Origin of the sequence: Erysipelatoclostridium sp. DFI.2.3 (assembly GCF_019132535.1) — a bacterium.
GTDB lineage: Bacteria > Bacillota_I > Bacilli_A > Erysipelotrichales > Erysipelotrichaceae > Clostridium_AQ > Clostridium_AQ innocuum.
The window spans coordinates 53847-284532 of sequence record NZ_JAHOOJ010000003.1 but is presented as its reverse complement, the minus strand read 5'-3'; the positions used below and the strand labels follow the sequence as shown (position 1 = coordinate 284532).

Genomic DNA, 230686 nt, shown 5'->3' with positions numbered 1-230686 from the left:
GAAAGGCTCCGTGACAGGCGGCGATATAACCCTTATACGTATTCATCTGCAGTTTTTCTGCGATCTTTTTCAGATTTTGCGGAGAACGGCGTGAGATCAGAGCCAGACGTGCACCGGCCTGCTGGGCCTGCAGCAGTGCTTCCTTTGTATCCTCGCTCAGTGTGTGATTGTTGGTTAGCAGTGTATCATCGACACTGCAGACGATCAGTTTATACATAAGATTGTCCTCCTTTTGACATATGCAGTGTAACGCAGAAGCTCCTATCCTGTAAACAGACAGGGGAACGGTTGAAAAAAAGGTTGACACGGATTTGCTGTGGAAAACGGAAAATATGAAAAAAAATTGTCAAAGCACGAAAGAGGAAAGGACGGATGTGTATGCATATACGGGAAACCTTACAGAATACCCGCAGCTGGAGTGTGAACGAGCAGGCCCTGTGTGATTATATTCTAAAAAACAGCATAGAGGTCATACATATGAACGGCACACAGCTGGCACAGGCAGCTGCAGTCAGTACCTCCTGTGTCTATCGCTTCTGCCATAAGCTCGGCTTTGAGGGCTTTTCCGCCTTTCGCATTCAGCTGGCAAGTGAGCTGAACGAGAAGCTGAGCAGTCCCAGTGAGGTGAATTACGATTACCCCTTTACGGAAAAGGAATCCACCGCACAGCTGATTCAGACACTGGGCAGTCTGTATAAAACCTCGATTGATGAAACCATACGGCTGCTTGATATCACACAGCTGGAAACGTTCGCAGAGCATATTTATCAGGCACGCTTCACCTATATTCTTACGACGAATACCAATCTGCAGGCAGCGGAGAATTTTGCACGCAAGATGGAGGAAATCGGCATGCATATCCATGTCGCGGGGGAATTGCTGCAGCAGCGTCTGTACTGTGCCTCCGCCAAGCAGGGAGATGTGGCAATCATACTTTCCTACGCGGGAATCTCCGATCATGTGCAGGAATGTGCAAAGCAGCTGTATGAGAATAAGGTAACCGTCCTGCTGTTATCCAGCAGACACGATAAGACACTGCATTATTTTGCCACCTGCCGTCTGTATCTTTGCGGCTTTGAATCCTCCTATCAGAAAATAACAACCTTTTCCTCTCATGTATCTGCACAATATCTGCTTGATCTTGTTTATTCCGTTATCTACCAGAAGAATTATGAGAAAAATATCGAGCATAGAGACCGTGCCTATCATGTATGCCGGCTGAAGGCGAAGGAGGAATCTGGGATGAAGCGTATGGAAACGAATAAAGGAGAGGAAACATGATATTTGAAACAATGAATGATGCATCCTATAGGCAGGAGGATGGAGCGGTTATCCTGCATGCCAGCGCGAAAAGCGACTTTGTAGTGAGTCCGATTACTGGAAAGGCTCATGCCAGTGCAGCCTTTCTGTATCAGCGGGTGAAAGGGGATTTCGTCCTGCAGGCAAAGGTGTCCCAGCGCTTTCTTTCCACCTATGATGCACCGGCTCTTATGGCAATGGAGTCTGAAACACGCTGGGTGAAGGCCTGCTTTGAGTATACCGATCTGCATACCAGAGCTGTTGTATCTGTTATAACGGATACAACCTCAGATGACTGCAATGGAGTGGAAACAGACAGCGATTCCATATGGCTGCAGCTATGCCGCAAAGATCATATATTTGCGATTCATTATTCTCTGGATGGGGTGCACTGGAGGATGCATCGCATATTACGTATGGAAATGGAAGAAGAATTAAAGGTCGGTCTGGTGGCGCAGAGCCCGCTGGGAGACGGCGGAGATTTTATCTTTGAAAAGGTATCACTGAAGCCGGAGCGAAAAGCGGATATACGAGGTGGAAACTGATTCCATACAGAACGGCTGAATACTGCAGGGAAAACGTGAGGTCAATAGGGCTGCACGTTTTTCTTTTCTTGGCGCAAGCAGTGAAACATGTGCACATTCCACGGCTATGTGTGATATTTGTAGCCGGTATTCTCCCCTTCGGACAGGAAAAAGACTTCCCCAGGATACGTTCCCGCAAAAGTCTATCGCTATCGTATTCTATTGTGCACTGAATGCCAGCTCATCATCGAGAGCATCCAGCATATTCAGGGAATTAAACTTCTCAATCAGCTTTTCCACTGTCAGCTGTTTCTTTTCCTCTTTTGGTATGTCCATAATGATTTCCCCCTTGTGAAACATCAGCAGACGATCCCCGTAGGTGATGGCATGCTTCAGGTTGTGGGTGATCATGATGGTAGTCATTTTCTTTTCTTCCACAATTTTCTTGGTCAGCTGGATAATCAGATCGCTTGTTTTCGGATCAAGGGCAGCCGTATGCTCATCCAGCAGCAGAAGCTGCGGTGTAATCAGGGTTGCCATCAATAACGATAATGCCTGCCTTTGTCCGCCGGACAGGGAACCGACACTGACATGCAGCTTGCTTTCCAGCCCCAGCTGCATATCTGCAAGCTCTCTTTCAAACAGTGGAATCAAAGCCTTATCCACTCCCTTTGTAAGACCAAAGCTTTTTCCCTTATGATAGGCCATTGCCATATTCTGCAATATTGTCAGAGAAGGGGAGGTTCCCTTCTGCGGGTCCTGAAATACACGTCCGATAAACTGGGAGCGTTTATGCTCAGGAAGACGGGAAACATCCTTTCCGTTAAAGGAGACACTTCCTGCATCCTGTCGGATATTCCCGCTGATAACATTGAAAAACGTTGATTTTCCACTGCCGTTGGAACCGATAATCGTGACAAATTCACCGTCGTGGATTTCCACATTCAAATCCCTGTACAGGATGACCTCATTGGCACTGCCCTTGTTGAAGGTCTTTTTTACATGTTCTAGTTTCAGCATATTCTCACCTCACGATTCCTGAACCTTGCGATGGAAGAATTTCCCCATCACACCATTGCCGAGAACAAGCACCGCGATAAAGATGACAGCCATGATCAGCTTCAGATAGCTTGGCGGCAGACCCACCTTTAAGGCAGCCGCAATCGTCAGCCGATAGGTGATGGCACCGAGAATTACACTTGTTGTGAAGCCGATGAATGTAAAGCGTTTGAACAGCGTCAGCCCCATGATGACAGAAGCCAGTCCCATAACGATCATTCCGGTACCCAGCGTGATATCAAAATATTTCAGAAACTGAGAAACCACTGCACCGGACACGGCGGCATAGCCGTTGGAGATGGCAAGACCGTTCATTTTGATATGTCCGATATCCTTTCCCAGTGTCGCAATCAACTGCGGATTGTCTCCTGCAATACGCATAAGAAAGCCGTATTTCGTATCCAGAAACCAGTCCATCAGCAGCTTCAGGAATAAAACGAGAACCAGCAGGATGAAAATCGGCCACAGCTTCACGATCCAGGTGCCCAGTGCTCCTCCTGCGGAATTGCCAAGCAGCGCCCCGTAGGAGAAAATCGTGTCATAGGTAAACAATGGAATGTTGCTCATATCTCCGGCTACAATCAGATTGATTGAATACAGCCCCGTCATGACGAGAATACCGCTTAAAAGGCTGGAGATACCGAATTTAACATGCAGGAAGCCGGTCGCATAACCGGCCGCAAGTCCTGCAATAAATGCCACAATCAGGGAAAGAAACGGATTGATGCCATGCATTACACACATGGCACCCGCAGCAGCACCGAGAGGAAAGCTGCCCTCAACGGTCAGATCTGCATAGTCCAGAACCTGATAGGTCAGCAGGACTCCGATGGCGAGGATACTGTAAGCCAGACCCTGCGCCGTAACATCTAATATAAAATCCATACGTATTCACACCTTACTTTATTCTTCTACAAACGTTGCACGTTCTGCCAGTGAATCCGGGATTTTAATACCCAGCTGCTCTGCGACCTTTTTGTTGATATACAGAGTGGTATCCTTTGCGGTTTCCACAGGGATATTGCCTGCTTTTTTACCATTGACAAGAATATCGTAGGCAACACTGCCTGCCTGCTCTCCAAGCTTTTCATAGCTGATGGAATCACTTGCCAGCAGCCCGGCCTTCATCTGCCCGTCCTCAGCCGCAAATACCGGAATATTCTTTGCATTTGCCTTATCTGTAATGGAGGCAGTAGCGGAAACGACCATATTGTCGGTAATATTATAAATACAATCAACATCGCCTGCCAGCTGTTCTGCAGCGGTTGCGATTTCTGTAGTAGCACTGACGCCTTTCTTGACGATTTTAAAGTTATATTTTGAAGCCAGCTTTTCCACCTGTTGCACCTGAAGCTTACCGTTTACTTCTCCGATATTGTAGATCATACCGATCTTCTTTGCTTCGGGCAGGAATTCACGAATCATCTCCAGCTGCTTTTCCAGCGGTGCGGCATCGCTGACGCCGGTAACATTGCCGCCCGGCTTCTCATTGCTGGTGACCAGCTTTGCTTCCACACCATCCGTTACTGCATTGAATACAACCGGAATATCTGTTCCACCGGTCGCATTTACGGCAGCCTGTGATGCGTTGGTCGCAATGGAATAAATCAGATCCACATCATCGGAAACAAACTGCTTGGCAATCGTATCTGCCGTTCCGTTGTCCCCCTGTGCATTTTTTACCGTAATCTCAAACTTCGCATCACTCTTACCCTTCAGATATTTCTCCAGTCCCTCTCTGGCACTGTCGAGCGCAGGATGCTCCATCTGCTGGATGATGCCGATTTTATATGTCTTCTTTCCATCATCCGTTTTTTCTTTGTCGCTGTCGCCACTGTTTCCACATCCTGCAAGAAGCAGTGCCAGTGCAAGTCCTCCCAATAATTTTTTCTTCATAAGACTAACCTCTCTTTTCTATATGATATTATGATGATACCTTGTTTTGTACATAAAATCAATATTTTCATGAAAAACTTTCACATTTTTACCACGAAGTTTCACAAATTTGCATTTATAGCTGAAACCGTTACACAATATGCACAGCTATGGTATAATAGCGGATGAGATGGCATAAGGAGGATGTACGGTATGCTGCATATATACAGTGGAAACGGAAAGGGAAAGACGACTGCCGGCTTCGGCCTGGTTCTGCGTCAGGCGGGATATGAAAGGCGTGTTGCGGTAGCGCAGTTTTTAAAGGATGGCACAAGCGGGGAGCTGCGTGCTTTGCAGTCTTTATCCTGTGTAAAGGTGCGTGCGACACAAATGCCGCAGGGGTTTTATTTTCAAATGCAGGAGCAGGAGCAGCTGGCAACCAGACAGGGCATACAGGAACTGTTCGCATGGGTAAAGGACAGGGCAAAGGAATGCACATGCATCTTTCTGGATGAGGTTCTGGATGCTGTACAGCTGGGACTGCTGAAGGAGGAAGAACTCCTGCATTTTTTACAGGAGCACCGGGATTTGGAAATCATCCTCACCGGCCGCAATCCCTCGCAGGAGCTGCTGGATATATGTGACTATCATACGGAGATGGTGGAACACAGGCATCCTTATCAAAAAGGCATAGCTGCACGCAAGGGCGTGGAGTATTAGAAAATCAGGAGGATAAGAAAATGGCAATGGAACAGTCAAGAGCATACCTGAAGCAGTATCATAAGGAACAGGACATACTGGTGCTGGACGCATCCAGTGCGACCGTGGAACAGGCGGCACAGGCCCTTGGAACACAGCCGGAGCGCATCGCAAAATCGCTTTCCTTTATGGTGAGGGAGCATGCTGTTATCGTGGTATCTGCCGGTGATTGCAGGGTGGACAATCATGCATATAAGGAAACCTTCGGCTGTAAGGCGAAAATGCTGAAGGGGGATGAGGTGGAAGCCTATACGAATCATGCCATCGGCGGTGTATGCCCGTTTGGTGTACCTGCGGATACCCGCATATATCTGGATGTTTCGTTAAAGCGGTTTGATTTTGTATATCCTGCCTGCGGTACACCGAATTCCGCAATCAGGCTGACCATTGCGGAGCTGGAGACACTGCTTCCGCAGGCCTCATGGGTGGATGTGTGCAGGATAGCTTAGGATGAAGGCAGATCGTCTGTACGGGATAACCCTGTATCTCTTGAATCACAAACGGGCAAGCGGACGCTGTCTTGCGGATACCTTTGAGGTGTCTCTGCGCTGTATTCAGCGGGATATGGATACCCTGTCCATGGCAGGTGTCCCCATCATTGCGTATAGCGGCGTGAATGGAGGCTATGAGCTGCAGGAGGGATACAAGCTGCCTGCGGCTCTGGTAAAGGAAGAGGATCACGCGATCATTGCGGCATCTCTGGACAGTATGGAGAGTGCCGGTCTGCATAAGGAGGTACAAACCGCGAAGCTGCTTTTTCCAAAGCATGAGGAAGACACCTTGGGGGTGCAGCTTGATTTTTCCGTTGCGAATGAAACGGCTATCGAACAGCGCAGGCTATTACAGTCTGTGATTGCCGCAAGGCACAGCGTTACTTTTCAATATACGGACGCTCAGGGGAAGCAGACAAAACGCTTCTGCGAGGCGGTGGCACTGATTTTTCGCTGGTATGCCTGGTATCTGGTCGGCTGGGATGTGGATAAGCAGGCCTATCGGATGTATAAGCTGGTACGGATGGAACAGCTACAGGAAGCTGAACATACAAATCGTAAGCATCCCTGTCTGCGTGAAATTCTGAAGCAGCTGGATGAGACGGATACGCAGGTTATCTGGACGATCAAGCTGCACTGTCAACCGGAGGCCAGAGGCAGAGTGCTGGAATATTTTCAGGGAACCATCATGGAGGTATATGCGGACACATCCTTTCTGTATTGCATGCAGGTACCAAAGCAGGAGCATTTCTGGTATGCAAGCTTACTCGGCATGGGAAATACTGTACGGGTGCTGGAGCCGGAGGAGCTGGTGGAACGCATAAAAGCAGACTGCAGGGCAATGCTGAAGCAGTATGAGAAATAAACAGGAAACTATGACATAGTGCTGTCGTAGTTTTTTTGGTATGATAAAGCAGGAAATGAGGTGCTTTATGAGAGAGGATAGAGGAATGGCATACTGCGGTCTTGCCTGCTGTGTGTGCTCGGAATCAGATTGTCCAGGCTGTCATGCGAGGGGCTGTGAGCATAAGGATATGTGCGGTATTTTGGCCTGCTGCCTGAGAAAAGGAATGGACGGCTGTTATGTGTGTGACGAGTTTCCCTGCGATGAGGATATGCTGAAGAAAAGAAGAGTGCGTGTTTTTAATCAATGCCTGCAAAAAAGCGGACCGGCAGAAATCATGCGTTGTTTAAAACGCAATGAGGAGGCGAGGATACGGTATCATCATACAGGGCAATTGATCGGCGACTATGATCTGGAAAGTGATCGTGACATTGAGGAGCTGTTGATGAAAGGCGGTGTGCATAGCAGAGGGTGATGGAACCAAAGGAAACACCTCGCGACTAAGCCACGAGGTGTTCCATAGGAATTCACATGTATTTCTACAGGAGCGTACGTTAGATACAATGAAGCTTTTCATCATGATTCTCTTGGATGCAGCTGAATACGCAATAAGGAAGCAGATATAAAGTATCATTATGCAGGACGAGAAGAATGAATCACTGCGAGATGGAATATGACACATTCGTCAAAAATTTGGAAGATGTTATGATACATCAGAAACCACAGAAGAGCATTGCCGTTTGGATTATCCAGGTCTGTCGGGAAAGAGGAAAGGCGAATGCAGTAGGAGCGAGGGTTTCCCCTTGAGTGGTTTCCTGTACAAAGTAATTTATATACCCCTATCAACAATAATGGCAAGGAATTCTATAGACCGTTGACAGCGGGCCTTGGCGCAGAATTAGCATTTCACTAAGTGAATAATTAAGAGTAATCCGGGACATTGTAACACGATATGCATTGGAAAAAGATTACGCCTGTGATTATACCGGATGAAGCGAACTGGGCGATTGCGTAAATGATTTGAATATCCGTGTGTTTGAACTAGAATCAAGGATATTCAGAGTTCAGATAGATTATAAAAACGGGTATGAAAATGAGGAAGATGATGAGCTGTCGCATATGTCAGTACAGCTGCCGGTTTATGCATATACAGATAATGAGTTACCCTTTTCGTAGGAAATTATCCCTGCTTTTTTTCAAACAATTTGACGCCAAAGAGGTGAATGGTTAGACTTTTAAATAAGCACCATTTTAGCCTTATATAATTAGAAGGGGTTCTGTTAGATGCTGTGTCTACTAAAAATAGGATACCATAAAAATTTGAATAACATCATTCTATATTTTAAAAATTATTTTGATATGATGTAGGTGATAGAAGAACTATTTGAAGGAGGCGAATCATATGAAAAAAATAGCAGCTATCATTGTATCATTATGTCTTTGTGCTGGAGTGTTAGGTGATGTAAAGTACACTGTAAGTTCCAAAGAAATACCGGAAAATCACATTGAAGAAACAGATTCATACAGCCAAAGTCAAAAAGAACAGCTTAAAAACACAAATTATGTATTTTCGGAGAAGGATCTGAAGGACACTCCTTTTGAGGGCCAAAAAGTTGAGGTAATCGAAGGTGAATTATATGTAAACGGAAGAATCATTTGGACCATTAAAATCTGGATTTTATCGAAAGGTATTCCAATTTTAATAGGATGGATGGCTGCAGGCGGTGTAGTAAAACAGGCTACAAACAAAATAATAAAAGCAGAGTTAATAAATAAAGTTAAGTTTGCATGGAACAAATACAGCAACATGACTGATGCTTATGCAGATGAACAGCAGAATTTACAGTCTGTAAAACTTTCTAATGGCAACCAATGTGTTTTAGCCCCAAGTGGTAATTATAAGTGAGAAATAAAATCAAAAAACAAACACCTGAAAAAAATACGCCGTTCGTTGAGAAAGAAGAGCTGGAGAATCTTATTAAAGAAATGATGACTGATAAAGAGGTAGAAGATCTGCTGAAGGAAGGCTTTACCCGAGAACAAATTGCATATGTGGCCAATGAAAAGAAGAAATGTGATGAGCAAGGTAGGTTTATAGGTAAAATCATAGATATCCTAACATGGATATTTCCGGATTTTAAATAACCTCAATTAAGCCGAGTTTGGTAAGAAAAATAAGAAAAGAGAATGAAATCCTACGCGTTATTCGTAGTTTAAATTCTCTTTTTTGCTTATATTATACCAGGAGGTCTCTTTTATACACTGGAGCTTTGAACGTAACGCCTTATACATGTAAAAACGGACGATATTTTAAGCTCAGCTGCTCGTATTGAACGAATGCTTCCGGATATTCACCTATCACAGATTTTCACCATTTGAATCAATCACACTTCGATACCAGTCGTAGCTGTCTTTTTTTAGCCGACGCTTTGTCCCGTTTCCATAATCATCCTGATCGAAGTAGATGAATCCGTAACGCTTACTCATCTCGGAGGAGGAACAGCTGATAATATCTATGGGACCCCATGGATAATAGCCGATGAACTCTACTCCATCCATGATCGCTTCCTTCATGTTTCGGATATGTTCCCGAAGGTAAGCAATTCTGCGCTCATCATGAATGCATCCGTCCGAACTGATTTCATCAAAGGTCCCAAATCCATTTTCTGCAATGATAATCGGCTTTTGATAACGATCATAATAATAATTCAACACCGTTCGCAGACCAAGCGGATCGATTCCCCAGCCCCATTCACTAGCCTCTATATAAGGATTGGATACCGCCCCATCATCATTTACATCAGCACAGGAATTGCTTTCGCTGGAAGATGCACACGTGTAATAATAGGAAATCGCCAGAAAATCTGCAGGGTTTTCCTTTAACATGCGCTCATCCTCCTCCCGGATATCCAGCCGTATATCGTGCTCCTGAAAATAGCGAAGCATATATCCCGGATACTCTCCGCGCAGCAGAAGATCAGAGAAGAAATATTCACGCTGATTACGCTGCATATTCGCAAATACATCCTCCGGTTTACATGTCAGCGGTTCGCTTAGACCATCGTATACCATCATCCCAATCTGAAAATCCGGATTTATTTCATGTCCTATTTTTGTTACGATAGCACTTGCTGTGCATTCATTGTGTATTCCCTGATATTTCGCTTCCATAAGGTTAGAAACGCGATCACTGGGGATTCCCAGATGATTGAAGGATTCGTGATGAATCAGGTTGATCTGATTGACAACAATCCAGTACTTTACCTTATCTTTATATCTTCGCATAACCGTATCAGCATATTTTACAAAGAAATCGATGGTTTTGCGATGATTCCATCCATTATAAGCAGTTGCCAGATGCAGCGGCATTTCATAATGTGATAAGGTAATCAATGGCTCCATGCCGTTTTTAATAATTTCATCGATCAGATTATCATAAAAGCGTAGACCTTCTTCGTTTGGAGTAGTCTCATCTCCGTTGGGAAAGATTCTTGACCAGCTGATCGAGGTGCGGAAGGAGTTCATTCCGGTGCCTGCCAGCAGCTTTAGATCTTCCTTGTAGGTGTGATAAAAATCAATTCCATAGCGCTTAGGATAATACCCTTTTGTATCCTGCAGAGCAGCTTCGATATCCTTCATGGATGTCTCCTTGTTTGATTTCTTTTTAAGATCACCCTTATCCTGCACCTTGAGAATATCCGCAACACTCCATCCTCTCCCGCCTTCCAGAAAAGCACCCTCTGCCTGATTCGCTGCAATGGCACCTCCCCATAAAAAATCTGCTGGAAATCCTTTTTTTAATTGCTTCATATATCTGTCTGATTCTGCGTTTCTTGCAGAATTTCTCCTTTCCATTTATGATAAAGGGATGCATACGGCATCCCTTTTTGCTTTACAGTTCTTCACCGTTTGTTTGAATTACATGCTGATACCAGGTAAAGGAATCCTTTCGAATTCGTGCATTGCTGCCGTTACCGCGATCATCACGATCCACGTAAATATAGCCATAGCGCTTGCTCATTTCTCCCTGTGAGCAGCTGACGATATCGATTGGTCCCCAGGATGCATACCCAAATACCTGAACCCCGTCGAGGATGGCTTCCCTCATGGCCTTGATATGCTCACGCAGATAAGCAATACGGTACTCATCATGAATGTGTCCGTCAATGACCGTATCAATCGCACCAAGTCCGTTCTCCGCAATGAAGATAGGAACATGATAACGGTCCCAGTACTGATTCAAAGAGTTTCGGAATCCGAGAGGATCGGTAGCCCAGCCCCAGATAGAGGTTTCCAAATACGGATTTTCTTTAGGCTGAGGCTGCGACGCATCTACGATTCGGGTGAAGTAATAAGAGAAGGAGAGAAAATCTGCAGGGTGTTCCTTTAACAGCTTCAGTTCTTCCTCCTTTGCATGGATCTGTATCTGATGATCCTTGAAATAACGAAGAGCATAACCGGGATATTCCCCGCGCAGTAAAACATCACTGTAGAAATAGATGCTCATCTGCATCCGCTGCGTATTAGCAAAAACATCCTCCGGGCGACAGGTGGCAGGATATAATGCATCATCTCCCAGCATCATACCAATCTGCATTCCCGCATCGATTTCATGCGCCAGCTTTGTGGCTTTTGCACATGCGACAAACTGATGATGCGTAGCCTGATATTTTGTGCTCTCCCAATTCTCATATCCGTCTTCCACCATACCCAGACTGGCGAATTCTCCCCAGCCGCCAAGGGAATTGATCTGATTCAATAGTATCCAGTATTTTACTTTTTTATGATACCGTTTAAACAGTACCTCACAGAAGCGGACAAAGAAATCAATCATTTCAGGCGCATACCAGCCCTTGTATTTTGTAATAAGATGAACCGGCATTTCATAATGAGAAACGGTCATGACAGGCTCAATCCCGTTTTTCAACATTTCATCAAGGAGTGCATCGTAATATTTCAGTCCTTCTTCATTCGGCAGATCCTCATCCCCGTTTGGGAAAATGCGGGTCCAGTTGAAGGATGTACGAAAGCAGCTGAATCCCATTTCCTTCATCAGTGCAAGATCTTCCTTATAGGTATGATAGAAATCAATGCCGTGCCTTCTTGGATAATAGCCATCCTTATCCTGCAGTGCTTCTTTGATTTGCTGAGCGGTATGTGTAAATCCAACGACATGCTTGCGGTCATAGTGTTCCGGAAGAATTTCGATATCAGCCATGGACGGCCCTTTTCCATCGATATTCCATGCGCCCTCCGCCTGATTTGCGGCAATAGCACCACCCCATAAAAAGCCCTTCGGAAATCCGGTTGCTGTTTTCCACATATTATTTCTCCAGCTTTCTATACAGACGTATCATATTCTGTGTTAAGTTGACCTCGCTGTTGATGGTCATCAGTGTATCCTGTGCATGTGTGAAAAGCAATGTTGTTTGCAGTTCATCCTCATTGATGGAGCTTTGTATCATTTCGGTCTGAATCACATGAGCCTTCGTTATTTCTTTTTTTGCAGCGGTTATTTTAGCCTTTATATCCTCCTCACTTTTATCTTCCAGGAGGGCATTGACTGCCTCATTCAACAGATTGCGACAATCACCTGCATGTAAGATGATTTGCATAGCGGCACTGTTAAGCTGTTCGATCGTAGTTTTTTTCATAACACCCTTCCTTTCTATGCTTCTTCTGTACGCTCACGCATTGCTTTGCGCTTTGCCAGCTGATCCTTTTTCATTTCATCCTCTTCTTCCTTTTGCATACACTGTCTGTCATATACCTTGAAGAACGGATAATAAATAATCCAGGATAAGACGAATATGAAGAAGGTAAACAACAGACCGATCATGCCGCCAACTGCATAGGAGCAGATTGGTCCAGGCAGATACCAGAAGGAGAATAAGGTCGTTATTTTCGGCAGGATATCAAAGTATAAGGCAAGCCAGGTCAATGCAGGGGCAAGCAATCCGACTATCCACATAGGAACCATTAGAATCGGATTAAATGCGATTGGTGCACCAAATACAAGGGGTTCATTGATATTGCATAAATTCGGTACCAGGGAAGCCTTGCCAATGACCTTGCATTTCTTTGATTTTGCCATAAACAGCATCATGAGTCCAAGCGCCAAGGTACAGCCGCCTCCGCCGAGGGTGAAATAATAGGAAACTCCGTCTGCATTTATGACAGATGCTGCGTTTCCGGCAGCGACAGCCGCCTGATTTGCGGCATTCCCTGTAAAATCAAAGCTGATTCAATTGGATAGATGACCCATGTGGAAATACCGAAGGTGTACAAAAAGGTATAGCCGAAGAAATACAGTACCACAAAGCCGAGAAAGCTGTCACCCGCACTCAAGATCGGAGAGAATAAGGTATAGATACAGTCAAAGATATTGATGTGCAGCTGGAAGATAAACAGCCATCCGACGAACAGGATAATGAGAATCGGAATCAGTGTATCAAACCAGACTGTGATGAAATCCGGAATAGCGCTGTCTTCTTTAAAGAAGGAATGTGTAGAGAATGCGTTCATCACAAAGCCTACAAACAAGCCTGCCATTAAGGCCGCAATCATACCGCCGTTACCAAGCGTGGAGCTTTGAAACAGAATGTTACCCGCTTCATCAAAGGTGGGACCTACCAGCATCAGGAAAAAACCGATACCTGCCAGACCTGCTTCCTTCTTTGTCTTATTGTGCCGTTTCTTTTCCATAAGCAGGTAAGGCACCAGATAGGCAAGGTACAGGGACAGCAGACCCAAAGAGAAGGTTGACAATGGACTGAAATCCGGGAACCCGTCAATCAGACCTCCAAAGGCTGTTAGTATTGTTGTAAATGATCCGATAAAGATCATTGGCATTGCAGTTAGGATCGCTTCCTGTACAGACGCAATCCAGGGATTACGCGCAAGCTTGTTCATTTTCGGAGCAAATTTGTTCGTCATCCAATCCATGAATTTTTTCATATGTTTCTCCTCATTTTTTCATTTTGTTTAAGTTACTTTAAAAGCGAAAGCTTTTGATGCATTAGTCTTCAAGGAAGGGTAATGCGAAATCAAGAACGGCATCCCCGTCTAACTCGCCGTAGGCATCCTTCGGTATGATTTGTACAGCTACGCCATGGGGCTCTGCGATGTCCTCCAGATCCTGCAGCATATAGCTCAGATGCGGACCTACCAGCAGCAGGTCGATATCCTCGATGTAGTCCTCTACAACAGAATCACTTCGTGCCTTTACTCCGATTTCGATGTTGCGTGCTTTTGCGGCCTGTCGGATGTTCTTCGCCATAAAGCCGCTGCTGGCTCCTGTACCGCAAACTAATAAAATGTTTTTCATAATGATCTCCTTTGTGTCCGTAAGCTTTTTAACATTCCACGGACTTTTTTTAATAATGAATGAAATTTTTCTGGATTGGTGTTAGAATATAGAAGAGATGTATCAAAGTATTCCCGTACTTGGCTGAAGCGATTCAGCGTGTGATATGTCTCTTTTTCTTATACCAATCAGTGTGACTGCCCTCCTTTCTTATCGACACCCTCAGTATAACGAATGCAGCCGAAACAGACAAATTTTAAAAGTTCCTAGTGCACGGAACTTTTTTAAGTTGAGCGGATTTTCGAATTCACGTATACTTATCATGTAATACTATCATTGTTTACAGGGGGATAAGGCAGGAGAGTGATTGAACATGAAAGATAATATATCGACATTGCTGGATTATTTATGGCATCACTATGAAAGCTGGATTTCCGCAGCTGAGCTTTCCCAACTGCTTCACGTTTCCACCCGCCAGATTCGCAAATACATCAGTATCCTGAATGAAGAGCATGTCGAAGAACCACTGGTCATTTCCACAAACAAGGGCTATAAGCTAAGCAGCACGGAGCAGTATCTGCGTTATCGGGAGAGCGGAAAGCATAATCTGGAAACCCCGCAGACACGGCAGAATCTGATAATACAGAAGCTGATTTCCTCCAAGAACGGCATTGATATCTTTGATCTGGCACAGGAGCTTTATGTCAGTGAATCTACAGTGGATAACGATATCCGCAGTATTCGCAAAATGATATCCGCGTATCAGATCGGTATTCGCAAGGAAAAGGATGTGCTGTTTATCGACGGCAGTGAAAAAGAAAAGCGCCAGCTGATGAGCCGGCTGATTACCAGTGATTCCTATGATAATTTTGTTTTAAAAGATGAGGTGCGGCTGCTGACCTATCATTATCACTTCTGGGATTTCCGGAAGAATCTTTCCGATATTTTTTCACGCAACAATCTGTTTGCGAATGACTATACGCTGAACAATACAGCCCTGCATTTGATTGTGATGATCGATCGCATCCGCAGCAGCTGTATCCTGCATGAGCAGGTGGACCTCACACCGTTTTTCGAAACGCCGCAGTATACGGTGGCAAGAGAAATCCGGGAATATATTGAAGAGGCATATGCGATACAGATCAATGATGCGGAATTATATAATCTTACCCTGATTATTATGAATAACACCACGATGATCGATTATTCCTTCATTAGCGGCTCCAACATTTCCTCCTTCATTGAACAGAGGTATATAGATATCGCCCATACCGTTATACACAATGTGGAGGAATGCTATCTTCTGGACCCCTTTGATGAGGAATTTATCGCAAAGTTTACGATTCATGTCAAGAATCTGTTTAATCGCGTAGAGCATAATTACTATGCTAAAAATCCGCTGACGGCAAAGATAAAATCGACCTATCCCCTGATCTATGATATTGCCGTTTATATCGCACAGCAGTTTAAGGATATGTATGACATCATTTTGAATGAGGATGAAATTGCTTTTATCTCCTTCCATATCGGCAGCTATTTTGAAAATAATGTACAATCAAAAAATAAGCTGACCGTATTGTTTCTCTATGCGGATTACTATAGTCTTCATCAAAACACGCTGGAAAAGATCAGTCGCCGCTTTGAGGACAAGGTGACGATCAAGTATGCGATGTCCATCCATTCATATCAGCCGAGTCTTCTGCATGCGGATTTGATTATATCGACTGTAGAAACACCATTCCCTCAGCCATCCATCATCATTCATCCCTTTTTAATTGAAAAGGATATGAATCAGCTTGAAAACACAATTACCAAAATGCTGGCTGAAAAAAATAAGAATAAGCTGAAGGAGTTTTTATTTGATCTGTTTGATCCCAGACTGTTTTATACAAATATGAACATGGATCGCACCCAGCTGATTCAGACGCTGTGCAATGATGCCATCCGTCTAGACTATGCCGATGCTTCTTTTACAACGGATGTCTTTGCGCGTGAGCATATGTCTTCGACAGCTTTTGAGGATGCCGCCGTACCGCATTCACTGGCAAGCAATGCAAAGAAAAGCTTTATCAGTGTGGTTTTGTGTCCGCAGGGTATGAAATGGGGAACGCATGAGGTTCATATTGTCACACTGCTGGGGGTACATGATGATTCCAGAAAGCTGTTTGCGCAGATATTCGATCATCTGATTGAGATTTTAAGTGAGCCCTCCTTTCTCAATGAGCTGGTAACCTGTCAGGATTATGATTCCTTTATTCAGAAGCTGACACACTATATGGATGCAGTCGATGTATGAAGCAGACTGCATCTTTTCAATGGTAAGCTGACAAACTGTTCGCGAGGCGCAAAAGCAGACAGTCTGTGGAAGGCTGCTGTGCTTTTATGATGAAAGGAAGCATAGCGGATGTAGTCTGCCTGTTTTTATATGGAAGCAAAGAATCCTGCAATGCCTATGCACAGCTGATGTCATTTTTCAATTTGTTCATGAGAATAGGGATGCCGCAAAGTCGAAGACATATGGCAGCCAGTGAAAAAAACAGCATCTGTCAAAACAGCGCTGTTTGCTTTTACGTGTTATGTTTTTACCAGAATCTGTATGGACTCTATGTAGGATTTTTTGTATGCTTTCTAAGGGAATCTTCCTGTATATTGGCGAAAGTGCACAAATTCCGTACGAATTCATTCTGATGTGTGCCAATGCGGATTCCTCCCTCTAGATCCTATGGTCAATTCTCAAGGAAGCAAGTCAGCTGTTTGCTGTGCTGGTATCATCCTCTGTGTTTGAGGCAGTATCTGAACCTGTCACTTCCTTTTTAAGCCCTTGTATGCCGGATTGATTTTTTATCGGCAGGAATCGGTCATACCAGGGAATGGCATCCTTATCAAACAAAGATAGGATACACTGATACATGGTCACCATATATAAGACAGCCAGAATGAGTACGGCTCCTCCGTACATCCAGTGGTGCGCTGCAGCGCTTTGCGTTAGAAAGGCCAGCACACAATGAAAAATATAAAACGGTGCAGGCAGGATGAGACCGTAAAGAATCATAAAATGAAGCAGATACTGATACCAGTGCGGTGGATGCCCATCCATGCTCACAAGCTTGATTTTCACAGCTGCCTTACCCAGCGTTCTGCCATGCATAAGTATCGGAAGAATGAACAGATACAGAAATACGACTGCCAGATATAAAAGACAGATGCGTATGGCAGGGCTTGTCAGCAGGAACTCATCGCGTAATATCAGAATCAGCGCAGTGATGATGGCTGTTGTCAACAGGATGATGAGGTTATCAAAGAAAAATGCCAGTGCTCTGCGCAGTGGGGATACGCTTCTACCGCGGTCATATGCTTTTTCATCCATACGGCTTCGTGAAACGAGGAAATGAGCAAATACCGGTGTGATTGCATATCCCAGCATGCCGCCCAGTGTATTGGTAATCAGATCGTCAACATCAAACAGACGGTAAGGGCGTGGATAGTAACCGAACAGTGCACTCAGCTGCAGACATTCGAAGGATAAGGTCAGAAGAAAGGTAAACAGCAGAGTCTTTTTCCAGCTGCATTGAAAATAGTAGCGAAGATAAACACCGAAGGGAACGGTAAGCAGAATGTTGAAGATGATCAGATACAGACTCGGCTCATTCAATGCTGTCAGATAGGTGGCGGGATCATTCCAGATTAGGGAGCTGTTCATGGTGAACTCTTTTAAAGAGGCAAATGGAATCAGCTGCACAATCGGCTTTGTATAGCTAGCTACTTCTTCCATTGGCGGCAGGGGAAGCAGAACGAGAAAATATGCACACAGAAGATAAAATATAAAGGAATACACGATCAGTACACGAATCGGTAGTATCGATCCGTATTTTCGATATTGAATAATGATATAAGGCAGCGTGATCATCGCCGCAAGAAATGGAAACAGCAGCAGTGCTGACTGCAGGGGAATCAGATATACAGACATGAGAACATACCTCCTGTTCTATTATAGCACGATGAAAAAATAAATTAGAAAAGGTGACAGAAGTGATAGTTTATCAAATGGTAAAAAAGCGATGCTTTCATCGCTTTTCTGGACACCATATACTGAAGGACTCCTAAATGTAATACATATAGTCACCTGTATCAACGGGTGCTTCCTTTTGAGGCTGCGGCTTTTCGATAGGGCTGTGTACAGCCTTCCGCTCGTTCATCTGCTTTTCATAATCCTTCCAGCTTTTGAAATACTTGCCTCTTGGCGGCCTGCCCGGCTTGAGAAGGACGGTGCTTTGTTTGATTTCGTCACTGTCTTCAATATCCCTGCCAAGCTTATTCGCCATGGTCATTCTCGGCTCACAGCCATCCTGAAACAATACAGCAGTGAGAAGCTGGTAACGGAACTGCACCTGATCTTCACAGTAATAGCTGATTTCGGTGAGTAGATTTTCCAGAAATTCTATTAAGAGCTTCTTTGTCAGATTATCCTTGAAAATGATAAAGGTTTCCTTATGGAGGGAGAATATTCTTGTGGCCTGACAGGTCGTAAAGTTGCCTTCAATCTGTTCGTAGAGCTTTTCTCTGGTATCCTGCAGCCAGATACCGCGCTGTTCATCCTGTGAAAGAAAGCCCCGGTCCTCATAGCTGACATGAAGCGCCTGCACTTTTTTACAATGCTTATATAAATTAGGTAAAAACCTGGTTCGCAATACCGGATATTTCATGTGTGTCTCCTTTTTTACAATGTTATTTTATATGTATAAGTATAACACGATGGAAAAGGTTTTGCGACATACAATCATATATCACTAAAATTCTAGGATTTCAATTTTTATATAAGTATGGTATACTTGTACGGGTATTTCCATTCTAAACACGCCGATAACGTGTTTTTATTTGGGCTTTTCAGCGAATGAGGCGATGGATGCGGGGTACGATAAGAAGAAAGGAAGTGAATGCGTGAATTTCATTCAGGAACTATTAGGAAATCTAAACACATTTTTATACAGTAATATATTGATCATTCTGCTGGTCGCAGCAGGACTGTATTTCAGTATACGGACAGGCTTTGTACAGTTTCGCATGCTGGGGGAGGGACTTCGTCTGCTTGGGGAGAAGGCACATCACCATGACGGTGTATCCTCTTTTCAGGCACTTATGATATCAACGGCCTCCCGTGTAGGAACCGGTAATATCGCCGGTGTCGCAACCGCTCTTGCTGCAGGAGGAGCAGGCTCTATCTTCTGGATGTGGGTGATTGCACTCATTGGAGGTGCCAGTGCCTTTGTGGAATCCACGCTGGCACAGATCTACAAGGAGCGTGATGGTGATCAGTTTCGCGGAGGTCCTGCATATTATATAGAGAAGGCATTGCATAAGAGATGGCTCGGTATTCTGTTTGCGGTATTGCTGATTGCCTGCTTCATCTTCGGCTTCAACGGCTTGCAGGCATATAATGTAAGCAGTGCTCTGGAGTATTATGTAACGGATATACAGACTGCCTCCATGCTGGTAGGTCTTGTTCTTGCGGGTGCTACCGCAGCGGTCATCTTCGGAGGTGTTCATCGCATCGGTATCATCAGCTCTACGATTGTTCCCATCATGGCAGTGTTGTATATTCTGCTGGGACTTTACATAACGATAGCCAATATCAGCGGACTGCCGGCAATATTCGCACAGATATTTCAGGAAGCCTTTGATCTGCAGGCTATCTTCGGAGGCTTTGCAGGCTCCTGTGTTATGTATGGCATCAAGCGCGGACTGTTTTCCAATGAAGCGGGTATGGGGTCTGCACCGAATGCCGGAGCAACAGCAGATGTGTCCCATCCGGTTAAACAGGGGCTTGTACAGACAATATCCGTTTTTATAGATACGATCCTCATCTGCTCGACAACAGCGTTCATGCTGCTGAATTTCGGTATTCGGGACGGACTGACGGGAATGCCGTATGTGCAGACAGCGGTTTCCGCAGAAGTAGGAACCTGGGGTATTCATTTCATAACGATTTCCATTATCCTGTTTGCCTTTTCCTCCCTGATTGGCAATTACTGCTATGCGGAAAGCAATTTGAAATTTATCATCAACGATAAGAAGGCACTTCTTGTATTCCGACTGCTTACGGTTGCCGTAATCTTTTTTGGGGCACAGGCGGATTTTTCCACCATATGGGATTTGGCCGATGTTTTGATGGGCTTTATGGCGATAGAAAACATCCTGGTGATTCTTCTGCTGGGCAATGTTGCTTTCCTTGCTTTAAAGGATTACACGAAGCAGAAAAAGCAGGGGAAGGACCCGTTGTTTGAACCGCAAAAGCTGAAGATCCGGCATGCGGAATGCTGGGAGGGCATCGACGAGGAATATAAAGAATCCTGAGGGTATTTATAGCTGGAGGTTCCTTACATAAGAAAATCATGGAAACACCCTGCTTCTGCGTATGCAAATGCAGGGGTTTTAATATATAGGAAAGGTCGTGATGCTAATTCTATAAGATGCTGCTTCAAATAATAGGATAGTAAAAATGACAGAGCCATCATTAAATATTTTGACTGGGAACGCGGATGCCTTTTGTACCGATAAGAATCAGCTGATAAAGAGTATAGTTCCAATTGTCATGGAATATGGTCTTTATGATAAGGAAGGGCAAAGATGGAGTTAGCATTTCCTTTCAGCATTACGAGGAGGATGGTTTTGTATTTGAAAGTTTCGCATCCTGGTGTTATACTAACAGACGTTGGGAATACTGCAAAGGAACAGGAAAGAAGGTTATTGGAATGACGAAAATCGATATTATCTCCGGCTTTCTGGGAGCTGGAAAAACAACGCTGATCAAGAAGCTGATCAAGGATGTATTACATAAGGAAAAGATTGTTCTGATTGAAAATGAATTTGGTGAAATCGGTATTGACGGTGGTTTTCTGGAGGATGCAGGAATAGAAATCCGGGAAATGAATTCCGGTTGTATCTGCTGTTCTCTGGTTGGTGATTTTTCCGAGGCATTGAAGAAGGTGCTTGCGGAATATCATCCGGAAAGGATCATCATAGAGCCCAGCGGTGTCGGCAAGCTGTCGGATGTAATAAAAGCGGTACAGGGAGTGGCGGAAGAATCCGAAATTTGTATGAACAGCTTTACGACGGTTGCGGATGCACAGAAATGCCGCATGTATATGAAAAACTTCGGTGAGTTTTTCAACAATCAAATTGAATATGCCAATACGATTATTTTAAGCCGTACGCAGAATCTGAATGAGGAAAAGCTGCAAAGTGTGACCCATGATATTAGAGGGCATAATGCACATGCGACCATGATAACGACACCATGGGATGAGCTGAACGGAGAACAGATTCTGGAGGCAATGGAGCAAAAGAAATCACTGGAAAAGGAGTTGCTGGAGGAAGCGGACATCTGTCCGACATGCCATCAGCACCATGACCACCATCATGAGCATGGTGAGGGATGCAGTCACGACCATGACCACCATCACGTGCATGATGAGGAATGCAGTCACGACCATGACCACCATCACGAGCAAGGTGAGGAATGCAGTCACGACCATGGCCATCATCACGAGCATGGGGAAAGCTGCAGCTGTGGGCATCATCATGATCATCACCATCATCATGCGGATGAGGTGTTTACCAGCTGGGGAATGGAAACCGTACGCACCTATGGGGAAGAGGAGCTTCGCCAAATTCTGGAGAAACTCTCCAATAGTGAGGAATACGGCATCATCCTGCGTGCTAAGGGAATGCTGAAAACTGAAAGTAAGGAATGGCTGTATTTTGATCTGGTTCCGGAAGAATATGAAATTCGAAAAGGGCAGCCAACCTATACCGGAAGATTTTGTGTCATCGGCTCCAAGCTTGAAGAAGATAAGCTGAAAGAGCTGTTTCATGCGGAATAGGAGAAGGCTATGACAGTACCTGTATATCTGTTTACCGGATTTCTGGAAAGCGGTAAAACAACACTGATTAAGGAAACACTGCTTGATACGGGATTCAATACTGGAGAGCGCACACTGCTGCTCGCCTGTGAAGAAGGTATGGAAGACTACGATGATGATTTTCTGACAAAAACAAATACCGCACTGGTTACTGTGGATAATGAAGCGGCGATGAGCTATGAGTTTTTAAAGAAATGTGACAGTCTGATTGAACCTGACCGAGTGATGATTGAATTTAACGGAACCTGGAATTTAAATAGCTTTATGGATGTAGAATACCCCTTTGACTGGCTGCTGGTTCAAATTCTTTCTACTGTGGATGCCTCCACGTTTGAAGTTTATCTGAATAATATGCGCTCCCTGATTTACGATCAGCTGCTGCATTCGGAAACGATTATCTTTAATCGTTGTGATGAAACAACGAAAAAGCTGTATCTGAGAAACAATATAAAAGCAATCAATAAGGGTGCGCAGCTGATTTATGAGACAAGAGATGGGCAGATCGTGGAGCTTGGCGATGACGAAATGCCGTTTGATCTTCATGCGGATGTAATACGCATAGCGGACGGCGATTACGGTCTGTGGTATATGGACGCTCTCGAGCATCCCCGTAAATATGAGGGAAAAAGCGTAGAGCTGAAAGGAAAGGTCATCGCAACGCATGTGGATGGAATACCGAATGCATTTGTCTTTGGACGCTATGCCATGGTCTGTTGCGCAGATGATACCTCACTGATCGGGCTGCTGTGTCATTATGAGCATGCAAGTAATCTGATCCCGAAGGACTGGGTCAGCATCACGGCGCAGATTGCAGTCGAATTTGATGAGGAATATCAGGGAGATGTCCCGGTTCTATATGTAAAACAGCTGACCGAGGTACTGCCGCTGGATGACGAACTCGTGTACTTTAATTAAGTGGTTATCGGAAATTGTCTTACCTGTGGTCATATAAGCAAAACAGTGTAATGAAAAGGTCGAGGATATCGTGTTAAAAAAATGATAGGCTTGACCTTTTTTTCTATATCTTTACGGGATAGAAACTGCTTTTACGATACCTTCACGGAAAAGGTAGCTGCAGCAAGCTTTGAGTTTAGGCATGAAATATAAAATGTGCTGCGCCCGGATGATATTGCCGGACGAATCGGTGGGGAGGAGTTCTGCATATATCTGAACGGGATACAGAATGAGGCACAGCTGCAGCATGTTATAGATACCCTGCTCGGCGTATTCGCACCATCCGCCTGCCACAGATGCAGAAAACGCTGACCATAAGCATAGGCTGCTGTCTTGTTGAACATGCACAGGTCTGCTTTCATGATGTGTATGAACGAAGTGATCAGGCACTTTACAGGGCAAAGGAAAAAGGTAGAAATCAGGCTGTTGTTTGTACGGCAGCCTACTTCAAAACTTGCAAGCCGGCTATATGTATTGCATGTAAAAGCATAAAATACAGTCGGTTTTTTGTTATTCCCTCTTAACTTGTGGTATAGTATACCTGTTGATAAAAGAAGGGAGCAGCTATGCGTAAAACAAATTATCACATGCATACCCGGCGCTGTATGCATGCCTCAGGCAGGGATGAGGAATATGTAATAAGTGCCATAAAAAACGGTTATGAGGAAATTGGATTTTCCGATCATTCCCCATGGAATTATGACAGCGATTTTGTGGCGAATATGCGGATGCCGTTGTCGAAGTTCGATGACTACTATGCCTCCGTTTCATCTTTAAAAGAGAAATATAAGAATCGCATATCCATTAAAATCGGTTTGGAATGCGAATATTTCCCCAAATATATCGATTGGCTAAAGCAGTTTCTGATTGACAAAAAGCTTGACTATATCATTTTCGGTAATCATTATTTTAAGACGGATGAGGAACGCGTGTACTTTGGGACCGCATGTGAGGAGGAGGCATGGCTGATCGCCTATGTGGATGAAGCCATCGCCGGGATGAAGACCAATCTATATTCCTACCTGTGTCATCCGGATCTGTTCATGCGGGGCCGTCGTGTGTTTGATGAAGTCGCAAAGCGCGAATCGATACGTCTGTGCCAGGCTGCAAAGGAATTACATATACCACTGGAATACAATCTGGCAGGTGCTGCCTATAATGACATCATGCATACCATGCAGTATCCGCATATTGATTTCTGGAAGACTGCGGCAGAGGTTGGCAATACGGCGATCATCGGAGTTGATGCCCATGAGCCGGCTGCACTGGAGACAGATTCATATCGTGAGGAAGGCATTGCGCTGCTTTCGGGCCTTGGCATGAAGATAACCGACACACTGCCCTTAAAGGACTTTACAAGCTATGAGTGAAGAACATATATTGATTGTGGAGGATGACGAAACCATCCACAATATGATCGATGAATATTTGGAAAAGGACTATATCTGTGTGGACGCATATTCCGGAACAGAGGCACGTCTGATTTTGCAGCACACCGAAGTATCGCTTGTACTGCTTGATTTGATGCTGCCGGGAGTCAGTGGAGAACAGCTTCTCAGGGAGCTGAAGCAAAAGCAGCTTCCGGTTATCGTGCTATCCGCAAAGGATGGAATCGACGACCGCGTGGCTCTGCTGAATGAGGGTGCTGATGATTATTTATGCAAACCGTTTGATTTAAAGGAGCTGAAGGCCAGAATTCAGGTTCAGCTGCGCAAACGAATGTCGAAGCAGGAGCATGCCATTGCTGTAGACGGTGTTGTTCTTCTGCCGGATTTCTGTCATCTGGAAATTCAGGGGATGAAAATTCGTCTGACAAGACATGAATACAGGATTCTGGAGCTGCTGATGCGGGATGTAAAACGGGCACGTACGAAAAAGGAAATCTATGAATATGCATGGGAAGATGATTATCTGGGAGATGACAAGACCATCAATGTTCACATCAGTAATATCCGAAGCAAGCTGCATGCAGTTTCGAAACAGGAATATATTGAAACGATATGGGGCATCGGATTCAAATGGAAGGACTAAGGTCCTTTTCTTTATTCTTTCTTAACCTTTTCCAGACAGTTTCTGAAACTTCATTTGCTATAATCTTCATGTACAAGGAAGGAATGATAATATGAAGGAATGGATCGTAGAAACGAAGGCCCTGACAAAGAAATTTCATAATTTCACAGCAGTAGATCAGGTATCTTTTCATATGAAAAAAGGATCGATTACTGGTCTGATCGGACCAAACGGTGCAGGAAAGTCCACGCTTATGAAGCTGATGAGCGGTTTGCTGCATGAAACACAGGGGGAATTGAAGCTGTTTGGCAAGCATCCCGGTGAGGACCCGTTTGTATTCCGGCGTGTAGGGACGCTGATAGAACATGCGGGACTGTATCCGGCGTTGAATGCGTATGATAATCTGAAAATGAAGGCACTTATGCTTGGGTGCTGCAGCCATGAGCTGATAACAGAGCTTTTAAAGCTTTGCTCACTCTCGACTACAGGAAAGAAAAAGGCAGGCGATTTCTCAATGGGAATGAAGCAGCGTCTGGGAATTGCGATGGCATTGCTGGGGGATCCCGAGCTGCTGATTCTGGATGAGCCGACAAACGGACTCGATCCGCAGGGAATCTGCGATATGCGTGATCTGCTGAAGCGTCTGCAGGAGGAACGCGGCATGAGTATCCTGATCAGCTCCCATATGCTGGCGGAGCTGGATAAGGTTGCTACGGATTTCGTTGTGATTCGTTCTGGTAAAATTATTGAGCAGTTCACAAAGGAGGAATTGCTGGAACGCTGCAGGGACTGCTTTCAGCTGCGGGTGGATGATGTGAAAAAGGCAAGTGTTATCCTGGAGGAAACATGCTTTGTTCAAACCTATGAGGTGCTGCCAAAGGGGATTCTGCGTCTGTATGATCATTATGAGGACCCCTCCCATATCGCACGACAGCTGGTACTGCATGATGTGGCACTTTATGGCATGGAGGATCATCATCAGGATTTGGAAGCCTATTTCCTGAAGGAGGGAGAAGAACATGTGGAATAATCTGAAAATGGATTTATATCGTATGGTGCGGCAGAAGTCCTTTTATATTTCGATGACCGTTATGCTGCTGTTGTATTTATGGCTGACGACTGCTGTGGGGTTGCAGAACAATACACCGTTTGCGACCTTTCATCAGGGAAAGGATACACTTGTTGATTTTCTTTATTACTTTCCTAAAAGCTCTTTTTATCAGATAGCGGTACTGATCTTTCTGTCTTTGTTTTTCTGTGAGGAATATGCCAGCGGCTTCGTGAAGAATATCTATCCGATGATGCACCGTAAGGAGCTGCTGTTGCTGGAACGCTTTGTGTTTTCATTTATCACCGCGTTTATATACTAGGCTGTGATCATTGTCATGGTTGTAGTGGAGAATCTGTGGCAGCAGGATTCCTTTGCCTCCTTCTCCATCCTGCAGTTTATATGCTATTCCCTGATGCAGATGCTGATACTGACTGTAATTGCATCCTTTCTGAATATGCTCATTCATGCGACCGGAAGCAAAGTGCTTGCTATTCTGGTGTCTGTAGGCTATGGCAGTATGACGGTATTTATGCTGCATGCCGGGATTATGTCATTACTGAAGGTGGAGTATACGGATTATATTCTGTATGCGATATCCGGTCAGCTGCCGTATTCCTGGGACGCTGTATTCTACAGCCGGGCTGCTATGGTGGCAATTACCAGTGCAATCTTGTATAATATAGGCAGTTATGTACTGCTGCGGAAAAAAGATTTGAAATAAGGAAGAGAGGGAACAATATGCTGGAAATTATCGTGCTTGTATTAGGATTGCTGTGTCTGTTCCTTTTACTGCTTCTCTTCCTTCAGCATAAAAATGTCCGCTGTATCAGAGAACAGCTGACCTACACCAACCGGGAGCATAGCACCTTCCGGTTTTATTCAGCATCCATTGATCCGCAGATGAAGGCACTATGCGAGGAAATGCAGAAGCTGCGGGAATATTATATGCAGGAAAGTGTGAAGGCGATGCGGATGGACCATAATTTTAAACATCTGATAACCAATATATCACATGATATCCGCACTCCACTGACAAGTATCAGCGGGTATCTGCAAATGCTGGAAACGGCAGAGGGCGAAGAGGAACGGCAGCATTGCTTTCAGGTGATCCGGGCACGTATGACATATCTGCAGGATTTACTGGAGGAGCTGTTTTTGTATACCCGTCTGAGCAGTGCCAGCATTGAGTTTCATCCGGAGCCGATTCGTATCCATGATATACTGAGTGAAGTACTGCTGCATTATTATAAGGATTTCAAACAGCAGGAGCTGCAGGTTCAACTGGAGGTCGATCCTATGACAATGCTGACAGGTGATCCGGTATATCTGAAGCGAATGCTGCATAATCTGTGTGTCAATGTACTGCGTCACGGCTTTGGGACCTTTGTTATCTCTGCAAAACGAACAGACAACACATGCGAGCTTGTGTTTGAGAATGACCTTGTGGATGATGTAGATACAAAGGCGATTTTTGAACGCTTTTATACAAAGGACAATGGTGGTAGCGGCAGAGATACAGGTCTTGGGCTTGCTATTGTAAAGGAGCTGTGCGAAGGTATGCAGGGTACCGTGTTTGCACAAAAGGAAGCGCATCGGCTGGCCATTCATACGATTTTCCCGCTTGCTTGATTATTTTAGAATGATAGCCTGCATTAGGTGAGAACACCAGCAGGAATTACTGTTATGAGGTGAATAATGAAAAACATATGAACGGCGTTTATAATTGGCTGCTTGGAAATAGGGATCCTATATGTTGTTTTGTATATTGCAAAAGTGGCAGGTGTTGATCTGCGTGTTTTATCCATATCATCAGTAATTACACAAATGATAGCGGTGATGCTGCTCCCGATTATCTGCTTACTTGTATTTCGAAAGGATACAGGTTCGCTTTTTAGAATCAGACATACGTATCTGTTATTGTTATTATGCATTATGTATTGTGTTTTTTTGTTGTACATCAGCAATTTAACATGCCTGGCTTCTATCTGTTTATACAGGATTTAATCATCATCGGGTTTTCAGAGGAGTATTTGTATCGGGGTGTGATGTATTCCATAATGAAAAAAGAGAATACAGCTTTGGCAATTGTATTGAGCAGTTTATTCCGGGGAATCACACATGCCGTATATCCAACGGTAGTGGTTGGTGGTGATCTGTCTGTATTTCTGACAGATTGCATATCGAATATAGGATTTGGTCTGTTTATCGGATATGGCTTTATTTATGTATTTGAGGAATCTAAAACGTTATGGATTCCTATCTTACTCCATGCTGTATATGACTATAGTATGGGGTATGGCTGGATTATATTTGTTGGAACTGTTATGTATTTGTATATCGTAAATAAAGGAGGACATACCAGACAAAAGTAGCTGTATGATAAGCACCCTTGTTCATACTCTTCTATCTTAATAAGGCGCAAACATCCTTAGCTGGCATCATGGCGAAATCTTTTGGTGTAAAACAGGGGACGTGGTATAAAAATACAAGGAGCTGATGATCATGAAGCGCTTGCCGATAGGAATCGAGGACTTTAAAGAACTGATAGAAAAAGAGTATTACTATGTGGATAAAACAATGTTTATCAAAAATGTTCTGGAGGAAAAGGTGGTCCTATATACAAGACCGCGCCGGTTTGGTAAGACACTGAATATGAGCACGCTGTACTACTTCTTTTCCATTAAGCAAAAAAAAACGCCTATCTCTTTAACGGCTTAAATATTATGAAACGGCGTGATGCTGTTGAGCATCTAAACAAATATCCTGTCCTCATGATTTCTTTAAGGAAATGAAGCAAACCACCTTCGAAAAGCAATTGGAAATGTATAGTGTTTTCATTCGTGATATCATCCGCCGAAATCAGGAATTACTGGAAAGTGAACAAATCAATGCAATCGACAAGGAACTGCTGACTGCATATTATATGGGAACAAAGAATGAAGTCAGCCAGCAGACAGCGCTGAAATTCCTTTGCGAGTGTCTTCAGCAGCATTATCATCAAAACGTTATCCTGTTGATTGACGAATAGGCGCTGCCCGCCCATGGCGCGATGTACCCTTGCAAAGTGCCTATCTGCATGGCTATTATGATCAAATGGTGGAATTTTTAAGAAATGTTTTCAGTGCTGCATTAAAAACAAACGATGCCTTGGAAAAAGGGGTATTAACAGGCTGCCTGAGGATTGCAAAAGAATCGATTTTTACAGGTCTTAATAATTTTAATGTCTATTCTGTTTTTGACAAACAGTCCAGTTCAGATTTTGGCTTTACACCTGAAGAAGTGATGTGTCTACTGAATGACTATGAGCTTAGAAAGTTTGAACGTACTGTGAAGGAATGGTAGGCGCTGCCCGCCCGTGGCGCGATGGTTATCGATATGGTAATCAGGATATTTACACTACTAGTGGGCAGAGCCTAATCCCTGGAGTGTATTGATGTATGTAAAAAAATCATTCAGAAGGATGATGAACCTGAATCCTTCTGGGCAAATACGAGTGGTAATGATGTGATATATCGTTTCATACAGCAGGGGAATGCGGAAATGAAACAGGATTTTGACATCTTGTCCAGCGGCGGCATGATTGAAAAAACAATCAAACCGGAGCTGACGTATCGGGAACTGGATGATACAGACAATCTATACAGCTTTCTGTTGTTTACCGGCTATCTGAAGGCTATAAGCAAAACGGACACAAACACCTATCAGCTTATGATTCCCAATAAAGAAATACAGTACATCTACACAACCATTTTTGAAGAATGGTTTAAGCAGCAGATCAGAAGCTACCAGGCATCGTTTCTGGAAGCACTTCTGCAGGAGCATGTGGAAGAAGCGAACGAAATTCTGAATACCGTATTATTTCAATCCATGAGCTATTTTGATTATGACGAGAAGTATTATCATGGATTTCTAAACGGCATGCTGCAGGGGAAGGGCAGCTATCGCATTGTTTCCAATCAGGAATCCGGATTTGGAAGGTGCGACCTTGCAGTTCTACCGGCGTATAACAAGAACAGAGGACTGCTGCTTGAATTAAAGGTGGCAAAGCGTGAAGAGGATGTGGAAAAGAGTGCAGAGCTGGCAATACAACAGATCAAAGAAAAGCAGTATATCGAGGGTCTGCACAGAAAGGGCTATACCGACATTCTCGGGTACGGCATCGCCTTCTACAAGAAAACCTGTGTAATAAAAAAGATGGAATAGAAAGCCGTTAAGCATAAAACAACTGGTTGTCCAGAAAAAGCAATTACAAATGAAAAAGAGAATTCAAAGATACCTTACGTAAAATTTGAATTCTCTTCTTTTTTGTAGTGTAGTGCAAAACAGGCTGTATCGTTTTGACTAATTCGCATGCAATCGGAAGGTACTGGTTTTTACATACTGTCGTATGAAGCCGATTCCGGCCGCAAGCAGTGCGCAGCCAAGACCGGTATAGAAGGACTTGATACATACATCCGGCCAAAGATGCGATGCACGCAGGGCAATACCAAAACTCATCATACAGATCATGATAATATAGGATTTTGCATCAAAGAAGCGCAGGATATGCATACGATCTTCTGTATTGGCAAGAATGCGCTCTGTATGCTTATGAATCAGCTTTTTAAAAATCATATGGTAGAAAATCAGGAAGGTGATAACCGCGGCAGCAGCAGTTGCTATGCTCATATAGCTGGTACTCAGCCATCCGATCCTGACAATATTGAAGCCTGCGGCTGCCCATACAATGCCTGCTGTCAGAAGCAGATATTTCTTTGCTACGTGCATTATTCCTTCACCTTCTCCTTCAGCATCAGGAAGAGGAGAATCATACCGATACCAACCAGAATGTGTCCAATACCTGCAAAGCCGGAAATCATACCGTTTGCCGCAGAAGTCAGTGTGCTGCCATTTACCTGAAGAACACCACGGACCGCCAGCATCAGGGAGGTCAGAAGAACACCGATATTATACACGATGATAAACGCCCTGTACTTCTTTGATTCCTGAATGGCAAACAGCTTGATACAAAAGGTGACAATCAGAAACATAACCATTCCCAGCAGAAACAAATGGGTGTGCACAAAGGATAATGCCGTGCGTCCATCAAAGCCGCTCAGCTTTGTAAATTCTCGATAAAAGACTCCGCCAATCATGGCGAGAATCGCATATAAAAATGCAAGATTGATTGTTTTTTTCATAAATAATTCAGCTCCTTTTTCATCATTTGATATCCCATCCATACAACCCATACATAGGCGAGTGTCTTGGGAATCATCAGCATTCCAATCATTGGCAGGGTATCAGCCCATAAGACGACCGGAATGTAAAACAGAAAACTCAGTGTGATGGCAAGCCACATGTATTTGAAATCGAAATCCTCCTTCTGCTTTGCCTGCTGATAAAACAGCACGATGATCCAAAGTCCCATCAATGCAAACGGCACATTTCTAAGGATACCCCAGCTAAGCGGTGCATTCGGACTTGTCCATGCATTCTGCGGAAAGACGCAGAGTGCCATGCGGAGCAAGGCAAGCAGATACATGCCTGTGCGAAGCAGGGGACGGTGTCTGTTATAACGCAACTCCCATATGCGAAACAGCAGCAGGTAGAAAATGGTCATCGTAATGGATGTGATAAATTTTCCGATTCCCAATGCTGCCGTGTGAGCCGCAAGTCCGTCAGTGCATAATGCATAGGCTCTGGGGATAAGATGAAAGGCGTCTCCCAGCCCGAGGGTTACCGCCATGATGCCAAATAAGAAAAGCATACGGTTTCCTCTTGCCTTTCGTATCATGGTGATTCCCAGTATACATACGGTGCATAAATATAAAATATCAAAAGCAGTTTCCATAACAGCCTGCATGACTTCCTCCTTATTATATGACCATGGTTTATTTTGGACCGTGAGTAGTTGTTCCGTGCGTTACCTGAAGCAGCCGGCAGATAAGCTCCTTTGTGAAGGTACAGCTCCTTCTTTGGTGCGATAAATCATTCATCATATGCTCCATCAGAAAATCGATGAAGGCAGCCTTTGTGAAGGTAGCATTCCAGATATGCTCAGGGATATCGCAATCCTGCTGCAGGGCATAAAGGAATCCCTCGCGGATATGCTGCTGATAACGTTCCTCCATCAGCTTTCCACGCTCTTTTTCAGTATTGCGCAATATATCCAGCTGACCCAGCAGTACGGAAAAGAAATCCTCCATATGCTCTGCAAGCCGGTGGTATACAACCTCATAGAAATCCGCAAAGGGAAGTGTTTCACTGAGAATGCAGATATCCTTGTGAAAAATTCCTTTCCAGAAGCTTTCCACAATGGCAAGCAGCAGGTCGGACTTTGACGGGAAGTAGTTGTAAACAGCACCAACGGAAATATTCAGTTTTTTAGCAAGTACCCGGATACTGAGCTGATCAATGCCTTCTTGAAATACAATCTGTCTGGCAGTATCCAGAAGCTCCTCTTTTGAGGTAACAACCTTGTTCATAAACCACCTCCAACTTGAACACCGTTCATTATGAACTTCTCCGATACAGATGTCAAGCGGTTTGAATCTTGAAAAATAAGCGGCGGTTATTCATAAAATGTATATGTTTTTTTAAACAATGTGATATTGTGTGATATAATAATTTACATGAATAGCTTTTTTGCTGTTTGAAAGGGGAATGAAATGGAATTGTTAAAAAAGTATGCAACAAGAAAATATCTGATGTATGGTAGTATTGCGGGAGGTATTCTGGCAGTAATTATGCTGATTATTTACCTCACAGCGGGACAGGGACTGGACAGCTTATCCGGATTATCAAGTGCATTGTCTTCCTTACGCAGTCTGTGTGTGCTGTATTACATCGATTTTGTCATCCTTGTAATACTGGTTGGAGGATATGCGTTTCGAATCGGTTATCTGAAGGATGCTTCATTTATGGGAAAGCTTTTGCTTGGCTGCAATGGTGCTGCATTGCTGATGGGGCTTTTCTGCTTTTCGGCAATACGGGCTGTACATGCTTTGGCAAGTGGTGATTTCACCGCTGCGATGGCGTATTCCGGCAGTATGGATAACAAGGGAATCATGCTCGTCATCATGGTGCTTGCACAAATTGCAGCAGCAGGAATCAGTATCTATATCCTGTTTGTGAAAAGGAATGAGCAGGTAGAAGCCGAGGAGGCAATGAAGGATTTAAGTGAGGGCGCAAAAGCTGCCGGAGAGGCTGTATCAAAGGCATCAGCAGCAGCCCAGGATCATGCTCTTAAGCTTTCTGAGAAATGCAAGGCATATTACAAGTCGGAAAAAGGCAGACGGAATACAATCATAGGCGGTATTGCGGCGGCAGTCGTTATCGTTTGTATTGCTGGATTCAGTATTTATCAGAGTGTAAAGAAGACACCGATTGATTTGACCTCTGCTTGTACCGTTACCTTTGAAGGCGTATCCGGTGAAGGAACGGCGGATATCAATTGTAATCCGGATTATGATCATACAAACGAGGATATCCGTATGTTTATGAGCGATGTTACCTATAAGGTGGAAAAGGATGGCGAACTGAAAAACGGCGATGATGCAGTTTTGAAAGCTGAATACAGTCAGGTTACCGCAGACAGCTGTAAAGTAAAGGTGGAAAATCCAGAGAAGAAGGTAAAGGTAGAGGGATTGGAAATCGTATATAAAACCTTTGCAGAGATTCCAAAGGCAAGCTCTGATAAATTTGAGGCAGCGGCAAAAGCAGCATTGGAAGCCTATATAAAAGACAGAAGCACATCTTTTTTCTCTTCAACCAAGGTAACTGTTGAACATGTCGCGCTGATCGGTGTGTATTATGAATATCGTTCCTATGATCATACCGGTACAGCACATTATGTTTATCGCACAAAGGTTACAGAGGATAGTAAGTATTCCACAGAAAAGAATACAGATTATTACGATGTGAAGATCACCGGAATCAGCTCTGCAAAGGAAACGGATCTGTCTGAGGAATCTGATATGATAAATGTAGATTCAATTTACCTTTATGAGGATGAAAAGACGGATGCGATGGCACTTGAGAAATTCAAGCAGTATAAAACAAATCTGGAAACTATCAAGGAACAGGCAGAAAAAACGGTTTTTAAAGATGAAAGAAAAAGCAAATAACATGATGTAAAGGTTCTTTCTAACATTAGGGTGTATGCAAAAGGGAGACTTCAACTTCTATTGATAAATACAATGATGTTGAAGCTCCTGTTTTGAGTTTATCCATAATCGAGAAAGGAACTATGAAATTCATACTGTAAAAAATCCCTTATTCACAGGCAGTCGGATGAAACAAATCTATTGTTTGAAATAAGGGTTTTTTTATCCCAAGGTACAGAGAATACTGCCATAAAGCGGAAATAAACTATGCATTTTTGCTTCTGCATGTATTCTGTTAGTGCTTAGCTGATAAATCATCACGGCAGGGCAGAGAAGCCGCCGGTTTACGTGAGCTGAAGAAGGTGGCTGGTATAGGAGGTACATCTGTAGAAGTGGTGAAGCGTTCGTTGCAATCGGTACAAAAAAAGGACGCATTGTCCCTTTCTAGGCATGTGCCGCATCCGCAAGTGTTTTCACAAAGCTGCCGATCTCTTCCAGCGTAATTTCCTGCTTCGCCAGTCGCCCGATCTGCCGCACAATGGCACTGCCGACAATCACACCGTCCGCATAGGACTTCATCTCGGTAATCTGCTGTGGAGTGGAAATACCGAAGCCAAGTGCCTTTGGCGTATCGCTGTAAGCGGAAAGTTCGTTTAGAAATGCCTTCAAATCCGCCTGAAATTCTGTTCGCTCGCCGGTTACACCAAGGGATGTCACGCAATACAGAAAGCCTTCACTTTGTTCCGCAATGCTTTTCTTACGGACACTGGAAACAGGTGTTACCAGGGAAATCAGCTGTATATGATGTGCATCCGCAAGCGGCTTTAATTCCTCACGGTGCTCCATGGGAAGATCGGGAATGATCAGCGCATCAATACCGGCAGCTTCGCTTTCTCTGAGAAACCGGCTTGCCCCATATTTGAAGATTTGGTTGTAATACAGGAGGAAAACAAGAGGAATCTGGGAGAACTCGCGAATGTTCGACACCATACGCATAACAGTCTCTGTTGTGATATCATTCTGTAAGGCGCGAAGACTTGCCTCCTGAATGACGGGTCCCTCCGCAATCGGATCGGAAAAGGGGATTCCGATTTCAATGATATCACAGCTGTTTTGTTCCAGCTGCTTCACACATTCCATACATGTGGGAATATCCGGATCACCTGCTGTCAGAAAGCCGATGAAGGCCGTTTTTTGTTCCTGCTTCAATCTCTTGAATACTGCATCGATTCTATTCATGAATGTCCACCTCCAGATATTCCGCAATACTTTTTACATCCTTGTCACCACGTCCGGACAGGGTGACTGCGAGTATGCTGTCCCTTGACATGGTCGGGGCAAGCTTCATGGCATAGGCCAGCGCATGACTGCTTTCGATTGCCGGTATGATGCCCTCTGTTTTTGTCAGATACAGAAAAGCCGCAACCGCCTCATCATCTGTGACTGGCACATATTGCACGCGCCCGCTTTGGGCAAGGTCGGCATGCTCCGGTCCGATTCCGGGATAATCCAGTCCTGCGGAAATGGAATACACCGGCATGATCTGACCGTCATCATCCTGTAGAAACAGTGATTTCATGCCATGCAGGACACCGACACTGCCGCGTGCAATGGTTGCGGCATGCTGTTCGGTATGAATCCCTTTTCCCGCCGCCTCACATCCGATCAGGGCAACATCCTCATCCTTCAGAAAATCATAAAAGGTACCGATAGCATTGCTGCCGCCGCCCACACAGGCAATAACCGCATCCGGCAGACGACCTTCCTTTTCCAGACACTGCGCCTTCATTTCCTCTGAAATGATTTTCTGAAAATCACGGACAATCATCGGATACGGATGAGGTCCGACAGCGGAGCCCAGAACATAAAAGGTATCATCACAGCGGGAAGCCCATGCACGCATGGCCTCATTGCAGGCATCCTTCAAGGTGCCAGTGCCGCTGGATACCCCGGTAACCGTTGCCCCCAGCAGCTCCATCTTGAATACATTCAGCGACTGTCTGCGCATGTCCTCAACCCCCATGAACACCTCACATTCCATACCGAAAAGAGCCGCCGCTGTTGCGGAGGCAACCCCATGCTGCCCGGCACCCGTCTCCGCAATGATTTTCGTTTTTCCCATTCGTTTTGCCAGCAATGCCTGCCCCAGCACATTATTGATCTTGTGCGCACCGGTATGATTCAGATCCTCCCGCTTCAGATATATCTTTGCACCGCCCAGTTCCTCGCTCATCTTCCTTGCATAATACAGCAGAGAAGGACGGTTCGCATATTCCCTTAAATAAAACTGAAGCTCCTGCTGGAAATCCGCATCATCCTTTACCTGCTCATAGGCATTCTCCAGCTCCTCCAGAGCAATCATGAGTGTTTCCGGCGCATATTGTCCGCCAAACGCTCCATACATTCCTTTTGTCATACTGCCTCCCATCTCCCGCTTTTTACGGGCATCTATCTTGTAAAATGCACGCCATTGCAGTATTCCTTTACAGTGCTTGGTCTGCTTCTGTTCAACCCTTCAGCTGCTTCATAAACGTGCGCACTTTTTCCTTATCCTTTTTGCCATTGGTCTCCAGTGCACTGGAGACATCAATGCCGTAAGGCTGCAATGCCAGAATTTCCTTTACGTTATCCCTGCAGATTCCACCGGCAATGATGAGTCTGGACACGTCCAGCTTCTGTAATAAATCCATAGCGATTCGCTTTCCGCTTCCTCCGCGCAGGCCCTGTACATAGCTGTCCACAAGCAGACGATCCGCATGCGGAAACGCTGCAGCATCCATATCCTCGATTTGACCGATACGCAGAGCCTTCCATATTTCACAATTGCAGCTTTCTTTCAGCTGCCGGATATCCGCATCGCTTTCATCTCCGTGCAGCTGAATAACATCCAGACCTGTCTGCTTGGCAATTTTAGCTATGACGGCAGGCTGTTCATTCACAAAAACACCGACAAGTCTGCTGTATCGGATGATATTTGAAAGCCTGCAGGCGGAGGCTGCGGATATCTGATGCTTTCCGGGAGCGAATACAAAGCCGACATAGTCCGGCTTCACCTCATTCATCAGTGCCGCATCCTCTTCACTTTTAATACCGCACAGCTTTACAACTGCCATACTTCAGCTCCTGCAGGTGGGTACGGATATCCGGACAGCGCATGAAGCTCTCTCCGATTAAAACAGCATCTGCACCTGCTTTTCTTACATACTCCATATCCTCATGTGTGAAAATTCCACTTTCGGAAACGATACTGATATCCGCAGGAATTCTGGAAGCCAGACGCTTTGTTGTTTCCAGAGATACGGCAAAGGTATGCAGGTCGCGGTTATTGATACCGATGATTTCCGGCTGCAGCTGCAATGCCCGCTCCAGCTCCTTTTCATTGAGTACCTCCACGATACACTCCAGATCGAGAAAGCGTGCCAGCTGATAGAATTCACGCAGGGTTGCATCATCCAGCATAGCCACAATCAGCAGCATCATGTTTGCGCCAATACGCTTTGTCTGCACAACCTCGCGGGCATCCATAATGAAATCCTTGCGCAGAATAGGAAGATCGCTCACGGAACGGGCAATTTCTATATTTTCCAAGCCGCCCTGAAAGAAATTGCGTTCTGTCAGTATGGAGATGGCATTGATACCTGCCTCATCATACGCATTCGCAAAGCGCGCAGCGCTGAAATCCTCTACAATGACACCCTTGCTGGGACTTGCTTTTTTTATTTCTCCGATAACGAATAATGAATCATACAGCTTCATCTGCTTGGCGATCTTACCCTGTTCTCTTGGAAGCATCCGCATCAGCTCCTCCTCCAGTGTAGTTTTTTTCTTTTCTATGATCGTATCCAGTATCATGCACCTACCTCCTGTGACAGCTGTTGAAACATCCTGAATTTCGCCAGCGCCTGTCCGCTGTCGATACTCTGCTCAGCCAGCCTGATTCCGTCTTCCATGGTGTCAGCACGTCCGCTGATATACAGGGCAAGACCGCTGTTCAGTAAAACGGCATCCCGTTTGGCACTGTGCTCTCCCTGTAAAATATCCATGAGAATTTTGGCGTTTTCCACACTGTCTCCGCCGACAAGCTCCTGGAGCTGACAGCGCTTTCTGCCGAATTGCTCCGGAGAAATCGTATACGTACGAATCTGATTGTCCTTTAACTCATGTACAAGGGTATCTCCGGTCATGGAAACCTCATCCATACCGCAGTCCCCATGCACAACCACTGCCTGTTTAACACCCATTTCCTGATAGACATGAATCATGACATCTGCCATTTCCTCATTGTAGGCACCGATGACATAGGTATCGGGATGTGCCGGATTCGTCAGGGGTCCGAGAATATTAAACATTGTCTTTAATCCAAGCTGTCTGCGGATCGGGCCGACATGCCGCATGCTTTCATGATAGGTCTGGGCAAACAGAAAGGTGATGCCAACCTTCTCCAGCAGATAGGCTGCTTCCTTTGGCGGAAGGGTGATGTTGACATGCAGTGCCTCCAGGGTATCCGCACTTCCGCTTTTACTCGATACGCCGCGGTTTCCATGCTTGGCAACTGCCAGTCCTGCACCGCACAATACAAAGGAGGAGGTGGTGGAAATATTAAAGGTATTCAGACAGTCACCACCGGTGCCGACGATATCGACAATACCTTTCACATCGGTTGGAAGCGGTGTCGCCTTGCTTACCATGACCCTGGACGCTGCTGCGATTTCCGCAGGACTTTCCTTTTTCATCTTCATTGCGATCAGAAATGCGCTGACCTGTTCACTGCTTGCTCTGCCATCCATAATGATATTCATGGCAGTTTTCATTTCCTCTGTTGTCAGATCATGGTGTTCACTGACCTTTTTAATATATTCCTTTAACATACATAGCTCCTCGCTTTCGTTATAAAATTCTCAATAATTCGCATACCGTCCGGTGTCAGAATCGATTCCGGATGAAACTGAATGCCGTATACAGGATAGCGGTGATGCTGAATCGCCATGATTTCCTTTGTGCTGCTTTCAGCAGTTACGATGAGCTCCTCACCCGGCTGTTCTACAACCAGAGAATGATAGCGGGCTGCCAAAAATGTGGTGGAAAGACCATCGAACAGCGCGCAGGGTGCTGTTTGCGTGATTGCATCGCACTCACCGTGCCGAATCACCCTTGCATAGGTGATTCTGGAAGAAAACACCTCAGCTATGGCCTGATGCCCCAGACAGATTCCCAGCATGGGAATATCCCTGTAACACTGCTGAATGATAGATTCCATATTTCCGGCAGCATGGGGATGACCTGCCCCCGGTGAAAACACGAGAGCAGTCGGCTTCAGCTTTTGCAGCATAGAGGCATCAACAGCATCATTTCGCAATACGATGACATCTTGCGCATATACGGCAACTGCCTGATAGAGATTGTAGGTAAAGGAATCATAGTTATCGATGATTACAATCATACCGTCACCTCACCGTGTACTGCACGAAGCATGGCTTTTGCTTTATGCAGCGTTTCCTCATATTCCTTTTCCGGTACGGAATCCTTTACGATTCCGGCTCCTGCCTGTAAATAGACCTTATGGTTATGAAAGATAAAGGTACGGATGGTGATACAGGCATCAAATTGTTTATTGTAGCCTAAGAAGCCGATAGCCCCACCGTAAATTTCCCGTTTTACCGGCTCCAGCTGTTCAATGATATTCATTGCACTGATTTTCGGCGCACCGGACAGAGTTCCTGCCGGTAGGACACTGGCGAGTGCGTCATAGATATCACAGCTTTCCTTCAGTCGACCGTGTACCTCGCTCGTCATATGCATGACATGGGAATAACGCTGCACCTGCTTCATATGCCGAACCTGAACACTGCCGATATCCGATACCCTGCCGATATCGTTCCGTCCTAAATCAACGAGCATGCTGTGCTCTGCATTCTCCTTGGGATCCTCCAGCAGGGATCGTGCTGCTTTCAGATCCTCCTGTTCATCAGCTCCTCTGGGACGGGTGCCGGCAATCGGCATCGTCATAATGGAACGTCCGCGCCCCTTTAACAGCAGCTCCGGTGAAACACCGGCAATGACATATTCATCAAAATCAAGATAATACATATAGGGGCTTTTCCCCAGTGAACGAAGCTGGACATACGCATCCAATGGATCCTCTGTATACGAAGCCTCCATACGCTGACTCAGTACAACCTGAAAGATATCGCCTTCCTGTATGTGCTTCTGCGCCTGTTCCACGTTAGCCATGAATTGCTGCTTATTCATGGAGCTTGTGACGGTTCGCCTTGCAAGTGGCTTTCCACTATACGGCTTTCTGTGTGACAGGAAAGCCTGCAGCTCGTAAATGCGTTGAACCGCTTTGTCATAGGCGTTGTCCGGACATCCGTTTTGTGTCTGCATATTCACAATGACATACAGCCGGTGCTGTTCATGATCAAGCACCAGCAGCTCTTCCACAAATGCAAACTGCATCAGGGGAAGCTTTAGAGAGGGAAGCCGGGTATCCTGAATGGCTTCAAATAAGCGAATCATATCATAATTGAAATGACCGATTGCTCCTCCTGTAAATACCGGCAGCTCCGGATAGATGGGAGCACATTCCTGCATTTCTTTCTTTAGGATGTCCAGTGGATTTCCATCCAGCTGTATTGTTTCATCGTATTGAATGAGAGCTGTAGTTCCACCTCTGCTTATCAGGCGTTTCCTACAGGGTAAAGCGATGATGGAATAGCGGCCATACGAGTTCAGAACACCGCTTTCCAGAAAAAATGAATAGGGTCCCCGCAGCGCTGCATACAGATCAAGCATATCATCTGCTTCATAATCCAGTGCTGTGTAAACGGGAATTCGTGTATATGTGTCTGCGTAAATACGCACAGTTTGTAAATCGGGATAGATCATAGGGTTCCTCCTGTCCTCTGCATAGGCGGCTGTTAAAAGCTGCGCCATCGTCTGCTGTGACAGTAGAGAATTGCTTCTGTATTTTCCATTCTATTTTCCTTTCCTGCTACTGTATAAGAGTGAGAATAAAAATAAAAACCTCCGCCCTGTATCATAGGACGAAGGATCTTCGTTTAGCCACCTATACGTTTTGCGAAAAGACAAATGCAAAACACTCTTATACAAACACCAACATGTCTGCTTCCTCAGATAACGCGGGAATTGCGTCATCAGCTACTCATCACTTTTCGCCGATGCTTCTCTTCAGGGCCATTCACAAGATCTCTTCACGCTGAATTTCCACCGTCATCAGCTCTCTTTGGATCCGAGGGTTCTGTTACTCTTCCTGAATCAATCGAATGTATAGTCTTGATTATAAAGCCGATTTACATGATTTGTCAATAGATTTTCAAAATTATTTTCATTTTATTACAGCATAATGAAACAATTTACTGATAAAGAATATGTAACAAATGAATATTAAGTGCCGCGAACATCTGTTTCTATTTATGCAGGCTTTATACCTTGATAAAAACAGCAGACACCAATTATTTTCTATATGCAACTGTCGAAAAACTGTTTTTATGAATTTGGGTTCTTTCTCGAATGTGGATAAACTCAAAACAGGGAGACTTTAACTTCTATTGATAAATACAATAGTGTTGAAGTCTCCTGTTGCATACACCCTGAAGTAAGAAGGAACCTGAATTTGAAACAGTTTTATTGTGTACTTTATATGTATTATTTGTGAACAGCAGGCTGATTTTTCAGTTTTTGTAAGGTATCACAGGTGAATAATAAATTGGATACAAGATCGAGCTGTTCCATTGATAAAGAGCACAGCCATGTTGAGCAGTCTTGATGATATTTACTTTTCATTAGTCGATTTAAAAGCAATCTTTCACCTTCTTTTTTCCCTGTTCAACGCCTTGTTTAATTCCCTGTTCAACGCCTTGTTTAATTCCCTGTTCAACACCATCTTCAAAACTATCCAAAATAGCATTTTTTTCGCGCTGCTCCTGTATCTGCGTTGCCATCCCTATCGACCGGAGATATTCTGCATCATGAAATTTTCTGTACGTTTCCACTTGGTGCCCTTTGGGTATAACCTTCTTCATCAGCCTTTCCTCTGTTTTTAATATACCATCTTCATCATTATTTTTAACAGGTACCCGAAGGGCAGAACCTAGCATAATTGTTCAAAGTCATTCAGCTTCCCGAATCCCTTGCGCTTAACAATTGCATTTATCTCCGGAATGTAAATCCTCCTCATCAGGCTTCGCTTACTTTCCATCTCGCCTTCCTCATTTCTCATCTGATAGGCATCAATCCATTTTCTAGTGTGTTCGGCATAGGAATTGAGAAAGATAATTTGATAAACAGGAAGAAGAACGATAAATATAAAGTTCATATGCTTTCAGACTGTTTCCATATCGTGGAGGTTATCTGCATTTGTAGGGTATATGGAAACAATACGGATAGGAAAGGGAGGGGACGCATAAAGACCTGTTAACAGAGAAAGTTTTCTGTGGTTGGTGTTGCATGAAAAGGACTTGGTGGTGTTCCTGGTTAGGCAGGGCAGACTAAGAAAAAGCAGGCAGTGCTGTGAACCAAGGATAAATTGCATAGGGGAATCAATTACGCCGGCAAACCGGATTTCATGAAATCCATACCGTGTGGTACACTATAAGCAGGAGGTGTTTTTTATGATACAAATCTTAAATGCACGTATACTCACTATGAAGGACAGACAAACAGCATCCTGTATGTGCATCGAACATGGGAGTATTGTTTACATCGGTGATCACATACCGGAAGAATATAAAGCCGCAGATTGTGTGGATATGGGCGGCAGAGTCATCATCCCGGGAATCATAGATGCTCACAGCCATCTGGTATCCTGTGCGAATACATTCCGTCAGGCGGATTTAAGCAATGCAAGAAGCTTTGCGGATATTCAGCACATACTAACTGATTTCATACAGCAGCATCATTTGAAGGAGCAGGACTGGGTGAGTGGTGTCGGCTATGATCATACGCTGCTTAAGGAGCGCCGGCATCCGGATGCCGATGTCCTAAAGGCTGTCGGCAGGCGGCCAATCGTGATTACCCATGCATCCTCCCATATGGGTGTTGCATCATATACAGCAATGCAGCTGGCCAATATCCCCCCTGATGCACCCAATCCGGTTGGCGGCAGATATGGACGAAATACGGATGGTATGCTGAACGGCTATATGGAGGAAAATGCCTTTACTTCATTTCTGCATCATGTGCCGATGCCATCCATCGAGGAGATGATGCGGCTGCTGGAGGATGCTTTGCAGCTATATGCCAGCTATGGAATTACCACCATACAGGACGGGATGATGAATGCGGCGGTATATGCCATATTGAAAGAGGCCGCAGCTCGTAATATATTGAAACAGGATGTGGTCGGCTATGTGGGAATCCGGGACAGTGAGGCACTGCGAAAGGAAAGCAAGCCGAAGGGAGTGCAGTATCATAAGCATTTTCGCATCGGCGGATATAAGATGTTTCTTGACGGCTCTCCACAGGGACGAACCGCATGGATGCAAACACCTTATCAGGGGGATGCCAACTATTACGGATATGGAACGATGAGTGATGAGGAAGTGGCTGCCTGTATTCGCAAAAGTCTGCTGGAGCATCAGCAGCTTCTCGCACACTGCAATGGTGATGCAGCAGCTGAGCAGTATCTGACACAGTTTGAAAAGATTGTAAGAGAGCTGGATGCTAAGGATACCTTACGTCCTGTCATGATTCACGCACAGCTTGTGCAAAAGGAACAGCTGGAACGGATGAAGCCGCTGCAAATGATTCCTTCCTTCTTTGCGGCACATGTATGGCACTGGGGAGATGTGCATATTGAAAACTTCGGAGTACAGCGGGCTTCGCTGATTTCTCCATTGCGGGATGCGTTGCAGCTTGGACTTGTGTTCACCCTGCATACCGATACTCCCGTTATCGCACCGAATCTGATGGAATCCGTATGGTGTGCCGCTGTTCGCCGTACAAAAAACGGAGTGCTTCTCGGGGAAAAGGAGCGTATTGATGTTTATGAGGCCCTGCGTGCGATTACGCAGTATGCGGCATGGCAGTACCATGAGGAGGATCAAAAGGGAACGCTGGAAGCAGGTAAGCTGGCGGACTTTGCCGTCCTTGATCAAAATCCGCTGGAAATTCCGGTGGAGGAGATACGAAATATTCAGGTGCTGGAAACCTGGAAGGAGGGGACCTGTATGTATAAGCGGCAGGTGCAGGAATCGCAGAATATATAATTTTACATTTTCTTTCAATACTTTCTGATGTATTTCATTGAGATACCACATTCTTACATTTTCTTACAAAATGCATTGACATTTCATTTTTCATCCCGTATACTGTAACTACAGTACAAGCGATGAAAAGAAATAGTACACATGTCCAGACATGAAAGAGAGTTCCCGTTTGCTGAGAAGGGAATCATGAGTTGGCTGTGGAACACGTCTTGGAGCTGCAGATGCGAAACAATAGTAGTGTCTGCCGGTTGATTCCGTTACCGATCAAAGTGATGCTTCCATGACGATGAGCATGATCATCACTTACTGAGGTCAGTTTCCGTAAGGAGCTGATAAATTGAGGTGGAACCACGTAAGCAACAGCTTTCGTCCTCTGGACAAAATCCGGAGGATGGAAGCTTTTTTTCATCAGACGCTTGAAATTGAGGAGGAAAAACGTATGAAAAGGATAGCTTTAACAATGCTCGCACTGCTGTGCACACTCACTTTAACTGCCTGTGGATCAGATGCAGCAAAGGGGGATGACAAGGAGGTACTGACCATTGGTATAGATGACACCTTTGCGCCAATGGGATTTAAAAAGGATGGGAAGCTGGTCGGCTTTGATGTGGAGCTGGCAGAAGCCGTTTCAAAGAAAATCGGTAAGAAGGTTGAGTTTCAAAACATTGACTGGGATTTAAAGGAAACAGAGCTGGAGTCCGGGAATATTGATTTGATCTGGAACGGATATTCCATCACGGAGGAGCGTAAAAAGCAGGTGCTGTTCTCTGATCCATATATGGAAAACCGTCAGATAATTATCACAACGGATAAGACGGGAATCAAGACAAAGGCGGACATTAAGGATAAAACCTTGTCAGTTCAGAAAAATTCCAGTGCGTATGATGCGGTCATGAAGGATAAGGACTTTGTTGCAGGCTTAAAGGATGGCAAGCCGACCCAGTTTGATACCAACAATGACTGTTTCATGGATTTGGAATCCGGAAGAAGCGATGCCATCGTTGTAGATGAGACTCTGGCGCGTTACTATATGAAGCAGCAGGATAATGGAGTGAACTATGTGGTACTGGATGAAAACTTCGGTAAAGAGGAATATGCAATCGGAATGCGCAAGGATGATACAGAGCTGTGCAAACATATCAACAAGGCAATGCAGGAATTAAAGGACGATGGAACCTTCGATAACATCAAGGATACCTGGTTTAAATAAGCTATGGACTTCTTTATACAGCTGCTTCCGGCCTTTGTAGAAGGGCTGAAGATCACCCTGTTCTTCTGGGTGGTAACGCTGGTCGGCTCCTTTGTTCTGGCACTTCCCATGGTCTATGTCAGGCTGTCAAGGAATGCGGTTGTCTCTACCATCGTTCGTTTCTATATTTATATCATGAGAGGTACACCGCTGCTTCTGCAGCTGATGTTCGTCTATTTCGGTCTTCCTTATCTGGGCATCCGTCTGGATCGGACAACGGCAGCTATACTGGCATTTCTTCTGAACTATACCGCATATTTCACAGAAATTCTGCGTGGTGGCATACAATCCATTGATGAGGGACAAAAGGAGGCAGCCAAGCTTCTCGGCTATTCCAACTCCTATACGTTTCTGCATATCCTGCTTCCACAGGCGCTGCGCAACTGTATTCCTTCCTTTATCAATGAGAGCCTGACGCTGTTGAAGGATACCTGTCTGGTTTCCATTCTGGGAATCGACGAGCTGCTGCATTATGCCAAAATCGCAGCCGGTACCTATGCGACAGGACTTCCTTTCATTTATGTTGGTGTGATTTATCTGGTCTTGAATATGCCGATTTCCCGCGGATTGAATTATCTGGAAAAACGGCTGAACTATTATAAGTAGAGGTGGCCGTATGAGTATACAAATTCGAAATCTATACAAATCCTTTCACGATAATCAGGTGCTTCGCAATGTCGATCTGGATGTGAAGGAAAGGGAAATCGTTGTTTTAATGGGATTGAGTGGAAGTGGAAAGACAACGCTGCTACGCTGTCTCTGTGATCTGGAAACCGCCGACAGCGGAGAAATTCTCATCAATGACAGCTACCTTCTGAAAGAGGAAAACGGAAGGAGTGTCTACGCGGATAAGGAAACAAAAAAGGCGCTGCGCAAGGAGGTCGGCATGGTGTTTCAGAACTACCAGCTGTTTCCGCATCGCAATGTACTTCAGAATCTGATTGAGGCTCCCGTTTATCATAAGCTGATGAGCAAAGAGGATGCGGTTCAAAAGGCAGAGAAATTACTGGAACGGCTGCAGATCAGTGATAAGCTGCATGCCTATCCCTCCACTCTGAGCGGTGGACAGAAACAGCGGGTGGCGATAGCCCGTGCCTGCATGCTGCAGCCCTCTGTTCTGTGCTTTGATGAACCAACCAGTGCGCTGGATGTGGAATCCATTGCTTCCGTGACCTCCATTATCAAAGACTTAAGCAAAGAAATGGCGATTCTCATCATTACACATGATGAAGTCTTTGCCCAGCGTGTTGGTACGCGTGTTGTGAAAATTACGGATATCAATCGTTAAGCTGGTGCTGATAGCGGCTATGTAGCATAAGGAAAATCAGTATATATAGGGTATCGTAAGGTATCCTTTTTATTTGGAAAATTTAATATATACATGATTCTACATACAAAGTCTTTTGAGATAAAGAAGGTTGGTATCAAATTTACATGCTTTTATAATAAGTATCATATACTGTATTTCTCAGTTTTTGAGAATAATGTGCTTATTTAATAAAAGGGTGTAAGCCTTATGTCAAACATAACTGCATCAAAGAAAAAACGCATAACTGCAATTGCAGAAATACGTTTATATGAAACTAGGCTATCTTTCATCTTCCTGCTCATTTAAAACCAGAAGATCCTCTTTTTGATATACGTGCGGTCCCGGTATGGCTTTTCGATGATTCCAGCACATAATAGCTTCCTTTAAAGAACGCCCCGGATTATCCGCAAAGAAGGCTCGAATATATGTGTTGTATTCAAACTGCGGGCTGATAACAGTTTTTTTATGCTTCTTCTGTTCCTGTATGGCATACCATGCATCCACGGCATCCTGATATGTCTGTCCTGCGTGGGTTTTCAGCCAGTCCTGAAATTCCACATGGAAGAAAAACTTACCGCCAATCATAGATTTGAAAAATGCTCTGTGCTTCTGTGAACAAACAAGATCTTTCTCAATGATAGAATCGGGACACAGCGTGTCTGTGCGGTTGTTTTTTACTTTTCTTTGCTTTACGGCAGAACATATCGCATTTCCATGTAATATCTGAAGGATACGTTCGTTTAAATCAGCCTTGCTGCCAGCTGCCGTTACACCGCATGCCTTTAAAAACGCCTGCAGCTCCTCCTTTAGATAATAGTTTTCCTGAAACTGTTCCGGTGTTAAGGCTCTTGATAATTCCGGTCGCTTCATAAATACCTCCCATCTTCTTTTTCAAGCATTCGTTTTCCCTTTGTCCATGTATTTCAATCGTCGGGGACATAGAGGGAGCTGATGAAATTCTCTTATTGCTCAATTCGCAGTAGAGATAGCATCTGTATCGCTCTACAGCTTCAGCTGCCCCTGCTGAACCTGCTGCTTTTTATAGCCCCGGATTATATCATTCATACGGTAGCGGATACCGTATTTCCGACACTCTGTCTGAAACAGCTTATACAGCTTTGCGGCATGTGGAGAATCACAGCTGTAAACATTATGATAGCGCTGTTCATACAGTCTGCGTTTTCCCGGGAAATAATGATCCAGCTGATAGTAGTAATAATCCCTCTGATTATCCCGCAGAGTCATGCCAAATGCAGGGTAGATAAATTTCGCATGATGCTTTGCCGCAAGCTCGACGATACCGGTGATGTTTTCCGGTGTGTCATTGATGAAGGGAAGAATGGGCATCATCAAAATCCCCGCATAGATACCGGCCCTGTGCAATTCCTCCAATGCCAGAAAGCGTTCACTTGAGCTTGGGGCATACGGTTCAATCATCTTTCCCAGAGCATCATCCGCACAGGTGATTGTCAGCTTGATGATAACAGGATTATGTGAGGCAATGCGTGCCAGCAAATCCAGATCGCGCAGCACCAGAGTGCTTTTGGTATCGATTCCCACACCGTATCCATAGCGGTCAATCAGCTGTAATGCACCTCTTGTAATTTCCTGCTGCTTTTCAAAAGGGTTATAGGTATCCGACATGGCACCGATGCCTATCACTCCTTTTTTCCGTTTCCCCTTTAACTGACGCTCCAGAATAAGCAGCTCATTCTTCTTTTTCCGTACCCGGTCAAATTCCTGTACCTGATAGCAGCTGCTTCTGGAATCGCAATAGATACAGCCGTGATTGCATCCCTTATACAGATTCATATTAAAATCCATACCAAACCAGGAAAACTGCCCGATGGTATTTCCGCCCCCCTGTAAAATTGTCTTCGCCTCAATCTCCTCCATGGACTTGCATGCATTTCCTGCGAGTGGAATATATAGCTCAATAACCGAAGCGTCCTGACGGTAGTGAAACCGCTCATCATACTTTTCGAAATAAACAAGCGCTCCCTTTGCAGGTGTCAGCTGTCTGTCCTTCAGCTCCTGCTTGAATATTCTATCGATGGTTTCCGGAAGCTTTGCCATATCACCATGATGCTCCACGCACAGATACTCCCCTTTGGGAATACGGTAAATCTGAAAGTGATCCGGATACAGCTGTGCACTGGGAACAGCGCATGCATAGGTCAGACCCTGTGATCCGCGCCGGGTGAGGGCATATTTCACAAACTGCTTTCCCTGCTTCACATGATACATTTTCAGCTGTTCATTAAACCTTTTCCAGAATGCCATGGAAATGCCGGCATTTCTGCTCAGGGATGTTCCCAGTTTTGTTTCACAGCCTACCAGGAAGATATCATCCAGCCTGCACAGTCTTGCTTCCATAGGTTTTCCAAAGCTTTTCAGCCTTTTTCTCCGACTGGATTTCATTTGTCAGATACGTATTTCCATAAAACAGCGCATAGCCGCTCACCGGTCCCGGACAGCTCTGGGCAGCTTCCCGTGTGGTTATATGATGAACAACACAGGCCTGTCCCCAGCTGTTCATCCATTCCGCGAATTTGAGCGCATACTGACTGGCAAACGGACATTGATCGGTATAATACAATACAAAGGTGTTTTCCGGATGCTGCGGTCGCAATACACCATCCGCAAAGCGCGGCTTCTCTCCACCCGCATGAAACGGCAGATGCATCAAAACATACTCACCTGCTTCATCAGCAGGGATGAAGCCTTTATATTTCAGATACGAGGGATCGCTCAAATAGGGCAGCTTCTTTTTCCCTGATAAAATCGTAAGACCATGCATTCCCTTCGCTTTGGCATCTGCAATGCAGTGCTCCAGCAGCTCATCGGAATAGCCGCAGCCCTTAAAGCTTCCGGAAACCCACAGACAGTTGATGTGCATCCAGTTGTCTGTCTGAATAGGGAACCATGCGGCTTGAGCCGGTATATATTCAATAAAAACCTTACCGCGTACATCGGCCTTATAAAATACAAGCCCCTCCTCCATGCGTTCCTTCAGCCAAGCCTTTTTATCCGTGACGCTGTGATCCCCTTTTTTCTCTGTCATACTGCAGCAGATGTGCTCCTTCTGTAAATTTTCCTGTGTCAGCTGTATATATTCCATGCTCTTTTTCTCCTTTACGGATGGTTTCCGTTATTGTTTTCTTACCGGTATGCGCAGTACCGTTTTCAGATTTTCCGGCTTGCACTTTCTCGGATCTCCCAGATAGATTTCGTGATGCTTTCTAAGCTGTCCGCTGGCTGCAGTTGAGCCGATATCCACACAGCAGCCGTTTTCTTCAATAAAGGTATGCAGCTTCTTTAGGGATGCCGGTTCCTCATCATAGGAGCCCTTGTGCAGTATTTGTGCGCAGAGCCCCTCCTCATACCATTCCATACGTACTCGGTTGATATCTGCCTCCGGGTGCTTTTTATGAAACTCCTCACATGCCCATGCGAACACATCCTCTGTTACATATTCCGGAAGGCGGAGCATGGATGTCCACAGGAAATCCTCCTTACGGGAATAATCCATTCCCTTGATTCCCTTCATTTCCCACAGTCCCTCCAGCGGCGGCACCACATAATCGTGATAGCCCTCCAGAGCCTTGGTCCCCTTTCTGCTCATTTTGATCGTGAAGGTGATACCGTAAAGCAACTGCATCGCCTTGCTGTAATCACCATCCTCCTCATTCGGATTTCCTTTTCCATCCACCATCAGAAAGGGAATTGCCGCTATATCGATCAGCATACCCGTGATTTTCGGCTGATAGAGGTCCTTATACTTTTTCTTATAGTCAAGCTTTATATTCTTTTCCATCGCTTCCATCTCCTTTTTCTATATCCTATCACACCATATAGGACATCAGTATGTCATATTACTCATACTGCTTGACTGCATGTCGCATTCTATTGATAACCTCATCCCGTATATCCACAGGCTCCAGGATGCGTAGGGAATCTCCAAAGGACATGAGATACCCGTATATCCATTCGCTTTTTGGAAAATCAATGGTAACAAGAAAGCTTCCATCCTCTCTTCGCCGGAAGCAGGAGGAATCATATTCATCGAAGATGCGATAGGCGACATTTTCCTTCATTTCCAGAACCAGATGGATCAAATCCTTCTTATATTCATTCTGATCATGCGGCAGACTGGATGTATCCAGCTCCCGCTCAAAATGTTCCTTTGTGTTATGCAGGTTCTCCATGCGGTTCAGCTTGAAATAACGCTGTGCCTGTTTCTCTGTACAGTAGCCGATCAGATACCATGCGGACCCCTTAAACAGCAGCTGCAATGGTTCAACCGTTCTTGTCGAGCTGGCACCATAGGAGGAATGATAGGAAAACTGTATCCTCTGTTTATCAAGAATCGCATCCTTCAACAGAAGGAATTTGCGATTGGCACTGTGGTCGGATCCCCAGTCCACAAAGTCAACATCAATCCAGTTGGTCAGCTTTGCGGAAAAGGTGGAGCTTAATTTTGTAAGCAGGGAATCCACATCCTGCGGGTCTGCAATATGATAGCTCTGCAATGCAGCCATCAGCTTTTGCTGTTCCTCTTCACTGAACATGGAACGGTGGAGTACATAATCCTCCATCAAAAATATACCACCCTGATGTCCCTTATTGGTGTACAGCGGTATTCCCGCCATGGAAAGTGCGTCAAGATCACGGTAAATCGTACGCGTGCTGACTTCAAAATGCTCTGCGAGCTCCTTGGCAGTTACTCTTCGTTTCTGTAAAAGGATATAGACGATTTCAAACATTCTCTGTATCTGCATGTGATCCCTCCTTTCTGACTCCATTGTATCAGACATAATATGACAATACTATGTCATATTTGAGGAATACGCATATAAATAAAATCATCGCATATACTGAAGCGAGAATAAAAGGATTTCAGGCATATATCTTGTACTTTCCATCACGCAGGACTAGAATACAGATATAGAAAGAAGGCAGCTTATGAAAAAAATAAAAATTGCAGCTGTGGTCGGTTCTCTTCGCAAAGCATCCCTGAACCGTCAGCTGGCAGAAGCAGCCGCAGCTCTTTGCGGTGACGAGCTTGTATTTGAAATACTCGATTATCAGGATCTACCTTTTATGAATGAGGATATTGAGTTTCCGGCACCTGCTGCTGTACAGCGCCTGCGTGCGCAGCTTCAGGAGGCGGATGGCATATGGTTCTTTTCACCGGAATACAATCATGGCATTTCCGGGGTATTAAAAAATTTTCTGGATTGGATGTCCCGTCCGGATGAAGCACAGAAGCGGGTTTTAAATGGAAAGCCGGCAGCCGTAAGCGGTATTACACCCGGCATGTCCGGTACGCTGATTGCACAGGATCAGCTGGTCACCCTGTTGAGCTTTCTCAATATGAGGGTTATGAATGTGCCGCGGCTTACGATACCAAATGCACTGGAACAGGTGACAGACGGGAAACTGGTTTTAAAAGAAAGCGAGCCCTTTCTGGCAGAGCAGTGCAGGGCATTTATAAATTTTATTGAAAATAACGAATCCTTTAAATAAGAAAATGTTCACTGTAAAAAATAATGAAAGGCGATTTCCTTCTCTTGATGCAATGGGAAATCGCTTTTTCATATGCGGTGTAAATCGTGCATTCTCTGACAAGAAGCATACAATCGTGGTGTGATTTCAAACACAATTACCTTATATGCTGAAACGTACTGTAAACCTGCAGGTATCTTATATGTTTATACTGTAAGGAAATGGGCATGCTTTTCCCATTGATGAAACATATTGAAAACAGCTGCCCTTAATGAGTGGATAGCTTTTATCGAATGCAAATAAATCTATCTCTTATGCTAATAAAACTGTTATCTTTTATTTTTGTAAAACTGTTCATTTTTCAATATACAGTTTAATGGTAGAATGTATACAATTTCATAGAGAGGAGAGCTTGTATGCAGCATGAAAAGACAAAGGAGCTGGCAATGACAGCACTTATGACAGCTTTGATATTTACCGCAACCTATATTATAAAGATACCCAATCCGGCAACCGGAGGGTACACGCATATGGGGGACTGTATGATTTTTCTGGGGGTGATGGTTCTGGGGAGAAAACATGGGGCGTTGGCCGGGGGCCTTGGTGGTGCTTTATCCGATTTGCTAAGCGGTGCCGCTGTCTGGGTGCTGCCAACCTTTTTTATAAAATATGCCATGGGCTGGATCATGGGACTTTTACTGGAGAAATCACGATTAAAAAACAGACTGATCGCAGCGGGAACGGGAGGCGTTTTTCAGATTATTGCTTATACACTTGTTAAAATACCCCTGACCGGGGTTGTACCTGCAATCGCCTCTGTTGCGAGAATCTGTATGCAGACAGTCATCGGACTCGTCCTTTTTACGGTACTGTCTGCGATGCTGTCCCGCACGGAGATGCTTTCATTTTTTGAGGAGAAACGTATATGAAAAAAATAGATGCACATGCGCATATCGGTGAAATCGGCGGCTGGGCAAATGTAGCGGCGACTCCACAACAGCTTCTCGAGCTGATGGATATGTATGAGATTGAGAAAACGGTTATCTGTTCCCAAAATAATGAGGCCGTATACCGGGCAATCAGCGAATGGCCGGATCGTTTTGCTGGTGCTGTGTATGTTAACCCGCTCAAGGAAAACTGCACACAGCTGCTGAAGCAGTATCTGGAGAAAGGCTTTCAGGCAGTAAAGCTGAATCCGCTCAGGCATGCCTTTGTGGCGGACGATGTATGTGTTGATCCTGTCATGGAGATGGCAGAGCACTATCAGGTTCCTGTCTGTATTCACTGCGGACATCCACCCTATTCCCTTCCCTGGAGTATTGCGCTTCTCGCAGAGCGCTTTCCCAATGTCAAGGTGATGATGATTCATATGGGACACGGACACGGTGTGTATATCGACGCAAGCCTGAAAATGGCTCGTCGCTATGCGAATCTGTATCTGGAAATGAGCGGTATGCCGATGCATACAAAAATCAAAGAGGCATACGAGAGTGTCGGTGCAGATCGTATCCTGTTCGGCACTGATGGCCCGTTTCATCATCCGTCCGTGGAAATGCAGAAGGTGATCGTCAGCGGTCTGGATGAAGAAGCACTTCAAAAGGTATTCTATGACAATGCCAAAGCCTTTTTTCGAATTTCCTAAATGTTCAAGAAAGTTTCAAGCCATCCGGTTTTCCATGTTTTGTCATTCACTTTTCTGATACAATATACAATAAGAATGACATGGAGGATGGATCATGAGTAAGATTCTTATCATTGATGATGATAAAGATGTACTGATTGCTGCAGAGCAGTATCTGCAGAAGAACAATGAGGATGTATTTACTGCCACCGGCGGTTCAAAGGGTCTTCGGGTGCTGAAACAGGAAACGATAGACTGTATCGTTCTGGACGTGCTTCTTAAGGGGGAAAGCGGGTTTGATCTGTGTCGGAAAATACGCAGCTTCAGCTCTGTACCCATCGTGTTTTTGACGAATCTTTCCTCACAGGAGGATTTGAAAAATGGATTTCTGATGGGAGCGGATGATTATATTACCAAACCGTTTTCTCTGGAAGAGCTGTATCTTCGCATACAGGCAAGGATACGGCAGTATTATCAAATACCCTCCAGACAGAAGATTTTGAATTTTTTCCCACTCCGAATCAATCTGGATGCAAGAACCATACAGATTCAGGATAACAGGGTTCCGTTAACCATGTCGGAATTCGATATCCTGGTGCTGCTGGCACAGACACCGGAGCATGTGTATACCATATCGGAAATCTACCAGCGGGTATGGAAGATGCCGGATATGAATTCCACACATACAGTGCAGGTACATATCGCCAATCTTCGTAAAAAGCTGGAGGAGGCCTGGGGGGATCATATGTTTATTCAGACCGTCTGGGGCAAGGGCTATAAGTTCGTGGAACCACCTGTTTCAGGATGAAAAAACATCGTGTACGTTTCAGAAACAAACACGATGTTTTAATTTGGCTGTGGTTATCTACTGTGGTCTTGATATGGAAACAAAGCGCTGTGCTTATATCAAATATTCATAAACATCGTGTCTTTTACGAGCTTTGATTGCTACGCTGTGCGTACTAGCCTCAGGCTGATATTGATGACGGCTTACGTTTTACGATAGGCAGGGCAGTCGCTTTATGACTTCATGTCAGCTGTTGTTTCCGATAGATAATACTGTCTGCTTAACGATTATGAGCCGGGTCATGGTTACGCAGAACAGGAAGCTTGTACCTGAAGATTTCCCTGCAGCACGGCGCCGCATTCCACCTCCAGACACTGCGTCTGAATGTCACCGGAAATCGCAGAGGATGCCAGAAACTGGGATTTCCCCTCGATTCGGGTATCCCCGATGATCTGACCGCCGCAGAGTATTTGCTTGGCGTTCACATTGCCGTGGACACAGGAGCCCTGACTGATTTCAAGATGTGTATCACACACGATATCCCCTTCTATTTTGGCCTGCTGTATAACAGCATTCTTACAGCTTATATTTCCCTTCACGCTGCCGCTGATCGTCAGATCGCCGCCACAGCTGATATTTCCAATGAAAACACCATGTATGGTGATATTGTCTTCCGTATTCATATCTCCCTGTAAGGTTGTGTGCTCCTGAATAACCGTGGTTTCTTTGCTTTTAAAACTCTCTGCCTCATCGTTTTTTCCGGTTTGCAGCTGCTCGTTTTGACTCTTTAAAGACTCCTGCACAGCAGCCGATAAAGCTGCATGGTCGACTGCGTCGTTCCCCCTTATAGATGCACGGTCCCCAAAAGGGGTGTTTTTTTGTTCCTCCTGATTCTGTGTATACAGCTTTTTCTGCTTTTCGTACCATTTCATATGCGTTCATTCCTTTCTGTGTATTGTAATCATTCTTCAAACGTTGACTTTATTATAACAGAAAAGTCACACATACCCAGTCTCTGCCTTATGGTTTGACAGATTCTTGAAGGTTGCTGTAGGCAAGCGGAAGCAGGATATGAAAGGCAGAGCCGTGCTCACCGTCAGACTCCACCCAGATGGAGCCGTTATGCTCGGCAATTATACTTTTGGTGATGTAAAGACCAAGACCGCGCTCTGTGGAATCCTCCCGCAGAGATACACCCTTGTGGAAAATCTGTTCCTGTCTGTCCGGTGCAATTCCACAGCCGGTATCCTCCACAACGATATGCGCATTGCAGTCCTCTGTGGAAAGGGACAGGGTGATGGTTCCTTCCATCTCCGTGAAGGATAAGGCATTGTACAGCAGGTTTTCAAGCGAACGCGTTAGCTGCTTCTCATCCGCAAATACAGGACAGGGCTCCCTGGCAGAGAGATACAGAAAGTAGATTCCCGCCGCATCACAATCTGCCTTGTTAAAATCATGAAACTGCTTCAGAAACTGTGTCAGATCGAGAACATGCTTATCCTGACTCCCCTTATCCATAGAGGAGAATTTCTGTAGGACGGTCATTCGATTTTGTAATTCAGCTCCCTTTCGTTCCAGTATTTTCAAATACCCATCAACCTCATCATCAATCAGGGTATCCTGCATACGGATCAGCTCGATAAAGGATTGCATACTGCTGAGGGGAGCTTTCAGATCATGGGCAAATTCTGCCAGCATGGCCTTTCTTTCACTTAACAGTGTGTGCAGCTGTTCCGTTCGCTGTTCTACGGTTTCCTGTAAATGAATAGTCAGCCGTTCGTTTTCCCTTGCCATCTGTTCACTGCGCTGAATCATGAGGGCTGCCAGAGACAGTACAATGAAAAAGGAAAAATAGTCATTCGGCCATCCATAGCAAAGGGGTTCAAAGAGATTTACGCCAAGCAGCGTGTAGAGAATACCGAAAATATAAAAGGTATTCGCTCCCAGCAGCCATAGCTCCATGCGTCGGTATCGGCTTCCATACAGCGTGGTATACAAAATATAAAGCACACTGATGTATTTAAAGCCGTCTACGATCCAGCCATATGCAAGCAGGGCATCCGCATTTTTGCCGAGCATAAACAGGTTGGCAAAGGGCAGGATACACATACCGATGGAAAGCAGTCGCATTCCTCTGGTAATCAGATTTTTCTTGGATAAAGGAGAAAGCAGAGTATTGATTTCCAGAATCTTATACATCATAAGAAAATAAGCCGCGTCCATGAAGGCATAAAATATGGTCACATGAGAGATTCCAGACATACGGAGTAGCTCTCTGGATGCAAACAGAGAAAAGGCAAGGGTGGCTGTCGCAAAGCAACGGGAAACGCTGTCTCTGCGGTTTCTGATCCATAAATTCAGGGAATACAATCCAATGCTCAAAGAGGAAAATACAAGGAATCCGTAAAATAAGACTTTTCGCAGAATCATGCTCTGTATCCCCTGCGGGGTGGATAATATGCATGGATAATACATACCGCTGTAATAATGCGTGTCGTTTGCCGCAATGACATAAAGGGTATGTGTTTTTTCTGTGGAAAAGGTAATGACGGTATTTTGTATGCGGGCCTTGATGGGAGCTGTTTTCACATTGCCATTGGAAGCAACCAGTGTATCATCCAGCCATATTTCAGAGGCAATATCGATTTCAGGAAAATAGATGGATATCGTCTGTCCGCTTTCTGTCGCCGGAATGCTCAGCTGATAGCTGGATACACCGTAAGGGGAGCGTGCAGCATAACGCATGGAGAAATCCGGGTACTGGCCAAGGTAGGTATAGACACCTCTGGCATCCTGATTGGCTGTTGCATTGCGGTAGATGTGTGGATAAAACAGCCAGTTATCCACCAGAGAATACAGTGCATTATCCTCCAGCCTCAGCTGATTGCTTAAAAGCTGTCCGTTTTTTACTGGAGCCTGTACATTGTAATATTTGTTATCATAGCGGTTGATAAAGGAAAGGAAGAATGAGGAGCTCAGGATGATGAGAACAATCATAAAAAAGGGGCGTATCCTGCTCATAATCGTAGTTTTCACCGGGAATGCTGTTTCCGGCGGTCCCGTTTGTAAAAGAGAAGCGCCTCATGCGGTGCATATGGTGAATACAGGGTATAGATGTATGGTTTAGGATACGTGCGTAGCTGTTTTTTCATGATAATCATCCTTTTCTTTATTTTAACATTCCTGCGTAATTATACAAATATAAATCGTTTTTTATGCGTTCGCTGCATTGGCTTTACGTGTGGAAAGCCATGTTGCACACGCATTTTTAGCTGGCATTGTGGAATAAATGCTCCTGCGGAAGCCTTTGCAACGCGAGCGTATAGGGAAAGATACAGTATTGTTTGATGCGCTTGTGCAGAATCACGACTTGCCATTTTTCCATCATACGTTTATAATTCAGAAGGAAAAGAACTCCGATAAGCTTTATCACGCAAGACGGCTTCTTCGCTGTACAGAACAGCCGGAAGCACGTTCGACAGTCGATTAAATGACAGAAAGCAAAAGATTACAGGAGGCAGGTATGCAGATAGATACGTGGATAAAAAAAGAGCAGGAGTCTTTGATTGCACTTCGCCGCTGGTTTCATATGCATCCGGAGCCAAGCATGAAGGAATATGAGACAGCCGCAAAAATAGAGGAGGAGCTGACGCGGATTGGCGTTGCACACCGCCGAATCAGAGAAACCGGGGTTTTTGCCAGCATAAGCGGAGAAAAAGGAAGTGGAAAGGTTCTTGTTTTGCGTGCGGATATGGACGCTTTGTCCATGGAGGATTTGCTGGATAAAAGCTATCGCAGTGTGAATTTCGGGTATGCACATGCGTGCGGCCATGATGCCCATACAGCGGTACTGCTGCATGCGGTGAAGCTGCTGCAGGAGCGAAGGCATGAATTCGCCGGTGAAATCCGTTTCTTTTTTCAGCCGGGAGAGGAAATCGGCCAGGGGGCACGCACCTTTATCGGGGAAGGATGTCTGGATGGGGCAGATCGTATCTTTGGAGCCCATATGTGCAGCAGTCTGGATGTCGGGACAATCTCTCTGACACCGGGACCAATCAATGCAAGCTGTGATTATTTCCGTATCGTTGTGCAGGGAAAAGGGGCACATGTGTCCACTCCGCAAAAGGGCGTTGATGCGCTGTATATCGCATCACAAATCGTGATAAATCTGCAGTCCATCGTATCGCGTTCCCTGTCTCCGCTGGATACTGCGGTTGTCGGAATCGGTACGCTGCATGCCGGAACGCAGTATAATATTGTGGCAAAGGAAGCGCTGCTGGAGGGGACAACACGCAGCTTTTCATCCCGGACAAGAGCCTATATCAATCAGCGGGTATGTGAGATTGCACATCAGACAGCTTCCTTATACGGTGGTAGTGCTCAGGTGGAATTCCGGGATTTTGCGGCACCCCTGATCAATGACAATCAGGTAGTTGAAGAACTCACACCGGTTGCACAGGCAGTGGTTGGTAAGGATAGGGTAATACATAATCAGGAGAAAATGATGCAGGCGGATGATTTTGCCGATTATCTGGCACATGTGCCGGGCTGTTATGCGTTTATCGGCTCCAGAAATTCTCAATCGTGTCATACCGGAATGCCGCATCATCATGCACAGTTTGATATTGATGAGGATGCCATGCTGCTGTCACTGGCTGTCTTTGTGGGATATGCATTGCAGTATCTGGCATAAGCAGAGATCATAAGATAACAGAAACTAAGGAAAGAGGGAAGCGTTTATGAATGAAACAGTGAAGAAGGAACAGCTGCGCAGCTATGCGGAAGGGATTTTGAAGCCGGAGACTGTGGAGAGCATCATGTATGTGGAAAGCTTTGCGGATGAAGCGGGCGATAGCGAGGTATGGCTTCTGGAGAGTGATACAGGGAATGAATACTGGCTGATCGAGGGGGCATACCCGGCGAATATCATCCGAAAGAGCGGTATCTATCAGTCTGCTGAACGGGCCTTTGCGGCATATGTGGAAATGCTGCAGGAAGCACATGAGGCAGAAGAGCTGCCGGATCGGTTTCATCAGAATATAAGGTAGAGATAATAAATCATAGAATGCGACGGGAATTTCCCGTTTTTTTTTGCAGACTTTTGCTTTTTGAAAAGAAAAATAGTGTAGATTGCTTCCTGTTAAAGCACACACATGAAGAAGGTATGTGTTCCTCTGTTTTCTTTATGTGTCCTTTACCTGTATTATGATTACACAGTAATTACGGATGATAAAATGCATGCAAAAATAACAGTACTTTCACGACCACACATTCCATTTTTGTGTAAAAGCTGAGCAGTTTGACAGCGGAAAAGGAGATGATTAAACTATGAGTGTAGCAGATGTAATCGCTTTCTTGATCGGACGCTTGCTATCTTGCATCGTGCTATAGAACACATAGGAATATACAAAGTAATTGATTACTTTAGTCAGGAGGAAGCATGGTTGGATTTTTAATTGCAACCCATGGAGGCTTTGCCAGAGGAATTCTTGACAGCATTGAGCTGATTGCGGGAAAACAGGAACGTATTGATACGATTTCCATTCTGCACGAAACCAGCATCGATGTCTTCGGAAAAGAACTCACTGATAAAATCGTCGAGCTGGATGATGGTGACGGTGTGGTCGTATTCTGTGATCTGCTGCTGGCAAGTCCTTATAACCAGGCGACAATGAGCTATCGTGCTCTGCAGGGAAAACATGAATACCGAATTATGTCAGGCGCTAATCTGCCAATGATTCTGGAAGCCTTAAGCGGACGCATGCAGGACCTTGGTCTTGATGCAATCAGTCGTATGGCACAGAATGCCGGAAAGGAAGGAATTCAGGAGTTTTTCGAAGAATTCGCCAAGGTTTCTAATACTGATATGATTCAGTAAAAGGAGAAGCGTTATGAGCAATATTCTATTGGCACGAATTGATGACAGACTGATTCACGGCCAGGTGATGACATCCTGGGTACGCTTTGTAAAATCAAAAAATATTCTGATTATCGATGATGAAACCTATCACGACACCTTCATCCGTTCCTTTATCACTATGGTGGTACCAAGAGGTATTCAGATACAGGTGCTGGATACAAAAGCAGGAATTGCATATCTACGAGATTATGACGGTGCCGGACTTGTTTTACTGGCAAAATATCCGCAAACCTTTTATCTGTTGCTGGAGGGAGGCATCGAGCTTCATGAAATCATCATCGGCGGTATGGGGGCAAGGGAAAACCGAAAGGTACTATACAAGAATATATGTGCATCGGATGAAGAACTGGAAGTATTAAAAAAGCTTTATCACAGCGGTATATCGGTAAAAATACAGATTGTTCCGGAAGAAAAAGGGATTCCTCTGGACACGCTGCTGTAAGTCAATCGTGGGAATGGAAGAATTTGCACAACGTAAAGGAGAAGAATTATGAAACAAATTGTATTTGCAAGAATTGATGACCGTCTGATACACGGACAGGTCATGACTGCCTGGCTGAAGCAGTGTGATGCCAATGAGGTTGTTATTATCGACAACGAGCTTTGCAAGGATACCTTTGTGGTCATGATGATGAAATCACTAATACCATCAACGATTTCCCTGAAGGTATTCAATGATACAGATGCTGCAGCCTATCTAAAGGAGGATGGAAAAGGGGAGAAAATTCTGATTCTGGTCAAAACACCGCAGGTAATTCTAACTTTGCTGAACAACGGCGTAAAGCTGGAATATCTCAATGTCGGGGGTATGGGGATGAAAGCCGGAAGAAGCAAGCTTTATAAAAATATTGCCGCTTCTGATGAGGAACGTGAGGTTTTTCGAGAGCTTCGGAAGATGGAGCTGATGATGAAGGTACAGGTCGTTCCTACGGAAAAGGCTGAGGAGTTAGGGAAATATCTTTAATACAATAAATTATTTGAAACGAAAGGAGAAACGGCTGTATACTGTATAGCTAACAGCCGTAAGGAATACGTATGCATATAAATGTAATTCAGGCGATTCTGATTGGGTTTTTATACTTCCTGTGTCAGAGTGGTACGCCATGGCTGACAGCATTCATGGGGAATTATGTCCGTCAGCCGCTGGTAAACGGGGCGATTGTCGGTTTGATTATGGGGGATCCTGTGCAGGGCTTGATCATCGGTTCTGCTATCAATCTTCCGTTTATCGGCGTGATCATGGTCGGCAGTACGATGCCGACTGACTCTGCGCTTGCAGGTATCGTGGGCACAGCTCTGGCTCTTGCCAGTGGTGCTTCTCCGGAGGTTGCAGTATCCATGGCGGTACCGATTGGTCTTTTGGGAAATCTGCTTTGGACGGTACACATGACGAAAAACTGTATCTTTGTTCACATGATGGATAAGGCAGCGGAAACCGGTGATGTGAAACGGATGAACTTTCTGCATGTATGGCCGCCACAGATTACGACTGCGTTTTTGATGACCATTCCGGTGGCACTGGTCGTATACTTTGGTGCAGATGTTGCAAAAACCGCAATTGATTCACTATCCGGTATGCCACTTCATATGCTGGAGGTCATCGGGGGTGTGCTGCCTGCTGTTGGTATCGGGATGACATTGCGTATGCTGATGTCCAAGAAATCGGTTATTCTATTCTTTCTGCTGGGTTTCCTGATGGTGACCTATCAGGGATTCTCAATGATCGTTGTAGCATTGTTTGCAATCATCATTGCCTATTTCTATACGGATCTATCTTCAAAAAGGACAGGTGAATAATCATGGAAGAAATAAGGAATGAAGTAAAACAGGAAAAGAGAATTACCAATAAAGACCTCATGAAGGTCTGGTGGAGATGGGTGTTTTTTCAGGAAGCGAGTGTCAGCTATGAGCGGCTGCAGGCTCCCGGTTTCTTCTATGCCATATCTCCGGTGCTGGTGAAGCTGTATGGGGATAATCCGGAAGAGCTGACAGCTGCCTGTAAGCGGCATATGCAATTTTATAACTCTGAGCCTTATTGCGGTCTTGCGATTCACGGTATTACACTGGCGCTGGAGGAGGAGCGTGCCAATGGAGCACCTATCAGCGATGAAGCAATCAATTCTTTAAAAACAGGTCTGATGGGACCGCTGGCAGGCTTGGGAGATTCCGTTCGTGCCGGTACCATTGCGCCAATCGTTACTGCCTTTTGTATCAGTATCGGTCAGACAGGTAATCTGATTGCGCCTTTCCTTTTAGAGGGTATTCTGGTAGCGATCGTTTGGCCGTTTGCCATCTGGCTCCTTAAGAAATCTTATCATACAGGAAAAGAAGGTATTCAGGAAATTTTCTCCAGTGGTAAGCTGAACTGGATTACAACTATGACCTCCACATTGGGTGGAATTACACTTGGGGCACTGGCTGCCAGCTATGTTACGCTGAGCTCACCGCTTGAATTTGTTCTGGGGAAGGGAAGCAAGATTGCCTTGCAGGCGGATGTGCTGGATGTGATATTAAAAAACATACTGCCATTGAGTATGGTTCTGCTCTCTGTATATCTTCTTAACAAAAAGGTATCCGCAGTAAAAATCATACTGATTCTGGCTGCTGTATGTGCGCTCGGTGTACTGATTGGAATATTCTAATGTAATTTGGGTCTATGCACAGCATTGATCCATTTTTTCAAAAAGGCGAAGGAAAGGAGAGGTATGAGGCGTATCTTACATGCTTCATACGTGAACAATATATGAAGGTATTACCTTATCGCACCTATGCAGAGGTGAATCTGCAACAGCTGAAAGAAAATACAAGAAAAGTAAGAGCTCTGCTTTCAAAGGATACCAAGCTGTTAGCTGTGCTGAAGGCTGATGGCTATGGACACGGGGCAGTCCGTATCGCAAAAGCAATCGAGGATATGAGTGACTGGTTTGCGGTAGCATCCTTTTATGAGGCCAGAGAGCTGCGTGATCAGGGCATCACAACACCCATTCTGGTATTCGGCTTTCTTGATGACAGCAATATAGAGGAGGCAGCGCAGAAGAATATCACCTGCAGTGCTCTATCCTATTCATATGCTCTGCATATTGCAGAGCTGTGTGAACAGAAAAAGCTTCGCCTGTCTATGCATATCAAGCTGGATACCGGCTTTCATCGCTTGGGGATCGCATGCGAGGAGGAGCGTATTACAGAGGCCTACAAAGAAGTGCGGACATTATATGAACTGCCACAGCTACAGATTACCGGCATTTACACACATTTTTCAACTGCCGGCAGTAAAGCATTGCAGGATGAAGCCTTTCTTGCTCGGCAGTATCAGCTGTTCTGTGATATGTTGCATCGTCTTGAAGAAGATCATATAGATCCCGGTATTCGTCACTGCTGCAATTCCAAGGCAACGCTCACCAATCCGGAAATGCATCTGGATATGGTGCGGGTGGGACTGTATCTGTATGGACTGGGATCGGATGCGGATATCGAATATCTGAAGCTGGAACCGATTGTCAACTGGAAAGCACGCATCTATGCAATACGTGATGTAAAGCAGGGAGAAGGCATCGGCTATGGCAGAACCTTTATCACCCCACAGCCAATGCGCATCGCTGTTGTATCACTGGGCTTTGCGGACGGATATTCCCGGTGTCTGTATGCTTCGGATCAGGTGTATGTATTAGTACACGGTAAACGCACACGTATTCTTGGTAAAATTTGTATGGATGTTATGATGGTCGATATCACTGATATCCCAGATGTTAGGGTGAATGATACCATTACAGTGTTGGGCAGTGAGGGAACACAGCGCATCAGTGCCAATTTGCTTGGACGGGAAACCGGTGGAACGGCGGTGGAGGTTACCTGTGGAATGGGGAAACGCGTTCAACGGGTTTATGTACATGACGAAGGAAACTGTTAAGGATATCCTGCAGGTTTTGCTGGGTTCAGTATTGTTTGCAATATCGTTGAATATATTTTTGATACCTGTACAGGTGTATAGTGCGGGTTTCATGGGGATTGCTCAGCTGCTCAGAGATTTCATAACGGTATGCAGCGGTATGCAGTTTCCCTTTGATATTGCCGGTATCATCAATTTTCTTTTAAATATTCTCATTTTTTTGTTTGCCTTTCATTATGTATCCAGGCGCTTTGCCGTAATGACGCTGCTGACGATTGCTGTGCAGAGCCTGATGCTATCTTTGATACCTGTGCAGCGTGAGCTGCTCCTGCAGGATCCGCTGGTTGCTGTCATTGTGGGCTCTGTCTTATGTGCGATTGGTACAGTGATGATCTTTAATGGAAAGGGAAGCGGAGGAGGCATTGACGTGATTGGTATTTATCTTTCCCAGAGCAACAAGGGAAGCGTTGGCAGTATTTATATGTTGGTGAATACATCCGTCTATCTGCTCTGTTTACTATTTTATGATTTCCAAACAGCTGTGTATTCTATGATCCACTCTACACTGCTGTCGTTTGCCGTGGATCGTATCCATAAAAGAAATATTGAGGTTGAGCTGATGATTTTTACAGAGAACAGTGCTCTTTTGCGTCAGCGTCTGCTTGCTTACAGTGAGCGCGGAATCACCTGCTGGAACGGCTTTGGTGCATATACAAAGGCCGAGAAGGAAATCCTTCTCAGTGTCGTGACAAGGGATCAGATGCAGAATATGGTGAAGCTGATTCAGACAACAGATCCGGAAGCGTTTGTAATCGTCAGCTCACAAATTCAGGTATATGGAAACTTTCGGAAACAGATTGTATAAAAAGGAGGAAGTATGGAGCATATAAAAGAAATACAAAGCTTTATGCGGCTTGCGGAGGCGCAACTGCACGAGGCGGTGAAAGCATATGATATGAAGCAGCTGGAAATGGCTGGAAATCTCATTCAGGAAGCGGAACAGAAAGGCTGTCGTATTCATGTGACGGGAATCGGAAAGCCTGCGCATCTTGCAGGCTATGCTGCATCTCTGCTCTCGTCAACCGGCACACCGGCTTATTTTCTGGATGGTACAGAGGCGGTTCATGGAAGTGCCGGTCAGGTGGCCGAGCAGGATGTGGTCATCGTCATCAGCAATTCCGGGAATACTGCGGAACTGAAGCAGACGGTAACGACGCTGAAGCAAAATCGTGCCGTAATCATTGCAGTCTGTGGAAATACTGATTCCTGGCTGTATGCAAACAGTGATGCACAGCTGTATGCTCATGTGGAGCAGGAAGGCGATCGTCTTAATAAACCGCCGAGAGCCAGTATTTTGGTAGAGCTGCTTGTGCTGCAGAGTCTCAGCGTTCTGCTGCAATATCGTAAAAATATCACCGGAAAGGATTATTTAAAATGGCATCCGGGAGGAAGTCTTGGTGAACGCACACGAAGGGAGGAACAGCAATGACAGTTAAAGGATTGATAACTGCAATGGTCACACCGATGAGAAATGGCAGTATTGATGAGGAAGCGGTACGCGGGCTGGTGGAACGTCTCATTCAAAAGGGGGTTAATGGAATATTTATATTGGGAACAAACGGTGAATTTCATGTTTTAAGCAGAGAAGAGAAAGTAAAGCTAGCCGCAATGGTGGTAGAATATGCTGATTGCAGAGTTCCTGTGTATGCAGGAAGCGGCGGCAATTCCACACAGGAGGTTATCGAGCTATCGCAGGCTTTGCAACAGACGGGTATTACTGCACTCAGTGTAATTACACCGTTTCTTGTACCGCTGAGCCAGCAGGAGCTATTACAGCATTATGAAGCGGTCGCAGATGCTGTTAACATACCGATTATACTTTATAATATTCCTAAAAATACAGGAAACAATATTGAACCGCAAACCGCAGCAGCACTTGCGTGTCATGATAATATTGTCGGAATTAAGGACAGCAGTGGTAATATCGAACAGATTAAACAGTATATAGAGCTTACAAGGGAGATGGAATTTGCCGTCCTCAGTGGGAGTGATTCCCTGATACTAAAGGCATTGAAGCTGGGGGCAAAGGGGGCAGTGGCGGCTACCAGTAATCTGCTAACCGATATTGATGTGGCTATCATTAGATATTTTGAACAAGGAAAGCTGGCAGAGGCACAGATGATGCAGGAAAAGATCGAGCCTTTGCGTAAGGTGTTGAAGCTGGGGAGTATACCGTCGGTATTAAAGGCTACTATGAATATGGCTGGAATAGCGGCTGGAGAATGCAGAAAACCAATCATTATGCCGAATGAGGCTGTATTGGCTGAAATTCGGGAAATGCTGCAGTACTATGTGCAGGAAGGAGAGATGTAATATGTTTAAAGCAGATATAGTGAACCGTATGGAGGCATGCGGTGCTATGGCAATCGTTCGTACAGAGAGTATTGAACGGGGAAAGGAAATTGCAAGAGGCTGTTTGCAGGGTGGTGTTGATGTGATGGAAATCAGCTATACACTCCCCAATGCAGGAGATGTCATTGCGGCACTGAATCATGAATTTGGAAAGACTATGCTAGTCGGAGCCGGAACAATACTGGATGCGGAAACCTGCCGTATGGCAATTCTGGCAGGAGCGAAATTCGTCATTGCTCCGAATTTCAGCAGAGAGGTCGCGCGTATGTGCAATCGCTATCAGATACCATACGCACCAGGCTGTACGACCATTACAGAGATGCTGGAGGCGTTAGAGGTTGGTGCCTCCTATATCAAGGCCTTTCCGATTTCCAATTTCTATGGGCCGCAGCTTGCGAAAATCATTCAAACACCGATTCCGGAAATGCCGTTAATGGCAAGTGGCGGTGCAAGTCTTGATAATTTAGAGGAGTGGCTGGAAAACGGGATTTCCTGTGTAGGCTTCGGTGGCTTGCTTACAAATGGGACACAAGCGGAAATCGCGAATAATGCAGCGGAAATACGCCGCATTATTGATATTTATAGAAAATGAAAACAGGGTGCAGAGATGCATCCTGTTTTCCATGTAGTACCTGCGTTTGATTATGCTGCATTGATTTTAAAAAATATGCTGCCTATACGGTATTAAGGTTAAGAATCAAGCAGAAGCGGTCTGCAGTACCTGCAATAAGGAAACATTTATCATGTGTTGGTAGTAATAAAAAACGTATTTAAAACGTGATGATACGAACAGAAATAGAAGATAAAAGGCTGACTTTTCAGGATCAGCCTTTTACTGGTGCTTATCAGGAATCGCCTTAGAATGATCTATGATAGTTGATATCGAAACAATAAGTGCATTGCGATATGAGATGATTATGATGGCTTTGCCTGGTATCAATCAATGCCTGTCCTACATTCCTCCTGTTCACAACCATTGATAAGATCAACAAAAATTTCAGAAAGTCGTGCAATTTCACTGGATGGAATGCTGATACCGAATACATCATTCACCAGCTCCATGTTGCGGTCAATGGAAGTATAAACCTCACGGTTTGTGGAAATGATACTGTTTGTATTTTTATAGATCAACGGTTCTCTACGAATTACACGCTCAATCATAAACGCACTGTGGAAAATAAAACGGATGGATATTTCATCAGTATAATTTAGTCCGAGATCCTCATAAATTTTCATCAATACTCGAAACAATGCCATTGTAGCTTTCTTCGGATTCAGGAATACAAGAGATTCTGATAGAATTTTGTCCGCTACATCATCCAGCGTTTTCTGTATCTCAATACCATAGCCTGTCGAATCGCTCTGCGGTATCTGCAGGGCGGTTCCATAGTCATAATTCCGTATATCCTCCAGCTGTATAGATGGATTGTTCACCATATTCATCACCTGAATCAGAAGCGGCAGTGAGGTTGGGGAAAGCGTTACCGTTTCGATATCTGTACTGCTGCGAATTTCGGAATCAAAATCAAGCAGAGGATTAAAATCGGTAATGATGACAACACCGCTTCCCTCATCAATTTCCCTTACCTTATCCACAACGGTACTGAGAAAGGCTGTCAGATTTCTTGTGGATGCTGTACCAGTTTCATCAATGTACCGGCATTTCACCTGATACTTCATAGTATTTACATGGGTGGCATATTTTTCAGCAATTCCCTCACACTGACAGGCAACCAAAACAGCGATGCTGCCCTTTATGTGATGCTCTCTGGAATACAACAGATAACAATACATGAACAACTGCTCCATATCCGGAAGCTTTCTATCAAAGGTTTGTTTTAATGCTTCACATATTTCCTCACAAAGCAATTGTATAGCAGTATCCTGCATATCCATATCGGGGACGAACGCGGTGGAATAGGAGTGATGCTTCAATATGGAAAATAGATTGTTTATACGTATGCACAGCTTATCCAGCTGCTTTTCCTGTATTGTGAAGGCATGTTTATCCAAAACCTGCTGTATGCAGTCCCGTATCTTCTGTAATGACAGTGAATACAGCTGATTGATTTCCAGCTTTGCGGCATTGCGCAGCTCCTGCTTACAGTATTCGGACAGTCTTGGCTCCCGGTGTGTGAATGCCTGCAGGATACCATCCTCCTGAATACAGCTGTGCAGCAGCTTTTGCAGGGGAATACATTCTGTCTCCGGAATCAGAAAGTGATTTTTTTCCTGCAGTGTGGAGGTAATGCTTTCTATGATGGGAAGTATATCGGATACATTGCGGATACTGGCAAGCAGTTCATCTGAGAGATGCTGATAATCAATAGTGATAAAGGTTTCCTGCTGTTGTGAGGATTGTATGTATGCATAGGAAAGGGCGTGTCGCAGTTCCTGCTTCAGATACTGTAGATTCCCCGGATAGCATGCAGTCGCAAAGCAATTTAGAATGGAGGAGGATAGAGAAATCGTCTTACCGATTGCATCTGCTTCATTTTGCATAAAATGCAACACAAACTCATACTTTTCCTTTAATGTTCTGCTATTCAAATCAGGGAGCTCATATACCTTCTGAAACAGCTTTTGCAGCTGTAGAAAGTGTTCATTCATTGCAGTCACGGCAAGAAATAGCAGGTTCAGCTCATTGCTCTCTGCCATTCGCTGATAAAAGCGGAGCAAGGTTTCCATCGTCGTAATGCTTGCAGGGAGTTCCGTGAGTGCATCCAGGTTTTCAAACAGGATGATGTTGCTTTTTTCCTGATCAAGGCTTGTATCGATTCGCTGCATAATGTCAGAAATTGTCAGCTTTCCTAACGCGATTGCTGCGCAGTCAATATGAAGTAGCTGTTCTGTGTCAATTTTCAGATATTGCATGATACAGCGTAATAGATGATGCTTTCCGCTTTTGTGCGGACCGCAGATCATGATGGAGCGCATGGTCTGTGGATAGGTGAGAAAGACCTTGATGTCCTCAATGATGGGATACATACTCTCCCGAATGGAATGCCCAATGCAACTGGTAAATGCTTCCTTCGCTGTTTCCTGAGAGAGTACAAGCGAGTGCTCCAGATAAGTGGCAAGCTCTTCATTTTTAGGTATGAGCGCTGGTATATAGGAATTGGGATAGCGCTTCAGCAGTGTTTTACGGTGCAGATAAAAGGTGGGGCGTCCCTGTATTTTGATAAGAATATTTTCCCGCCACAGATCATTCAGCATACGACTGACATTAGCACGGTCAAGATTCAGATCGAGACTGATGGTAAAGGCGTCGGTATTGATACCAGTATATTCTTTATTCGCAATAGCGATGGATGTGATTTCTGCAATATGCTGCAGAAGCTGACTTCTTCTTGATTTTTTCATAAACCCTCCAGATGGAAAAAAGGAAGAAACATTGCTTCGTTTCTTCCCCGTAGTGATTACATACTTACAGTTTACCACATTTCTCTTCAATTAGGGATTTGTAGAGCATTTGGATTTTTTTGGTTATTTCACCGCGTGCACCATTCCCGATAATGATATCATTGACTTTGATAACAGGAACAATTTCACTGTTGGTATCGGTTACCATGACCTCATCCGCATGCAGCAGCTCTTCCTCGCTAAATTCCTTTTCCCATACCGGAATATTGTGCTGATGGAGAAGCTCGATGATCAGCTGTTTCGTAATACCCGGAAGAATTTTTCCGCCATTGGGATGAGTAAGAACTATGCCATCCTTTACGATGAAGATATTGCCGGACTTTTCCTCTGTAACGATATTGTCACGCACCATGATTGCCTTGCTGACACCTTTTTTTTGTGCTGCATGCTTGGCCAGACAGTTTGGCAGCAGATTCAGTGACTTCACATTACACATAAGAGAACGGCGATCCTCCACTGTTATCGCATCAGCCCCCTTGACCATCTTTTCTTCACTGCGTGTACTGCTTTGCGCAAAACCGCAGAATACCGGCTGCTGCTCCTCATACATGGAGAATCCATGATTGCGCAGCGTTCCATCACCACGTGTTACCTGCAGGTAAATATACCCGTTTTCGATGTGATTCTGTTCTACAAGTCCTCTACAGAATGCAGCGATTTCATCCTTTGTATGCCGCAAATTTAATTCGATAAAGGCAGCGCTGTTTATCAATCTGTCGATATGCTCATCCAGTGCGAATAGCACACCATTGTAAACATGTGTTACCTCGTAGATACCATCTCCAAACTGATAGCCGCGATCATGCAGATCGATGTGGATATCCTCCTTGTCCACAAAGGAACCCTTCCATAAATATTTCATGCTGCTTCACTATCAGATATAAGGAATATCTGTACTCCTTTCCACCACAGATAATAAAACACTTTGATCGAACGTGATTGCTATCTCACGTACATATCATAAGACAAGCGAGAGTGATTGTCAAAATGACAGAAAAATACACAGTGGTCATGAGTGTGCAGTAGAACAAGCTGCAGGAAAAGACGATAACAGAAGAATTCGCTAAAGTGTGTATGTATGAAAGCAGTAAAGTACACAGAAGAATTGTGTCGAAACAAATGAACAGCATTCGGTGTGTGATAATTTCTTATAGAAACTACACGATTTCATGAAATTTTTAGTTAAGAAGCTTATATGCTTTCTCTTTCACAGACCAAAACAAACTTTAATTTTCATTTCCGAGTAATTTGGTGTAAAATAGGAGTGTGTTTTGAATAAGTAAGTTTATGAAAGAGGTGTCAGGATATGAAAACAGCAATATTAACGGACAGCGGAAGTGCTATGACGATTCAGCAGGCACAGGAGCATGGGATATTCCTTCTACCATTACAGGTAATTGATGAGGAACACTCATATCAGGATGGTGTGGATATCAGTACGGAAGAATTATATGAAGCTTTGCGTAAACAGCATACTCCGAAAACGAGTATGCCGGTGGGCAGTGTTATCGAGGCTACACTACGTACAATCAAGGAACAGGGCTATGAAGAAATCGTATCGGTTCCCTTATCATCCGGTCTTTCATCGACCTTCAACACCATTCAGGTAATGGCAAGAGAGATTGGTATACCAGTCATTCATATCGAGGATTTTACAACCTGTGATCTGCAGGGACATGAAGCACTGCTGGCAAAACGATATGCAGATGAAGGAAAAAGCGGTGCCGAAATCAGCGAGCTTTTGAGTAAGCTGATCAGGACGAGCGGAACATTGATTCTGCCGAATGATATTCAGCATCTGAAACGGGGAGGCCGGTTGACCCCGCTGGCAGCCGCAGCGGCTAGTCTTTTGAAAATCAAGCCTGTGCTTATCATCGATCCCTCCACACAGGGAAAAATCGACGTATTGGAAAAGGTGCGTACAGAGAAAAAGGCAGCTGCTCATGCTGTGGATACGATTAGTGAAAAGCTGGCAGGCAGAGAAGGCTATGTGTATGTGATTCATTCCGACTGTTTGGAAAAAGCGGAGGATATCCGCAGACAGCTGTTGGAGAGAAACAGCCGCCTAGAAATCAGAATCAATACCATCAGTGCCGTAATTGCGGCGCATACGGGTCTGGACTGTATCGCGATACAGTATATTGAAAAATAGTATGAAGTTGAAGCAGGATATTCAGGATTGTCTGTGGAAAACGGATACGCATACGTATCTGTTGCCGCACCCCCTGCTGCGACCATATATTGCACACTATACGATTTGCCACAGCCACTACATGATAACCGAGCAGCTGCATCTGGTTCCGGATATCAGCGGCTGTATTGTCATGAATATGAAGCAGGATAGCGGTTTGGATTTAAAATACTGGGGACCGACAACCAGAATGGTGACCGTCTGGAAAGAGGAGGGGGAGGATCAGGTTCAGTATTTTGTGGAATTTCGTCCCTCGGGCTCCCATGCGTTGTTCTTGGCAGACCAATATCCGTATCGTGATATGCGCATCGAGCTGAAGCAGGTGAATCACCGATGTCATGCATTGATTATGGAAGCCTATGACAAGGCAGAAGGGGAAGCGTCCTTTTTTCAGCAGCTCGATACCATTTTTCTCTCCATGATGAACAAACAGGATGATGCAATGGCAGCTCTTATGCAGGGACTTTCCGCTAAGACGCGTATCGCCGATGTAATGGACAGCTTCGGCTACAGCCGCCGGCATCTGCAGCGTCTGGTACAGCAGCGCCTTGGCTGCAGTATGAAAACCATACAGAAAATACAGCGCATCAATCAGGCTGTTAGTCTTTTGAAGGAACAAAAGCTTACTTTGACTGCCATTGCCCAGCAGTGCGGCTTTTATGATCAGGCACATTTCATTCATGATTTTCGTGAAATCTGTAATGTGACCCCACAGCAATATCAAAAGCAGCTGCAGGATTACTATAATGAGAGCTTCAAGTTTTAAACAATTCTCAAACAGATGATGACATGCAAATGCCGGTTGGAAGCTGAGCGCGAGCATGAAAAAAGTGCTTATGGAATGCGCATTTGAACATCGGTGTGTTCCTACTTTTCTTTCTTCAATGCCTTATCTTGAACAATATTTGCAGTTACAGCGTAGGAAAGCAAACATGAGGTGTCTTGTTATCTTATAGGAACACCAAAGCAAGCACTCTGATTATGAACCCTTGCTTAAAGATGGAAAAGATACAGCTCATGCATAGCAAAAAGGATCAGATTCATCGTTTTCTTTTTATAAAAGCGATGAAATTGATCCTTTTATGTAATCTTTATGATAACCAAATGGATAAGTCTCTTGTGACTATTGTATGTCTTTCAACACTCTGAAAGATACCTTATGCATTGCATAAGAAGAGCAGGCGCCGTATGCTATGTATACAGCTTTCCGTTTTTACTGTTCTGTTCTTATCAAAAGGCTTGGCTTCATTTCTTCTGTTCTCGACAATCACAGGACTTCTGCGTACAGAATACTCAGGCATCGAAGTGCTTTTTTGCTTTTAATTTCGGCAGCGGGCTGTCATGCTCACTGTCCAGTCCGTATTTATCCATGTACTGCTCAATCATTTGACTGAAGCCTTCCAGCTGGTGTTCATCGAGCTGATCGAGAAACTGATAAAATTCCTCCTCACTCATACCTGCCAGCGTATTCAGCATTTCAAAGTCGTGGTGCAGGTCCTCCTCCATCATGAGCTTTTGTGCCTCACTCATAAAGTCTTCAATGCGCAGCTTTATTGATAAATCCTCACACAGTCCGCTGAGCATCTGTGCCATATTATCATTATTAACGATGATTGTGGTAATCCTTCCATACTCTTCCATAAATCCACAGAGTAAGGATACGACACTTCTGTTCATCTCCTCAAAACCGCGATAGCTCTCATCATCCAGCGGTATTTTCAGCTGATAATCTTCATTTTCAAGAGTCAGATACAGGGGCAGGCGGATATCTGCTACTGTTTCTAACAAATCCGCAATCAGATCGACCTGCAGCTCCCTGATCGTTTTTTTCTTCCTGTTCAGCAGAGCAGCCTGATCCGGTTGCAAATGCAGTGTGATGCTTTCATTCAGCATTCGGATTTCCGGATAACTGATATCCAGCGTGCCATCCTTTTTCCATATACCCGACAGCATTCGCCCCTCGTTGTAATCCGGCAGGTTGCGGTGGCCGCAGGACTGCAGGATATCCAGAAAATCGTGCAGGTCATTCGCAATTTCATAAGCCGCCTCATCATCCGGATCCATAGGAAGATAGCCTGTCTGCATGATTTTGACAATACAGGTTCCATCCTCGCTTACCCAGCCATCTCCCCTTTGAAAGCCCTGATCCAGACAGATGATGCTTACACCGTTGGCATACAGATTATAGCCGGGCAGCTCAGGTGTACTTTCCACGCCACGCATATAATCCGTCTCATTCTCGTACAGCTGCATATTATAGCCTTCCTCATACTGAGCGATTACAAGCACCTTTTTTGTTTCCTGATCATCTGCTGTTATCAGACTCATACCGCAAAGCTCCATCTTGTCCAGCTGGTCGATGAATGCGGCAAGTGCTTCATTAAGAACCATTCCGGCTTCCGGACTCAATGTGAAATACATATCCTCCTGCGTGATGGAGGCAAGATCCTCCCTCACCATTTCCTCATCAAAGGGAATATGCTGCATTTCCAGCCAGTTTTTCATTTTCTCATGCTCTTCGTTTGTTTCATCTGCCGCTTTCGCAACGATTTCCTGATAGCCGTCCACATTTCCGGCATCCTCCGCAAGATTATCCTGCTTCCATTTCAGAAGCTTTATCTGGGACTGTGCCTCCTCACTCTGCTTTTCAACCAGAATGACATGTTCCCAGTTATCTCCATAATCGTAGGTATATACAAGCTTCATCTTTTCTTTCAGATAGGTATGCAGCGGGGTATCCATATCCTTAAAAACCGTATCTCTTTCAAATTCAAAGGCTTCTCCATCATCGCACAGGATCTTCACATGCTCCCGGGCAATTTCAAAATCGTATAAATGATAATCCATCCATCCAAATAAATATTGAATCGCCTCATGCAGATTTCGGAATGTCATATCTGCCGGAATCCAGATACGGCGCCACACGGGAGGCGATGTACCCTTCAGGGTGATTTTCAGCTGATAGCCTTTCATACAATACCACCTTCCTTTAAATTATTGTATCATGTTTCTTATAGGTTTTATGCAATTTGCGCACTTTTTTACATATGCTGATGAAAAAATATACAGGATATACATAGGAAGTCCAAAAGAAACATATTTTCTGCAAAATAGAGTCCTGAACACTGCTGAACTGCCGGGTTTTCCACACGTGTAAAAGGAAGGAGACGGCGTCCGTGCGGAAAATCCAGGCAGTAGGTCATGACCTGTATATAGTATAAAAAAAGCAGGAGGAATAAGCAACTGCGCATATTTGCCATATACTTTTTAGAAGAAAGCAGCTGACAGCGGTACAGCTAACATAAAACAGCACAATACACAAAAAAAGGCAGATAGTGGAATGCTATGAGCAATTTTATAGCAGTTATGAGGCGGCAGTCACGCAGAAAACAGGAAGGTGTTTTCGTTTACGGACAGCTGCATCCTATAGTATAATGCAGTTTGAAAAGATGAGGAGTGATGCAGATGTTAAAGGTTTATGTAGCAGGGTCGCTGTTTAATGAGGCAGAGGTTGCCCAGCGTAAAGCGGAAGGGGTCATGTTACGAAGAGAATTTCCAGAGCTGGATATTTTCAATCCGATCGATCAGCCGTTTAACGAAAACAAGCAATCCCTGCCGACACCGGAAATGATTTATGAGGGAGATACACAGGCTGTGGAAGCGTGTGATATCTTCATAGCGGATTTGACAAATGAGGATGCCGGTGTCATGGTGGAGCTGGGAATCGCGATCAAATCGGATACCAAAATTATTATCGGTATCAACAGTGATATCCGTCTGCAGTCTGCCAACTGCTATGCAGTACCGACGATGGGGATGAATCATTATGTTCTGGGTGCAATCCTAAAGCACGGATATTTTGTGCGTAGCTTTGCGGAGGCTGTGGAAAAGCTGAAAGAATTATTAAAGGAAGCGTAAGAAAATCAGACTGTAAGCAAAAAAATAGGAAATCCCTTTCCATGCCGTATAAAGGCTGGCTTGAGATTTCCTTTTTCTTCAGATGAACAGCAATTCTGCTGTTTTTTCAAAAGCTTATGTAATTATGTGCACAGATTGTCCGGCTTCCTGCACTGCTGGCTTCCGGCAGGCACAGTGTCAGATCGAGGAGATAAGTCATTCTGCATTCATAATAAGGGCATAGGCAGCTTGTTTACAATTCCTCCCGAATAAACAGGCAATTCTATGGAAATGTCTGCTTGTCAAGCTGTTTTACCATCATACAGGTTTCCGGCTTCCTGCGGCCCTCCACCTGTGCCTCTGTATCCAGATCGACATAAACCGTTTTTTCTTCCTGTGCCAAATACCGCATCATATGCTGCAGGGCTTCCTCATCCGCATAGATGCACTCACGAATATGGAGCTCCTGTGCTGAATCCTCCTGTACGATGTATCCCCTTGGCTGATTATCCTCCCAATAGACGCGGATTTTCTGATTCCAGATTGCCGCATTGGGAAGAAACTGATTCTTATAATATGCCAGATCACGTCGCCGCCAGCCGTTTTTCTGTTCACAGAAGTACAGATACAGGGTTAAGAGATCCTGTGCATCCTCTACCTGTTTCCATGTGCCGCCGTCGGCAGCGTCACTCTGTTTTTTCAGCTTCCAGCGAACCCGTTGATACTGCTCAATAAATCCGAAGCTCTTGTACAAATCCCAGTTATAAGCCTGTAGTAATACAAACGGAGCCTTCCCTTGTACCGTCTTTAAGGCATACCGCAGCAGCATCCCCATATAGCCGCAGCCTTCATACTCCGGATTGGTGGCGACTCCTACAACAAACGGTACACGGACATCCTTTCCATCCAGAACGATTGTCATGGGGCGAAGCTGCAGCATGCAGATCAGCTCCTCCTCACTGACCAGCAGAAGGCAGTTTTCCTCACGGTAGAGGCGCTCAAAATAAAACTGGGTGCTTTCTGCCGTTTCCTCCTGAAACTGCTGTTCCCACAGGGAGCGGATTTTCCTTGTCCAGGCAGCATCTGCCTGCTGTATTTTCAGCGCCTGATGTGCGCTTCCGAATTTCTGAATTTTACATACCGGCTGCATATCCGTCTTTGCCTTTCGCAGCTTGGGCAGTCCCATATCATCCTCGCGGTTGACATACACGATGTCCTCCTCCAGTGTTTCCAGATACAGCTTTAGAATTGCGATATACAGACCGCGAATTTCACGGTTCGCTTTTTCCACATGAATCTGAATCATATCCTTCGACAGCCGTGATGCAATGTTAAATGCTTCCAGTCTGCCGTCAATATAGATACAGCCGCCCTCGATCGGAAGCTCCTTTATATGCTCCAGCAAAAGATGAATTCCGGTATCCTCGGCGGATATGCTGTCATCCACATCCTTGAAGGACTGCCAGTAGCGCAGAAAGGCATAGACATCCTCTCTGGTGCTTTCATCAAGCTGCCGGTAAACAAAGCGTCCTTCATACTGCTTTAAAAAGGCGTGGAAGTGATTTCTGCGCTTTTGCATTTTTTTACCGGACAATGTTTCCTGCTGCCTGCGGTCATAGACATAATCTCTTGCGTCATAGCAGTCCCATATAAGGAATTCCATCGGATAGGTATCCACCAGCCAGTTTTTAAATTCCTTGGTCATGGAATGAATTTCAAAGGCGATTCCATGCTTCTGAGAATAGGCGCGGATCGCATGAACAGCCTCAAAACGATGATCCCTTGTGCAATATGGCATCAGCCAGACCGGTTCACGGTGCGGCATACAGGTATAGGCGATGGCATAGTCGGGATAAGTTTCAAAATAGACCTCATACATGCTGGTCCACATCAGCATTGTCATGGTATTGGAATTGTATTCATGATAATCGGCAAGTGCAATATACGGCTGCAGCTCCTGCCAGTTTTCCAGTGTTAGTTTTTTCATAGAACCTCGCTTTTCCTGTACATTATAGGACCAGAACACTAAATTTTCAAGATGTTTGCACAAGGAATGTTTACCTGTCTGTTCTTCGGTGATACAGCCGCACGGCAATGATTCGAAAGAATCCATCTCTTCTTATGATGAAGCGGATTTTTCAGGATATGCATGCAGACGTACTTTATATTGGCAAAACGTGACTTCTGTGTGATAAATTGTTCAAGATTTGTTCAAGAAAGGGCGTGCCGTATCGCTATTATTCTTCTGAGATATTATGATATATATAGAATTTTATCAGGGTATGTAGCATTTAAACATTCACATGGGGAACAGTGATGTCAAAAGCGTCATTGTTTTTCTAAGAGAGGAGAAACCATGTATGAGGGCTTTTATGAAAAGAGTAGCGGATATGCCATGGCGGCCGGTATGCTGCTGAATACGATGTCACTGCTTCATGCAAATGACAATTCGGTACAGGCGGATGAGGGGGCAAAAGGCACAACGTAGGAACAGTAGCATTCAGGGTACTCTAAAGGCGGATGAAGACATGAGTGCAAGGCATCCATCCGGGTGGAAAATGATAAAAGGGCTGTGACACCAAATGAAAAAACGAATGCCGCTGCACCGAATACAGCAGCTGCGACTTCCGCGGGAATGCTGCTTTGCACATTTACGGTTTCCGGTGCCGGTATTGCAGTTCTATATAAATAAAGAAGAGCGCTGAGCAGACTGTAGCTTCATACAACACTTGATACGGAAAACAGATGCGATCAGACAGCGAGTAGCTGTCGGAAAGGACAAGGATATGAAAAGAAGATTGTTGAAAAGAACAGGAGCATCCTGTATGGCGCTGGCCATGCTGTTCATGATGAGCGGGGGTGTAAGCATCCATGCGGATGAAGTGAGTGCCGAGACACCGCTTACAGCACAGGAGAAGGCAGCACCTGCGGCATCACTGGACACAATGGCATTGAAAAATGCGGACGCAACCTTAAAAACAGAAGCCGATGGTAAGCTTACCCTGACTGTCAGAGCGAAGGACGGATATTACTTTACGGACAGTCCGCTTGCTCGTAGCGATAACAGCAATGTAACAATACGAAGGAAAAGTGATAGTACCGCCATGGTTTATAACTATGACGTCTCTATATACGGCGATGTCACTGATTCCTACACGATTTCAGTGAAGGGGGAAGCAGTCGTACTGACTTCTTCCAAATTGATTCTGAATATTGATAACTTAAAAAATGCAACTGCCACATTGGAAAAAAATGAAGGAGTCACCCCACTGGATAATGTAATTCTTACGCTGAATGCAGATGAGAAAACAGCATTTGAATCCGTGCCGTATGCTGTCATCGATGGTGAAAAGCGTGCCATGAGATCATTTGCCGATGAGAAAACGATGTATACTCTCAGTATCATGAATATTCATAAAGACACCACGATTGAGGTTTATGGTACAGCAGCTTCTACCGAGGCAAGAGGAACGCTGGATAGGATCAAAGTTACCGGTTATGTAAATGAAGAAATTGCAAGCTACAGCACGATTACGTTGACAAATGCAGCCTTCCATAAACTGGCAAAGGGCAGCGATATTTCCTCCTGGTTTTACTCTTTACCAAAAGGAATGCGGGTGATTGCAGCGGATGGAGTAGCAAAAGGTGATACGAGAATGCAATAAAATTCTGTGGAAAACCGACGGAATTAAGCAATGCTTCCATTGATATCATGATAGAAGATCAATACATCACCAATTCCAATAACGGAATCCTGAAGGTTGATCCTGCCGGCAGTACATGGCTTATCCAAGCTAGAATGAAAACACCTGTGATCACGAAAGGAAACCAAACCTATATCATGGGAAGCAATAAGCCCCTGGAGCTGATCTGTTCCGGAGAGCTGAGAGATCTGTATGGTATTTTTATCAACGGCAGTGCACTCAGTAGTGATTACTATACACTCACATCCGGAAGCACGGTGTTAACCCTGAAGCCGGAGTATCTGAATACGCTGGAAAAGGGAAGCTACACGGTACGTTTTACGTATCATGACGGAAATTATGCAGAAACAAAGTTTACCGTAGGTGATAAGAAGCAGGAAGCATCCAAGCAAACGAATCAGGAGGAAGCGCCGAATACAGCGGATGCGACTTCCACGGGTCTGCTGCTGGTTACCTTATTGACATCCGGTGCAGGTATGGCGGCAGTATCCGCAAAAAGAAAAAGAGCACGACAGTAGATACTCATGCAAAATGAAAATTTGTAGAAATGTGCTTTGCAAATGACACACCATATGATATGGAAATGATCATACATGCATACACTCTTTCAGGAACTGAAAGCAGGTATACAGTGCTACCGGCAAAATGCTTATGTATGCAGAGGGCTCTGCCTACACAGCCCTTTAAAAACCTGGCAACAGAAAGATGATCCGGTAACAGTAACCTGATCTGCTTCCATTTATGAAAGCAAAGAGTAAGCTTCACGTTCACTGTACAAAAATTGCACTATCTAAAAAGCTGAATCCGATACAGGAATCAGCTTTTTCATATGGACATTATGCAGACGTTGTATTCGTAAGCCTGGCTTTTACAGCATCCTACGTATCGCATACCAGAAGATAGACTGCCGCATCCTTCATCTGCAATTCTGTATGAAAAGGGGTAAACTCCTAAAATGTTATGGTTTTTATGAACTTTTTCTTTTTTAAAGGATACCTCTATGATGAAAGAAAAAATATCGCCTGTCTGTGTCAATAAAAGAGCGGTCACCGTGCGGCTCTGTTCAGGGGATTCACTGAAAAACAACCGGGAATTCATCGATAACCGCATATAAAAACACCTGCAAAAAAATGCAGATGTTTACGTATATCCAAACAAGTTCCTATGCCGGAACAACCTCCAGCCAGTAGTCATCCGGATCATGAATAAAATAAATTCCCATCTCTTTGTTCTCAAAGCAGATACAGCCCATCTCCTCATGCAGTCTGTGCGCTGCCTCAAAATCATCTGTTGCAAAAGCGATATGACTCTCATTCTCGCCCAGCTCATAGGGCTGCGGATGATCTTTGAGCCAGGTCAGCTCAATCTGAAAGCTGCCGGTATCATCCTGCAAATAACAAAGCGTGAAGCTTCCATCCTCCGCCTCCAGCTTTCTGGCGACCTGCAGTCCCAGTGCCTGCTCATAAAAGGCGATGCTTTTATTCAAATCAGTTACATTGATATTACAGTGTACAATGCGAAATGCCATATTTCCACCTCCGTCTACCTCTGTATTATACCGTGTTCTTTCAGGAATGAACAGAGTAGTGCAAAAAAACAATGCTGTAGTCATAAGCTTCTGCAAGTACAAAAAGGTATCCGGTCAACACCGGATACCTCGCACGTACTATTTAACCTCGTTTAAAATACTCTGCACCTTCGGTATGACATAATGGCTTTCACCAATATCCTTGGTATCATCAATCATAACGGTAACCGCTATGTTATCATTGACTGCACTCAGCCAGCCGATTTCCTGTTCCCCGTGATTCACCTGTGCAGTACCGGTTTTCCCGGCTGCTTTGGTAGGGTTATCCCCATATCCGGACATGGAAGCCTGCAGGTCTTCAAACACTGTTTTCGCAGTAGCTGCGCTGTACGCGTTCTTCACCATGGTTTTTGCTTTTCCATCCTCATATACCAGATATGGCTGCAGGATGCTGCCGTCATTGACATAGGCGGTATACAGGGCCGTCAGATGAAGCGAGGATACCAGCAGATCACCCTGTCCATAGCCGGTTGCCGCAAGCTTCTGTGCATTCTCCAGCTCATCCCCATACGTGGACTTCGCAACTGTGAACGGAAAATCCATCTGCTTGCGGAATCCGATTTTATCGAGATAGCTGGTGTATGTCTCTGCACCGATCTTATCCGCTACCTGTGCAAAGAAGATATTATCGGAATAGATATAGGCATTTTTCAGATTGCTTGGCTCTGTATAGGACTGCGTCGTCGTTACATAATTCTTCCCCCAGCTGGAATCCTTCTGCCACTTATCTGTTTTTTCAAAGGTGGTTTCCGCTGTGATCGTCTTGGAATCCAGAGCGATGGCTCCGGTAATCGCCTTAAAGGTAGAACCCGGACAATAGGTGGAAACAAAGCGGTTCAACAGCGGCTTCTGCTTGTTATTGTTCAGGGAGTCCCATGTTTTGCTATCCATGCCCATTGCGAAATCATTGGGATCATAAGCCGGTGTACTGACCATTGCCAGAACCTCACCGGTATGGGAATTTATGATTACCGCACTTCCGGCATCCTTCTTCAGCTGATTGTATGCGGAGCGCTGTGCTTCGATATCAATGGTCGTACGAATATCCTGACCGTTTCTGGCCTTCTGTTCGGCAACGGTATCCTTCAGATCACCATTTTCATCCACAATAATGATCTTACAGCCGCTGACTGCCCTCAGCTTGCTTTCATAAATACTTTCCAGACCGCTCTTACCGATGATACTGGTTGCGGTATAGCCTTCCTTCTTATGCTTTTCCAAATCCTCAGCGGTGACATTCTGCACATATCCGGTGATATGCGCTGTCATTTCGCCATACGGATACACGCGTCCGGTGGTTTCCTGTACAAAGGCACCGACAATTTTTCGAAGCTCCTCAATGATTTCCGCACGCTTCGCTGCCGTGATCGTTTTGATTGGTACAAACATATCATCCTGTACCCAGGAGGCTGACAGTGCTTTTTTGATACTGTCCTCACTGACATCCAGAACTCTGGCCATGGCAGAAACCGTGTCCGCCTCATTTCCCAGCTTTCCTGCTATCAGGCCAACCTGAAATACACTTCCCTGCTGTGCCAGTGCTTTTCCGTTCCGGTCAAGAATCGATCCTCTTTCCCCCTCGGTAACGGACACATTCACCTTATCCGAATCATGCAGCTGCGGAAATATCTGCGTGCTGTCCCATACAATACGGTAATCACCGTCTTCCTTAACCACCGTCGCCTTATTGTCAAAATCAATGGTTCCGGCTGCACTCTTCATACGAACATGATAGCTGATTTCGCTTCCGTCATCCCCTGTATCCGAACTGTCTTTGATTTCCATCGAGAAATCAGATGCGTCGATCCCCTCATAAATATTTTTGTTTCGCGTAATAAAATCTTCTTTCTTCCATTTCTTTTTCGCGTCGCTGCTGATCAGGGAATACATGTCCTTGTATTTGCCTTCTTTCAAAAGATCAGTATAGGAAAGCAATACGGACTCCGGCTTTGAACCGCCGCTGAATAAGAAATACGCCGCAACCGCAACGATTGCAACTGCCGCAACGATACCGGCGATCCCCCAGAGTTTCTTTTTATCTGTCATAAAGCAAGCACCTCCTCATTTTATGTTTCTATTTTACCATGGTCAGGTAAGCATTTCCATGCCGGTTTTACCTTTACAAAGAACCTTCCATAAATTGTAAGAAATTAAGTGAGGTTCCTACTCTGCCGGTTTTCTTTCTAGTATATGGCAGAAATCTCAGTTTTTGATTTGTTTCGTCATCTTTTTGTTGTACAATGAAAGAAGAAACAAAAAGGTGGTGACGTCTATGCAAAGCAAAGGCAAGGCAAACAGTAAGGCGGACATACAGCATGATCATCTCACTGCTCTGTGGAATAAGGAGGCAGGGGAGGAGCTTCTGGATTCCTGTATCCGTACAGCCAAAGCGCAGAGTACCTCCTTTCTTGCGGTCCTTCTGGATATCAATGATCTGGATACCATAAACAAACGCTGTGGACATCAGGAGGGGGATCGGATCCTGCAAAGGGTAGCGGAAAAAATTCGCAGCAGTCTGCAGACCGGGGATTTCGCAATCCGTCTGGGCGGTGATGAGTTTCTCCTTGTTTTTCAACAGCTTTCCAAAAAAGAGGTACGCAACCTGCTGGATCAAATTCTGAATGAACTGGAGGAAGAAAGCAGGGAGTTTCCCTATACCATGGGCTTCTGCTTCGGAATTACACAGATCATGGCGGATATGGAGCTGTCAGTGAAAAAAATCATTATGCGTGCAGATGATGAAATGTATCTGTCAAAACGCCGCTATCATCTGGAGCAGTCAAGAAAAGCCTTTGCGCTGCGCCCTTACCATGAAAGTGAGGAGGTGCGCCAGTTTTCCTATGATAAGGATCTGCTGCTGAGTGCCCTGATGCAGAGCAGCGATGATTATATCTATGTATGCAATATGAAGGAGGACCCTTCCTGCTTCCGATATTCCCGTGCCATGGTTGAGGAATTTGATCTCCCATCGGAAATCGTGCATGATGCTGCCAATGTATGGGGCGCAAGAATTCATGAGGCAGACCAGAAGATATTTCTGGAAGGGAATCAGGAAATTGCCGATGACCGTGTGGATTTTCACAATGTGGAGTATCGTGCCAGAAACCGCAGAGGCGAGTGGGTGTGGCTCAGATGCCGCGGTCATGTGGAGCGGGATGAGGATGGTCAGCCGGTTTTGTTTGCCGGCATTATCACCAATCTGGGACGTAAGAATAAAATCGATTATCTGAGCGGTCAGTTTAACAAATATGAGCTGGAGGATACGCTGCAGATGATAGTTGCCAAGGAGGAGCATTTCTTCATGATGATCCTGGATCTGGATGGTTTTTCCAGCATCAACAAGCTGTACAATCACCAGTTTGGAGATGAGGTGCTGGCCAAGACGGCGCAGATCATCCAGTCTGTTCTTCCGGAATATGCAAGGCTGTACCGCAATGATGGTGATGAATTTATCGTTCTTCTCAGGAGCTGTACCGATTCCAACGAGATTGCCGGCTTTTATCACAGGCTCCAGCAGGAGCTGGGGCATCAGCGCATTCTGAACGGAAAGAAATACCACTGCACGATTTCTGCCGGCTGTGCCTGCTTTCCAAAGGATGGCGATGATATGATGTCACTGACGAAGAACGTCGGTTATGCACTGGAGGCAAGCAAGCGCAATGGTAAGAACAGACTGACGTTCTATGAGAAGAAAATGTCGGAAACAGAGCTGCAGGAGCTGGATATGCTGGAACAGCTGCGTTACAGCATGGAACATGATTTCGAAGGCTTTTCCCTGCAGTATCAGCCGCAGGTGGAGGCAGACAGCGGCCGTATAATCGCTGCGGAGGCACTGGCCAGATGGCACAGCAGCATGTATGGCAATGTATCGCCTGTGGTGTTCATTCCCTTGCTGGAAAAGAGCGGGATGATACTCACCATCGGTAAATGGATATTTGAAACAGCCCTCAGGCAATGTGCAGCGTGGCTGAAAAAGTGTCCGGATTTCTGTGTCAGTGTGAATTTATCCTACCTGCAGCTGTATGAGGAAGGATTCATCACATTCATGAAGGAAACGCTGAAGAAGTGCCATGTTCCCAGCCGCAATATCATTGTGGAAATGACGGAGAGCTATATGGTGAAAAGCAGTGAGGAGCTGCAGGCGATCTTTCAGGAGATACGAAGCATCGGTGTGCGTATCGCCATGGATGATTTTGGAACCGGATACTCCTCTCTCGGTGTTTTGAAAAATTCCCCTGCGGATATTGTGAAAATCGACCGGATTTTCATTAAGGATATTTTAAACAGTGAATTTGATGCGACCTTTATTCAGTTTGTTGTCAGATTGTGCCATGATGTGAATATTCGTGTTCTGCTGGAGGGTGTGGAGACAAAGGCGGAATATGAGAAGGTAAAAACCATGGGACTGGACGATATTCAAGGCTATTATTTTGGAAAACCGATGCATCCCGAGAAACTGGAGGAGCTTTTGCGGTAGATGACAGGCTGCCATGCTGCCTGCAGCTTTTATGGAAATCAGATAAAAAAACAGGAAGTCATGTGAACATCCGGGTACGGAACATATCCGTTCAGGATGAAGCAGACTTCCTGTTTGCCATTTATAAAAGCATCTCCGCATGTCCAAAGAAAGATAACAGGGCAAGGTGCGAAAAACGTTTTATCAGGCATCGGCTTTCCTTCTTGACGCCATCCGCTTTATGATACCGTGTTCCAGTGGGCGGGTATGTGCAGGTGATTGGGGAGCCTTGTCAAGCTGTCACCGATGGCGGTGTTCAGCTGCATCTGGGTCAGAAAGAAACAATTACGCAAATCACTGCCGGCAATGCGGCAGTCCCGCATATCACTTCCCAGAAAACAGGAGCCCTGCAGGTCGCAGCCTGACAAATCAGCGGCAAGCAGAGACTTCATACTGAAATCCGTGCTTCGCAGTCTTTTATTGGTGAACCGCTTTCCCATTGGATGCTTATGAGGAGAAGGATGCCGAAGCTGCTTTTGCTGCATCGTCTTTTTTAACAGGCGGTTGGTCTGCTCATGCAGGGAGTCGATATCAGCGGTAAGTACCGTTTTCCAGGGCTGTCTGCGTACCGTGTCCAATGTTTGAATCAGCATCTGCAATTCCCCATGGAAGGAAGCAGTTTCCTTCTGCAGCAGTGCTTCCCCGAGATACCAGAGCATCTGATGCAGGGAAAACAGCTTTCTGTATACTGCAAACATATCCTGGTTCGCAGGTACATTCTTTTGGACAGCAAATTGTCCCGCTCCCAGGCAGTCGTAGCCAAGACAGCCCTTCATGCCCTTCTGCTTCAGCTCATGATGAATATTGCAGGTATGATCGCTGCATAAATAGCTGCAGGATACACCGCAAGGCTTATCCTGCGGAAAACCATCCAGCTTTGAAAAATAAAGTGCTCTGCAGCAAAGTCCCCTGCATAGAGAACAGTCTGCATATAGGGCCAGTTCTTCGAGAATCATGAAGCCACATCCTTACAGCTGCAAAACGCAAGAGCCAGATACAGCAGATAGGAGCTGAAGCAAAACAGTACAAACAGCCATACCGGAATTCGCAGCACGATGATATTCTGAAACAGCAGCATACAGCCAACACTGATGCATAATGTAAACAGCCACAGGAGCAGCAACCGCCGTTTTACTGCCTTATCGTCGTTTTCAAAGCTGCTGCGGCAAAACCACTGCACAATGCATACGGCGCTTATGCCCAGCAGGATATCCAGCAGCAGTGTTGATAAGGAAAGCGGATAGGTGCTTTGTATATCGAGCTGCAGCAATGCATGAAGGCCGTCCTTTGAAAGAAACAGATTGATAACGCCCAGAATGGCAATCAGGAGAAAGACAATCTGCAAACGCTCCCGCAGCTTTTCCAGCTGTGAGCGCGGTGGCAGCTCTTTGATAACCGTGTCACAGAATGCCTTGTAATCCTCGGGAAACACCTCATCCAGAGGTGCATTGCGCTGCTGTGCCTCCAGCAGCATCAGTGTCAAATCATAGCGGACCTTTTCCTGCTGCAGCTCACTGATATCGGCACCTCGCAGATAACATACGATATCCGTCATAAGCCTTTGGTAATCTTCACATAAAGTCTTATCCAGACGATTATTTTCGTTGTGCAGCATTCGCATGTTACGATTCATATGCATATCCTCCCATCACAGCGGCAACACCCTGCTGCAATTCCTTCCAATGCTTCATAAAATCCTGTATTTCCAGATGACCGGCTTTTGTAATGGTATAGTATTTTCGATTGGGGCCGTAAGCCGATTTGCGAAATTCACTGTTGATACATCCGTTTTTCTCCAGTCGAAGAAGCAGCGGATAAATCGTACCCTCCGATATATTGGAAAATCCGTAGCTCTTCAGCTTTTGCGAAATATCATACCCATAGGTATCCTCCTGTGCAATCACGATCAGGATACAGTTATCCAGAATACCCTTCATCATCTGACTTGGCAGCATGGCGTCACCTCCTCACTATCTTGTTATACAAGTTACAGCTATATTGTAAAACAAGATAGCGCATCCGTCAAGACCCTATTCTCTGTTTTCAGCGTTGTTATACGGAGGGAACGTGTCTCTTTCATCTGCATGATCGCTGCACTTTACCTCACCGCATCATCCTTCTGCCTTTCCTCGCACTTGTCCACCAGGTGCCCTTTGGGGATGAATGTATCATCAGCGAAAACTTTGCATCAGCTTTTATGGAAAATGGCTGTCTTCTCCGATATATTTCTAGTATAATATAGAAAAGCACAGAAAGAAGGAACCGGTATGAGCGCTTATATTGAATTTCAGAATGTGAAAAAGATATATAAAATGGGGGAAGTGGAAATCCAGGCACTTGCCGGTGTGGATTTTACCATTGATAAAGGGGAGTTTGTAGTAATTGCAGGAGCCAGCGGTGCCGGTAAAAGCACAATACTGAATATTCTTGGCGGCATGGACTCCTCAACAAGCGGCAATATTTTTGTGGATGGAACTGAAATCAGTAAATTTAATGCCAAGCAGCTGACAACGTACCGGCGCTATGATATTGGGTTTGTTTTTCAGTTTTATAATCTTGTGCAGAATCTGACTGTAAAGGAAAATGTGGAGCTGGCCACTCAGATTTGTAAGCAGCCGCTGGATATCGATGAAACGATTGAAGCTGTCGGACTGAAGGAGCGTGCCTCCAATTTCCCGGCACAGCTGTCCGGTGGAGAACAGCAGCGTGTGGCAATTGCCCGCGCACTTGCCAAAAATCCGAAGCTTTTGCTGTGTGATGAGCCGACAGGGGCACTGGATTACAATACCGGAAAACAGATTTTGAAGCTTTTGCAGGATACCTGCCGGCAGCGCGGAGTCAGTGTTGTAGTGATTACACACAATCTGGCATTGACTGCCATGGGAGATAAGGTAATCAAGGTACGAAACGGAAAAATTGACAGCATCACGATCAATGAGCATCCTTTACCGGTAGAAAGGATTGAATACTGATATGAAAAAGAAAGCCCTTCTGAAAGATACCCTGCGGGAAATCCGCAAATCCTTCGGTCGCTTCTTTTCCATCTTTGCCATCGTCGGCATCGGAGTCGCCTTCTTCGCCGGAGTACGGGACAGTGTACCGGTGATGAAAAATACTGCGGATACTTATTTTGATGACTATAATTTCATGGATCTGAAGATTATGTCGACCATCGGCATGACAAAGGAGGATGTTTCCGCTATCCGTCAGGTGGATGGAGTGGCCGGCGTGTATGGCAGCTACAGCATGGATGTACTCAATACGCATAACAATCAGCAGCGTGTCTACAAGCTGCTGTCTTATCCGATGAATGCGAAGGCAGAGGATGAAAACTATATCAATCAGATGCGGCTGATCAAGGGGCGGCTTCCCCGGAAAGCGGATGAATGCGTCATCGAATACACCAACATCAAGGGAGCAGATTCCAGAATCGGAGAAATGATAACCTTTGCGAGCGGTACGGACGAAAAACTGGATGCGTCATTAAAGCGCTCAACCTATAAAATCGTCGGAGAGGTAACGATGCCGTATTATCTGTCCTATGAAAAGGGCAGCTCCGCCATCGGCAGCGGCAGTATTGATAATTATGCGGTGATTCCGGATACCAACTTCAAATCCTCCTATTATACGGAGGTGTATGTGACGGTTGACGGCGCAAAGAAGCCCAACTCCTATGCGGATGCTTATTTCGATATCATCGATCCCAAAAAGACCACAATCACAGCACTGGGAGAGGAGCGTGCACAGGAGCGCTTTGACGATATCAAAAAGGAAGCCCTTGCCAAGGTGGAAGCCGGTCGTAAGGAATATGAGAAGAATAAAAAGAAATATGAGACAGAAATAAAAAATGCCAAGGACAAGCTGGAGAATGCAAAAGATGAACTGCTTGTTGGACAGGCCACCCTGAATGCAGAGAAAAGCAGTGCGGAAAGAACCATACAGGAAAAGGAAGCACAGCTGCAGCAGAGTGAACAGACCCTGTCCCAGCTGAAATCTCAGTACTCCAGTGCGAAAAGCTATCTGGACGCGCAGCAGAAAAAGCTGGATGACAATCTGCCGCAGATACAAAAGCAGATAGCGGAAGCCAAAGCAAAGCTGTCCTCACTGGATGAGGAACTTGCCAAAGTGGATACGCAGCTGCAGGATCCGAATCTAACAGAGCTGGAAAAACAGCTGCTGCAGGAGAAAAAGGCGGCACTGGAAACCTCGCGGCAGGTTGCTTCTCCTGCATTAACGATGCTGGAAGCACAGATATCAACAATGCAGGAAATGGTAACCATGGCAGCCTCTCAGCTGCATGCACTCGAAACCCAGATTGCGACTGCCCAGCAGCAGATTGAGACGGGAAAGCAGCAGCTGGCATCCGCCAGAGTGAGCGCACAGCAGGAAAGTGCGGCCGCACAAGATAAGATAACAAACGGACAAAAGGAAATCGCGCTGGGAAAGCTGGAGCTTGAGAAGCAGGAAAGGGACGGTGCTGCCAAGCTGCAGGAGGCAAAGGAAAAGCTGGATCGGTCAGAGGAAGACATCAACAGCATGGAAACGCCGAAATGGTATGTACTGGACCGCCATTCGCATTACTCCTATATGGATTATGGAAGTGCTGCGGACCGCATGGGAGCAATCGCCAAGGTGTTTCCGCTGTTCTTCTTCCTTGTTGCGGCTCTGGTATGTCTGACGACGATGACCCGTATGGTCGATGAAGAACGTCAGGAAATCGGTACCCTGAAGGCACTGGGATATTCCAAGCCGGATATCGCGATGAAATTTGTAGCCTATGCGGCGATTGCCAGTATCCTTGGTGGAATCTGCGGGGCAGTAATTGGCATGATTGTCTTCCCGACAGTGATATTCAATGCCTGGGGAATTATGTATACACTGCCGGATGTTCAGCTGCAGGCGGATATCGGACTGGCGGCCCTTGCCATCGGGCTTGCCTCCGTGATAACGGTAGCTGCAGCACTTGCGGCCTGTTATAAGGAACTGGTGGAAACGCCGGCCCTCCTCATGCGTCCCAAGGCTCCGAAAAACGGTAAGAAGATTTTACTGGAGCGTATTCCATTTATATGGAAGCGATTCAATTTTATTTACAAGGTGACCGCGCGGAATATCTTTCGCTATAAAAAGCGTTTCCTCATGACGGTGATTGGAATCAGCGGCTGCAGTGCCCTGCTGGTAGCCGGCTTTGGTATTCAGGATTCCATCGGGGAAATTGCGGTGAAGCAGTATGGGGATATCTTCAAATTTGATGTCACCATGACATATAAAGGTGAGGATACGCTCAGCCAGAAGGAACAGGATTTGAACGAGCTGCAAAAGGACTCCCGTGTGAAGTCTGCCACTGCTATGGCGGTATATCACGGCTTCTATGCGGATGAGGGGGAGGATAAGGGAATCGACCTGTATGTTCCTCAGGATGTGGAAAGCCTGCATACGTATATCTCCCTGCGTCAGCGCGGTTCCAATGAAGCAATCAGCTTAAACAATGACGGAGCAGTTATCACAGAGAAAATCGCCAAGGATAAACATCTGAAGGTCGGCGATACCTTCCCGATTGACAATGGGGACGGTGTAAAGAAGGATGTGAAAATTGCGGCTGTCACAGAGAACTATGTGGGGCATATCGTATATATGACACCCTCCTATTATAAGAGTGTCTATCACAAGACACCGCAAAATACCGGCATGTTTGCCATCATGCGGGACAGCAGTGAAAAGGATGAACAGGCGCTGGGAAATGCCTTTATGAAAAAGGATACCATTGATTCTGTATCCTTCTATTCCGGAATTGCAGCATCCTTCCAGGATACGATTGCATCCCTTTCCTTCATTGTTGTTGTATTGATTATCTCAGCCGGACTGCTGGCATTTGTCGTACTTTACAATCTGACGAATGTCAATATATCGGAGAGACTGCGTGAGATTGCGACCATTAAGGTACTGGGCTTTTATGACAAGGAGGTCAGTGCCTATGTATACAGAGAGAATATTTTCCTGACACTGATCGGTGCGCTGGCAGGGCTGGTGCTGGGAATCGTCCTGCACTCCTTGATTATGTCGCTGGCAGAGCTGGATACGGTGATGTTCGGAAGAAATATCGAAAAGCTTTCCTTCCTGTATTCCGTGGCAATCACGATGGTGTTCGCCATCATTGTGAATCTGGTAATGTATCGCAAGCTGAAAAAAATACCGATGGTGGAATCCCTGAAATCGGTGGAATAGAAGCTGAAAAACAGACATTGGCAGAGCAGGAAAACGAATATACAATCGATGGAAGAGGTGTTTGATATATCCGTAACCTCATGTTTTGGATACTGCCGCATGCGTCCCAGAGCAGTGCATAAGCAGGATACCGGACAGACCTGGTCCACATAGGATGATATTTGAAAAATAGTTATGTGCAGCATTTCACAGCAGTTGCCTTCCTTTTGAAGGGAGCTGCTGTTTTTCTTTTCTGCGATACACTAAAGTCATGGATATTTTACCTCGCTTATAGTAAAATAAAGGAACGAATGTTTGAAAGGTGGGCTTGCATGTCCTTATTTGAGAAAATGGATCCATCCTTCTTTACCATACTGGTATCGAAGAACCGGGATATTTATGTGGATCTGCTTCTGCAGATTCATGACTGCATTTATCGCAATCAGACCATGAGTATGGAGCGTGCCCTGCTTCAGGATTTACTGGAAGATTATGTGCAGGATAAAAAATATGAAATCGACTTTCAGGAGGAAGCGGAATACAGCGATATCGAGAATGAGCTGCGCAGTGAGAAGGATGTTTATGACCGGGATATCCAGTTTCTGTTACGGCTGTTTGAGAAGCATACCTGGATCAATGTCGATCTGCATATGGATACGATGAAAAAAATGGTGTCTCTGCCCTATCACAGCCGGGTGTTCATCTCCTTCGTGAATGATATTATCAAGGAACGGGAACAGATCGGCTATCTGATTCGCATCCATGCCTCCCTGAAGGATATGGATGATCCCGTGAAAATAGAAGACAGCTATCAGCATATCCGTAATGCCTATGCCGATTTCAAGGAGCTGATTCTGACACTGGAACAGACCAATGCCAGAATACGGGATTATTATGCGATTCAGGTGAAAAAGGCATCAACGAAAATCTATCATGATTTCTTTGATGTTTATTATGGTGATATTGTGGAGGGCTATGTTTTTCCAACTCTTGTGGAGGACAGCTTAAAACGGTTTAAAAACCCGGTCGCAGGTATTTTGGAAACCCTTCTGCAGGAGGAAGCAGTCAAGGAGAAAATTGTAGACAGTGCGGTAAGTCACTATCGTGTTGCCAGCCGTGATACGGCAAAAAAGCATATCGAGGAAATGCTGTATGCCATGTACAATGATTTGAATATCGTGGAAACGCTGACTGCCCAGCTGGTGGACAGCGACGCGGGTTACCGCAGACTGGCAAAGCAGAAAATTATGTATCTGTGCAACAGTGATCAGGGGTTAAAGGGAAAGCTGGTGGAACTGATCCATCATATGAAGGAAGAGCCGCAGAGAGTGTGTGAGCAGATCAGTGAATCCATCAATATCCAGCAGACCCGCTACATGGAGCGTGATGAGGTGTACACCTTTGAACGACGCAGGCGTAGGGATGAGCGGGAAGTGATGACCTTCACCTTTGAAGAGAGCACCCAGAATCAGGAGGAGCTTGAAAAGCGCATTGGCTTTGACCGCTACGCTCGCTTTACCCGTGAAAGCATATCGGCTTACTATGCAGAGAAGCTGCATGGGGAAGCGGTAGGAAAGCTGAAGGATATCGGGGTAAAGGATATGGATGACTATATCCGCTCCATTCTGGTGTATGTATATGGAAGAGACCGCAAAATGGATGTGCAGGCAACCCTGATTCCGAATCAGACGGAAGGGATTACAGAAGGGGATTTCCATTATCCCAATCTGTTGATTAAAAGGAAGGTAACAAAATGAAGGTAGAACAACTGGATCTGAAGGACCGCGAGGAATTCGGACGGATCGTCAATATATTACTGGCAGAAAACTGCATTTACCAGTATGCGAAAATCAGACAGTTTGAGAAAAAGGAACGAAATGCAGACTATGTGTTTATCCATGATCACTGGGACTGCTTTGAGGAATATCTCCGCTATGCGGGATGGCTGCTGTGCAGGGAGCGTTCATCTTATATGGGGATGATTTATCTGGTCAATGAGCGGGAGGACTGTAGCTGCCGCTATCGTCTGACAAAGCTGGAAACGCAGCTTCTGCTGATTCTGCGTAATTATTATGAGGAGAAAATGCTGGAGCTGGATGCATCTCTCACCATACGTATTTCTGTCAATGAGCTGCTGCAGCTGCTGGTGGATGTGCATGCGATGGTAAGCGTAAGGCCTTCGATGCAATACATCCATGCGGCATTACAGTCCCTGCAAAGACTGAATATTCTTCAGAAATACACACAGGGGGATGAGGAGCTGATCTGGGTACTGCCTTATATCACCTGTGTTCTCACACCGAAGCGGGTGGAGGAAATTCTGATGAAGCTGCGTAATGAGGAAGGAGAGGAAGACGATGAAGCTGAAGAAAATGCTGCTGGTCAACTGGCTGTATTACGAGAAGACGATCCTGAGCTTTGAGGATATCGTCTTTCTGAGCGGTAAAACCGGAGAGGGAAAGTCAGCGCTGATTGATGCCATGCAGCTGGTTATTCTCGGTCGAACCGACAATTCCATTTTCAATAAATCCGCAAATGATAAAACAACCCGTGATCTGATGGGATATCTGAAGGGCAAATACAAGGATGGTACCTTTAAGCGTGACAAAGGGATGTTCAGCTCACATCTGTGTATGGAATTTGAGGATGAACAGCATAGGATTTACTGCTTTGGTATCGTATTTGATGTAAACGGGCCTACGCGGGGGGATACGGAGCATTGCTACTATATGATGAATCAGCCGATTCCCGGGCATTGCTTTACGGATGAGGGAACGGTATTCAATATCCGTCGTATGAAGAAGCTGCTGGCCAGCTTTCAGGATCGCAGCTGCCGTTCCTTTACCACACATATGGATTACAAAAACTATTTCCGTCAGCGCATGCTGATCAAGGACCAGCGGTTTTTCGATGTCTTTAAAATGGCAGTTGCATACACACCGATGATGAATATTTCCGAATTCATCGTAAAAAATATCTGTCAGGAGGAGGAAGACCTGAATCTGGAAGAGATGCAGGAGGAAATTCAGGATTACCGGCAGATGAAGGAACAGCTGGAAACCGTACAGCAGAAAAAGGCTCAGCTTTCCCTGATCCATGAACAGTATACGGATATATGCGGGGAACAGGAGCGTGTTGCGAACTTGCGTGTGGAGCAAAAGGCAGCTGTATATCACGGTATGCTGGTGGAACATGATGAGGCAGCCGCACAATATGAGGTATATACAAAGAGCTATCAGAAGCTGACAAAGGAATCAAGGGAAACCGAGGAGCAGCGGGCACTGCTGGAACAGAACATGGAAGCCTTACGGGATGCACGCAGGGATAATGCGGCAGATATTCTGGAACGAAAGATACAGGCGCATCTGGAGCAGCGAAACACCCTGCAAAGAGATACGACCGCCGTTCAGCAGCAGCTGGTTACGAAGGGTGAATTTCTGAAGGAACAGATAGAGCAGCTGGAGGAAATCGAGGATTATGACGGCTTGCAGCTGGAGGACTTCGATTTGTCCGGAGTCAAGCTGTCTATACAAAGGTCCGTGCATGCGGCACAGCGGCTGGCTGCGTTTGATCTGGATGCCTATAGGGATATTCAGCGACAGATGAGAGACATCGAGAATACCCTGTCCACGGTGCGCCAAACCATGCAAAGCAGCCTGCAGACATGCAGGGAGGAGCAGGAGGTGCTTGCGGCAAATCGCCGTGCGCTGGAAGCCGGGAAAAAGACATATCCGAAAAAGCTGCTCGTTTTAAAGCAGGAGCTGGAGGAACGGCTTTATCAGCAGGTGGGAAAACCGGTAGAGGTATGCATACTCGCAGACCTGTTCAGCATTCAGGAGGAGGCGTGGACAAATGCGATCGAAGGCTACATCCATAACCAGAAGCTGAATCTGGTGGTTGAGGCAGAATATTTCATGGATGCCTATCGCATTTACCGCTCCATTAAGGAAGAAAAAAAGATTCATACCTATTCCATTGTGGATATCGCAAAGGCAAAGCCGGGGAAACGTCCCGATGCAAAAACACTGTATGACTGCGTGCAGGTGGAACGCGAGGATGTGCGCCCCTATGTGGAATATCTGCTGGGCAGAGTCGTATGCTGTGAAGCGGAGGAGACACTGCGAAGCTATCCGGTAAGCATCACCAGCGACTGTATGCTGTACAGCGGCTATGCAGTGTCGCATATGAATCCGGAATTGTATAAGGTACCCTTTATCGGTGCCGATTCCATAGAAAAGCAGCTGCAGGAGCTGATTATCCGCCAGCAAAAGCTCACCTCCACCTGCCGCAAGCTGGAAACAGTCACAAGGACATTGCAGGCGGTACAGCTGCAAACCGTTATCAGTGATGACTTTATCCGTCAGCTGGAGGATGGACTGTGCAAGGCCAAAGAGGTGGAGCAGCTGGAACAAAAGATCAAAGAGCTGCGTGCCGCTCAGACACCGGAATCCCTGCAGGAGCTTCTGCTGCTGGATCAAAAACTGGATGAGGCAAAGAAAAAGAAAAACGAACTGTATATGCTGCAGGTGGAACAGGAAAGCCGGCGCCGTCAGCTGGAAGAGGATATGAAGCTTTGCAATGCACGTATACAGGAGCTTCAGCAGCAGGTTAAGGAAGCGAAAAAGCCCGAGCAAGGCATACCGGACACAATCGGGGCAATCACCACGGCAGACGGTATCCGCAGGAAACAGAAACAGCTGGAGGAAGCACTGCGGGAGCTGAACAGCCGTGTTGAAATTTCCAAGCAGGAGCTGATAACGAAAAAAACACATTACAATGATACCTTCCGCATTGCCCTCAACCCGAATTTTTTATGCGATGATTATGAGCGGGAATATGAAAAGCATTCGGATAATATTGTTGAGGACTATATCGATAAATGCCGCCTCGCACAGCAGAAGGCATATGAGTGCTTCCAGAATAATTTCTTTAGTGCGCTCAATAGTAAAATCGAAAATGTGCGAATGCAGATTGACCGGTTGAACCGCTCTATCCGCAGGCATAAATTCGGCCGCTCCAGCTATGAATTTGTGTGTACCTGCAATGAGGATTACCGTGAGTATTACAATCTGATCACCAACAAGGAATTAAACGGGCACAATCTGTTGAACACGAAGGTGTATGAGGAAAATGAGGAGCTGATTCATGAGCTGTTTGATAAAATTTCTTCCTTATCCTCCATGCAGGACCCCAAAAAGTATCAGGAGCTGCAAAAAGAGGTTCAGCTGCTTTCCCGCTTCACCACCTATCTGAAATTTGATATTCTGGAAAACGGAAACTCGCTGCGTGCCACGATCGGCTCCAGCTCCGGTGGAGAAACACAGACACCGTTTTATGTCGCTGTACTGGTATCGCTGTTCAGCGTATATGATGCAGGAAACGACGGTCTGCAGCTGGCAATCTTTGATGAGGCCTTCGATAAAATGGATAATGAGCGAATCGAGGAATGCATTTACCTGTTGAAATCACTCGGCTTTCAGGCAATTATCGTAACACCGACGGATAAGATATCCAATCTGAGCAAGGTTGCGGATGCGACGCTGATTGCGACAACGGATGAGAAAAACGGCCAGCGGGTTTCCACCGTTCAGAAATGGAGTCAGAAAGAAAACATAGCCATCCCCGACTCGGAAATGAGACAGGAAGAAGTATAAAAAAAACAGCTCAAAAGCCATCTGTAAATAGATGCTTAGGAAGCCGGATTCGGCAGAGGGATTCCTTTCTGCAAAATAGAAATTCGGCTTCCTTTTTTCTATACCTTATGAAGAAAGAGCGGACCAGTCTTGTATGGAAGTAAGCATTGCGTGTGAACCGTATATATGTAGAAACAGTTTGCTCCTATTTTCAATAAAAATGAAATTCATGATGGAAAACACATTGATGCGCATAGCTTGCTTTCCTATAGTATAATAAAATCAGAAAGGCAGGTATCTATATGTATCGGAATTATGATCATGTTTACTGTCCATCGTGCGGCAGCAGGAATCTGCGCATCATCGAGGAGCGAAACAATGAAAGCTACAATCTGCCAAGCGGCATTCTTGGGGCTATCTGTTTTGGTCCGATCGGGATGCTGTGCGGGCTGTGCTGTGCCGATGGCGAGCGCAGAAGAACCATCTGTATCTGCAATGACTGCGGTACCAGATTTAATCGATGAATCCGGATGACATCTGGCTCTCCCTGATGCATCTGTTTTCCCGTTCCTGCCATCAGAAAGCAGAGCGCAGCTTCTTTATTCACGGCTATCAGTGTCCCGTATGTGCAAGATGCAGCGGACTGTATCTCGGGTATGGCTTTGGCATTCTGCTGTGGATGTTTTCTGTAACGCTGCCGCTTGCTGTTTACGGTCTGTTTATGCTGAGTATGCTGATTGACTGGGGACTTCAGGCGGCAGATGTTCTTCCATCGACGAATGTGCGAAGATTTGTGAGCGGGGTTTTGTGCGGTATTGCCGTGATTGGTATTTTTCATGCCCTTCTGCAGGCTATTTTCTGAAAACTGCTTACGATGATTGAGCAGACTGAAATAAAGTAAAAAGGGTAATCGTATAGAAGGAAAAGGAGTGGTGCTATGAAAAAGAAACAGGAGGATCTGCGTACAAAGAAGCGTTCGGATATTCGGCTGATGCTGGGAGGCTGGTATTATACGTGGCGCAGATATATTGGATGGTATACATCAAAACGGCAGTTTGCCAGCGGACACGGAAGTGAGGACTATCCCAATGTCTGCTTTCAGCATAAAAGTCTGCTGAAGTGAAATCTGACAAAGGAAGAGGAGGTTTATCAGGAGAATAAAATTGTGAACCTTCGCCTAGCGGTGGAGAAGCTGGACGGTATCATCGTCTATCCGCAGGAAACGCTGAGCTATTGGAAAACAATAGGGAAACCGTCGGCATCCAAGGGCTATAAGAAAGGCATGATGCTGAAGGATGGAACAATTGTATACGGAATCGGCGGCGGGCTGTGCCAGCTGTCCAACCTGCTGTTCTGGATTACGATACATACACCGCTACAGGTTGTGGAGCGCCACCGTCATGGGTATGATGTGTTCCCGGATGCCAATCGCACACAGCCCTTCGGCAGCGGGGCCACCTGCTTTTATCCCTATGGTGACCTGATGATCAGCAATCCGACAGATCAGCCCTTTCAGCTGCGGCTTCATGTGGGAAAGACTCATCTGCATGGAGAATGGAGAATGCTGCATCCTCTGCAGGTACGCTATGAAATTGTTGAGCGCAATCATGAAATGCGTAGGGAATGGTGGGGCGGCTACAGTCGTCATAATCAGCTCTACCGTCTGATGCTGTCAAAGGAGGGGACGCTTCTGGAGGAGCAGCTGGTTGCTGAAAACCACGCAATGATGATGTATCAGCCGCTGCTGGACGCACAAGTAAAGGAAAACAACGTCTGAAGGAGAACACACTTTGAAATATTTGTAGTGTGATGTCCTGTTCATAGAAATGAATAATGTGAAACCAGAGGAGGATGTTATATGAAGGATTTCTATGAAGCCCTTGCAAGCAGCGAAAGAAACGCAGCAATTCCTAAGGAGGATGATTTCTTCGGAATGCTGATTGGCAGCTGGTACATCGATTACATGGACACTGCAACAGGCGCAGTGCGAAAAGGGGAATGGCATTTTTCCCGGGTGCTGGAAGGAATGGCAGTGCAGGATGTGATTGTATTGCCGCACTTTGAATACGGAACAACGCTTCGCATGTATAATCCGGCTACCCGTACATGGGAAATTGCCTATGGCTATACCGGAAGAATCATGCGCTTTGAGGCGAGAAAGCAGGAAGACAGGATCGTTCTTTCCAGTCTCGAAGACGAGCACAGAAAGTGGGTGTTTGCTGAGATTGCAGAAAATCACTTCCACTGGCAGGATATTATGGTACAGCAGGACGGGGAGTGGCAGGTCAATTATGATTTATATGCAAAAAGGATGGAATGAATGCTGCACGCAGCAGAGAAAAAAGCTTCCTGATAATGAAGTCTCAGGTTGTTTACGAGACTGTGAGCCGGTATGCTTGAGGACAGGGTAGGATTTCCCGATTTCCTGTCAGGCGGACGCTGTCATACAAAAAAATTAGAAAGCATTGCAACGATCAGCCATTGAGGCTGTATGAGGAGATTACACGTATGATGTATACATTCACAGAAAACCTATACAGACAGGGAAACCGGTATTTTATAAGGATCCCCTTCAATGTCTGGGAGACATGTAATCAAAAGGGGATGCTCCCTGCAAGGGTAACGGTGGAAGATACTGTGTTTGAATGCAAGCTGATTTCCAAAGGGGCAGGCACTTATTTTATACCGGTATCGAAGGCTGTTGCACAGCAGCTTAACAGTGATGGTGAGATACCTGTTTCATTTGAAATCATCCGTGAATTAACCAGAATTAACAAGAACGGTCCCTATACAACAGACCATCCTGTACGAAAAATAGATCATATACAGGAGGTGGTATATCCGAAACCGGGATATTGCGGGCAAATCTGTATCGCTATGCTCAGCGGTCTTCCTATAGAAGAGGTTATCGACTTCATGCAGACGAAGCCATGGCAGTGTTCCTTATCGAGAGTGATGGAGGCATTGCATTATTTTGGTATATCTCATGAGGATAGGATGACCTACACAAGAGGAACGGCCTTTGCATTTCCCAAATGCTGTATCGTAACGGTACGGGATAAACCAAAGAACCATCTTGCTTTATATTATAACGGAAGATTTTTTGAAGCAAGACATATTGAATTTGAGGATATTATCGGCTATCTGACTATCCATACGGGATAACCCAGTGCCCGGGATACACATGTGCTGCTGATGCAAGCTGTATGAAATAAGCTTAGGATATAAATGTCTTTACAAAGGCTAAAGGAGAAGGCGAATGGAAAAATACAGATACATGATGATGCTTAAAAAAAGCAAGACCTACAACAGAATGACAAAGAAGGCAGTTACGGAGCATGTGGAAAACATAAGAGGACTGGATGATGCGGGAAAATTGGAAATCTGCGGTGTGTTCAAGGGATATCCGGGAATGGCTGGCATGTATATTCTGAAAACAGACAGTCGTGAGGAAGCGGAAGCGCTATGCGAACAGGAGCCGCTGGTTATCCAGGGATATGCCACCTATCAGCTGGTTACCTTGCAAATTGCGGATCGTGAGAATAATTATTTATTATAATCATATTGTGATATGTGTTCCATGTAAATAAAGAAATGGCATGGACTACATGGATCTCAATAAGCTGGATCATGATCAAGAACAGGGGCTGATACATCGTTCAAACGGTGAATCTGGGCCCTTTTTTTGATGTAAGAAGCAACCATAGCGGCATCGCATACTTTTCCACTGTTTACAGGCGCTATCAACTGCCTCCGGGCAAGCGTATAAACACGGATAAAGGGAAAATCCATTAGAAAAATTACAAAGATGGCTTGCTGTATTACAATTATGAAAGGTGAATGTAAGGGACATCCATGGCACACTTCTGTGAAATTTTCTATAATTTCTGTAGAGATGAGGTGCTGCTATGAAATTTTCAAAATTGGCTTTACGAAATGTAAAGAAAAGCTATAAGGATTATTTTGTCTACTTTATGACACTGATGTTTTCCGTATGTCTGTTTTACACCTTCAATTCCTTTTCCTCTCAGGAGCAGGTATTGAATCTGAGTACGTCGCAGTCAACCGTACTGAAGACGGTCGGACAGTTTATGAATGTACTGTCTGTGTTTGTCGCAATCGTTTTGGCTTTTTTGATTCTGTATGCGAATAACTTTCTGATTCGCAGAAGGAAGCAGGAGTTTGGAATTTATATGCTGCTGGGAATGCCGAAACGGGATATCTCCAGAATTCTTGTATATGAAACAATGGCAGTCGGATTTCTTTCTCTGCTGAGCGGTCTGTTGCTGGGTGCGCTATGCTCCCAGCTGCTGGGAATCTTCAGCGCTGGAATGCTGCAGGTATCGATGAGCTTTCGTGTAATATTTTCCATACCGAGTGCAATAACAACAAGTATATCCTTTACGGTGATATTCGTTATTATCATGCTGTTGAATACCAGAGTGATCGCAAAGGTGAAGCTGATTGATCTGCTGCAATCAAAAAAGAAGATGGAAAAGGCAAGAATCCGCAGACCATGGATGTCCGTGCTTGTTCTGCTGATTTCTCTGACGCTGCTTGCAACGGCCTATTATCTGGCAACATCCTCGCTGCAGACATTTGCTGTCATGCTTGTACCGATTCTGGTGATTGGCGGTATCGGGACAATCCTGTTCTTTATGTCTCTGTCCGGCTTTCTGTTACAGTTTATCCGTCTCAGCAAGCGTACCTATTACCGCAACCTGCATATGGTTGTTTTGCGGCAGATCAACGCGAAAATCAGCTCTGCAAGTACCTCTATGGGAATCGTCTGTCTCATGCTGCTGCTTGCTATCGGTGCATTGTCCTGCGGCTTTTCACTGCATCACAGCCTGGTTGACAGTGTGGATCAGACGACACCGTATATGTATACGTACATGCAGGACGAAAATATAAGCGAAGAAGCTATGAAGCAGCTGCTGAACGTGCAAAAGGCCAAACGCTGGAACAGGGTGAATGTGTATACCGACAGGGATACACTGAAGGCGATTCTTCCGCTTATGGAAGACTATGATACCGGTAAGCTGTATGCCGGTGCACCTTTGGAATATATATCCGTGAGCGACTACAATAAAGCTATGGAATCACAGGGAAATAAGCCCGTATCCATTCATAACAAAGAAGCATTCTTCATTAGCGCAAAGGAAGATATTCTGGATGCTCTCACTGCCGTCGGTGATGCGCATAAGACGATATCCGTATATGGTCACAAGCTCAAGCTGGTAAACGCCCGGGAAACCTCCAGCTTTCTCTGCACCAGTCCCATGCCGGAAATCATGCTGGCAGTCGTTGTACCGGATGCGGTTGTACAATCCAAAGCACCCGTCAGGACCTACTGGAATATCGATCTTGCCAGGGAGGCGCAGGTTTCCGCATATCAAGCGCGGGTTGAAAAAAATATCACGGATTATGCCAGGCAGACAGGAATGCAGGATTACCGGTATTCCGGAATCACACGGGATGAGGTCAGGGAAAACTCTCTCGGCTCCGGTATGCTCTTTGTTTACATCGGCCTGTATCTGGGCATTGTATTCCTTGTCTCCAGTGCAGCTGTTCTGGCACTTCAGCAGCTGAGTGATGCGGATGACAGCAAATCGAACTACGACATCCTGCGTAAAATCGGTACACCGCAAAGGATGATAGATCATTCCATTCTGGGACAGATTGCCATATATTTTATGCTGCCGCTCAGCCTTGCCATTGTGCATGCTATGGTCGGTGTTCCTGTGGTATCCGGTGCCTTCTCCTTCCTGTTTGGACTGCAGAATATGTGGAAAACAAATCTGATGACTGCGGGTATCGTCCTGCTGATTTATGGGACATATTTCCTGATTACGTATTACGGATACCGCATGGCGGTGCAGGGTCCAAGACACAAGCAGAAGAAGCAGTAAGCTTAGCGGAGCAGCTCCCAGTCCTTTGTCTGATTTGACGGATACAGCATCCGACTATTAAGCGCAATACGCTGATTCATGCGATATCTTTCATGCTGCTCCTGAACGCTCTGCTCATGTGTGGAATTCGGAGAATACCTTAGAAGGCGGATTCTCTATTCGGTTGCAGTACGATGACATTTATAAAAAATTTCGGATTTAGGTAACTTTGCTAAGAGGAAGGTCTTAGGTGAGGAAAGATTATGAGGCAGGGTATCGCCGGGTGGAGAGGTTTTTGAGGGAATACACAGATACAGAGGACAGTAAAAGGATAGCCGCAATGTATGTGACAGATGCCTCCTATTGTGGAATACTCAATACTGTTGGATAATCTGGAAGAAGAGGCGTTTACTGTAAAGTATATACTGGTATTATATAAGGAATCAATTTCATTCAAATGAAGTCGATTCCTTTTTAGCATGCTTATCAGGACAACCAAAGCATGCGCTCTATTGAATATTCACCTTTATAGCCTCGTGTCTGAAAGGATATTCAGCATCCTCCTGAATGGTGCTATTGGACACCGAAATAACCTGAACATCATATGGCCCTTTGATATGGGGCTTTCATTTTTATTTGAGAAAGTCCTTTCAAAAAGGAAAACAAAAGGAAAGGGGAAAATGTTATGAGTGGTGATGATTTGTACTGTGCATGTGCATCAAGGGCAATCCTTAGTGACGGTTTGAGGAATGTTTTCCTTCTGAAGTGGTGATTGCGCGTGTAAGCTGTACGATGGGGCATATCCTACAGGATATACAGCTATGCAACCATCGCAATCGGGACCTCTTTCTGATATTTTATGAGGTAAGCCATCCGGAAACAGGCACATAAAAGAAGCGGAGGCGGAGAATCCTGAGCTGATAAGAAAAGGTCATTGCACACAGCTGCGCTATCAAAGCAGAATACACTTAAGGGAGAATGTTAGAGGAATAGCCAGCTGGTATTTCATAGTGATTGAAAATCAACATTGGATGAAAAAGGATACCTGTGTGCAACATGCAGGGGGATAAAGGCATGTAAGGCAACCTGCAATTTTAGCTCGTGCCATTTGTAAAACAGAGATAAGACTTATTGACAGATGATCGTTTGGGCAGTATAGTTAGGTTGCTAATAATTAGGATGCTAATTATGGAGGTGGCACTATGAAAACTGCATTTCACTTTATGATGTTTAAAACATTTCATGCACAGAGAAACAGAATCCGTCAAAATATGCAGGAATTCGGATTATCTCCCGGACAGCCAAAGGTTTTGCGCTATGTGGCAGCGAATCGCAACTGCATGCTGAAGGAAATCGCTGCAGCCTGTGATGTGGAATGTGCGACTGTATCCCGGATTCTCAATAATCTGGAGGAACAGAACATGCTGAAGCGCCACGTTGTGGAAACAAATAAGCGGGCTTTGTCCATGCAGATACTGCCTAAGGGAGAACAGGCACTGGCGGCTTGGGAAACACATTGTCATCAGGTGGAAGCCGAGTCCTTACAGGGCTTTAGTGAACAGGAAAAGGAACAGTTCCGGGAATATCTGGGTAGAATGTATCATAATCTGACTGGTAAACAGCTGGATTGATCATGAAGGAAGGAAAAAAGGAGGAAAACAGATGTTGAAACGAATGTGGCCCTATATGAGCCGATATAAAAAATATCTGGCAATCAGCTGCTTCTGCGTTGTTGCGGAAACAGTATTTGAATTGATTATACCGATCATCATGGCGGATATCATTGATATCGGTGTTGCGAATGCGGATAAGGATTACATCCTTATAAAGGGAGCGCAGATGATTGCCTGTGCATTGATTGCTCTGGTGCTTGGGATACTATATGCCCGATATGCCGCAACCGCCGGACAGGGCTTTGGTGCAGAGCTGAGAAAGGATGAGTTTGCGAAGGTGCAGAGCTTTTCCTTTGCGAATACGGATCATTTTTCCACATCCTCGCTGATAACCAGACTGACGAGTGATGTGACGATTTTGCAGACAGCAATCAGTAACGGAGTTCGTCCGATCGTACGATCCCCTGTTATGCTGCTGACCGCACTGGTGCTGACCTTCACCATCAATGCCCAGCTTGCCGTCGTCTTTTTGATTGCGATTCCCGTTTTAGGAATAGCGCTGTTTGTAATCGTGCGAAGGGTGGGGCCGCTGTATCGGCTGATGCAGGCATCCATCGATAAGGTAAATACCATCGTACAGGAAAATCTGAATGCAATCCGCGTTGTGAAATCCTATGTTCGCGGTACCTATGAAGAAGAAAAATTCGAAGAGGTCAATGACAGTCTGCGCTCAGCAAGTGAACGCGCATTTCGCACCTCTGTATGGAATCTGCCGCTGTTTCAGCTGGTTATGTATACCACGGTTGTCTGTATCATCTGGTTCGGCGGGAATATGATTTTTGCCGGTACGATGAAGGTGGGAGAGCTGACCGGATTTCTGAGCTATGTATTGCAGATTTTGAATTCTCTGATGATGATCAGCAATGTCTTTTTGATGCTGACAAGATCCATTGCCAGCGGTGAGCGTATTCTTGAGGTGCTGGACGAGGAGGTGGATATCCGTGATCTGCCACAGGCAACAGCGTCTGTGCAGCATGGGGATATCGCGTTTGATCATGTGTATTTCAAGTACAGGGAGGAGGCAGAGGAATTCGTTTTGAGTGATATAACGCTGCACATTGAAAAAGGCAGCACGGTCGGTATTCTCGGTGGTACCGGTTCTGCGAAAACCACGCTTGTACAGCTGATTCCACGACTTTATGATGTCAGCGACGGTGAAATTCGCATTGATGGGAGAAATGTTCGAGAGTATCCGGTGGAGCATCTGCGTGATGCCGTAGGAATGGTACTGCAGAAGAATACGCTGTTCAGCGGGACGATTCGTGAGAATCTGTTATGGGGTGACGCACAGGCCAGTGATGCAGATATAGCATGGGCATGCCGTATCGCATGCGTGGACGAGTTTATCAGCAGCTTTCCCAAGGGCTATGATACTGACCTTGGACAGGGCGGTGTCAATGTTTCCGGTGGACAGAAGCAGCGTCTTTGTATTGCACGGGCATTGCTGAAGCGTCCGAAGGTACTGATTTTCGATGATTCCACCAGTGCCGTCGATACCGCTACAGAGGCCAGTATCCGGGAAGGTCTGGCATCCCTGAAGGATACAACGAAAATCATTATCGCACAGCGTGTCACCTCGATTCAGCATGCGGATCAGATCGTTATTCTGGACGATGGGAAAATACATGCCATCGGTACGCATGATACGCTGCTTGCATCGGATCCGATCTATCAGGATATTTACTATTCCCAACAGGAAGGAGCTGGTTTATAATGGCTAAACAGATTACAGGCAAAAAGCCGAAGAATATGAAGAAAACCATACGTACCTTTCTGCGTTATCTGGGTAATCATAAATTTGCACTGCTGCTTGTGGGTGTACTGGTCATTGCCAGTGCCGGGGCAAACCTGTACGGCACCTATCTGCTGAATCCATTGATTGATAATTACATTCTTCCTCATGACTATGACGGACTTGTGCGGGCGGTTCTGTTCATGGGACTTATATATGCAGGAGGAGTTTTATGCACAGCGGTATACAAACAGCTGATGACACATACGGCGCAGAGCATTGTTAAGGAAATTCGGGAGGATTTGTTTTCCAAGATGCAAAAGCTCCCCCTTCGCTTCTTCGATACCAACACACACGGGGATGTCATGAGTCATTTTACCAATGATCTGGATACGGTACAGGATGCCTTGAACAACTGCTTTGATAATCTGATTCAAAGCTTTGTCATGATTACCGGAACACTGCTTGCCATCCTTCTGCTGAACTGGAAGCTGTCACTGATTGTTATGTTCTTCATGGTTATCATGTATCTGATGATTCAATATTTCAGTAAAAAGAGCAAATACTATTTTTCACATCAGCAGGCCGCCATGGGAAAGCTGAACGGCTTTATTGAGGAGATGGTTGACGGTGTCAAGGTGGTTAAGGTATTTAACCATGAACAGAAAAATTATGAGGAATTTGAACGTCGCAATGAACGTCTGCGCAGGGCGAGTACGGAGGCATTGACCTATTCCGGCAGAACGATTCCAACGGTTGTCAGCATTTCCTATTTCAATTATGCCATTGTCGCATGTATCGGTGGATTCTTTGCGATTGGTGGAGAAATCGGACTGGGGGCACTTGCTTCCTATCTGGTGTATGTACGCCAGACAGCGCTGCCTATCAATCAGTTTACCCAGCAGCTGAACTTCATACTGGCCGCAATGGCCGGAGCGGAGCGTATCTTTGAAATGATGGAGGAATGCGAGGAGGTGGATGAAGGCCGTGTTACCCTGACCCGTGTTCGAAAGCTGGAAACCGGCAGATTGCAGGAATGTCAGGAATATACTGGGCACTGGGCATGGCGGCATCCGCATGAGGACGGCAGTGTAGAGCTTGTGGAGCTGCGCGGGGATGTGCGCTTTCATGATGTCGTTTTCGGCTATGAACCAGGGGTCACAATTCTGAAGGGAATCAATCTGTATGCAAAGCCGGGGCAGAAGATTGCATTTGTCGGCAGTACCGGTGCAGGAAAAACGACAATCACCAATCTGATCAATCGGTTTTACGACATCGAAAGCGGCAGCATTACCTATGACGGTATCGATGTCAAGCTGATACACAAGGATGACCTGCGTCGTTCCATTTCCATCGTATTGCAGGATACACATTTATTTACCGGAACGATAGCGGATAATATTCGCTATGGTAATTTGCATGCGGATATGGATGATGTGATCAACGCGGCAAAGCTTGCCAATGCACACAGCTTCATTAAGCGTCTTCCAAACGGCTATGACACGATGCTGAGCGGGGATGGAGCCAATCTTTCTCAGGGACAGCGGCAGCTGCTTGCTATCGCAAGAGCGGCAATCGCTAATCCGCCGGTTCTGATTCTGGATGAGGCAACCAGCTCGATCGATACACGTACAGAGAAGCTGATTGAAAAGGGGATGGACCGGCTGATGGAAAATCGAACGGTTTTTGTGATTGCACACCGCCTGTCCACTGTGCGTAATTCCAATGCAATTATGGTTCTGGATCATGGAGAAATCATTGAGCGCGGAAGTCATGATGAACTGCTGGAGGATAAGGGAAGGTATTATCAGTTATACACAGGACAGTTTGAATTGGATTGATTTAGAATAATCAGGTATCTCATGAAAACGGGATACCTTTTTTTGAAGGCTTTACGGTATTGCGAAAACAGTAGTACAGTATAGTTATTGAAACTAGATTGTACAATTACTTTAATTATGTTATACTGTAAATGTAATGCGAATACTTAGTTTTATTCTTTAGAAAACGGAGGTAACCCTATGAACAAAGAAAAAATTGCTGTCCTCGTCGATACCTGCTGTGATGTCCCGCAGACATTTGTAGAGCAGTACCATATGTATGTCATCCCGTTAAAGGTAGTATATAAGGATGCGGAATACCTCGATGGTGTTGATATTACACCGGAGCAGGTATATCAGGGCTTGGAAAGGGAGGTTCCGAAGACCTCGCTGCCAAGCGGAGAGCGTATAACAGAAATTTTTGACCAGATTCGAGCGGACGGCTTTCAAAAGGTAATTGCAATCACACTGTCCAGCGGTCTGAGCGGAACGAATAATATGATTCATCTGATTGCGGATCAGCTGGAGGATATGGAAGTATTCATCATGGATACGAAAAACATATCGATTGGCGGCGGATTTCATGCCATTCAGGCAGCCCGCTATATTGAGGACGGATTGTCCTTTGATGAAATAAAAGCCAAGCTGATGCGCGGTATTGATCAATGCAAAGTTTTCTTTGTAGTGAAGACTCTGGAATACCTGCAAAAGGGTGGAAGAATCGGTCTGGTCGCATCGCTGTTTGGAAATGCCTTGAATCTAAAGCCGATCATCTCCTGTAATGATGAGGGAATTTATTATACGGTCGCAAAGGTTCGCGGAAGAAAGCAGTCAATCACCAAGACAAAGGAGCTTGCTTTGGATTTTGCGCAGGGACATAAGCGATACAATGTTGCTATTATGCACGGGGATGCACAGGAGATGGCAGAGGAGATTCGTGACTGTATTATGAAAAAGCTTCCGGGTACTGATGTGTTTATCATGAAACAGGTATCTCCTGTACTGGGCGTGCATACCGGTCCGGGTACGCTGGGAATCTGTGTGCAGATACTGGATGAGGCTTAATTAACATAAGAAACAGAAGAACGCTAACTTAGGTGGGCTTCTGTTTTTTATCAGGAATATCGCAGCTTTACAAAGATTGGCAACGATGTATAACCACACGAGTAAATACAATGATTTCTTCCTTTGAAGGAAATAGCTTTAGGATAAGAAAAAAAGACTGAAGAACTCAGGGATTTGTCAGGCTGCGAAACGTATGAAAAAGACGATTAAGTATATTGGAGAATACACAGCTTTGAATATTACTATTCTAAGTAATTGTCAAAATGTAGAAAGCTAGCATTGGCTGTCATTTTCTATGCTTGCTGGATTGGGTTTATGATAGGTATAGCATTGTTTTGATAACTCCACTTACATTTTGCAGTACAGGATGGATTTTTTGATAAAAAAAGAAAAATAAATGTTGACTTACAGCCGGTTTGAATATAAACTATTAGTTAGGCACTTATGCCCTTGTAGCCCCGGAAACTACATAGGAGGATATCAACATGCGCCAAACAACATTTGCAAAACCTGCTGAAGTTGAACGTACTTGGTACGTTGTTGACGGAACAGGTAAGACATTAGGTCGTTTAGCTACAGAAGTAGCATCAGTATTAAGAGGAAAACACAAACCTACTTACACACCAAACGTGGACTGTGGTGATTTCGTTATCGTAACAAACGCTGACAAAATCGAGCTTACAGGAAACAAGCTGGACACTAAAAAATACTACAACCACTCTGGTTATGCAGGAGGACTTCGTACACGTACTGCACGTGTCATGAAGGACAACTATACGGTTGAATGGGTCGAAAGAGCTATTTACGGTATGTTACCTCACACAAAACTGGGTGACAAAATGCGTAGACACCTGTTTGTTTACGAAGGTAGTGAACATCCACACACAGCTCAGAAACCAGTAGAGCTGAAAATCAAAGGTTAGGAGGAATAAGAAATGGCAGCTAAGAAAAATACAGTAACTTACAATGGTACAGGACGCCGTAAAACTTCTGTTGCTCGTGTCTTTATGACTCCGGGTAGTGGTAACATCTCTGTTAATGGGAAAACATTAGACGAGTATTTGCCACTGGAAACTTTACGTATGGTTGTTCGTTCACCACTTGAATTAACAGAAACTTTAGGTCAGTTTGATATTAAAATCAACGTTCAAGGTGGAGGTTATACAGGTCAGGCTGGTGCAATGCGTCACGGTATCACACGTGCTTTAATGGAAGCTAGTGCTGATTATCGTCCTGCACTGAAAGCAGCAGGATTTGTAACACGTGATTCCCGTATGAAAGAGCGTAAGAAATACGGTCTGAAAGCGGCACGTCGTGCTCCTCAGTTCTCAAAGAGATAGAAAGCACTTGTTTTCTATGCTCACGTACACTTACGTGTGCTCACAAAAGCCCCATTTTTATGGGGTTTTTTGTTGTTTGCATGAGTGTGTGTGCGTGATATGGAGGTTCTAGTTAGATAGCATGCCTGCGCAGAGTTTTTGCGTATCCTGTGGTATAAGATTCAATTATGCAGTAGCCTCATCATTAGCTCGTTCCATCTTAAAAAACGCAGTTGCTAATCATCACAAATCAAGGAATACCTTTAAACGAAGAATAGCATAAAATATCATGCATAAAAATAAGAATACTGCTAAACTATTCCTATAAGAAAGTTCTGAAAAGGAAGGGATTCTATGAAGTATACAAAAGCAACAGCACGCACCTTATATCTAACCGGTTCAAGCTATGAAATCGGATTTCGTCTTGGAGACGTAATTTCTAAAGACACTGTTTGGCGGAGAAAGTGTGTATCTCACAATAACAAAATGAATCAGAATAGATTAGAAAAAATAAATAGTCTATTGGATATCTGGTGTCCGGGATTATGTGATGAATTGAAAGGAATTGCAGATGCACTTCATGTTGAGCCCAAGGATTTATATTTCTATCATATGACACATCTGGTACCGAATTGTTCACAAATCGCGGTATGTTTCTCAATCACAAAGGAAAAAAAGCCTCTACTTGCACGCAATTTTGAGTTCTCCGATGAAATTGAGGATTTCACTTTGATAAAAACCTCTGTTACGGGAAAATACACGCATATGGGAACCTCTATTCTGACCGCCGGGCGAGATGATGGCATAAATGAATATGGTCTTGCTGTCACCATGACCTCCTGTGGTATGCCAGTTGTGGATTTGCCATATATGAAAACGCCCTGTATAGAGGGACTGCAATACTGGATTGTTGTTAGAGCTCTTTTGGAAAACTGCCGTAATGTGCAGGAAGCATTATCGTATATAAAGGATATGCCAATTGCCTTTCACATGAATATGATTATTTTTGACAAGGAAGAACATGCCGCTCTGATTCAAACCTATGCCGGTATGAAGGCGATTCGCTGCATCACGACTGAGGAAGCACTGCTATTCACAACAAATCATGCGGTTTTAGACGATTATAAGCATTTGGAATCTGGTGCCTTTAAGCACAGCGTGCGACGGTATCAATATATCGAAGGGAAATTATCCAATAAAACGGATATCACACGAAATACCTTAAAGGAAATGCTGTTATCCGATTATCCTGAGGGGTTGTGCTTTCATCACTACAGGGAAAGCTTTGGCACAACTAAAAGTATGATCTTGTCCCCTTTTGACAATACTATTGAATTATGCTGGGGTGGTCTTGCAAGAAATACTTGGAGATGCTATTCTTTAGATGATATACAGGAGGAGCAAAGGGACATTGCTCTTGCTGTTGAAACAGATTAGAAGGATATATTTGAATGGATTCCTCTGTAAAGGAGCAGCTTATGGACTATAAAAAAGTGCTGGAGCAGGCAGTGATTTATATAGAGCAGCATTTAAATGAAGCGTTGAGTGTAGAAGAGGTCTCTAAGGTTACCGGTTATTCCTATTATCATTTGAATCGTCAGTTTATTGCGGTATTAGGAGAAAGTATAGGAAATTATATTAAGAAGCGCAGATTGGCAAATGCTGCGCAAAAGCTTCTTTACACAGATGAAAAGATTATTACGATTGCGCTTGATAATAATTTTGAATCAGCTGAAGCTTTCAGCCGTGCATTTAAAAGTGTATATAAAGTGAATCCATCAACATATCGAAGCAATCGTATTCATACATTTGCCTCAGGAAAGCAGCGTCTGAATGATGAAAAAATAACACATCTGATGGAGCATATAAATGTTCATCCAAAATTTGTTGAGCTTCCTGAAATTGAAATTGCAGGTATCCGTAACGAAGTATCACTGCATCAGGATGAGCTGAAGGAGCATTGGGAAGCATTTTACAAGCTGCTTCCGGAGCAATACAGAAATCGCAGAAGATTTGGCGTTTATGAATCCTGTGACAATCTGACCCATTACATGATTCATGAGGATATGCAGTTTCATGAGGTATTGGGGGTTCGAGATGAATGCCGCAGATATGATTTCGGACACTTTTGTGCGCCGTAAGATTCAAAAAGGACGTTATGCAGTATTTACCCATCATGGTGGTTTACAAACGCTGTCACAGACAATTAATTATATCTGGGGAACATGGATTCTTTCAACAAAAGAGGTGCTTGCTTCCAGAGATTCTTTTGAGCTGTATGATGAGCGGTTTCACGGTTATGCTGATGCGGATACAGAAATCGATATTTATGTGGCGATACAATGAAAGCAGTTATATAGGGGAATGGATTCACACATATAAAAATGTGCTTTTCGCATATGCCTGTCTGTGAATGGTGTGGTAATTATAAGAAGGGAGGACTCTTATGCTTTACAAAGCGACTTATTTTTCGCCCGTTGGAAAAATAACATTGGCTTCAGATGGTGATAACATAATCGGTTTATGGTTAGAGGGTCAGAAATATTATGGCGGCACACTGACTGAAAAATGCATCACGAGGGAGAATATTCCTGTTTTCCTATCCGCTAAAGCTTGGCTGGATAAATACTTTGCGGGTGAAAGACCTTTGATTGAGAATCTTCCGCTTTTACCAAAAGGTGGAGAATTTCGACAGAATGTGTGGAAGCTTTTATGTCAGATTCCGTACGGAGAGGTGGTGACCTATGGGGATATTGCAAGAAAAATGGCAGTTGTCACAGGTCAGCCGAAGATGTCTGCACAGGCAGTCGGCGGTGCTGTTGGTCATAACCCGATATCCATTATCATCCCATGTCATCGTGTAGTTGGCACAAACGGCAGCTTAACTGGCTATGCAGGAGGAATTGATGTGAAAATCAAATTGCTTACACTGGAGGGGGCAGATATGAAGAGGCTGTTTATTCCGAAAAAAGGTACAGCTCTGTGATTGACAGATTTCCTCTGGAGACTGCGAAATGACAGTGTATCTGGATTATATACTACCAATGCTGTATGCCCTTATAGAACTTACAGTAGGTTCACCTAAAGTAATTGCTTTGGAGAGATAATCTATGCTATGGTCTAACTGGCTGCTACTGCTTTAAGCCGACACACATGTGTTTATGTATGCGTAAGGTTCAGAAAAGCTTTCTGTATACGGATGAGGTGATGACGGATACAATCAAGCATTTATTAAAGCTATTGTTATATTGGGAGTAAGCTTACAAGCATGCTGTATACATGAATTGTAGAAACAATATGTGGCTTTATGAGTAGTGCAGTAGAAATACAGACGCCTGCATATTTGAGTTTTCAGAGCAGAAAAAAAAGGATTATATACGGTCTCATTAATGATTCGTATATAGTCCTTTTCGTTTATTTTTCGCTTTGCGGATAATAGCATTTTAAGAAAGCTTCCTTGAATTCCGCAAACCGATCCTCCAGAATTGCCTGTCTTGTATTCTCTGTAAGGCGAATAATAAAGCGTAGATTATGCAGAGTAGCAAGGTTGAAATATTTGTGCTTACCCTCTGTGCTTCCGGATTTCCACAATGCACGAAGCTCTCCGCGCGTCCATCCGGCTTGACAGGTTGGGCAGTCACAGTTCTCATCCAGCAGAAGCGGACTGTCTGTAAACTTTGACAGCTTGATAGGGCCATGCTTTGTATACAGCTTTCCATGCCTTGCTTCACGGGTTGGCGCAACACAATCAAAGGTATCTGCACCCATTTCTGTACCAATCAGAATATCGTCAGGATGGGAAAGACCAAGCAGATGCCGCGGCTTGGTTTCCGGAAGCTCTTCACAGCACCAGCGCAATATGTCACCAAGGCTTTCCTTTAGAAAAGCACCGCCGAGACCATAACCATCAAAATCCATTTCAGCAAATCTTTTAGCGGTTGAGCGGCGCAGGTCCTCCCAGCGTCCACCCTGTAGAACACCATAAAGTGACTGATGATATCCAAGATCATCACAGTGCTTTTTGTGTTCATTTATACTACGGATTGCCCAGCGCTCTGTACGGGCCAAAGCCTCAACATTATATTCATAACTGTCCGCAAGGGATGTCAGCTCATCATAGGCCATATGAATATCAGCACCGATTCGGCATTGGATTTGCATGGATTCCTCAGGTCCGATAAAATCCTCCTGATCTGTAAACGGGTCATGGAATCTGACACCATCCTCTGTAACATGTGCAAGTCGATCTTTGGGATCTGTATTTATGACATCATTTTCCCGCTTCATACTGACTACTTTTCCCATACCGGATCCCAGAGACATAACCTGAAAACCTCCGGAATCTGTCAGCGTAGGTCCGTTCCAGCCGGACCATGACGCAAGTCCGCCGTTTTCAGCAATTTCAAAGGAGGCATTACGCAAGTGGTATCCGTTACTCAGCATAGCCTGCGCCTGTATCAGGTACAAATCCTCCATAGATACAAATTTCACTTCACCCTTTGTACCAACACTCATAAATGCCGGTGTCTTGATATCCCCATGGGGTGTATGAATAATACCGGCACGGCCAAGCTTGCCTGGTATCCGCTTTATTATTTCAAAGCTGAATGTATTGTTATTTTTATAGTTTGTCATCTGTTATCTTACCTCTTAATAAGTTTGCTATGAATGCTTCTATCGGTGAGAATACAATTTCAAAGCCGATTCCCAGAACATAGGCGAATACTGCCTGTGCAAGAAACTCCTGAAAAGTAAGGACGCCGATAAATGCAATTGTCTCAAATATGACACAATCAATAATATGCGCAAAGGCTGAAGAGCCCAGCGCACGCGCGATAAAGCTGGAAGCGAAAAATCCGTTTCCGTTTTTTAATCTTGTGAATATATAATTGTTCAGGAAATTTGAACAAACATATGCTGTCAGCGAACCGATAATAATGCGGGGAGTAAATCCCAAAACACTTGCCATAGCAGCTTGCATTGTCCATCCTTCATAAGGAGGAAGCGCGATTACTATATAAAACACGATAATCGCAAGTATATTAATAAAGAAACCAGCTAGAATAATATTTTTGGCAATCTTTTTTCCATAAAATTCAACAATCAAATCTCCGATAATATAAGTGATCGGAAATACTACGACACCTCCATCAACTGCAATACCAAAAAAATTCCATAGCTTTACTGCTGCTAAATTTGAAATTAACAGCGTACTCGCAGAAATCGTTGCGAAATAGATTAAAAGCCTGAGTTTAAAATTTGACATGGAAGTATTATAACATAATTTTTTTAGAATGCGAACTATTGAATACAGATCGATACGGTTAGATTACTATCGTTTTATGTTAGTGATGTAGAATTAGAATTAAAAAAATGAAAGGACCTTACAGGGATGCTATCTGTGGAAGTTCGCAGGAGCACGTAAGTTTTCATGCCAATGTGTGTGTTCTCATTACAACGGTTAATTTATATGCAGAACAATGACTTTGGCCTTATTTGAAAAGTGGCGGGTTCTATATATGGTGAGGTATTCTTATAGAAGAAGCCTGACAGAATAATTAGATTTTTAAACTTGGAAAATGACATTCGCAAAGGAAGCATGTATAATGAAGGTATACATAGGAAAGAGGGTATTGTTATGAAACAAGAATTGATGAATGCTATCACAGAAAAAACAAAGGAGCTTATGAATTCTGTTACTTGCAGTGCAGAAGCAAGGGCTGCGGCTCAGACATGGCTTGATGCGGTAGGCACACAGCGCATTGAGGAGGTAACTCAGGCGTATATGAAAGAACTGGAGGAAGATATTGTCACTATTCAGGATTTGATTGCGCTGGCAGAATCAAATCAGGGAAAGCAGATATTTGGTGAAGAGAAGGCAGTTCAGGTAGCGGAGCATGCAAAGGAAATCAAACAGCAGGGAGCGCTATACTGCGATTGTCCTGCATGTACAGCGGCTGCCTATATTCTGGAGAAAAAGGATGAGCTTCTCAAAGCAGTGAGAGATAAGTAAAGAGCAGCAATTTGATTTGTCTGAAACCATAAGTAGGGCAGGAAAAAGGTTTCTGATCTATTGAAAACACAATAGAACAGGAACCTTTTCCTGTGTGAAAGATTCTGACTTTTTCATCCTTTTTCATAATTGCTGAATAAGTAAAATGAAAATTCTGAAGCCGGTGAAATAAATTGATGAAAGACTGTCACAATAAAAGAAATTTACCGTCTAATAAGATGTAGGAAAATAAGGAGGATGTATGGACAAATTTTTTATAACCTGTATGTTAGGTATTGCAGTCGGGGCAGTAGATATTCTGCCCATGGTGAAAATGAAGCTGGATAAGTATTCAATAGCATCGGCATTTGTATTTTATTTCACCTTGCCGTTTATCATATTGAATACAGAGTTGTTTCATGTGGTATGGTGGATAAAGGGAGGGCTGATTGGCGGAATACTGGCTCTTCCCATGATTATCATCGTATCCAAGGAGGACAAGAAATCTGGACTACCTATGCTGATTATGTCAACCATGCTGGGCGAGGTTATCGCGATTTTGGCACACCTGTTTTCATTGTAAATTTATTTACTGTATAAATACTCCCGGATTGCTGTCAACATGCACAGTGTCCGGGAGTTTTATAATAGCAATGAATTTGGTAAAGCTACTGTATCTGTAAAATACTGAAGACACCAGATGGAGAGTTTGCAAGCAGTGAAGATGTATATAGGAAAGAGACCTGAACATCTGCACTAATCAGCGTATTTACAAGAAATGTTCCGCTGACACTTACTGTTGGTGCCGTTAATGTAGCGTTGGCGCTTGTCGCAAAGCCTGTTTGGGAAACACCGTTTAGCTGAGGTGTAACACCGATTGCACCTGCTACAGTTACAGATGCTTTTACCAAAAAAGAAACCTGATAGACATGTCCGGCACTCAGATTGATTGCAGTTGTACTTGCTGCTGAAATAGTTGTTCCGTTGATAAATGCAGTAGAAAATGTAATGAGAGAGTTGCTGGATATGGACGATGCATTGACAGAAAATTGTCCATTTTGCGCTGTTGCGGTCGCCCCCGTGCTACCGGTTGCTCCTGTTGGTCCGGCAATTCCATTGGCTCCGGTTACACCGGTATTACCCTGTGGTCCGGTTGCGCCTGTGACTCCGTTAGTACCAGTTGCCCCGGTATTACCGATAGAGCCTGTAGCTCCCGTTGGACCAGTCGGTCCCGTGCTTCCATTGGCTCCTGTATTACCGGTCGCTCCTGTGGCACCCTGTATGCCGGAAAGTCCTGTAGCTCCCGTGCTGCCGGTTGCACCTGTCGGTCCTGTGATGCCGTTCGCGCCTGTGCTGCCTGTGGCCCCGGTAGGACCTGTAGCTCCGTCTGCGCCTGTTATACCACTTATCCCGGTCGCTCCGGTTATTCCAGTTGCTCCGGTTGAACCTGTGGGCCCGATGGGACCTGTAGATCCCTGTATGCCATCAGCTCCTGTATTGCCGGTCGCTCCGGTTGCTCCAGTATTTCCATCATTGCCAGTCGCTCCGGTATTTCCCGTAGGACCTGTATCCCCGGTGGCACCCGTAACTCCGGTATTGCCAGCAGGACCTGTCGGTCCTGCTTCTCCGTTTTGTCCGGTTGCTCCAATCGGTCCTGTAACACCAATGGCCCCAGTAGGACCTGTATTGCCGGTTGCCCCTGTGGGCCCGCTAACGCCATCCGCGCCCGTTGCGCCTGTCGCGCCTGTGCTGCCTGCTGCCCCGGTTTCTCCGGTTGCACCTGTCGCTCCATCACTTCCAGTCGGTCCTGTGTTTCCGGTTGCACCTGTAGGTCCGCTCGCTCCTGGTAAACCAGGTTCACCACTTGCCCCTGTAGCCCCCGTTGCTCCATTCTCTCCCGTAGCTCCGGTAGCTCCCTGTATACCGGTGTTTCCAGTTGCTCCTGTTGGTCCTGTATTGCCTCTGGAACCTGTTGGTCCTGCTGTTCCGTTCGCGCCAGTAGGCCCCGTCGCACCGCTGATTCCTGTCGCTCCTGTTAACCCTGTCGCACCGGTTGTGCCTTTCGGTCCTGTTTCGCCCGTTGCACCATTTGGTCCTGTTGCACCTCGTGCTCCGGTAGGACCTGTACTTCCATTAGCACCAGTAGGCCCCGTCGCACCACTGATACCTGTAGCGCCGTTTGCTCCTGTGCTTCCTGTAATACCTCGCGGACCTGTCGGTCCAGTGGGACCTGTAGGCCCGGTAGGACCTGTAATCCCAGTATCCTCCAGCATCTTCAGCATATTCTTCACCTCCAGTCTATGTTATGTCGCTTTTCTTAAGTATCATAGGTATTCTGCTTGGTTACCAAGAGGTTTCTCCATGCTTATGGTTGTTTGAATGTATTCAATGCAAAAGGGGGTTCTGAAAAAGAAGGTTGTTTTTTCTATTTTACCGTGTTTGACGCTTGCTCTTGCTTTGTACATTCGAAAGGCTATTGCTGTGTTACTTCATAACAGGATTTTCTTAAATAGTGTGCAGTTATAGTGTCAGCCTGTTCAAGCATTTGCTTTGGTGTCCCCATGAAAACAACCTCTCCACCTGCAGTACCGCCATCCGGTCCGATATCTATGATATAATCTGCCTGCTTCATCACATCCAGATTATGCTCGATAATGATAACTGTATTACCTCGTTCTACAAAGCCTTCCAGCAGTTTCATGATACTTTTGATATCGGATGCATGAAGACCAGTAGTTGGCTCATCCAGTATAAAAATATTTCCTTTATTTTTAAGATGCTTTGCAAGCTTAATTCTCTGACGCTCACCACCGGAAAGTGTTGAAAGTGGTTGTCCGAGTGACAGATAGGATAAACCTACCTCGTGCAGGGTGCGCAGTTTTCTGAAAATCTTTGGCTTGTCATTGAAGAATTCCAATGCATCTTCAACGGTTAATTCCATAATGTCGGCTATGTTATGTCCACGGTACTCATAAGATAATGCCTCCTCGCTGTAGCGTTTTCCTTCGCACATTTCGCATACGGTTGTTACAGGGTCCATAAATACGAGCTCTGTAACAACAATTCCCTTTCCATGGCAATGCGGACATGCTCCTTTGCTGTTGAAGGAAAACATACCGACATCAATGTGATGTTCATTTGCCATCAGCTTTCTGATATCATTACTGAAATCCAGGAAGGTTGCCGGTGTAGACCGGCCGGTTGCAGTTATTGGCGTCTGATCCACGAGGACTACACGGTCTTCGTATTGCTTTGCAAAGACATCACGGATAAGAGAGCTTTTTCCTGAACCTGCCACGCCGCTCACCACTGTAAGAATATGCAGAGGAATATCCACAGAGACATGCTTCAGATTGTGTAGTGATGCGTTATTTATGGAAAGATATTCAGTTGGGATTCTGGGCTGATTTTTTATCCTGATTTGCTCACGCATTGCATGACCGGTTCGTGTATCTGAACATAAAAGCTGCTCATAGCTTCCCTGAAACATAATCCTCCCGCCATTTCTTCCTGCCAGTGGGCCTACATCTATTATTTCATCTGCTATTCTGATGACATCCTTATCGTGTTCTACTACCAGAACTGTATTTCCTCTATCTCTCAGCTTGCGAAGCAAATCTGTCATTCTGTATACATCTCTTGGATGCATGCCTGTGCTTGGTTCATCAAATATATAGGTTAAACCTGTCAAGGAGCTCCCCATATAACGGACCAGCTTCAGTCTCTGTGCTTCACCCCCTGATAGTGTGGAGGATTCTCTGTTCATGCTCAGATACGGAAGCCCGATATCAATCATACGGCTCAGAGATGCTGTTAGAGCCTCTATGATTGTGGTTACTCTTGCATCCTTTATTCCACTGATAACATCCCGTAACTTCAGAAACTCCATGTTACAAAGATCAGCAATTGTAAATCCGTTGATTTTACAGGACAAAGCATGCTCATTTAATCGCTTACCATGACAAAGTGGGCATTCTTTTTCCTGTATCATCTCTTCTAAACGTTTTTTTGAAACCTCAGAGGAGCCCGAATGGTCCCGGTTGATAAGAAGTCTTGAAAAATGATTGTGAATACCTTCAACACGTTTATTCAACCGTTTGTCTCCACGTTTGTAGGCTCCGTATAAAAGAAGATTGTATTCCTGTTCGCTATAATTTTTAAGCGGCTTTTCAAGATCAAACAAACCGGATTCTGTGTACTGTCGATAATACCAGTTACCAGGATGGAAGGCAGGAAGATCGACCATTCCCTCCTTCCATGATTTCTCGGGATCTAGTGCTTTACATATATCCAGTTCAATAACTTTTCCAAGCCCTGAGCACTCCGGACACATTCCACTTGGATCGTTGAAGGAGAAACGGGAGGCGCTTCCTATATAGGGGGAGCCTATTCGCGAGAATAGCAGTCGCATAGCAGAGTAAAGATCACTGATGGTGCCAACGGTTGATCTGGCATTCCCCTGTAGTCTGCTTTGATCGATAATAACTGAGGCACTCAAATGATCGATGTGATCTACTTTAGGCTTTTCGAATTTAGGAAGGCGTCCTCGTATGAAAGCAGTATAAGTCTCGTTCATCTGGCGTTGACTCTCTGCAGCAATTGTATCAAATACAATGCTGGATTTTCCAGAGCCGGATACTCCCGTGAATACAACAATTTTGTCTTTAGGTATGGTAAGAGATACATGCTTCAGGTTATTTTGATTCAGTCCTCGAATCACTATGCTGTCTTGTTTTTTCATTTATAACTCCTTTGCTAGTTCATGATAAATATCAATACTCATTATATAGTCTCCCCTAATGGTAGAGTCAATAGGGTTATTCTGTTTTTGAAGCAGATAACATCTTATAGCATGATTTCATATAGCTGTGCCTTCTCGTAATTTTAAGACGATATCATCTGTAGCTTGATGATTTTACTATGAGACAAATTGCTTAACCGTATTACATTGATGTTCATTTACGGATAATGACAAATGAAGATGCAAGACATCATTTACATATTGCTTTTATATGAAACTGTCTGATTTTTATAATGAGACTGGAATACCTGTTCGATCAGCATGTCTTGTGAAAACAGATAGGGCCAATGTTTTTACAGAAGATTCATTGACTTTGTGAAAACGCTATCTTACAATATATAAAGAAATGAATTGCCATAGAAAAGGATGGTGGTAACATGGCAAAGGTTTTAATTAGCCCTGGAAAATATGTACAGGGTGCTGGTGAAATGAAAAAACTGGGAGTATACGCAGAAGGGTATGGAACGAAAGCACTGATTTTGATCAGTGAGGGCGGATATCGCAGAATTGGAAAGGATATTGAAAACAGCTTTGCTGGAACAGGCTGTACGTTTATTTTTGATTATTTTCATGGAGAATGTTCAAAACATGAAATAGAGCGGTTACGTGGAGTTATGAAGAAAAACACATGTAATCTTGTGATAGGTATCGGTGGAGGAAAAATCTTTGATACAGCCAAGGCGGTTGCACATTATGAAAAAACTGCTGTTTTGATTTGTCCAACCATAGCGTCAACAGATGCTCCATGCAGTGCACTTTCCGTAATCTATACAGATGAAGGGGTTTTTGAAGAATATCTCTTTTTACCTGCTAATCCGAATCTGGTCCTGATGGATACAGATATCATTGCAAAATCTCCTGTAAGACTTACTGTAGCTGGGATGGGTGATGCTCTTGCAACCTATTTTGAAGCGCGGGCATGTGAGCAGAGTGATGCGGTGAGCTGCGCAGGCGGTAAGGTTACCGGAGCTGCTATGGTACTTGCAAAGCTGTGCTTTGAAACTTTAATGGAGGAAGGTGTGAAGGCGAAGCTTGCTTTGGAAGCGGGCGTGTGTACTCCTGCTGTTGAAAAGATTATAGAGGCTAATACGCTGCTTAGCGGCATTGGCTTCGAGAGCGCTGGTCTTGCAGGAGCTCATGCGATTCATAATGGTCTGACTGTATTGGAGGAATGCCACCATATGTATCATGGCGAGAAGGTTGCATTTGGCACCATTGCACAGCTGGTTTTAGAAAACGTTGAAACTGCTGAGCTGCAGGAAATCATAGAATTCTGTATTGAGCTTGGATTACCTGTTACACTGGAGGAGCTTGGTGCTGCTGAAATCACAAAAGAGAAAATAATGGCAGTAGCGAAGGCAGCATGTGCGGAAAATGATACACTGCATAACATGCCGTTTGAGGTCACTCCGGATAAGGTGTATGCGGCTATTATCGCGGCAGATGCTTATGGACATTATTTCCTTAATGAAAGCTGATACACACCAAGTAAATGTGTGAATTACATTACAGATTATAGCAAACAGATAGAGTGGATGATGACGCCATTCTGTCTGTTTTTGCTTTTCTGTATATTCAGAAACGACATCCTGAAATGCAGCTGTAGCAAATCGCTGGCATTGTAATGCACTCTTTTCCATTATGAGGCAGCTATTGGATAAACATATCTCTTGTATAATTGATTATCAAAAGGGCATACTCCTGTTACAGAATGATAGTATTATGTTATGCTGATGCAAAGGAGAAGAGATACTATGAGAAATGTAACGTTGTTTATAGCGATGAGTCTTGATGGATATATAGCAAAAAAGGATGGATCTGTTGACTGGCTGCAGGGACAGGAAACTGAACAGGATGATATGGTGTCTTATCAGGAATTCATACAGGATGTGGATACCGTGATAATGGGCTGGAATACCTATCATCAAATAATTACGGAGCTTTCACCAGAACGTTGGCTTTATGAACATTTGGAAAGCTATATATTTACACATCGGAAATTGATCGGTAAGGAAAATATCCATTTCATTCAGGGAGACATATGTGAAAGTATACTGCATATGAAAAGGCAGGAAGGAAAAGATATTTGGATATGCGGTGGTGCAGATATTATTCAGCCCTTAATTGAACAGAATATAATTGATACTTATCATATCTCTGTGATTCCGATTATATTAGGCAGCGGTATACCATTATTTCAAGGGCGAAAAACAATTTTGAAATTAAAGCTTGCTGCCTCTAAATCGTATAACGGCATTACAGATTTGATATATAAACGAAGATAAGGCAGAAAAAACCACACTGCCTCGAATGCATTGAAATACTTTTCAATCAGGCGATATCAGAGCGGCTGTAAAGAACTTTTCCAATAATTTTTACAGGGAGATCTCTCACTTCCTCCTGCGTAAAGTAGCGGGCAGGCACTGTGGGATTGGCTGCCTCCAGAATGAGGAAAGGTTCTTTTTTTATAATGCGTTTTACGGTCACCTCTGTATTTCCAATCAGGATAACAGCGATAGTACCACTTTTTACATCATCACACTGCTTTACATAGATAAGATCCTGATCATGTATATGAGCACCTGTCATGGAGTCACCGCAGACGCGAAGAAAATAATCGCCCCGATAATAATCGCTCTTTGATACCTCCTCATAGCCTGCCAAGTTTTCTTCTGCAAATAATCCATATCCGGCCTTTGCTGTTCCAAGCAGCGGCTTTTCAAATCTGTCAGAATTCTTTAATAAGGATTCTACATCTGTCCCCAGCAGATAAGAAAGCTTTTCAATAACAGCAGGCTTCATGACCTTAGTCTCACCCTTCATCCACCGTGAAACCGTTGATTTATTGACGCCGACATGCTCTGCTATATAGTCATTGGTAACACTCATCCGGCATTTATATTCATTTAATAAATCTTTTAGCTGCATAATGACTCACCTCTTTTCATCATTATAAATTAGAATAACAAAAGTTGCAAGAAATTTCATTAAATTCTTAAAAAATAAAAAATTTGCATTAAAAAGTTGCATTTTATATTGATAAATGCAACTTATGGTAGTATAATCGCAGATGAAGAGGTGGAGATATGATGAAGGCTTATCTATGCATTGATTTAAAAACATTCTTTGCTTCTGTTGAATGTGTGGAGCGCAAGCTCGATCCGTTTGCAGTTAATCTGGTTGTCGCAGACCCCTCTAGAGGTAAAGGTGCGCTCTGTCTGGCAGTATCACCGAAAATGAAAGAACAGGGAGTTCATAACCGGTGCAGAATTTTTGAAATACCGGATAATATCTCCTATATCACTGCCATGCCGCGAATGAATTTGTATATGCAGTATTCTGCTGATATTTATGGGATATACTTAAAATATATATCCAGAGAGGATATTCATGTGTATTCTATAGATGAAGCATTTCTGGATGTTAGCGAATATCTGCAGATGTACAGTGTCAGTGCAAAGGAGCTTGCCCGTATGATATTGCAGGATATCTACACAACAACCGGTATTACGGCAACAGTAGGTATTGGTACAAATCTTTACCTTGCTAAAATTGCATTGGATATAACTGCTAAGCATGCGAAGGATAACATGGGGATACTTGACGAGCAATTGTATAGAGAGACGCTTTGGCATCATAAGCCTGTATCTGACTTTTGGCAGGTTGGACGTGGAATTTCCAAGAGGCTGGAAAAGTACAGTGTGGCTGATATGTATGATATTGCACATATGGATGAGCGAATTCTCTATCGGGAGTTTGGTGTGAATGCAGAATATCTGATCGATCATGCATGGGGCAGGGAACCGACGACCATCAAGGAAATAAAGGCATATAAATCAAAAAGCAACTCATTGTCAAACAGTCAGATTTTATTTGAGGATTATAATTATGAAGAGGCATTGCTGGTCCTGAAGGAGATGGTTGAGCTAAATGTACAGAATCTTGTGGAATCTCACCGGGTAACGGATCATATCGGTCTGTATATCGGTTACTCAGCAAGAAATGTAAAGGCAACCGGAGGCTCCAGAAAATTATCCAATGTAACTAACTCGTATGCATATCTGCGTAATGCATTTATTGAACTGTATAGGGAAACAGTAAATCGTCAGGAGCTGGTACATATGCTGTCTATCAGCTTTGGAAATGTAGTTGATGAGATGTATGAGACATATGATTTATTCACAGATTTCAATGCTCTGGAAAAAGAGAAGAAACTACAGCTTACTTTACTTAATATCAAACACAAATTCGGAAAAAATGCTGTGATAAAGGGGATGAATCTCCTGAATAAGGCAACTGCAATATCTCGCAATAAGCTTGTAGGTGGTCACAATGCAGAATAAACAGAATCATACGAGTCGTGCGAAATTATTCTTGCCCTTTGATTCTTTGAAAGGCTTTCGTGATTACTTGAAATGTAAGGAACGCGTGGTAGTTGACAAAAAGCAGCTTTCTTCGGATGCCTGTGAGGTATTGGATCGTAAATTACAGCAGATTCAAAAGGGACAAATGGTTAAAATTGTTTATTATGATCAGCAGGAATATGTAGAAGTGGAAGGGGTGGTGTCTAAATTTGATCCTGAATATTTGCACATTATTCAGATTGTGGATAAGGTGATACACATTCGTGATATCATTGAAATTCAGGCGGAGAATCTAAAAAATATCAGTTGGGATTAAGGGGATTACTCAACGCTAAGAAATTAAGGATAATTCAACTCTAATGCATCAATGAATTTGAAACATCTACTTTGCCACCCAGAAGTAAGAAAGAACTGAAATGGCAGCTGCTGTTTTAAAAAGAAATCACGTTGAGCTGTTTCTAAAAGATAAATGAGCGGTTTCAGACATGCCTATATAATCTCTTTTCAGCAAACATGTGCAGAGGCAAGAATTTTTGATTAAATTCTAATAACAGGCAATTGCAGGGATATCATAAGCCTACAAAGGAGCCTATAAAATTTCAGAAAATTTCTAGGAATCAAGAGGTGTTGAGGAGTCTGCAAAGTAAGTCTTGATAAATATCTCCATAGTTTTTTTTATATGAGTGTTTGTAAGAATGATATCATTACTAACCTGCGAACGGAGTCATAAACATATATTCATTTTTTAAAATTCGTATCCTTGTAACTGAAGGAGCTGCAAGGCATACATGCCGAGCGCTAAACAGCTGATTTTTTCATAAAAGCATTTGTTGCAAGGTAAATGGTGTGATAAGATAAGGATGAATAAGCGTTAAGGAGGATGATTGGATGAAAGAAGAAATGAGTCTGCATGAGTGGATCTATAATTATATTGAAGAAGCAATCCGCTTTGGGATTTTCCGTCAGGGAGAAAAGCTCCCAACTATTTCACAGTTTGCTGAACGATTTCAGGTTTCCAGGCGTCCCGTCATTCATGCCTTTAAGCTCCTGGAGGAACATCACTACATAGAGATGTCACGTGGCAGGCATTCACGTCTTACACTGGGACTTAACGAAGAGGAGTGTAGAGAGAACTGCATTCAGTTTTTTCTGGAAAGAAAATATGCAGTACAGGATTTGTGTGAGATACGCAATATTTTGCTTCCTGATTTGTTTACCCAGGCTTTGTGTTTGCTTAAAGAGGAACAATATGCCGCAATTCATAAAAGTATTGATCAGATGCAGGGTGAACGTACAGTCGTGGCGTTTGTGGAAACGGTCCTCTCTGTATTTGGAAATCCGCTGGTTTGCTGTCTTTATATGGAGGTCGCAATATTTGGAAGACTGTCTTTTTATGAAAAAATAAAGGATTCTATGGTGTTGCAGGGAATTCGTGCGCATAGTGATACTACGAAGGTACACGCATTTATTGATGCAATACATCAAAAGCAGCTGACTCATCAGGATATATATGAAATAACGAAAAAATACTTTGTGGATGATTCCAGAAAAACACAGGAGTGCTATGCTAAGCTTCCACAGCGAAAACCTGAGCGTAAGGTAAGCTTTCGCTGGAATATATATCGTGGACGGCCACGGCAGATTTATAATATTGCAAGCAGTTTATTGAAGGATATCATTTACCAGATATATCCGGTAGAGAGTCGCCTTCCACGGGTTTTGGATCTTTGCGAGATTTATCAGGTGAGTGAACCGACTCTGCGACGGGCTATGTCAATTCTTCAGGCGACCGGTGTTATACAGCCTATTGGCGGTAAGGGAATGAAAGTAATTCAATGTGAGGAAAACAGAATTCATGAGATGCTGGAAGACAACGGTGTCAGAGAACGTGTGATTGAAGGTATGCAGTGTCTTCAGATTTTACAGTTAACTTGCCAGGCATTTACCACTATGTCTTTTACAAGTATGGTGCAACGCCATGAACAACTCCAACAAGCATTATCAAATACAGAAATCACAAGTATAAATTGGGTGAGACTAATTTGTGAGTATTGTGATTCTATCATGGATGTAAATAAGCAGGAAAGCCTAAAGAGCATTTTTGAAGAGCTAAAACAGCATATTCTATGGGTTTATCCGTTTATTTGCCATTTGGATAAAGAGAGATATCAGTCGATATTTTGTCATACCTTTGATGTGCTTCGATATGCCATGAAAACAAGGGATGAGCAGTTATATGTGAGTGAGATGAAATATCTGTTCTATCTTGTACTGGAAGAGGTTCGCAGTCAGCTGGAATATGCTGGAGTAAAAGAGGCAAAGGATTTGAAAATGATTTCATTCAGAATGGATATATAAACGATTATTCAATGAAAAGGTTTCCTGATTACAAATGCAGAAGTGGAAATAAAAAAATTTAGCGTGGATACAGGTAGAAAAAAGACTGTACACAGAAATCAGAATTGATTTGGTGCGGGCAGTCTTTTGTACGTATCGAAAATAACAAACTATAAACGATGTCAGAAGCAACTCCAATGTCTCAAAGCTATTCAGGCTACTGATATTCCTTGATGTCAGATGCTGCGTGCTGTTTCATAGCCATCATGAATAGCATCCTTGATGGTCCCTGTATGATTTGCATCTCCAATCATGTGATAGGTCATACCGCATTCCTCTAACAGAAGCTTCAAGGTTGGATCACTATGGTAGCCAACTGCAAAAATCAGTGTATCAGCATCATCTATGCATTCCGTCCTACCATTTTTTGTATAATAAATTTTATCCTTTTCAACCTTTTCCACCGTGGCTTCACAAATCAGATTTACATGCTTTTTCAGCATACGCTGTACGAGCAGACTGCGGCCGGGACCGGATTCAGCTACCATGATATCTTTCGTCATTTCCAAAACAGTTATCACCCGATCTCTTGGATAACGGTCATAAACTAGGGGAGCAAGATAATCAGCGGTTTCACATCCTACAGAGCCGCCTCCCAGGATGACAATGTTTTTACCGGGGAATGCGTTTCCTGCCAGAATATCATCGGCGGTAGCCCACTGCTTGAACCCGGTAAAGGCTTTTATAATTGATGGAACGGCACCATTGGAGGCAATCACCTCATAATCAGCAAATTCTCCTTGCAGCATTGCTTTCTCAACTTTGCAATTCAGGCGTACTTCAACACCTGCCTGCATAAGGCGGCGTGCCATATATTTAATAACTCTGCTGAGATCCTGCTTGGCAATAGGTACTGCTGCCAGCTTCATCAATCCTCCCAGCGCATCACTTTGTTCACACAGAATGACATGATGACCTTTTCTTTTCGCCACAAAAGCTGCCTCCATACCAGCAGGTCCTCCACCAATGACCAGAATTTTTTTCTTAACCTCGGCAGGCTTAAGCGTGTCTTCATTTTCCAGCTCAAAGGATGGATTTACCGTACAGGCTACCCGTTTGCCAAACATAATTCCATTTAAACAGCGCAGACAGCCAATGCACGGACGGATATCATCGTCCTTTCCGCATTTTGCTTTATTGGCAAAATCAGGATCACACAGGTTGGCACGACCGATCATGCATATATCTGCTTTTCCATTGGCTATGAGCTCATCCGCAATCCAGGGTTCTGTAATCCGACCTACTGTTGCGACTGGAATATTTACGTGTTTTTTTATTTCCTGAGACAGATGAGCATGCACTCCAGGCTTTGTCCCTGCCGCAGGAATTGCACTGCCGCGCTTAATGGTAGTGCCGCCGGATACATGCAGCATATCTGCCCCATGTGTCTCCAGCTGCTTGGAAACATAAATCATATCATCGAGGTTCAATCCGCCATCACTATATTCATCTCCCGAGATTCTCACATCGATGATGAAATCAGGGCCGCATACACTCCGAACTTCTTCAACAACCTCCAGTGTAAGCTTCAATCTTCCATTGATATCTCCCCCATATTCATCACAGCGTTTGTTGTAAAGCGGTGTCAGAAAACCGCCAAGAAGACCATGCGCATGTGCAGCGTGAATTTCCACACCGTCACCCCCTGCCTGCTTAACACGAAGGGCTGCTTCTCCAAACTGGCGTATGATAACCTTCAGCTCTTCAATTGTAACCGGACGGGGAGCTTCTTTTGCATAGGAAGGTCCCACATTGGAAGGGGCAATCAGACGTGGTGTGCCTGGAATAGGGAATGCCATATAGGCAGGGTGAAACAGCTGTGGAAGGATCTTGGCACCATACTGATGCACTGCATCTGTTAGCTTCTTCCACCCGGGGATAAAGGAATCATCGTGAATCGACATATCCCCGGGCAGATAGATGTAGGTAGGCTCCACAGTTGTCACCTCGGTAACAATCAGTCCGACACCTCCCTTGGCTCTGGCCTCATAATGCTGTATAAGCTCATCCGTAATATAGCCCTTATCTGCCAGATTTGTAGAAATCGGAGGCATAAACACACGATTTTTGATGGTTGTATGCCCTACTTTAATTGGTGAAAATAAATGATGATAGGTGTTCATTTTAACATCTCCTTTACTGATATTTTATCACGAATCAGAATAGTAATCGCTGCCATGCATTGATGATATCCGGCATATTTTGTTGTGTTTTTACATTTGATGAGTTAGAAAAAGACAAAAAAAGGAGGCTGCTGGAAAGCTATTTGCGAATAACCTCCATTACAAGCTCCTCATCTGTCTGTGTTATTGTTGTTTTTGTAATCAGCTCATGCTGAATTCGGCATTGGATATGACCTTCCTGCTGCGTGATTTTTATACCGTCATTTTCATATAAAACCTCCTGTGTATCTGCTATAAGATGCTCCAGTAGTTCTTTTTGTTCAATATCAAAGCTCATACTCTGTTCTTTATGATTTTCATTCATTTTAATGTTTTGTGTGAATTTCTTGCGATAGTCACTGGGTACAATGCCGTATAATTCACGGAATGCGGCAGTATAGGATTTGGAATTCGGCATTCCGCAGTCAGCCGCGATCTGCTCTATGGAATCCTTACCCTCCAGCAAGGCCTCCAAAGAAGCCCGGATTCTGACATATGCGAGATATTTGACAAAGGAGATACCGGTATATTTTTTAAACAGCTTTGATGTGTAGGAAACACTGAAGGACAGTGTTTTAGCGACATCCTCCAAATGCAGTTCACTTGAAAAATGGCAGTCAATGTATTGAATCGCCTTCATATAGTTTTCATGATGGACAGATTGCAGAGGAAGCCGCTCTACCGGATACTGCCGATGATTGCTGGCAATGTAGACAAGCTCCATCATGATGGCGTTCATCTGAAACATACTGCTTTCTCCCCGTAGCAGCATCCGGACCAGTTCTCCTATTTTGTTTCGCAGCCTGCACAGCATCCGGTAATTTTTCGATCGTGTACAGATCATGGATTCAAAGGCTTCCTCTATATTTCCGCACATGCCTGCAGAGAATCGGGAAAAATCAATATGCAAAGTAAGGATAACGCTTTTATCATTATCCATCTGTCGGATCATGTGAATATCGTTTGGCGCAACAATCACCAGTTCATGTTCCTTAATACCTGCTGTAAAATGCTCTGTAACTGCTTCGTAGGCACCCTTTAATACATACGAAATTTCCAGACTCGATTGTCTGGAGAAAACCTGTCGCTTAAAACTGTTAATGCTCAAGCTCAGAGGATATCCGAATTTCTGTCCGGAAAAATCATAATAATGCTGCATATTCTGCATACTGCCGCCTCCCTTGTATCTACACTCTATCTTAGTGTTTTTTCTACCAGGAAACAAGACCTATTCACTTTCCTATGCAAATGTTGAAAGATGCAGCTATTTTTTGTTGCATTTACCTGTGATGCATTTGCCAATGTGTGCTGTTTCTGCGATAATACATACGGATGAAAAACTGAAATGAAATCGGAGGAAACTATATGATCAAGGAAATTGTGAAGGATACATTTTTGCTCAGCCGTCGTTGTGAGGCTGCTACGCTGGATGATCTGCAGACGGTTCAGGATCTGCAGGATACATTGCAGGCACATGCGGATCATTGTGTCGGGATGGCAGCAAATATGATAGGTGTTCTGAAACGTATCATCGTATTTCAGGATGGCGGAAGCTATGTATCAATGCTGAATCCTGTGATAATAAAAACCGGAGATAAGCGCTATACTGCCGAGGAAGGATGTCTCTGCCATAGTACACAGAAGAAAGCCTTACGATATGAGAAAATCAAGGTATCCTACATGGATTGCTGTGGGAAAAAGAAAATTAAAACCTATGAGGGCTTTTGTGCACAGATTATTCAGCACGAGCTGGATCATTGTGACGGTATACTGATATAATGAATTGAAAAAAACCTTGCCTTTTGCTGTAATTTATTCTGAATGGGCAGTATTTGTTTTTCAAATAAGTGATGATCAGTATAATGCTGTCATACCTGCTTGTTCCCAAGGGACATCCGTAAGCGCTGAATAGTCTGCAGGTTCCCTGAGGGCTTTCAGGCATCACACGAAAACAAAGGTGGCAAAGATTTGGCTTCATCCGTCCTTTTGCCTCTCCTGATGCTATATATGGCCATTCTCGAATACGGTTGATCCTGTGGTGATAAGGATTCCATTATTTTATAAAAGTTTACCTTTGTAATATGGAGACGGATATAGGGAAAATGTGTATAATAAAGATAACCAAATAAAGAAGGATGATATTATGAATCATACAGCGGATGCAAAGCAGTTCTGCCATCATCTCTGGCATCAGTATCTGGAGGAACGCTCCTATGAGATACCCGGCGGATATTTCAGTCCGCAAATCAGTGTGATAGGAACCGGTAAGCACGAGGTTTCACACTCGTTACAGGAATTTGCTGTATTACTGGAGAGAGAAGAAAAACAGTGGAACGGCACCTTTGTCATCGAGCAGGAAGCATACCAGGCCAGACAGTTAAGTGACAATGTATATATGGTATACGGAGAACTCGATGTGAATGAGGATGCAAGAGATCGAATCAATTATGAGCTGCACTTTCGTTTTACGATTATTTTGCAGTATACGCCGTCCGGCTGGGAGCTTCTCCATGTACATCAGTCTGTACCGGATATCAACCAGTGCAGCGATGAATTTTTTCCTAAGCGCCTGATTGAACAGAGCAATGAGCAGCTGCGCGAGAAAATCGCACAGAAAACAAGAGAATTGCAGGAAAGCAACAAGGCAGTCCTATATTACTCCCATCATGATTATTTAACGAAGCTTACAAATCGCTATTACTGCGAAAAACAGATTGAAGAACAACTGCGTAACGGGAAGCAGGGAACAATTCTAATGATGGATGTTGACCACTTTAAATTTTATAATGACACATATGGTCATCCTGTGGGAGACCGGATTCTAATTACGCTTGCACAGGCTTTGCAAAAAACCTTTTCAAAGGATATCGTGTCAAGGATTGGCGGGGATGAATTTCTTGTTTACTGCCCCCGACATTTGGACAACTGCATGCTGGAACACATTCTCGCACAATTTCGTGAGCACTGGGAGGATGAACAAAGGCAGTTTCCCTTTACACAGCACATCACGCTCAGCATTGGTGTCACTTATTTTCCGGAGCACGGCAGTACCTATCAGGAGCTGTTTCAAAAGGTCGACACCTCCATGTATAACTCCAAAAAGGGCATGCATAGTTACAGGATTTACGCTGATGAGGAATAGATGAAATCGCATCTCTTAAACAGGGATGTTTTTTCTTACCTGCCGGAAACTCAGGCAGCTGACAGATATGACAACAATGGGAAGATGGAAAGCAGTATTTACTATAGACAGAAGAACGCGTTGCCTTTATAATTAAGAGCGAATGAATGAAAAAAAGCATAACAGGTGTATGAAAATACCGAACAAGGAATGGAAGCGAACATCTTCAGCTGCCCCAGCAACCGTGATATGGACGAAATTCAGAAACCATTGTACCAATCTGGTATGAGAAGGTGAAGAGTAGGATGAAATTAAGCCGGGAGACTTGCCTGTTATGCAAACAGAGTTTTCTGCTGGGTGTGGAGAATATAGTTTTTTTATATGTTTTCTGCCCGCTGTCGTTAAGAAAGTGAGGGTGAAAAAATGAGTGTTGAATATTGTGCATATCCTTTTCTGAAGGAAAAAAGTCACCTGTGCGATTATGAGATAGCAACGGATCGTCTGGCATCCATGCTATCCGTGGCAAGACACCACATCCGTCATATTCCGCAGGAGGACCTCCTTCAACTGATGGAAATGATCTATCACGCCAATGGATCCATCCGGGGAGCGTGTGCCATAGGGGAGGCTGAACTGAAAAAGCTGAATACCTTCTATGCACGTTACCATATTGAGATGGATCGCTTTGTCCTGCCCGACGGCTGTATTGGTGCCAGCCATCTGCATGTGCTGCGTGCAGAAGTCAAGGCTGTTATCCGCATCATGCATCAGATTCAGTGTGAGGGAAAGCCGGTGGAAGCCATCCTGTTTGATTTTATGAATCTGCTATCCAATACCTTTTTCATGATGTGCCTGTATGAGAATGCACAGGACGGTATAAGGGAAAGAGAATTTATTAGCAGGTCCTATGTATGAAGGCAAGAGAGCTTTGCTTCATAGCCGTTATCGCTTCGATTGAAGCTGTCGTGTTTACATCATTTTCATTCATTCTATATCTGGAATGCATTACATTTACCATTGTGGTATTTGCGATGACATTTCAGACAAGGCATGCTGTTCTGGGTGCAGTGGTGTTTACCATACTCAATCTGAGTACCCAGGGGGTAGCCCCATGGTCGATGATGTACTGTCTGATTTATCCGCTGTACAGTCTGTTTATCGGCTGCAGCAGGAAATTCCTGAACAGACATTTCCTCGCGCTGGTATTCACCTGCGGCTTTCTGTCATTTCTGACAGGCCAGCTGGTACAGCTGCCCTTTATGCTGATTTCGGAAAAAATAACAGTGATATATGTTCTTATGGGATTAAAGACCTCTTTGATCCAGGGCTTTATGTCCATGGCGCTTTGTGCCATCTGTTATAAACCGATAGCAGCGGTTTTAAACCATATGGAAAGGAGATTGCAAAATGGGAAAGCTATGTAAAATTTTATTGGTATCTGCCATGCTGCTTGTTGGCGGATGCTCTTCAAAGGAAAGTGAAAAGAAGGAGCCTGTTAGTGACAACACGGAAAAAACAACGCTGAAAATCACGATTCAGGACGAGGTTAACAAAAAGGAGCTGTTTAACGGAAATGTAAGTGTAGAGGGAAAGGTGGAAACACTTGCGGACTTTCTGGAGAAGGCGAAGGATCTGGGTGTGAAAATGGAAGACGGTCAATATGGAAAAACCATTATGGCTATGAAGGGTGTGGAAACCAAGGACTTTAATAAGGGGCCATGGTGGCTGTATGAATCAGAGAATAACGAATCCTGCAAGGCTGCCGGAAGCTGTGATGCTGCAAGCAGTCTGAAAATTAAGGATGGAGATGACTTTACCTTTACGTATACTGCATCCTATTAACCAGCAATTGCTCTTTCATAAAAACCGTAACTGACAGTATTACAACGTTCATAATTGCTTTGCAAGAAAAAGGCGGTATGGAGAAAGACAATTATACAGCATCCTACATGAAAAAGCCGTATCCTTGGTCATCTGTAAAGGCCGTACTGGATACGGCTTTTCATGTGCTCTTTTATTTGAAGAATACCTGCAGAATCTGGAAGATATTGTGAAATTTCAGCCTCTGTGAATGATATTGACGGTTTGCATATACTGTTTCCTGGAATTAAGTGAAATGTAAGGAAGTCTTTCCATAGGCTCTGGTATAATGTGTGTGAAGGATTGCGGAAAGCATTATGCATGGATAACGCAAGCAGTATGATTGACAGAGAAGTACAGGAGGAATGGACATGAATATACTGGTAGTGGATGATGAAAAGGAAATTGCCGGGCTTGTGGAAATTTATTTAAAAAATGAAAATTATAAGGTGGATGTATGCTATACAGGGACACAGGCTCTGCAGAATATACGGACACGTTCCTACGATCTGGCCATATTGGATGTCATGCTTCCGGATATGGATGGCTTTAGCATTTGTAGGACCATTCGTCAGAACTACACATGGCCCATTATCATGCTGACAGCGAAGGAGCAGGATATTGATAAAATCAATGGATTGATGATCGGGGCTGATGATTATATGACCAAGCCGTTTCAGCCGCTGGAGCTGATTGCCCGCGTCAAGGCGCAGCTTAGAAGATACAAGCGCTATAATGTTCAGCAGAAGGCAAAGGAGCTAAGTTATCTGGGACTTGTCATGAATCAGGAACAGCATATATGCAGGTTGAATGAGAAAGACCTGAATCTTACACCGATTGAATTTCGTCTTTTATGGTATCTGTGTGAGCGTCAGGGAAAGGTTGTCAGTGCAAGGGAGCTGTACACCGCAATCTGGCAGGAAGAATATCTCTCATCCAGCAACAATACCCTGATGGTACATATCCGGCATATCCGTGAAAAGATGAAGGATCGCGGAGAACACCCGCGCTATATACAAAATGTCTGGGGTGTGGGCTATAAGCTGGGAGAAACACTATGAAACGCACTGTATGGATACTGCTTGCAGCAATCGCAGTGGTCGCTGGAGTTTATATCGCTGCGGATCTGCTGGGCAACGGTATGCTGCGGGAATTTTTGTCCGAACAGTTTTTCTATATGGAAGAATATACGGATACGACAGGTATCCTGCATCAGTATCTTTCTCCCAACTGGTATCGAATCAAGCAGCTGTTTTTTTTGCTGACGGCACTGGTTGTTGTAATTTGTATTGTCTGCGTGCGGACACAAAGCAGCCGTGTCGCTATGAAGCACAGGGCAGAGATAGAAAAGGCGATGGAAACGGCCCTGCATCAGTTTTTGGAGGATCGCGATTTTTATCTTCCGGAGGGCTTTGGTAATATAGAGGCACTTCTGCTGCAGATTCGAGCAAAGGAACAGAAGCAGCTGGCAATGCTGGAGAAACAGACACGTCAGAAGCATGATTTGATATCGTATCTGGCCCATGACATGAAGACACCGCTGGCTTCAGTCATCGGGTATCTGAACCTATTGAACGATGTATCGGATGTTCCAAAAGCACAGCGGGATACCTACATCCGTATCACCCTTGATAAGGCGGAACGACTGGAACAGCTGATTGATGAATTTTTTGATATAACGCGCTTTAATCTTCATGATATCGTTGTTTCAAGAGGGAGGATTGCGTTGGATTTTCTGCTGGAACAGCTAAAGGAGCAGTTCTATCCGACTCTGCTTGCACAGCATAAGGAGCTGAAGCTGGATATTGCAGAGGGCTCTGTTTGCTACGGTGATGCGGATAAGCTTGCCAGAGCTTTCAATAATGTATTGAAAAACGCTATTTCCTATAGCTATCCCAATACCGTGATACGGGTAGCAGTCAAACAGGAAGCAGAGCATATCCTGCTGGAATTCCACAATCAGGGGGATGAAATTCCAGAACAGAAGCTGGAGATGATTTTCGAAAAATTCTTCCGACTGGATAAGGCCAGATCCACAGCATCCGGTGGAGCCGGTCTTGGTCTTGCAATCGCAAAGGAAATCGTCGAGGCCCACGGAGGCAGCATTTATGCGGACAGTAATATGGAGGAAACAGTTTTCTATATAAAGCTTCCCATGCCCGCAACGGATACAGAGCTGCAGTCAGCATGATTGATGTGCTGCATCTGGAGGCAGAGAATGTACAAGGCTACAAACTGTAACCAATGCTGTTGGTTTATGATGAAAGCACCTGCGGGTGTTTTTTTCTTCGACGAGAAAGCTGTTATGCAGTGAATGCGTTTTTGCTGCGGATAAGATTGGAGAAGACTATTTGATAAACGAAACAGAATACGCTGGCTGATTATGCTGTTTCAATTTACGGATAACATGGATTTCAGACTGAAAAAGGGCATCCGCTGTGTGGGTGCTGCGATGTTTATGTTTACCGCGCTTGTAATTTTTTTATATGGAAGTACTTGCTTTTGACCTCATTCTAATCAACTTCAGCATGTGCCTTTGCCTGAAGCCTTTCAGCGTATGCGAAGTGAACAAACAAGCAACGCAAGGAGTTAAGTGATAATTAAGTAAGTGCTAAGTCTGTGTTTTCAACTATCTGTGCAATTCATGGTTCAATAGAGTCATGAAGGAGCTGATACGATGAAACGATTTAAAAAACTGCTGCTGGCTGGTGTACTGATTACAGGTCTTGTCTGTTATTTACAACCGATGATTTCCAAGGAGGATAAGGTGAATCTTCAAATCAGAAACACAGAAGAGCAGCCGATCAAGATAAGCAGCGAATTATACAGTAAGAATTATATCCTTATCCGGCAAAAGGATAGCAAGGTGATGCTGAAGGAAAGGGAAGAAGAAGCGATTGCTCCGGCATCCTTAACCAAGCTTATGACGGTATATACGGCATTGCAGCATATTGATGATTTGCAGAAAACCGTACGTATTCCAGCCTCCATATTCCCGCAGCTGGAAAAGGAGCAGGCGTCAATGGCCGGTTTTTTACCGGATGAGGAGGTGACCTATGAGGATTTGATTTATGGAGCATTACTGCCAAGCGGCGCTGATGCATGTATGACCCTGGCCATTTCACTGTATGGCAGTGAGGACGCATTTGTTGCCGAAATGAATGCGCAGGCTGAAAAACTGAAGCTGAAGCAAACCAGATTTCAAAACTGTACAGGACTTGATGAAGCCGGGCATGTGAGCAGCGTCCGTGATATTGCATGGATACTGGACGAGGCATTAAAGCTTCCTAAATTTGCAGAGGCTTTTCATGCAACCAACTACGTTATGGCTCCCAGCAATATGCATCCGGAAGGAATGACCATCTATTCCACTATGCGGATGACCATGGATCAAAACGAGTTGTCACAGGATGATATTTTGGGCGGGAAGACCGGATATACAAAGAAAGCCGGTCTATGTCTTGCCACACAGGCACGTATCCATGAGGAAACGTGGTTGTTTGTCAGCGCTCATGCGTCTGGTTCTGCTACAACAAAGCCATATCACATTCTGGATGCGATAAACGTGTATGAAGCTCTCGCAAGGCTTTATGCATAAGTCTGAATCCGGTAATGAAAGTAAGAGACAATCGCAAGGCTGTATGCATAAGCCTGAATCCGGAGGTGGAAATAAGAGGCAATCGCCCGGCACAGCTTGTCTGACTACAGGCAGATTCATCTCAGGAAAAACAAGGCAGACATACAGCTTAAGACTGTGTTCACGGCATTGTCTATGATTCACTGTTAAAGGTGGTATTCTCTGTGCTGCAACATATCCGGTTTAAGATTCAGGAAAATACAAAGGCAGACCATATGCGGTGTATACGGTACGTGGTCTGTCTTTTCTACATATCAGGCATGCACGCAGCATTTCTCTATCATAGTGTCCCTCGGTTCCCTTTTTTTATGGTGTTGCTTTTTCTAATCATACAAAAGATAAAAAAGCACACGATCGGTGGAATACACTGTGCCATGGATTATCAGATGGAAGCACGGATGTTGGAATGTTGGTTGGAAGTGATACATACATAAAGGGTATCGTACTGGTAATGAGGCTTACTGTTATCGCGGGTCTATGAGATATGCACCCCATAAAAGCAATTCCTATAGATATCGGAGTAAAATACCTCAGTTTTTCCGGCATATGCACTGATTTAAAACATGCAATACAACAAATCACCCGTTTTTCAGCTGATTTGTTGTTGCAATCTTTTTACCGTTTTCTCTGACCATCTGAAGCAGGTGGAACCTTAAGCTTATATCCTCTGTTTTATCTACGGTGTAGATAGCTTCTATTATCAAAATGTGAGGATAGCCTAACTTAAAGTTTTTATGATAAACAGTATATAACAGTTGACAACAGTTATATACTGTTATATACTGTTTGTGAACAGAGGAGGTATCTTATGAAAATCATTATTAACAACTCTTCTATGACTCCGATTTATGAACAGGTAGTAGAGCAAATAAAGGCTATGATCCTGAGCGAGGAGCTGGAGGAAGGCGATATTCTGCCATCTGTTCGTTCTCTATCCAAGGAACTGAAAATATCCGCTCTGACAGTCAAGAAAGCGTACGATAATCTGGAGGCTGAAGGATTTGCGGTTACTGTTCATGGCAAGGGCACCTATGTAGCCGGACTGAACAGGGCCCTGGTGATGGAGGAACATAAGAAGGAAATCGAAGCCGATTTGGACAAGGCCATTCAAAAAGGCAGAAGCTGCGGGATGGAGGACAGCGACCTGCTGGAACTGTTCCATCTGCTATTGGAGGAATGAATATGCTGAAACTGCAAAATGTTGTGAAAAACTACGGTGCCTTTTCTCTGCACTGTTCGCTGGAGCTGAAAAGCGGACAGATCAGTGCGCTGATCGGGCAAAATGGTGCTGGTAAAAGCACAACCTTTAAAGCCATTCTGGGATTGATTTCCATTGATGGCGGGGAAATTGAGGTATTGGGAAAGCCTGTACAGGAGCTGACACCGGAGGAAAAAGAATATGTGGGTGTCGTATTATCTGATTCCGGCTTCAGTGGATATCTGAATATCAAGGATATCCTTCCCGTAATGGACAATATGTACACGAAATTTGAAAAAGCGGAATTTCTGCGACAGTGCCAGAGATTTGCGTTGCCGATGGATAAACAGATTCGGGATTTTTCAACCGGAATGAAGGCCAAGCTAAAGGCATTGATTGCTCTTTCCCATCATGCGAAGGTGCTTATTCTTGATGAACCGACAGCCGGTCTGGATGTGGTCGCAAGGGATGAACTGCTGGATTTGCTTCGGGAGTACATGGAACAGCATGAGGATGCCTGTATGCTGGTTAGCTCCCATATCTCTTCCGATCTGGAGGGACTGTGTGATGATCTGTATATGATTCATGAGGGAAAGATTGTTATGCATGAGGATACAGATGTGTTGCTGAGTGATTACGCTTTGCTGAAGATGGATGAACGGCAGTATGCGGATTTGGATAAGCGCTATTTGCTGCGCCGGCGCAAGGAACCCTATGGCTATGCTGTACTGACCAGCCAAAAACAGTTTTATATGGAAAACTATCCGCAGCTTACTGTGGAAAAAGGGTCCATTGATGATGTGATTATGATGATGATACGAGGTGAACAGATATGAAAGGTTTATTGATTAAGGACTTCAAGCTGATGAAAAATCAGAAGAATTTCTTCTTTATCATGATATTTATAGCGGCAGCCATGTTGTTTGCTGAATTTGAATCAACCTTCGTTGTCAGCTATTTCACAATGATCGCTTCTATGTTTGTGCTGAGTACGATCAGCTATGACGAATATGACAACGGCTATGCCTTTCTGTTTTCCATGCCTTTTTCCAGAACGTCCTATGTGAAGGAAAAATATGTATTCTCTATTTTAGTTGGAGGCGGTGCATGGCTGCTTTCGGTGGTACTGTCGGGAATTCTCATTACTATTCGCAATCCGCAGATAAGCGTCATGGACTGGCTGCCGATTGATCTGCTATATATTTGCATCGTCCTTCTGTTTGCGGCTGTCATGATCCCTGTACAGCTGAAATTCGGCGGAGAACGGGGGAGAGTAGCATTGCTGCTTACCGTTGGTGTTGCCGTGCTGGGAAGTATGGGAGTCATAAAGCTTCTTGAAATACTGCAGGTAGATCTGGATGCTGTTCTGGCATCTATGAGTACAATGAATATGATGCAGATCGGAGGTGCTGCAGGGATATTCTCGGTAGTGCTGCTTGCGATATCCTACCGCATCAGCTGTCGTGTTATGAAAAACAAAGAATTCTAAAGCAATCATAAAACGATATATAGGGATAGCCGACACCGGGCTGTCTCTTTTCTTTTGGAAAGGCTTCTAGAAAAAAGGACTCTCAAAGTGTAAAGGGGGGTGACGCAGTCAAGGGTAATTGACAGGGCTGTAATAGCAAAGCGGAAGCAGTCGGATCATAGGAATTTACTACTTTCGGTTTTTCAGCTTTTTATATGCGTACCCTGATTTGCGTAAGAGGCATGGTGAAAATCATACGTGTAGTATTCTGTAAATACCTTTCACGTACATGAAATGTTAAATCAGCTCATGTATCGCTTCATCTCCTCTGCTTCAGCTTTTTCATAATTTCGATACAGGTCACTCAGTACGGACATGGAGGTTTGTGTTCTGCGATTTTTAGCAGTGTGCAAATACTGGTGTGATACGATATACACATCTTTAGCTTTCTTCATGCAGTATTTCTTTAAAGGCTGCCTGCTGTATCCGGAACAATTTAAAAATACAGTGACTGCTTTAAAATTACGGGAAAGCCATTCCTTTTACGGGAATGGCTTTATCAACCTACGATTGCTGCATAGGTTTCATAGATGGAATTCCATGTATAACGTCCGACGAGTCCATCTACGGCCAGACCGAATTCCCGCTGATAGGCACGTACGGCGCGATCCAGTCCTGGTCCGAAGCGGCTGTCAACGGTTACAGATGGAATGGATGGATAGCTTTCTGAGATAATGGAAAGGAAATACTGCAGCTGTTGCACTTCGATGCCGACATCCCCCTGACGCAGCACCTTTCCGGTCCATAAACCGGTAAAATAACCTTCCAATCTGCCAAGACTTCCCAGCTCCGCCAGCTTGCGGACTGCGACATAAATTCGGGAAATCTGATACCAGGTGGACTGCCCGACAATCCCATCTACGGTAAGGTCAAACTGCCGCTGAAAGGCTCTTACCGCACTCTCTGTTTGCGGTCCGAAAACAGCATCGGGTGGATAGATTAACGGAATGTTGGGATAATTGACAGCGATTCCGTTCAACAGCTCCTGAATGATAAACACCGGCTGACCGCTGCTTCCAAGCCGCAGGGCATAGCCGGGATAGGAAGGGGTGTACGGCTGCCAGTTATCTGTTTCCAGAAATTGCATTTGATCACCGTAATAATATCGGATGATGCCATAGGAATCATATCCGCGATTTGCCAGATCGAGTGTTCCCCACTGCTTCAGCCCCGGACACTGAGCTCTTTTTCCATCGCAATATTCCGCATAATACGGCTCCCTGTAAAACGGTTTTTTCAGATAATCTCCCATAACCTCATCCACAACCGCAGCGATATTATCATAGATATTACGACCGGGAACAAATGCCTGATCAAAGGCTGTGGAATTGGTGATATCAAAGGAATACCCTCTGCTTCGATACCATTCCGTGTAAATACGGTTTAGGGCAAGGGACATCTGACACCAGATATTTGCCCGCAAAGCTTCATACGGCCATGTCGGATAGATTTCACTGGATGCGACATTCTTGATATAATCGACAAAGCCAATGGTAACATTCTGTGCACTGGCTGTCGGTCTTCCCAGATGAACGGTAATCGTCGTGGGAAGGATGATTTCTTCTAGCATGAGCGACATCCTCCTCCCTCATGAAGCTGATGCTCACCGATATCGATGGTATTGCTTACACTCCGTACCCCGGAATTTTGCATGATAACGGTCAGCGTTGAATCGGTTTCTGCAAATATCTGTACACCGTTGCGGACTTCTGTATCGTAGCCTTCTTTGGCAACGTGAATATCATACTGACCATACGGGCGTGTCAGTGAGTGAATGTCTGTTGAATGCGAGCTATCCGGAGCATCCAATTCAATACGTTGTGTTTTACCGAATTCATCTGTACTGCATTCCATGATAAATATAGATCCGCGCTCATCCCGTCGAAAGACACTGATCTGCGCATTGGGAATGGGCTGTGCGGTTTCCTCCATGGTTTCAACCATGACATATCCTGTAGTGATAATATCACCTCCTTTACAGCGTATGCCGCAAATGTCCGTGGTATCGGGTCAATCGCCTGTCTGTGCCGGCGCGAATTACAGAAATATTTCATGACTGTGATATTTTTGTGATTAACATTACATATACTTGAAAAGGTGAAGATGATGAAAAGAAAAAAATACCTGCTGGGTGCAGGACTGCTTTGTACCATACTGGCAGCATCCTTCTGTCTGTCGCACATTACCTCCGTTTCCGCGAAACGTGCCTTCCATGCACTGGATGGTGTGGAAATCGTATTGGATCCCGGACATGGGGGAAAGGATGACGGTGCCCGCAGCAACGAAGCGAAGGAACAGGAAATCAATCTGAAAATTGCACAGAAGTTGAAGAAGCTGCTGGAGGAAGGCGGTGCCCATGTGACGATGACCCGTGACGGTGCCTATGATCTGGCAAGCGAAGGTGCTTCGAACCGCAAACGCGAGGATATGAAAAAGCGTATCGAGCTGATCAATCAGGACAAGACGGATCTGTTCATGAGCATCCATTTGAATTCCTATCCCAACACGAGTGTAAAGGGGGCTCAGGCCTTTTATGCTCCAAAGAATGAGGTATCCAAGGTATTTGCGGACATTGTGCAGAAGCATTTCCGCGCACTGACGCAGACGAAGATGACAAGCAAGCCGGGAGATTATTATATTCTGAATAATGCGCAGAAGATCGGTTCTCTTGTAGAGTGCGGATTTCTATCAAATGCAGAGGATCGTGCGAAGCTTATTACCGATGAATATCAGCAAAAGGTGGCGCAGACGCTGTATGACAGTATACTGGAATATTTCAATTTCCTGTCGTGAGAATACCGATAACCGAATGAGAATGTGATTTAAAAGCTGCTGTATAGGCGGGTGTACAGTCTATGGCGAATAGAATGACTGCTTCATAGCAGCCGTAATCTGTAGGACAGGGCAAAGGAGCGCTGTATGTGCTGCTGTAGGATACGTTTATAGCCGGCTTTGCCTTTATTACAGCCTGTACAGAAAACTCTGCATGCTTATCCTATGAAACATACAGAACGAGCTGCTGAACCTTGGATGAGCTCCTGATAGGGATGTTCCCGTTGTGAATGCTATCGGTTATATCTTTGTTATTCAACCGGATTTGTATGGCATCGTTCTTCTGATCTGCATAAAGGTGAAAGGTTCTTCGCTTTCCTTTAAAGAGCGCATATCGTTCACTGCTGTTTCGATGGTGCGCTTTGCCGTCGAACAGAGTACCGCTGCCTCGTACTTCAATCTGCAGCAGACAACGCTCCTGTCTGCCCTGCGGTTCCATGAAAACTGTAATGGCTGAGCAAAGACCCTGTGTTTGCCGCATGAATAGGCAATGCATCACAAACAGAAATAGTCCTGTACAAAGGATAATTTTGGTCAGATAAAAAAATGTTTTTCTCATGTGCTTCCTTTCCTGTGCAAAAATCAAGATACACATCGTGAACAGAAAAGCCCTGTACCACATAATATGCATTATGTAGTACAGGACATTGTTAGTGTGCAGGAGGCAGGACTGCAATCAAAGGCAGGGAAACGGTCAGCTGGGCAAATAATCTGTTTAAGAAAAAAAGATGAATAGCTGATGATATCTTCCTCAGTTATGTAAGAATATATGGTAAAATATACCTGTAAGCAGAACATGAGTGTTACCACATAATGCATATTATGTGGTATTTTTCAACAGAGGCGTACCAGATCCATGCGGGACAGTGTCTTCTCATATTCCTGAAAGCTGGTCATCGTATACACCCTGGTGGTCTCAATGGAGGAGTGCCCGAGGATATCCGCCAGTCGAACCACATCCTTTTCCATACTGTAGAAGGTGAAGGCGAACAAATGCCGCAGATTATGCGGAAAAACCTTGTTGTTGCTGACATTGGCATGGAGACACAGCTTTTTCATCGCTTTCCAGATATTGCTGCGATCCAGCGGTCTTCCGGAATTCGTGACGAAAACACTGCCGGATGTTATCTTTTTTCTTTTACAGTATGCCAGCAGCTGTTTACGCAGTCTGGATGGAAAGAATATATAGCGGAGCTTACCTTTATTCTGCACGGCTGCCTTTCTGCTTTTTACAGCTTCCACAGTAATGAATCGATGCTCAGATACACGGATTCCGGTCGCGCATATGGTTTGAAGCAGCAGATACATACGCTCATTATGGGTATCCTGCGCTGCTTTTAAAAGTCTGGCATAGTCTTTCTTAGTCAGCTCTCTCTCTTTCTCAATACAGGTTCTTTTCTGTATTTTCAATAGCTTTACCCGATATCCGGGCTGATTGATAAAGGTGAAAAAACAGTTAATTGCAACAAGCATGCTGTTGATGCTTACCGAGGTATAGGATTTCATCAGCTCCTCCTTATACTTTATAATACACTGCTTCGTCAGAGTCTTTTCAGAAGAAAGATAGGCAAAGAGTCTTGTAATATCCCGGATGTATTTTTGTACGGTCAATGTACTTTTTTCTTCCTCGATTAAATGGATTCTGAAAATATCGATCTGCTCAAATGCTTCTGTATAGTCCATGCTGGTTCCTCCTGTAATCATTGTTATGTACCCTATCATAGCACAAATCCGGCTTTGATCTCACCGGTGTGGCTTGTGGAAAACAGAGAGCATTTCGACTTGACGGCTTTTTGTGATAAAAAAATTAAAAATATGTTGACATCATGTTTTACTTGTGGTATTATTTACAGGCATTCGATGGAAATGGGCCTGTAGCTCAGGTGGTTAGAGCGCACCCCTGATAAGGGTGAGGTCGTTGGTTCAAGTCCATTCAGGCCCACCATCGAATTTCAATATACATGGGGTGTTAGCTCAGCTGGGAGAGCACCTGCCTTGCACGCAGGGGGTCATCGGTTCGATCCCGATACGCTCCACCATATAACATGATCAGGTTATTTACATTTCGCCGAACGGTTAAAAAAGACCTTAATTAAAGGTTTTGAGAGATGTATAACCTGTTTTTTATTTTGTTCTGATTTCCGTGTTATCCATGTTTACATTTCGTGTTTCAGGCATATACTGTTCACTGCGTTGACCAAAGCTCATAAAAAGCGATGATGATTCAGGTTTAAACTTGAAAAATATAATCATCGCTTTTCTTTAGAGAAAAAGATTTTAAAATACTAATTGAAATGAATAATATGAAGCATAGCAAAGCGTGATGACCAGCTTTTGCTTCCTTCCAAGGCTTGTTTTGTTGTACGAAAATGACAGTCAGGCAGGTGATATCGGTATCGCAGGTTTACGTTAGAAAGGTCAGTTCTCTGTTAGGATAAACTGGAAGATACATGGTTGGATCTTTTATGAGTGTTTGACTGATTACAGGAATACAAACCGACTTTTTGCGTTTCTGAATGATCGTATGGCGTTGTGAAAACAATGCATGCTATAATACAGTTGGTAAAAGGGTGTGATTAAATGGATAAAAGCTATCACTGGATCAACGATTCAGTCAAAATTGATTTTGCCTTGCCTTCCATGATTCAGGAGCTGGTGGATGAGCTGGAGGAAATGGATCGGAAGGAAGACTGGTCATACTTTGACAGATGTGGATTCATTGAGAATATTACAAAAGAATTTGTTATCAATAAAGAAATGACCAGCAAACAGAGGGATATCCTATGTCAAAGATATCGTGGAGGATAAACACATGTATTTGATCGATTTTAACGAGTGTCAGGAAAATAACAAAGCCTATGGTGGGATGGCTGGCAGTAAGCTTGGAATCATTTATCAGGGGGAGGACTGGATTCTGAAATTTCCTAAATCTACAAAGGGAATGAGAAAAACGGAAATTTCTTATACAACCTCTCCGTTATCTGAGTATATAGGCAGTCATATTTATCAGATTCTTGGCTATCCTGTACATGAAACCAAATTAGGGACAAAGGATAACAAACTGGTTGTTGCATGTAAGGATTTTACGGATTCACATGTTCGATTACAGGAATTCAGAGAAATCAAAAACTATTACAATAAAGAACTGGAGGCAATTCTGGAAGATACAGTAACCGATAGCAACAGTGTTGGCAGTACAAGTCTTCACGCGGTAAAGGCACATCTGAACTATAATTCCCTATTGTATATGATTGATGGAATGTCAGAGAGGTTCTGGGATTGTGTCATGATCGACGGGCTGATAAATAATAATGATCGCAATAGCGGAAACTGGGGTATCCTGCGATATTCCGATGGCAGTTTAGCGCTGGCGCCTGTATTTGATAACGGTGCTTCTTTTTCCACGAAGATTTCCGATGAGAAAATAAACGACATGTTGAAGAATGAAGATAGGATTCTCAGCAGTGCAATCAGCACAGTCACCGGATATAATATCGACGGAAAGGCACTGCAGTTCGGTGCGCTATTGAAGCTTGAAGATAAAGATATTCATAATGCAGTAAAGCGTGTCGTTCCACAGATACAGAGGCATATGGATGCGATAACTGCTTTCATTTATGCTATTCCCAATGCAGATAACGGTATAGAAATCATCAGTGAAATACGTAAAGAGTTTTATATAAAGGGAATGGAGCTTCGATTGCAAAAGCTCCTGTTGCCGGCATACGAACATACCATGCGAGCTGTGCTGTAACAGGTAAGTTTTTCACTTCCCGTGCGTTGAATTATCATGTTTGAGAAATCGAGATAATTCAGAAAGAGGAAATATGAGTGTGTTCAGACTTTACGTAATTTGATCCGGCTTTCCTGTGCCTGTCAATGTTTTATCGCAGATCTTTAGACGCAGTTTGTGATACAGACATAAAAAGCAATAACCGAGAGTATACATGACGATATTCATATAGGAAGCGGTATAAGAACTTGCGGCTTCGTAAAATTATCAGCTTTGTGTCTTTAGCATATAAAATCTCTTAAAAGCTTGTGAAAAAATGATAAAAACCTTGTTGACACACGAAAAAAGTAGTGGTATTATATATGAGCATTCGATGGAAACGGGCCTGTAGCTCAGGTGGTTAGAGCGCACCCCTGATAAGGGTGAGGTCGTTGGTTCAAGTCCATTCAGGCCCACCATCGAATTTCAATATACATGGGGTGTTAGCTCAGCTGGGAGAGCACCTGCTTTGCACGCAGGGGGTCATCGGTTCGATCCCGATACGCTCCACCATGATAACATATTGAAGGATTCCAATCCTAACGGTCGGAATCCTTTTTTATTATACACGGCATGCTTGTATCTGAATGAGGATGCCTGTACGATGCAGATTGCTTGTTCTCAGGTCTTTTTCACGGTAAACAATAACTGCGCTTTTGTTGAATTCGGCTCCCGGAAGATGTCCTGAGGCTTTATATTTACATCATCACAAAGATACCAGTACCAGTATTCTGCTGGATTATTCGCAAAACAGATGCACATATCGTCAAGCTGCATATCCGCTATGCGCTGTCCGTCCATGCGAATCAAATGGCTGTAGGTGACGGCATGTTCGCTGTCATCCTGCCTTGTCAGCGTATAGCTTTTTCCTAATGCATCATAGCGTATCAGAAAATCCTGCGTGGAATCCCTCGCATCCTTTATGCGTATCGTTGATAAAGAAACAGTATCCAATCCCTTTAAAAAGGATATCCAGCCACTTCCGTCTACGAGATCATTGGTATCATGCAATGTAAGATCCGGGCACCTTCTGGCGATATCCGGGTAGGCAGTCTCTACTGCTGTCTGTTGAAAAAGATAGCCGCCCATGGAATTTATAAGCATATAAAATATGAGGAACATAGATTTCATGATCTTCGCCTCCTTCTATCCGGTATACGATAAAGTAAGGGAAAATATTTCAACTGTATTTCTTTTTGTCTGAAAATAGTGTACCATAAGGCATGGTGATGAAAAATGAAATATGTGAACAGCAGGGATCTGATGATGTTTTTGCCGCAGCCAATCACAAAGCTGGGTGTATTTGAAGCGGAAACCGTGGATGCTGCACTGACTATGTGTGCGGATGCGTTTCCTAAAATCGAGCAGGAATTTAAAGTGACGGTAGATTTTGCCACCTTTAAATTTCAGCTGTTGAAAACAATGGGGGAATTTTTATATAAATGTGCCGAATGTCCGCATGAATGCCTGAAAAATCCGCGCAAGCATGTGGAGGAGGAACGCTATATCAGAAATCATATCAAGCTTCCTCTGTGGCCGAAGCGTATGCAGAAGAACAATGCAGAAAACTTTTTTCTTATGGAATATATTCTGACCTATGCAGATATCCTGTTCCGCTATCTCCTCGATGCGGGTATACCGCAGGAACAAGCCAATCTCATAGCGACCAATGCGTTGGATCAGCTGGCACTGTGGGTGGATGAGAACTGTATTCGCAAATGCGGGTATGCATGTATCCGTCGTAGCGAATCATCCGGATATTGTACGCTTTGCTCCTATATGATTCAGCCGTTAGCCTGTCCAAACAAAAAGGAAGTCACTCTGCGTCAGCTGGGAATGCAGGAGGAAGACCTTGTGTGCATGCGTCGGGAATTCAAATAGCTTTAACTTTGCAGCCGGAAGCAGGTGGAAATGCCTTGGCTGCTTTTTTTCGGTTAAATCCCTGAAGCAGGGGACAGTGAAAGTGCAATCTTCATAAAAAGTTAAGAAATCTTTTGTTGACCTAAAGTGCACATCATTGTATACAATAAAGGTAGTTATGTGTTTTTAATAGGTAAAAGTAGGATGGCTGAATACTTGAAGGGAGAACGGATGAGAACGAGTGAACGAATATTACAGGAAGTGAAAAAGGCAGTGATCGGAAAGGATGAGCTGCTGGAAAAAATCCTGATGGCAATACTGGCCAATGGTCATATTCTGATGGAGGATATGCCGGGGGTGGGGAAAACAACAATCGCACGAGCGTTTGCGGATGCGATGCAGCTGGATTGCCGGAGAATGCAATTTACAGTGGATGTATTACCGGCAGATGTTACCGGCTTTAGTGTGATTGATCCGCAGACGGGTAAGACACAGATACGCAAGGGGGCAGTTTTTACCAATCTGTTTCTCGCTGATGAAATCAATCGTACCTCCTCCCGTACACAGGCAGCCTTACTGGAGGTAATGGAAGAGGGCAGTGTCAGCGTGGACGGGATAACCATGACGCTGGAACAGCCGTTTCTGGTGATTGCGACACAAAATCCTTACGGCTCTGCAGGAACACAGCAGCTCCCGGAGAGTCAGCTGGACCGTTTCATGATCCGCCTGGAAATCGGTTATCCGCAGGAGCATGATGAAATTGAAATCCTCAAGCGTAAGCAGAATCCGCAAAGCTATCGTGTGCAGTGTGTCGCGCAGCGCACCCAGATTCTGGAAATGCAGAAGGCCTGCAGGGAGGTGTTTGTACACGATTCCCTTTATCATTACATCATTCAGCTGCTGCAGGCGACAAGAAACAATCAGCGCATTTATCGGGGAGCGAGTCCAAGAGCAGGGGTAGCTCTGCTTGACATGTCCAAGGCCTGTGCTCTTTTGCAGGGGCGTGATTATGTGGTACCGGAGGATATTCAGAATGTCTTTGTGGATACCATCGCCCATCGTATTCTCATGCAGCCATCACACAGCATAGATGCCGCAGCGGCAAAGGATGCGCTGACACAGCTCCTGCACCATATACAGCCACCGCACACAAGAAGGAAGGGGCTATGATCCGTTCCTGGCTCGCCTATCTGCTTCTGCTGCTTCTGGATGCTCTGGCATGGATAAGCATTGACGGGTATCTGTATTATCTCCTGCTGCGTGTGCTGCTTATGCTTCCTCTACTCAGCCTGCTTCTGTTTATCGCCGGAAACCGGTTCCTGAAGCTGCAGCTGAAAACGAGTAAAAAGGGCTGTGTAATTCATATGCCAACCAGTCTTCCCCTGCTTGTATGCAGTGGTATTCGGATACAGGGATCGTGGAAGAATTGCTTTTATGAAAGCAGCGAAACGATTTCTCTGGAAGTGAAGCACAGGGAACAGAAATTGCAAATACCGAAGCTGGGAAGTGGAAAGTATGAGCTGCAGCTGACCTCCATCCAGACCAGGGATCTTCTCGGACTGTTTCGCAAAACCCAATCATGGGACAAGGAGGTAACGACCTTTTGTTTCCCGCAGCCCTGTACGGTTACGCAAGTGCAGTATACAAACCTCCTGCAGGAAGCCCGCCAGAGTCTCACCGGTGTTTTCAGCAGTGATTATGAGCTGAAGGAGCACCATGAGGGAGAGCCTGTGCGCCGGATTCACTATAAGGCAAGCTATCGGTTGCAGAAAACGATGGTACGTGAATTTCAGAAGGAGGAATCTGCCGTTGTACTGCTTCATCTTTGTTTTCCACAGGAGCAGAAAATCTGTGAGCGCCTTCTGGCAATCGCCTGTGGAATCTGTCGGAAAGCAAGTCCGCAGGATCTTGTTCGTATTCGCTGGCGGACAGCAGGTGGAAGACAGACGGCAGAGCTGCAAGGTCCTCAGGATATGGAAGGCTTTTTACGAAAACTGCTATCCATGCCGCGCTTTTGTGAAGTATCCCGCGATTCGCAGGATGCCCTGTATCTGGACGAGGCATTTGCGGCTCTTTTCGAACAGGAGGCCGGTATATGAAAAAACAAGTGATACCCGCGCTGTTGCTTTTGATGGGAATGCTTTCCTCTCTCGGTGTGTTTCTGTTCGCCTTTCCTTTTTGGGATGCAGTTCTCTGGATGCTGTACATACCGGTTCTGCTTTTTGCTGTAGTGGTGTATAACCGTCTGCTGCTTCGCCGCAGGAAAAAGGTGATACTGATACTGGCAGGAGGCATGCTTCTGCTTGGGGTACTCAGCTTTTCACTGCTGCAGGAGGGGGCTCATATCGCCTATAATATTATTACTGAGGTGTATCACGATGCCAGCGGCTATGTGTTCTATCCCTACGATGTAACCGATACTGCCATGCTGTACCGGTTTTCGCTGACCTGGCTGCTGCTGTATGTGAGCATATGGCTGTTTTGCGGTATGCTGACCTTCTGGAATACGCATCGTTATTTTGCGTTATTTATGCTCTCCTTTCTCCCGGTGTTTTTTACACTGCTTTATCAGACACCGATTCCCTGGCTGTTTGCCGTTTCGCTTATCATATTCTGGTTTATGCTGCTTCTCTCGCGAAACGGAGTGACAAACGGACATGGGGGATATGTACGGCTGAGTGCTTTCGGATTAAGCGTGATCTGCGTGCTGCTTACCTTTTTTACCTCGCTGCCGGATACCTATGAAATGCGAAGCACCAGCGGTTCGCTCCGTGAGCGGTTGCTGCAGCGTGTGGATGAGCTTGCCTATTTCCTAACCCATGCCGGGGAAGATGAGGGAGAGGTGGATCTGGGAAAGGCGGCAAATCGGTATTACACCGGTGCAACGCAGCTGGTTGTGCGATCTGAGGATGCACGCGGAACCATCTACCTGAAAAGCTACAGCGGCGCGCTGTATGAGGATAATCGCTGGCAGTCGCTGCCGGAATCCAGCTATGCAGCTCTGAAATCCTATGACTGGAAGGATGTGGATACGTGGCTTGATAAGAAAAATCCCGCCTTTACACAGATTTTGCAAAAAACAGGGGCTTTGATGCATCTGGAGATAGAGGATCATCGCGCATCCAAACGCTATGCCCTGACACCGTATCTGATGAAGGAGGCTTTGCCGGAAACAAAACCGTGGTATGACGCTTACCGTCTGGAGCATGATGATACCATGCGTTATACTGCCTATGCATTATCCAGTACGACCATAAATGGTGATTCCACTGTGAAAGCAGATGCATATCCCGCCTTTGTCAAGGAGCACTATCTCCAGATTCCCGCCAATCTAAAAAGGCTGTTTGATGAACGTAAGCCTTTTAAAAAGCTCACCTCCCTAACGGGTGAACATCTGACATATGATATTCAGACGACCATACAGGAATACTTAAGAGAAACGACCAGCTATACACTGAAGCCCGGAAGAACCCCGGATGACCGGGATTTTGTAGAATTTTTTCTGACGGAGAATAAGAAGGGCTATTGCGTGCATTATGCGACCACGGCAGTTATGCTGTTTCGTTATATGGGGATACCTGCACGTTATGCGGAAGGCTTTTCCTTTCAGGCCGGAGCTATGAGTGGCGGCAGTATGGAGGTACCGGATGAAAGTGCACATGCATGGGTGGAAATTTTCGATTCGGAAAAAGGGTGGATTCCGGTTGAGGTGACACCGGGCTTTGAGAGTGAAAGCAAGCCGTCCTCCCAAACAACTGTGCAGGGACAGGAGCAGGGCGGCACGACGACAGCAAAGACGGAAACACCAAAAAAGCAGACAGACAGGAAAACGGGGAACGCTGCGGAGAATCAACAAATCGAAAAGGAGCAAGGCGATACGCCTGCAGGCTTTGCCAAGGTTGGTCTTGCAGCCTTACTGGTAGCTTTGCCGGTGTTGATCTGTGTGCTTCAACGACGGCTGCGTATTGCCTACAGAGAAAGACAGTGTCTGCAGCGGGATGCAAAAAAGGCGATAAATTACAGCTATCGTTATCTGCTCAGCTTTATGAAGGATGAAAGCCTGCCGAAGACTATACGCGCCCTGTGTGAGAAAGCCTTATATTCCCCGCATGCGATGACAAGGCAGGAGGCAGAGCTTGTTTACGGCTACGCACAAAAGCAGGCAGGAAAGCTGCTGCATTCATCTCCTCTCAGGAAACGGTGGAAGCTTCTCTATCTTAGGGCAATTGGCTGATACAGACTTGTATGTGCACAAAGGCATGCAGGAAGAAACTGTCCAGCGTTTGCGTGACGATAAGCGAAAGCCCAAAACAGTGCCTTTAAAATCATCTGCATTCGCTTATTCATACATGTACATATGGTAAAGGTTCTGTATCCCGTTCACAGGAGTTTGCTGTTCAGGAAGGGGCTGCCTGTGTCAATACCATCATCACAACGGCAGGCAGATATAGAAAAAGCAGCTGCTTTAACGGGGTCCTCCTTACGTTGGGGTGTATGCAAAAGGGAGACTTCAACTTCTATTGATGAATACAATCGAGTTGAAGTCTCCCTGCTTTAAGTTTACCCACAAACGTGAAAGAATCCTGAACGGCGGCTGCACATGTATTTATGAATTCTCCAGCTTGCTTAGCGCCTTTGCTTCAAAGGCTTCTTTTTTTACTATGAAGCGATCGTGGTCTGCTGTACCGATCAAATCCCTCTCATCCCTAGCTATGATGTGAAAGGAAACCTTTTTGCGGTCTACAGCTGTGATTTCCACTTCAGCCGTTACCGTCATACCAGCAGGAGTTGCTGCATCGTGAGTTGTCCGCATCATAACGCCGACGCTGGTTTCTCCTTCCTCCAGAAACTGATTCAGACAGGCTGCAGCGGTATTCTCCATAAGCGCAATCATCATCGGTGTCGCATAGACATCTACAATTCCGCTGCCAACATGGGAGGCCAGCATGCTTTCTTCCACTGTGATCTTTTTGGTTAGCTTTGTATGCAATTTGATTTCTTTCATAAACGTACCTTCCTTTTTATGCTTCATATTATAGCATAATCCAGGGAAAAGCTTCCATACTAACGGTAGAAATTGGAGGTATGCATATGTTTATTTATGATACAAAACTGCCCTTTGAGGTGCGGATTACGCGACCGGATATGAAATACTACCTTTTGCTGGATCGCCAGCTGAAGGGCTGCAGCAGCGGTTTGAAGCAGGCGGCAGTCTATATACGACAGAGCTTCATGATCAACAATCCGACCTTCCATGATATTTTTATGCGTCTGGGTGCACGACAGATCAGTGATATGGAGGTACTCAGCTGTATTATTCATCAAATGCATGGGGAGGATGACCGTTATTATGACGAATCCAACGATGATACACCTGTTTTTGAATTTATCAAGCCGTGCCATACGCAGGAGGAGCACTGTAGCTGTCAGCCGGAATCAGAAGAGGAACAGCACCATGTGAACAATGATTTAACTGCTGCAGTGATGCGGGATATGCAGTATGAGGAAGAACAGATTCATATATATGAGGAGCTGATTCGCTATATTCAGGATGATGGTGCGGATGAAGCCTTTTCCTATCTGCTGAACAGTGCGAAAAAAGCGATGGATACCTTACGGAATCTGCTGCATATTCTAACGACGCATACGGAAATGAAGGATTTTGGAGAAGGGGATACCCATAATGCCTGGGATCTGGATACATCCAATTATTTTGACAAACCGAATCCAACCTTTGTGAATCCTTCGGATATCGAGGATTTTCCGTTTAAAAAATAGTATCTTCCGATACAGAAAAAAGCTGGCTATATGTTGAAAACAAACAGCAGGTGCATCCCGATTGCTTTACAGGATGTCCTGCTTTTCTATATTTTGGATGGTTACACAAAAGGTTATATTGGTATAGATGACAGCAGCCTTTTCTTCCCTTTACAACTTGTATATGTCACACTGCTTATGTGCTGTGCAAATGGTATGCTTTTCCTGTATAATAAGGACAGGTGATGATATCGATGAGAGAAGAAAATCTGCGGGAACGTAAAAAACAGCGCAGAGCCTGTGTTCGCCGTCTGCGAATGCTACTGGTGCTGTTTTCTATATTTTTAATTGCTTATATGGTGTTTTCCTATTTTCTGCTGAAGCTGATGCTGGAGGATGTTCATATAGCTTTTCTGCGCAATTTCCTGTTTCACAGTGTCGCTTTGCTGGTATGGCTTGCGGTGATTCGTATGCTGTGGAGCTGCCGCAGGCTGGGGAGGCTGTTATTTCAGGTGCTGTCTCTTGTTAATCTCTATACGCTGTATGAGCTGCCTGCGCTGTTTCGAATTGATATCGCAAAGGAAAATTCCTTTCTGCGAATCGTATTTACCCTTATGGTGGCGGGGAAAGCAGCTTTGGCATTGTATATGTCGTGGAGCCTGCAAAGAAATCCGCAGATAATCTACATATGGAAACCGCATAGCACGGAAGCGGACAATGAATTGCAGGGAAAAGCGATGAGCCCGGTCAATTTTTCACAGAAGGAGCATATACAGCATGATCACCGGCTGGATATACGGGCAAGAAACCGCATCCGCGCCTGCTCTGTTGCCTTGCTGCTATATCAGTATGGTATGCTGGTTCTGCTGTATCTTCTCATGTTTGTTTTCCGATATTACAGCAGCGATCATGAAGGGATGCAGTTTATGCAGCGAACCTTGCTGCTGGCTTCTCTGTTTTCCGCCTTGATCTGGTCTCTTCCGGCGGTATCACTGTTTCTCTATAAGCCATGGAGCCGATGGATTATACCCGTTATGTGGGGGATGGAGCTGCTGCGGCTGCTTTTCACCCTTCCGCAGCTTGCCGATGTGTTTCAGACGCAGAACTATCAGCTGCTTTCCTGGGGAATCCTTATTGTAACGGAGCTGCTGCGCTACCTTTTGCTGTATCGTCTGCTGCAGTATTTTCTGAAGGACCCCTTTGTTCGCGTCTATTGGATGCGCAGATATCATGAAGGCATTCAGGAAGACCAGGAATTGTAACTAGTGATGAAGAGAAATGAACTTCATATTCTATGGGTTCCATGATATACTAAAAGTACATTGGAAAGATAATGCAGGAGGTTATTTTATGGAAATGAACAAGTATATCGATCATACACTGCTGAAAGCAGATGCTACGTATGACAAAATTGAAACACTGTGTGCAGAAGCGAAGGAATATGATTTTGCAAGCGTATGTGTTAACAGCTACTGGGTATCAGCATGTGCAGAGCTGCTGAAGGGAACAGACGTTAAGGTTTGTACCGTGGTAGGCTTCCCGCTGGGAGCTATGAGTACCAAAGCCAAGGCTTTTGAAACAGCTGCTGCTATTGCAGACGGCGCTAAGGAAATCGATATGGTTTTGAATATCGGAGAAATGAAGGCCGGACATTACGATGCGGTACGCGCTGATGTAAAAGCTGTTGTGGAAGCAGCTGAAGGTAACTGTGTCAAGGTCATTCTGGAAAATTGTCTGCTGACAAAGGAAGAAATCGTAAAAGCATGCGAGCTTTGTGTGGAAGCCGGTGCTGCATTTGTTAAAACATCAACCGGGTTCTCAACAAGCGGAGCCACACCTGAGGATGTCAAGCTGATGAAGGATACCGTGAAGGGGCGTTGTCTGGTGAAAGCAGCCGGAGGAGTACGCTGCTATGAGGATATGGAGAAAATGGTGGAAGCCGGAGCAGATCGTATCGGTACAAGTGCCGGTGTGAAGCTGATGCAGAAAGAAACTAGTGACGGTGGATATTAACAGCGGGAAACCGCTGTTTTTTGCTATTTGAAGAACGCTGAATCCTTTGGAAGCTGCTTCTCTAAATTGCTTTTCATAGGAGGATGCGGATACAGTAGCCGGAATCATTCGGTTATAAATATAATCTAAATTCAGGATAACTTGCCATGGCAGGGCTTCCGCTTTCATCCGCATGGCTGTGGACAGAAATAAAACCATAAAAAATCCTAAAAAAATCCTAAAAAATTTGCTATTTTTTCTTGCCAAACACAAAATCTTATGATATTATATCTAAGCACTTAAGAAACGCCTTAATAGCTCAGTTGGTAGAGCATCCGGCTGTTAACCGGCAGGTCACAGGTTCAAGTCCTGTTTAAGGCGCCATGATAACAGGTAACCCCGTAGATATCGGGGTTTTTTTTATTTTCAGGAACATGCTGACGTTCGTTTTGACGTACGATATGCAGCGGATGCGTTATACTAAGAGCTTGGAAAATCAATCAACGAATAGACAGTATCGCCGCGGGTTACGATGCAGTTGACGCTGTTCGATGGATGAAGCAACACGTTGCGTGCAATGCATTCTATGTGAATTGTTTCATTGGCGCTGTGCGGTGTTTTGCTGTGAGCGCTTGCAATTTGTATTCTCCTTCTGTATAATGAACGCAAGAGGTGATGTGAAGTGAGCAAATAATCCAGACGGTTTTTTGAATCAGACATACAGATGTACGCCTGTTCACCAATGGATTACAGACTCTTTTTCACATGACGCTGCCAAAATTTTTTTCCATAGCTTTTTTAGTGTGAATTTATAGAGCCTTCGAATCCTGTTTGAACAGGTGCAGAAGGTTTTTTTATAGGAGGACTGTATATGAAAGCAGCAGTTTGTTTATACGACGGTTTTTGTAATTTCGAATTTAGTGTTTTGCTGGAATCCCTTGCTTTGGCCGATTGTCAGATCGACTACATAGCCAAGACATTGAAACCGGTGCGTGCGGAGGAGGGCTTCCTTGCTCTTGGCGAATATACCTGGGGAACGATTTGTGCGGAGGATTATGATGTGCTGGTTTTAACCGGTATCGGAGCAAAGGATGACAGCAGTGACTGGATTCTGGCAGACGAGGAGCTGTTATCTTTGATTCGCTCCTTTGATAAAGCAGGGAAGCTGATTGCGGCGATTTCCTGTGCTCCCATGATTCTGGTGAATGCCGGCATTATGAAGGAACGGCGCTATGTTGCTTCCGTTGATCGGGAATGCTTCATGGCGGGCGGTGCCTGTACCTCGGTGGAGCTCAGTGCTGGGCAGATGAAGGGATTGCTTGATATGAAGGAGCAGAAAAAGCATCCCGAGCTTCACGGCTATGTGCAGGACGGGAATGTTATAACCGCGAACGGCTGGTGGTTCCGGGAATGGGCGATGGCTGTCTGCAAGGCTCTGCAGCTGCCTTTCTATCCGAAATCATTTGGTCTGGAGACAGAAGAAGCTGAAGAAGAATAGGAGTTCCGGATGAACTCTTTCGCATTCTCTGCTATAATAGGGAATAGAAAAGAGGATGAGAATACGATATGAAACAAATTGATAGAATCAGAAAATTTTCGGATGCCTTTGGACCCAGCGGTTTTGAAGATGCTGTAGTTGCGTATGCACAGGAAGAGGTACGTGAAATCTGTACGTGTAAAGAGGACCATATGCGCAATCTGTATATGAATTTGAAGGGAAACAGTCAGGGTGGTGTAAATATCATGCTGGATGCGCACAGTGATGAGGTAGGGTTCATCGTTCAGGCGGTGAAAAGCAACGGGCTCCTGCGGTTTCTGCCGCTGGGCGGCTGGGATGTGAAGAACATCATTGCGAATAAGGTGCTCATTAAAAACAGAGACGGCAAACTGATTCCGGGGATTGTCTGCAGCAAGCCGGTACACTTTATGAATGCTTCCGAGCAGGGAAAGGCTCTGGATTTTGCCGATGTATTGATTGATGTCGGTGCGACGAGTGCACAGGAGGTACAGGAATCCTTCCGCATCGGTATTGGTGCACCGATCGTTCCTGATGTTACCTGTACCTATGACGAAGAGCATAAAACGTTTATGGGAAAGGCATTTGATAATCGTATCGGATGTGCCGCCGTTGTGGAAACACTCTGTCGACTGCATGGACGTACACTCACGAATACCGTCAGTGCAACCCTGTCCTCCCAGGAGGAGGTTGGCGAACGCGGTATGACCTGTGTGATGAACAACGTGAAGCCCGATGTTGTGATTTGTTTTGAAGGATGCCCTGCAGATGACAGCTTCGAAGAGGAATATATGATTCAAAGTGCCTTGAAAAAGGGACCGATGCTGCGGCATTTCGACCGTTCCATGATTACATCCCCAAGATTTCAACGCTTTGCTTTAGAGCTTGCCCATGCAAATGACATTCCGGTTCAGGAGAGTGTACGAAAAGGGGGAGGTACCAATGGCGGTATTACACATACGGCACAATTCGGCATTCCAACAATCGTCATCGGTGTACCGGTTCGCTATGCACATTCCTCCTATGGGATTCTGGCTTATCAGGACTATGAGCATGCTGTTGAACTGGCAGTTCAGATTGTTGAAGGGCTGAGTAAAGATATCGCAGAGAGCTTTTGATTCCTTCCGCCGTGCCTGCAGAAAAGGACAAGCCTGTGTTCAGGTATTCCGGATTTATAAAAAATTTACAATTCCATCTGGTGCTGGCTCTTTACATATGCCACAACCTCTGATACAATAGCAATCAAATTCATAATAGAAAAGGAGAGATATTATTTTATGGACGCAGACCCCGCGCAATCTTCCATTACACTGCAGCTGCTGCTGATTGTCATACTGACACTGATCAACGCCTATTTCGCGGCGAGTGAAATGGCCATCGTATCCGTTAACAAAAACAGGATTCACCGCAAGGTGGAGGAGGGAAACCGCAAGGCAATGCTTGTGGAAAAGCTTCTTCAGGAGCCTACCAGCTTCTTATCCACCATTCAGGTGGCAATCACTCTTGCCGGCTTCTTCAACTCCGCCAGTGCCGCAACCGGTATATCCGTACGCCTTGGTGCTGTTCTGGAGGCCTGGGCCATTCCTTATGGAGAAACGATCTCCATGGTGGTGGTTACCATCCTGTTATCCTTCGTGACATTGATTTTCGGAGAGCTTGTTCCCAAGCGGATCGCTCTGCAGAATGCGGAAGCCTATTCCATGTTCTGCGCAAAGCCGATTCTCATTATTTCAAAAATCGCATCGCCCTTCATCAAAATTTTATCCTGGTCAACACGGTTTGTACTCCGTCTGTTCGGCATGAAGGATGAAAATGTTGAAGAATCTCTTTCCCGTGAGGAAATTCGTTCCATGGTGGAAAGCGGGCAGGAGAGCGGTCTCTTCGATGAGGATGAAGCTGATATGATCGACAGCGTATTCGCCTTCGATGATATTCTGGCAGAAGAGGTGATGACTCCGAGACCGGATGTATTCTGCATCGATATTGATGATCCTCAGAGTGAATATCTGGATGAGCTGATGGAAATGCGCTACAGCCGTATTCCGGTTTACCGGGATTCCATCGACAATATCATCGGCATCCTGAACATCAAGGATTTTGTAGTCGAGGCAAGGAAAAACGGCTTCGAGCATGTGGATATATCGCGCATCCTGCGCAAGCCGTTCTTTGTGCTGGAAAGCAAAAACATTGACGATCTGTTTCGGGAGATGCAGAGCAAGCATCAGCATATAGCCATTTTGATTGATGAATATGGAGGCTTCAGCGGTATCGTAACCATGGAGGACCTTGTTGAGGAAATTATGGGAGATATCGAGGATGAGTACGATGAGGATGATGAAGCGCAGATTGAAAAGCTTGACGAGCATACGTACGTGCTGGACGGCGGCATGCCGATAGATGATATCAATGAGGAGCTTGGACTGCAGCTTGAAAATGACAATCATGAAACCATATCCGGATTTCTGCTGGATCTGATTGGACAGATACCAGAGGACGGAGAGGAACGTGAGGTTATCTGGAACCATATCAAATTCCAGGTGAAGGAAGTAAAGTACAAGCGAATCCATAAAGTACAGCTGGTTCTTATGCAGGAAGAAGGAAACAGCGAGGAAGTATAAACAGCGGATTCTCTGCCGATAAGGGTGGGGAATCCGTTTTTTATAGACACTGAACAGCGTGCGCAGGCATTTAGCATCTGCAGAAAAAAAGCCTGTATTCGTACAGGCAGATCCTTTCGGATGAGACAGGAAGAGAATGCTTTATGGCTTCAAACCTTCTTCTTACCGGATAATCTGCGTTGGAGCTGCAGATCGGCTTCCTATTTTTTTAATAATGATTTCGTATTGATATCATACGTGTTTCGTGACAAAATCAGCAGCATTTCCTCAAAGGTAGCTAAGTAGGAACAGGCGATGACCAGTGCAACCGGAATCAGCGGCAGACTTTTGGTTACCACGCAAAGCGGAACGAGCAGAAACAGCAGCAACCCGGTCAGCTTATTGCCTATGGTGTGCATACTCGCCCAGATATGATGCTTCCATCTTGTCAGCAGCAGCGCCGCAAGCTTCAGTACGAAGACACACAGCACCAGCATGGAAATCAGATTCATGATTTTCAAATTCATCTGAAAGAAAACGATGTATAGTGAAATGCAGTAGAATGCCAGATCACCGATAGAATCAAGACGGGCACCCAGCTCACTCTGCACATGCAGGGACCTGGCGAGCCATCCGTCCAGGACATCGCTGATTCCTATGATGAAATAGACAATCAGAAACAAGGTTGTATCCTTTGTCAGAGCCAGCAGCAGAAATGACAGTAAGATCCTGACTGCGGACAGTATATTCGGTATTTGCTTCATAATGTTTCGCACCTTCCCAACAGCATGTACATTATATCATATTCAATTGTATTCCACTATCACAAAAATGTAAGGCTTTATGTAATCATTCGAATGCAGCTTTAATTTTCACCCGTATGAGAGAAGCTACAGACTTGGAAGAATGGAATTTGATGGGCTGTATTCGATAGCAAGGGGACGACATGAAAAAAGCATACCGAATCGTATGCTTTCACAGTTTTTCTGTCTATATCATACCACAAATGGGCCGGTTTTTCCAGTCTTGTATGCAAACAGTGTCCGTGATATATCTATTAGACACGGATAAGGAGGTATGCAAAATGAGAAGGCAGAACATACTGGAGGTATTACAGGAAGGGGAAAGCGGTCTTAGAAGGGAGCTTGCCTGCATCGGACTGGAGCTGCGTAAGGAGCAGATGCAGGAATTGTATCAATCACAGCAGCTGGCATTGCGACAGTATCGATGGGTGGAAACAAAAGAGGACCGTCTGTTCGACATACTGGGGCCGTTTTTAAAATCTCCCTACATGGCACTTCCAACATATATGCTGCACTTAAAACAGTCGATCTGGCTGTATTACCATGTGCGCAGTCATATAAGCTGGCAGGTATCGGATGAGGAGCTGTGTGAAATACTGTATGAAGAGTATCTTCTTTATCACGGTGAAATCAGCCGGCAGCTCGCTTTGCGTATTTTACAGCGAGTGAAAAGGTCACAGGAGGAGTAGTGTATGGGATATATTGTTGGAAAACAGCGTGTTCGCGATTCGCTGTATGTCTTGCTGCAGCATGCACAGGAGGCAGGAGAAATCACAAAAAAGCGCAGGGAATATCTGTTAAAGCAGTGCGAACAGCTGGCGCAGGAGCTTGTCCTTTTGCTCAACCATAAGCAGAGCACCTCTTTGAGCATGGCGGATCATAAACGTATTTTAAACACCATCAGCTATGTGGTTTTACAGGGACTGGAGGAGATGGAAGAACGGTCTTTGCAGGAACTGGAAATAGATGCATGCTTTGAACGCGGTCTGCTTGTTTTACAGAATAAGGAGCAGCAGACAAGAAACCTGTTGAATCAGCTGCGCAGAAACCGTCTGCCGTTTTGCAATGAGCGCTACAACAGTGTGATGGATGAACAGATACCGCACTATCTCGAGCAGCTGAGCACCTATGAGGGGATTTTATACTACAGTCACACCACAGAGGATCTGGACTATCCGCTGGTGGACGGGATTCCTCTGTTTCATGATATGTATCACCTCGATGGGATGGATCTTGTCCTGTATTATATGGAACGCTTTGCACTGGAGCATACCTTTTGCGAATACTTTCGTGAAGAGCTGCCGGAATTTCTCCGACGCTATGAACTGCAAAAGGGAGTGACTGTGGAATATTTAGGCTTGAATCTTTGTGAGCTGCTCTGGTATCAGTGCTTTGCATCCCTCATGCTGTTTCAGCAGCCCTCGCTTTTGCTGGCAGAGCAGGATGTAAAGCGTCTGCGGGCGCTGCTGCGGCATTGTTCACTGCAGGAGGCTGTTGGGCAGGTCAATCATGCAATCGCTGTCCGTATGGGGAAAAGCGTGGCAGACTATCTCACACTGTTTGAAGAACAGCTGCAGGCGCAGCTACAGGTCTTCACAGAAGATGCTTATGCTCTGCTTGTATATGAGGAAGCAGTAGATGATCGTTTCGTCATCGACCTGACACAGGGAGTAGATGAGGAAACGTTTCTGGCGCTGCTGGAGGAGGTGGAGAAATATGCCTGCCTGCAGGACAAAATTCAGTATGTACGCTCCCAGAAGATCAGTGCCTATGACCTGATCGATCTGTTGGAGAATGCTGTTTTTATGAATGAGGAGTATGATGCGTATTATGAACAGATGTCACTGGAGGAAATCGCTGTCCTGTTAAAGCTGCTGCATCCTGCCGGTGGTAATTTTCATGAGGCATGGAAGCTGGATGATGCCGATTTGAGGGAGATCGAGCAGGAGCAGGAGTGGCAGAGCCGGTTTATCCATCATATCCGTCAGCGGTCACAAAAGGAGCGTGAAATGCTGTGTGAGCTGTTAAATAAATTAAGGATACGCAGCTGAAGGAAACCGTAACCGCTGCTTTGAATTCCTAGAATGAAGCTGCTGTTTGATAAGCCTCACGGTTTTGGCAGAGGCTTCGCCGAATAAGGAAACCGCCGCAGCCTTACCTTGCATGGCGGAAAGACGCCTTTTCGATTCATTTTTTGCGTAGAAAAAGCCGATGTCTACAGGATAGCTTCGCATTCCTGTGAGCATTGGCTTTTATATATATGCTCTTTTATTTTGCCAGCCGCTTTAAAAAAGCCTGCAGGATGTCCTCCCCGTCATCCTTCTCGTAGCCGTATTCTCCCATTCGAATTTTCGGCTTCATCTTCCCATGAAAATCACTGCCGCAGGTCATCAGGACACCATGCCGGCGGCAATAGGTATCATAATAGCGGTTATGCTTTGCTTCATGATAATTGCTGTAGGCCTCGATTCCATCGATTCCCTCATCCAGTGCTTTTTGCAGACGTTCCTCCTTTTGATAGAAGTTCAGCCATGGGTGTGCCAGTACGGCAATACCCCCGGCATCGTGAATGCGCTGTACGGTGTCCTTCAGGGATGGATATTCCACACGGACATAGCAGGGCTTTCCGGCACTGCACATATCCCAGTAGAAATTCACCGGCTGAGGCTCACAGCGTCTGCCTCCGGGCTGATAATCCGCAAACTCTTTCTTATCCTTATACTGTTCCATGATATGGTGCACAATTGCAGGAAACGGATTTTTACCTGCATATCGCTTTAAAAGCGCAGCGGGATCGATATCTAGGTCAAAGACTTCCCTGATTTTTTCCACACGTTTTATCTGCACGGCTTTTTTTCGTTCACTTAAAGCATTAAAAAGGCTTTGAAAATAAGGCTGCTCATAGTCGATGCCGTAGCCGAGCACGTGTACCTCCAGCTCCTCAAACAGCGTATCAAATTCCATGGCGGGAATTACGCGGATGCCCTTTGCCTCTGCCAGACGGACCATCTCCGCAATTCCTTTCGGCGTGTTGTGATCACTCAGTGCAATCGTTGTTAAATGGGCTTCCTCAGCCATATGAATCAGCTCCTGTGGTGTAAATTCACCATCGTTGCTGTAACAGGAATGCATATGTAAGTCAAAAGAATTCATGCGATTTCCTCCTTTAAACCAAGAGTATTATAGCACAGTCAACAAAAAAGAATATGTTTCAAATACTAAAAACCAAAACTTTGCGATTTTTCGCAGTATTTCGTCTTAAAACCAATTTTTTATGCTTCTTTTTTTGGAAAACTGCGAAATCAGATTGACGATAGGCAAAGAAAAACGTACACTAACCATGTGCAAAGGTGGTGAAGCGACATGTCGAAAGCAAGTGAAGCCAGACGAAACGCGCTGTATCAGCGAGTTTTGGGAGAAGGCAGAGTACGGGTCGGAGAGCTCGCCCGGCAGCTGGATGTGACAACGGAAACGATACGTAAGGATCTCAAGGTGCTGGAGGAACGCGGCGTGCTGACAAAGAAGCATGGAAGTGCAGTCGTTCGCAATGCCTATTATCAGCTGCCCTTTGATGTAAAGCTGCAGGAGCATACGCTGGAAAAACAGCTGATAGCCCGTAAGGCACTGGAATTTATCGAGGATGATGCCATTGTCTACATGGATCCAGGCAGCACCTGTCTGCAGCTGGCGAAGCTGCTGCGTCTGAAGAAGAACATCACGGTACTGACCAATTCCCTGCCGATTGCGGATATCATCTGTGACAGCGGGCTGGATCTGATTATGACCGGGGGAAAGCTTCAGAAAAAAGGACGTGCGCTTGTCGGATATTACGCCACCAATGTCATTGATACGGTTCGTATTGACATTGCGTTTATGGGATGCGACGGCTTTATGGATATGGATGGTCCGATGACCTTTTCCATGGAGCATGCGGAGGTAAACCGTCATATTCTGGCGCATTCCAGAAAGAACATCCTGCTTTGTGATTCCAGTAAATTCACAAAGACAGCCACCTATCAGTTCGCCAAGTTTTCAGACTATGATGTCATGATTACCAACGAGCTGCAGGAAGGGCAGCAGGACTGCGTGAGTGAGGTCAAACAACTGATTATGGTAAAGGAGAACTAGGATTATGAAATTACAGCTGGCATTGGATACACTGACACTGGAGGAATGCATGACCCTGCTGCAAGAAACAAGAGGCAGCGTTGATATTGCAGAGGTGGGAACACCGTTTATCATTGAGGAGGGCATGCGCCCGGTGAGAGAGTTTAAGCAGCATTTCCCGGAAATTGAAATTCTGGCAGATGCGAAAATCATGGATGCAGGAGAACTGGAGGCGGAAACAGCATTTAAAGCCGGTGCGGATATCGTTACTGTTTTGGGAGCGAGCAACGATGAAACCATTCTGGGGGCTGTGAAAGCCGCAAAGAAATACAATGGAAAAATTATGATCGATATGATCGCGGTAAAGGATTTGGAAACAAGAGCAAAGGAAATTGATGCCATGGGTGTGGATTATATCTGTGTACATACGGCATTTGATGTACAGCAGACCGGAAAGAATCCGCTGGATGAGCTGATGATCGTCAACCGTGTGATTACCCATGCGAAATCTGCGGTTGCCGGCGGTGTGAAGCTTGCGACCATTGATGCGATTGCATCCGAGGGTGCTGCGGTTGTCGTTGTCGGCGGTGCCATCTGCAATGCAGAAGACCGTGCAGCTGCCGCAAAAGAGATGAAGCAGCATCTGAAATAGGAGGACAGGTTGATGAACAATAAAGAATATGCAGCAATCGTAGTGCAGGAGCTTACACACACACTGACCGCCATTGATGAGGAACAGGCAGAAAAATTCGTAGAGCTGATCGATGAGGCAGACGAGGTATTCTGTGCCGGAGCAGGAAGGAGCGGCTTTCAGGTAAAGGGCTTTGCCATGCGCCTGATGCATATGGGAGTGGCTTCCTATGTCGTTGGGGAAACGTGTACACCGAATATCAAGGAAGGCGGCGTATTGGTGGTATGCAGTGGCAGCGGAGAGACAAAATCACTTGTCAACCATGCTGCGAAAGCAAAGGAAATGGGAGCACGGGTAGCACTCATCACCATCAATCCTAACTCCAGCATCGCCGGTATGGCGGATGTCGTTATCGAAATCAGCGCACCTTCACCGAAAAGTGCAAAGCAGGGGGATATCAAATCCATTCAGCCAATGGGATCTCTGTTTGAACAAAGCGAGGGAATCTTCATGGATATTGCTGTTATGATGCTGATGGAGCGAAGAGGCAAGGATTCCGATACGATGTTTGGAAGACATGCCAATATGGAATAATTCAACAAACGGATAATCGTGAAAGCCTGTACAGGGAACTGACCATTCCAAAGCGCTTCGGCTGTCGTCCGTCGCAAGACGCGGGTACAGGATAAGAAAATATCTGATGGGAAAACGCCATCAATGCGGGCTGGCGGATGCAGATTCGCCGGTCCTTTTCTATAAAAGGGAGAATAACTATGCGAAGTCAAAAGAAAAACGTGGCCATGCTGTGCCTGTTCTACTTTCTGTCTTATATCGCTTTCGTATTGCCTTACGGCTATATGCAGACCTTTCTGGAATATGTCGGCTATGATGTTGTAGAGCGCGGTATCATTTTGTCCGGGACGGCTGTTGTGGCTATTATCACGCAGTTTTTTATCGGTTATTTATGCGATAAGTACAAAACGGATAAGAAATTCTTTAACCTCTGTCTGATTGTCTTTGTGCTATCCACGCTGGTGATGTATCAGGTGACACAGCGGAATTTCTTTCTGCATCTGATTTTTATATCTCTGGTAGGCGGTATGTTTCGTACCACGCTGGCTGTACAGGATACCTGGACATTGGAGACAAGTGAAACCTGCCGCAATAATTTTGGCCCGATACGTGCGTTCGGGGCGATTGGCTGGATGATTGGCAGTCCAATCGGTGCTCTGGTTGTCGAGCATTACGGCTATCCGGCTCTGGGGTATGTGTTTGCGGGTCTTGCGGTTTTAAACATCGTACTGACAATGTTCATGCAGGATGCGGTCAAGGTGGAAAAAAGCGGCGGGATTCATGCAACGGATTTAAAGGAGCTGCTGCTGGATAAGAAATATGTTGTCGTGGTTCTGATTTTTCTGTTTATCAATGTGATAGCGACTGCGGATATCTACACGACGGTGGATAAAATGATGGCGCTGGGCGCAAAGGAGGGCATGGTCGGTGCCAGATGGAGCATTCAGGCCTTTACCGAGCTGCCGCTGTTTTTTGCGGGAACCTGGCTGTTGAAGAAATTCGGTGATTATAAGCTGATGATGTTTGGTACCTTTATGTATATCATCCGCTTTCTGGGCTATGCCGTTGTACAGAGTCCGGAAATGATGATCGTGGTGACGCTGATGCAGTGTATTACCTATCCGCTGATCATGATTACCAGCAAAACACTGGTGGATGATACAACACCGATTCATCTGCGAAGCAGCGGGCAGACGATCGCTTCTGCCTTTTATGTGGGACTTTCCCTGCTGATCACCCCGGTGATTGCCGGAGCGATGGTATCCTCCCTGGGTGCCGATTTGACACTGGCGCTGATCGGTCTGAGTGGATTTGTACCGCTGGGACTTGGTATTTTATACAAACGTCTGGATTAACAAATGTAACCGGTTATCACCTGCTCCTTAATTTCTGTGAAAAAATAGTGTATAATACGAATTAGAAATGTGAGGAGAGTTCATATGAGTAAATTTGATACAATGGATTATATTATCTGTGCCGCAGTTCTGTGCTACGGAATTTATCTGACCGTACAGAATGTGCGCCTGTTTCTTGCCAATCAGAAGGTGAGAAAGGAATATCTGAAGAAGCATAAGGACGGCTATACCATGGTGAATCAGTATCTGCCGTATATGATTTTTTTCCTGGGCTTTTCTGTCATTGGCATCATTGGTATCTTTGTGATGGAAAAGAATACAAAGGATGAGTTGTATGTCTGCTTTGCGCTCGCATTGATGGCGATTATCTGTGCGGGAATGGCACTGGATTCCATCGTGAAGCGGCGGGCAATCGTGGATGATGACGGCTTTGTATATGAAAAAGCGCATTATCGCTTTCGCTCCATTCTGTCAATGGATCCTATGAAATCCATTATCAAAAATATTGATATTCTGACAACGGAGCGCCAGCATGTTGTGGTATCCAAAAAGATGGGTGTCTATCTGCATGAATGCTTTCTGGAATGGAAGAAACGCAAGAAGAATAAAAATAAATAAAGAAATCTGGAGGAGGAAGCTATGATTAAACTAGCGGTATTTGATGTTGACGGTACTCTGGTAACGAAAGGGAACCGCAGGGTTCCTGCATCGTGTGTCCATGCTCTGAATGAGCTGTCAAGGAAGGGAGTGAAGTTGGCAATCGCCAGTGGCAGACCTCCTTTTGCTATGGAACAGAGTCTGCTGGAGCAGGTGAGCTTTGATTACTTCGTCTGCAGCAACGGCGCATTTGTGCGCAATGCACAGCATGAGGTGCTCTATCATTACAGCTTTTCCATGGAGGAAACACGAAGTCTGATCCATGCCTTTAAAAAGACGGATAATGCATTGATGTTTCAGTGTCAGGATGCGGCACACTGCTATCACGGCTATAAGCGGATTGCCAATATGCTGCAGAATTTTCTGGGACGACTGGATATTCTGGTGGATGAGCGGGAATCCGAGGGCTATCTGCAGGATACCATGCCCCTGGCAGCTGTCGCTAAAATAGAGGATGCTGATCTGGAAATGATGAAACAGCGCTTCCCGCAGTTTTTGTTTACACCGTTTGATACCTGCTTTTACGATATCAACGGTGCCCATGACAAGGCAACGGGCGTATCGCATATATGTGAAGCGATGGGCTGGAGCATGCAGGATGTGATCAGCTTCGGGGATGATTACAACGATCTGGAAATGATAAAAGCATGTGGCATCGGCGTTGCGATGGGGGATGCCAGAGAGGCTGTGAAGGAAGCAGCGGATTATGTGAGCGGGCTGTGCAGCAGAAACGGAATTGCACAGGCACTTTTACATTATGGATTGATTGACAGGGTGTGTGATGATGAAGCTGTTTCTGAGTGATCTGGATGGAACGCTGATCGATGTACATGGCAACATACAACAGCAGGATGTGCAGGCGATTCATACGCTGGCAGAGCGCGGCATTGCTTTTGGTATTGTAACCGGGCGGGATTACGGCTTCTGTCAGAAGTTGATTAGCCGTTATAGACTTGCTGTGGATATGATTATCGGAAATAACGGTGGATCTATCTGGATTCATGATAAGAAGGTCATGGAGGAGCACATTGAAGCCGGGGATGCAGTACGCATTATGGAGTTTTTAAAGGATCATGTGGATGAGATCAATCCCTTTGTCTGCAATGAGCAAAGCACCTTCTTCTTTATGAGGGAGCAGTATGCACCGGAGCACTGGAACGAGGTAAGAGAGCAGCTTGCCTACCTCGGTGATATTGCTGATCGGGATCTGTTGCGATATTTGAAGGAGAAGCAGGAGCCGGTGGTGAAAATCAGTATCCATACGTATACACAGGAACGCCGGGATACCTGGCTGCCGATTCTGCGCAGGCAATTTCAGGATGCCTATGAAATCCTGCCGACATCCTTTGATTACATCGAAATCACCCGTAAGGGAATCGATAAGGGAAAATCCTTTTTACAGGCACTGGAGTATTGGAAGCTGTCACAGGAGGAGGTCGCATTCATCGGGGATGGTGCCAACGATATTCCACTGTTTCATGAGGTGGAAGCCAGCTTCTGTATGGCTTCGGCAGCACAGGAAGTGCGCAGGGAAGCTGCACATGTTGTAAAAAGTGTTGCAGAAGCTGTGACTTTTGTTATAGAATAGAGTACAAACAACATAGTAAATAACTTAAAGGAGTGTTTTTATGGCTAAGAAAAAAACAACAACAGGACAGACATCGGCGAGGATGGTTATGGATGTTCTGAAAAAGCATTACGCGTTCACACCGGATACGGCCGTTGGATACGATGCATTTAAAAATCTTCGACTGTCCACCTCGGTGATTGCATACACCATCGCCAATCTGATGGAAACCGATGTCATTATGAAAACCGATGATGACCGGTATTATTTCGTAGAGAAAAACTGGAACAAGGTCGTGCATAAGGTGAATTTCGCCTATGTCATTCTGCTGGGGCTTCCTATCATAATCCTGCTTATTTTCTTAGGCATTCAGATGCTGATGAGTTGATGATAAAAGTAACCCGCTTCTGAAAAGGGCGGGTTTTATCTGCGCTTTTGTATACTTAAATATTTCTTATAAAAAACCTGTTCCTCAAGGCAGCTTGCTCTGCGTAAGGAAAACAGGTTTTTTTAGGCATCAGGTATTATCGGACAATGTAACCCAGTCCTGCATGCGTTTCATACTCTTGAGTGTTTCATTATAATCGGTTTCTGCTTCCAGCGATACGGCATTCTCATATCCGTATTTTCGCAGATTGGAAAAAATCATCATGAAGTCGATATCTCCCATGTCGAAGGCAACATGCTGAAACGGCTTTTCCAGTGCGGCATTGTATGCATAATCCTTAATATGGATGTGATCGATCCAAGGATAGATATAATGCAGCTCCTCCTCGAGTGAAAAGGTCAGATACTCCGCAGGGACATTTTCCTTATAGGCACGGTAGCTGTTTGCCGGATCCCATAGCAGCTTGAGATAGTCACTTTTTATGGCCTTCACGATCTGAATGCTCATATGACCCTTAGGAAGGTGGGAATACGGACAGTTTTCCAGCACCAGCGTCACATGCTCCTCCTCCGCAATCTGCACAGCCTGCCGGACATTTTTCATAATCAGAGCGATATGCTCCTGTGTGCCATAGGCAGGCGGCCGGTTATCCGGAAAGCGGAAAGGAAAGATGCGTACCCTTGGACAGTTCAGCTTTTTAGCAATGCGGCATGCATTTTTCAAATAGCGAAGATGTGTAGGGACATCCCCTTCAATCGCATGAAATGCCGGATTAAACAGACTTACTTTATCGTTCTCCATCAGCGGACACAGAAAGAAGACGGTACTGGCGATACAGGAAACCTTGAGTTCATAGGTATCCAGCAAGGTGCGAATGGTGTTGATTTCCTTTAGGCTGCACTCTTCAATACTTTTCCCAAATACATTATGCAGCTCTATGTGCGTATAACCATAAAGCTTGGCTATACGTAAGGCGGTTTCCAGATCTTCATCAATCTGGTCAGTAATTACAGATGTGTACATAAGCTCACCTCTCTGACAATATTATAACATTATAACAATATACTTGCAATCGGCTTCAAATAAATTCTTAAAAAATGTTATAATGTAATTACAATTTGTTGATTTTTGATAGGTTCCATTGTATAATCTGTTTGAAAAAGGAATAAGAAAAGAGGTAGATCGTATGTATCCTATGAAGTTAAAGCCTATATATGACAAAACAATATGGGCAAACGACCGTCTGACAACCATGCGCGGTATGGAAGAAAAAGGGATGGGCACCTGCTGGGAGATCAGTGCCCATCCATATGCAAAAAATGTTATCTTGAATGGAGAATATGCAGGGAAAACGCTGGATGAGGTGATTCAGGCGAATCCGCAATCTATACTGGGAGAAAAACAGCTGCATCAGATGCTTCGCCTTGCATATCTGGACGCCAGAGAGGATTTATCCATTCAGGTACATCCGTATGACGAATATGCAAGAGCGCATGAAAACGATGAAGGGAAAACAGAATCCTGGTATATTCTGGAAGCAGATAAGGGAGCTACGCTGGTGGCCGGAACGACTGCGTCGGATGCAGCGGTGATCAAAGCTGCTGTCGAAAATGATCAGGTGGAGGATTATGTGCGCAAGGTCGAGGTGGAGGCCGGTGATTTCGTATGCATTGATGCCGGTATGCTGCATGCACTGGGAAAAGGCATTCTCGCACTCGAGATTGGACAGAATTCCAATACGACCTATCGGTTTTATGATTATCATCGTCAGGATGCGAATGGCAGGGAGCGAGAGCTGCATATCGATAAAAGCTTTGATGTCGCAGATTTCGGACTGCACTGTAATAAAGTGGCAACACCTTTTACGGATGCGGATACCACACAGGAGAAGCTGCTGGTTGACCGGCGGGAATTCAGTGTGCGCCTGGTGGATGTTGCGGGAAGCTACGTGCTGCCGCAGGATGAAAAGCGCTTTTACTGTCTGAGCAATGTTTCCGCAGACTGTGTCCTTCGCTATCAGGGAGAAGAGCTTCCATTTGCATTTACTGAGAATATTTTCGTACCGGCGGGCTGTGCGGACATTGAAATCTGTGGGAAGGCACGTATTCTGGTAAGTTTTGTAAGATAAATTTTTCACACAATATTCACATAAAAACGTGTATACTGCTAAAAATAGCTGTAAATATGCGTTTTTTTCTATTTCAGATAGGACATTTTGGTTAAAATGTGTGATTACATTTGTAATTATGTGAGAAAAATTTATCAAAACAGTTGAAATTACGAGGAACGTGGTGTAAGATTACAATGTAAATAGCGGAGGTAAGCGATTACATTTCAACGAAAGCTGGTCACTTCGAAATGTGAAAGCTGCCATAACACAGACAGAGCTGGTATGGTCTGGTGTTTCAAAACGTATACCTTATGAGACATGCTGAAAAATCCCTGTTTTCTATGCAAAAGCATAAAAAAACAGATGATTTTCCACGATTATCATCTGTACTGTTAAGTATAGGTAAATGCATAAGGCAGGTAAGAAAAAGGATTTGGTAGGGAAGCCAAAATATTTTTTTGGCCTTTCACACCGTAGTTTTGTTCTGTGTCCGTGAAAAAAAGGAGGACGACAAATGAAATACGTGATTATGGTAAGTCATGGTGAATTTGCACCGGGATTGCATTCCGCTGTCAAAATGATGACAGGGGAACGTGACGATGTCCTGAGTACAAGTCTGAAGGCAGATATGAGTGCTGATGAATTTGCAGCTAACTTCAGAACACTGGTTGAGCCGCTGAATGCAGACGACAGTGTTATTCTGCTGGCAGACATTCTGAGTGGATCTCCATTCACCAACGCACTGGCTGTTCTTGATGAAAAAGGCCTGATGCCAAACACATTAGTGATTGCAGGTATGAATATGCCGCTGGCAATCACCGCCGTATTGATGAAAGATAATTTTGACGATGCAGAGCTGTTGAAAGAAACGCTGCTGAGCGAGGGTCATGCCGGTCTTACCGAATTCAAGGTAGAGAGCGATGACGCGGAAGACGATATTTAAACATCGGAATTTAATCTAAGGAGGACATAAATCATGATTAGTTTTGTACGAGTTGACGATCGTATCATTCACGGTCAGATCATCACACGCTGGTCCAAGGAATATCCTTGTGACGGTATTATCGCAGTAAACGACAAGGCTGCTACCACACCTGTTCTGAAACAGTCATTCGTAGCATCCACGGACAAAAAAGTATTTGTATGGACAAAGGAACACTTCCTTGAGAAGGCACAGACGGTGCTTGACAGCAACAAGCGATACTTCCTGATTACGAAGAATCCGGTTGACATGAAAGAGCTGCTGGTTGACAACAAGTTTGTACCAAGTGATGTAAAACGTGTTGTTATCGGACCTTGCAACGACCGTCCGGGCGCTACCAAGCTGGGACAGAACCAGTCCATCACACAGGAAGAAGCAGAAGCATGCGAAGCGATGACAAACGCTGGTTACGATGTATTCTTTGCACTGCTGGAAGAAACTGCTATCGGTTCCTGGCCAAAATTCAGATCTAAATTCGGATACTAATAAATTGGGAGATTTGTGTTCGAATTAGATTAGATAAATTCAAAAAGGAAAAGGAGATGAATTTATGATTTCTTGGGTACAGGCTGCTTTACTCGGTCTTATGAGTTGTTGTGCGGCCTCCACAATTGCATGTTTAGGTACTACAGTTGGTAACTACACATTGAACAGACCATTGATCGCATCCGTATTTGTAGGGTTGATCCTTGGTGACGTTAAGGGATGTATTCAGATTGCAGTCCCTATGCAGATTATTTATATCGCGCTGGTAACTCCAGGTGGTACCGTAGCAGCGGATTTACGTGCCGTTTCTTACATTGGTATCCCTCTGGCTTGGGCTCTTGCAAAATCTCAGGGTCTTGACCTTGGTGGTTCTGAAGCAAGCGGTCTTGCAGGTGCTTTAGGTGCTATGGTTGGTACTGTAGGTACTGTACAGTTCTACGGAACTGCGATGATGAACCTTGTTTGGCAGCACATTGGATGGGCTCGTCTGGACAAGAAAGATTTCAGTATTGTCGGTAAGGTTGAAGTTATTTTCCCTCTTATCTCTCACTTACTGATTTCCTTCATCCCAGTTATGCTGATTGTTTATTATGGTGCAGATGCTGTTGACCAGTTCAAGGAAGCACTGCCTATGGGTTCCTGGTATATGAAATCCCTGTTTACATTAGGTAGCTTGCTGCCTGCAGTCGGAATCGCAATCCTGCTGAAATCCGTTGTAAACAAGGCAACTGACCTGATCTTCTTCTTATTTGGTTTCACACTGGCAGGTTCTATGCACCTGACACTGATCGCTGCAACTGCAGTTGGTGCTGTATTTGCATTGATTAACTACCAGATGACAATGATTAGAAACAGAGCTGCAGCAGGTCCTGCAGGAATTGACGATGATGAGGAGGACATTTAATTATGAAAAAGGTATCGAAAAAGTCATTAAATAGTTCTTTCTGGCGTTGGTTCTATGGTAACCTGACTTGCTTCTCTCATGAGCACATGCAGACATTCGGTTACATGTGGTCCATGTTACCAATTATCCAGGAATTATATGAAACAAAAGATGAACAGGCTGAAAAGCTGCAGACATATTATCCATTCTTCAACACAGAGCCTCAGATTGGTTCTATCGTAGTTGGTATTACCGCTGGTCTTGAAGAAGCTCGTGCAAACGGTGCTGAAGAAATCGATGATGAAATGATCAATGGTATTCGTGCAGGTCTGATGGGTCCTCTGGCTGGTATCGGTGACTCTCTGATCGTTGGTACGTATATTCCAGTTTTATTAGGTATTGCATTAGGTCTTGCGGAAGGCGGATCCATTATTGGTCCTCTGTTCTATATCGTTGTATGGAACGTGACTAGTATCTTCTTCCAGAAATGGATCTATAACAAAGGTTATGAACTTGGTGGTTCTGCTGTAGAAGTTATCGTTGGTGAGCAGGCAACTGCATTACGTGAATCCGTAATCGTTATGGGTCAGGTAATCGTTGGTGCTATGGCTGGTACTTGGGTATCTATTACTACTTCTGTACAGCTGACAACTTCTATTCAGAATAAAACAGAAATGGTTATTGAAGGTTCCAAAGTAATCGAAAAGGTTACAGGAACTCAGGAAGTACCTGTATTACTGCAGGAAAAACTGGATGGCGCATTCCCTGGCGTATTGACTCTGCTGTTCGTACTGGGCTGCTGGTGGTTAATGGCTAAGAAAGCAATTAGTCCAATCAAAATTATGCTGCTGATGGTTGTTGTAGCTATCGTCGGTGTTCTTGTTGGATTCTTCGATCCAAATCTGTCTTACTAATCAACAAAAAAATAGAAATATCATCCCTGCCTCCCAAGTGGGGATGATTTCTTTATAACAGGAGGTATAAGTGATGAAGAAATCAGAGAAGGATGCATTGAAACAGAAAATACAGTCTGAAAATATACTGGTACGACGGCTCGGAAGCTGGGTCAAGGTTGGAGGGATTATTTTCCTTGTGACTGCAGGCCTTTGTGTCTGGGGATTTACCGGCATGAAAGATCCTATTTTACCGGATATCAGTGATACAGTCCGAAATGTAGTTAAATGGATTGCTCTGGTTGGTGCAATTCTATCTGGTGGATTCACCATTATGTCCTTCATGAGCTTCCGTAATGGGAAGAAGCATGTTTTAGCAATGATTGATGAATTGAAAGGGTTTTAAAAAACGTATTGATTTAAGATAAGTAAATATAGAGTTTGTTTGTATAGTTTTATATAAACAATAAATATATTAGTAAACAAAAAAAGCTATGACACGATTTTACAAAGTTGCCATGGCTTTTTTTTCCAGAATGGGTTAATATTATATTCGAGTGTTTAAATCATAACCTTAGCTGTAAAGACCTACAGAATGTGATTTGGTAGTCGGAATGGATCCACTTGAAGCCTCTAAGCGAATAGTCCAGTTTAATCTGGCGCTTAATGAATTATTATTGCTTATCGATTTAGAGACAAATTTCACACCATTGCCAGCTACATATACAGAACCACTACATGAAGAAACTGAGGGCTTAGATGTTTGTACAACATAGCATTTTATAGTTCCTTTTGACCCATGAATCATATCGCCATAATAATATTGGGCACTATTTGTTACCCATCCTTCATCAGCAGCTAATAGATTATATTGATTTCTGATATCTAGAACCCTTACAATATCAGCATTATATGAATCAAATGCATTTTGAACTACACTATTAACCTCAATTTGATTATCCAAATTCGCAAATACAGTGATAATTTTCTCATTATCTCTAACATCATCTGTAAAGGCATGAGTTGCTGGTACAAAGGCTAAATTTAATAAAACTAAGAAGCATGCTAGTGTAAAAATTCTAAAAATCTTTTTCATTTTTCTCACCTCACTTGATATATGCCATTGAACGAAACAGAGGATTATGAGAATATAATAATGAGATTACTTCCCTCCTTTCCATTACCCTCCTTCTAAACTAATTATAGATTATTAATTAGAATTTGTGTTGATTATTGCATTTTTAGCAGAAAAATGGAATAATTAACTTTTTTAACAGTTAAGCTAAGAAAAAAAAGAATAACCGATGATCAGTTATTCTTCCGTTTCTAAATTAGCATTATATATATCGAAATATTTTTCATATAGAGTGAAATCTTCATCTACGAGAATAGCACCCGCAAACAGTGCCTCCGGATATCGGTCAATCGCCTCCTGTGTTGTTGTGCGTGTGTTTTGACTGCGTTCCCATTTTCCGTTTCCTACAACACGATAATCATTATTTACATGCTCAACACATTTATTTCCAAACTTATCCAGCATCATAGGGATATACATTTCCTCGGCATACCAGGATAATTTGAATGTCGTGGAGCAATAGTCAAAATTATCTGCAAGGATCTGTGCACTGGTATGCGTCAGCATAAACCAGGGACTGCCAATTTGAATGACATCATCCAGAGTTCTGCGGATGTGCAAAGCATACAGTAAGCTTCCAAAGCCTCTGGTAATAGCACGTGTCGCTTTTCCTCTGGGAAAGGCCAGAAGATTTGTGAAGGGATAATACTTTAAAGTCTTTTTACGCAGCGCAGGCTCCTCTTTCTCAGATGTTTCCACATAATAGAAATCCTTACCATTCTGTTCTTCCAGAAATGCGGTAATTTCCTCCCTCGTTTTTATCGGCATCATACCATCATTCAAATTGATATAATAATCAAAGCCTATCTGAACAGCTTCCTTCATTTGAATCAGTGTACCCCTTGCCATTGACATATCGCCTTCCTGAGCGAATTCCTGTGTGTGGGAAATATGTACTCTGGAATAATCCATGTACACAAATTGAACCTGCTCTCTGAGATCATCATCATTTATCATGATAAAAACGTGATCCCCTTGTTTGGTAAGCTGATTGATCGTTTCTACAACCTCATCGTATTTCCGGTCTGAATGCATCAGATATGCTATTTTCATAATCATTCCTCCATATACTACCAGTCTATTATATCATTTTCAGATGAAAATTGTAGTGATAATCGTCATTAGAAACTGGAAGGTAGGAAGAAAAGGTATAGCAGGCAGTGATTTGCTGTAATTAAGCATAAAGCTGTTTAAATTCGGAAGGGAAAATGCTGATCTATTGATTTTATTAGGTTGAATTAGATCATATGAAAACGGATAATATAGTATCTATATATAGACATTAAGCTGGTTTATAGAAAAAATGTTATCTATTTATTTCCGCCTAAAGAGTGTGAAGGGGATTATGGAATCAACGCTTTGATCGTATGGAAAAAAAGGCAATCTGATAAGATTACCTATGCGGTTCGTAAGTGCACTCTTTGGTATATTCTGATTTGACGGATTATATTTCTATGTATGCTGATAAAAAATATCCTGTCAACAAAAACAGGATATTCTTTTTCGTGTTATTTCAGCCAGCCGAAATCCTTCAGACAGGCATCCACATTTTCTTCAAAGGTACCAAAATCAATTCCATGTGCTTTCAGCTTTTGAGTATCCAGACGATAATCCCGGAAGCGATCTGCATACCGCTCATGATTCGGAAGGATGCAGGCATCGATCTGTTCCTGTGTGAATCCCAGCTTCTGTGCTACGATTTTAGCGGACTCATAGGTGTTATGCGTGTTGGTATCGGATACATGATAGATACCGGAAGGCAGCTCGATAATTTTATCAAATACATCCGCCAGCTTTTGTGCATACGTCATTCCTCGAATCTCGTTCACCGTAAATTTAGCAGGTGTCTGATAGAACATGGCATTCATAACGTTACGAATAATGTTCGGTGATGCCTTGATTCCCGGACGACTCATGCCAAGCATCCAGGAAAAGCGCAGTATGATGTAGTCCTCCAGCACGGAGGTTATAAAGGCTTCGCATTCCGCCTTGTGATTGCCGTATGCCGTAACCGAGCATAACGGTGTATCCTCTGTGAACGGTCCCTCCTCAGTTTTGCCATTGAAGCATTGCTCGGTACTGATAAAAATCAAGCGGGCATTCTTCTCTTTACAGACCTTGGCGATTTCCTTCGTACCGTCCACATTGATGCGGTGTGTCAGCTCCGGATGATTTTCACAGTCCGCTGTCTGTGCCATAGCTCCGGTATGAAAAACATAATCGTAATCATGGGTGTTAAACCAGCTGCGAACAGCAGCAGTTTCCCCTAAATCCAGCTCTTTTCTTGTAAGTGGGATGATCTCCATGGTGCTTTGCATAGCCTCTTTTACCAGAGATGCGATAAATCCGTTACCTCCTGTAATCACCATTGTTTTCATTTCTGCTGACCTCTTTCGTTTCGGAAGCCTTCCAGAATAGCAATGGAGCTGCTGGTACCGATTCGTTCAGCACCTGCCTCAATCATAGCCTTGCAGGTTTCCCAGTCACGCACACCTCCGGCAGCCTTGACCTTTACATCATCCCCGACTGTTTCCTTCATCAAACGAACATCCTCCAGCGTAGCTCCGCCGGTTCCAAAGCCTGTACTTGTTTTGATATAATCCGGCTTCACCTTTTTTGCGATTTCCGCCAGCTTTTTAATTTCTTCCTTTTCCAGATAGCAGTTTTCAAAGATGACCTTACTGATAACCTTATGCGCACGACAGATTTCTGTAATCTGACGCATTTCCTCTTCAATATAGTCCCAGTGTCCCATCTTTGCTTCACCGATATTGATGACATAATCAATTTCATCAGATCCATCCTGTATTGCTTTTTTTGTTTCCTCCACCTTGATTTCCAAAACAGTCTGTCCCAGCGGGAAGGAAATTGCAGCACCCACATGCACATCGCATCCCTTCAGCAGCTCTTTGCAAACGCGTACCTGTGCGGAGTTGATTGCGACCATTGCAGTACCCAGCTCCCTAGCTTCCTTACATAGCTTTTCAAAGTCTGCTCTTGTCGCATATGCCTTTAAAAAGGTGTGATCGAAATATTTGGCGAGTGATTTTTCTGTTAGTGTATTGATGATATCCATATAATACCCTCCTTTAATGTAATTACATTATAACATTACGAACTTAAGTTGTCAAACAGAAGTCAATCCGTTATAATTAAGATATTGTGAAAAGGAGTCGGACAATTATGGATGAGCGAATCGCAAAACAGTTTACAATCAGTAAGGCATCACCGGTGCCCTTATATTTTCAGCTGAAGACACAGCTGGTGGAGCTGCTGAAGCAGGGGATTTTTCAGGCCGGGGACAAGCTGCCGACCGAAGCGGAGTTCTGTGAGCTGCTGGATATTTCGCGTCCAACTGTGCGGCAGGCCTTTTCCGAACTGATCAATGAAGGCTACATCACACGGCATAAAGCAAAGGGGACCTTTGTGTCACGTCCGAAAATTGAAGGCTACTTCTTTCAGAAGCTGGGAAGCTTTGATGAGGAAATGCGCAGTCTTCATCTGACCCCATCCACCAGAGTGATCGTCAGTGAGGTGATTGAGCTGCCGGAGGAGTGTGTGGAGATTTATCCGAAAAGCAAACGGGTATTTCACCTCCAGCGCCTTCGTTATGCAGATCATGAGGAGATGGTTCTGGTCAATACCTTTGTACCGTATGAGCACTTTTTGGATATCGAGCTGGAGGATTTCGAACAGTCTTCCTTATATGATATCTTCTCACAGAAATATCAGACTGAGGTTGCCTATGTCGATCGTACTGTAGAGGCAAGAAAAGCGGGTCAGCGGGAGCGTACGATTCTGAATATGGAGGAGGACGGCGTCCTGATGCATGTGGAAACGGTTGCCTATACACAGCAGGATGAGCCAGTGGAATATTCGATTGCGGAGTACCGCGGAGATCGTAATAAGTTTAAGATGCGATTGATTCGCAGAGAGAATTAACTGTCATTCAGGTGACGGTTTTTTCTTTTCAGATGAATTGTGAGCAGTATGCAAAGGGATGCAAATTTTGCCTGCTTTTTTTCTTTTTAGCGGTTGACAGAAGAAGGGAAACAGGATACAATACAGGTGTAAATGACATAATGATATAACAACTAGGAGGTGGTTATATGGAATTCTATCCTGGCTTTGATATCGAAAGCAGAGAGAAGGATATGGAATTTGTCTATGGACCGGACGTGTTTGGTCCGAAGCCGGAAAAAAGAACGCTGGAAGCAATCCGCTCCTCCCTGCAGGATCCATCCTGTACAGGTCCTGAAATTCTTTACAGCATTGTTATGGATGTAGGAAGAAAGCAGGATCACACAGCGATTACAGAACGCAATCTGCTGTATGGTGCTGTGACCTATGCAAAGGGAACCCTTGGAAAGGAACCGGTTCGTTCCCAGGGGCATATTCACGCAATATCCCCGTCCTGCCAGTCTTCAACCTGCGAGGTGTATGAGATATGGGACGGTGAAGCCTTTATCTATATGCAGGAATATGGAAAGGACGATGCGGGAAACTGTTACGCAGTCCATGCGAAAGCAGGGGAAGTTGTCATCGTTCCACCGGGCTGGGTGCATGCCACCATCAACGCCAATGTGGAAAAGTCGCTGACCTTCGGTGCATGGTGTGTTCGGGATTTCGGCTTTGATTATGAGGAAGTGCGTGCCCATCATGGAATTGCCTATTTTCCGGTCGTAGAGGCTGGTAATATTACCTGGGAAATAAATCCTGCCTACAAAAATGCAAAGCTGCACGTGATAGCTGCACACGACTATCCGCAATTTGATCTGGAGCCGGGCAAGCCGATCTATACGCAGTTTATTGAAGACCCGGATCGCTTTCTGTTTGTATCAAGACCGCAGCTGAAGGAAAAGGAATGGGAGGAATTTCATAAATGAACGTCATTGAACCAAAAGTCATTCATGATTTTCAGGATGTAATCAGAGGCAGTGAGGTAAACACCTCCGTCAAGCTGTATCAGGATGCGAAAGGCTTCTATCGTACAGAATCTGCACTTGCGGATGATACGCTGATGTATGAGGTATATCACTATACACAGGGGGATGACAAACGCGCAGGCAATCTGAACTGGGGGCTGACTGTATTGTATCCCGTACTGGTAAACGGCGAATGCAATATGACCCGCGGACACTGGCATGAAAACCGGAAATGTGTGGAATTTTATTTCTGCATTGCCGGAGAAGGATTGCTGATGCTGATGGATGAGGATGGGACAACCTGGGCAGAAAAAACCTATCCCGGCTCTCTTCACCATATTGACGGACATCTTGCACACCGGCTGATCAATACCGGTGAGGAGCCGATGAAAATCGGTGCCTGCTGGCCATGTGATGCAGGCCATGATTATGCCGCAGTTGAACGTCAGCCGTTTGGATATCGCGTATATAAAGAAGAAGGAACCCTTCGTTTTGAGAAAGTAGAGGACTAGAGATGAAAAGCAATTACAACAAATTTCCATCAACAAAAATCAAAGGACATGAGCACGCTGCTGTTGTCGGCTACAACAATATTCTGGATACGTTGAAAAAGGAAATCCCATCCGGAAAGTATGTCATCACATGTGATGTGTATCCGGGGGTACGGGATGAGGAAATCCTTACAGAGCTGAAAAAGCTGGAGCCTTCCGTGCTGATCAATATGATTGATGTATTCAAGGAAGAAAAAACAATTACAGAGCAGCTGAAGTATATCCTAACCGATGACCGTGTATTCGGCAAGATGTATTATGGAGAGGTTTCTGATTTTATTGATATGGAGAAGTTGGAGGCTGCGAAACAGCAGGTGGAAAAAGCCGATGGTCTCGTAATCGTGTACGGCTTTGGAGCATCACTGGTACATCCTGGCGATAAGCTGGTGTATTTCGATATGGCACGCTGGGAAATTCAGATGCGTTATCGTGCGGGTATGGGAAATTATAAGTGCAGCAATTATGACGAAGACCCGCTGCGTAAGAATAAGCGCGGATTCTTCATTGAATGGCGGATTGCCGATAAGCACAAGATGTCAGTGTTTGAGGATATCGACTGGCTGATTGATACCAATAAGGCAAATGATCCGAAAATGATTCCTGGTACTGCACTGCGCGATGCATTGAAGCAGATTGCACAGCAGCCGTTCCGTACCGTTCCGTATTTCGACCCGGGTGTATGGGGTGGACAGTGGATGAAGGAGGTCTGTGATCTTGACCGTGAAAAATCCAATTTCGCATGGAGCTTTGACGGTGTACCGGAGGAAAACTCCCTGTATCTGGAATTTGCAGATGCTGTCGTGGAGATTCCGGCAATGGATCTGGTGCTGTATCAGCCAAAGCCGCTGCTTGGTGATCAGGTTTATGCACGCTTCGGTGCGGAATTCCCGATCCGTTTTGACTTCCTGGACACCATGGGCGGACAGAATCTGAGTCTGCAGGTACATCCGCTGACAGAATATATCAAAAAGCAGTTTGGTATGCAGTATACACAGGATGAAAGCTACTATATGCTGGATGCCGGAGAGGGTGCCTGTGTATATCTGGGTCTGAAGGACGGTGTGGATCAAAAGCAGATGATTGAGGATTTACGCCGTGCAAACAAAGGGGAAATTGAATTTGATGCAGAGAAATACATCAATAAGTTCCCTGCGAAGAAGCATGACCACTTCCTGATTCCTGCCGGTACCTGCCACTGCTCCGGTAGTGAGGCGATGGTGCTGGAAATCAGTGCAACTCCGTATATCTTTACCTTCAAGCTGTGGGACTGGGGACGCGTTGGTCTGGATGGCCGCCCGAGACCGGTACATGTGGAGCATGGTAAAGAGGTTATTCAGTGGGACCGTACGACAAAATGGTGTGAGGAAAACCTTGTAAATGCAATTCATGAGGTGAAGCGCACAGAGGACTATGTGGAAGAACACACAGGTCTGCATGAGCTGGAATTCATCGAAACAAGAAGATACTGGACAGAAACCATCACCCATCATGATACCGCCGGTACCGTCAACATGCTGAATCTTGTGGAAGGAAGAGAAGCTGTTGTGGAAAGTGAAGAAGGAAAATTCGAACCGTTTGTTGTCCATTATGCGGAAACCTTCATTGTTCCGGCAAGCACCGGTAAATATACGATTCGTCCTTATGGAGAGTCTGTCGGCAGCAAAATCGGAATTATGAAGGCTTACGTAAGAAATAACTCCTAAAATATACGCATACATGATATAATAGTTACATGGAGGTGACTTCATGGAAAAGCTGGATTTTGGCAAGGGAGCCGTTCCGTTATATATACAGATAAAGAAGATCATCAAGGATAAGATTTTATCAAAGGAATATGCACCTGGTGATTCTTTACCGAGTGAAGCACAGCTGCAGGAAATCTTTCATGTATCCAGAATTACTGCGCGTCAGGCAATCGCACAGCTGGAGAGTGAAGGGCTCGTTGAGCGTGCCCGCGGCAAGGGAACCAGAGTTCTGTTTCAAAATAAAATTGAAGAGCAGCTTGCAGGTATCAAAAGCTTCACAAATGAAATGCTGGAGCGCGGTATACAGCCGGGGACACGCTGGGCACATATCGAGCTTGTAAAGGCAGACCGGCATGTGGCGGATATCTTTGGATGCAAAAAGGGTGATCTGGTGTATCGGCTGGATCGTGTGCGGACCGGGGATGATGTGCCGATTGTGTATTTTGTCAGTTATTTTTCCAGAGACAGAAATCTGCCGCTGGAGGATGAAAAATATACAGGGAGCATGTATGCGCTGCTGGATGAGCTGAATATCCGCAAGCCGGTGAAAACGCGTGAGAATTTCAAGGCGATAACGGCCCGAAAAGAAGAAGCGGAGAAGCTGGATATTAAAAAAGGCGATCCGCTGCTAATTAGAGAACGTGTATCCTATGATCATGAAGGCAACGTTCTGGAGTATACGATTTCCTATTATCCGGGAGAGCGTTATTCCTACTCTATTGAGCTTGGATAAGGGTGCGATTGCTTCGCATCCTTTTTTCAGGATAAGGGATGATAATTTGTAAAGCAGTCAATGCATAACGCTATACATGCGAGAATCGTACGCATGCAGCGTATGAGAATGGAGGAACCTATGACAACCTTAGATAAGCGTATTCCCTATTATCCGGTGCTGATGGTATTGACACAGCCACCGGTGATCACGGATATCCCACTGGCACAGGGGTATTCCTTTCACCCCTATGAGCCTTCCTATAAGGAGGCCTGGATTGCATTGCATGTATCGCTTGGTCAGCTGGATAGCATGGAGGCGGGCAGACGTTATTTTGAAGAAACCTTCGAAGCTCAACCAAAGGAGCTTCAGCAGAATATGATTCTGGTGGTTGATGAAAACGGACAGCTTGCAGGTACATCCTCCGTCTGGGAGGGATATCATTTCGGAGAGCACCGTATGCGGGTGCACTGGGTTGGTGTTGATGAACGGCATCAGAGAAAGGGACTTGCGAAGTCATTGATGCTGAAAACGATTCAGCTGTACAGCAGTCTGCATTGTGAGCATCCTCTGTATCTGACGACACAGACGAACAGCTATGTAGCAATTTCCATGTATCAGCGTCTCGGCTTTACGGCGTATATGGGAAGTATGCCGGTGAATTTTCATGCGAATGCCGAAACCTTTGCAAAGGACAATGAGACCGCCTGGAGGATTATCGGGGAACAGCTGGACAAGCTGTAAGCAGGGAGACATACAGGTCAGCATTCTGACAAGTAAGAGTTGAATGCATTTCAATTAAATAAAAGGAAGCAGGGTCTGTACGCTTAGCGGCAGACATGTGCTTCCTTTTTACATTTCTGTGGTTTTCCTGTCTAAATGGATAAACCGTGAAATTGCCAATACTTATATGTGCAACTCTGTATATGTGATAGCATGAATCGATGCCGTTTCGTTCTTTGGATTATTGCGTATTGCCAGAATGTGCTTTCAGCAGTGAATTACTCGATAATTTCATTTTCTTGGAAGAATTGATGAACAGAAACCGGTGGGGAGTAATAAAAGCCCTGAATCAGCGTGCAGTGCAGGTCTGTGAGAAACTGTACCTGCTCCTGTGTTTCCACACCTTCCGCAAGTATGGGGATGTGAAGCCTGTGCAGCATAGGGATGATGTGCTGTAAGAGTATCTGCTGGCGGCTGTTCCATGGACCGGCAAAAAAGGAATGATCCAGCTTTACCATATCCACATCGATCCAGCTCAGGACATGCAGGTTGCAGCGGGAGCTTCCAAAATCATCCAGGGAACAACGCAGTCCAGCCCCCTTCAGTCTCAACACAAACATCTGTACCTGCTCTTTATGTTCAAAGGGAATATCCTCATGCAGCTCCAGCTCCAGCAAGGAAGGATCAACACCATAGCGTTTACAGATATCGAGGATTTCTCCAAGATAGTAGTGTCCGTCCTCAAAGGAAGCTTTGGATACGTTAATACTGATAGGAAGGAGCGGCTCTCCCTGTGCATGGCGCTGTGCAAGAAGCTGACAGACGCGTTCAAACATATAGGTGTCCAGCAGTCGGATGCAGGTATTCTGATCTGCGACAGGAAGAAATTCCTGCAGGGGTATACAGACGCCGTTATGAATCCAGCGAAGCAGTGCCTCTGCACCAACGACCTGCCGGGTCTTTGTATTGACTTTCGGCTGTAGAAACAGCTCGAATTCCTGTCGGTGCAGGGCGTTTAGAACTTTTTGTTCCAGCTGGTAGCGGTGATGCAGCTGTTCCTTGGCCTGTCTGGAATAAAAGGCATAGGATGTGGAAAACCGCTCGCAGTCCCGATCATGAAGGCGGCAGTATTCCGCACACTGTATTGCATCCTCCAGGGTATCCGAGGTATACGGCAGGCAGATGCCGAACGATAAAGCAAGCCGTGCCGCATACAGCTGCTGCGCGATTGCATCACAGCAGTCATCCAGATCATATACCAGACGCAGCGCATCCAGTCGTGTATAGGACGGCAGCAGAAAAAGCAGACGGTAATCTAAAAGCTGTGCAATCTGCGCTCTTTTGGGAAGCAGGTGCTGTGCCTGTTCAGAAAGCTGATTCATAAGCTGCATCACCCGCGTTTTTCCAAACAGCAGCACAAGCTGTTCTGCATGCTTGATTCCCATGGTCATGACACAGCAGTTCAAAGGCTGCTCCTGTGCATGGCCTGTATTTGTTTTTTTCATAGCGACACCTCTGCTGTAAAGTGTTGCCGCTTTTTCTTTTTTTATGTATGCTTTCTGTGTGTACTGCTTGGAATATGCAGAAGCTTACGATATTTGGTGACGGTCCTGCGTGATACGCTGATATCCATCGTCCTCAGCTTGATGACGAGCTGCTGATCGGAGAACGGATGTGAGGGATCCTCATGGCGCAGGATTTCTGTGATTGCCCGCTGTACCGCATCACTGCTGTCACCCTGTGCAGTGGCTGTACGCAGCAGGCTGCGGATTGGATAGCATTCCCCGTGAAAAAGGTAGTATTTGTGCTGTAAGGCTCGTGATACGGTTGAAACATGCAGACCGAGTTGATCTGCCAGTTGCTGCAGCGTGCAGGATTGCAGCTCATCCCCAAACAGAAAATGATGCTTCTGTATGCTAACAAGCTCATTCATGATCAGTAACAGCGTGGCATTTCTGCGATTCAGTGTTTCAAACAGCAGATTCGCCTCACGGAAATAGGCTTTCAGCTGCTCATTTTGTTCGATTGCCTGCACATACTGCTCCTGCACAAGCGTAGCGCCATAGCGCATGGGTACGATTTGAAGCTGCTGGTCCTGTACACAGTTTTCTACCTCTGGCAATATCGTCTCCACGTGTTCTTTTGCGTACGCTGCACAGGGATCCGGATTACAGGTGCGCAGGGAAGCAATGACCTCCTTTACCTCCCTGACGCTCAGCTGCATCCCTCCTGCGATTGCCGCTAAATCACCCTCAGCAAGCTCCTGTGCATATTCTGAAAGGATTTGTTCTCCCATGGTATTACGGGTTTTCCTGCATTGCAGAATCAGGGCTTCGCGAATACTGCGTGCCGCAATTCCACAGGGCTCAAAACTCTGCAGGATGCGAAGCTGACTCAGCAATGTCTCCTCATCAATTTGCAGGTCCTCACAATATGTGGAAACAGAGCCGCTTAAAAAGCCGTGTTCATCCAGCGATTCAATCAGATAGGCGCAGATAGCTTCATCATAGGGCTCACGCAGCGTGTGCAGCTGCATATACAGATCCTCCTGTAAGGACGGTCGTTGTATCGCATTTTGCAAAAGATAATCGTCACCCTGTGCACTGGGATGGAAATCAAGAAACGGATTCTGCTGTACACATTCGGAAATCAGCTCCAGCAATTCCCGGCTGTCCATCTTCAAAATCTTTAATGCCTGCTGATTCTTGTGTGTCAGGATGTGTGTCTGCTTCATGGTCTGATTCTGCTGCAGGAATTGTGTCATATCATCACCTCTATCACTCTTTTTTATAACCTAGCAAAAAGCGTGCCAACATTTGCACGTTTCCATAAGTTTCCACATTGACTTTCAAATCTTTGCCCTATACACTTATCATAAGGAAAGGGAGTTGGTAACAGTATGTTGGAAAAGGTATATGCCTATGTGGTGGAGGCTACAAAGCTTGAATTGAGCGATCAGGGGAACTCGCTGTATATCAGTGAACAGCTGCAGCTGAGCCGCAATATGGTTTCACAGTATCTCAATCAGCTGTTTGCCGAAGGACGTCTGCTTAAAATCAATACCAGACCGGTCGTTTTTTATGACGGGGATACGATAGAGGATATGTATGGTGTTTCACTGCATCAGCGTGAATTCATTTCCCTTGAGGAATTTCAAAAAGCGCTGCAGCCGCATCAGCCGCAGGATTTTGAGAAGCTGATTGGCTATGATGAAAGTCTGGCTTCGCTGGTAAATCAGTGTAAGGCGACGATATCCTATCCGCCCTCCGGTCTTCCACTTCTGCTGTATGGACCGACAGGAACCGGAAAAAGCTTTCTGGCGCAGCTTATGTATGAGTATGCAATAAATCAGGGACTGATAGCGGAGGATAGAAATTTTCTGATTGTAAACTGCAGTGAATATGCGAACAATCCGGAGCTGCTGACTGCCAACCTGTTTGGTCACAAAAAAGGGGCGTTTACCGGAGCTGACAGGGATAATCCCGGTTTGATCAAGCTGGCAGAGGGCGGTGTTCTGTTTTTGGATGAGGTGCATTGTCTGAAGGCGGAATGCCAGGAAAAGCTGTTTCTGTTTATGGATAAAGGCATCTATCATATGGTTGGCGATAATGAAAAATGGTATACATCCAGTGTCCGTCTGATATTTGCGACTACGGAGAAGCCGCAGGAGGTCCTTTTAAAAACACTGCTGCGAAGGATTCCAATGATTGTCACTGTCCCATCCCTTGCGGAGCGCGGCTCTCACGAGCGGCTGCAGCTGATTCATTCCATATTTCAGGATGAGGAAAAGCGTATTCATAAGTCGATTCATATATCATCGCTTGTATACCGTCTGCTGTTAAGCTGTGAATGCGAAGGAAACATCGGAGAATTAAAGAATGCGATACAGGCAAGCTGTGTAAATGCATTATTTGCATCCGATCAAAAAAGCAGTATTCTGGAAATCCGTGCATTCAATCTTCCGGAGAAGCTGCGGGAAAGAAAGGATAGCGGGAAATCGGTGTCCAGAGAAAGTCAGCGTATGATTCCTGTTCATGAACTGAAAAGCTTTGTATCGAAGGAGCGCCCCATCATTCAGCTGCTGGAGCATATCCTTGCGGCATTTCAGGCACCGCATGAGTTTCCTGTCTGTCTTGATGAAGCAGGGAAAGCGATGCATTCCTATCAGGAGACCACGATGCTGCGAAGCAGTGCAGCATTATCGGGAAATGAGTATGTTCAGGGGATTGTTTCGAATATCTTCGATATGCTGTCTCTGCGCTATGGCTTCAAGTATGTGAACAATGACCTGATCGCCATTACGGCATGTATTGCGGATTGTATGCAGAATACACTGGAGCTTGGCAACTGGCAGGAGGCGAACCGCAAGCAGATGGCAGCTCTGCAGAAATTTCTGAAGCAGAAGCTTGCCAGAGAATATGCGATTGCAGGGGAAATCCGTGAGCATCTTGAAAATAACCTGGATTTGAAATTTGAGGATATGATTTCGGTGATTTTGTGCCTGCACCTGAAGCTGCTGAATCGTATGCAGGATTTGAACAAGCGGATCGGTATCATCATCGCACATGGCTTTTCCACCGCCAGTTCTCTTGCGGATGCCGTGAACAAATTTCTGGGGCGTTATGTCTTTGATTCCATCGATATGCCGCTGCATGTCACGACACAGGAAATCATTGAGCGTCTGAACCGATATCTTAGCAAAATCGGTCGTTTTGAGGAACTGTTTCTATTGGTGGACATGGGCTCTTTGGAGGACCTGTATAAGGGGATAGAAAATCAGAATGCCAATATCGGTATTATGAACAATGTGACAACCAAGCTGGCACTTGAGATTGGAAACGGTATGATTCAGGGAACCGGCATGCAGGAGATATTTGATGCCGTGCAGACCTACAGTGCATATCATTATCATATCGTAGAGCATCGCAGAAAGGAGCAGGTGATTTTATGCTCCTGTGCCAGCGGGATCGGTACGGCAGAGAAGCTGAAAACAATTCTGACGGATTCCCTGCCGCATAACTTTCCGATTCAGGTTTTGACCTATGATTATAATACTTTGCTGGAGAAGCAGATGCACGACGCCTTTTTCGACACGTATGAGGTTATCTGCATTGTAGGCACGCTGAATCCCAATATTGAGGGAATCCGTTTCATTCCGATCGAGGACCTGATTATCAATGATACAATGGATGCATTGAACATCTATTTCCGGGACTATATGCGGGAGGAGGAGATGAAGACCTTCCAGCAAAACATACTGAAGAATTTTTCTTTGTCAAATATTATGAACAATCTGACGATTCTCAATCCAAACAAGCTTCTGGAGCATGTTGCGGATGCGATTGACAAGCTGCAGCTGGAGCTGGGACTGCGCTTTACCAACAATACCTGCTTCGGACTGTATGTGCATATATGCTGTCTGATTGAACGCCTAGTGACAAGAAGAGAAATTGATATTTTTACAGATATCGAGGATTTTGCACAGCAGGAAGCTGCCTTCATTCAGTGTGTGAAGCATGCATTCAGTGTCGTGGAGGAGTATTACGGTGTGGAAATTCCGGTTGAGGAAATCGGGTATATATTCAATTATGTGGAACATGATGACGGTTATTGAAAGCCTTTATATCGGGAGGAATACCCTGTGTTAAAGGCTTTCATTTTATATATAGGATGATATTCGAAAGCCAGAGCGCATAGTAGCCTGATAATACAGGAAAGCATGACATAAAAAGCACTCTTTATACGACGGCTTTCGATTTATAAATAATGAAATGTAGGAGAAGCTGCTTATGTGCATATTTCACAGAAGCATAGACGGTACTCACATGCACGATCGGTATCGAGCGTTTGCAGTATCCGGGGTGGAAAGTGTGTGCATGATGGAGTTTTTTTATATAACAGCACTTCCCTGTTGGATTAGCGTCGATAAAAAGCGGGATAGCGTCGATACATATACATTTTGAAAAGAAACTCATGTGCTATAGCTCACAAAAAGAATCATATTGAGAGAGCTTATAGGGGAGATTGGAAAGAAAAATTGCAGAAAGCAGCAGTTATTTTGTTTTTTTATATGGAGCAGGCTAAGTTGGCACGCTTTTTGCTACGTAAGAAAGTGAAGGGAGATGAGAGATATGGCAAACATAATTCTGGCATCACATGGTGAGCTGGCAAAGGGTATGCTGCATTCCGCATCCATGATCATTGGTGATCTTACAAAGGGTGTGGAAGTGTTCTGCCTGTATCCGGGTCAGAATCCGCAGGATTATGCAGATCAGCTTCGTTTGAAGATAGAAAACAGCAGGGATGCATGGATCATACTGGCTGATATTCTGGGAGGCAGTGTGCATACGGCTTTATCGCAGCTGACAGCCTTTGGCGATGTAACGGTTCTGTCGGGTATGAATTTGAATCTGGTGCTGAGTGTATTGCTGAGCGATCATGATGATGTCAGTGAGAAGCGTATGGCACATATTATGGATGAGGCTAAAACAGGAATCACCTGTAGAAAGAGCATAGATAAACAGGAAGAAGAAGATTTTTAGGAAAGGAAGGAGAGAGACATGAAAAAAGAATTTCTGGCTACGGGATAATTGTGAAGCTTTACAAGATAGTTGCCTAAATATCATTGTAAAGGATGTTAAACTTATTATTCTGTAATAACACATGTAGCAACATAAAAGAACTTTAAAAGGAGGACAAATAAAATGAATAAAAATTTTTTAGAAGCTTTTAATTGGAAAAAACCTATTATCGGAATGTTACATCTTAAAGGAAATACAGATGAAGAAGTATTTGAAATAGCTAAGCAGGAAATCGATACGTATTACAACAATGGTGCTGATGCGGTATTAGTAGAAAACTATTTTGGAACCTATCATCATATGATTCCGGTTTTAGAATATCTTCAGGAAAACTATAAAGATCACATTTATGGAGTTAATTGCTTATACCAGAACACTTTGACATTTGAATTAGCTATTAAATATGAAGCACACTTTGTGCAGATTGACGCTATTGCAGGTAATTTAATTGAGCGTGAAGACATCAGCTTTGCAGAATTCATCAAACTATATCGTTCAAGATATTCCGGATATATCATCGGCGGTGTTCGTTTTAAACATACACCATACTTATCCGGAAAAAGCCTGGAAGAAGATTTGAAAACTGCTATGACACGCTGTGATGCAATTGCGGTTTCACAGGATGAAACCGGTCAGGAAACCAGCATGAAAAAAATTCAGGAATTCAGAGATATTATCGGCGATTTCCCGTTAATCGTAGGTGCCGGCTTGACAGCTGAAAACTGTACCAAGCAATTTGCAGTAGCAGATGGCGGTATTGTTGGAAGCTGGGTCAAAGATACTCATATTGCGACAGGAACTGTCGATGAAAAGAATGTACAGAAATTGATTGCTGTAAGAGATGCTTTAGTAAAGGGAGAATAAGATATGATTGTATTAGTTCGTGTAGACCATAGATTATTACATGGACAGGTTGTGTTTACCTGGACAAAAAGTATCAGTACTGACTGCATTTTAATTGCCAGTGATGCTGTTGTTAAAGATGAATTAAGAATGACAGCTTTAAGATTGTCAAAGCCTAATGGCGTGAAATTGGTCATGAAAAGCATAGATGACTCTATCAAAGCTTTAAATGCCGGAGTTACAGACAAATATAATCTAATGATACTTTGTGAAAACATTGAAGATGTATCCAGATTAGCTTTTGGTTATGACAAAATTACTTCAATCAATCTGGGCGGCATTAAAAATGAAGCAGGAAAACGTCAGATTTCCAAAGCACTTTCTGTCAATGATGAAGAGATTGAATTGCTGAAAAAACTGAATGATAAAGGTATTGAGTTGGAAGTTCGTATGGTTCCGGATGATTCAAAGCAAGATGTAATGACACTTATTTAATGAAAGGAAAGGGTAAGAAAAGATGGATTTATTAGTACAAACATTATTGATTACATTGGTAGCTGCTTTTGGCTTCGCTCATGATGGAGTGGGCAGTACCATGTGGAACAGGCCGATCGTTATGGCTCCGCTAGTTGGTTTGGTTTTGGGGGATATCAGAACTGGAATCATGACAGGAGCTACCTTGGAGCTTATCTGGTTGGGAGCATTCCCGGTAGGAGCAAGCTGTCCTCCGGAAATGGTATCAGGTGCTATTATTGGGACAAGCTTCGTTATTAACAGTGGTGGAGAACCAAGTGCTGCGGTGGCTTTAGCAGTGCCGGTTGCTACTTTGGTACTGATGATTAAAACTGGACTCAGAGTGCTTATTACTTCCCCTGTATTCTGTGGTCATGCAGATAAATGTGCTGCTGCAGGAGATGCTCGCGGTGTTGAAAGAACAGAGACGATTGGATGGATTTTTGAAATTGTTTCCTTATCTGCAATTATAGCTGTTTCTTACTACTTAGGTGCTCCGTTAATTAAAGATATCGTGGCTGCTATTCCGCCATTCATAAATCATGGATTGGAGATTGCTACGGGCATTATTCCTGCAATCGGGTTCGCCATGTTAGTTAGAATGATTATCAGTAAAGATGTCGCTGCTTTCTTCTTTGGTGGCTTCCTGTTATCGGCATATCTGGAAATACCGGTATTCGGCGTAGCATTGATGGCATGTGTTATTGTAGGTGTTATTTTGACGATTAAACAAACAAATAATAATAAGATTTCAGAGGAGGTATTAAGTGATGAAAACGAATTCTAGTGATGTTAAAAAATTAGATCGAAAAGATTTGATGGGAGTTTTCTGGAGGTCTTGGAGACAGGATGCTGTCTGGAATTTTGAGCGACAGCAAAACTTAGGGTCTGCCTATACGATGTCAAGAGTTGTAGGGAAACTGTATGCGGATGATCCGGAAAAACGTGCCCGCGCATTACAGAGACATGTGGAATTTATGGCGATTACTCCACATTTATCAACATTATTATATGGAATTCTAACAGCCATGGAAGAAGAAAATGCAAATAACCCTGACTTTGATGAAACCTCGATCAGTGCTGTTCGAGCCTCCTTGATGGGTCCTATAGCAGGTATCGGTGATTCTTTGATCTGGGGTACCTTACGTATCATCGCTGCAGGTATTGCTATTTCTTTCTCTGCTAATGGCAGTATTCTGGGTCCATTATTATTCCTTCTAATCGTTAATATACCAACCATTCCTTTAAGATATATATGCTTGTTTAAAGGATATGAGTTAGGTACTAATTTCTTTAAACAGTTTTTGAATTCAGGTATCATGGATAATGTTACTTATATTGCTTCTGCTGTAGGTCTGATGGTTATCGGATGTATGACAGCTTCACTGGTAAGCTTTCAACTTCCAATAATGGTAGGTAGTGGTAAATTTGCACAGCCGCTTCAGACTTATCTTGATCAGATTATGCCAGGCTTATTACCTTTGGCAATGTTCGGTATTATGTACTTCTTATTGGGAAAGAAAATAAAAACAACAACGATTCTACTTAGTGTATTTGCATTAAGTATCGCATTAGCATTCTTTGGTATCGTATAGGCTGTATTTCATAAATTAAGGCTAAATTATGATGAATATCTCCCTTGAATTTTAAAAATCAGAAGCAATATTTATGGACAATATAAGAATCAAGGCTCATCCAGGACAAAAGATAAGCTGAATTATGCGTATGAATTAAATGAGCTCACCGTTTAAATGCTTAACAGGAATTAAAAAAGTCTGTGATACTTGCGGATGCAGGTTGAAACCATCAAAGCAGGGATATTAGTATTAAGGTGAAGAATTGTATATAAGATATAATGGACCAGTAGCGGCATACACAGGTAATAAACATAAAGAGTATCTATTTCAATATGAAACAAGCACTGGTCCATGAATGAAAAAGCTGTAAGCTACCTTGCATTATCTAGGGATATAACGGGTAACCATGTGACGCATGTATTATCCCAGGGACAGCGGCAGAACTGTGAGCTTATCCCATTAAAATTGCATTTATTTAATTTATTCCTAATTCTGTACACATAAGTATCGGCTGTACAGAATTATATTTATGAGGAATGCGCGACAAAGTATATAAGCATATTCCAGAATTTACCTTAGCCTTCTTCTGTATATTTTCTCTACTCTATAATACAATATAGCAAGGAGAGTGAGATATGGAAGAAGAAATCAAGATTGATGATGCATGGCACATGCTCATGCACTATCCAAATGTTTGGCTTGGCGATTATCCGGAAGAACTATATCAGGCTTTTCTGGAAATCGGTAGAGAAGAGCTGGTTTTTCACAGCAAAAAACAGAAGACCATTGAGGAAATTACAGAGTTGATGATCAGAGTAAAGCCGGGACTTCGCATTCTGCGTGATGAGGTGGTCAGCGCAGGAAGAATGGGAGAGCATATTCTCCTGTATGATGAAATGTTCGTGTCCGTATTCCGATTAAACAAGGCAGCTTTGTAAGCTCTCTGTTTGATATTTATTTTAGAAATGAACCGAAGGTGATGATGCTTTCGGTTTTTCATTTCCTATCGTTTGACTATGGGATAGAGTTGTGCTAGTATTGCTTACGTAAAATTCCAACGAATGAATGACTGTAACCATGAGCCGTGCCAATGCCATGATACGCAGTTGCTTCATTATTGGAATGTGAGAGGTGATGGAATGAACAAAATATATTCCGGCTTTCATCAGCTGCCGCACGGGAATGCATCCACAATGGTACAGGAAGGCTGCATTGTTCTGGAGGGCGGTGCATTTCGCGGACTGTATGGTGAGGGCGTGTTGGATGCTCTCATGCTGGAAAACATCAATCTGCGCTGTACGATCGGTGTATCCGCAGGAGCCATGAATGGATTGAATTACGTATCCGGTCAGATTGGCAGATCAATCCGCATGAATTTGAAATACCGCCATGACAAGCGGTATGTGGGAAGAAAAGCACTGCAAAACGGGGAAGGTCTGATTGGCTTTGCATTTGCCTTTCATCAGGCAGATCAGGAATACCCGTTTGATAAGAAACGTTTTTTTCAATTTGACCGCCGCTTTATTGCTGTTGCGACCAACTGTGAAACAGCAGAGCCGGCATATTTTGAAAAGGATCACTGCCGCGATATCTTTCAGGCGGTGCAGGCATCAGCCTCTATGCCGTTTATTTCCAAAATGGTATGGATGGAGGGCTATCCGTATCTGGACGGAGGCTGCAGTGATAAAATTCCCTTTGACTGGGCTTTGCGGGAGGGCTATAAAAAAATTATCGTCGTGCGGACGCGACCGCTGTCCTATCGTAAGAAAACGGACAGTATCACCCGAAAGCTGCCATTGGGAAAGACGATCTACAGACCGTACCCGAAATTTATGAAAGCGCTGGAGGAAATGGATGCCAATTATAATCGGCAATGCGAGGCGCTGGAAATTCTGCAGGAGCAAAAACGTGTCTATGTCATCGCACCTTCACAGCCGGTTACAGTGGGAAGACTGGAGCCGGATTTGGAGAAGCTGGGCAGTCTGTACTGGATGGGGTATTATGACACCAGACGGCAGATTCAGGACATCCGCCGCTATTTGCAGCAGGATGGAAGTATTTGAATCCTGCATGAAAAAGACCTGTATTCAATAGGGAAAATGCTTTCCATATCGTTACTTTTCTGCAGGCTGCAGCTGATTACCAGCTTCCTGATTGGAGGAGTGTTTACAGCACTTATTATCAAGCTGCCGGATCATTTCTCTATTTACACGATTTGCTATACTCCATGGATTCTTCAATGTGCTGATCCTTGGCTTTACCACGTATATGCAGACCCTGTAACAGATGTCTCTCTCTTTGATAAAAAACAAAAATCAGAGCCTTCATTGACAGCTCTGATTTTCTTCATATATTGTCTTTGAATACAGATTTTCTATCCGCATTGTAGAATTGAAAATACAGTTCCCTCATCCTAATCAATCATGTGAAGCTCCTTCAGGATCTGATAAATGACCGCTTCGCTGCTGGGTCCGATGACCAGATCGGCATACGGCTTCAAGGCATCCTTTCCATTTCCCATAACAATGCCATACGCTGCCTCCTGTATCATTTCCATATCGTTCAAAGAATCACCGAACGCCATGTAGGAATCATGTGGAAAACCCCAGAAGTCCATCAGCTCCCGAATCCCGGTCGCTTTATTGATGCCGCATTGCATGAAGTCTACGCAGGTGTCATTGGGATGCTGCAGCTCAATACCTTCAATTTCATCGAACATACTCCAGTCAAAGCTTTTTTTCTCATATGCGCTGATGGCGACCAGAGGCTCATCGTGCCAGTCCCGTACCTCGGGAACCTTGCAGTGAAATTCCGCAAAGGTTTGCCGGGCATACGGATTCAGCGGCTTCGTCATGAATTCATACGTTCCATGCGACTGAATACAGATATCATACTGCCTGCCAAGCTCAAATATACGTGCCGTCTGTTCTCTGGTAAAGGCATGCTCGCTGATCAGCTCCATACGTTCGTTGTAGACACTTACTCCGGCACCGCCGACATAGCCATCCCATGCAGTCATTTGTAAAACACCCAGCTGCTCTGCCATTTCCTTGGCACGGCCGCTGCACAAACAGACCTTATAGCCGTTTTCTCTTAGCTTTTTTACGGCTGTCAGTGTTTCCGGAAGCACCATACCGCTCACATGATCGAAAAATGTACCGTCGATATCAAAAAATACAGCGTTTATTTTCATAGCCTGTGCCTCCTGTTTTAGTGAATGAGTCCGTAAGCCTGCAGGGTGTCATGGATAGCAGGTGTATCGCTGCTGCCGCAGATATGATCGGCATAGGCCTTTACGGCATCCATGGCATTCCCCATGGCAACACCAACGGCAGCCTCCTGCAGCATTTCACAGTCATTCATACTGTCACCAAACGCCATATATGCTTCATTTTCCAGCCCCCAGTAAGCCATCAGCTGTTTGATGCCGGTCGCCTTGCAGGTATCTTTTTTCAAAATATCCATGATGTAGTCACAGGACGGCTGCATTCTGATGTTTTCCACCGTTTGAAACATACGGAAGTCATAATCACGGTTTTCAAAAATGCTCAGCACATCCACGCGTTCATGATTCCAGCTTCGTATTTCCGGTACGCCCAAATGAAACAGATCCAGAACAAATTCTTTCTTGGCAGGCAGTGGTCTTGTCAGAAAGGTTTTCTCCCCATTCACATACAAGGGGAGCTCGTGCTTCTCTGCTATCGCAAACAGCTTTTTCAGCTGGTCTTCTGTAAATGCATTTTCCCAAATCAGCTCTCTGTTTTCATCATACACACTAATACCGCTCCCACCGATGAATCCATCCCAGCAGAATTCATCGAATACCGGTAATTCAGCTGCCAGCTGCAGGGGTCTTCCACTGCATAGGGCGACCTTGATGCCCTGTTCCTTCAGCTTTCGTACTGCTTCCTTTGTGGATGGCAGCACACGATTGGTCGTATGGTCGTAAAAGGTACCGTCAATGTCAAAAAATACTGCTTTTATGTTCATATAAATCCTCCCAGCTATTCAACCTTTATTGTAAGGGATTTTTTTATAATGTCTAGTAAATTCACGAGGGACAGTCTAGAATACGAAATCCATTAAGTCTTATGCAACAGTCACAATGTAAGGAAAACAGATTCGAATGTTTTCATACACAAAGCATTCATATAACATAGTTTACAACATGTCCTGCGATCATCATGTTTCCCCTCAAACAAACCCCTCTTCTTTCAGAAATGTCGAGATTCCTGTTTGCAATCCTAACCTGTTTCTCCTATAATTAAACTGTACGGAGGATGATTATGGTAAAAGGACTCGTATTGTACGATTATGACGGAACGCTGGTAGATGAAAGAGATGAAATCTATGTTCCTACGCAGTTGACAAAAGCTGCGATCAGCCGTCTGCAGGATTTGGGATACCTGTGTGTGCTGGCAACCGGAAGAGCATTGAGCTATATTCCAAACGGAGCGAAGGATCTGCATCTGGATGGTTATGTGACAAGCAATGGTGCGCATGTAACTGTGCATGGTAAGGTAATCCACAACGATGTTTTTTCTGATGAGGAACTGCTGTCTCTGCTTCAGTATATGGATAGCTTATCTATCAATTATATACTGGAGGGAACGAAATTCTGTTATGTAAAGGATCTGAAAGAGTCGGAATATCTGCATTTTATGGATAATTTTAAGATACCGGAAGATAACTTCGTCAAATACCGCAGCTTTGAGGATGTCAGGGGCAGGATTGGAAAAATCACACTGACATTCCCAAATCGAAAACAGCTGGAAACAAGCGGCGCAGAGCTGGAAAAAACGTATCTGTGTTCCTATCACCGCAATTGCAATACCTTTGACATCGCAAAGAAGACGATACACAAGGGAGTAGGAGCCAGAGCGATCATCGATTATTTTCACATTCCCATGGACGCGACGATCGCGTTTGGAGATGGGGATAACGATGTAGAGCTGCTCGCTGGTGTGGTGCACGGTGTCGCGATGCGAAAGCATGATCCAAAACTGGACGCAGTGGCAAGCATGGTCACCGGAACCGTAAAAGAAGAGGGGATTTATAAGGCCCTGAAGAAATTGGAGGTAATTTAGTATGGCATTGGTAAGACTGCTCCCTGCATTTAAGGATTATTTGTGGGGTGGAACGAAATTAAAGGAAAACTACAACAAGAAAACCGATCTTGATATTGTGGCAGAGAGCTGGGAGTTATCCACACACAAGGACGGACAGAGTATTGTGGACAGTGGAGAGTACAAGGGACTGACACTGAGTGAGTATGTGGAAAAGCTGGGAAAGGATGCACTTGGCACCAAAGGAAACGCATTTGAATTTTTCCCGATTCTGATCAAATTTATCGATGCAAAAGGCAATCTGTCCATACAGGTTCACCCGGACAATGAGTATGCGCTGCGTGTGGAAAAGGAATATGGGAAAACAGAGATGTGGTATATTCTGGATGCCGAAGAGGGTGCCAGTCTGTATTATGGAACGAATAAGGAAATTACAAAGGATGAATTCCGGGCACGCATTGAAGACAACACCATTCTGGATGTATTGAAGAAGGTGCCGGTACACAAGGGAGATGTGTTCTTCATTGAATCGGGAACCATTCATGCAATCGGTGAAGGAATTGTAATCTGTGAAATTCAGCAGAATTCCAATACGACCTATCGCGTGTATGACTTCGGACGCGTAGGTAAGGATGGAAAGCCGAGAGAGCTGCACATTGAGAAGGCTATTGATGTTTCCAATCTGACACCGCTGGAAAGTGATTTCAAACCGATTGGTGAAGAGAAGGATTACGGTACCTACAAGTGTGCCATGATGGCTACCTGCGAATATTTCACAACCTATGTGTATGATGTGAAAACAGAGTGCAGTGTGAAGGTGGACGAGGAAAGCTTTGCGTCCTTTGTCATTGTGGATGGTGAGGGCAGTATCGAAAGTGATGATACCATGCTGAGCATCCGCAAGGGAGATTCTGTATTCGCCAGTGCAAATACGGGCAAGGTGACCATCAAGGGAAGCTGCCGCTTCATCCTTTCCAAGGTATAAGCAAGGAGTAATCCGTAAAACAGAAAATAATCGTGGGAAATGTAAGTAAGGCAGATTCTCTCAACCGACAGGCGTTGATTGCGTTTTCCTTCTCGACTCATTCCCAAAAAGGCAATATGAAAAAAGTACCTATAGAGAGGTCTGACTTTGGCGGTCAGGTTGAAGCTATAGGTACTTTCTTTATAGATGAATACAATGTGTTTTGTGTGATTATGGGAATGGAAGAAGCTGTATTATGAAGAAATAAAGTCTCTGGCATGCATAGGGAATTGCTTCTTTTTTCTGTCGTTACCTATACACCGACTGAGTGCGGATGCTGCCCCGGTCTATCCTTTCCAGCGTCATATTTCTAAATGTACCAGAGATTATCGAATGTCTGTTGCGGGCTACAGACAAGAAAACCTGCAGATATTTTCATAATCGGTCAAATATTCCTGCAATAATTTGACTGAATGTGATTGACAATGGCGATTATAGAACGTATACTTATAACAAAGAGGAGGAATGAGGATGCTTGCTGAAGAACGCTTTGCGGCAATTCTGTCCATTCTGCAAAAGCAGAGAACTGTCACGGTTCTGGAACTGACACAGGCACTGTCCATCAGTGAATCCACCATACGGCGGGATCTGGTGGCACTGCATAAGATGGGAAAACTGAAAAAGGTACATGGCGGTGCAACGCTGCTGCATAAGGAATACGGGTTATATGAAACTGAGGTGGCTGCGCGCAGTGAGGAGCATGTGGAAGAGAAAAAGCGGATTGCACGCTATGCCGCATCGCTGATTCAGGCGCATGACTTTGTGTATATCGATGCCGGGAGCACAACCCTGCACATGGTGGAATATCTGAAGGAAGAGGAAGCAATTTATGTGACAAACGGGCTGGAGCATGGAAGACGGCTGGCTGCGCAGGGCTTTCGTACCTTCCTGCTGGCCGGTGAGCTGAAAAGCAAAACGGAAGCGGTGGTAGGTCTCGGTGCTGTTTCCTCCCTGCAGAAATACAATTTCAACAAGGCATTTTTCGGAACCAACGGTATAACGGTGGACAGCGGCTTTACCACACCGGATACCAATGAGGCGTATGTCAAGATGGAGGCGATGAAACATGCGCAGAAGTGCTATGTGCTTGCGGATTCCGGTAAATTCGGAACCTGTACCTCTATCACGACGGCGGATATCAGTGATGCGACGATCATCACAGGCAAGGGTGTGGAGAAGGAATATCTGGAGGAAGCGGATATTATCGAGGTGGAAGAATGATCTATACAGTGACATTAAATCCTTCAATTGACTATGTGGTTGAAGTAAACGAGCTGACAGCCGGTGAAATTATGCGCACCAAGGCGGAGGATCTGATCTTCGGGGGAAAGGGAATCAATGTATCCAGTATGCTGGCACAGCTTGGGATGAAATCCTGTGCATTGGGCTTTATCGCAGGCTTTACAGGGGATGCACTGGAACAGGGGGTTGCGGCCATGGGCATTCAGCCGGATTTTCTGAAGGTGGAGCAGGGCTTTACGAGAATCAACGTAAAGGTGCATGCGCAGGAGGAAAGTGAAATCAACGGACAGGGACCGCAGATTCGCTATACGCATCTGGAGCAGCTTATAAAAAAGCTGGATCGATTGAAAAAGGATGATATTCTGGTGCTGTCCGGGAATGTACCCTGCAGTATTCCACAGGATATCTATGCGGATATCATGCAGCATCTGCAGGGGAGCGGCATCCGTGTATGTGTGGATGCAAGGCAGGAAGCACTGATGTCCACGCTTGTCTATCATCCGTTTCTGATCAAGCCCAATCATAAGGAGCTTGCGGAAATGTTTGAGGTAGAGCTTTCCAGCAGGGAGGATCTGCTTGTCTATGCGAAGGAGCTGCAGGCGATGGGTGCACGTAATGTGCTGGTATCCATGGCGGAGCAGGGAGCTTTACTGCTCACTGAAACACAGGAGGTTTATCATGCACCGGCCTGCAGGGGAAAGGTTGTTAATTCCGTTGGTGCCGGTGATTCCATGGTTGCGGGCTTTCTATACGGTTATTTGCGTGAGCAGTCCTATGCGGCGGCACTGCGTTATGGAACAGCATGTGGCAGTGCCAGTGCATTTTCCAAGGGAATTGCGGACAGGGAAACGGTGGAAGAGCTGCTGGTGCAGCTGAAGGAACGGGAAGCCTGCTAAGGGCAGAGGGATACAAGCCCTGAGATACAGGAAAAGGAGATAAGAACATTATGAAAAAACGTTGTGCACAAAAGGCCTTGGCATATATACAGGACGGCATGGTAATCGGCTTGGGAGGGGGATCAACGATCGCTCATCTTGCACGCTTTGTTAAGGAAAGCGGAAAGCAGGTGCAAATCGTAACGCCGTCTCTGGAAACGGAAACGCTTTGTATAAAGCTGGGACTGCCGCTTCTTCCGCTGCGTCAGATATCCCATGTGGATATCGCCTTTGACGGCTGTGATGAAGCAGACCGTCAATTTTATGCGCTGAAAAGCGGAGGCGGAATTCATGTCCGGGAGAAGCTGATTGCCAATATGGCAGAGGAATATATGCTGCTGATTGATGAAAGCAAGCTTTCAGACACCCTGCAGTTTCATGTACCGGTTGTCATGGAGCTTTTGGAGGATGCAACAGCCTATGTGAAACGCAGAGTGGAGGAGCTGCAAGGCCGCTTTGTCTGTAAGCATGGGGAAGGAAAGTACGGTGCTGTAATGAGTGATCATGGCAATGTACTGGCGGATGTATGGTTTGATAAGGTCGGGGATCCGAAGAAACTGAATCATGCATTGAAAAGCATTGCGGGGGTTGTTGATACATCCCTGCTGACAAGAGAGGTCACCGCAATTCTGGTTGTTAGCGATCAGGGCTTTGAGCTATTGAAAAAAGGCAGTGTCTGATAAGAAATAACAGATTGCGTGTATTCCACAGCATGCTGCGGATATTTAAAATGTGAACAGGAAAGGGATGAGAATATGAAAAAATGGAACTGGGGTATTCTTGGTCAGGGTGCAATTGCCGTGCAGATGGCCGAGGCGCTGATGAAGGAGCATGGTACGATTTATGCCGTCGCTGGACGTCATATGGAGAAGGTAACGGCATTTGCAAGTGCATATACGGTTGAGCACTGTTACGATATTGAAAGCCTGCTTGCAGATGAGCAGGTGGATATCATTTATATCGCAACACCGCATACCTATCATTATGACTATATGATGCGCGCTTTGCAGCATGGCAAGCATGTACTTTGCGAAAAGGCAATCACAGTAAACCACAGACAGCTGCAGGAAGCAATGGCACTGGCACAAAAGAAGCAGCTGATTCTGATGGAGGCAATGACGATTTTTCACATGCCGGTGTTTGCCAAAGCAAAAGAGCTGGTTGAGCAGGGCGCAATCGGTAAGCTGAAAATGATACAGGTTAATTTTGGGAGCTGTAAGGAATACGATGTCACGAACAGATTCTTTTCCCCGCAGCTTGCCGGAGGAGCCCTTTTGGATATCGGTACCTATGCGTTATCCTTTGTGCGCTGGTTTCTGCATGCACAGCCTGATACCGTTCTCACGAATATGATTCCCTTTGAAACAGGTGTGGATGAAATGAGCGGTTTCATCCTGCGCAATTCACTGGATGAAATGGCTACGGTTACGTTAACCATGCGAGCCAAGCTGCCAAAGGTAGGTATTGTTGCCGGAGAAGAGGGATATCTGGAAATCCGTGAATATCCAAGAGCAGACAGCCTTCAGATCCGCTATACAAGAGATGGCTGGACAGAAACACTGGATGCGGGAACACGCAGTGATGCACTGGTATATGAGCTACGGGATATGGAGGCTGCCGTCAGCGCAACAGCGAACAACAGCACCCTGAAGCTATCCAGTGATGTAGTAGCCCTGATGGATGAAGTACGCAGACAGTGGGGAATGTGCTATCCGTTTGAAGACGAAGAGGCATAGGCATCAAAAAAGAGATGTATATAACAGACAATAAGCATTGTGCTTCAAGGCGTATGCAAAGAAGCAGGATGCTTTTTTTGTGAGGTTTCCTTACGTTCTGGTGTTTGAAAAAGGGGTATTCAAATATCATTGATAGGTTACAGGGGTATTGCATTCCCTTTTTTGATCTTGCACACTGTCAGTAAAGAATCTTTTTTTGATGCTTCCGTGTGCATGTCAGAGCGAAAGAGCGGTGAATGCTCGAAAAAAATACCGTCGGGCAGGAAAGCGTGATGTATTCGGAAGAATTTTTCATCCTGTCCAGGCAGATTGAATGATTCATACAGCACATGTACATCACCGTATCCATAAATATCAGATGAAAAGTCTGTATCGTACCATGCAGGAAGCGTCCGAAAGTGAGAACCGAAGCAGAAATTCATGGCTTTGCTTCAAGGTGAAAGCAGCAGCTGTCTTGTGATATACTATAAAGACATGCTATACTTAGCGGTGGAAAGAAGGGATGCATATGAAGACATTATCATTTCTGGTCAAGCCGGTATCCGCAGGCTGTCAGCTGAACTGCACCTATTGCTTCTATAAGGATATTGCAGAAAATCGAAGCTGTGCGAACTACGGGCGTATGCGCAATGAGGTAGCTGTGGCATTGCTGGAAAAGGTGTTTCAAGCTGCGGATGCGGATGCCGATATCACCTTCGCCTTTCAGGGCGGAGAGCCGCTGCTTGCCGGATTGCCCTTCTATGAGCAGTTTGCGGATGCCGTAAAACAGCTTCGCCAGCCAAAGCAGAATGTGCGGTATGCCATTCAGACCAACGGCTGTCTGCTGGATGCGGCATGGTGCTCCTTTTTTCATAAGCACAATGTTCTTGTCGGCGTATCTCTGGACGGATGGCGAAAGCAGCATGATTTGTATCGAAAACGCAAGAATGCCGGTACGTATGCGGACGTGATGCGTGCCATACAGCTGTTACGCAGACAACATGTAGACTTCAATATTCTGAGCGTTTTAAGCAGGCAGCTGGCCAGGGAGCCGAAGAAGCTGTTCGCCTTTTATAAGAAGCACGGCTTTTCCCATGTACAGCTGATTCCCTGCCTTGCCCCTTTGCAGGAAAAACAGAGTGCATATTCACTGACACCGGAGCTGTTCTATCAGTTTTATCGCAGCTATTTTGATCTCTGGATACAGGATGTGGAAAACAAGCAGTATCAAAGCGTTGCCCTGTTTGATAACCTGCTGCTGCTCCTGCAGGGAAAAACACCAGGTACCTGCGGAATGCTGGGAGAGTGTCAGTTTCAGTATGTTGTGGAAAGCGACGGCTCTTTGTATCCCTGTGATTTTTATGTACTGGATGAATATCACTGCGGCAATGTTCTGGATACCGATCTGCTTGCGGCACGCGATTGCAGCCGCGCGAAGGCGTTTGCATACAGGGAAGAGCCGCAGCTGTGTGCTGCCTGTCCATTTCAGCCGATGTGCCACGGAAACTGCAAACGTCTGCGCAGTGTTTTTATGAATGAAACACAGTGCGGCTACCAACGGTTTCTTTTATACGCCTATCCGAAGCTGAAGGAAGTAGTCGAAATAGGAGCTGGCAGGAAAAAACGCCGGGAGGTGACAGGATGAGAAGACTTCTTTTATGGGTCAGCACACTGCTGTTTCTCTGCACTGCATTGCTTTTGGGAGGAGCTGTGACCCTGCGGCAGGTGAAGGAACAGGGAATGAGTGCGCTTGTCGTTTCCCATCTGGATATCAAAGAGCCGCTTAAGGATGCGCTGGAACAGGTACCTGGCGGTTTTCTTCTGGAGCAGTCCATCCTGCAGCAGCTTGATACGCTGCAGGAGAATCTTCAGAAGCAAGCAGACTGGACATCCTTTCTGGATACTGCCGGACTTACCTTTATACAATGTGTAGCGGATGAAACAGCACAGCTTCCGGATTTGGATGCACAGTTTTCAGAGCTGCTTTCAAAGGAGCAAACGGCACTGTTTCAGAATATAAATCTAACTGCCTCCCAGCAAAAGCTGCTGCTTCAGATTCTAACCCGTCAGCTGCACCTGAACACCCGTCTGTCTGCACTGGCTGAGGATACACGAGCATCCCTCAGCGTACCCGCCCTTCTGGCTGTGCGGCTTGTGCAGTTCGGTATGCAAAATGATACGATCCGGCTTCTGTGCGGAGCTATGCTGGTATCCTTTGTAAGCATGCTGGTTTCTGCATCAGGGAGGTATCGTGCTTTTCGAAATGCAGCGCTCAGCTGCCTGTTTGCGGCCTTGCTGTTTTTGTGTATCAGCTATGTACTTCCTTTGCTTGTGCGGATATCCTATGTGCAGATGGAGGAGCTGCTGCATACAGCATTACAGCAGCTGCGTGTGCTGGCAGTCTGGTATCTGGGCGCATTTGCTTCGTTGGCACTGCTGTCATTCATAATGAAAAAAAGTATGCGAAGCTGATTTTATTCATACGCGATGGTGAGTAAATTTAAAACAGGAGGATTTAACCCTATTGTATTTATCAATAGGGTTGCATTCTCCCTTTTGCAAACACCCTGAAGTAAGAACCCTGATACCCCGCAGGCTTTTTTATATACAGCATTCCAGAATTCCCAGCAGAATAATCATCCACGCAGCTGTATCTCTTGCATATTTATGAATAAAATAAGCTATGCAGCTTTTTCCTGCGATTTGCGATACAGCGATAAACAGCAGCGAGCATAGAAAGGTAAACAGGCAGGTTACAGGAATCGGCAGTCCGGTGATGCTTCCGGATATCCCCAGTCCCATGTTATTGATCGTGAGTGCAAATGCCAGAACAACCGCTTCCTTCTGGTCGATTCTGCTGGACGCATCACGGTCATATGCCTTCAGACTTTTCTGCTGTGTCCGGTGATTTTGAAACAGAATCCAACACCCGATCAGCATCAGCAGGACAGCTCCGATTCGGTTGGCAGTATCCGCTGAGCAGAGTGCTGCCAGCGGTTTTCCTGCAAGCATGGAGATCAGGGTACCCGCAGTGGATATCACTGCAATGATCAAATTGCTTCGAGCATCGATTTTTACAGACTGGATGCCATAGGACAGACCTATGGCAAGACAGTCGATATTCGCAGATACGGCAAACAGCAGGGCAGATAGTACATGCATCGTCATTCCCCCTTTAGCGTATACTATGCAGCAGCTGCAAGGGTGTTAGACATTGTGAAAGCAGTCGTGCCGCAGCTGTTTTTCCACTGTATGACAGCGTAAAAAAAAGAACTGCAATGAGTTCTATTTACAAATGATGAAATGCTGCGGCAGCTCCATTTCCCGCATGGACTCAAAGGCATTGATGTATACATCCTGAAAATCAGACAGCACAGCCCATGTACAAAGTGCCCGTATGGAAAGCTTAGAATCGTCAATCAGAAGATGGGAGGAGCGAGAGCGCTGCAGTACCGTGCTTTTCACTTCACTTATTGTGAAATCAATAGCCAGAACCTCCTGAGAATCCAGCTCAACGCCGCTTGCGCTGAAGAAGGCATGGTCAAAATGGAATTTACGTATATGCTCGGTTGTAAGGTAACCGACACTCATATCATAACGCATGTCGTATTTTCCGCCAATCAGAAAAAGCTCGCCGGGAAAGGAGGCAGGCAGCTTGCGTAATGCATAAATGCTGGAGGTGACAAGCTTGATGTTTTTACCTGCAATATATGGAATCAGATAGCTGGGGGTCGTACCGGAATCCACATACACACAATCCCCGTCCTTTACGATAGCGGCTGCCTGTGCGCAGATCATATCCTTTTCCGCACTGTGAATATGTTCTTTATCCATAACGGGCAGCTCCCGATAACTGCTGAGTGTCGCAGGCATTTCTTTTTTTATAGCACCGCCGCGCTCCCGTTGGATCAATCCCTGCTTTTCCAGCTCAATCAGATCGCGGTTGACTGTGGATTTGCTTGCGTTTAAAACCTCCATCAGCTCCTGTATTGTAATGAACGATTTATGATCGAGTAGCTCCAGAATGCGAAAGAAGCGTTCTTTTGTCAGCATAGGATCACCTCCTGTCAGTAAGACACTATCAGATATTTTTCCGGATGTCAATAGACTTCGCATAAGGCGGAGATCTGCGAAGAGGGTACAATAAAATCAGAGATGGAATTCGCTGTTCTCAAAACAGCAGGAAGATGCCTTTCGGTGAAATGCATGCGGATACATGAAATGCCGAAGGTAACCGCACGGATCATGGCGCTGCAAGACGAAAACAGATGCACTGTCATGTATATAGAGCATGATTGGATTTTCTTCTCCAATAATGAATCATGCGCTTCCTGCTGTATGCTTTGCTTGTTTTTAAAAATAACTCAGTAACATCTGTTTTTTTGTTATCGGACTTGTAAATAGCTGCGCTTTTTCAGGTCATCGTGGTATAATGATGAGCATACAGAAGGTATTGTATTATGTAAAAAAGGAGACTTTCCCATGGAAACAATGGATGAATTAAAGAAGCGCCTGAATTCCTCTTCTCAATATCTGCAAAGCAACGATATGCAGGTCGTGGAGGTGAAGGAAGGCTATGCGAAGGTTGAGATGATCATTGATGAACAGATTTTGAATGTACATGGCTTTGTACACGGTGGTGCACTCTATTCTCTCGCAGATACCGCAGCCGGGGCAGCGAGCTTTACCTCGGGTCGGGACAGCGTTACCTTGTCCGGTACGATCAATTATATCAAGCCGGGAAGAGGCGGCAAGCTGATCGGAATCGCACAGAAAATATCAGCCGGCAGAACGACCGGAGTTTACGAGGTTTTTATTTTCAATGACGAAGATGTTTTGCTGTCACGGGCAACCTTTACGATGTTCTTTCTCGATCAGGAACGATATCGCAAGGGAAGCAGGAAATAAAAGAAATATCTGCTGGAGATATCCGGCTTTTTGTATAGGAGGAGCGTATGCGTACAGAAACGATTCAGATACAGCTGCAGGGAAAAGCAACAGGAGCAGTCCTGCAGACGTATTTTATGGATGCATCAAAGGAGCTGTTGAACAGCACAAGGCGTCCGGCAGTGCTGCTGATGCCCGGCGGTGCATACCGCTATACCAGCGATCGGGAGGCGGAACCGCTTGCCATACGGTTAAATGCCATGGGCTTACAGGTAGCCGTGCTTCGTTATTCCTGTGCTCCGGCTGCCTATCCCCGGGCACTGCTTGAGGCTGCGGCGGCGTTTCAGCTGTTGAAGGATAACTGCACGGCTTGGAATATCCGTCAGGACCGTATCTTTCTTATGGGCTGCTCAGCAGGGGGACATCTTGCGGCGAGTCTTGGTATAAACTGGAATCAGCCGATAATCACACAATATATTCAGAGAACGGACCTGCGTCCGTTTGCCCAGATTCTATGCTATCCCGTTATCACTGCCGGTGCCTATGCACATGAGGAAAGCATACAAAATCTATTGCAGGAGCATGCGGAGGATGAGCAGCTGCGAAACCATGTATCACTGGAGCTGCAGGTACATAAGGATGTACCCAGAACCTTTCTGTGGCATACCTATACCGATCCAACGGTTTCCGTACAAAATTCTCTGCTGTTTGCCTCTGCCTTGGTAAAGAAGGGTGTGCTGTGTGAATTTCATATGTATGATAAAGGTGCACATGGCCTGTCTACAGCCGGCAGACTGAGTCAGCGAGCCGACGGAGAGAAGCTGCAGCCGGAATGCGAAGGCTGGATGAGCCTTCTGGAAACGTGGATAAATGCAATTCTGTAAAGATTTTTTAAAAAAGTATCCTTTATGGAAAAAACGGTATACAATAGAACTGACACTATGAAAGCGGTATGCAGAAATGCCTGCACATGTAATAAGCGTATATACTGCTTGGAGGACGAATATGCTGCTTAGATATCAAAACTTAACCATACGGGATGCTGTAGTGCAGGATGCCGGGCAGCTTGCACAATGGTGGAATGATGGCAGGGTGATGGCACATGCAGGATTTCCAAACGGTACAGGGGAAACGGTGCAGGAAATTGCGGAAACGATAAAAAACTGCGATACATCTCATCGCTTATTGATGATAGAAATGGACGATATTGCGATTGGCGAAATGAGTGTGCGATGGAAAGCTGATGCAACAGCCGCCATAGGCATTAAGCTATGCGATGCTTCCCGGCAGAACAAGGGAATCGGAAAAGTTCTGTTGAGTATGCTGATATCCTCCCTCTTTCATGAGCAAGGCTGTCACAGGATTATCCTGTATGTGAATCTTACCAATACAAGAGCACAGCATGTGTATGAACAGCTTGGCTTTACCAGAGTGCGGGTGAATGAAAATTCCTGGACAGATCAGTTGGGAAGACAGCAGTCCTCAGTTGATTATGTCCTGTATCAAAAGGATTTCATCAGCTACCTGAATGGATGATAGCATGGCCGAAGGGAAGCCTTTCGCAAAACGTTACAAGCATAGGAAGACTTCCGGTAATGGATTACATATGCGGATGTATGCTTTTTATAAAAAAGCAAGGGATAGTAAAAAAAGGATGATACAATGAATACACAAATTTGGAAGGAAGATACGGAAAACCAGCTCGGTGCCATGCGCATCGGCGTGTGTAAATATCTTCTCAATGAAGAGTTTTCAACATTATGGGCAAATGATACGTTTTATACGATGTGCGGATACAGTGAAGAGGAATATCACATCCTGTTTCATGACAGCGCGACCTTGTTTTTTCAGCAGACCCCAAAGGATTTTGAAAAGCTGAAGGAAATTGTTGAGCATGCATATCGAAACAAAAGTCAGCAGTACGAATGCTTCTGCCGCCTTCCTGTAAAAGGAGGGAGCTGTCTGCGGATTCATATGACCGGTACCTTTGCGGAAGAACAGATCGACGGCATACCGGTCGTTTATGTCGTTTATACCGATGTTGAGGATATGATGAGGATTCGTCAGAATCTGGAACAGGAGCATGAGCGTCTGAATCTGGCTCTGCAGATGGAAATGAAAACCGTGTCCTGTATCCGTCTGATGTATATATCCAATGATATGCAGAGCTATATGGATCAGCTGTTGAAAGAAATCGGTGAATTCATGCATGCAGAGCGCGCCTATGTGTTTGAGCTGCAGAACGGATGTATGAACAACACCTATGAGTGGTGCAGCGATGGTGTGGAATCATCCATGGAATTCTGTCAGAATATGGATGTTGAGCTGCTCGCAATCTGGAAGGATTTTATCGAGCAGGGGAAAAATGTTTCCATACCGGATGTGGAACGTATACAGAAAAGCTTTCCACAGACCTATGAGGTGCTGCACGTACAGAATATACACAGCATTGCGCTTTCTCCGATCGTTCAGAATAATAAAAGCATCGGATTTATCGGTGTGGATAATCCGGCACCTGACTATATGCGGAATTTCTCCATGCTGGAAACCATCAGCTATTTCATGAGTGTGGCGATGGAGAAAAAGGATTTGAACGACCGCCTGCTGCATAACAGCTATTACGATGATCTAACCGGTGTGTATAATCGAAATCGCTACCTTCAGGATCTGAATCAGCTCAATGGCAGGCAGATTCCCCTTGGTATCGTCTATATGGATATCAACGGATTGAAGGATATCAACGACCATCTGGGACATACCTATGGAGATAAGGTGCTGACAGAAGGAGCATCCATATTGAAAAAGGTGTTTAACACCGGCGCCATCTATCGAATCGGCGGGGATGAATTCGTTGTGTTTGTTCAGGGAATGCAGGAACAGGAATTTCTGGAGCAGGTGGGAATTCTGAAGCAGGCAATCATCGGCAGTGCGAATTGCAAGGGGGCAATCGGACATATATGGACATCCACCTGTCAGGATATATCCTCCAGGATAACAGATGCAGATGAATACATGTATCAGGATAAAATGCAGTTCTATCGGAAAAATCCAAATTCCAACCGGTACCGCTGCTGTAACGATACGGTTTTGCAGCTTGCGGACCGCTCCGTCTTGATGCAGGCATTGGAAAATCAGCGCTTTGAGGTGTATCTGCAGCCGAAGGTGAATTTCAGAAAGGAGCTTATCGGAGGAGAGGCACTGATTCGTTATCACGATGAAACGGGTACCCTGATTATGCCCAATGAGTTTATTCCATCTCTGGAGGAGGCACGCACGATCCGGTACTTGGATTTCTTTGCTTTTGAACAGGTATGCAGACTGCTCAGCCGCTGGCATGCGGAAGGCAGAAGACTTACACCGCTGAGTGTGAACTTTTCACGCTACACCTTGCGTATGGCGGATTTTCTGGGAGAACTGGAACGCATCTGGGGAAACTACAATGTTCCCAAGCAGTATCTGGAGATTGAAATCATAGAAAATGACGAGAGTCTGGACAATGAATTTCTGATTATGATAATGGAGCGCATCAAACGGCAGGGATATTCCATATCCATTGATGATTTCGGCGCACGCTATTCCAATATGGCCTTATTTATCAATGCGCAGCTGGATACGCTGAAGCTGGATCGCAGTATGATGCAGGATTTGCAGAATAACCGCCGTTCACAGATGCTGATATCCTCCCTTGTTCAAATCTGTCACAATCTGCAGATGCAGCTGATTGTGGAGGGAGTTGAAACAAAGGAGCAATTTGATATTTTAAAGCAGCTGGACTGTGACGGTCTGCAGGGGTATTTAATCGACCGTCCGATTCCTGTCTCTATGTTTGAACAGAAATATATTAAGCAGAAATAAGCAAAAGCAGATGCATTCCATTGGAAACCGGCATCTGTTTTTTATGAGCATACGTAGTTTCTCAGTTGATTTTCCACCGTATTCATAGTAAGATTTGACATGTTGTAGAAAGTGGGAGCGATATATGAACAATTCATCCATGAAATCATTTCTGTCTAAATATCATTTGCAGCTGTTTTTCTTCGCAGTTGCTCTGGAGAGTCTGGCTGCTAATTTTGCACATCCGATTACGCCGACACTCATTCAGAATCTTCAGCTACCGGATTATTCCTTCGGTATGCTGTATGCCGGTATGGCATTCACCAATTTTCTTTTTTCTCCCTTCTGGGCAAAGCAGGTCACGCGTATGGGAAGCCGCCGGGTTCTGGGTATCTGCTGTGTGGGCTACGGCATCGGACAGCTGCTGTTTGCCATCATGAAAACACTTCCCACCATTATGCTTGCCCGCCTTTTATCGGGATTCTTTGTCGGTGGTATTATGGTCAGCTTTCTGACCTATATCATTCATACAAGCACAATGGAGAACAGGGGGCGCTATCTGGCGTTATCCGCTACCTTCACGACCGTATTTGCGGCTTTCGGCTATCTGATCGGCGGGTTTGCCGGTGTCGTTTCCATTCCGTTGACCTTTGCATTGCAAAGCGGTGTCCTCATTCTGTGCGGTATGCTGTTTGCGATATGTCTGCGAGAGGATAGGGAGGTAACAGGCAAGTCTGTCAGCATATGGAAGGAAGCAAATCCGTTTCAGGCATTTCTGGATGCCCGTCGCTTTATGACGCTGACATTCGCTGTTTTATTCTTTGCGGTTTTTCTGACCTCAACGGCAACAACGGCATATGATCAGAATTTCAATTATTTTATTAAGGATCAATTTCATTTCAATTCCTCTTATAACGGTATGCTGAAGGCCGTGGTCGGCTTTATATCGCTGTTTGCCAATACTACGATCTGTGTATGGATCATGAAGAGAACCAACGTTAAGAAATCTGTCATCTATGTGCTGGGAGGAGCCGGTGTCACGCTGATCGCCATAACGATGCTGGAGGATATTCTGCCGTTTATCCTTATCAATATCATCTTCTTTGCATTAAATGCTATTTATATCCCTTTACTGCAGGATCTTTGTGCTTCGGCATCCAGTGCTGAGCACAGCAGCATGGTCATGGGCTTTTACAATGCGATGAAAAGTCTGGGGATGATTGCAGGGGCATTGTTCGCAGGATTTATCTATGCAGCGGGACCACGGTTATCCTTTTTGTATGCGGGTATCTTCTTTCTGATTTCCATGCTGGCAGCTATATGGTATTACAGGCGCTCCGGACGAAATCGTGAGAATGCATAATAGCAGAGGAATAATCAGGTTAAGGGAAAAAAGGCCATTACGGTCTTTATGAGAGAATGGAGAAAACAAATGGTACTTTTGATTGTGGATACGCAGACAATGATTATGAATGAAGCATTATATGAATTTCAGCTTCTTGAAAGTCGCATAAAAACATTGATAGCGCAAGCCAGAAGGCATGGTGTCGAGGTGGTGTATGTTCGTCACGATGATGGTGCTGAAAATGCGTTGACAAAGGGTGCACAGGGCTTTGACATATACGATGAATTCAAGCCGCTTTGCGGAGAAAAAATAGTTGATAAGAATGTAAACAGCGCTTTTAAAGACACAGGACTGACGGAATATTTAAGAGATAAAGGAGAGGATACGATCATGATTGCAGGATTGCAGACAGAGTATTGTATCAATGCAACGATCATATGCGGATTTGAACATGGATTTCACATGATTGTTCCTGCTTACACAAACAGCACGGTGGATAACGATTATATGTCGGCAAAGAAAACCTATGATTATTACAATAATTTTATTTGGAAGAACCGATATGCGTCATGCGTACCTTTTGAAAGGGCATTGGAAATGATCAAGCAGAATATGCTTTGCAGGTAGCAGGGAAGAAGTGGCGTGAATGAGGGCTTAAAACACGAGGCGATGCAAGGGAAAGACAATCGTCTCAGGCCTGCCGTGATAAGGCGTTACCTCCCGGATGCATGGACAAGTCCGTTTGTATATATCAAAGAAAGGGAAGCTGAAAATGAAAGAGAAAGTATTTTACAGAATCATAATGGCAGCCGCATTTGTATTAACTGTATGCAGTCTGCTTACACACAACGATTGGATTCTGCTTCTTACTGGCATATTCATGGCATGCTGTGTCATCATTACATTTATCAAAAAGTGATACGACTCTCAGTTGTTTAGGACTCAATTTCGTTTTGATGAAGAAGACAGTATTTCAATTGGCAGAGATGGAAGGACAACATGCTGTATGTACGTTTTAGCTTAATGCTTGCAGCGGCAGTCTGCTTTGCTATGGATATGTCCTTGAGAAACCTCTGTACGTATACAGGTCTTTTACATAGCAGATCGTGTGTGGGATAATGAAGTGGAAACGTAGTTGCATATAGAAAAACAGAATGGCAGAGGTCATTCTGTTTTTGATTCGGACACGGGTTGTCCTGCATATGTATGCAGCAGTCTACACATGGTTGTAAGAATTTTCTGTGCATGCATTAGCTGTAACGTGTCTCCTGTGACATGACAGGCTAAGGTACAGGTATCCTTCCATGTAGAGACGGATATCTGAAAGGACGGGTATATGCGGGCTCTGCCCAGAAGATACAGCTGCGTAATCGTGCAGTCGTCAAAATAGATGGATGCCGCATCGATCTTTCCCAGATTTGTGTAGGAGATTTCCGGTGAGTGAAAGCCTGCTTTTGCGACAGCTTTTGTGACGGCAAGAGGAAGGTGCTTCATAATCGGATGTAACAGCTGTATGGTATGCAGGTCAGAACAGCGTGCCTTTTCCTCCTGCATTTGTTGATGGACATCCGCAAGCAGCTCCCGCCAGTCGCGATGATCCAGACCATGCAGTGTTACCTGAAAATCTCCAACGAAATTTGCAATGGACCAGCTTGGCTTTTTCTGCAGATAGGAACGAAGATTTACCGGACAGGGAATTGTCACGGCATTCGCTGCGGAGATGCTGTGCAGTGTCTGGGCATAGGCACATAGCAGAACATCGTTCACTGTACAGGCAGATGGACAAATTTGCTGTAACAGCTTTCGTGGAATGCTTTGATGCAGCTCGCTGGTATGCAGGGGATGGGGAGCAAAAGGAAGTGCGGCAGGAATTGTTTTTCTTCTTTTGGTTTTTATTTTTTTCAGCTTTATGATCGGAAGGGATTCGGGGGTTCGGCAGTTTTGAAAGGAGACAGTCTCCTGGCGATAACAGGCTGTCAGCAGTCGAAGGATTTGTGTAGCTCCATCCCCGTCACACAGAATATGACTGTATCCGATGCATACAAGGTCCTGCTGTTCTTTATGTATAATCTGTATGCAGAGCTGTGCATGGTGCTCAATGTCCCAGCTTGAAAAGTCAAAGTCTTCAACCTCCTGAATCATAGAAAAAGTATCGTCCTTCTGTTTCCTCCAGCAGTTATGCTTTTTATCATAGCGTAAAGCAAGCTCGGGCAGAAACGCTATACACTGACTAACTGCATCCTTTAATCTTTCCATACAGATATGGGGCTGTATCGTCAGCTTCAGAAATAAAACAGGCTGCTCAGGTAGCGTAAGTGCCTCCAGCAAATCCAGCATACCGGCAGAATATTTCATGACAGCACTTCCTTTCCATTTTTTTCTTTATCATAACATTGAGCTAAAAAATGTCAAGAGAGGACGATCTGTATGAAAAAGGGAAATACATGGAGTGGCTCAACACGCGCAGGGTATAGCCTTCTTTTGTAGGATGCAAAAGTTTTATAGCAAGCAGCAGATACATTCTTGTGCAGCATAGGATGCTGAATCAAATAACCATAAACTTTCCTTCGATTTACAGCTCTTTACCGTTTGTCTTAATGACATGCTGATACCAATAGAAGGAATCCTTTTTCAATCGTTTCCCGCTTCCTTTGCCATAATCATCCAGATCCACATAGATATAACCATAGCGCTTACTCATCTCCGCACTGGATGAGGATACCATATCAATCGGTGCCCAGCTCAGATATGCCAGAATATCAACACCATCCTTTCTGCATTCCTGTACCTGTATGATATGCTGACGGAGGTATTCAATACGGTATGTATCGTGTATCCCTCCATCCTCTTCAACAACATCCAAGGCTCCCAAGCCGTTTTCCGCTATCATCAAAGGCTTTTCATAACGATCCCAGTATTGAGGATGTGCTTGCCTTGACAAGAGAGTATGTCCGTATGATTGATAGTCTGTATATGATTGATCTTTCCGCAAACACCTTTATCACACCGTTTGCCCTGCATCTGAAAAATCTGATCTTTCGTGCAAAAACAGGGCGGTCCACAAAGAATCCAATGACGCAGGCGATTAAGAACAATAGTCCGATCGTATTTGATATTGCTATTTATATTGCACTGGATTTGATGGATCGTTATCATTTTATGGTGAATGAGGATGAAACTGCATTTCTTGCGATTCATATCGGTGCTGAGATAGAGAGGCAGTCAGCAAACATATATAAAATACCGGCGATTTTGATATGCCCGGATTATCATGATATGGCATCGGGAATCTTAAATACCATGATGATGAATTTTGGTAATCAGCTGAATCTGATCGGCTCTGTGACGGATGAAACCCAATGCAGGGAAAAGCTGCGGGAGCAAAGAATTGCAATCGTGTTCTCGACAATTCCGCTAACACAGCACGCATATTACGCAAATTCAAAGGTGGTGCAAATATCTCCGATCAATCTTACATCACAGTTCGATCGGATACAGTCTGTTATTTCAAAAGAGCTGGAGGAGGAAAAGAATCAGAAGCTATGTGTTGATTTTCATACCTTTTTTGAAAAAGACCTGTTTCTGTATGAGCCGGCAACTGCATCAAGGGAACAGATCCTGCAACTTTTATGTGCAGCACTGACAGAAAAGAAGTATGTAAACTCTGATTTTTATGATAACGTGTGCCGAAGGGAAAATGCCGCAACAACCGCGTTTGGGGGGATAGCAATTCCACATGCGGTTGAAATGGATGCCATGAAGACAAGCATTGCTGTAGCGATATCAAAAAACGGAATTCAGTGGGGGTCCAATACGGTGTATATTATCTTTTTGCTGGCGATAAACAAAGCAGATAAGCGGGAATTCAGAAGTATTTATGAATCCCTGATTTCTCTGTTCAGTGAACCGGCTATGATGCCGCTCATACGAAGCTGTACGGGTTTTCAGGATTTTGAAAAAATGATCTACAGCAGTATTCATCCGGAGAAATATCCGTAGAAGTAAGAATATTATAAAATCGGTTCTGGCTTTCTTTTATTGGACATGGTCAAGGGAGCAGAAACATGAACCAAGGCAGAAGGCTTCAGCCTTGTGTTTTCATTTTTTTCCTGTATTGCAGAGGGGAGCATCCCTTCTGCTTTTTAAACGCCCGTGAGAAATAGTTGGAGTCATTGAATCCGGACAGCTGCGAAATTTCCGAAACGGAATAAGAGCCGTTCATGAGAAAGCCGATACTTTTCTCAATTCGAAATTCCAGAATAAACTCAAATAGAGACTGATGCATATAGCTCTTAAAGATTCTGCAGCATTCGTTTTTACAGACATGAATCTGACCTGCAATATCATGCAGGGTGAGCTCGCGGTTGTAATTGTTTTCCACATACAGCAGAATGGTACGGATTCTATCGTAATTCAACATATCAGAGGTTGAAAGCTTGCGTGCAGGATGCATATGGAGATGCAGTGTTTCTAATATCGTATAAAGCTCCATCAGGATTGCCAGTTCATAGGCATCCGCTTTTTCCTCATCGTATAGAGCAATGTGCTGAATAGCGGCAGTAATAGCAGAATGCCATGGTGCACTGCCGTTAAAACAGAAGGAGGAAAGGGAGAGGTCATTCACAAGCGGCTTCACATATTTCCTGTGTATCAGACTCCCTTCAAATCCGGACAGAAGTCTGGAATCGAAGGTTACGGAAATATAGGTGCAATCCTGCTCATGATACATGGTACCCGCATGCAGGGCATTTGCATTGCAGAACAAAGCATCCCCTTTTTTGACATGGTATTCCTGATGATTGATTCTGTACAGCATTTCTCCGCTGGTAATCAGTGTCATTTCAATTTCCGGGTGCCAGTGCCAGAGAAAAGAACCGGAATCGTAAGCGGTTATTTTCTCATAGCTGACCAGCAAAGGGAATGTGTGACTTCCATGTGCCTTTATTTCTTTTTTTGTTTCATCCGTTATAATCTGCATATCTGCCTCCGGTATTGATTATGATTATATTCTATCATACTATAAAATCCTGTTTTTTGCGCATTTGATATCAAAAATAAGGGGATATTCTTAAAATAATGCTGTTTTTTATCAAGATAGTTAAGGTCTGTGCGGTTAGGAAAGCTTATGATGTATATGAGGAGTAACCGTTTTCATGCTTTTGTACAGCAGCAGGCGTAACAGATTTGACAAGGCGTTCATCTTTTGATGAAAGCTAAGGTCAGCGTATGTTGTCAAACAGATACAATTCCGTTGTTGGCTGCAGAAGCATGGATATGCGCAAGCTGTTCACACTTCAAGAAAGGTGTGGTGCTGCGAGTCTCTCAGCAATAAAAAAGCACTATGCCTGCTCATAAAAGGCTGTATATCTGAGCAGGGACTAAATCAGGAGGATACTTCATGAAAAAACGATTGATTAAAGAATTTACAGATATATTCGAGGTATCGGGTGAGGCATTGTTCTTTTCCCCGGGACGTGTAAATCTGATTGGAGAGCATACAGACTATAACGGCGGCATGGTGTTTCCATGTGCCATCACGTTTGGTACCTATGCTGTTGTCTCGAAACGAACAGATTCCTGTATGCGTTTATTTTCCAATAATTTTAAAGAGAAAGGGATTATTGACGTTGCATTGCAAACGCTGCACTATGATAAGAAGGATGACTGGGCGAATTATGTAAAAGGCGTCCTGTACTTCCTGCAGCAGGAAGGCTTTGAAATTCCATGTGGTTTAAACATACTGATTGAAGGCAACATACCAAACGGGGCAGGGCTTTCCTCCAGTGCATCGCTGGAGGTCCTAACTGGAACAATTCTGAAAGAAACCTTTCAGCTTCCCATCAGTAAGCTGGATATTATCAAGCTGTCGCAAAAAGCAGAGAATCAGTTTGTCGGCATGAACTGTGGTATCATGGATCAGTTTATCATCGGAATGGGGAAAAAGGATCATGCGATCGCACTGGATACCGGCACATTGGAATATACCTATGCACCCGTTCAGCTAAAACAGGCTAGTATCGTTATCATGAATACCAACAAGCAGCGCGGACTGACGGATTCCAAGTATAACGAACGACGTGCTGAGTGTGAGCATGCGCTTTCCCAGCTCCAAACGGTTGTGAAGATTAAAAATTTATGTGATCTGAAGGAAACGGAATTTGAGAAGGTGCAGCACATCATCACCAGTCCGGTGGAAAGAAAGCGTGCCCGTCATGCTGTGCTGGAAAACATACGTGTGAAAAAAGCGATAGCGGCATTGGAAAAAAACGATATTGAAGAATTTGGTGCTTTGATGAATGCCTCTCATATCTCCCTGCGTGATGATTATGAGGTTACCGGGATAGAACTGGATACGCTTGTGGAAAGTGCATGGAACCAGTCAGGGACAATCGGGGCACGGATGACAGGTGCAGGATTTGGAGGCTGTGCGATTGCAATTGTCAGAAATGATGATATTGAGGACTTCACATCTGCAGTGCGCAAAGAGTATACACAGGCAATCGGATATGAACCGGATTTCTATATCGCATCCATTGGTGACGGTGCAGGGAAACTGGCGGAGCTGTGAAGGCTGAGATTACGTTTTGCTGAGGAATGGTACAGAATGCAATGTCATGTAAAACGGGGTGGAAAGTTTTTAGAAACATCTGACTGTATTCCTGGGGACATCCTTTGCTGCATGCATATATGGAAAATCATTTGAAACAGGTACTGAAGGCTGCGGGTCTATGAACTGTACGTTTGCTTCGATTGTGTAGGAAGGTGCAATGCAGCAATATGCACATGGATATCACTGCATTTGTCCTTTTATATTTGTGTCTGCGCAATATGCGAAAAAGAAATGGAGTAAATCATGAAAAAAAAGGTTGCAGAATTTTCACAAGGTGCTGTTTATGCATATACAATTCAGAATGAGGCTATACATATGACAGCCTTGAATTTCGGTGCTGTGATTACGGAGTTGAAAACCTCGGATCGAAGCGGCAATATGGAGAATGTGGTCGCTGCTTTTTCCGATATCATGGACTATGAGCGACAGCAGGGGCCGTATCTGAATGCAGTCGTCGCACCGGTGGCAGGAAGAATCGCCTATGGCAGCTATTCAATGGAGAACACCGTTCATCAGCTTTCAATCAATAACGGCTGTCATCATCTGCATGGTGGTACGGGTGGTATATCCAGACAGTTGTTTCATGTTGAAGAGGAGGAACAGGCACTGCATTTTCATCTGGAATGCCGTCATGACATGGACGGATTTCCACAGGGTACCTACCGCTATGATATATGGTATCGGCTCAGTGGAAACAATCTGATAATAGAATATCACGGTACACCTCCGCAGAAATCGCTGATGAATATGACTTCCCATATGTATTTCAATCTGTCGGGAAATTTGCGGGAATCCATATTGCAGCATGACCTGCGTATTGACAGTGTGGAAAAACTGAAAATTCATCCGGATGGACATCCGTTTGAAAAAGAGAAAATTGAAGCCGGAAGTGCCTTTGATTTCCGAAATCTGACACCGATACAAAAGCGCTACGAGCTTGGCCATCCCGAGTTTCAATATACCAGAGCATATGATACGCCGTTTTTGCTGGGGCCTAACGGCATCACCTTATATCATGCAGGAAGTGGAAGACGTCTGGATATGACTACTGATGCGCCTTCTCTGGTTTTGTATAGTGCAAATTATTTTGATGATGAGAATCTTGTATTGAATCATCATCGAAGGGGAGAGGCATTTATCGCTCTGGCACTGGAAACACAGGACCTGCCAAACGGTGTAAATATCAGGAATGCCGAAGTGCATCCATTTTATGATGCACGGCATCCGTATAAGCAGAAAACGGTATATACCTTTTCTCATATGTAAAGCTGGTCAACCATCGGCATCAAAATTTGAAAGCAATAGAGATATCGTGTATCCTTCTTTAAAATATCGGACAGATATAGAGGAAGGCATAGGGCTTTCTTTGAATGCAGATGCTCATACAGGCAGTACTGGCGAAGAAGAAAAACGTGCAGGAAACATAAGAATGCTTCAACAACTTGCTTTATCGCAATAAATATGGAACAGCTTGCATTCCACAGGCTGTTCTTTTATACAGAATCTGTGAAACTGCATGATCTGTCAACTTCTTTGATGGCTTTTATTGAAATTTCTGAATATTTAGGTAATTCATAAAAGAAAAGCAGACAGGTCTTCTTGTATAAAAGACACTCAGAAACTGGAGAATAAGCGGCTATCGTATGGTGATTGCATTCGCAGATTAAAAGGGTACTGGCGCTTAAAAGGTAATGAAGCATATAAAATCGTCCGGTAAGATGATGCAGACAAGGGGGAGGCATCATAGTAAGGAAAAACGAAATGAAATTTCATAGGGAAAATATGTTTTTAAGGTAGACAAAATAAAGATTTTAGTGTATTATTGTAGGGCACTCAATCATGCAGGAGTGGTGGAACGGCAGACACGCTGTCTTCAGGCGGCAGTGCGAGCAATCGCGTGAGAGTTCAAATCTCTTCTCCTGCACCATTTGTTGAGTCAGACGCTCTATATCAGCGTCTTTTTTTTGTTTTGAAAAATATATGTCCTGCCATGCACACATGGGATACCTGCCAGCATTTGCAATCATTGCAGGGAAAGTAAGGTAAAAAAATGATTTTTTTCCATTTAGGGGTAGACAAATCATTTTTTTCAGTGTATTATAATTGAGCATCATGAAACATGCAGGAGTGGTGGAACGGCAGACACGCTGTCTTCAGGCGGCAGTGCGAGCAATCGCGTGAGAGTTCAAATCTCTTCTCCTGCACCATGATAAGCACAAAAGCGCTCTATATCAGCGCTTTTTTTTGTTTTATAGGATAATAGTAAATAAATACACAGTATCGTGTATATCGGATATACATATAGCCGCAGTTGCTGTAGCTTACTTTTTCTCATGTCAGTATCTTTTCCTCTCCCGCAAATATTCCATATAGATACTGCAGGAGGAAAAGAAAATGCCTGCGGCAGAATATGACAACAGAACGCTGTGTTCTTGCAGCACATGAAATTGATGAAACATTGCAGGTAGGGAATATGCAGAGCAAGCAGGTGTATTATTCGAAAACCTGCAGTCCACAGGATAATCTGCAGCAGCTTTTTGATACCGGTATGGATTTACTGTTTCCGGATGTGCAGTGCAAGGGAGAATATCCATACTATATGAAACGCTTTTTTGAACAGAATAACGTTGTTCTTCCTATGCAGGAGGGAGATGAAGAGTTATTGAAAAAGGGGACTGTTGATTTCATGAGCTTCAGCTATTACAGCAGTATTGTATCAGGATATAACGGTGATTCCTTAAAGCTGCATACCACCAATTTAATGGGTGCTGAGAAAAACAATTATGTGGAATACAGTGCGTGGGACTGGGCAATCGATCCAATCGGTATGCGTATTGCGTTGAATCATATGTATGACCGTTATCATTTGCCGATCTTTATCTCCGAGTGCGGCTTCGGTGCCTATGATCAGGTGGAAGCCGATGGTATGGTTCACGATGATTACCGAATTGATTTCCTGCAGAAGCAGTTGACACAGGTGAAGGAAGCAATTCGTGACGGGGTAGAGGTATTCGGATTTACCGCATGGTGTCCGATTGATCTTGTATCACAGACAACATCAGAATTTTCCAAGCGATACGGCTTTGTATATGTGGATTTGGATGATTATGGCAACGGTACGTATGAGCGTACACCGAAGAAAAGCTTTTACTGGTATAAAAAAGTGATTGCATCCAATGGGGAAGAGCTATAAGCCGTTATAAAACAGAATTCGCCTATCTTAACTAGAGGATAAATACGCTGTGAGGAGGGTACGACGCGATCATACGTTTGTGCCCTTTTTTTGCAGGTGTTGGAAAGCGTCTGTCTGTTATCAGCCGGACGTAGTGTTTTCAGTTGCTTGAACCTTTTTCAGACAGGACCAAGCAAACGGATATTTTATATCCATCACTCATAAATGCATAGCATAGAATACATCTGTACCTTCAGATAAAAGCTGTAAAGCAGCCTCAGCCTGAGAAGCTGTTTTTTTATGTTATGAGAGCCGTTTGTAATACTTATATGATTTCAGGACTGATCACATATGTGTCAATGGGAATGGCATATGTCTGGAAAGGATTCTATTTGATATAGATGAACCAATAGACTAAGAAGTATGCTTTGCCGGCATATATTGTTTCCTGCTGGGAAATATTTCTTCCTGAAGTTGCGTTTTATGCCATTGTAACTCTGCGGGGAAACGATATAATAAAAGCAGAAAGAAGGAATGAACAATGACGACGATTCGACTTGGAAAAAAGCTTATCGCGCTGCGAAGAGACGCGAACATGACGCAGGAAGAGCTGGCTGCCTATATGGGGGTATCGAAATCCAGTGTTTCCAAGTGGGAAACCGAAACGACCCTGCCGGATATCCTGCTGCTGCCCCAGCTGGCCACTTTGTTTAATGTCAGTGTGGATGAGCTGATCGGATATGAACCGCAGCTGAGTATGGAGGCTGTAAACAAGCTGTATCTGCAGCTCAGTGCTGAATGGAGCCGGGACAGCGCCAATGCGTATGCTCACAGTGAGGAGCTGATACGCAAATATTACTCCTGCTTTCCCTTCCTGCTCCAGATGGCAGGGCTTTATCTCAATCACTACATGCTGCATGAAAAACCAGAACTGGTTATGAAGCGCAGTGAGGAGCTGTGTGACCGCGTGATTGCGGAAAGTGAGGAAAACAGTCTGGTAAAGGATGCGATTTCTTTGAAAATAACCTATTTGATTACCAGCAGACAGCCGCAAAAGGCATTGCAGCTTCTCGGTGAAGAGGCAAAGCCGATCGCACAGGACAGCGAGATGATTGCGGCATGCTATCAGATGCTGGGAAAGCCAAAGCAATCCAGCCGTATCTTTCAGATCTGCATCTATCAGCATCTGTTGTTCGTAATACAGGATATGGCCAACTATATGATGATGAATACAGAGGATGAGCAGCTGTGTGATGAGACCATGCACCGTATGCTGGAATTGCTGAAGCTGTTTCATATCGATGCACTGCATACCATCACCTCCACGATGGTTTATATGTCCTGTGCCATGGTCTATGCACAGCGCAGGGATAAGGAGTCCGCACTGCGAATGCTGGAACGGCTGATCGACGTGATTATCCGCTACGATCTTGCCCATATGAAGATTCATAGAGATACGTATTTTACAGAGGTGGAAGCCTGGATGGAATCTTTACAGCTGCGCACACAGGCTCCCAGAGACGGCGGGGTTATTCTGGACTCGCTGATTCAGGAGCTGCAGCCGCCTGTATTCGATTTTCTGAAGGGGGAACCGCGTTATCAGGCCTGTTTGCAGAAGCTAAAGGCTGAAAAGGAGAGAGCATAATGGATACACTTATGGAATATCTGCCGGCATTACTGCCGCTGATTCTGCTGGAGCTTGGTCTGGCAATATTTGCATTGATTCATCTGATTCGTCATCCACAGGTTAGGATTGGAAACAAATGGATCTGGATACCGGTTATTTTGTTTCTTCAGTTTCTGGGGCCGATTCTCTATTTTGTAATCGGCAGAGAGGAGCAGTAGCAATGGATGTATTAACACTACGCAACCTGCATAAAGCCTTCGGAAGGCAGAAGGTTTTGCAGGGCATCGATTTAACGGTACCGCAGCACAGTATCTTCGGGTTTATAGGAAAAAACGGTGCGGGAAAAACAACGACAATGAAAACGATTCTCGGTCTGGAAAAGGCGGATGCCGGGGAATTGTATATTATGCAGGAGCCGGTTGTTTTTGGAAATACCAGAACGAACCGTTATATCGGCTACGTCAGTGATGTCCCTGAATTTTACGGCTTTATGACAGCATGGGAGTATTTGCAGCTGTGTGCTGAGATATCCGGCCTTGCTGCGCAGAAGGTAAAGACACGGATTGATGAGCTTTTACAGCTGGTGGGATTATCAGAGACCGGAAAAAAACGATGTGCCACGTTTTCCAGAGGGATGAAGCAGCGCCTTGCGATTGCGCAGGGGCTGCTGAATGAGCCTAAGCTGCTGATCGCAGATGAGCCGACATCGGCGCTGGATCCGCAGGGTCGCAAGGAGATTCTGACAATACTGGAAAAGGCAAAAGAGAAAACGACGGTATTGTTTTCCACACATATCCTGAGTGATGTGGAAAGCATTTGTGATTCCATCGCCATTCTGCATGAGGGAAAGATCGCCGTAAGCGGAAATTTACATGAGCTGCTGCAGATGAAGGGAACTGCATCGCTTTATGTGGAAACTAAGTGTGAGGAGGAGTGCTCGCTGTTGCTGGAAGCATTGCGAAAGCGGGGCATTGCCGTACAACAGACACATCCGTATGCAGTGCAGTTGCCGGATCATATGGAAACACAGCAGCAGGTTTTAGCTATTGTAAATGCGCAGGGGCTGCGGCTGCAGAGGCTGGAGCGCATGCGTCCGACTCTGGAACAGTATTTTCTGGAGGTGACAAAATGAAGGGATTCACAGCGTTTATGAAAAAGGAGCTGCTGGAGGCAGTACGTTCCTATAAGCTTGTCATATTATTGATTGTATTTGCAGCACTGGGATTTATGAATCCAGTCAGTGCACGTTATTTACCGGAGCTGGTCGCAGGTTTTCTGCCGGAGGGTATGCATATGGAGATTCCACAGCCTGTCGTACTTGATTCCTGGCTCCAGTTCTTCAAAAATACGGCGC

General features: G+C 44.7%; 230 protein-coding genes, 7 tRNA genes, 2 pseudogenes, 1 riboswitch and 1 other annotated feature (2 of these 241 only partly in view). Of the genes and pseudogenes, 168 read left to right on the top strand and 71 right to left on the bottom strand.

Annotation, left to right across the window (positions count from 1 at the left end; genetic code table 11):
* A protein-coding gene (locus KSZ58_RS05180) for an HAD hydrolase family protein (protein WP_009270598.1) crosses the window boundary here: on the bottom strand, positions 1 to 217 show its beginning. The gene continues 596 nt to the left of window position 1, outside the view; only the first 217 of its 813 coding nucleotides appear in the window; it begins with the start codon at positions 215 to 217; its stop codon lies off the left edge, out of view.
* 161 nt (positions 218 to 378) lie between these two features.
* Between KSZ58_RS05180 and KSZ58_RS05175 the strand changes: the two genes are divergently transcribed.
* Both KSZ58_RS05175 and KSZ58_RS05170 read left to right on the top strand, forming a co-directional pair.
* A complete protein-coding gene (locus KSZ58_RS05175; protein WP_227761442.1) occupies positions 379 to 1281 on the top strand; it encodes a MurR/RpiR family transcriptional regulator in 903 nt (300 codons plus the stop codon).
* The gene (locus KSZ58_RS05170) at positions 1278 to 1844 is read left to right on the top strand and encodes a DUF1349 domain-containing protein (RefSeq protein ID WP_009270596.1); all 567 of its coding nucleotides are present in this window, start codon (positions 1278 to 1280) and stop codon (positions 1842 to 1844) included. The genes KSZ58_RS05175 and KSZ58_RS05170 overlap by 4 nt, the downstream gene beginning before the upstream one ends.
* A 198-nt stretch (positions 1845 to 2042) precedes the next feature.
* Here KSZ58_RS05170 and KSZ58_RS05165 read toward each other — a convergent pair whose 3' ends face one another.
* The 3 genes from KSZ58_RS05165 to KSZ58_RS05155 are packed head-to-tail and all read right to left on the bottom strand — an operon-like array spanning position 2043 to position 4778.
* Positions 2043 to 2843: an ABC transporter ATP-binding protein gene (locus KSZ58_RS05165; RefSeq protein ID WP_008816634.1), complete on the bottom strand. Its 801-nt coding sequence runs from the start codon at positions 2841 to 2843 to the stop codon at positions 2043 to 2045.
* Positions 2844 to 2852: 9 nt separating this feature from the next.
* On the bottom strand, positions 2853 to 3767 hold the full coding sequence (locus tag KSZ58_RS05160) for an ABC transporter permease (RefSeq protein ID WP_008816635.1): 915 nt from the start codon (positions 3765 to 3767) through the stop codon (positions 2853 to 2855).
* An 18-nt stretch (positions 3768 to 3785) separates the two neighbouring features.
* Positions 3786 to 4778: an ABC transporter substrate-binding protein gene (locus KSZ58_RS05155; protein WP_217752632.1), complete on the bottom strand. Its 993-nt coding sequence runs from the start codon at positions 4776 to 4778 to the stop codon at positions 3786 to 3788.
* 192 nt (positions 4779 to 4970) lie between these two features.
* Between KSZ58_RS05155 and KSZ58_RS05150 the strand changes: the two genes are divergently transcribed.
* From KSZ58_RS05150 to KSZ58_RS05125, 6 genes are all read left to right on the top strand, one after another.
* Positions 4971 to 5477 (top strand): cob(I)yrinic acid a,c-diamide adenosyltransferase, encoded by a 507-nt coding sequence (locus KSZ58_RS05150; RefSeq protein WP_217752631.1) that lies wholly within the window; start codon positions 4971 to 4973, stop codon positions 5475 to 5477.
* 20 nt (positions 5478 to 5497) lie between these two features.
* Positions 5498 to 5965, top strand: coding sequence for a YbaK/EbsC family protein (locus KSZ58_RS05145; protein WP_217752630.1), 468 nt, complete (start codon positions 5498 to 5500; stop codon positions 5963 to 5965).
* 1 nt (position 5966) lies between these two features.
* A complete protein-coding gene (locus KSZ58_RS05140) occupies positions 5967 to 6872 on the top strand; it encodes a YafY family protein (protein ID WP_217752629.1) in 906 nt (301 codons plus the stop codon).
* A 67-nt stretch (positions 6873 to 6939) separates the two neighbouring features.
* Positions 6940 to 7326 carry a DUF3795 domain-containing protein gene (locus KSZ58_RS05135; protein ID WP_009270594.1) on the top strand — a complete coding sequence of 129 codons (387 nt, stop codon included), beginning with the start codon at positions 6940 to 6942 and terminating at the stop codon, positions 7324 to 7326.
* 927 nt (positions 7327 to 8253) lie between these two features.
* The gene (locus tag KSZ58_RS05130) at positions 8254 to 8757 is read left to right on the top strand and encodes a hypothetical protein (RefSeq protein ID WP_008816641.1); all 504 of its coding nucleotides are present in this window, start codon (positions 8254 to 8256) and stop codon (positions 8755 to 8757) included.
* Positions 8754 to 8996, top strand: a complete 243-nt coding sequence (locus KSZ58_RS05125) for a hypothetical protein (RefSeq protein ID WP_009270592.1) — start codon at positions 8754 to 8756, stop codon at positions 8994 to 8996. The genes KSZ58_RS05130 and KSZ58_RS05125 overlap by 4 nt, the downstream gene beginning before the upstream one ends.
* A 213-nt stretch (positions 8997 to 9209) precedes the next feature.
* Here the strand turns inward: KSZ58_RS05125 and KSZ58_RS05120 are convergent, their stop codons facing one another.
* The 6 genes from KSZ58_RS05120 to KSZ58_RS05100 form a co-directional block, all read right to left on the bottom strand.
* Positions 9210 to 10661, bottom strand: coding sequence for a glycoside hydrolase family 1 protein (locus tag KSZ58_RS05120; RefSeq protein WP_009270591.1), 1452 nt, complete (start codon positions 10659 to 10661; stop codon positions 9210 to 9212).
* An 82-nt stretch (positions 10662 to 10743) separates the two neighbouring features.
* Positions 10744 to 12174: a glycoside hydrolase family 1 protein gene (locus KSZ58_RS05115; RefSeq protein ID WP_008816644.1), complete on the bottom strand. Its 1431-nt coding sequence runs from the start codon at positions 12172 to 12174 to the stop codon at positions 10744 to 10746.
* Position 12175: 1 nt separating this feature from the next.
* Positions 12176 to 12505: a PTS lactose/cellobiose transporter subunit IIA gene (locus KSZ58_RS05110; protein WP_008816645.1), complete on the bottom strand. Its 330-nt coding sequence runs from the start codon at positions 12503 to 12505 to the stop codon at positions 12176 to 12178.
* Between the two features lie 14 nt (positions 12506 to 12519).
* On the bottom strand, positions 12520 to 13026 hold the full coding sequence (locus KSZ58_RS22590; RefSeq protein ID WP_233104435.1) for a PTS transporter subunit EIIC: 507 nt from the start codon (positions 13024 to 13026) through the stop codon (positions 12520 to 12522).
* Positions 13023 to 13808: a hypothetical protein gene (locus tag KSZ58_RS22585; RefSeq protein WP_233104434.1), complete on the bottom strand. Its 786-nt coding sequence runs from the start codon at positions 13806 to 13808 to the stop codon at positions 13023 to 13025. Before KSZ58_RS22585 ends, KSZ58_RS22590 begins: the two co-directional genes overlap by 4 nt.
* A gap of 61 nt (positions 13809 to 13869) precedes the next feature.
* Positions 13870 to 14178 carry a PTS sugar transporter subunit IIB gene (locus KSZ58_RS05100; protein WP_002605869.1) on the bottom strand — a complete coding sequence of 103 codons (309 nt, stop codon included), beginning with the start codon at positions 14176 to 14178 and terminating at the stop codon, positions 13870 to 13872.
* A gap of 352 nt (positions 14179 to 14530) precedes the next feature.
* Between KSZ58_RS05100 and KSZ58_RS05095 the strand changes: the two genes are divergently transcribed.
* The gene (locus tag KSZ58_RS05095; RefSeq protein WP_217752628.1) at positions 14531 to 16453 is read left to right on the top strand and encodes a BglG family transcription antiterminator; all 1923 of its coding nucleotides are present in this window, start codon (positions 14531 to 14533) and stop codon (positions 16451 to 16453) included.
* A 450-nt stretch (positions 16454 to 16903) separates the two neighbouring features.
* Here KSZ58_RS05095 and KSZ58_RS05090 read toward each other — a convergent pair whose 3' ends face one another.
* Complete coding sequence (locus tag KSZ58_RS05090) at positions 16904 to 18124, bottom strand: VanZ family protein (RefSeq protein ID WP_217752627.1); 1221 nt, start codon at positions 18122 to 18124, stop codon at positions 16904 to 16906.
* Between the two features lie 133 nt (positions 18125 to 18257).
* Entirely contained in the window at positions 18258 to 18860 is a 603-nt protein-coding gene (locus KSZ58_RS05085; protein ID WP_009270587.1) for a hypothetical protein, read from the bottom strand.
* Between the two features lie 196 nt (positions 18861 to 19056).
* Here KSZ58_RS05085 and KSZ58_RS05080 point away from each other — a divergent pair, with 196 nt between their 5' ends.
* The 13 genes and pseudogenes from KSZ58_RS05080 (at position 19057) to KSZ58_RS23455 (ending at position 30294) form a co-directional block, all read left to right on the top strand.
* On the top strand, positions 19057 to 20508 hold the full coding sequence (locus tag KSZ58_RS05080) for a sodium:alanine symporter family protein (protein WP_009588759.1): 1452 nt from the start codon (positions 19057 to 19059) through the stop codon (positions 20506 to 20508).
* A gap of 398 nt (positions 20509 to 20906) precedes the next feature.
* Positions 20907 to 22037, top strand: a complete 1131-nt coding sequence (locus tag KSZ58_RS05075) for a CobW family GTP-binding protein (protein ID WP_009588827.1) — start codon at positions 20907 to 20909, stop codon at positions 22035 to 22037.
* 9 nt (positions 22038 to 22046) lie between these two features.
* The gene (locus tag KSZ58_RS05070) at positions 22047 to 22991 is read left to right on the top strand and encodes a GTP-binding protein (protein WP_008816654.1); all 945 of its coding nucleotides are present in this window, start codon (positions 22047 to 22049) and stop codon (positions 22989 to 22991) included.
* A gap of 195 nt (positions 22992 to 23186) precedes the next feature.
* Complete coding sequence (locus KSZ58_RS22580; RefSeq protein WP_009588882.1) at positions 23187 to 23342, top strand: diguanylate cyclase domain-containing protein; 156 nt, start codon at positions 23187 to 23189, stop codon at positions 23340 to 23342.
* Positions 23327 to 23554, top strand: a complete 228-nt coding sequence (locus KSZ58_RS22575; RefSeq protein WP_009588888.1) for a diguanylate cyclase domain-containing protein — start codon at positions 23327 to 23329, stop codon at positions 23552 to 23554. Before KSZ58_RS22580 ends, KSZ58_RS22575 begins: the two co-directional genes overlap by 16 nt.
* A 42-nt stretch (positions 23555 to 23596) precedes the next feature.
* On the top strand, positions 23597 to 24400 hold the full coding sequence (locus tag KSZ58_RS05060) for a histidinol-phosphatase (RefSeq protein ID WP_008816655.1): 804 nt from the start codon (positions 23597 to 23599) through the stop codon (positions 24398 to 24400).
* Entirely contained in the window at positions 24393 to 25061 is a 669-nt protein-coding gene (locus KSZ58_RS05055) for a response regulator transcription factor (RefSeq protein WP_009270582.1), read from the top strand. The genes KSZ58_RS05060 and KSZ58_RS05055 overlap by 8 nt, the downstream gene beginning before the upstream one ends.
* Before the next feature lie 91 nt (positions 25062 to 25152).
* A complete protein-coding gene (locus tag KSZ58_RS05050) occupies positions 25153 to 26070 on the top strand; it encodes an ATP-binding cassette domain-containing protein (RefSeq protein WP_008816657.1) in 918 nt (305 codons plus the stop codon).
* Positions 26060 to 26410, top strand: coding sequence for a hypothetical protein (locus KSZ58_RS22570; protein WP_009588898.1), 351 nt, complete (start codon positions 26060 to 26062; stop codon positions 26408 to 26410). Before KSZ58_RS05050 ends, KSZ58_RS22570 begins: the two co-directional genes overlap by 11 nt.
* 3 nt (positions 26411 to 26413) lie before the next feature.
* Positions 26414 to 26812: a hypothetical protein gene (locus KSZ58_RS22565; protein ID WP_254884701.1), complete on the top strand. Its 399-nt coding sequence runs from the start codon at positions 26414 to 26416 to the stop codon at positions 26810 to 26812.
* Between the two features lie 17 nt (positions 26813 to 26829).
* Positions 26830 to 27720, top strand: coding sequence for a sensor histidine kinase KdpD (locus KSZ58_RS05040; protein WP_054343721.1), 891 nt, complete (start codon positions 26830 to 26832; stop codon positions 27718 to 27720).
* Between the two features lie 341 nt (positions 27721 to 28061).
* Positions 28062 to 28463, top strand: coding sequence for a CPBP family intramembrane glutamic endopeptidase (locus KSZ58_RS22560; RefSeq protein WP_009588856.1), 402 nt, complete (start codon positions 28062 to 28064; stop codon positions 28461 to 28463).
* Positions 28464 to 28593: 130 nt separating this feature from the next.
* Positions 28594 to 30294: pseudogene (locus KSZ58_RS23455) on the top strand (AAA family ATPase).
* A 138-nt stretch (positions 30295 to 30432) separates the two neighbouring features.
* On the opposite strand, the gene KSZ58_RS05010 reads toward KSZ58_RS23455, so the two are convergent.
* Genes KSZ58_RS05010 through KSZ58_RS04995 form a run of 4 tightly spaced genes read right to left on the bottom strand, consistent with a single transcriptional unit; the run spans position 30433 to position 32558 of the window.
* A complete protein-coding gene (locus KSZ58_RS05010; protein WP_008816664.1) occupies positions 30433 to 30858 on the bottom strand; it encodes a hypothetical protein in 426 nt (141 codons plus the stop codon).
* A complete protein-coding gene (locus KSZ58_RS05005; protein ID WP_002605850.1) occupies positions 30858 to 31271 on the bottom strand; it encodes a DUF2871 domain-containing protein in 414 nt (137 codons plus the stop codon). The genes KSZ58_RS05010 and KSZ58_RS05005 overlap by 1 nt, the downstream gene beginning before the upstream one ends.
* Entirely contained in the window at positions 31268 to 31936 is a 669-nt protein-coding gene (locus tag KSZ58_RS05000; RefSeq protein ID WP_009270578.1) for a hypothetical protein, read from the bottom strand. The genes KSZ58_RS05005 and KSZ58_RS05000 overlap by 4 nt, the downstream gene beginning before the upstream one ends.
* A gap of 28 nt (positions 31937 to 31964) precedes the next feature.
* Positions 31965 to 32558 (bottom strand): TetR/AcrR family transcriptional regulator, encoded by a 594-nt coding sequence (locus tag KSZ58_RS04995; RefSeq protein WP_009270577.1) that lies wholly within the window; start codon positions 32556 to 32558, stop codon positions 31965 to 31967.
* Positions 32559 to 32741: 183 nt separating this feature from the next.
* Between KSZ58_RS04995 and KSZ58_RS04990 the strand changes: the two genes are divergently transcribed.
* On the top strand, positions 32742 to 34199 hold the full coding sequence (locus tag KSZ58_RS04990; protein ID WP_009270576.1) for a hypothetical protein: 1458 nt from the start codon (positions 32742 to 32744) through the stop codon (positions 34197 to 34199).
* 423 nt (positions 34200 to 34622) lie between these two features.
* Here KSZ58_RS04990 and trpA read toward each other — a convergent pair whose 3' ends face one another.
* The 9 genes from trpA to KSZ58_RS04945 form a co-directional block, all read right to left on the bottom strand.
* On the bottom strand, positions 34623 to 35417 hold the full coding sequence (trpA, locus tag KSZ58_RS04985; RefSeq protein WP_009270575.1) for a tryptophan synthase subunit alpha: 795 nt from the start codon (positions 35415 to 35417) through the stop codon (positions 34623 to 34625).
* Entirely contained in the window at positions 35410 to 36594 is a 1185-nt protein-coding gene (trpB, locus tag KSZ58_RS04980) for a tryptophan synthase subunit beta (RefSeq protein WP_009270574.1), read from the bottom strand. The genes trpA and trpB overlap by 8 nt, the downstream gene beginning before the upstream one ends.
* Before the next feature lie 91 nt (positions 36595 to 36685).
* The gene (locus KSZ58_RS04975) at positions 36686 to 37291 is read right to left on the bottom strand and encodes a phosphoribosylanthranilate isomerase (RefSeq protein ID WP_008816670.1); all 606 of its coding nucleotides are present in this window, start codon (positions 37289 to 37291) and stop codon (positions 36686 to 36688) included.
* Positions 37263 to 38030, bottom strand: a complete 768-nt coding sequence (trpC, locus tag KSZ58_RS04970; protein WP_217752626.1) for an indole-3-glycerol phosphate synthase TrpC — start codon at positions 38028 to 38030, stop codon at positions 37263 to 37265. The genes KSZ58_RS04975 and trpC overlap by 29 nt, the downstream gene beginning before the upstream one ends.
* A complete protein-coding gene (gene trpD, locus KSZ58_RS04965) occupies positions 38027 to 39046 on the bottom strand; it encodes an anthranilate phosphoribosyltransferase (protein ID WP_009270573.1) in 1020 nt (339 codons plus the stop codon). Before trpD ends, trpC begins: the two co-directional genes overlap by 4 nt.
* Entirely contained in the window at positions 39040 to 39618 is a 579-nt protein-coding gene (locus KSZ58_RS04960; RefSeq protein ID WP_002605841.1) for an aminodeoxychorismate/anthranilate synthase component II, read from the bottom strand. Before KSZ58_RS04960 ends, trpD begins: the two co-directional genes overlap by 7 nt.
* The gene (locus KSZ58_RS04955) at positions 39615 to 41063 is read right to left on the bottom strand and encodes an anthranilate synthase component I (protein WP_009270572.1); all 1449 of its coding nucleotides are present in this window, start codon (positions 41061 to 41063) and stop codon (positions 39615 to 39617) included. Before KSZ58_RS04955 ends, KSZ58_RS04960 begins: the two co-directional genes overlap by 4 nt.
* A 926-nt stretch (positions 41064 to 41989) precedes the next feature.
* The gene (locus tag KSZ58_RS04950; RefSeq protein ID WP_224721007.1) at positions 41990 to 42295 is read right to left on the bottom strand and encodes a hypothetical protein; all 306 of its coding nucleotides are present in this window, start codon (positions 42293 to 42295) and stop codon (positions 41990 to 41992) included.
* A complete protein-coding gene (locus tag KSZ58_RS04945; protein WP_008816676.1) occupies positions 42289 to 42513 on the bottom strand; it encodes a hypothetical protein in 225 nt (74 codons plus the stop codon). Before KSZ58_RS04945 ends, KSZ58_RS04950 begins: the two co-directional genes overlap by 7 nt.
* Positions 42514 to 42808: 295 nt before the next feature.
* Between KSZ58_RS04945 and KSZ58_RS04940 the strand changes: the two genes are divergently transcribed.
* From KSZ58_RS04940 to KSZ58_RS04925, 4 genes are all read left to right on the top strand, one after another.
* Positions 42809 to 44404, top strand: a complete 1596-nt coding sequence (locus KSZ58_RS04940; RefSeq protein ID WP_008816677.1) for an amidohydrolase — start codon at positions 42809 to 42811, stop codon at positions 44402 to 44404.
* Positions 44405 to 44517: 113 nt separating this feature from the next.
* Positions 44518 to 44781: a binding site (T-box leader), on the top strand.
* Between the two features lie 62 nt (positions 44782 to 44843).
* On the top strand, positions 44844 to 45614 hold the full coding sequence (locus KSZ58_RS04935) for an amino acid ABC transporter substrate-binding protein (RefSeq protein WP_008816678.1): 771 nt from the start codon (positions 44844 to 44846) through the stop codon (positions 45612 to 45614).
* Between the two features lie 3 nt (positions 45615 to 45617).
* Complete coding sequence (locus KSZ58_RS04930; RefSeq protein WP_217752625.1) at positions 45618 to 46259, top strand: amino acid ABC transporter permease; 642 nt, start codon at positions 45618 to 45620, stop codon at positions 46257 to 46259.
* Between the two features lie 10 nt (positions 46260 to 46269).
* Positions 46270 to 46941, top strand: coding sequence for an amino acid ABC transporter ATP-binding protein (locus KSZ58_RS04925; protein WP_008816680.1), 672 nt, complete (start codon positions 46270 to 46272; stop codon positions 46939 to 46941).
* A 300-nt stretch (positions 46942 to 47241) separates the two neighbouring features.
* Here the strand turns inward: KSZ58_RS04925 and KSZ58_RS04920 are convergent, their stop codons facing one another.
* From KSZ58_RS04920 to KSZ58_RS04900, 5 genes are all read right to left on the bottom strand, one after another.
* Positions 47242 to 47832 (bottom strand): DUF6434 domain-containing protein, encoded by a 591-nt coding sequence (locus tag KSZ58_RS04920; RefSeq protein WP_008816681.1) that lies wholly within the window; start codon positions 47830 to 47832, stop codon positions 47242 to 47244.
* Positions 47833 to 47964: 132 nt separating this feature from the next.
* A complete protein-coding gene (locus KSZ58_RS04915; protein WP_008816682.1) occupies positions 47965 to 49338 on the bottom strand; it encodes an effector binding domain-containing protein in 1374 nt (457 codons plus the stop codon).
* A complete protein-coding gene (locus KSZ58_RS04910; protein WP_008816683.1) occupies positions 49310 to 50083 on the bottom strand; it encodes a GNAT family N-acetyltransferase in 774 nt (257 codons plus the stop codon). The genes KSZ58_RS04915 and KSZ58_RS04910 overlap by 29 nt, the downstream gene beginning before the upstream one ends.
* Before the next feature lie 30 nt (positions 50084 to 50113).
* Positions 50114 to 50779, bottom strand: coding sequence for a GyrI-like domain-containing protein (locus tag KSZ58_RS04905; RefSeq protein WP_008816684.1), 666 nt, complete (start codon positions 50777 to 50779; stop codon positions 50114 to 50116).
* 58 nt (positions 50780 to 50837) lie between these two features.
* Positions 50838 to 51743 (bottom strand): YafY family protein, encoded by a 906-nt coding sequence (locus tag KSZ58_RS04900; RefSeq protein ID WP_008816685.1) that lies wholly within the window; start codon positions 51741 to 51743, stop codon positions 50838 to 50840.
* A 184-nt stretch (positions 51744 to 51927) separates the two neighbouring features.
* On the opposite strand from KSZ58_RS04900, the gene KSZ58_RS04895 reads away from it, so the two are divergent.
* From KSZ58_RS04895 to KSZ58_RS04880, 4 genes are all read left to right on the top strand, one after another.
* Positions 51928 to 52491: an NADPH-dependent FMN reductase gene (locus tag KSZ58_RS04895; RefSeq protein ID WP_008816686.1), complete on the top strand. Its 564-nt coding sequence runs from the start codon at positions 51928 to 51930 to the stop codon at positions 52489 to 52491.
* Positions 52492 to 52886: 395 nt separating this feature from the next.
* Positions 52887 to 53399, top strand: coding sequence for an ECF transporter S component (locus KSZ58_RS04890; RefSeq protein ID WP_008816687.1), 513 nt, complete (start codon positions 52887 to 52889; stop codon positions 53397 to 53399).
* Positions 53396 to 54112, top strand: a complete 717-nt coding sequence (locus tag KSZ58_RS04885) for an amidohydrolase family protein (protein WP_008816688.1) — start codon at positions 53396 to 53398, stop codon at positions 54110 to 54112. The genes KSZ58_RS04890 and KSZ58_RS04885 overlap by 4 nt, the downstream gene beginning before the upstream one ends.
* Before the next feature lie 94 nt (positions 54113 to 54206).
* On the top strand, positions 54207 to 54899 hold the full coding sequence (locus KSZ58_RS04880) for a response regulator transcription factor (protein WP_008816689.1): 693 nt from the start codon (positions 54207 to 54209) through the stop codon (positions 54897 to 54899).
* 284 nt (positions 54900 to 55183) lie between these two features.
* Here KSZ58_RS04880 and KSZ58_RS04875 read toward each other — a convergent pair whose 3' ends face one another.
* Together KSZ58_RS04875 and KSZ58_RS04870 are read right to left on the bottom strand one after the other, a co-directional pair.
* Positions 55184 to 55810 carry a polymer-forming cytoskeletal protein gene (locus tag KSZ58_RS04875; RefSeq protein WP_002605824.1) on the bottom strand — a complete coding sequence of 209 codons (627 nt, stop codon included), beginning with the start codon at positions 55808 to 55810 and terminating at the stop codon, positions 55184 to 55186.
* 88 nt (positions 55811 to 55898) lie between these two features.
* On the bottom strand, positions 55899 to 57899 hold the full coding sequence (locus KSZ58_RS04870) for a sensor histidine kinase KdpD (protein ID WP_009588761.1): 2001 nt from the start codon (positions 57897 to 57899) through the stop codon (positions 55899 to 55901).
* Between the two features lie 502 nt (positions 57900 to 58401).
* On the opposite strand from KSZ58_RS04870, the gene KSZ58_RS04865 reads away from it, so the two are divergent.
* The 12 genes from KSZ58_RS04865 to KSZ58_RS04810 all read left to right on the top strand — a co-directional run bounded on the left by KSZ58_RS04865 (position 58402) and on the right by KSZ58_RS04810 (position 67688).
* A complete protein-coding gene (locus KSZ58_RS04865) occupies positions 58402 to 59571 on the top strand; it encodes a M20 family metallopeptidase (RefSeq protein WP_008816691.1) in 1170 nt (389 codons plus the stop codon).
* 46 nt (positions 59572 to 59617) lie between these two features.
* Complete coding sequence (locus KSZ58_RS04860; RefSeq protein ID WP_008816692.1) at positions 59618 to 59926, top strand: hypothetical protein; 309 nt, start codon at positions 59618 to 59620, stop codon at positions 59924 to 59926.
* 392 nt (positions 59927 to 60318) lie between these two features.
* The gene (locus KSZ58_RS04855; RefSeq protein ID WP_002605820.1) at positions 60319 to 60756 is read left to right on the top strand and encodes a PTS sugar transporter subunit IIA; all 438 of its coding nucleotides are present in this window, start codon (positions 60319 to 60321) and stop codon (positions 60754 to 60756) included.
* A gap of 13 nt (positions 60757 to 60769) precedes the next feature.
* Complete coding sequence (locus KSZ58_RS04850) at positions 60770 to 61240, top strand: PTS sugar transporter subunit IIB (protein ID WP_008816693.1); 471 nt, start codon at positions 60770 to 60772, stop codon at positions 61238 to 61240.
* Between the two features lie 48 nt (positions 61241 to 61288).
* Positions 61289 to 61762, top strand: a complete 474-nt coding sequence (locus tag KSZ58_RS04845) for a PTS sugar transporter subunit IIB (protein ID WP_009270566.1) — start codon at positions 61289 to 61291, stop codon at positions 61760 to 61762.
* A 71-nt stretch (positions 61763 to 61833) separates the two neighbouring features.
* Positions 61834 to 62595, top strand: a complete 762-nt coding sequence (locus tag KSZ58_RS04840; RefSeq protein ID WP_002605817.1) for a PTS sugar transporter subunit IIC — start codon at positions 61834 to 61836, stop codon at positions 62593 to 62595.
* Positions 62596 to 62597: 2 nt separating this feature from the next.
* Positions 62598 to 63440 carry a PTS system mannose/fructose/sorbose family transporter subunit IID gene (locus KSZ58_RS04835; RefSeq protein ID WP_009270565.1) on the top strand — a complete coding sequence of 281 codons (843 nt, stop codon included), beginning with the start codon at positions 62598 to 62600 and terminating at the stop codon, positions 63438 to 63440.
* Positions 63441 to 63541: 101 nt separating this feature from the next.
* Positions 63542 to 64705, top strand: a complete 1164-nt coding sequence (gene alr / locus KSZ58_RS04830; RefSeq protein ID WP_224721005.1) for an alanine racemase — start codon at positions 63542 to 63544, stop codon at positions 64703 to 64705.
* Entirely contained in the window at positions 64650 to 65549 is a 900-nt protein-coding gene (locus KSZ58_RS04825) for a YitT family protein (protein ID WP_008816696.1), read from the top strand. Before alr ends, KSZ58_RS04825 begins: the two co-directional genes overlap by 56 nt.
* Positions 65550 to 65561: 12 nt before the next feature.
* Positions 65562 to 66173 carry an SIS domain-containing protein gene (locus tag KSZ58_RS04820; RefSeq protein ID WP_002605813.1) on the top strand — a complete coding sequence of 204 codons (612 nt, stop codon included), beginning with the start codon at positions 65562 to 65564 and terminating at the stop codon, positions 66171 to 66173.
* A complete protein-coding gene (gene dapA / locus KSZ58_RS04815; RefSeq protein WP_008816697.1) occupies positions 66170 to 67057 on the top strand; it encodes a 4-hydroxy-tetrahydrodipicolinate synthase in 888 nt (295 codons plus the stop codon). Before KSZ58_RS04820 ends, dapA begins: the two co-directional genes overlap by 4 nt.
* Before the next feature lies 1 nt (position 67058).
* Positions 67059 to 67688, top strand: a complete 630-nt coding sequence (locus tag KSZ58_RS04810; RefSeq protein WP_009270564.1) for a ketohydroxyglutarate aldolase — start codon at positions 67059 to 67061, stop codon at positions 67686 to 67688.
* Positions 67689 to 68032: 344 nt separating this feature from the next.
* Here KSZ58_RS04810 and KSZ58_RS04805 read toward each other — a convergent pair whose 3' ends face one another.
* Positions 68033 to 70459 carry a PRD domain-containing protein gene (locus KSZ58_RS04805; RefSeq protein WP_022300330.1) on the bottom strand — a complete coding sequence of 809 codons (2427 nt, stop codon included), beginning with the start codon at positions 70457 to 70459 and terminating at the stop codon, positions 68033 to 68035.
* 64 nt (positions 70460 to 70523) lie between these two features.
* Positions 70524 to 71381: a D-amino-acid transaminase gene (gene dat / locus KSZ58_RS04800; protein ID WP_002605809.1), complete on the bottom strand. Its 858-nt coding sequence runs from the start codon at positions 71379 to 71381 to the stop codon at positions 70524 to 70526.
* A 444-nt stretch (positions 71382 to 71825) separates the two neighbouring features.
* Between dat and KSZ58_RS04795 the strand changes: the two genes are divergently transcribed.
* Entirely contained in the window at positions 71826 to 72671 is an 846-nt protein-coding gene (locus KSZ58_RS04795; RefSeq protein WP_009270562.1) for a DegV family protein, read from the top strand.
* Position 72672: 1 nt separating this feature from the next.
* On the top strand, positions 72673 to 73476 hold the full coding sequence (locus tag KSZ58_RS04790) for an AraC family transcriptional regulator (RefSeq protein WP_008816701.1): 804 nt from the start codon (positions 72673 to 72675) through the stop codon (positions 73474 to 73476).
* Between the two features lie 527 nt (positions 73477 to 74003).
* On the opposite strand, the gene KSZ58_RS04785 is transcribed toward KSZ58_RS04790, so the two are convergent.
* The gene (locus KSZ58_RS04785) at positions 74004 to 75683 is read right to left on the bottom strand and encodes a plasmid pRiA4b ORF-3 family protein (RefSeq protein WP_009588762.1); all 1680 of its coding nucleotides are present in this window, start codon (positions 75681 to 75683) and stop codon (positions 74004 to 74006) included.
* Between the two features lie 492 nt (positions 75684 to 76175).
* Here KSZ58_RS04785 and KSZ58_RS04780 point away from each other — a divergent pair, with 492 nt between their 5' ends.
* Positions 76176 to 76628, top strand: coding sequence for a nucleoside 2-deoxyribosyltransferase (locus tag KSZ58_RS04780; RefSeq protein WP_008816703.1), 453 nt, complete (start codon positions 76176 to 76178; stop codon positions 76626 to 76628).
* Between the two features lie 262 nt (positions 76629 to 76890).
* On the opposite strand, the gene KSZ58_RS04775 is transcribed toward KSZ58_RS04780, so the two are convergent.
* Positions 76891 to 78594 (bottom strand): GNAT family N-acetyltransferase, encoded by a 1704-nt coding sequence (locus KSZ58_RS04775; RefSeq protein ID WP_217752624.1) that lies wholly within the window; start codon positions 78592 to 78594, stop codon positions 76891 to 76893.
* A 369-nt stretch (positions 78595 to 78963) separates the two neighbouring features.
* Here KSZ58_RS04775 and KSZ58_RS23135 point away from each other — a divergent pair, with 369 nt between their 5' ends.
* From KSZ58_RS23135 to KSZ58_RS22550, 4 genes are all read left to right on the top strand, one after another.
* The gene (locus tag KSZ58_RS23135) at positions 78964 to 79095 is read left to right on the top strand and encodes a hypothetical protein (protein WP_009270560.1); all 132 of its coding nucleotides are present in this window, start codon (positions 78964 to 78966) and stop codon (positions 79093 to 79095) included.
* A gap of 63 nt (positions 79096 to 79158) precedes the next feature.
* Entirely contained in the window at positions 79159 to 79299 is a 141-nt protein-coding gene (locus KSZ58_RS04770; protein WP_161128857.1) for a hypothetical protein, read from the top strand.
* A 37-nt stretch (positions 79300 to 79336) separates the two neighbouring features.
* On the top strand, positions 79337 to 80272 hold the full coding sequence (locus KSZ58_RS22555; protein WP_254884700.1) for a hypothetical protein: 936 nt from the start codon (positions 79337 to 79339) through the stop codon (positions 80270 to 80272).
* Between the two features lie 47 nt (positions 80273 to 80319).
* On the top strand, positions 80320 to 80829 hold the full coding sequence (locus tag KSZ58_RS22550; RefSeq protein ID WP_009270558.1) for a hypothetical protein: 510 nt from the start codon (positions 80320 to 80322) through the stop codon (positions 80827 to 80829).
* A gap of 644 nt (positions 80830 to 81473) precedes the next feature.
* On the opposite strand, the gene KSZ58_RS04760 is transcribed toward KSZ58_RS22550, so the two are convergent.
* Both KSZ58_RS04760 and KSZ58_RS04755 read right to left on the bottom strand, forming a co-directional pair.
* The gene (locus tag KSZ58_RS04760; RefSeq protein ID WP_008816707.1) at positions 81474 to 81839 is read right to left on the bottom strand and encodes a VOC family protein; all 366 of its coding nucleotides are present in this window, start codon (positions 81837 to 81839) and stop codon (positions 81474 to 81476) included.
* 138 nt (positions 81840 to 81977) lie between these two features.
* Complete coding sequence (locus KSZ58_RS04755; protein WP_154410715.1) at positions 81978 to 83945, bottom strand: penicillin-binding transpeptidase domain-containing protein; 1968 nt, start codon at positions 83943 to 83945, stop codon at positions 81978 to 81980.
* A 226-nt stretch (positions 83946 to 84171) separates the two neighbouring features.
* Between KSZ58_RS04755 and KSZ58_RS04750 the strand changes: the two genes are divergently transcribed.
* Entirely contained in the window at positions 84172 to 86376 is a 2205-nt protein-coding gene (locus KSZ58_RS04750; RefSeq protein WP_009588810.1) for an EAL domain-containing protein, read from the top strand.
* A 218-nt stretch (positions 86377 to 86594) separates the two neighbouring features.
* Here KSZ58_RS04750 and KSZ58_RS04745 read toward each other — a convergent pair whose 3' ends face one another.
* The 3 genes from KSZ58_RS04745 to KSZ58_RS04735 are packed head-to-tail and all read right to left on the bottom strand — an operon-like array spanning position 86595 to position 88370.
* The gene (locus KSZ58_RS04745) at positions 86595 to 87371 is read right to left on the bottom strand and encodes a pentapeptide repeat-containing protein (RefSeq protein ID WP_009270555.1); all 777 of its coding nucleotides are present in this window, start codon (positions 87369 to 87371) and stop codon (positions 86595 to 86597) included.
* Positions 87368 to 88048 (bottom strand): hypothetical protein, encoded by a 681-nt coding sequence (locus tag KSZ58_RS04740; protein ID WP_217752623.1) that lies wholly within the window; start codon positions 88046 to 88048, stop codon positions 87368 to 87370. Before KSZ58_RS04740 ends, KSZ58_RS04745 begins: the two co-directional genes overlap by 4 nt.
* Positions 88038 to 88370, bottom strand: coding sequence for a PadR family transcriptional regulator (locus KSZ58_RS04735; protein ID WP_008816714.1), 333 nt, complete (start codon positions 88368 to 88370; stop codon positions 88038 to 88040). The genes KSZ58_RS04740 and KSZ58_RS04735 overlap by 11 nt, the downstream gene beginning before the upstream one ends.
* A 312-nt stretch (positions 88371 to 88682) precedes the next feature.
* On the opposite strand from KSZ58_RS04735, the gene KSZ58_RS04730 reads away from it, so the two are divergent.
* The 24 genes from KSZ58_RS04730 to KSZ58_RS04620 all read left to right on the top strand — a co-directional run bounded on the left by KSZ58_RS04730 (position 88683) and on the right by KSZ58_RS04620 (position 114735).
* Positions 88683 to 89387 carry an ABC transporter ATP-binding protein gene (locus KSZ58_RS04730; protein ID WP_002605795.1) on the top strand — a complete coding sequence of 235 codons (705 nt, stop codon included), beginning with the start codon at positions 88683 to 88685 and terminating at the stop codon, positions 89385 to 89387.
* A gap of 1 nt (position 89388) precedes the next feature.
* Positions 89389 to 92637, top strand: coding sequence for an ABC transporter permease (locus tag KSZ58_RS04725; RefSeq protein WP_009588899.1), 3249 nt, complete (start codon positions 89389 to 89391; stop codon positions 92635 to 92637).
* Positions 92638 to 92948: 311 nt separating this feature from the next.
* Complete coding sequence (locus KSZ58_RS04720; RefSeq protein WP_002605793.1) at positions 92949 to 94373, top strand: Wadjet anti-phage system protein JetA family protein; 1425 nt, start codon at positions 92949 to 92951, stop codon at positions 94371 to 94373.
* Positions 94370 to 95038: a DUF4194 domain-containing protein gene (locus tag KSZ58_RS04715; RefSeq protein ID WP_009270551.1), complete on the top strand. Its 669-nt coding sequence runs from the start codon at positions 94370 to 94372 to the stop codon at positions 95036 to 95038. Before KSZ58_RS04720 ends, KSZ58_RS04715 begins: the two co-directional genes overlap by 4 nt.
* A complete protein-coding gene (locus KSZ58_RS04710) occupies positions 94974 to 98270 on the top strand; it encodes an ATP-binding protein (protein WP_224727221.1) in 3297 nt (1098 codons plus the stop codon). Before KSZ58_RS04715 ends, KSZ58_RS04710 begins: the two co-directional genes overlap by 65 nt.
* 281 nt (positions 98271 to 98551) lie before the next feature.
* Positions 98552 to 98773 carry a hypothetical protein gene (locus KSZ58_RS04705; protein ID WP_008816718.1) on the top strand — a complete coding sequence of 74 codons (222 nt, stop codon included), beginning with the start codon at positions 98552 to 98554 and terminating at the stop codon, positions 98771 to 98773.
* The gene (locus KSZ58_RS04700) at positions 98770 to 99111 is read left to right on the top strand and encodes a DUF2085 domain-containing protein (protein WP_002605789.1); all 342 of its coding nucleotides are present in this window, start codon (positions 98770 to 98772) and stop codon (positions 99109 to 99111) included. The genes KSZ58_RS04705 and KSZ58_RS04700 overlap by 4 nt, the downstream gene beginning before the upstream one ends.
* Before the next feature lie 75 nt (positions 99112 to 99186).
* Positions 99187 to 99372, top strand: a complete 186-nt coding sequence (locus tag KSZ58_RS04695; protein WP_008816719.1) for a hypothetical protein — start codon at positions 99187 to 99189, stop codon at positions 99370 to 99372.
* Positions 99373 to 99414: 42 nt separating this feature from the next.
* Positions 99415 to 100026, top strand: a complete 612-nt coding sequence (locus KSZ58_RS04690; RefSeq protein WP_008816720.1) for a VanW family protein — start codon at positions 99415 to 99417, stop codon at positions 100024 to 100026.
* An 81-nt stretch (positions 100027 to 100107) separates the two neighbouring features.
* Positions 100108 to 100569, top strand: a complete 462-nt coding sequence (locus tag KSZ58_RS04685; protein ID WP_009588859.1) for a hypothetical protein — start codon at positions 100108 to 100110, stop codon at positions 100567 to 100569.
* Positions 100570 to 100757: 188 nt separating this feature from the next.
* Positions 100758 to 101414 (top strand): DUF1905 domain-containing protein, encoded by a 657-nt coding sequence (locus KSZ58_RS04680; RefSeq protein WP_009588879.1) that lies wholly within the window; start codon positions 100758 to 100760, stop codon positions 101412 to 101414.
* A gap of 94 nt (positions 101415 to 101508) precedes the next feature.
* The gene (locus KSZ58_RS04675) at positions 101509 to 101808 is read left to right on the top strand and encodes a YciI family protein (RefSeq protein WP_002605784.1); all 300 of its coding nucleotides are present in this window, start codon (positions 101509 to 101511) and stop codon (positions 101806 to 101808) included.
* Positions 101809 to 102157: 349 nt separating this feature from the next.
* Positions 102158 to 104161 (top strand): FtsX-like permease family protein, encoded by a 2004-nt coding sequence (locus KSZ58_RS04670; RefSeq protein WP_008816724.1) that lies wholly within the window; start codon positions 102158 to 102160, stop codon positions 104159 to 104161.
* Positions 104162 to 104390: 229 nt separating this feature from the next.
* Positions 104391 to 104531: a hypothetical protein gene (locus KSZ58_RS04665; RefSeq protein ID WP_009588799.1), complete on the top strand. Its 141-nt coding sequence runs from the start codon at positions 104391 to 104393 to the stop codon at positions 104529 to 104531.
* 811 nt (positions 104532 to 105342) lie between these two features.
* A complete protein-coding gene (locus KSZ58_RS04660) occupies positions 105343 to 105771 on the top strand; it encodes a MarR family winged helix-turn-helix transcriptional regulator (RefSeq protein WP_008816725.1) in 429 nt (142 codons plus the stop codon).
* A gap of 31 nt (positions 105772 to 105802) precedes the next feature.
* Positions 105803 to 107527, top strand: coding sequence for an ABC transporter ATP-binding protein (locus KSZ58_RS04655; protein WP_009270547.1), 1725 nt, complete (start codon positions 105803 to 105805; stop codon positions 107525 to 107527).
* Positions 107527 to 109386 (top strand): ABC transporter ATP-binding protein, encoded by a 1860-nt coding sequence (locus tag KSZ58_RS04650; RefSeq protein ID WP_009270546.1) that lies wholly within the window; start codon positions 107527 to 107529, stop codon positions 109384 to 109386. The genes KSZ58_RS04655 and KSZ58_RS04650 overlap by 1 nt, the downstream gene beginning before the upstream one ends.
* Positions 109387 to 109566: 180 nt before the next feature.
* Complete coding sequence (locus KSZ58_RS04645) at positions 109567 to 110430, top strand: DegV family protein (protein ID WP_002605779.1); 864 nt, start codon at positions 109567 to 109569, stop codon at positions 110428 to 110430.
* 485 nt (positions 110431 to 110915) lie between these two features.
* Positions 110916 to 111353 carry a 50S ribosomal protein L13 gene (gene rplM, locus KSZ58_RS04640; protein ID WP_002605778.1) on the top strand — a complete coding sequence of 146 codons (438 nt, stop codon included), beginning with the start codon at positions 110916 to 110918 and terminating at the stop codon, positions 111351 to 111353.
* Between the two features lie 12 nt (positions 111354 to 111365).
* Positions 111366 to 111770, top strand: a complete 405-nt coding sequence (gene rpsI, locus KSZ58_RS04635; protein WP_002605777.1) for a 30S ribosomal protein S9 — start codon at positions 111366 to 111368, stop codon at positions 111768 to 111770.
* 333 nt (positions 111771 to 112103) lie between these two features.
* On the top strand, positions 112104 to 113186 hold the full coding sequence (locus KSZ58_RS04630; RefSeq protein ID WP_217752622.1) for a C45 family peptidase: 1083 nt from the start codon (positions 112104 to 112106) through the stop codon (positions 113184 to 113186).
* A gap of 41 nt (positions 113187 to 113227) precedes the next feature.
* Positions 113228 to 113890 (top strand): AraC family transcriptional regulator, encoded by a 663-nt coding sequence (locus KSZ58_RS04625; protein ID WP_233104366.1) that lies wholly within the window; start codon positions 113228 to 113230, stop codon positions 113888 to 113890.
* A complete protein-coding gene (locus KSZ58_RS22545; protein WP_308125103.1) occupies positions 113880 to 114095 on the top strand; it encodes a GyrI-like domain-containing protein in 216 nt (71 codons plus the stop codon). Before KSZ58_RS04625 ends, KSZ58_RS22545 begins: the two co-directional genes overlap by 11 nt.
* 100 nt (positions 114096 to 114195) lie before the next feature.
* On the top strand, positions 114196 to 114735 hold the full coding sequence (locus tag KSZ58_RS04620) for a methylated-DNA--[protein]-cysteine S-methyltransferase (protein ID WP_008818642.1): 540 nt from the start codon (positions 114196 to 114198) through the stop codon (positions 114733 to 114735).
* 428 nt (positions 114736 to 115163) lie between these two features.
* On the opposite strand, the gene tgt is transcribed toward KSZ58_RS04620, so the two are convergent.
* Positions 115164 to 116384: a tRNA guanosine(34) transglycosylase Tgt gene (tgt, locus tag KSZ58_RS04615; RefSeq protein WP_002605773.1), complete on the bottom strand. Its 1221-nt coding sequence runs from the start codon at positions 116382 to 116384 to the stop codon at positions 115164 to 115166.
* Positions 116371 to 117015, bottom strand: a complete 645-nt coding sequence (locus KSZ58_RS04610) for a queuosine precursor transporter (RefSeq protein ID WP_008818643.1) — start codon at positions 117013 to 117015, stop codon at positions 116371 to 116373. The genes tgt and KSZ58_RS04610 overlap by 14 nt, the downstream gene beginning before the upstream one ends.
* A 372-nt stretch (positions 117016 to 117387) precedes the next feature.
* On the opposite strand from KSZ58_RS04610, the gene KSZ58_RS04605 reads away from it, so the two are divergent.
* Positions 117388 to 117762, top strand: coding sequence for a hypothetical protein (locus KSZ58_RS04605; RefSeq protein ID WP_008818644.1), 375 nt, complete (start codon positions 117388 to 117390; stop codon positions 117760 to 117762).
* A 241-nt stretch (positions 117763 to 118003) separates the two neighbouring features.
* Positions 118004 to 118324 carry a hypothetical protein gene (locus tag KSZ58_RS04600; protein ID WP_008818645.1) on the top strand — a complete coding sequence of 107 codons (321 nt, stop codon included), beginning with the start codon at positions 118004 to 118006 and terminating at the stop codon, positions 118322 to 118324.
* A gap of 85 nt (positions 118325 to 118409) precedes the next feature.
* On the opposite strand, the gene KSZ58_RS04595 is transcribed toward KSZ58_RS04600, so the two are convergent.
* Together KSZ58_RS04595 and KSZ58_RS04590 are read right to left on the bottom strand one after the other, a co-directional pair.
* Positions 118410 to 120023 carry a collagen-like protein gene (locus tag KSZ58_RS04595; protein ID WP_009270545.1) on the bottom strand — a complete coding sequence of 538 codons (1614 nt, stop codon included), beginning with the start codon at positions 120021 to 120023 and terminating at the stop codon, positions 118410 to 118412.
* Between the two features lie 191 nt (positions 120024 to 120214).
* Positions 120215 to 122482 carry an excinuclease ABC subunit UvrA gene (locus tag KSZ58_RS04590; protein ID WP_009270544.1) on the bottom strand — a complete coding sequence of 756 codons (2268 nt, stop codon included), beginning with the start codon at positions 122480 to 122482 and terminating at the stop codon, positions 120215 to 120217.
* A 437-nt stretch (positions 122483 to 122919) separates the two neighbouring features.
* Here KSZ58_RS04590 and KSZ58_RS04585 point away from each other — a divergent pair, with 437 nt between their 5' ends.
* Positions 122920 to 124020, top strand: a complete 1101-nt coding sequence (locus KSZ58_RS04585) for a glycerol dehydrogenase (protein ID WP_009270543.1) — start codon at positions 122920 to 122922, stop codon at positions 124018 to 124020.
* 276 nt (positions 124021 to 124296) lie between these two features.
* Positions 124297 to 124827, top strand: a complete 531-nt coding sequence (locus KSZ58_RS04580) for a dihydrofolate reductase family protein (RefSeq protein WP_008818648.1) — start codon at positions 124297 to 124299, stop codon at positions 124825 to 124827.
* A gap of 46 nt (positions 124828 to 124873) precedes the next feature.
* Here KSZ58_RS04580 and KSZ58_RS04575 read toward each other — a convergent pair whose 3' ends face one another.
* A complete protein-coding gene (locus KSZ58_RS04575; protein WP_002605765.1) occupies positions 124874 to 125470 on the bottom strand; it encodes a LexA family transcriptional regulator in 597 nt (198 codons plus the stop codon).
* Positions 125471 to 125628: 158 nt separating this feature from the next.
* On the opposite strand from KSZ58_RS04575, the gene KSZ58_RS04570 reads away from it, so the two are divergent.
* From KSZ58_RS04570 to KSZ58_RS04560, 3 genes are all read left to right on the top strand, one after another.
* Complete coding sequence (locus KSZ58_RS04570) at positions 125629 to 126885, top strand: DNA repair protein (RefSeq protein WP_002605764.1); 1257 nt, start codon at positions 125629 to 125631, stop codon at positions 126883 to 126885.
* Entirely contained in the window at positions 126875 to 127222 is a 348-nt protein-coding gene (locus KSZ58_RS04565) for a YolD-like family protein (RefSeq protein ID WP_009588775.1), read from the top strand. The genes KSZ58_RS04570 and KSZ58_RS04565 overlap by 11 nt, the downstream gene beginning before the upstream one ends.
* A gap of 572 nt (positions 127223 to 127794) precedes the next feature.
* The gene (locus KSZ58_RS04560; protein ID WP_009270541.1) at positions 127795 to 129264 is read left to right on the top strand and encodes a GntR family transcriptional regulator; all 1470 of its coding nucleotides are present in this window, start codon (positions 127795 to 127797) and stop codon (positions 129262 to 129264) included.
* A gap of 215 nt (positions 129265 to 129479) precedes the next feature.
* Here the strand turns inward: KSZ58_RS04560 and KSZ58_RS04555 are convergent, their stop codons facing one another.
* Together KSZ58_RS04555 and KSZ58_RS04550 are read right to left on the bottom strand one after the other, a co-directional pair.
* Complete coding sequence (locus KSZ58_RS04555) at positions 129480 to 131426, bottom strand: FAD-dependent oxidoreductase (protein WP_008818652.1); 1947 nt, start codon at positions 131424 to 131426, stop codon at positions 129480 to 129482.
* Between the two features lie 139 nt (positions 131427 to 131565).
* Positions 131566 to 132633 (bottom strand): helix-turn-helix transcriptional regulator, encoded by a 1068-nt coding sequence (locus KSZ58_RS04550; RefSeq protein ID WP_074747439.1) that lies wholly within the window; start codon positions 132631 to 132633, stop codon positions 131566 to 131568.
* Positions 132634 to 132830: 197 nt separating this feature from the next.
* Between KSZ58_RS04550 and KSZ58_RS04545 the strand changes: the two genes are divergently transcribed.
* The 11 genes from KSZ58_RS04545 (at position 132831) to KSZ58_RS04495 (ending at position 142770) form a co-directional block, all read left to right on the top strand.
* Positions 132831 to 133244 (top strand): peptide deformylase, encoded by a 414-nt coding sequence (locus KSZ58_RS04545; RefSeq protein ID WP_008818654.1) that lies wholly within the window; start codon positions 132831 to 132833, stop codon positions 133242 to 133244.
* Positions 133245 to 133608: 364 nt separating this feature from the next.
* Positions 133609 to 134607 (top strand): diguanylate cyclase domain-containing protein, encoded by a 999-nt coding sequence (locus tag KSZ58_RS04540; protein WP_009588755.1) that lies wholly within the window; start codon positions 133609 to 133611, stop codon positions 134605 to 134607.
* Positions 134608 to 134753: 146 nt separating this feature from the next.
* A riboswitch (cobalamin riboswitch) is annotated at positions 134754 to 134934 on the top strand.
* 75 nt (positions 134935 to 135009) lie between these two features.
* A complete protein-coding gene (locus tag KSZ58_RS04535; RefSeq protein ID WP_008818657.1) occupies positions 135010 to 135501 on the top strand; it encodes an ATP:cob(I)alamin adenosyltransferase in 492 nt (163 codons plus the stop codon).
* Positions 135498 to 136010: a cytochrome B gene (locus tag KSZ58_RS04530; protein ID WP_074747442.1), complete on the top strand. Its 513-nt coding sequence runs from the start codon at positions 135498 to 135500 to the stop codon at positions 136008 to 136010. Before KSZ58_RS04535 ends, KSZ58_RS04530 begins: the two co-directional genes overlap by 4 nt.
* The gene (locus KSZ58_RS04525; protein WP_009270536.1) at positions 135994 to 136428 is read left to right on the top strand and encodes a DUF4430 domain-containing protein; all 435 of its coding nucleotides are present in this window, start codon (positions 135994 to 135996) and stop codon (positions 136426 to 136428) included. Before KSZ58_RS04530 ends, KSZ58_RS04525 begins: the two co-directional genes overlap by 17 nt.
* A 383-nt stretch (positions 136429 to 136811) precedes the next feature.
* Positions 136812 to 137507: a VanR-ABDEGLN family response regulator transcription factor gene (gene vanR / locus KSZ58_RS04520; protein WP_009588790.1), complete on the top strand. Its 696-nt coding sequence runs from the start codon at positions 136812 to 136814 to the stop codon at positions 137505 to 137507.
* Positions 137504 to 138637: a sensor histidine kinase KdpD gene (locus KSZ58_RS04515; protein WP_009270535.1), complete on the top strand. Its 1134-nt coding sequence runs from the start codon at positions 137504 to 137506 to the stop codon at positions 138635 to 138637. Before vanR ends, KSZ58_RS04515 begins: the two co-directional genes overlap by 4 nt.
* 486 nt (positions 138638 to 139123) lie before the next feature.
* Entirely contained in the window at positions 139124 to 140044 is a 921-nt protein-coding gene (locus tag KSZ58_RS04510; RefSeq protein ID WP_217752621.1) for a D-alanyl-D-alanine carboxypeptidase family protein, read from the top strand.
* An 847-nt stretch (positions 140045 to 140891) separates the two neighbouring features.
* Entirely contained in the window at positions 140892 to 141263 is a 372-nt protein-coding gene (locus KSZ58_RS04505) for a GntR family transcriptional regulator (protein WP_002605751.1), read from the top strand.
* A 2-nt stretch (positions 141264 to 141265) separates the two neighbouring features.
* On the top strand, positions 141266 to 142117 hold the full coding sequence (locus tag KSZ58_RS04500) for an ABC transporter ATP-binding protein (protein WP_008818663.1): 852 nt from the start codon (positions 141266 to 141268) through the stop codon (positions 142115 to 142117).
* Positions 142114 to 142770, top strand: a complete 657-nt coding sequence (locus KSZ58_RS04495) for an ABC-2 transporter permease (protein WP_009270534.1) — start codon at positions 142114 to 142116, stop codon at positions 142768 to 142770. The genes KSZ58_RS04500 and KSZ58_RS04495 overlap by 4 nt, the downstream gene beginning before the upstream one ends.
* Positions 142771 to 143051: 281 nt before the next feature.
* Here KSZ58_RS04495 and KSZ58_RS04490 read toward each other — a convergent pair whose 3' ends face one another.
* The 3 genes from KSZ58_RS04490 to KSZ58_RS04480 form a co-directional block, all read right to left on the bottom strand.
* The gene (locus KSZ58_RS04490; protein WP_157132711.1) at positions 143052 to 143204 is read right to left on the bottom strand and encodes a hypothetical protein; all 153 of its coding nucleotides are present in this window, start codon (positions 143202 to 143204) and stop codon (positions 143052 to 143054) included.
* A gap of 104 nt (positions 143205 to 143308) precedes the next feature.
* The gene (locus tag KSZ58_RS04485) at positions 143309 to 144379 is read right to left on the bottom strand and encodes a peptidoglycan-binding protein (protein WP_008818665.1); all 1071 of its coding nucleotides are present in this window, start codon (positions 144377 to 144379) and stop codon (positions 143309 to 143311) included.
* Positions 144373 to 144753: a carboxypeptidase-like regulatory domain-containing protein gene (locus KSZ58_RS04480; RefSeq protein WP_008818666.1), complete on the bottom strand. Its 381-nt coding sequence runs from the start codon at positions 144751 to 144753 to the stop codon at positions 144373 to 144375. Before KSZ58_RS04480 ends, KSZ58_RS04485 begins: the two co-directional genes overlap by 7 nt.
* A 159-nt stretch (positions 144754 to 144912) precedes the next feature.
* Between KSZ58_RS04480 and KSZ58_RS04475 the strand changes: the two genes are divergently transcribed.
* Complete coding sequence (locus KSZ58_RS04475) at positions 144913 to 145602, top strand: N-acetylmuramoyl-L-alanine amidase (RefSeq protein WP_044908333.1); 690 nt, start codon at positions 144913 to 144915, stop codon at positions 145600 to 145602.
* Between the two features lie 202 nt (positions 145603 to 145804).
* On the opposite strand, the gene KSZ58_RS04470 is transcribed toward KSZ58_RS04475, so the two are convergent.
* Positions 145805 to 146200 (bottom strand): hypothetical protein, encoded by a 396-nt coding sequence (locus KSZ58_RS04470; RefSeq protein ID WP_074747445.1) that lies wholly within the window; start codon positions 146198 to 146200, stop codon positions 145805 to 145807.
* Between the two features lie 275 nt (positions 146201 to 146475).
* Entirely contained in the window at positions 146476 to 147324 is an 849-nt protein-coding gene (locus tag KSZ58_RS04465; protein ID WP_008818668.1) for a tyrosine-type recombinase/integrase, read from the bottom strand.
* Between the two features lie 185 nt (positions 147325 to 147509).
* Between KSZ58_RS04465 and KSZ58_RS04460 the strand changes: the two genes are divergently transcribed.
* From KSZ58_RS04460 to KSZ58_RS04435, 6 genes are all read left to right on the top strand, one after another.
* A tRNA-Ile gene (locus KSZ58_RS04460) sits at positions 147510 to 147586 on the top strand.
* Between the two features lie 18 nt (positions 147587 to 147604).
* Positions 147605 to 147680 (top strand) — tRNA-Ala (locus KSZ58_RS04455).
* Positions 147681 to 148221: 541 nt separating this feature from the next.
* A complete protein-coding gene (locus KSZ58_RS04450) occupies positions 148222 to 148449 on the top strand; it encodes a hypothetical protein (RefSeq protein WP_002605743.1) in 228 nt (75 codons plus the stop codon).
* 4 nt (positions 148450 to 148453) lie between these two features.
* Positions 148454 to 149395 carry a HipA domain-containing protein gene (locus KSZ58_RS04445; protein WP_009270533.1) on the top strand — a complete coding sequence of 314 codons (942 nt, stop codon included), beginning with the start codon at positions 148454 to 148456 and terminating at the stop codon, positions 149393 to 149395.
* Positions 149396 to 149755: 360 nt separating this feature from the next.
* Positions 149756 to 149832: transfer RNA gene (locus KSZ58_RS04440), tRNA-Ile, on the top strand.
* Positions 149833 to 149850: 18 nt separating this feature from the next.
* Positions 149851 to 149926 (top strand) — tRNA-Ala (locus KSZ58_RS04435).
* A 108-nt stretch (positions 149927 to 150034) separates the two neighbouring features.
* On the opposite strand, the gene KSZ58_RS04430 is transcribed toward KSZ58_RS04435, so the two are convergent.
* Complete coding sequence (locus KSZ58_RS04430) at positions 150035 to 150544, bottom strand: hypothetical protein (RefSeq protein ID WP_008818670.1); 510 nt, start codon at positions 150542 to 150544, stop codon at positions 150035 to 150037.
* Positions 150545 to 150649: 105 nt separating this feature from the next.
* On the opposite strand from KSZ58_RS04430, the gene KSZ58_RS04425 reads away from it, so the two are divergent.
* From KSZ58_RS04425 to KSZ58_RS04410, 4 genes are all read left to right on the top strand, one after another.
* Positions 150650 to 151294: a hypothetical protein gene (locus KSZ58_RS04425; protein ID WP_009588792.1), complete on the top strand. Its 645-nt coding sequence runs from the start codon at positions 150650 to 150652 to the stop codon at positions 151292 to 151294.
* Between the two features lie 210 nt (positions 151295 to 151504).
* On the top strand, positions 151505 to 152443 hold the full coding sequence (locus KSZ58_RS04420; RefSeq protein WP_008818671.1) for a MoxR family ATPase: 939 nt from the start codon (positions 151505 to 151507) through the stop codon (positions 152441 to 152443).
* Complete coding sequence (locus KSZ58_RS04415; RefSeq protein ID WP_008818672.1) at positions 152440 to 153372, top strand: DUF58 domain-containing protein; 933 nt, start codon at positions 152440 to 152442, stop codon at positions 153370 to 153372. Before KSZ58_RS04420 ends, KSZ58_RS04415 begins: the two co-directional genes overlap by 4 nt.
* Positions 153369 to 155507, top strand: a complete 2139-nt coding sequence (locus tag KSZ58_RS04410; RefSeq protein WP_009270532.1) for a transglutaminase family protein — start codon at positions 153369 to 153371, stop codon at positions 155505 to 155507. The genes KSZ58_RS04415 and KSZ58_RS04410 overlap by 4 nt, the downstream gene beginning before the upstream one ends.
* Positions 155508 to 155879: 372 nt before the next feature.
* Here the strand turns inward: KSZ58_RS04410 and KSZ58_RS04405 are convergent, their stop codons facing one another.
* A complete protein-coding gene (locus KSZ58_RS04405) occupies positions 155880 to 156278 on the bottom strand; it encodes a thioesterase family protein (RefSeq protein ID WP_002611121.1) in 399 nt (132 codons plus the stop codon).
* Between the two features lie 86 nt (positions 156279 to 156364).
* On the opposite strand from KSZ58_RS04405, the gene KSZ58_RS04400 reads away from it, so the two are divergent.
* The 7 genes from KSZ58_RS04400 (at position 156365) to KSZ58_RS04370 (ending at position 163156) form a co-directional block, all read left to right on the top strand.
* Entirely contained in the window at positions 156365 to 157051 is a 687-nt protein-coding gene (locus KSZ58_RS04400; RefSeq protein ID WP_008818674.1) for a manganese catalase family protein, read from the top strand.
* A gap of 233 nt (positions 157052 to 157284) precedes the next feature.
* Positions 157285 to 158292 (top strand): hypothetical protein, encoded by a 1008-nt coding sequence (locus KSZ58_RS04395; protein WP_233104363.1) that lies wholly within the window; start codon positions 157285 to 157287, stop codon positions 158290 to 158292.
* Positions 158293 to 158380: 88 nt separating this feature from the next.
* Entirely contained in the window at positions 158381 to 159043 is a 663-nt protein-coding gene (deoC, locus tag KSZ58_RS04390; protein WP_002611115.1) for a deoxyribose-phosphate aldolase, read from the top strand.
* 287 nt (positions 159044 to 159330) lie between these two features.
* A tRNA-Asn gene (locus KSZ58_RS04385) sits at positions 159331 to 159406 on the top strand.
* Between the two features lie 487 nt (positions 159407 to 159893).
* Complete coding sequence (locus tag KSZ58_RS04380; protein ID WP_008818676.1) at positions 159894 to 160520, top strand: DJ-1/PfpI family protein; 627 nt, start codon at positions 159894 to 159896, stop codon at positions 160518 to 160520.
* Between the two features lie 68 nt (positions 160521 to 160588).
* Positions 160589 to 161656, top strand: coding sequence for a M42 family metallopeptidase (locus KSZ58_RS04375; RefSeq protein ID WP_008818677.1), 1068 nt, complete (start codon positions 160589 to 160591; stop codon positions 161654 to 161656).
* 159 nt (positions 161657 to 161815) lie between these two features.
* Positions 161816 to 163156, top strand: coding sequence for a hemolysin family protein (locus KSZ58_RS04370; protein WP_009270528.1), 1341 nt, complete (start codon positions 161816 to 161818; stop codon positions 163154 to 163156).
* 200 nt (positions 163157 to 163356) lie between these two features.
* Here the strand turns inward: KSZ58_RS04370 and KSZ58_RS04365 are convergent, their stop codons facing one another.
* On the bottom strand, positions 163357 to 163899 hold the full coding sequence (locus KSZ58_RS04365; RefSeq protein WP_008818679.1) for a CDP-alcohol phosphatidyltransferase family protein: 543 nt from the start codon (positions 163897 to 163899) through the stop codon (positions 163357 to 163359).
* A gap of 320 nt (positions 163900 to 164219) precedes the next feature.
* On the opposite strand from KSZ58_RS04365, the gene KSZ58_RS04360 reads away from it, so the two are divergent.
* Together KSZ58_RS04360 and KSZ58_RS04355 are read left to right on the top strand one after the other, a co-directional pair.
* Positions 164220 to 164627 (top strand): DUF6323 family protein, encoded by a 408-nt coding sequence (locus KSZ58_RS04360; RefSeq protein WP_008818680.1) that lies wholly within the window; start codon positions 164220 to 164222, stop codon positions 164625 to 164627.
* A 3-nt stretch (positions 164628 to 164630) separates the two neighbouring features.
* Positions 164631 to 165989: a DUF6179 domain-containing protein gene (locus tag KSZ58_RS04355; RefSeq protein WP_009270527.1), complete on the top strand. Its 1359-nt coding sequence runs from the start codon at positions 164631 to 164633 to the stop codon at positions 165987 to 165989.
* 217 nt (positions 165990 to 166206) lie between these two features.
* On the opposite strand, the gene KSZ58_RS04350 is transcribed toward KSZ58_RS04355, so the two are convergent.
* Positions 166207 to 167091, bottom strand: coding sequence for a PHP domain-containing protein (locus KSZ58_RS04350; protein ID WP_009270526.1), 885 nt, complete (start codon positions 167089 to 167091; stop codon positions 166207 to 166209).
* A 210-nt stretch (positions 167092 to 167301) separates the two neighbouring features.
* Here KSZ58_RS04350 and KSZ58_RS04345 point away from each other — a divergent pair, with 210 nt between their 5' ends.
* The 8 genes from KSZ58_RS04345 (at position 167302) to KSZ58_RS04310 (ending at position 173216) form a co-directional block, all read left to right on the top strand.
* On the top strand, positions 167302 to 168066 hold the full coding sequence (locus KSZ58_RS04345) for a DeoR/GlpR family DNA-binding transcription regulator (protein WP_002611099.1): 765 nt from the start codon (positions 167302 to 167304) through the stop codon (positions 168064 to 168066).
* A 4-nt stretch (positions 168067 to 168070) separates the two neighbouring features.
* Positions 168071 to 168697: a 3-hexulose-6-phosphate synthase gene (hxlA, locus tag KSZ58_RS04340; protein WP_009270525.1), complete on the top strand. Its 627-nt coding sequence runs from the start codon at positions 168071 to 168073 to the stop codon at positions 168695 to 168697.
* 12 nt (positions 168698 to 168709) lie between these two features.
* On the top strand, positions 168710 to 169270 hold the full coding sequence (gene hxlB, locus KSZ58_RS04335) for a 6-phospho-3-hexuloisomerase (protein ID WP_009270524.1): 561 nt from the start codon (positions 168710 to 168712) through the stop codon (positions 169268 to 169270).
* A 179-nt stretch (positions 169271 to 169449) separates the two neighbouring features.
* Complete coding sequence (locus KSZ58_RS04330) at positions 169450 to 170604, top strand: MFS transporter (RefSeq protein WP_009270523.1); 1155 nt, start codon at positions 169450 to 169452, stop codon at positions 170602 to 170604.
* 84 nt (positions 170605 to 170688) lie between these two features.
* Positions 170689 to 171222 carry a hypothetical protein gene (locus tag KSZ58_RS04325; RefSeq protein WP_009270522.1) on the top strand — a complete coding sequence of 178 codons (534 nt, stop codon included), beginning with the start codon at positions 170689 to 170691 and terminating at the stop codon, positions 171220 to 171222.
* Between the two features lie 21 nt (positions 171223 to 171243).
* Complete coding sequence (locus KSZ58_RS04320; RefSeq protein ID WP_009270521.1) at positions 171244 to 172065, top strand: Cof-type HAD-IIB family hydrolase; 822 nt, start codon at positions 171244 to 171246, stop codon at positions 172063 to 172065.
* Positions 172043 to 172849: a Cof-type HAD-IIB family hydrolase gene (locus KSZ58_RS04315; RefSeq protein WP_224727218.1), complete on the top strand. Its 807-nt coding sequence runs from the start codon at positions 172043 to 172045 to the stop codon at positions 172847 to 172849. The genes KSZ58_RS04320 and KSZ58_RS04315 overlap by 23 nt, the downstream gene beginning before the upstream one ends.
* 40 nt (positions 172850 to 172889) lie before the next feature.
* Positions 172890 to 173216, top strand: coding sequence for a hypothetical protein (locus KSZ58_RS04310; protein WP_002611090.1), 327 nt, complete (start codon positions 172890 to 172892; stop codon positions 173214 to 173216).
* A gap of 129 nt (positions 173217 to 173345) precedes the next feature.
* On the opposite strand, the gene KSZ58_RS04305 is transcribed toward KSZ58_RS04310, so the two are convergent.
* Positions 173346 to 174239, bottom strand: coding sequence for a sugar phosphate isomerase/epimerase (locus KSZ58_RS04305; RefSeq protein WP_009270519.1), 894 nt, complete (start codon positions 174237 to 174239; stop codon positions 173346 to 173348).
* Positions 174240 to 174411: 172 nt separating this feature from the next.
* Here KSZ58_RS04305 and KSZ58_RS04300 point away from each other — a divergent pair, with 172 nt between their 5' ends.
* The 6 genes from KSZ58_RS04300 to KSZ58_RS04275 all read left to right on the top strand — a co-directional run bounded on the left by KSZ58_RS04300 (position 174412) and on the right by KSZ58_RS04275 (position 178976).
* Complete coding sequence (locus KSZ58_RS04300) at positions 174412 to 175344, top strand: type I phosphomannose isomerase catalytic subunit (RefSeq protein WP_224727217.1); 933 nt, start codon at positions 174412 to 174414, stop codon at positions 175342 to 175344.
* Positions 175345 to 175840: 496 nt separating this feature from the next.
* Positions 175841 to 176269, top strand: coding sequence for a PTS sugar transporter subunit IIA (locus tag KSZ58_RS04295; RefSeq protein ID WP_002611084.1), 429 nt, complete (start codon positions 175841 to 175843; stop codon positions 176267 to 176269).
* Between the two features lie 33 nt (positions 176270 to 176302).
* Complete coding sequence (locus tag KSZ58_RS04290; protein ID WP_002611082.1) at positions 176303 to 176794, top strand: PTS sugar transporter subunit IIB; 492 nt, start codon at positions 176303 to 176305, stop codon at positions 176792 to 176794.
* A gap of 64 nt (positions 176795 to 176858) precedes the next feature.
* Positions 176859 to 177698: a PTS sugar transporter subunit IIC gene (locus tag KSZ58_RS04285; protein ID WP_008818686.1), complete on the top strand. Its 840-nt coding sequence runs from the start codon at positions 176859 to 176861 to the stop codon at positions 177696 to 177698.
* Positions 177699 to 177700: 2 nt separating this feature from the next.
* Complete coding sequence (locus KSZ58_RS04280; RefSeq protein WP_002611078.1) at positions 177701 to 178591, top strand: PTS system mannose/fructose/sorbose family transporter subunit IID; 891 nt, start codon at positions 177701 to 177703, stop codon at positions 178589 to 178591.
* A 73-nt stretch (positions 178592 to 178664) separates the two neighbouring features.
* Positions 178665 to 178976, top strand: a complete 312-nt coding sequence (locus KSZ58_RS04275) for a hypothetical protein (RefSeq protein WP_002611076.1) — start codon at positions 178665 to 178667, stop codon at positions 178974 to 178976.
* A gap of 168 nt (positions 178977 to 179144) precedes the next feature.
* Here KSZ58_RS04275 and KSZ58_RS04270 read toward each other — a convergent pair whose 3' ends face one another.
* The 4 genes from KSZ58_RS04270 to deoC (KSZ58_RS04255) form a co-directional block, all read right to left on the bottom strand.
* Positions 179145 to 179666 (bottom strand): hypothetical protein, encoded by a 522-nt coding sequence (locus tag KSZ58_RS04270; protein WP_009270517.1) that lies wholly within the window; start codon positions 179664 to 179666, stop codon positions 179145 to 179147.
* A gap of 216 nt (positions 179667 to 179882) precedes the next feature.
* Entirely contained in the window at positions 179883 to 180758 is an 876-nt protein-coding gene (locus tag KSZ58_RS04265) for a beta-1,6-N-acetylglucosaminyltransferase (protein ID WP_009270516.1), read from the bottom strand.
* A gap of 455 nt (positions 180759 to 181213) precedes the next feature.
* A complete protein-coding gene (locus KSZ58_RS04260) occupies positions 181214 to 182083 on the bottom strand; it encodes a sugar nucleotide-binding protein (RefSeq protein ID WP_217752620.1) in 870 nt (289 codons plus the stop codon).
* Complete coding sequence (gene deoC / locus KSZ58_RS04255) at positions 182080 to 182781, bottom strand: deoxyribose-phosphate aldolase (protein ID WP_009270514.1); 702 nt, start codon at positions 182779 to 182781, stop codon at positions 182080 to 182082. The genes KSZ58_RS04260 and deoC (KSZ58_RS04255) overlap by 4 nt, the downstream gene beginning before the upstream one ends.
* 107 nt (positions 182782 to 182888) lie before the next feature.
* Here deoC (KSZ58_RS04255) and KSZ58_RS04250 point away from each other — a divergent pair, with 107 nt between their 5' ends.
* The 6 genes from KSZ58_RS04250 (at position 182889) to KSZ58_RS04225 (ending at position 188382) form a co-directional block, all read left to right on the top strand.
* Positions 182889 to 183647, top strand: coding sequence for a GntR family transcriptional regulator (locus KSZ58_RS04250; protein WP_008818691.1), 759 nt, complete (start codon positions 182889 to 182891; stop codon positions 183645 to 183647).
* Between the two features lie 167 nt (positions 183648 to 183814).
* Positions 183815 to 184591: a glucose-6-phosphate isomerase family protein gene (locus KSZ58_RS04245; protein ID WP_009270513.1), complete on the top strand. Its 777-nt coding sequence runs from the start codon at positions 183815 to 183817 to the stop codon at positions 184589 to 184591.
* Positions 184588 to 185142: a glucose-6-phosphate isomerase family protein gene (locus tag KSZ58_RS04240; RefSeq protein ID WP_002607792.1), complete on the top strand. Its 555-nt coding sequence runs from the start codon at positions 184588 to 184590 to the stop codon at positions 185140 to 185142. The genes KSZ58_RS04245 and KSZ58_RS04240 overlap by 4 nt, the downstream gene beginning before the upstream one ends.
* A 2-nt stretch (positions 185143 to 185144) precedes the next feature.
* Positions 185145 to 186884, top strand: a complete 1740-nt coding sequence (locus KSZ58_RS04235; protein ID WP_002607791.1) for a class I mannose-6-phosphate isomerase — start codon at positions 185145 to 185147, stop codon at positions 186882 to 186884.
* A gap of 43 nt (positions 186885 to 186927) precedes the next feature.
* Positions 186928 to 187659, top strand: coding sequence for a GntR family transcriptional regulator (locus KSZ58_RS04230; protein WP_008728976.1), 732 nt, complete (start codon positions 186928 to 186930; stop codon positions 187657 to 187659).
* A 120-nt stretch (positions 187660 to 187779) separates the two neighbouring features.
* Positions 187780 to 188382, top strand: a complete 603-nt coding sequence (locus tag KSZ58_RS04225) for a GNAT family N-acetyltransferase (RefSeq protein ID WP_009270511.1) — start codon at positions 187780 to 187782, stop codon at positions 188380 to 188382.
* Between the two features lie 257 nt (positions 188383 to 188639).
* Here the strand turns inward: KSZ58_RS04225 and KSZ58_RS04220 are convergent, their stop codons facing one another.
* Together KSZ58_RS04220 and KSZ58_RS04215 are read right to left on the bottom strand one after the other, a co-directional pair.
* Positions 188640 to 189866 (bottom strand): EAL domain-containing protein, encoded by a 1227-nt coding sequence (locus tag KSZ58_RS04220; protein WP_217752619.1) that lies wholly within the window; start codon positions 189864 to 189866, stop codon positions 188640 to 188642.
* Positions 189867 to 189907: 41 nt separating this feature from the next.
* A complete protein-coding gene (locus KSZ58_RS04215; RefSeq protein WP_009270509.1) occupies positions 189908 to 191125 on the bottom strand; it encodes an RNA polymerase sigma-54 factor in 1218 nt (405 codons plus the stop codon).
* 135 nt (positions 191126 to 191260) lie between these two features.
* Here KSZ58_RS04215 and KSZ58_RS04210 point away from each other — a divergent pair, with 135 nt between their 5' ends.
* The 9 genes from KSZ58_RS04210 (at position 191261) to KSZ58_RS04170 (ending at position 199938) form a co-directional block, all read left to right on the top strand.
* Positions 191261 to 193975, top strand: coding sequence for a sigma 54-interacting transcriptional regulator (locus tag KSZ58_RS04210; RefSeq protein ID WP_009270508.1), 2715 nt, complete (start codon positions 191261 to 191263; stop codon positions 193973 to 193975).
* Positions 193976 to 194320: 345 nt separating this feature from the next.
* Positions 194321 to 194524 carry a hypothetical protein gene (locus tag KSZ58_RS04205; protein ID WP_217752618.1) on the top strand — a complete coding sequence of 68 codons (204 nt, stop codon included), beginning with the start codon at positions 194321 to 194323 and terminating at the stop codon, positions 194522 to 194524.
* A complete protein-coding gene (locus KSZ58_RS04200) occupies positions 194493 to 194903 on the top strand; it encodes a PTS sugar transporter subunit IIA (protein ID WP_009270507.1) in 411 nt (136 codons plus the stop codon). Before KSZ58_RS04205 ends, KSZ58_RS04200 begins: the two co-directional genes overlap by 32 nt.
* Positions 194904 to 195065: 162 nt before the next feature.
* The gene (locus KSZ58_RS04195) at positions 195066 to 195806 is read left to right on the top strand and encodes a BtpA/SgcQ family protein (RefSeq protein WP_009270506.1); all 741 of its coding nucleotides are present in this window, start codon (positions 195066 to 195068) and stop codon (positions 195804 to 195806) included.
* 3 nt (positions 195807 to 195809) lie between these two features.
* Entirely contained in the window at positions 195810 to 196280 is a 471-nt protein-coding gene (locus KSZ58_RS04190; RefSeq protein WP_002607783.1) for a PTS sugar transporter subunit IIB, read from the top strand.
* Between the two features lie 22 nt (positions 196281 to 196302).
* Positions 196303 to 197085: a PTS sugar transporter subunit IIC gene (locus KSZ58_RS04185; RefSeq protein ID WP_002607782.1), complete on the top strand. Its 783-nt coding sequence runs from the start codon at positions 196303 to 196305 to the stop codon at positions 197083 to 197085.
* Complete coding sequence (locus KSZ58_RS04180) at positions 197069 to 197893, top strand: PTS system mannose/fructose/sorbose family transporter subunit IID (RefSeq protein WP_002607781.1); 825 nt, start codon at positions 197069 to 197071, stop codon at positions 197891 to 197893. Before KSZ58_RS04185 ends, KSZ58_RS04180 begins: the two co-directional genes overlap by 17 nt.
* Positions 197894 to 198510: 617 nt before the next feature.
* Positions 198511 to 198813 carry a hypothetical protein gene (locus KSZ58_RS04175; protein WP_002607780.1) on the top strand — a complete coding sequence of 101 codons (303 nt, stop codon included), beginning with the start codon at positions 198511 to 198513 and terminating at the stop codon, positions 198811 to 198813.
* Between the two features lie 201 nt (positions 198814 to 199014).
* A complete protein-coding gene (locus KSZ58_RS04170) occupies positions 199015 to 199938 on the top strand; it encodes a patatin family protein (RefSeq protein ID WP_002607779.1) in 924 nt (307 codons plus the stop codon).
* A 350-nt stretch (positions 199939 to 200288) separates the two neighbouring features.
* Here KSZ58_RS04170 and KSZ58_RS04165 read toward each other — a convergent pair whose 3' ends face one another.
* Positions 200289 to 201068, bottom strand: coding sequence for an HAD family hydrolase (locus tag KSZ58_RS04165; RefSeq protein WP_009270504.1), 780 nt, complete (start codon positions 201066 to 201068; stop codon positions 200289 to 200291).
* A 17-nt stretch (positions 201069 to 201085) separates the two neighbouring features.
* Positions 201086 to 201865 carry an HAD family hydrolase gene (locus KSZ58_RS04160; protein WP_002607776.1) on the bottom strand — a complete coding sequence of 260 codons (780 nt, stop codon included), beginning with the start codon at positions 201863 to 201865 and terminating at the stop codon, positions 201086 to 201088.
* A gap of 296 nt (positions 201866 to 202161) precedes the next feature.
* On the opposite strand from KSZ58_RS04160, the gene KSZ58_RS04155 reads away from it, so the two are divergent.
* The 9 genes from KSZ58_RS04155 to KSZ58_RS04115 all read left to right on the top strand — a co-directional run bounded on the left by KSZ58_RS04155 (position 202162) and on the right by KSZ58_RS04115 (position 210329).
* Complete coding sequence (locus KSZ58_RS04155) at positions 202162 to 202962, top strand: Cof-type HAD-IIB family hydrolase (RefSeq protein WP_009270503.1); 801 nt, start codon at positions 202162 to 202164, stop codon at positions 202960 to 202962.
* A 1-nt stretch (position 202963) separates the two neighbouring features.
* Positions 202964 to 203926 carry a type I phosphomannose isomerase catalytic subunit gene (locus KSZ58_RS04150; RefSeq protein WP_008818707.1) on the top strand — a complete coding sequence of 321 codons (963 nt, stop codon included), beginning with the start codon at positions 202964 to 202966 and terminating at the stop codon, positions 203924 to 203926.
* Positions 203927 to 203958: 32 nt separating this feature from the next.
* Entirely contained in the window at positions 203959 to 204165 is a 207-nt protein-coding gene (locus KSZ58_RS04145) for a hypothetical protein (protein ID WP_040014084.1), read from the top strand.
* A gap of 271 nt (positions 204166 to 204436) precedes the next feature.
* Positions 204437 to 205186: a DeoR/GlpR family DNA-binding transcription regulator gene (locus KSZ58_RS04140; RefSeq protein WP_002607767.1), complete on the top strand. Its 750-nt coding sequence runs from the start codon at positions 204437 to 204439 to the stop codon at positions 205184 to 205186.
* The gene (gene pfkB / locus KSZ58_RS04135) at positions 205183 to 206103 is read left to right on the top strand and encodes a 1-phosphofructokinase (RefSeq protein WP_009270502.1); all 921 of its coding nucleotides are present in this window, start codon (positions 205183 to 205185) and stop codon (positions 206101 to 206103) included. Before KSZ58_RS04140 ends, pfkB begins: the two co-directional genes overlap by 4 nt.
* Positions 206104 to 206153: 50 nt before the next feature.
* Entirely contained in the window at positions 206154 to 206822 is a 669-nt protein-coding gene (gene rpiA / locus KSZ58_RS04130) for a ribose 5-phosphate isomerase A (protein ID WP_008818709.1), read from the top strand.
* A gap of 75 nt (positions 206823 to 206897) precedes the next feature.
* A complete protein-coding gene (locus tag KSZ58_RS04125) occupies positions 206898 to 207878 on the top strand; it encodes a Gfo/Idh/MocA family protein (protein ID WP_217752617.1) in 981 nt (326 codons plus the stop codon).
* A 508-nt stretch (positions 207879 to 208386) separates the two neighbouring features.
* Positions 208387 to 209502 (top strand): radical SAM/SPASM domain-containing protein, encoded by a 1116-nt coding sequence (locus KSZ58_RS04120; protein ID WP_054343749.1) that lies wholly within the window; start codon positions 208387 to 208389, stop codon positions 209500 to 209502.
* A complete protein-coding gene (locus KSZ58_RS04115; protein WP_009270500.1) occupies positions 209499 to 210329 on the top strand; it encodes a hypothetical protein in 831 nt (276 codons plus the stop codon). Before KSZ58_RS04120 ends, KSZ58_RS04115 begins: the two co-directional genes overlap by 4 nt.
* Before the next feature lie 129 nt (positions 210330 to 210458).
* Here the strand turns inward: KSZ58_RS04115 and KSZ58_RS04110 are convergent, their stop codons facing one another.
* Both KSZ58_RS04110 and KSZ58_RS04105 read right to left on the bottom strand, forming a co-directional pair.
* A complete protein-coding gene (locus tag KSZ58_RS04110; protein ID WP_009270499.1) occupies positions 210459 to 211019 on the bottom strand; it encodes a manganese efflux pump in 561 nt (186 codons plus the stop codon).
* Between the two features lie 123 nt (positions 211020 to 211142).
* Positions 211143 to 211910, bottom strand: a complete 768-nt coding sequence (locus KSZ58_RS04105; RefSeq protein ID WP_009270498.1) for a DeoR/GlpR family DNA-binding transcription regulator — start codon at positions 211908 to 211910, stop codon at positions 211143 to 211145.
* 429 nt (positions 211911 to 212339) lie between these two features.
* On the opposite strand from KSZ58_RS04105, the gene KSZ58_RS04100 reads away from it, so the two are divergent.
* From KSZ58_RS04100 to KSZ58_RS04070, 7 genes are all read left to right on the top strand, one after another.
* Positions 212340 to 212765: a PaaI family thioesterase gene (locus KSZ58_RS04100; RefSeq protein ID WP_008818716.1), complete on the top strand. Its 426-nt coding sequence runs from the start codon at positions 212340 to 212342 to the stop codon at positions 212763 to 212765.
* 47 nt (positions 212766 to 212812) lie between these two features.
* Positions 212813 to 213628 (top strand): alpha/beta hydrolase, encoded by an 816-nt coding sequence (locus tag KSZ58_RS04095; protein WP_002607758.1) that lies wholly within the window; start codon positions 212813 to 212815, stop codon positions 213626 to 213628.
* Between the two features lie 121 nt (positions 213629 to 213749).
* Positions 213750 to 214280 (top strand): GNAT family N-acetyltransferase, encoded by a 531-nt coding sequence (locus KSZ58_RS04090; protein ID WP_008818717.1) that lies wholly within the window; start codon positions 213750 to 213752, stop codon positions 214278 to 214280.
* A gap of 126 nt (positions 214281 to 214406) precedes the next feature.
* Positions 214407 to 216599, top strand: coding sequence for a sensor domain-containing phosphodiesterase (locus KSZ58_RS04085; protein ID WP_009270497.1), 2193 nt, complete (start codon positions 214407 to 214409; stop codon positions 216597 to 216599).
* A gap of 124 nt (positions 216600 to 216723) precedes the next feature.
* Complete coding sequence (locus tag KSZ58_RS04080) at positions 216724 to 217941, top strand: MFS transporter (protein WP_009270496.1); 1218 nt, start codon at positions 216724 to 216726, stop codon at positions 217939 to 217941.
* Between the two features lie 69 nt (positions 217942 to 218010).
* On the top strand, positions 218011 to 218550 hold the full coding sequence (locus tag KSZ58_RS04075) for a cysteine hydrolase family protein (RefSeq protein WP_008818720.1): 540 nt from the start codon (positions 218011 to 218013) through the stop codon (positions 218548 to 218550).
* A 145-nt stretch (positions 218551 to 218695) separates the two neighbouring features.
* Positions 218696 to 218842, top strand: a complete 147-nt coding sequence (locus tag KSZ58_RS04070) for a hypothetical protein (RefSeq protein WP_154410724.1) — start codon at positions 218696 to 218698, stop codon at positions 218840 to 218842.
* Between the two features lie 245 nt (positions 218843 to 219087).
* Here KSZ58_RS04070 and KSZ58_RS04065 read toward each other — a convergent pair whose 3' ends face one another.
* Together KSZ58_RS04065 and KSZ58_RS04060 are read right to left on the bottom strand one after the other, a co-directional pair.
* Positions 219088 to 220278, bottom strand: a complete 1191-nt coding sequence (locus KSZ58_RS04065) for a hypothetical protein (RefSeq protein ID WP_009270495.1) — start codon at positions 220276 to 220278, stop codon at positions 219088 to 219090.
* 217 nt (positions 220279 to 220495) lie between these two features.
* Positions 220496 to 220843 (bottom strand): annotated as a pseudogene (locus tag KSZ58_RS04060) (family 1 glycosylhydrolase); the annotation flags it as partial.
* A gap of 14 nt (positions 220844 to 220857) precedes the next feature.
* On the opposite strand from KSZ58_RS04060, the gene KSZ58_RS04055 reads away from it, so the two are divergent.
* On the top strand, positions 220858 to 221922 hold the full coding sequence (locus KSZ58_RS04055) for a transcription antiterminator (protein WP_233104362.1): 1065 nt from the start codon (positions 220858 to 220860) through the stop codon (positions 221920 to 221922).
* Positions 221923 to 222007: 85 nt separating this feature from the next.
* Here the strand turns inward: KSZ58_RS04055 and KSZ58_RS04050 are convergent, their stop codons facing one another.
* Positions 222008 to 222901 (bottom strand): AraC family transcriptional regulator, encoded by an 894-nt coding sequence (locus KSZ58_RS04050; RefSeq protein ID WP_009270492.1) that lies wholly within the window; start codon positions 222899 to 222901, stop codon positions 222008 to 222010.
* Between the two features lie 420 nt (positions 222902 to 223321).
* On the opposite strand from KSZ58_RS04050, the gene KSZ58_RS04045 reads away from it, so the two are divergent.
* The 9 genes from KSZ58_RS04045 to KSZ58_RS04005 all read left to right on the top strand — a co-directional run.
* Positions 223322 to 224491 (top strand): galactokinase, encoded by a 1170-nt coding sequence (locus tag KSZ58_RS04045; RefSeq protein WP_009270491.1) that lies wholly within the window; start codon positions 223322 to 223324, stop codon positions 224489 to 224491.
* A 285-nt stretch (positions 224492 to 224776) separates the two neighbouring features.
* The gene (locus tag KSZ58_RS04040; protein WP_009270490.1) at positions 224777 to 225799 is read left to right on the top strand and encodes an aldose 1-epimerase; all 1023 of its coding nucleotides are present in this window, start codon (positions 224777 to 224779) and stop codon (positions 225797 to 225799) included.
* 575 nt (positions 225800 to 226374) lie between these two features.
* Positions 226375 to 226460: transfer RNA gene (locus KSZ58_RS04035), tRNA-Leu, on the top strand.
* A 194-nt stretch (positions 226461 to 226654) separates the two neighbouring features.
* Positions 226655 to 226740 (top strand) — tRNA-Leu (locus KSZ58_RS04030).
* A 203-nt stretch (positions 226741 to 226943) separates the two neighbouring features.
* Positions 226944 to 227726, top strand: coding sequence for a glycoside hydrolase family 1 protein (locus KSZ58_RS04025; protein WP_009270488.1), 783 nt, complete (start codon positions 226944 to 226946; stop codon positions 227724 to 227726).
* A 520-nt stretch (positions 227727 to 228246) separates the two neighbouring features.
* Positions 228247 to 229350, top strand: a complete 1104-nt coding sequence (locus KSZ58_RS04020; RefSeq protein ID WP_009270487.1) for a helix-turn-helix domain-containing protein — start codon at positions 228247 to 228249, stop codon at positions 229348 to 229350.
* On the top strand, positions 229350 to 229550 hold the full coding sequence (locus KSZ58_RS04015; protein WP_008818733.1) for a PLD nuclease N-terminal domain-containing protein: 201 nt from the start codon (positions 229350 to 229352) through the stop codon (positions 229548 to 229550). Before KSZ58_RS04020 ends, KSZ58_RS04015 begins: the two co-directional genes overlap by 1 nt.
* Before the next feature lie 2 nt (positions 229551 to 229552).
* Complete coding sequence (locus tag KSZ58_RS04010) at positions 229553 to 230464, top strand: ABC transporter ATP-binding protein (RefSeq protein WP_009270486.1); 912 nt, start codon at positions 229553 to 229555, stop codon at positions 230462 to 230464.
* A protein-coding gene (locus tag KSZ58_RS04005) for an ABC transporter permease (RefSeq protein WP_008818735.1) crosses the window boundary here: on the top strand, positions 230461 to 230686 show its beginning. Its footprint extends 539 nt past the window's final position; 226 of the gene's 765 nt are visible here — the first part of the coding sequence; its start codon is at positions 230461 to 230463; the stop codon falls past the right edge of the window. Before KSZ58_RS04010 ends, KSZ58_RS04005 begins: the two co-directional genes overlap by 4 nt.

What these genes read in the sequence shown, in the direction of transcription:
- KSZ58_RS04850 (WP_008816693.1), top strand. Translation starts at nt 60,770, where the DNA reads ATGAGCAATATTCTATTGGCACGAATTGATGACAGACTGATTCACGGC.
- KSZ58_RS04155 (WP_009270503.1), top strand. Translation starts at nt 202,162, where the DNA reads ATGGTAAAAGGACTCGTATTGTACGATTATGACGGAACGCTGGTAGAT.
- KSZ58_RS04445 (WP_009270533.1), top strand. Translation starts at nt 148,454, where the DNA reads ATGTATTTGATCGATTTTAACGAGTGTCAGGAAAATAACAAAGCCTAT.
- KSZ58_RS04225 (WP_009270511.1), top strand. Translation starts at nt 187,780, where the DNA reads ATGACAACCTTAGATAAGCGTATTCCCTATTATCCGGTGCTGATGGTA.
- KSZ58_RS05075 (WP_009588827.1), top strand. Translation starts at nt 20,907, where the DNA reads ATGACGAAAATCGATATTATCTCCGGCTTTCTGGGAGCTGGAAAAACA.
- KSZ58_RS04755 (WP_154410715.1), bottom strand. Translation starts at nt 83,945, where the DNA reads ATGACAGATAAAAAGAAACTCTGGGGGATCGCCGGTATCGTTGCGGCA.
- KSZ58_RS04325 (WP_009270522.1), top strand. Translation starts at nt 170,689, where the DNA reads ATGAGTAAATTTGATACAATGGATTATATTATCTGTGCCGCAGTTCTG.
- KSZ58_RS04450 (WP_002605743.1), top strand. Translation starts at nt 148,222, where the DNA reads ATGGATAAAAGCTATCACTGGATCAACGATTCAGTCAAAATTGATTTT.
- KSZ58_RS05145 (WP_217752630.1), top strand. Translation starts at nt 5,498, where the DNA reads ATGGCAATGGAACAGTCAAGAGCATACCTGAAGCAGTATCATAAGGAA.
- KSZ58_RS22585 (WP_233104434.1), bottom strand. Translation starts at nt 13,808, where the DNA reads ATGAAAAAATTCATGGATTGGATGACGAACAAATTTGCTCCGAAAATG.
- KSZ58_RS04070 (WP_154410724.1), top strand. Translation starts at nt 218,696, where the DNA reads ATGAAAGAGAAAGTATTTTACAGAATCATAATGGCAGCCGCATTTGTA.
- KSZ58_RS04315 (WP_224727218.1), top strand. Translation starts at nt 172,043, where the DNA reads ATGATGAAGCTGTTTCTGAGTGATCTGGATGGAACGCTGATCGATGTA.
- KSZ58_RS04715 (WP_009270551.1), top strand. Translation starts at nt 94,370, where the DNA reads ATGAAGGTAGAACAACTGGATCTGAAGGACCGCGAGGAATTCGGACGG.
- KSZ58_RS04685 (WP_009588859.1), top strand. Translation starts at nt 100,108, where the DNA reads ATGAAGGATTTCTATGAAGCCCTTGCAAGCAGCGAAAGAAACGCAGCA.
- KSZ58_RS04525 (WP_009270536.1), top strand. Translation starts at nt 135,994, where the DNA reads ATGGGAAAGCTATGTAAAATTTTATTGGTATCTGCCATGCTGCTTGTT.
- vanR (WP_009588790.1), top strand. Translation starts at nt 136,812, where the DNA reads ATGGACATGAATATACTGGTAGTGGATGATGAAAAGGAAATTGCCGGG.
- KSZ58_RS04960 (WP_002605841.1), bottom strand. Translation starts at nt 39,618, where the DNA reads ATGATTGTAATCATCGATAACTATGATTCCTTTACCTACAATCTCTAT.
- KSZ58_RS04915 (WP_008816682.1), bottom strand. Translation starts at nt 49,338, where the DNA reads ATGGAAGCAAGACTGTGCAGGCTGGATGATATCTTCCTGGTAGGCTGT.
- KSZ58_RS04860 (WP_008816692.1), top strand. Translation starts at nt 59,618, where the DNA reads ATGAATGAAACAGTGAAGAAGGAACAGCTGCGCAGCTATGCGGAAGGG.
- KSZ58_RS04220 (WP_217752619.1), bottom strand. Translation starts at nt 189,866, where the DNA reads ATGAAAAAAACAAATACAGGCCATGCACAGGAGCAGCCTTTGAACTGC.
- KSZ58_RS04330 (WP_009270523.1), top strand. Translation starts at nt 169,450, where the DNA reads ATGCGAAGTCAAAAGAAAAACGTGGCCATGCTGTGCCTGTTCTACTTT.
- KSZ58_RS04350 (WP_009270526.1), bottom strand. Translation starts at nt 167,091, where the DNA reads ATGAATTCTTTTGACTTACATATGCATTCCTGTTACAGCAACGATGGT.
- KSZ58_RS04370 (WP_009270528.1), top strand. Translation starts at nt 161,816, where the DNA reads ATGGACGCAGACCCCGCGCAATCTTCCATTACACTGCAGCTGCTGCTG.
- trpA (WP_009270575.1), bottom strand. Translation starts at nt 35,417, where the DNA reads ATGAATAGAATCGATGCAGTATTCAAGAGATTGAAGCAGGAACAAAAA.
- KSZ58_RS04655 (WP_009270547.1), top strand. Translation starts at nt 105,803, where the DNA reads ATGTTGAAACGAATGTGGCCCTATATGAGCCGATATAAAAAATATCTG.
- KSZ58_RS04910 (WP_008816683.1), bottom strand. Translation starts at nt 50,083, where the DNA reads ATGGAATATATACAGCTGACACAGGAAAATTTACAGAAGGAGCACATC.
- KSZ58_RS04735 (WP_008816714.1), bottom strand. Translation starts at nt 88,370, where the DNA reads ATGCTGCCAAGTCAGATGATGAAGGGTATTCTGGATAACTGTATCCTG.
- KSZ58_RS04695 (WP_008816719.1), top strand. Translation starts at nt 99,187, where the DNA reads ATGAAAAAGAAACAGGAGGATCTGCGTACAAAGAAGCGTTCGGATATT.
- KSZ58_RS04075 (WP_008818720.1), top strand. Translation starts at nt 218,011, where the DNA reads ATGGTACTTTTGATTGTGGATACGCAGACAATGATTATGAATGAAGCA.
- KSZ58_RS04670 (WP_008816724.1), top strand. Translation starts at nt 102,158, where the DNA reads ATGAAATTTTCAAAATTGGCTTTACGAAATGTAAAGAAAAGCTATAAG.
- KSZ58_RS04535 (WP_008818657.1), top strand. Translation starts at nt 135,010, where the DNA reads ATGAGTGTTGAATATTGTGCATATCCTTTTCTGAAGGAAAAAAGTCAC.
- KSZ58_RS04355 (WP_009270527.1), top strand. Translation starts at nt 164,631, where the DNA reads ATGGGATATATTGTTGGAAAACAGCGTGTTCGCGATTCGCTGTATGTC.
- KSZ58_RS05100 (WP_002605869.1), bottom strand. Translation starts at nt 14,178, where the DNA reads ATGAAAAACATTTTATTAGTTTGCGGTACAGGAGCCAGCAGCGGCTTT.
- KSZ58_RS04025 (WP_009270488.1), top strand. Translation starts at nt 226,944, where the DNA reads ATGACAACAGAACGCTGTGTTCTTGCAGCACATGAAATTGATGAAACA.
- KSZ58_RS04545 (WP_008818654.1), top strand. Translation starts at nt 132,831, where the DNA reads ATGATCAAGGAAATTGTGAAGGATACATTTTTGCTCAGCCGTCGTTGT.
- KSZ58_RS04790 (WP_008816701.1), top strand. Translation starts at nt 72,673, where the DNA reads ATGAAGTTGAAGCAGGATATTCAGGATTGTCTGTGGAAAACGGATACG.
- KSZ58_RS04190 (WP_002607783.1), top strand. Translation starts at nt 195,810, where the DNA reads ATGATTGTATTAGTTCGTGTAGACCATAGATTATTACATGGACAGGTT.
- KSZ58_RS05050 (WP_008816657.1), top strand. Translation starts at nt 25,153, where the DNA reads ATGAAGGAATGGATCGTAGAAACGAAGGCCCTGACAAAGAAATTTCAT.
- KSZ58_RS22575 (WP_009588888.1), top strand. Translation starts at nt 23,327, where the DNA reads ATGCAGAAAACGCTGACCATAAGCATAGGCTGCTGTCTTGTTGAACAT.
- KSZ58_RS04780 (WP_008816703.1), top strand. Translation starts at nt 76,176, where the DNA reads ATGTTAAAGGTTTATGTAGCAGGGTCGCTGTTTAATGAGGCAGAGGTT.
- KSZ58_RS04675 (WP_002605784.1), top strand. Translation starts at nt 101,509, where the DNA reads ATGGAAAAATACAGATACATGATGATGCTTAAAAAAAGCAAGACCTAC.
- KSZ58_RS04745 (WP_009270555.1), bottom strand. Translation starts at nt 87,371, where the DNA reads ATGATTCTCGAAGAACTGGCCCTATATGCAGACTGTTCTCTATGCAGG.
- KSZ58_RS04570 (WP_002605764.1), top strand. Translation starts at nt 125,629, where the DNA reads ATGATGAAGGCTTATCTATGCATTGATTTAAAAACATTCTTTGCTTCT.
- KSZ58_RS04580 (WP_008818648.1), top strand. Translation starts at nt 124,297, where the DNA reads ATGAGAAATGTAACGTTGTTTATAGCGATGAGTCTTGATGGATATATA.
- KSZ58_RS04300 (WP_224727217.1), top strand. Translation starts at nt 174,412, where the DNA reads ATGAAGTTAAAGCCTATATATGACAAAACAATATGGGCAAACGACCGT.
- KSZ58_RS04515 (WP_009270535.1), top strand. Translation starts at nt 137,504, where the DNA reads ATGAAACGCACTGTATGGATACTGCTTGCAGCAATCGCAGTGGTCGCT.
- KSZ58_RS04165 (WP_009270504.1), bottom strand. Translation starts at nt 201,068, where the DNA reads ATGAAAATAAACGCTGTATTTTTTGATATCGACGGTACATTTTTCGAT.
- KSZ58_RS04115 (WP_009270500.1), top strand. Translation starts at nt 209,499, where the DNA reads ATGAGAAGACTTCTTTTATGGGTCAGCACACTGCTGTTTCTCTGCACT.
- KSZ58_RS04280 (WP_002611078.1), top strand. Translation starts at nt 177,701, where the DNA reads ATGAAAAAGGTATCGAAAAAGTCATTAAATAGTTCTTTCTGGCGTTGG.
- KSZ58_RS04305 (WP_009270519.1), bottom strand. Translation starts at nt 174,239, where the DNA reads ATGTACACATCTGTAATTACTGACCAGATTGATGAAGATCTGGAAACC.
- KSZ58_RS04210 (WP_009270508.1), top strand. Translation starts at nt 191,261, where the DNA reads ATGTTGGAAAAGGTATATGCCTATGTGGTGGAGGCTACAAAGCTTGAA.
- KSZ58_RS04585 (WP_009270543.1), top strand. Translation starts at nt 122,920, where the DNA reads ATGGCAAAGGTTTTAATTAGCCCTGGAAAATATGTACAGGGTGCTGGT.
- KSZ58_RS04020 (WP_009270487.1), top strand. Translation starts at nt 228,247, where the DNA reads ATGACGACGATTCGACTTGGAAAAAAGCTTATCGCGCTGCGAAGAGAC.
- trpB (WP_009270574.1), bottom strand. Translation starts at nt 36,594, where the DNA reads ATGACAAAAGGAATGTATGGAGCGTTTGGCGGACAATATGCGCCGGAA.
- KSZ58_RS05115 (WP_008816644.1), bottom strand. Translation starts at nt 12,174, where the DNA reads ATGTGGAAAACAGCAACCGGATTTCCGAAGGGCTTTTTATGGGGTGGT.
- KSZ58_RS04895 (WP_008816686.1), top strand. Translation starts at nt 51,928, where the DNA reads ATGAAAAAAATAAAAATTGCAGCTGTGGTCGGTTCTCTTCGCAAAGCA.
- KSZ58_RS04750 (WP_009588810.1), top strand. Translation starts at nt 84,172, where the DNA reads ATGCAAAGCAAAGGCAAGGCAAACAGTAAGGCGGACATACAGCATGAT.
- KSZ58_RS04955 (WP_009270572.1), bottom strand. Translation starts at nt 41,063, where the DNA reads ATGATCTATCCCGATTTACAAACTGTGCGTATTTACGCAGACACATAT.
- KSZ58_RS04880 (WP_008816689.1), top strand. Translation starts at nt 54,207, where the DNA reads ATGAGTAAGATTCTTATCATTGATGATGATAAAGATGTACTGATTGCT.
- KSZ58_RS04510 (WP_217752621.1), top strand. Translation starts at nt 139,124, where the DNA reads ATGAAACGATTTAAAAAACTGCTGCTGGCTGGTGTACTGATTACAGGT.
- KSZ58_RS04185 (WP_002607782.1), top strand. Translation starts at nt 196,303, where the DNA reads ATGGATTTATTAGTACAAACATTATTGATTACATTGGTAGCTGCTTTT.
- KSZ58_RS04575 (WP_002605765.1), bottom strand. Translation starts at nt 125,470, where the DNA reads ATGCAGCTAAAAGATTTATTAAATGAATATAAATGCCGGATGAGTGTT.
- KSZ58_RS04415 (WP_008818672.1), top strand. Translation starts at nt 152,440, where the DNA reads ATGATCCGTTCCTGGCTCGCCTATCTGCTTCTGCTGCTTCTGGATGCT.
- KSZ58_RS04215 (WP_009270509.1), bottom strand. Translation starts at nt 191,125, where the DNA reads ATGACACAATTCCTGCAGCAGAATCAGACCATGAAGCAGACACACATC.
- KSZ58_RS04500 (WP_008818663.1), top strand. Translation starts at nt 141,266, where the DNA reads ATGCTGAAACTGCAAAATGTTGTGAAAAACTACGGTGCCTTTTCTCTG.
- KSZ58_RS04950 (WP_224721007.1), bottom strand. Translation starts at nt 42,295, where the DNA reads ATGCTAGGTTCTGCCCTTCGGGTACCTGTTAAAAATAATGATGAAGAT.
- KSZ58_RS05150 (WP_217752631.1), top strand. Translation starts at nt 4,971, where the DNA reads ATGCTGCATATATACAGTGGAAACGGAAAGGGAAAGACGACTGCCGGC.
- KSZ58_RS04990 (WP_009270576.1), top strand. Translation starts at nt 32,742, where the DNA reads ATGGAATTGTTAAAAAAGTATGCAACAAGAAAATATCTGATGTATGGT.
- KSZ58_RS04170 (WP_002607779.1), top strand. Translation starts at nt 199,015, where the DNA reads ATGAACAAAATATATTCCGGCTTTCATCAGCTGCCGCACGGGAATGCA.
- KSZ58_RS04700 (WP_002605789.1), top strand. Translation starts at nt 98,770, where the DNA reads ATGAATCCGGATGACATCTGGCTCTCCCTGATGCATCTGTTTTCCCGT.
- KSZ58_RS04395 (WP_233104363.1), top strand. Translation starts at nt 157,285, where the DNA reads ATGAGAGAAGAAAATCTGCGGGAACGTAAAAAACAGCGCAGAGCCTGT.
- KSZ58_RS04680 (WP_009588879.1), top strand. Translation starts at nt 100,758, where the DNA reads ATGATGTATACATTCACAGAAAACCTATACAGACAGGGAAACCGGTAT.
- KSZ58_RS05080 (WP_009588759.1), top strand. Translation starts at nt 19,057, where the DNA reads ATGGATGCGGGGTACGATAAGAAGAAAGGAAGTGAATGCGTGAATTTC.
- KSZ58_RS04120 (WP_054343749.1), top strand. Translation starts at nt 208,387, where the DNA reads ATGAAGACATTATCATTTCTGGTCAAGCCGGTATCCGCAGGCTGTCAG.
- KSZ58_RS04795 (WP_009270562.1), top strand. Translation starts at nt 71,826, where the DNA reads ATGAAAACAGCAATATTAACGGACAGCGGAAGTGCTATGACGATTCAG.
- KSZ58_RS04775 (WP_217752624.1), bottom strand. Translation starts at nt 78,594, where the DNA reads ATGAAAAAACTAACACTGGAAAACTGGCAGGAGCTGCAGCCGTATATT.
- KSZ58_RS04140 (WP_002607767.1), top strand. Translation starts at nt 204,437, where the DNA reads ATGCTTGCTGAAGAACGCTTTGCGGCAATTCTGTCCATTCTGCAAAAG.
- KSZ58_RS04485 (WP_008818665.1), bottom strand. Translation starts at nt 144,379, where the DNA reads ATGCTAGAAGAAATCATCCTTCCCACGACGATTACCGTTCATCTGGGA.
- dat (WP_002605809.1), bottom strand. Translation starts at nt 71,381, where the DNA reads ATGAAATATTTATGGAAGGGTTCCTTTGTGGACAAGGAGGATATCCAC.
- KSZ58_RS04870 (WP_009588761.1), bottom strand. Translation starts at nt 57,899, where the DNA reads ATGAGCAGGATACGCCCCTTTTTTATGATTGTTCTCATCATCCTGAGC.
- KSZ58_RS04890 (WP_008816687.1), top strand. Translation starts at nt 52,887, where the DNA reads ATGCAGCATGAAAAGACAAAGGAGCTGGCAATGACAGCACTTATGACA.
- KSZ58_RS04905 (WP_008816684.1), bottom strand. Translation starts at nt 50,779, where the DNA reads ATGGAAAAGAATATAAAGCTTGACTATAAGAAAAAGTATAAGGACCTC.
- KSZ58_RS04430 (WP_008818670.1), bottom strand. Translation starts at nt 150,544, where the DNA reads ATGAAATCTATGTTCCTCATATTTTATATGCTTATAAATTCCATGGGC.
- KSZ58_RS04645 (WP_002605779.1), top strand. Translation starts at nt 109,567, where the DNA reads ATGAACAAAGAAAAAATTGCTGTCCTCGTCGATACCTGCTGTGATGTC.
- KSZ58_RS04900 (WP_008816685.1), bottom strand. Translation starts at nt 51,743, where the DNA reads ATGCAGATACAGAGAATGTTTGAAATCGTCTATATCCTTTTACAGAAA.
- trpC (WP_217752626.1), bottom strand. Translation starts at nt 38,030, where the DNA reads ATGATACTGGATACGATCATAGAAAAGAAAAAAACTACACTGGAGGAG.
- KSZ58_RS05140 (WP_217752629.1), top strand. Translation starts at nt 5,967, where the DNA reads ATGAAGGCAGATCGTCTGTACGGGATAACCCTGTATCTCTTGAATCAC.
- KSZ58_RS04360 (WP_008818680.1), top strand. Translation starts at nt 164,220, where the DNA reads ATGAGAAGGCAGAACATACTGGAGGTATTACAGGAAGGGGAAAGCGGT.
- KSZ58_RS04160 (WP_002607776.1), bottom strand. Translation starts at nt 201,865, where the DNA reads ATGAACATAAAAGCAGTATTTTTTGACATTGACGGTACCTTTTACGAC.
- rpsI (WP_002605777.1), top strand. Translation starts at nt 111,366, where the DNA reads ATGGCAGCTAAGAAAAATACAGTAACTTACAATGGTACAGGACGCCGT.
- KSZ58_RS04265 (WP_009270516.1), bottom strand. Translation starts at nt 180,758, where the DNA reads ATGAAAATAGCATATCTGATGCATTCAGACCGGAAATACGATGAGGTT.
- KSZ58_RS04425 (WP_009588792.1), top strand. Translation starts at nt 150,650, where the DNA reads ATGAAATATGTGAACAGCAGGGATCTGATGATGTTTTTGCCGCAGCCA.
- rplM (WP_002605778.1), top strand. Translation starts at nt 110,916, where the DNA reads ATGCGCCAAACAACATTTGCAAAACCTGCTGAAGTTGAACGTACTTGG.
- KSZ58_RS04235 (WP_002607791.1), top strand. Translation starts at nt 185,145, where the DNA reads ATGAAAAGCAATTACAACAAATTTCCATCAACAAAAATCAAAGGACAT.
- KSZ58_RS05005 (WP_002605850.1), bottom strand. Translation starts at nt 31,271, where the DNA reads ATGAAAAAAACAATCAATCTTGCATTTTTATATGCGATTCTCGCCATG.
- rpiA (WP_008818709.1), top strand. Translation starts at nt 206,154, where the DNA reads ATGAAAAAACGTTGTGCACAAAAGGCCTTGGCATATATACAGGACGGC.
- KSZ58_RS04100 (WP_008818716.1), top strand. Translation starts at nt 212,340, where the DNA reads ATGGAAACAATGGATGAATTAAAGAAGCGCCTGAATTCCTCTTCTCAA.
- KSZ58_RS04600 (WP_008818645.1), top strand. Translation starts at nt 118,004, where the DNA reads ATGGACAAATTTTTTATAACCTGTATGTTAGGTATTGCAGTCGGGGCA.
- KSZ58_RS05055 (WP_009270582.1), top strand. Translation starts at nt 24,393, where the DNA reads ATGAGTGAAGAACATATATTGATTGTGGAGGATGACGAAACCATCCAC.
- KSZ58_RS04085 (WP_009270497.1), top strand. Translation starts at nt 214,407, where the DNA reads ATGAATACACAAATTTGGAAGGAAGATACGGAAAACCAGCTCGGTGCC.
- KSZ58_RS04505 (WP_002605751.1), top strand. Translation starts at nt 140,892, where the DNA reads ATGAAAATCATTATTAACAACTCTTCTATGACTCCGATTTATGAACAG.
- KSZ58_RS05040 (WP_054343721.1), top strand. Translation starts at nt 26,830, where the DNA reads ATGCTGGAAATTATCGTGCTTGTATTAGGATTGCTGTGTCTGTTCCTT.
- KSZ58_RS04935 (WP_008816678.1), top strand. Translation starts at nt 44,844, where the DNA reads ATGAAAAGGATAGCTTTAACAATGCTCGCACTGCTGTGCACACTCACT.
- KSZ58_RS04925 (WP_008816680.1), top strand. Translation starts at nt 46,270, where the DNA reads ATGAGTATACAAATTCGAAATCTATACAAATCCTTTCACGATAATCAG.
- KSZ58_RS04560 (WP_009270541.1), top strand. Translation starts at nt 127,795, where the DNA reads ATGAAAGAAGAAATGAGTCTGCATGAGTGGATCTATAATTATATTGAA.
- KSZ58_RS04705 (WP_008816718.1), top strand. Translation starts at nt 98,552, where the DNA reads ATGTATCGGAATTATGATCATGTTTACTGTCCATCGTGCGGCAGCAGG.
- KSZ58_RS05070 (WP_008816654.1), top strand. Translation starts at nt 22,047, where the DNA reads ATGACAGTACCTGTATATCTGTTTACCGGATTTCTGGAAAGCGGTAAA.
- KSZ58_RS05060 (WP_008816655.1), top strand. Translation starts at nt 23,597, where the DNA reads ATGCGTAAAACAAATTATCACATGCATACCCGGCGCTGTATGCATGCC.
- KSZ58_RS04650 (WP_009270546.1), top strand. Translation starts at nt 107,527, where the DNA reads ATGGCTAAACAGATTACAGGCAAAAAGCCGAAGAATATGAAGAAAACC.
- KSZ58_RS04855 (WP_002605820.1), top strand. Translation starts at nt 60,319, where the DNA reads ATGGTTGGATTTTTAATTGCAACCCATGGAGGCTTTGCCAGAGGAATT.
- KSZ58_RS04260 (WP_217752620.1), bottom strand. Translation starts at nt 182,083, where the DNA reads ATGAAAACAATGGTGATTACAGGAGGTAACGGATTTATCGCATCTCTG.
- KSZ58_RS05165 (WP_008816634.1), bottom strand. Translation starts at nt 2,843, where the DNA reads ATGCTGAAACTAGAACATGTAAAAAAGACCTTCAACAAGGGCAGTGCC.
- KSZ58_RS04550 (WP_074747439.1), bottom strand. Translation starts at nt 132,633, where the DNA reads ATGCAGAATATGCAGCATTATTATGATTTTTCCGGACAGAAATTCGGA.
- KSZ58_RS04495 (WP_009270534.1), top strand. Translation starts at nt 142,114, where the DNA reads ATGAAAGGTTTATTGATTAAGGACTTCAAGCTGATGAAAAATCAGAAG.
- KSZ58_RS04015 (WP_008818733.1), top strand. Translation starts at nt 229,350, where the DNA reads ATGGATACACTTATGGAATATCTGCCGGCATTACTGCCGCTGATTCTG.
- KSZ58_RS05085 (WP_009270587.1), bottom strand. Translation starts at nt 18,860, where the DNA reads ATGAAATATCCGGTATTGCGAACCAGGTTTTTACCTAATTTATATAAG.
- KSZ58_RS04470 (WP_074747445.1), bottom strand. Translation starts at nt 146,200, where the DNA reads ATGAGAAAAACATTTTTTTATCTGACCAAAATTATCCTTTGTACAGGA.
- KSZ58_RS04290 (WP_002611082.1), top strand. Translation starts at nt 176,303, where the DNA reads ATGATTAGTTTTGTACGAGTTGACGATCGTATCATTCACGGTCAGATC.
- KSZ58_RS04490 (WP_157132711.1), bottom strand. Translation starts at nt 143,204, where the DNA reads ATGAAGAAAGCTAAAGATGTGTATATCGTATCACACCAGTATTTGCAC.
- KSZ58_RS04040 (WP_009270490.1), top strand. Translation starts at nt 224,777, where the DNA reads ATGAAAAAAAAGGTTGCAGAATTTTCACAAGGTGCTGTTTATGCATAT.
- KSZ58_RS04595 (WP_009270545.1), bottom strand. Translation starts at nt 120,023, where the DNA reads ATGCTGAAGATGCTGGAGGATACTGGGATTACAGGTCCTACCGGGCCT.
- KSZ58_RS04095 (WP_002607758.1), top strand. Translation starts at nt 212,813, where the DNA reads ATGCGTACAGAAACGATTCAGATACAGCTGCAGGGAAAAGCAACAGGA.
- KSZ58_RS04175 (WP_002607780.1), top strand. Translation starts at nt 198,511, where the DNA reads ATGGAAGAAGAAATCAAGATTGATGATGCATGGCACATGCTCATGCAC.
- KSZ58_RS04410 (WP_009270532.1), top strand. Translation starts at nt 153,369, where the DNA reads ATGAAAAAACAAGTGATACCCGCGCTGTTGCTTTTGATGGGAATGCTT.
- KSZ58_RS04230 (WP_008728976.1), top strand. Translation starts at nt 186,928, where the DNA reads ATGGAAAAGCTGGATTTTGGCAAGGGAGCCGTTCCGTTATATATACAG.
- KSZ58_RS04945 (WP_008816676.1), bottom strand. Translation starts at nt 42,513, where the DNA reads ATGAACTTTATATTTATCGTTCTTCTTCCTGTTTATCAAATTATCTTT.
- KSZ58_RS04740 (WP_217752623.1), bottom strand. Translation starts at nt 88,048, where the DNA reads ATGAATCGTAACATGCGAATGCTGCACAACGAAAATAATCGTCTGGAT.
- KSZ58_RS04080 (WP_009270496.1), top strand. Translation starts at nt 216,724, where the DNA reads ATGAACAATTCATCCATGAAATCATTTCTGTCTAAATATCATTTGCAG.
- KSZ58_RS04995 (WP_009270577.1), bottom strand. Translation starts at nt 32,558, where the DNA reads ATGAACAAGGTTGTTACCTCAAAAGAGGAGCTTCTGGATACTGCCAGA.
- KSZ58_RS04530 (WP_074747442.1), top strand. Translation starts at nt 135,498, where the DNA reads ATGAAGGCAAGAGAGCTTTGCTTCATAGCCGTTATCGCTTCGATTGAA.
- KSZ58_RS04605 (WP_008818644.1), top strand. Translation starts at nt 117,388, where the DNA reads ATGAAACAAGAATTGATGAATGCTATCACAGAAAAAACAAAGGAGCTT.
- KSZ58_RS04710 (WP_224727221.1), top strand. Translation starts at nt 94,974, where the DNA reads ATGAAGCTGAAGAAAATGCTGCTGGTCAACTGGCTGTATTACGAGAAG.
- KSZ58_RS04660 (WP_008816725.1), top strand. Translation starts at nt 105,343, where the DNA reads ATGAAAACTGCATTTCACTTTATGATGTTTAAAACATTTCATGCACAG.
- KSZ58_RS04380 (WP_008818676.1), top strand. Translation starts at nt 159,894, where the DNA reads ATGAAAGCAGCAGTTTGTTTATACGACGGTTTTTGTAATTTCGAATTT.
- KSZ58_RS04240 (WP_002607792.1), top strand. Translation starts at nt 184,588, where the DNA reads ATGAACGTCATTGAACCAAAAGTCATTCATGATTTTCAGGATGTAATC.
- KSZ58_RS04295 (WP_002611084.1), top strand. Translation starts at nt 175,841, where the DNA reads ATGAAATACGTGATTATGGTAAGTCATGGTGAATTTGCACCGGGATTG.
- dapA (WP_008816697.1), top strand. Translation starts at nt 66,170, where the DNA reads ATGACAGTTAAAGGATTGATAACTGCAATGGTCACACCGATGAGAAAT.
- KSZ58_RS04050 (WP_009270492.1), bottom strand. Translation starts at nt 222,901, where the DNA reads ATGCAGATTATAACGGATGAAACAAAAAAAGAAATAAAGGCACATGGA.
- KSZ58_RS04940 (WP_008816677.1), top strand. Translation starts at nt 42,809, where the DNA reads ATGATACAAATCTTAAATGCACGTATACTCACTATGAAGGACAGACAA.
- KSZ58_RS04610 (WP_008818643.1), bottom strand. Translation starts at nt 117,015, where the DNA reads ATGTCAAATTTTAAACTCAGGCTTTTAATCTATTTCGCAACGATTTCT.
- KSZ58_RS04540 (WP_009588755.1), top strand. Translation starts at nt 133,609, where the DNA reads ATGAATCATACAGCGGATGCAAAGCAGTTCTGCCATCATCTCTGGCAT.
- KSZ58_RS22550 (WP_009270558.1), top strand. Translation starts at nt 80,320, where the DNA reads ATGATAGAAGATCAATACATCACCAATTCCAATAACGGAATCCTGAAG.
- KSZ58_RS04845 (WP_009270566.1), top strand. Translation starts at nt 61,289, where the DNA reads ATGAAACAAATTGTATTTGCAAGAATTGATGACCGTCTGATACACGGA.
- KSZ58_RS04730 (WP_002605795.1), top strand. Translation starts at nt 88,683, where the DNA reads ATGAGCGCTTATATTGAATTTCAGAATGTGAAAAAGATATATAAAATG.
- KSZ58_RS04840 (WP_002605817.1), top strand. Translation starts at nt 61,834, where the DNA reads ATGCATATAAATGTAATTCAGGCGATTCTGATTGGGTTTTTATACTTC.
- KSZ58_RS05175 (WP_227761442.1), top strand. Translation starts at nt 379, where the DNA reads ATGCATATACGGGAAACCTTACAGAATACCCGCAGCTGGAGTGTGAAC.
- KSZ58_RS05000 (WP_009270578.1), bottom strand. Translation starts at nt 31,936, where the DNA reads ATGCAGGCTGTTATGGAAACTGCTTTTGATATTTTATATTTATGCACC.
- KSZ58_RS04345 (WP_002611099.1), top strand. Translation starts at nt 167,302, where the DNA reads ATGTCGAAAGCAAGTGAAGCCAGACGAAACGCGCTGTATCAGCGAGTT.
- KSZ58_RS04810 (WP_009270564.1), top strand. Translation starts at nt 67,059, where the DNA reads ATGTTTAAAGCAGATATAGTGAACCGTATGGAGGCATGCGGTGCTATG.
- KSZ58_RS04365 (WP_008818679.1), bottom strand. Translation starts at nt 163,899, where the DNA reads ATGAAGCAAATACCGAATATACTGTCCGCAGTCAGGATCTTACTGTCA.
- KSZ58_RS04250 (WP_008818691.1), top strand. Translation starts at nt 182,889, where the DNA reads ATGGATGAGCGAATCGCAAAACAGTTTACAATCAGTAAGGCATCACCG.
- KSZ58_RS04480 (WP_008818666.1), bottom strand. Translation starts at nt 144,753, where the DNA reads ATGGTTGAAACCATGGAGGAAACCGCACAGCCCATTCCCAATGCGCAG.
- KSZ58_RS04110 (WP_009270499.1), bottom strand. Translation starts at nt 211,019, where the DNA reads ATGCATGTACTATCTGCCCTGCTGTTTGCCGTATCTGCGAATATCGAC.
- KSZ58_RS04625 (WP_233104366.1), top strand. Translation starts at nt 113,228, where the DNA reads ATGGACTATAAAAAAGTGCTGGAGCAGGCAGTGATTTATATAGAGCAG.
- deoC (WP_009270514.1), bottom strand. Translation starts at nt 182,781, where the DNA reads ATGGATATCATCAATACACTAACAGAAAAATCACTCGCCAAATATTTC.
- pfkB (WP_009270502.1), top strand. Translation starts at nt 205,183, where the DNA reads ATGATCTATACAGTGACATTAAATCCTTCAATTGACTATGTGGTTGAA.
- KSZ58_RS04475 (WP_044908333.1), top strand. Translation starts at nt 144,913, where the DNA reads ATGATGAAAAGAAAAAAATACCTGCTGGGTGCAGGACTGCTTTGTACC.
- KSZ58_RS04045 (WP_009270491.1), top strand. Translation starts at nt 223,322, where the DNA reads ATGAAAAAACGATTGATTAAAGAATTTACAGATATATTCGAGGTATCG.
- KSZ58_RS04875 (WP_002605824.1), bottom strand. Translation starts at nt 55,810, where the DNA reads ATGAAATGGTACGAAAAGCAGAAAAAGCTGTATACACAGAATCAGGAG.
- hxlB (WP_009270524.1), top strand. Translation starts at nt 168,710, where the DNA reads ATGAACAATAAAGAATATGCAGCAATCGTAGTGCAGGAGCTTACACAC.
- KSZ58_RS05090 (WP_217752627.1), bottom strand. Translation starts at nt 18,124, where the DNA reads ATGTCTGTATATCTGATTCCCCTGCAGTCAGCACTGCTGCTGTTTCCA.
- KSZ58_RS04285 (WP_008818686.1), top strand. Translation starts at nt 176,859, where the DNA reads ATGATTTCTTGGGTACAGGCTGCTTTACTCGGTCTTATGAGTTGTTGT.
- KSZ58_RS05110 (WP_008816645.1), bottom strand. Translation starts at nt 12,505, where the DNA reads ATGAAAAAAACTACGATCGAACAGCTTAACAGTGCCGCTATGCAAATC.
- KSZ58_RS23135 (WP_009270560.1), top strand. Translation starts at nt 78,964, where the DNA reads ATGTATGAGGGCTTTTATGAAAAGAGTAGCGGATATGCCATGGCGGCC.
- KSZ58_RS05160 (WP_008816635.1), bottom strand. Translation starts at nt 3,767, where the DNA reads ATGGATTTTATATTAGATGTTACGGCGCAGGGTCTGGCTTACAGTATC.
- KSZ58_RS04805 (WP_022300330.1), bottom strand. Translation starts at nt 70,459, where the DNA reads ATGAAAAAATCAAGAAGAAGTCAGCTTCTGCAGCATATTGCAGAAATC.
- KSZ58_RS04090 (WP_008818717.1), top strand. Translation starts at nt 213,750, where the DNA reads ATGCTGCTTAGATATCAAAACTTAACCATACGGGATGCTGTAGTGCAG.
- KSZ58_RS05010 (WP_008816664.1), bottom strand. Translation starts at nt 30,858, where the DNA reads ATGCACGTAGCAAAGAAATATCTGCTTCTGACAGCAGGCATTGTATGG.
- KSZ58_RS04785 (WP_009588762.1), bottom strand. Translation starts at nt 75,683, where the DNA reads ATGAAAGGCTATCAGCTGAAAATCACCCTGAAGGGTACATCGCCTCCC.
- KSZ58_RS04180 (WP_002607781.1), top strand. Translation starts at nt 197,069, where the DNA reads ATGAAAACGAATTCTAGTGATGTTAAAAAATTAGATCGAAAAGATTTG.
- KSZ58_RS04820 (WP_002605813.1), top strand. Translation starts at nt 65,562, where the DNA reads ATGGAGCATATAAAAGAAATACAAAGCTTTATGCGGCTTGCGGAGGCG.
- KSZ58_RS04465 (WP_008818668.1), bottom strand. Translation starts at nt 147,324, where the DNA reads ATGGACTATACAGAAGCATTTGAGCAGATCGATATTTTCAGAATCCAT.
- KSZ58_RS04400 (WP_008818674.1), top strand. Translation starts at nt 156,365, where the DNA reads ATGTTTATTTATGATACAAAACTGCCCTTTGAGGTGCGGATTACGCGA.
- hxlA (WP_009270525.1), top strand. Translation starts at nt 168,071, where the DNA reads ATGAAATTACAGCTGGCATTGGATACACTGACACTGGAGGAATGCATG.
- KSZ58_RS04885 (WP_008816688.1), top strand. Translation starts at nt 53,396, where the DNA reads ATGAAAAAAATAGATGCACATGCGCATATCGGTGAAATCGGCGGCTGG.
- KSZ58_RS04200 (WP_009270507.1), top strand. Translation starts at nt 194,493, where the DNA reads ATGGCAAACATAATTCTGGCATCACATGGTGAGCTGGCAAAGGGTATG.
- KSZ58_RS22570 (WP_009588898.1), top strand. Translation starts at nt 26,060, where the DNA reads ATGTGGAATAATCTGAAAATGGATTTATATCGTATGGTGCGGCAGAAG.
- KSZ58_RS05170 (WP_009270596.1), top strand. Translation starts at nt 1,278, where the DNA reads ATGATATTTGAAACAATGAATGATGCATCCTATAGGCAGGAGGATGGA.
- KSZ58_RS04760 (WP_008816707.1), bottom strand. Translation starts at nt 81,839, where the DNA reads ATGGCATTTCGCATTGTACACTGTAATATCAATGTAACTGATTTGAAT.
- KSZ58_RS04975 (WP_008816670.1), bottom strand. Translation starts at nt 37,291, where the DNA reads ATGGCAGTTGTAAAGCTGTGCGGTATTAAAAGTGAAGAGGATGCGGCA.
- KSZ58_RS04630 (WP_217752622.1), top strand. Translation starts at nt 112,104, where the DNA reads ATGAAGTATACAAAAGCAACAGCACGCACCTTATATCTAACCGGTTCA.
- KSZ58_RS05120 (WP_009270591.1), bottom strand. Translation starts at nt 10,661, where the DNA reads ATGAAGCAATTAAAAAAAGGATTTCCAGCAGATTTTTTATGGGGAGGT.
- KSZ58_RS04565 (WP_009588775.1), top strand. Translation starts at nt 126,875, where the DNA reads ATGCAGAATAAACAGAATCATACGAGTCGTGCGAAATTATTCTTGCCC.
- KSZ58_RS04310 (WP_002611090.1), top strand. Translation starts at nt 172,890, where the DNA reads ATGGCTAAGAAAAAAACAACAACAGGACAGACATCGGCGAGGATGGTT.
- KSZ58_RS04590 (WP_009270544.1), bottom strand. Translation starts at nt 122,482, where the DNA reads ATGAAAAAACAAGACAGCATAGTGATTCGAGGACTGAATCAAAATAAC.
- KSZ58_RS04920 (WP_008816681.1), bottom strand. Translation starts at nt 47,832, where the DNA reads ATGAAGCGACCGGAATTATCAAGAGCCTTAACACCGGAACAGTTTCAG.
- KSZ58_RS04195 (WP_009270506.1), top strand. Translation starts at nt 195,066, where the DNA reads ATGAATAAAAATTTTTTAGAAGCTTTTAATTGGAAAAAACCTATTATC.
- KSZ58_RS04720 (WP_002605793.1), top strand. Translation starts at nt 92,949, where the DNA reads ATGTCCTTATTTGAGAAAATGGATCCATCCTTCTTTACCATACTGGTA.
- KSZ58_RS05130 (WP_008816641.1), top strand. Translation starts at nt 8,254, where the DNA reads ATGAAAAAAATAGCAGCTATCATTGTATCATTATGTCTTTGTGCTGGA.
- KSZ58_RS04405 (WP_002611121.1), bottom strand. Translation starts at nt 156,278, where the DNA reads ATGAAAGAAATCAAATTGCATACAAAGCTAACCAAAAAGATCACAGTG.
- KSZ58_RS04725 (WP_009588899.1), top strand. Translation starts at nt 89,389, where the DNA reads ATGAAAAAGAAAGCCCTTCTGAAAGATACCCTGCGGGAAATCCGCAAA.
- KSZ58_RS05095 (WP_217752628.1), top strand. Translation starts at nt 14,531, where the DNA reads ATGAAAGATAATATATCGACATTGCTGGATTATTTATGGCATCACTAT.
- KSZ58_RS04555 (WP_008818652.1), bottom strand. Translation starts at nt 131,426, where the DNA reads ATGAACACCTATCATCATTTATTTTCACCAATTAAAGTAGGGCATACA.
- alr (WP_224721005.1), top strand. Translation starts at nt 63,542, where the DNA reads ATGAAGGTATTACCTTATCGCACCTATGCAGAGGTGAATCTGCAACAG.
- KSZ58_RS04275 (WP_002611076.1), top strand. Translation starts at nt 178,665, where the DNA reads ATGAAGAAATCAGAGAAGGATGCATTGAAACAGAAAATACAGTCTGAA.
- KSZ58_RS04420 (WP_008818671.1), top strand. Translation starts at nt 151,505, where the DNA reads ATGAGAACGAGTGAACGAATATTACAGGAAGTGAAAAAGGCAGTGATC.
- KSZ58_RS04320 (WP_009270521.1), top strand. Translation starts at nt 171,244, where the DNA reads ATGATTAAACTAGCGGTATTTGATGTTGACGGTACTCTGGTAACGAAA.
- KSZ58_RS04835 (WP_009270565.1), top strand. Translation starts at nt 62,598, where the DNA reads ATGGAAGAAATAAGGAATGAAGTAAAACAGGAAAAGAGAATTACCAAT.
- KSZ58_RS04105 (WP_009270498.1), bottom strand. Translation starts at nt 211,910, where the DNA reads ATGCTGACAAAAGAACGCTTCTTTCGCATTCTGGAGCTACTCGATCAT.
- KSZ58_RS05135 (WP_009270594.1), top strand. Translation starts at nt 6,940, where the DNA reads ATGAGAGAGGATAGAGGAATGGCATACTGCGGTCTTGCCTGCTGTGTG.
- KSZ58_RS05155 (WP_217752632.1), bottom strand. Translation starts at nt 4,778, where the DNA reads ATGAAGAAAAAATTATTGGGAGGACTTGCACTGGCACTGCTTCTTGCA.
- KSZ58_RS04065 (WP_009270495.1), bottom strand. Translation starts at nt 220,278, where the DNA reads ATGAAATATTCTGCCGGTATGCTGGATTTGCTGGAGGCACTTACGCTA.
- KSZ58_RS04010 (WP_009270486.1), top strand. Translation starts at nt 229,553, where the DNA reads ATGGATGTATTAACACTACGCAACCTGCATAAAGCCTTCGGAAGGCAG.
- KSZ58_RS04270 (WP_009270517.1), bottom strand. Translation starts at nt 179,666, where the DNA reads ATGAAAAAGATTTTTAGAATTTTTACACTAGCATGCTTCTTAGTTTTA.
- KSZ58_RS04150 (WP_008818707.1), top strand. Translation starts at nt 202,964, where the DNA reads ATGGCATTGGTAAGACTGCTCCCTGCATTTAAGGATTATTTGTGGGGT.
- tgt (WP_002605773.1), bottom strand. Translation starts at nt 116,384, where the DNA reads ATGACAAACTATAAAAATAACAATACATTCAGCTTTGAAATAATAAAG.
- KSZ58_RS04930 (WP_217752625.1), top strand. Translation starts at nt 45,618, where the DNA reads ATGGACTTCTTTATACAGCTGCTTCCGGCCTTTGTAGAAGGGCTGAAG.
- KSZ58_RS04125 (WP_217752617.1), top strand. Translation starts at nt 206,898, where the DNA reads ATGAAAAAATGGAACTGGGGTATTCTTGGTCAGGGTGCAATTGCCGTG.
- KSZ58_RS22560 (WP_009588856.1), top strand. Translation starts at nt 28,062, where the DNA reads ATGCCTGGCTTCTATCTGTTTATACAGGATTTAATCATCATCGGGTTT.
- KSZ58_RS04245 (WP_009270513.1), top strand. Translation starts at nt 183,815, where the DNA reads ATGGAATTCTATCCTGGCTTTGATATCGAAAGCAGAGAGAAGGATATG.
- KSZ58_RS04620 (WP_008818642.1), top strand. Translation starts at nt 114,196, where the DNA reads ATGCTTTACAAAGCGACTTATTTTTCGCCCGTTGGAAAAATAACATTG.
- KSZ58_RS04865 (WP_008816691.1), top strand. Translation starts at nt 58,402, where the DNA reads ATGCAGATAGATACGTGGATAAAAAAAGAGCAGGAGTCTTTGATTGCA.
- deoC (WP_002611115.1), top strand. Translation starts at nt 158,381, where the DNA reads ATGGAAATGAACAAGTATATCGATCATACACTGCTGAAAGCAGATGCT.
- KSZ58_RS04375 (WP_008818677.1), top strand. Translation starts at nt 160,589, where the DNA reads ATGAAACAAATTGATAGAATCAGAAAATTTTCGGATGCCTTTGGACCC.
- trpD (WP_009270573.1), bottom strand. Translation starts at nt 39,046, where the DNA reads ATGTTAAAGGAATATATTAAAAAGGTCAGTGAACACCATGATCTGACA.